Genomic DNA, 228,158 nt, shown 5'->3' with positions numbered 1-228,158 from the left:
GCGTACGGACACGTCGGCAATTCGGCCGCCGTGTTCCCTTTGCAGCGCATCGGCGTCGAGGTGCTGCCGGTGTACACGGTGAACTTCTCCAACCACACCGGCTACGGAGCCTGGCGCGGACCGCTCATCTCGCCCGACGACGTCCGCGACGTCATCACCGGGATCGAGGAGCGGGGCGTCCTCGGGGAGATCGACGTCGTTCTCAGCGGCTACCAGGGTGGGGAGGGCATCGCCGACGTCATCCTCGACGCGGTCGCGCGCGTGAAGTCCGCGAACCCGGCGGCGATCTACGCGTGCGATCCGGTGATGGGCAATGCGAAGAGCGGCTGCTTCGTCGCCCCCGCCATCCCGATCCTGCTGCGCGAGCGCGTCGTGCCGGCGGCCGACATCATCACGCCCAACCAGTTCGAGCTCGGCTTCCTCACGCAGACCGAGCCGGGCGACCTCGCCTCGACCCTCGCGTCGGCCGACGCCGCGCGCGCGATGGGGCCGCGCACCGTGCTCGTGACCTCGGTCGAGCGCCCCGACGCGCCGGAGGGCACGATCGAGATGCTCGCCGTGACCGACGACGGCGCGTGGATCGTGCAGACGCCGCGCATCCCGATGAAGGCGAACGGGTCGGGCGATGTCACGGCGGCGCTGTTCACGGCCCACTACCGGGCGAGCGGGGATGCCGCGGATGCCCTCGCGAAGACCGTGTCGAGCGTGTATGACCTGCTTCAGACGACGTTCGACGCCGGTGCGCGCGAGCTCCAGCTCGTGGAGGCGCAAGAGTTCTACGCCCACCCGCGGCTGCAGTTCCCCGTGACGCAGGTGCGCTGAGGTTCGGCGTTTCGACTCGGCGCTGCGCGCCTCGCTCAACGACCGGGACTCCCCTCGCCCCCGGTCGTTGAGCGGGCGCAGCGAGTCGAGACGTTTCCGGTCGTTGAGCGAGCGCAGCGAGTCGAAACGCGCCTCGCCGGCGTTCCCGGTGGTTGAGCGAGCGCAGCGAGTCGAAACGCGCTGCACCCGCGCTTCCGGTCGTTGAGCGAGCGAAACGCCCCTCGCCGCGTTTCCGGTCGTTGAGTGAGCGCAGCGAGTCGAAACGCGCCTCGCCCGCGCTCCCGGTCGTTGAGCGAGCGCAGCGAGTCGAAACGCCCCCACCCCGTCAGAACAGGTCGTACGGCCAGCGTGCGCTGAGCTCGGGCGAGATCGCCTCCAGTGCGGCGCGGGTGCGCTCCACGGCGGTGTCGCTCGTCTCGTCAGCCGCCTCGAACGACGCGAGCACGTGCCCCACCATCAGCCACTCCGTGATCGAGAGGTGCATCGGCGCGAAGCGCGACACGGCCCTCTCGCCGTCGACGTGATCGAAGAACCAGACGTCGCCGCGCGGCCCGAGCCACCATTCGTCGCCCTGGCCGTTGTCGCCGACGATCACCCATCCCGCGGCGACCTCGAGGTCCACCCAGTACAGCGGATCCTGCCGCTCCCGCGTCTCGGTGACGGCGCGGGCGACATCGAACGCGGTGATGTCGCCGCTGAGCTCGACAGTGGATGCCGGCAGCGCCCGGAGCCGGCTCTCGTCGACGGCCAGGGGCTCGGCGCCGTCGTCAGGCCCTCCGACGCTCACCACGACGGCACTGTCCTCACGCGTGCGGCCAGGCTGAGGCGACGGCTTCGCGCACCTCGCCGAGCAACTGGGGCAGGGCCTTGGTGCGCGCGATGATCGGGAAGAAGTTCGCATCGGACGCCCACCGCGGCACGATGTGCTGGTGCAGGTGCTCGTCGACACCGGCACCCGCGACGGCACCCTGGTTCATCCCGATGTTGAAGCCGTCGCAGCGCGAGACCTCGCGCAGCACCCGCATGCCCACCTGGGTGAGCGCGCCGATCTCGGCGACCTCCTCCGCGGTCGCCTGGTCGTACGTCGCGATGTGGCGGTACGGGCACACGAGCATGTGGCCGGAGTTGTAGGGGAACAGGTTCAGCAGCACGTACGACGTGACGCCCCGGTGCACGATGAGGCCGTCGGCATCCGACTTCTGCGGCGCCGCGCAGAACGGGCACCCCGATCCGCGGAGGGCGTCGGCGCCCGTGTTGATGTAGGCCATGCGGTGCGGCGTCCAGAGCCGCTGGAAGCCGTCGGGGACGCCGGCGAAGGCGCTCGCCTCCTCGAGAGAGGCGTCTGCGTTTCGACTCGCCCCCGGCTCGCTCGACGACCGGGGGGTCGCCTCCGGCTCGCTCAACGACCGGACCCTCTCATGCGAGGTCCGCCGCGGTGTTCACGAGCAGCTTGCCCGAGATCGCGGCGACGATCTTGTCGATCGCCTCGTCGACGGGGATGCCGTTGGTCTGCGACCCGTCGCGGAAGCGGAACGAGACCGTGCCGGCGGAGCGGTCCTGCTCCCCCGCGATCAGCTGCAGCGGCACCTTCTGGGTGGTGTGCGTGCGGATCTTCTTCGGCATCCGGTCGTCGGAGTGATCCACCTCGGCGCGTACGCCGGCGGCCCGCAGGCGCGCGACGATGTCGTCGAGGTACGGCGCGAAGTCGTCCGCGACGGGGATGCCGACGACCTGCACGGGTGCGAGCCACACGGGGAACGCGCCGGCGTAGTGCTCCAGGAGGATCGCGAAGAACCGCTCGACCGAGCCGAAGAGCGCGCGGTGGATCATCACCGGGCGGTGCTTCTCGCCGTCGGGTCCGGTGTACTCGAGCTCGAAGCGCTCGGGCTGGTTGAAGTCGAGCTGGATGGTCGACATCTGCCAGGTGCGCCCGATGGCATCGCGCGCCTGCACGGAGATCTTCGGTCCGTAGAACGCGGCGCCGCCCGGGTCGGGCACGAGCTCGAGCCCGGATGCCTCGGCCACCTCGCGCAGGGTCTCGGTCGCCTCGGTCCAGAGCTCGTCGGCGCCGATAAACTTCGGGTTGCCGTCTTCCTTCGTCGACAGCTCCAGGTAGAAGTCGTTGAGACCGTAGTCGCGGAGCGTCTGGAGCACGAAGTCGAGGCTGTGGGTGAGCTCGCCCTTGACTTGGTCGGCCGTCACGTAGATGTGGGTGTCGTCCTGGGTCATGCCGCGCACGCGCGTGAGGCCGGAGAGGGTGCCGCTCTTCTCGTAGCGGTACACCGACCCGAACTCGCTCAACCGCAGCGGCAGCTCGCGGTACGAGCGGCCGCGCGAGCGGAAGATCAGGTTGTGGAACGGGCAGTTCATGGGCTTCAGGTAGTACTCCTGGCCCTCGCGGCTGACGTGGCCGTCGGCATCCACGACCTCGTCGAGCACCATGGGCGGGTACATGCCGTCGGCGTACCACTGCAGGTGTCCGCTGGTCATGAACAGGTCGCCCTTGGTGATGTGCGGGGTGTTGACGACCTCGTAGCCGCTCGCGAGCAGACGCTCGCGCATGTAGCGCTCGATCTCGTAGCGGATGATGCCGCCCTTGGGATGGAACACGCTGAGGCCGGGGCCGATCTCGTCGGGGAACGAGAAGAGGTCGAGCTCCTTGCCGAGCTTGCGGTGGTCGCGCTTGGCCGCCTCTTCCAGACGCTGCTGGTAGGCGCGCAGCTCGTCCTTCGTGGGCCACGCGGTGCCGTAGATGCGCTGCAGCTGCGGGTTCTTCTCGCTGCCGCGCCAGTATGCACCGGCCACGCGGGTGAGATCCCAGCCGTTGGACACGTAGCGGGTACCGGGAACGTGCGGACCGCGGCACAGGTCGCGCCAGGCCACCTCGCCGTCGCGGTTCACGTTCTCGTAGACCGTGAGCTCGCCGGCGCCGATCTCGGCCGACGCGCCCTCGGCGGCGTCGGCACCCGAGCCCGGACCGCCGGCGAGCGAGATGAGCTCGAGCTTGAACGGCTCGTCGGCCATCAGCTCGCGCGCCTCGGCCTCGTCGACCACGCGGCGCACGAACCGCTGGTTCTCGCGGACGATGCGCTCCATCTCCTTCTTGATGGCCTTGAGGTCGTCGGGAGTGAAGGGGTCGACGTTGCCGAAGTCGAAGTAGAAGCCGTCGGTGATGGGCGGGCCGATGCCGAGGTTGGACTGCGGCTTGATGCGCTGCACGGCCTGAGCCATGACGTGCGCGGTCGAGTGGCGCAGGATCGACAGGCCGTCGGGGCTGTCGACGAGGACCGGCTCGACCTCGTCGGCGGCCGTGACGACCGTCGCGAGGTCTTTGAGGTCGCCGTTGACGCGCAGAGCGACGACGGAGCGGTCGGGGAACAGGGTGAAGCCGTCGGCGGGGTAGGTCACGGCCGCCGCGGGTGAGACGTCAGTCAAGGAAGGTCTCCAGAAGATGGATCGGATGGGATGCTCAGCTTCGGGCGCCGCGCGCCCTGCCCGCTCAGGCCCAGATCGTTCGTGCACCGGGCGTTCGGGTGCCGGTCGCGAAGGCGCTGATCCGGCTCTGTTCCATGTGTGCAGTCTATCGCCGCACCGGACCGCTCGATGAGGGTCCATGATGGATGCCGTGATGCTTGCCGTGGTCGGAGCGGTGCTGCTGCTCCTGGGCGGCGCCGCCGTCGTGTTCGGGGTGCTGCCACCGGAGGCCGCCCTCGAGATCGGCGATCGGGTCTGGCCGATCCTGCTCTTCGTCGTGGCAGTCACGGTCGTGGCCGAGCTCGCGGCGCAGGCCGGTGTCTTCGACGCCGCCGCGGCCCGGCTGGCGCGCCTGTCACGGGGGCGCGTGATCGTCCTGTGGCTGATGGTCGTCGCGTTCGCGGCGGTCGTGACCGCCTTCCTGTCGCTCGACACCACCGCGGTGCTGTTGACGCCGGTGGTCGTCGCGGTGGCGCGCGCGAACGGACTGTCGCCGATGCCGTTCGCGTTCGCGACGGTGTGGCTGGCGAACACGGCGTCGCTGTTCCTGCCCGTGTCGAACCTCACCAACCTCCTTGCCGCGCACCGACTGGGCGATCTCGACGCCCTCGGTTTCCTCGTGCTGCTCGGCCCGTCGGCGGTCATCGCCACCGTCGTCACGGTCGTGCTCCTGTGGCTGACGAATCGCCGCGACCTGCGCGGTCGGTTCACCCCCGCGCGGCCGCCGCGCGTCGCCGACCCGGCCCTGCTGCGCATCTCCGGCGTGGTGCTCGTCGTCATGTTGCCGCTGCTGGTCATCGGCATCCCGCCGTGGATGCCGGCGCTCGGCGCCGCCGTCGTGCTGTCGGTCGTCTTCGCCTGGCGCTCGCCGCGTGTGCTGCGGTGGGCTCTGGTCCCGTGGCAGCTGGTCGTGTTCGCCTCGGGGCTCTTCCTGGCGGTCGGTGCCGCCGAGGCGCTCGGGTCGGGGGCGCTGCTGGCCGCGGCGACCGGAACGGGTGAGGATCTCGTCTCGCTGTGGCAGGTCGCGGGCGTCGGGCTCCTGGGTGCGAACGTCGTCAACAATCTGCCGGCGTACCTCGCGCTCGAGTCGGCGGCGGGCTCCCCCGTGCGTCTGGCGGCTCTGCTGATCGGCGTGAACGCGGGACCGCTCATCACGCCTTGGGCATCGCTGGCGACGCTGCTGTGGCACGAACGGTTGCACGCCGTGGGCGTCGATGTGCCGTGGAAGCGCTACATCCTGCTGGGGCTCGTCGTCGCCCCGGTCACGGTGGCGCTGGCCGTCCTCCCGCTCGCGCTGCGCTGAGTCCGGCGCGGGAGACCCGGTCGGATCGTGGGCAGGCGGGCTCAGAGGTTCTTGAGGGCCTCTCGGGCGCTGAGGGGGCTCAGACGGTGTGCGGCGACGAACGCGCGCGCCTCGTCGGGTCTCGTGCGCGCGGCATCGCGCAGCGCCCACCCGATCGCCTTGCGGATGAAGAACTCCGGATCGTCGGCGTTCTGCTCGATGACATCGGTGAGCAGATCGAGGTCGAGACGGTCGCGTCGGCCGAGCTGCGCGATGATCGCGAGCCGCCGCATCCACAGGTCGTCGTCGACGCTCCAGCCGCGCACGAGCAGGGTCGCCTCCGCGGGGTGGGCGTCGAGCAGGTCCGCGACGCGGTGCGCGAGCTCGTCCGTGATGTCCCACCACTGACCCGTCCGCACCATGTGCGCGATCAGCGGGACGATCGCGAGGTCGCCCTTCACCGGTCGCAGCGCGAGCAGGGCCAGCGCGGCATACCGCTCCTCGCGGAACTGCGCGCCGTCCCAGAGGGTGAGCGCGGTCTCCTGCAGCACGACGCCGTCGCGGATGCCGCGCGCGCGGGCGTGTACGAGCCGCCTCGCGGCGGGCACCCGCACGCCGAGGAACGGCATCGCCGACTTCATGTAGGCCTGCTGGCCGGCGGCGCGCGCGGGGTCGGCGGCGAGCCGCAGATCGGCGCGGATCGCGTCGGTGAGCTCGTCCATCTCCGGCGTCAGCCGACGGTGAGATCGACCTGGATCTCACCGGCGAGTGCTTCGAGGGCGCTCGTGAGGGCACCGGCATCCGCATCGGCCGGCAGGCTGACGGTGACGGTCGCCTCGAACAGGCTGCCGCCCGCCATGGGGGCGTCGAGCGTACGGCTGCGGAAGGTGTCGATACTCAGGGCGTGGGCCGCGATGGCGGCGGTGACGTCGCGGACGATCCCGGGGCGGTCGTTGCCGAGGACCGTGAACGAGACGGCGTGCGGTGTCGCGATCGACGTCGGTGACGGTGCGTCGTGGGTCGTGATCCGCAGCAGGCCGTCGAGGCCGTTCAGCGCCGTGATGAGGGACTGCTGCTGGTCGTCGGGCACCGACACGAGCACGATGCCGGCGAACGCGCCCGCTAGTTCGGCGAGCTCGCTCTGCTCCCAGTTGCCACCGTGGTCCGCGACGGTGTGGGCGAGGGCGCTGACGAGACCGGCGCGGTCGTCGCCGACGACGGTGAGCACGAGGTGGGCCATGCCGCGAGCCTAATGCTCAGGCCACGGCGGGTGTGAGCGTCGCTCCGCGGCGGCGCATCGATTCCACCAGGACGATCAGGAGCAGCGTCAAGGCGAGCGCCACCCACCCCGACCCCAGGCCCGCCCCGCCCTCGGCGATCGGCTTCGCGAGGGCATCCGCGACGGACGCGCCCCAGGGACGCGTCAGGACGTAGGCGGCCCAGAACGCCGGCACCGCGGGCCAACGGCCCCACCGGTGGCCCGCGGCGATCACCGCGATCGCGACCGTGAACAGGGCGATCGAGCCGACGTAGCCGATGCCGAGTCCCACGGCCGTGAAGTCTCCCACCGCGGTCCCGAGCGCGAAGGTGCCGACCACCGCGGCCCAGTAGAACAACTCGCGGCGGGTGGTCGTGATCTGATGCACCGACACGGTTCCTTCGACACGTCGCCACAGCACGAACACGATCGCGAGGGCGACGGCGTAGGCCGTCGCGGCGACGGGGTAGGGCACCCCCAGGGCCACGTGCATGACGTCGGCGGCCATCGTGCCGAAAACGCCGACCGCGGCGACGGCGAGCCAGTAGGCACGCGGACGGTACCGGTGGCGCGTGAGCTGGAAACCGACGGCGCCCACGAAGAACGCGAAGCCGAGGAGCACGGCGACCTCGGGCGGCATGATGCGGATGGAGTAGTCGGAGACCGCCTCCCCCAGCGCCGTCGATGCCGCTTTGGCGGCCCAGAAGGCGGCGGTCGGTACGGGAACCCGCGACCGCGGCGGAACGGGGTCAGACGTCTGATCGGTCTGGGCTTGCGTGGGGGGCACGACCCGAGTTTGACGACATCGCACCAAGACGGCACCAAGAAATCATCGGCGGAGCGCGACGGCGCCACGCCGGATCCCAAAGCGTCGTCTGTGATCGCGTGTGGTTACGGTGAGGAGGTGAACGGTCTGGGGACCATCACAATCGCAGCACCATCTCCCGAGATGGACTGCGCAAGGCGGGACGTCAGATGCAAACGTCCCGCCTTTTTCGTCTGCGGTGGGAGAGGCAACTCCCCGTCACTGCTTCTTGCGCTTGAGGGCCTTTGGGATCGCTCCTTGTGGGGCCGCCCTTATGGCCCCAGGTGTGCTCACTATCGGCGGGATCTCGCGCATACCGAGGTTGTCGCCCTTGTCGCACAGCAGCTTCGCGGCACGACGTTCCTACGGACTTGCGGGTACATTGCGACCCTCGACGAATCCACCTCAGCCGGACGCGACAACACGGCCCTCCTCGTCGCCCTCGCCGAGTAAGCGCAGGATGCCGCCGACGCGCAGTTTGCCCTCGACGGCAACACCGACGGTTACCGTGCGACGCTCGAGAACAGTTAGAACGCCCTCGTCTCGGCTACAACGCCGACGCCGCCCAAGCCCTCGCCGACCAGATCTCGGCATCCCCTCCGACATCCAGTAGAAGATGATCGCCGGAACCGCCGCCGCCCGCACCACCATCGACACGTTCATCCGCGCCTACGACGGCCGCACCATCACTCTCAAACTCACCACCGACCAGGTCGTCGTCGGCGACCGCGTCTACGGAGGGCTGCGAGACGGACGCGTAGCCGGCGGAATCATCCCCGGCGCACCCTCCAACGTCGACGACCGCATCTACCCCGTCGCAACCGGAGAGTTCATCACCCGCGCATCCGGAGGGGCCGGTGCGTGATCTTCTGCTTGAGATCGCCGGGCTGCAGGATGGAGGAGTGCTCGACGGGTTCGAGCTGTCCGTCATCTCGCGGGTTCATCAGCAGATGACAGATTCGATCCGGGAAGTGTATCGGCCGCGGTCGTCGCTAGAGGCTCAACTCGAGCACGAGAAGGCGCGTAAGGATCTCGAATCACAAGGCATCACGATCCCCGCGTGGACGGAGGATGACACCGCTTTCGTCGTAGAGCGATGGGAGCGATGGCGAGATCGCTGAATGGCCTTGCTTCATTAATCAGATCGAGTCGCGGACTGAGCGGGTGCGGTGCCTTAGGTCAGAGCGACGACACCGGCTGACGCTGTTCTAAGCCGTGATGCGGTCCCTGACGACCTTGAACGCCTCGTAGATCGCACTGTCCTCGACCAAAGGCGACTGCCGGGGATAGGCGGAGCCGCCGATCTGAATCCGCTGTCCGCCAAGCACGACACTGAACACGAAGCCCTTGTGGCGTGGATGCTCTTCGGTTCCGTCGTAGTACGAGTGCTTGGTTTCGATGACGATGGCAGATGCGCTCGCCACCGGGCACAACTTTGTGACGTGACTCGCGCTATCGGATTCAAGACGAAGCGCATCTACCATGACAAGAAAATTCGGGTAGACGACCAGGAGCGTTCCGGAGAAGCTGTCATCCAGGGAACCGGTCACGGCAACGGGAGATACCTCTTCACCGCTTGCAAGAAGGACGGAGGACACGACGGTCCCCACGTTCCGTCTGAAGCCGGGCATCATGCTGTTCTCAGCGCCCTGGAGGACTTCGTACCACCCGCGCAAGCTCTTGATGGCGAAGTAGAGGGTGCTGCTGGCATCCGTGTTCGGCATGTGGACAGTCTGCATGCCACTCCCGACACCGCCCTACGGTGCAGGCATGGAGGATTGTCTGACCTGAAGGACCGGCCCCCGGATGGGACGACCACAGGTGTTGTGCGACGCGGGACGGAGCGGACCAGACGACCGAGCCCCGATGGATTCACTGGGTGGACAGTCTCGATCAGTGGGCCACCGTGGCCGGCCTCGTAGCAACCGCGACGAGCCTCGCAGCTCTCGCGAACGTGCTCGCCGCGGCCGCGGCCGCGGTCGTGACTCTGGTGCGCCGGGAGCGTCGCGACGGGCCGGTGTTCCCGACGCCGTTCCTCAAGCGCAGGGATCGTCGCAACACGGCGAACGAGTGGCGGGCGGCGCGGGAGCGGCTCGAGCTGGGTGAGTATACCTTCCACTCGTTCCGCAAGACCGTCGCGACCGCGCTCGATCAGGCCGGTCTTTCGGCTCGCGCGATCGCTGAGTATCTCGGCCACGCGGACCCGTCGTTGACGATGAACGTCTACATGAGCAAGCCGGTGGGCGGCACGGCGGCGGCGAGAGCACTCGATGAGGTATTGCGCAAGATGGCGAATAAGTGACACCTACTCACGCTCGCGCGTGCTGAGGGAAGACTCGTTTCACTTGGTAATCAGAAGCGATAGCGGCGGGGACCCCGATCGCAGCAAGAACAGCGAGGCCGATCCACATGGCCGTTGTGTGATCAGGGGGCATCCCGTACGCGAGTAAGCCGAATGCTCCTAGAACGACGCCACCGAGTCCGAGAAGGCCTAAGCCGTACATCAGGACCACGCACGCCACGCCGGTGATCTTGATCGCCGTCGTATTGCGGCTCGCCATCGCGCCATCGAACGCGAGAGCCAAGCCGACTGACAACCAAAGAATCGTGAACGCCGCCTTCTGCGCTGCGGGGTCGCCGAGCACCTGGTCGACGAGTTCCTCGAAGGTCGGTCTCCCCGAAGTGGAGCGGGGGCCCATGGCCGTGAGCCAGGCGACAGCGCCGTAGATGCACGCTACGGCGGCGCTTTGCAGAGCGACCAAAATGCTGACACGGAAGGCGGCGCGCGCGTTGAGGGCGTCGAAGCCACGCCGCGTCGAAGACGCGACCATTGCCGCGCCGGATGTGACGCGGCGTGCTGTGTGAATCCAGTCGAGTATCCACAGCACGAGCATCGCGGGCACCAGTACCAAGAACGGTACTCCGGCCAACTGCAGGAACGACCACACGACGTCCTCGAAGGATGGGAACGGATTCTCCACGGGCTCGTTCATGCTCGCAGTGCCTTCATGGCGCGATCATAGCGATCCTGGCAGTCGAGCGAGATCCGCGGGATCGAAGGATAGACTCCGGGCTGGCTCCTCGAACGGTGGGAGAGTAGAGATAAATGTGCGGGGTGACATACCCTCGTATTCCGTAGACACCCCGATTTGGCCCGGATTTCCGGGCCTTTCCGGCTTGGCGCAATTGGTAGCGCACCGTACTTGTAATTGCGCACCGTGCATGATCAGGGGTATCTGCGGGGTTTCGGCTTGCGCGCAAGCGCCAGAGGAACGTGGCCGAGGGGTATCCGCCCTTTCCCGCCGATACCAGCATATGTGCGGGGTAAATGCGGGGTCGATGAGTGCACTTTCCGCCAGCCTGAGCCTCTGATGAGCCTGTGCACCACGCCCGGTAGCGGCGCGGATCACCCCTCCTTCTGCTCCGCGATCCACGCCTCCACGACCTCGGGCTTCCAGCGCAGGTATTTGCCGACCCTGAACGGCTGCGGTCCGTAGACGGGTCACATCGTCCGCCACGGGTAGGTCGTCTGGACCGCGACGCCGAGCTTGTCCGCGACGTCAGGAGCGCACCTGGCGCCCGCTGCGTGGGCGGTGGCGGCGTCGGTGCCGCCACGGGCTCGGATGGCGCCTTGGGGGGCTTCTAGCGCGATCAGGAGGGCTTCAGCGATGTGGTGAGCGATCATCGCGACGGCGTGTTCGCGTGGTGTGGCAGGGCTTGGCATGGTCTTCACGATCGCATCGCGGCGCGCGTCTAGCTGACTGTCAGCGGTGGATGCTACATTGCGAGTACGACGAGCCGGATCCCGGAGCGTTGTTCGCCGAGAGCCCCACGCATGTGGGGCTTTCGTGCGTCAGGGGTCCCATCGGCGGTGCTTCGCGACGATAGGGCGGAGAGCCCACCACAACATGTCGACGAGCTTCACCGCGCGCGCGTCCTGGGTCTGGTGGGCGTCCCGCCGCCGGTAGAGGTAGACGGCCAGGTCGATGAACTGCAATCCGGGTGACGCAGATGAGTCGGCGAACATCATCTGCTCGATCCGGGCGAGCTTGCTGGGTCGGTAGCCCGGTGTGCCGATCTTCTGGTAGATGCCGAAGCGGCGCGAGTGTGCTTCCTGGTCGGTGACCTGGTCGCAGATCACGATGACCTCCTCGCCCTTGCTCGCGGCGTACGTGTTGACGTCTTCGAGCACATGTCTGAGGCAGACAAGGTGCGGCGGGTCGGGGTATGCGTATCGGGCATTGAGTCGTGCGACATCCACCCCTTGGATGTAGACGACCGCGGGGAGTGTGGCGAGCCTGGTGAGAGCGTGCCGGTAGATCTGGCCGGCGGCGCGGTGCTTGTTCCTGATGGGCTCCCAGCCATCGCGACCAGCCATGATGCGGTGCCCGTGGAACTCGGTGCCCTTCTCGATTCCGAAGCCTGCGGCGTACGCGGCGGCCTCCTTGAGGGCGTCGCCCATCTGCCCGATGTCGTCGACGCTGATGACGAGGGCGGCGACGTAGTAGCGGTCCTGAGTGTAGGACTCGTCTATGAAGGCGAAGAGCACGCGCCCACCCTAAACGATGCCTCCCCCCACCGACCTTTCACAGCGTGATGGCGCCCGCGCCAACTGCCACCGTGCCCGAGGATCGGAACAGCGCTCTCACGTGGCGGGTGCGATTAGTCGAGACCCATGTCTCGCTCCGCGATCCGGTCTTGCAGGATCTCGGTGAGCGTCGTACCGATCGTCATCACGGCCTTGTTGAGAGTGACGATCTGCATACGCGCGGACAGGATGGCCACAGCGTCTGGCGAGATGGGCGTCGGCCCACCGCCCGGGTTGACTTGCCGGTGCAGCTCCAGCTCCTCGGCAGCGATCTTCTCGAGCTGTGCGGTCATGTCCTTGAGAGATGTGATGAGCGCCTTGGCCTGCTCAGCTTCGAACACTGTGTTCCCTTCGGTTGGATGGCGGCGTGCTCAGGCTATGGGCTTTCGCCGACATTGGTCAGCGGAGGAACAGGATCGAGCCGGACACGCTCACAGACGGCACCGTGTAGGCCTCCGGGAACGACGCGAACGCGCTGACGTCGATCGAAGCGCCCGGGGTGGGCCCGAGAGCACCGCCGACGCTGCGGTCGCCACGGAGCCGTAGAGCCCCGCGGGGATACTGTTCCGCATCGTGTTCCGCGCGGTGCCGCTGACATGGGTGCTCGTAAGCGTCGACGAGGTCTCTCCGCTAGCGCGGCACGGGAACGGGTGCGATTCCGGACTGCGGAGAACCGATCTGGAGCTTGAGGAGGTTCTCTCCCCCGCGGTACGCGTTCCATGTGCGGAACAGGTAGAACAGCGCCTGCCCCGGCAGGATGCGTCGGGAAGCGCCGGCCTAAGTCGGACGCCACGCGGCGGGAAAGTGTCAGGAAGGGGTCTCCAGGGCCCGTCTGGATGCCGTCGCGGATGCGGTTGAAGAACTCTGCGGTGTCGTCCATGTCGATCGCGGAGAACTCGAGGAACGCGACCCCGAGTGCGCTGACGGGCAGGCGTATGTACCGGTAGACGTTGCGCGCGAACCGTGCGGCGAAGTCGATGTCCGGGATGCCCATGACCGCTTCGGCCATCTCCGTCTTCGTCAGCTGCGCGCTCCCACCGATGTGGGATGCCGCGTGCTTCACGTCGCCCTTCTTCCACGCGACATGCAAGCGAGCGATCGCACCGACGTCCTTCGCATCCGCACGCTCCGACAGGCCGGTGATGACGAGCATGTCCCCCGTGTTCCGAGCAGACCCAGAGTCCAACACGACAAGAGCCTCCTGGCTGATCCCCCGTACGACGAGTACCCATGCGCCGCAGCCGGCGGACACGATCGCGTGACATCGGTTCTGCCCGTCGATGAGCCGACCGTCGGTGTCGAACTTGATCGCCTCGCCCGTGAGCACCCAGTTTCCGGACTGGATGTCACGTACGTATCCGTTGATGCGGCTCTTCTTCACGTTGCGGTTGCGGTCGATGTTGCGTGCTAGCCACTGCGCCGCTAGCTCGGGCGTGACGAACACGTACTCAGCCGTCTCTCCCCCGGGCCCGAGGGCGATCGAGGAAGTTTCTGCGGAGCGTGCGAGATCCTGTGTTGTTTCGGCCGGGGCCGTGGACTTTTCCCTGGTCATACTGTGGTTCTAGTCACACAGCGGAGCAGTTGCACTATTGCCCGGGCTCGCCGATCGATGTTGCCCAGATGTTGCCCGGCCCGCATCCGGGCACAAAAAAACCCCGGCTGACCGGGGTTGTTCTTGTGCGCGATACTGGGATCGAACCAGTGACCTCTTCCGTGTCAGGGAAGCGCGCTACCGCTGCGCCAATCGCGCCTGTACAGGCATGTTCAGTTATGAGGCGAGGTGGCGACGGGATTCGAACCCGTGTAAACGGCTTTGCAGGCCGGTGCCTAGCCGCTCGGCCACGCCACCGTGTGGATTAACCGTGTGGTTTGACCCCACGTGCCGTGATCACTTCGAAAAGAGATCCCTGCACTCGAGCGGATGACGAGACTCGAACTCGCGACCCTCACCTTGGCAAGGTGATGCGCTACCAACTGCGCTACATCCGCGTGCTCCCTGGTTGCCCCGGGAACTTGATCGACTTTAGCCCACTAATCCGCCATCGCAAAACCGGGCGCAGCCCGCGCGTGTCTCGGCATCCGGGCGCTGACGGATTCGTGCCTGGGGCCCGCATCCGGTAACATCGGATCTCGGCCCGCACGGGCCATGGGCGATTGGCGCAGTTGGTAGCGCGCTTCCTTCACACGGAAGAGGTCATCAGTTCGAGTCTGGTATCGCCCACCATCCACCTCCCTCTCCCTCGGGTCATTTCACGGCCATGCGCGGATGCTCGGTCGCCGGTGTGCCGGTAGGGTCGCGCCCATGAGGGTTCCCCGCGCGATCCGGCTGTCCCTGCTCATCGTGGCCTGGTTCAACCTGGTGTCCGCCGTCATCGGGCTTCTTCTGCTCACGGTCGTGGGCGGCGACAGCGTCGGGATGCCGCCGGAGTGGCTCGAGCGCACCCCGTTCACCTCGTGGGTCTGGCCCGCCCTCATCCTCGGATTCGTCGTCGGCGGGGCGCAGGCGCTCGCCCTGGCCGCGCAGCGACGGCATCTCGCCGTCGCGTGGGGACTGCACGCCGCATCCGGGCTCGTGATGATGATCTGGATCTTCGTGGAGATCGCGATGCTGCTCGTCTGGTCGCCCCTCCACGGCATCTATTTCTCGACCGGCCTCGTCCAGACGGTGCTCGCAGTGCTCGCGCTCGGTGCCTGGCCACGGCCGTTCCTGGCACCGGAACCGCGACGAGTGGGCTCCGGCGGCGGGAAACACCCCCGACATCGGGCGCTGGCAGACTGACGCCATGACCACGGCGCGCATCATCGTCCTCTTCCTGCTCGCCGCGGTCGCGGAGATCGGCGGCGCCTGGCTCATCTGGCAGTCGGTGCGGGAGAACAAGGGCTGGCTTTTCGCGCTGCTCGGTGTGCTCGCGCTCGGGGCCTACGGTTTCGTCGCGGCCTTCCAACCCGACGCGCACTTCGGACGCGTGCTGGCGGCGTACGGCGGTGTGTTCGTGGCGGGCTCGCTCGCCTGGGGCATCGTCATCGACGGCTTCAAGCCGACCATCTGGGACTACGTCGGCTCGGGGGTGGCGCTGCTGGGGGCGGCCATCATCATCTTCGCGCCGGTCGTGCAGCGCACCGTCTCGGAGTGATCGCGGGCGATCGCCTCCGCTACAGGTCGCTGCTCCAGCCGTACCGCTGCTGCAGCGCCGCGGCCACCCCGGCGAAGCGGCGACGGTCGAGTGTCGCCGCTTCACGTCGCATGCCGCGCACGTGCACGCTGTACAGCTGCTCGATGTCGACCCACGAGGGTCGGCCCTGCGCGTCCCACGCGCCCGGCCCGATCGACAGGTAGTCGCGGTCGCCGTCGTGCGACTTGCTGGTGAGCCGCACGGCGTAGACGCGGTCGGCGCCGTGGCGACCGATCACGAGCACAGGGCGGTCCTTGCCCCGACCGTCGTTCTCCTCATAGGGCACCCAGGTCCAGACGACCTCCCCCGCATCCGGCGCACCGTCGCGCCGCGGGCTGTAGGTGATGCGCAGCCCGCCACGGGCGGGAGGGCGCACCTCGCGCGTCGCGGTCTCCCCCTCGCGTCCCGGCGAGGACGGCGGGGTGGGTGCTCCCGCCGACCGGGACGAGGGCGCCGCCCGCCGCGACCCATTGCGGCTGAAGAGGCCGACGACGCCGCGCAGCAGTGCCGTCAGGGATCCGTTCCGCTGGCGCTCCGTCATGGACACACGCTACCAACCACGCTCCCCTCCCCCACCCCGCTGATCTCCGAACCGCTATCCCGCGTGCGAGCCGCTACCCCGCGGGCGGTCCGTCCCGTGGCGGCTGGTACAACGCGTAGCGGCTGGCGCACCGCGAGTGTGCGTGCACGCCGAAGGGGCGCCGGACCGGGAGATCCGACGCCCCTTCGGGCTGGTGACGCGGGAGCGTCAGTCGACGAGCGCGTAGCCCTCTTCACCGTGGACGGCGGTGTCGATGCCGGCGACCTCGTCCTCGTTCTTGACGCGGAAGCCGATCGTCTTCTCGATGATGAAGCCGAGCACGTAGGCGACGACGAAGGAGAAGATCAGCACGGTGACCGCGGCGATCGCCTGCAGGATGAGCTGCTCGGCGTTGCCGCCGAGGAACAGGCCCGTGCCGGTCGCGAAGAAGCCGAGGAACAGGGTTCCGATCAGACCGCCGACCAGGTGGACGCCGACCACGTCGAGCGAGTCGTCGAACCCGAGGCGCCACTTGAGCTCGACGGCCAGGGCGCAGACGGCACCGGCGATGATACCGAGCAGCAGGGCCCAACCGGGAGCGAGGTTGGCGCAGGAGGGGGTGATCGCGACGAGACCCGCGACGGCACCGGAGGCGGCGCCGACAGCCGTGGGCTTGCCGTCCTTGAGCTTCTCGACGATCGCCCAGCCGAGGATGGCGGCAGCGGTCGCGCCGAGCGTGTTGAGGACGATGAGGCCCGCGGGCGAGCCGACACCGGCGATACCGCTCAGGATGTCACCCGTGGTGCCCTCGGGAGCGGCGTAGAAGGCGGCCGCGCCGGCGTTGAAGCCGAACCAGCCGAACCACAGGATCGCGGCTCCCAGCATCACGAGCGGCACGTTGTGGGGCTTGTGGATGCCCTTCTGGAAGCCGACGCGCTTGCCGAGGACCAGGGCGAGGGCGAGGGCGGCCGCGCCGGCGTTGATGTGGACAGCGGTGCCACCGGCGTAGTCGATCACCTCGGTCGAGAAGCCCAGCGTCGTGCCCAGGTTGAAGATCCAGCCGTTGGTGTTCCACACCCAGCCGGCGACGGCGAAGTAGTCGATGGTCGCGAAGAAGAACGCGAAGATCATCCACGAGCCGAAACGGGCGCGGTCGGCGATGGCGCCGGAGATGAGGGCCACGGTGATGATCGCGAAGGTGGCGCCATAGGCGACGGCCGTGAGGTTCACGGTCGCGTCCTCACCGGTCGCCATCGTGCCGAGGCCGAAGTCGGAGAAGGGGTTGCCCAGGATGCCGCCCCACCAGTCGGCGGTCTGCATGTTGAATCCGTAGAGGATCCAGAGCACGGCGACCAGTCCCATCGCGCCGAAGCTCATCATCATCATGCTGATGACGCTCTTGGCCTTGACGAGCCCGCCGTAGAACAAGGCCACTCCGGGCGTCATAAAGAGCACGAGCGCCGTTGCGGCGATATACCAAGCGAGATTTCCGCTGTCCATGAAGGTCCTCACTGATGTGTTGTGTAACTCGGACCGGGTCGTCGCGGTTTCGGGGTCGGGACGTCCCAGCGCAATCAGTGTCGCGGCGTGCCGTTTCCGACGGCATGCGTCTCGTGTTTCGCGTCGGTTACACGGGCGCCGCTCACGTAAACATCACGTTTCGTCCGGGCGGTCGGCGCCGGTGAATCCCCTCAGGAATGCGTGAGCGCGTTGAGGCGCGAGATCGCGCGGAGGTACTTCTTCCGGTATCCGCCGGCGAGCATGTCGTCGCCGAAGACCTCGTCGAGGGGGCGGCCGGTCGCGCGGACGGGGATCTGCGCGTCGTAAGCGCGGTCGACGAAGGCGACCAGGCGCAGGGCCGCGGACTGATCCTGCAGTGTGACCACATCGCGCAGACCGATGGCCGACAGCCCGTCGAGCAGGCGCACGTAGCGGGACGGGTGCACGGTGGCGAGGTGGGCGATCAGGTCGCCGAAACGGTCGTCGGAGACCACGCCGGATGCGGCGGCCTCGTCGATCGCGGCGCGATAGCCGTCGTCGTCCCACACCTCGGCGTGGCCGTCGATGGCACGCTGGCGGTAGTCGGTGCCGTCGATGCGAATCGTCTCGAAGCTCGCGGCCATCGCGTGGATCTCGCGGAGGAAGTCCTGGGCGGCGAAGCGGCCCTCCCCCAGTGCGTTCGGCGGGGTGTTGGAGGTGGCGGCCAGCCGCGTGCCGGTGGGCACCAGCTCTCCCAGCAGCCGCGTCATCACCATCGTGTCGCCGGGGTCGTCGAGCTCGAACTCGTCGATGCAGAGCAGATCGGCGCCGCGGAACAGCTCGACGGTCTTCTGGTAGCCGATCGCTCCGACGAGGGCGGTGTACTCGATGAACGAGCCGAAGTACTTCCGGCGTGCGGGCACCGCGTGGTAGATCGCCGCGAGCAGGTGGGTCTTGCCGACGCCGAAACCGCCGTCGAGATAGACGCCGGGCTTCATCTCGGGTGCCTTCTTCGCCCGACGGAACAGTCCGCCGCGCTCGGCCGGGCCGCTCCCCCGGCTGAACGCGATGAGGCGGTCCTTCGCCTCCTGCTGCGACGGGTAGGCGGGATCGGCGCGATAGGTCTCGAACGTCGCGTCGTCGAACTGCGGCGGCGGCACGAGTGCGGCCACCATCTCGGCGCCCGACACGGCGGGCTGGCGCTCCGCGAGCCGGACGATCCCGGTGGTCGTCGACGTCATCGTTCTCCCTCGTCGGTGGGGTGCGTCGCCGGCACCGGCAGCAGATCGCGGTCGCGGAGCCAGTCGCCGATCGCATCGGTCCACCGCTGCTGGTCGTAGTTCCACAGCTTGGTGTGGCGGGCCGTGCGGAACACCTGGAGGTCGACCAGATCGGGCCGCGCGGCGGCGAGTCGGTGGGAGGCGCTCGAGGGCACGAAGCCGTCGTCGTCGCTGTGCAGGATGAGCACGGGATGCCGCAGCTCGCCCGCCCGGGCCACGATGTCGAGCCGGTCGAACGGGATCGCCCCGTCCGCACCGGTGGCCGGCGCGGTCCAGTCGGAGCGCAGCGCGCCGATGGCCAGACCAGTGACCGGAGACGGAACGTGCAGGGCCTTCGCCTGGTAGGCGAGCACGGTGCGCCAGTCCACGACGGGTGAGTCGAGGATCACGCCCGAGATCTGTTCGCGATGCGCCGAGCCGAGCGAGGTCTGCAGGGCGATGGCCCCGCCCATCGACCACCCCATCAGGAGCACGCGGCGCGCTCCGTGTCGGAGGGCCCAGCCGACGGCGGCATCCACGTCGCGCCATTCGGTGGCGCCGAGCGCGTAGGCGCCCGCACGGCTGCGCGGGGCGTCGCCGTCGTTGCGGTACGACACGACGAGGGAGGTGATGCCGAGCGCGTGGAAGACGGGGACCGCGCGGAGGCATTCGGCCCGTGTGGTGCCGCGCCCGTGGATCTGGATGACCCAGGTCTCGTCGTCGAGGTCGCGGGTGGGCTCGGCGGGGAACAGCCAGGCCGGGCAGGGTCCGATCGCCGCGTGGACGTGCTCCGTCGTGAACGGAAGGTGCAGTTCCTCGGGCCGCTGGTAGTACCAGCCGCTGAACGCGGCCGCCGGGGCGAGCGTCGACTGCCCGCTCACCTGGGTGAGCAACTTGCGCTTGACGGTGGTCTCGTCGCTCGAGAGGACCGACCCGACCTTCAGGTAGTCGGCCGATCCTGTGGTGAACAGGCCGTAGCGGCCGGGCAGCACGGTATCGGCGGTGCGCGCCAGCGTGATCGTCTGCGCGGGGACGTCGATGTCGACGATGCGCGTGTCGGGCACACGTCCCGAGGGGGTAACGACGCGGCGGGCCATCCGGAGGGCGACTCCCGCGGCCATCGCCACCACCGCGAACAGGGCAGCGGCGAGAGCGAGAGCCAGCATCCGCAGAGTCGCCGCAGGGCCGATTCGTGAGGCGCCGAAGGCGGCGCGCCTGGGTGCCTTCATCGTGGGGCCATCCTAGTCTGTGAGCGTGGATGACACCCGTCCCGCCGCTGAGACGCCCGCCTTCGCGCGTGCCGCGCAGCAGCTGCGCGCCCTCACGTTCCGATCCGACTTCTCCGTGCGCGAGATCGCCGCGCCGACGAGTCTCGCCCCGGAGGCGATCGCGTTCGCCGGCGACGTGCGACCGGATGCCGAGGGCATCGACTCCGAGTACGGCACCGGGCGCTTCGTGCTCATGCACGACCCCTCCGAGCCGGACGCCTGGGGCGGCGCGTGGCGTATCGTGTGTTTTGCGCAAGCTCCGCTCGAACCTGAAATCGGCGTCGACCCGCTGCTCGCGGACGTCGCCTGGTCCTGGCTCGTCGACGCGCTCGACACGCGCGGCGCGGCCTTTCATGCGGAGTCCGGAACGGCGACGAAGACCCTGTCGAAGGGATTCGGATCGCTGGCCGACGAAGGTGACGGGGCGCAGATCGAGTTGAGGTCGTCCTGGACGCCCGACGGCGATCTGTCCGCTCATGTCGAGGCCTGGGCGGAGCTGGTGTGCATGCTGGCGGGACTTCCGCCGGGATCAGAGGGCATCGCCGTGTTCGGCTCGCAGCGGGGTGCAACGGGAAGGGGAACGCGTGGCTGAGTACGACGTCATCACGGATGCCGCCGGTCTCGCCACCGCCGTCGACGCGCTCGTCGCCGGCACGGGCCCGGTCGCGGTCGACGTCGAGCGGGCCTCCGGCTTCCGGTACTCGCAGCGGGCGTACCTCATCCAGGTCTTCCGGCGGGAGGCGGGTGTCTTCCTCATCGACCCCCCGGCCGTCGGCGACCTCAGCGCGCTTCAGGACGCGATCGGCGACATCCCCTGGATCCTGCACGCCGCGAGTCAGGACCTGCCGTCGCTGCGCGACGAGCGTCTCGAGCCGCCGTCCCTCTTCGACACCGAGCTGGCCGCCCGCCTGCTCGGGCACGAGCGCGTGGGGCTGGGCGCCGTCGTCGAGGACACGCTGGGCATCAGTCTCGCCAAGGCCCACTCCGCGGCCGACTGGTCGACCCGTCCGCTGCCGCAGCCGTGGCTGGAGTATGCGGCGCTCGACGTTCTCCATCTCGTGGACGTCCACGACGTGCTGGTGGCCGAGCTCGAGGAGCAGGGCAAGACGGAGATCGCGGCGCAGGAGTTCGAGACGGTGCGCACGCGACCGGTGAAACCCGCCCGCGAAGAGCCGTGGCGTCGCCTCAGCGGCCTGCACACCGTCCGCGGACGTCGCGCGCTGGCGGTCGCCCGTGCGCTGTGGCTCGCGCGCGAGGAGTTCGCGCGCGAGCAGGACACCTCCCCCGGCCGCCTGGTTCCCGATCGTGCGCTGGTCGCAGCGGTGCTGGCCGACCCGGCCAGCAAGCAGGACTTGGCACGCGTGAAGGACTTCACGGGGCGAGCCAGTCGTAGCCAGCTCGACCGCTGGTGGGCCGCGATCGAGGCGGGCCGCGCCGATCCCGTGCTGCCGGCGGAGCGCGCGACGGGCGACGGGATGCCGCCGCCTCGCGCCTGGGCGGATCGCAATCCCGCCGCCGACCTGCGCCTGAAGGCCGCGCGACCGCTGCTCGAGCAGCTCGCGGTCGAGCTGCGGATGCCCACCGAGAACCTCCTGACCCCCGACACTCTGCGTCGCATCGCCTGGACTCCCCCGGCCGAGATCGACGCGGCATCCATCGGCGACGCGCTCGCGTCGCACGGCGCGCGCCCGTGGCAGATCGCGCTCACCGCCCCCGTCATCGCCGGCGCTTTTGTCGAATCCGTCCAGACACCCGAGGCTGCGTCCGACCTGGCATCGTAGAATCGTCCCAAGCGTTTCGGTGAGACTGAGTTTCACCGTACGCTGGACTGAATCTCAACCCTTGGAGGCAGTGTGGCCGAGCTCTCGGACGTCTACTTCGTCGATGGAATGCGCACCCCGTTCGGGCGTGCCGGCGAGAAGGGCATGTACTGGAACACCCGCGCGGACGACCTCGCGGTCAAGGCGACGATCGGTCTCATGGCGCGCAACGCCGCGGTGCCCGCCGAGCGCGTCGACGACGTCGCGATCGCCGCCACGAGCCAGACGGGCGAGCAGGGGCTGACGCTCGGGCGCTCGGTGGCCATCCTCGCCGGTCTGCCCCAGACGGTGCCGGGCTTCGCGATCGACCGGATGTGCGCCGGAGCGATGACGAGCGTCGCCATGATGGGTGCATCGATCAGCGCCGGCATGTACGACGTCGCCCTCGCCGGCGGCGTCGAGCACATGGGGCACTACCCCATCGGCGGCAACGCCGACCCCAACCCGCGCTTCGTGGCCGAGAAGATGGTCGACCCGGGCGCGCTGAACATGGGTGTGACGGCCGAGCGCATCTTCGACCGCTTCCCGCAGCTGACCAAGGAGCGCTCCGACCGGTTCGGCATGCTCAGCCAGCACAAGGCGCAGGCCGCGTACGAGGCCGGCAGATTCCAGCCCGACCTCGTGCCCGTCGCGATCAAGGATGCCGAGGGCACCTGGGGCCTGGCGACCGAGGACGAGGGCCGCCGCCCGCAGACCACGATGGAAGACCTCGCGGCGCTGAAGACGCCGTTCCGCCCGCACGGTCGGGTGACGGCCGGCACCTCGTCGCCCCTGACCGACGGCGCGACGATGTCGCTGCTGGCCGGCGGCGGCGCGGTCAAGGAGCTCGGGCTGACGCCGAAGATGCGCATGGTCTCGTTCGCCTTCGCCGGTGTGCAGCCGGAGATCATGGGCATCGGCCCCATCCCGTCGACGGAGAAGGCGCTGAAGAAGGCCGGGCTCACGATCGACGACATCGGCCTCTTCGAGCTGAACGAGGCCTTCGCGGTGCAGGTGCTGTCGCTGCTCGACCACTTCGGCATCGCCGACGACGACCCGCGCGTCAATCAGTGGGGCGGCGCGATCGCCCTGGGTCATCCGCTGGCCGCCTCCGGTGTGCGCCTGATGATCCAGCTCGCCGCGCAGTTCGCCGAGCGACCCGATGTCCGCTACGGCCTGACTGCGATGTGTGTCGGGCTCGGGCAGGGCGGATCGGTGATCTGGGAGAACCCGCACTACAACGGCAAGAAGCGCTGAGAGGTAGGGACATGACCAACTACGAAGAGATCGACTTCTCGCCCTTGACCGCTCTCGCCGACGGCGAGGTCGTCACGCACTCGCGCGTGCGCGACATCACCCTCCCGTCCGGGAAGGTGCTCGCCCTCATCACGCTCGACAACGGCCGCGACCACACCCGCCCCAACACCCTGGGTCCGGCGACGCTCACGGAGCTGGGCGAGACGCTCGCGACGCTGAAGGCGCGCGCCGCCGCCGGCGAGATCCAGGCCGTCGGCATCACCGGCAAGCAGTACATCCTCGCCGCGGGTGCGGACCTCTCCGACATCACCCGCGTGGGGTCGAAGGACAACGCCCGCCTGGTGGCGCAGCTCGGTCACAAGGTGATCGGCGCGCTCGGTGACCTGGGTGTGCCGTCCTTCGCCTTCGTCAACGGCCTCGCCCTCGGCGGCGGCCTGGAGATCGCCCTGAACTCCACGTACCGCACGGTGGATGCCTCGGCGGCCGCGATCGCGCTGCCCGAGGTGTTCCTGGGGATCATCCCCGGGTGGGGCGGCGCCTACCTGCTGCCCAACCTCATCGGCATCGAGAACGCGCTCGAGGTCGTCATCAGCAACCCGCTGAAGCAGAACCGCATGCTGAAGCCCCAGCAGGCGTTCGAGTACGGCATCTTCGACGCGATCTTCCCCGCGGCGACCTACCTGGAGAGCTCCCTCGCCTGGGCCGACGGCGTCCTCACGGGTGCCGTGAAGGTCGACCGCAAGAACGAGCCGGGCAAGATCGAGCGTCTCACCAAGTGGCCGATCGCCATCAAGATGGCACGCGGCATGCTCGAATCGAAGATCGGCACCGTCCCCCGCTCCCCTTACGCAGCGCTCGAACTGCTCGACAAGGCGAAGAGCGGCACGAAGGCCGAGGGCTTCGCGCGGGAGGACGAGGCGCTGGCTGACCTCGTCACGGGCGATCAGTTCGCGGCATCCATGTACGCCTTCGACCTTGTGCAGAAGCGCGCCAAGCGTCCCGTCGGCGCGCCGGACAAGGCCCTCGCCAAGAAGGTCACCAAGGTCGGCATCATCGGCGCCGGTCTCATGGCGAGCCAGTTCGCGCTGCTGTTCGTGCGCAAGCTCCAGGTGCCGGTGCTCATCACCGACCTCGACCAGGCGCGCGTCGACAAGGGTGTCGCGTACATCCACGACGAGATCGGCACGCTCGAGGCCAAGGGACGCCTCGACGCCGACTCGGCGAACAAGCTGCGTGCGCTGGTCACCGGGACGACCGACAAGAGCCTGTACGCCGACTGCGACTTCGTCATCGAGGCGGTCTTCGAGGAGGTCGGCGTCAAGCAGGCGGTCTTCGGCGAGATCGAGAAGATCGTCGCCGAAGACGCGATCCTCGCGACCAACACCTCGTCGCTGTCGGTCGAGGAGATCGGTTCGAAGCTCGCCCACCCCGAACGCCTCGTCGGCTTCCACTTCTTCAACCCCGTGGCGGTCATGCCGCTCATCGAGATCGTGAAGACGCCGCAGACGACGGATGCCGCGCTGTCGACCGCCTTCGTGGTCGCGCGGGGGCTGGGCAAGAACGCGGTGCTGACCGCCGACGCCCCCGGCTTCGTCGTCAACCGGCTGCTCGCGAAGGTCATGGGTGAGGCCGCTCGCGCCGTGTACGAGGGCACCCCGGTCGCCGACGTCGAGAAGGCGTTCGCCCCCCTCGGCCTGCCGATGGGGCCGTTCCAGCTCATCGACCTGGTCGGTTGGAAGGTGGCGGCGCACGTGCAGGACACGATGGTCCATGCGTTCCCCGACCGCTTCTACGCGAACGAGAACTTCCACCAGCTCGCCGAGCTGCCCGAGGTCGTGGAGAAGGACAAGGGCGGACGGGTGACCGGCTTCTCGAAGGCAGCGGAGAAGGCGCTGAAGGGCCATGTCGGGTCCGCACCGGCATCCGCCGACACGATCCTGCGTCGCGTGCAGGACGGCCTCGCCACCGAGATCAAGCTGATGCTCGACGAGGGCGTCGTTCCCGAGGTCGAGGACATCGACCTGTGCCTCATCCTCGGTGCGGGCTGGCCGTTCATCGACGGCGGCGCCTCGCCCTACCTCGACCGCGAGGGGGCGTCCGAGCGGGCGTTCGGCGACACCTTCCACCACCCGCCCATCCGCGGCATCGGCGGCTGACGACCGCCGGATCCGCCGTCACGGATTCGGATGATCACAACGGAATCGGATGCCGCACCTCGCGGCATCCGATTCCGTTCTTCATGTCCGAATCCGGTGGCTGCGCCGTCGCCTGCTCAGCGCGTGGGCTGTGCCGCCCGCACCCGCAGATCGCGCGCGAGGCCGTCGCGCTGCTCGATCACGAGACGGCGGAGGGCCCCCGGCGCGTCCGGGTGATCCCGCAGCCACGCGTCGGCGGCGTCGAGCGAGGGGGATGCCGGGAAGAGGCCGATCACGAGGCGGCGGGCGATCTCGATCGAGCGCGACCGCCATGCCGGCAGGATGCGCGCGTAGTAGTCGTCGTCGAAGCCGGCGATGAGGTCGCGGCGTCCGCCGGCGCGCACGCCGGCGATCGTCGCGTCCAGATGGTCGTTGGTCAAGGTCGCGTCGGTCCAGGCGTCGTTCCAGGCGGCGGCGCGGACCGCGGCATCCGGACGCGCCGTCCGGGCGGTGCGTGCCGCGACGCGTCCCGACGCCGTGTCGTCGGCAGCCAGCTCGCCCGCGATGTCCGCGTCATCCGTGTGGCCGGTGGCCGACAGGGCGACGGTCCAGGCCCAGCGGAGGTCGGGGTCGAGCCTCAGCCCTTCCGGTGCCGGTGCGGCGCCGGCGAGGATCGCACGCAGGTCCGGCGCGCGCTCGGCGCTGACGGATGCCGCGGCGCCGACCGTGCGGGCCCAGATGAGCTGCGCGTCAGACCCGGGCGTCGCGTGCTGCAGCGCGTTCCACGCCGTCTCCAGCCACTGCGCCGCCAGGGCGGACCGGTCGCCGTCCGCCGCGAAGTGCGCGATCGTGAAGGCCGCGCGGGCGGCGGCCTCGGTCAGCAGCGCGGCATCGGTCTCCGACGGCGCGTGCCGCGCGACGATTGTGACGTAGTGCTGAGCGGGCAGGATGCCGTCGCGCACCGCGTTCCAGAGGGCCGCCCAGACGACGGCCCGCGCGAGAGCGTCGTCGATCGTCGAGAGGCCGCGCGCGACGGCGTCCGTCGACGCGTCGTCCAGCCGGACCTTCGCGTACGTCCGGTCATCGTCGTTGGGGACGATGAGAACCACGTCCTCCAGAGCCGCGCCGGTGAGCGGGGTGCGTTCGGCGGTGATGTCGGTCGCCAGGCCGCCGCGGCGGACGAGGCGGCCGTCGCGCTCGACGTAGAGCCCGACGGTCACGCGATCGGGGCGCACCGTGGACACCGTCAGATCGAGCGCGTCGGCGGTGCGCTCGGCGCGCAGCTCGGTGACGCCGGTCGTCTGCAGCCACGCCGCGCTCCAGGCGCGCAGGTCGCGTCCGGACGCCTGTTCGAGGGCGCTGAGCAGGTCGGGCAGGGTGGTGCTGCCGTACGCGTGGTCGGCGAAGTAGCGCTGCGCGCCGCGGAAGAAGGCGTCTTCGCCGACGAAGCCGACGAGCTGCTTGAGCACGGAGGCGCCCTTGGCGTAGGTGATGCCGTCGAAGTTGAGCTTCGCGGCCTCGAGGTCGGGGATGTCCGCGACGATCGGGTGCGTCGTCGGCAGCTGGTCCTGCGTGTAGGCCCAGCCCTTGCGTCGCGTGGCGAAGCTGACCCAGGCATCCGGGAACCCGCCGACCGCGGCCGCGGCATGCGTGCCCATGTAGTCGGCGAACGACTCCTTCAGCCAGAGGTCGTCCCACCACCGCATCGTCGCGAGGTCGCCGAACCACATGTGGGCCATCTCGTGCAGGATCGTGTTCGCCCGGGCCTCGTGCTGCGCGGCGGTGGACGCGCCGCGGAACACGTAGGCCTCGGTGAAGGTCACCAGGCCCGGATTCTCCATGGCGCCCAGGTTGTACTCCGGCACGAAGATCTGGTCGTACGTGCCCCAGGGGTACGGGAAGTCGAACGCCTCCTCGAAGAACGTCAGCCCCCGTCGCGTGATGTCCAGGATCTCGTCGGCATCCAGATGAGGAGCGAGGGAGGCGCGGCACAGCACTCCGAGAGGGATCTCGCCGGCTGCGCCGTGGTGCGTGCCGTCGACGCGGTGATACGGACCCGCCGCGACCGCGGTGATGTAGCTCGACAGCGGCAGGGTCTCGGCGAACCGGGTGCGCACTCCCCCGTCGACGGGCTCGCGGCCGGTCTCGGCGCCGTTGGAGAGCACCTGCCAGCCGGCGGGAACGGTGACCGTGAAGCGCCAGCGCGCCTTCATGTCGGGCTGCTCGAAGCAGGGGTACACGCGCCGGCAGTCCGCCGGCTCGTACTGGGTGTACAGGTAGGTCTCGCCGTCGACGGGGTCGCGGAAGCGGTGCAGGCCCTCGCCCGACGTGCTGTAGCGCCCGGTGGCGACGATCGTGACGGTGTTCGTGGTGCCCGCGGCGGTGCGCAGCCCGGTGACGCTCACGCGTGCGCCGTCCCAGTCGACTCCCTGCTCGACGCCGTTGACGACGACCGCGTCCACCGCGGCGCCGATGAAGTCGATCCACGTGCTCTCCGCCTGGGCGGTGAAGGTGAGGGTCGCGCGTGTGCGGAAGGTGCTCTCGGCGGCATCCGGGGCCGAGCGGAGGTCGAGATCGATGTCGACCGTGTCGAGGTGGATGACCGCGGCGCGTGCCGCCGTCTCTTCGCGCGTGAGGTTGGCGGAGCTCATCCCTCCATGCTGTCACGGGGCGGGTTGTGCTATTTTTCGAACATGTTCACTTCTGAGGCACCCGCGATGTCGAAGAGCGACCGGACGCGGGCGCGGCTGCGCGAGATCGCGCTGAAGTCGTTCCGCGACCGGGGCTACGACGCCACCACGATGCGTCTGATCGCGCAGGAGGCCGGCGTCTCGGTCGGCAACGCCTACTACCACTTCGCCACCAAGACCGACCTGGTGCAGGAGTTGTACCTCGACGTGCAGCGCGGACACCGCGAGGCCGCCGCGCCCCGTCTCGCCGACGCGGACGACCTCGTCGACCGCATCGCGATCGTCTATCGCACGGGGCTCGATCAGCTCACCGCCTACCACGGGCACGCGGCCGAGTTCCTCTCCGCCGCCGTCTCGCCGCGCTCGGAGATCAACCCGCTCGCGGAGGCCTCCCGTGAGGCCCGCGCCATCACCGAAGGCCTGTTCGCGGAGGCGGTGCAGGGCGCCCGCTCGGGCGCGGTGCCGACAGAGCTCGCCCGCTCGCTGCCGCCCGCGCTCTTCCTGGGGCATCTCCTCCTCGCGCTGTTCTGGGTCTACGACCGCTCCGAGGGGCAGGAGCGCACCCGGCGACTGCTCGATCGCGGACTCGCGCTGCTGCGGACCACCCTGCCCCTGGCGCGGCTGCCGCTGGCGCGCGGCGTCGTCCGCGATCTGCTCGAGCTCATCGCGGAGGCAGGGCGGTGAGCGCACCGGTGCGACCGGCAGCCTTCACGCGCGACCAGCTCTGGCGCGGTGCGCTGCACGCGTGGCTCGGTTTCGTCGCGCTGCTCGTGGTCGCTGCTGGGGTGTGGACGCTGGTGGTCAGCGCCGCGCGGTTCGACCTGTCGACCGTCTCCGTGGCGGTCTACGCCGCCGGATGGTTCGCCGTTCTCGGCGCGCTCATCTCGTTGGTGGTGACGATCGTCGGACTTCCTGTCGCCGCGCTGATCGGCCACGCGCTTCGCGGCGTGCGTCGCCGCTGGGTCCACCTCGTTGCTTTCGCGGCTTTCGGCGTCGGCATCGGTGCGGCGGTGGTCGGTGTGTTCGTCGCGCTGTCGAAAGCGGTGGCGCTAGATCCGACGATCGTCACGGTACTGCTCGCGCTCTGCGCGGCCGCCACGGCCTACGGACGGTGGCAGGGAGCGCGGACACCGAAGCGTCGCGCCCCCGCGATCGAAGAGGAGGACCGCCTGCTCGGCGGGTGAGCGGCCTTAGCCGCGGCCGTCGCCGTGCTCGGCGTGCTCGGAGCTGCCCGCCCCGCCCTGCACGGTCCAGATGGCGCCCGTGTCGCTGGATGGGCGCGCCACCGGGATCCGCGTCCCCAGCACCTGGGCGACGACGTCCTGCGCGATCTTCGCCGCCGACAGCCCGGCATCCTCGAGGATCTGCTCCCGCGTCGCGTGATCGATGAAGGCGTCGGGCAGACCCAACTCGTCCACCGCGGTGTCCACGCCCGCTTCGCGCAGAACCTGCCGCACGCGCGTGCCGACCCCGCCGACGCGGATGCCGTCCTCGATCGTGATCACGAGACGGTGCGCGGCGGCGAGCTTCACGATCGACGGCTGAACGGGCACGACCCACCGCGGATCCACCACGGTCGCCCCGATCCCCTGCGCGCGAAGACGCGTCGCGACCTCGACGGCCAGCTGCGTCATCGGTCCGATGCCGACCAGCAGCACGTCCTCCGCGCCGTCGCGCCACAGCACGTCGACGCCGTCGGGCAGACGCTCGATCGCCGGCTGCTCCGTCGCCACGGCGCCCTTGGGGAAGCGGATGACGGTCGGTGCGTCCTCGACGGCGATCGCCTCGTCGAACTCCTCCCGCAGGCGGGCCTCGTCGCGGGGTGCGGCGATGCGGATGCCGGGGACGAGCTGCAGCATCGCGAGGTCCCACACGCCGTGATGGCTCGGACCGTCGGGGCCGGTCACTCCGGAGCGGTCGAGCACGAACGTGACGCCGGCGCGGTGCAGCGCGACGTCCATCAGCACCTGGTCGAAGGCGCGATTCATGAAGGTCGCGTAGATCGCGACGACCGGGTGCAGGCCGCCGAACGCGAGCCCCGCGGCGGATGCCACGGCGTGCTGTTCCGCGATGCCCACGTCGTAGACACGGTCGGGGAAGCGCTGCGCGAACGGCTGCAAGCCCGTCGGCCGCAGCATGGCCGCCGTGATCGCGATGACGTCGTCGCGTCGCTCCCCCGCGTCGAGGAGGGCGTCGGCGAAGACGTCGGTCCAGGCGACGGCATCCGAGGAGCCCAGCGGCTCCCCCGTGGCGGGGTCGATCTTCCCGACCGCGTGGAACTGGTCCGCCTCGTCGTTGCGAGCGGGTTCGTACCCGCGCCCCTTCTCGGTGATGACGTGGACGATGACGGGTGCGCTGTAGTCCTTCGCGAGCTGCAGCGTCTCCTGCAGAGCGACGAGGTCGTGGCCGTCGATCGGACCCAGGTACTTGATGTCGAGGTTCGAGTACAGGGCTTCGTTGTTCGAGAATCGGGAGAGGAAGCCGTGCGTGCCTCCGCGCACCCCGCGATAGAGCGCGCGCCCCATGGGCCCGAGGCGACGGAAGAAGGATGCCGAGCTCTTGCGCAGGCTCTCGTAGCTCTCCAGCGTGCGCACGCGGTTGAGGTAGCGCGCCATGCCGCCGATGGTCGGCGCGTAGGAGCGGCCGTTGTCGTTGACGACGATGACGAGGTTGCGGTCGTTGTCGTCGGAGATGTTGTTGAGCGCCTCCCACGTCATGCCGCCGGTCAGGGCGCCGTCGCCGACGACCGCCACGACGTGGTGGTCCTTGCGGCCCGTGCGGGTCAGCGCGCGCGAGATGCCGTCGGCCCAGCTGAGGGAGCTGGAGGCGTGCGAGGACTCGACGACGTCGTGGACGCTCTCCGCCCGCTGGGGGTAGCCGGCCAGTCCGCCGCGGGAGCGCAGCTCGCGGAAGTCCTGACGCCCCGTCAGCAGCTTGTGCACGTACGACTGGTGTCCGGTGTCGAAGACGAACGGGTCGTTCGGCGAGTCGAAGACGCGGTGCAGGGCGATCGTCAGCTCGACGACACCGAGGTTCGGGCCGAGGTGTCCGCCCGTGCGGGCGACGTTCTCGATCAGGAACTCGCGGACCTCCTGCGCGAGCTGCGCGAGCTGCTCCGCGGACAGGGAGTCCAGGTCCCGCGGACCGGTGATCGAGGCGAGCAGACTCATCCTCCGAGTCTACTTCGCGCGCACGCGAACGCCCCGGCATCCGCGTCCCCTTGCGGGGACCGATGCCGGGGCGTTATACGCGGCGATCAGACGAGCGAGCGCAGCACGTACTGGAGGATGCCGCCGTTGCGGTAATAGTCCGCCTCACCGGGGGTGTCGATGCGCACCTTGGCGTCGAAGACGATGGTCTCCTTGCCTTCCGGCGAGAACTCGCTGGGGGCCGCGGTGACCTTCACGGTCTTCGGCGTGACGCCCTCGTTGAGCTGCTCGAGGCCCTCGATCGAGACGATCTCGGTGCCGTCGAGGCCGAGCGACTTCCAGCTCTGGCCGTCGGGGAACTGCAGCGGGACGACGCCCATGCCGATGAGGTTCGAGCGGTGGATGCGCTCGAAGCTCTCGGTGATGACGGCCTTCACGCCGAGGAGGGACGTGCCCTTGGCCGCCCAGTCGCGCGACGAGCCGGAGCCGTACTCCTTGCCGCCGAACACGACGAGCGGGGTGCCCTGGGCGCGGTAGTTCTCGCACGCGTCGAAGATGTACGATTGCGGGCCGCCCTCCTGCGTGAAGTCGCGGGTGAAGCCCCCCTCGATGATCTGACCGTCGTTGACGGCGGCGACCAGCTCGTTCTTGAGGCGGATGTTCGCGAAGGTGCCGCGGATCATGACCTCGTGGTTGCCGCGGCGCGAGCCGTAGGAGTTGAAGTCCTTCTGCGCGACGCCGTGCTCCGTGAGGTACTGCGCGGCGGGGGTGCCCGCCTTGATGTTGCCGGCCGGCGAGATGTGGTCCGTCGTGACCGAGTCGCCCAGCGCCGCCATGACGCGTGCGCCGTGGATGTCGCTCACCGGGGTGAGGTCCATCGACATGCCCTCGAAGTACGGCGCCTTGCGGACGTAGGTCGAGTCGGCATCCCACTCGAAGACCGGGCCCTCGGGGGTGGGCAGGCTCGTCCAGCGCTCGTCGCCGTCGAACACGGTGGCGTACTGCTTGATGAACTGGTCGCGCGAGATCGACGAGTCGATGACCTCCTGGACCTCCTCGGGCGACGGCCAGATGTCCTTGAGGAACACGTCGTTGCCCTCGGCATCCTTCCCGAGCGGGTCGGTCTCGAAGTCGAAGTGCATCGACCCGGCCAGGGCGTACGCGACCACGAGGGGCGGCGAGGCGAGGTAGTTCATCTTCACGTCGGGGCTGATGCGCCCCTCGAAGTTGCGGTTGCCCGAGAGGACGGCCGTGACGGCGAGGTCGTTCTCGTTGATGGCCGCCGACACCTCTTCGATGAGCGGTCCGGAGTTGCCGATGCAGATCGTGCAGCCGTAGCCGACGGTGTAGAAGCCGAGGCCCTCGAGGTCCTTGTCGAGTCCGGACTTCTCGTAGTAGTCGGTGACGACCTTCGATCCCGGGCCCAGCGTCGTCTTGACCCACGGCTTCTGCTTGAGGCCCCGGTTGCGCGCCTTGCGGGCGAGCAGGCCCGCGGCGATCATGACCGACGGGTTCGAGGTGTTGGTGCACGACGTGATGGCGGCGAGGGTGACGGCGCCGTTGTCGAGCAGGTACGAGTCGCCCGCGGGCGAGGTCACCGGCACCGGGTTGGATGCCGCGGCCGGAGCGCCGCTGGAGATGTGCACGTCGCGCGTCTCGGGCTCTTCGTCGCCCGGGGCGGAGCCGGGGTCGGAGGCCGGGAACGAGTGCTTCGACTCGAGGTCGACGATCGAGTTCGACACCGACGGCGTCGTGTAGTCGACGATGTCCTTCTCGAACTGGGTCTTGGCCTCGCTGAGCAGGATGCGGTCCTGCGGGCGCTTCGGGCCGGCGATCGACGGTACGACCGTCGAGAGGTCGAGCTCCATGTACTCGCTGAAGACGGGCTCGCTGGCGGCGTCGTGCCAGAGCTTCTGCTCCTTCGCGTACGCCTCGACGAGGGCGACGGTCTGCTCGTCGCGACCGGTGAGGCGCAGGTAGTCGAGCGTCACGTCGTCGATCGGGAAGATCGCCGCGGTGGAGCCGAACTCGGGGCTCATGTTGCCGATGGTGGCGCGGTTGGCGAGCGGCACCGACGCCACGCCGGCACCGTAGAACTCGACGAACTTGCCGACGACGCCGTGCTTTCGCAGCATGTCGGTGATGGTGAGCACGACGTCGGTGGCCGTCACGCCCGCCGGGATCTCCCCGGTCAGCTTGAAGCCGACGACGCGCGGGATGAGCATCGACACGGGCTGGCCGAGCATCGCGGCCTCGGCCTCGATGCCGCCGACGCCCCAGCCGAGCACGCCCAGGCCGTTGACCATGGTGGTGTGCGAGTCGGTGCCGACGCAGGTGTCGGGGTACGCGCGCAGCACGCCGTCACGACCGGTGCGGTCGTAGATGACCTTCGCCAGGTGCTCGATGTTGACCTGGTGGACGATGCCGGTGCCCGGCGGGACGACCTTGAAGTCGTCGAACGCCGTCTGGCCCCAGCGCAGGAACTGGTAACGCTCGCCGTTGCGCTCGTACTCGATCTCGACGTTGCGCTCGAGCGCGTTCTCGGTGCCGAACAGGTCGGCGATGACGGAGTGGTCGATGACCATCTCGGCGGGCGAGAGCGGGTTGATCTTCGCCGGGTCGCCGCCGAGGGCCGTGACGGCCTCGCGCATCGTGGCGAGGTCGACGATGCAGGGCACGCCGGTGAAGTCCTGCATCACGACGCGCGCGGGCGTGAACTGGATCTCCGTGTCGGGCTCCGCGTCGGCATCCCAGTTGCCGAGGGCCTCGATCTGGGACTTGGTGACGTTCGCGCCGTCCTCGGTGCGCAGAAGGTTCTCCAGCAGCACCTTGAGGCTGAACGGGAGCTTCTCGTAACCGGCGACGGTGTCGATCCGATAGATCTCGTAGTCGGTGCCACCGACCGTGAGGGTGCTCTTGGCTCCGAAGCTGTCAACAGTGGACACGTCTGCTCTCCTTCGTTGGGAGTTCCTGAGGCCGCGGGCTCAGTCGTCGGCGGATGCAGGGTTCGGCATGGAGGGCCGTTGCCTGATCCTCCATCTTCCCCGCCGCCGCGTCGCCGGGCTAGTGAGGCTGGCCTTACCCGCGGTGGGCGCCGGTTGCGTACCGCGAGGGGACGAATTTATCTTGATATCAAGATAAATCTATCACGCCGCGACGTCGCCGTCGTCCTCGACGCGGCGCGGGTAGACCGCCCGGACGGCGAGCCAGGTCACGGCGACGAGCGGAGCGAACAGCGGCAGACCCATCACGAGCTTGAGGGTCCCGAGGGTCGTGACGTCGCCGGAGAAGTAGAACGGGAGCTGCACGGCGAGACGGAGGTAGAAGAGGCCGGCCCAAGCGATCGCGAGCCAGAAGAAGACGCGACGTTTGCGGTTGTCGGCCCGCCAGGCGGTGCCCTCGTTCATGAGGAAGCCGACCGCCAGGCCGATGATCGACCATCCGATGAGGGCCGACACGAGGAACGCGGTGCCGTACACGGCGTTGGTGATGAGGCCGGGGACGAAGTTGTCCTGGCCGCGTCCGGTCCACAGCGCGAGCGCTGCGGCGGCTGCGGCGGCGATGAGACCGCCCAGCGCAGCGCTGACGGGCGAGCGCTGCACGAGTCTCACGACGGTGAACAGCGCCGCGGCTCCCACCGAGATCGCGAGCGAGAGCGCGAGGTCCTGCGTCACCGTGAAGAGGATGACGAACGCCAGCCCCGGCAGCACGCTCTCCAGCACGCCCCGCCAGCCGCCCATGGCGGCCCACACGACGTGACCGGTGTGCGACTGTCGCGACGGGTCCAGTCCGGCCCGCCGTGCGGCGCCGCCGAGCGCCTGTCCCAGGATGTCGGAGGCCGACGGCGGCGTGAGGGGGTCGGATGCCGACGCTCGCGCGTCGTCGTCGGGGATGCTCATGCCGTACCGGGAGCTGCCGGCATCTTCAGCGGGATCAGGTCGCGCGGGGGCATGGGGCTGCCGCCGCGGACGACCACGATCGAACGGAAGAGGTCTTCCACCCGTGCCGCGGCATCGACGTCGGTGGTGGCCGCGCCGCCGATGACGCCGCGCAGGAACCACCGCGGACCGTCGACGCCGACGAACCGCGCGAGGCGCTTGCCCGCGACGGCGTCGGGTCCGCTGACGACCGGCACCTCGGCCAGCAGCTCCGGTCCGAGCGGGCCCTCGCGCTCCTCCACCCGTCCGCCCTGCTGGCGGATCTGCTGGCGGATCTGCTCGCGGGTCTCGTCCCACAGGCCACTCGAGCGGGGGGCGGCGAAGGGCTGCACCTGGAGGGTCGACTCGGCGTAGTCGAGGCCGACGGCCACGATCCGCTTCGTCTGCTCCTCCACTTCGAGACGGAGGTTGAGGCCCTCCCGCGGGAGCACCTTGATGCCGCCGAGGTCGATGTACGGCCGGACCGGGTTGGCCTCCGACTCGTCGAACGGGCCGGTCGAGGCGCGGTCGCCGGCGCCGGGGGTCTGCGGTTCGTCGCTCATGCGATGACTCCTGTCTGGTAGCCCGTCGAGCCGAAGCCGCCCTCGCCCCGGGTGGACTCGGGCAACGTCTCGACGGGAAGGAAGCGGACGCGCGGCACGGGCATGACGATGATCTGCGCGATGCGGTCGCCGGGGGCGATCTCGTACGCGACGCGGGGGTCGGTGTTCAACAGCGCCACCTTGATCTCGCCCCGGTAGCCGGCGTCGATCGTTCCGGGCGCGTTGACGATGGTGATGCCGTGCTTGGCGGCCAGCCCGCTGCGCGGGACGACGAACGCGACGTAGCCGTCGGGCAGTGCGATGCGCACGCCCGTTCCCACGAGCGCCCGCTCGCCGGGCTCGAGGCGGACGGCCTCGGTCGCGACCAGATCGGCGCCGGCATCGCCCGGGTGCGCGTAGACGGGAACCTGCGACGCGATAATGGGAACGTCCACGGATTCGATCACTCCACGAGGGTAATGCACATCGCCGCCACAGCCCCCTTCTCTCCCACCGACCTCGTCTACCGCGAGCGGCTCAGCCCGTCGCTGTGGACATTGCTGAGCGCCGCCGTGCTCGCGCCCATGGTGGCGCTGGTCTTCGTGCCGCTCGATCCGACGATCGCTCTCGGGGCCGGCATCGCCGTGGCGGCGGCCCTGATCGCACTGATGGTGTTCGCCTCCCCCGTCGTCGAGGTGCGAGGTGGCGAGCTGCGGGTCGGTCGCGCGCACATCGGCGTCGACGACCTCGGCGAGGCGGAGGCCCTCTGGGGCGAGGAGGCCCGGGCGGCTCGGGGGCCGGAGCTCTCGCGCGACGCGTGGCATCTGCTCAGGGGCGGCATCGACCCGGTGGTGCGGATCGCCGTCACCGATCCGGGCGACCCGGTGACGCAGTGGGTGTTCGCGACACGCACGCCTGACCGGGTCATCGCCGCGATCAGGCGTGCGCAGACGCGCTGACGTCAGATCAGGCGCACTCGACGCAGACGGCGCCGCCGGCGGTCTCGTGGTCGATCTGCGTGCGGTGCTTCACGAGGAAGCACTCGATGCAGGTGAACTCGTCCTCCTGCGGCGGGAGCACGACCACGTCGAGCTCGAGGTCGGAGAGATCGGCTCCGGGCAGTTCGAAGCCCGAGGGGTTGTCGGCATCCTCGACGTCGACGGCCCCGGACATCTTGTCGGGAACGCGCTCCTTCAGAGCCTCGATCGACTCGCTGTCGTCGTCGGTCTTGCGGGGGGCGTCGTAATCGGTCGCCATGCTCTCAACTTCCAGGTTGTTGCCAAATGCCGACCAGCGGCGGGCGGACCGACGTGGGGCGGCGATAGTTTGCACGACGGGTCGGGATTTCGCAAATGATCGTCGTGCGCGTGCCCGCTTCCGGCGGGTGCGTCGCATGGAACTCGCGGCACGCCCGCGATATTCCCAGGGGCGGCGATCTGCTGTGACAGCATGGGCGCGGCAACGGAATCGTGCCCGAGCAGGGAACGGGAGGGGTGTTTCGCATGGAACAGCTCAAAGTCATCGGAACCGAAGAGGGCATCCTCGTCCTCGCCACGGAGGCGGGCGAGCGCTATGCCCTGCCGGTCGATGAGACGCTGCGCAGTCAGCTGCGCCGCTCCCAGCGTGAGAGCGAACCGCGTTCCGCGCGACCGAGCCCGCGCGACATCCAGGCCCACATCCGCTCCGGCCTGTCGGCGCAGGAGGTCGCCGAGCTCCTCGGTGCGCGGATCGAGGACGTGCAGCGCTTCGAGCGCCCGGTGCTGGCCGAGCGCGAGCACATCGTCGGTCAGGCCCTCGCCGTTCCCGTGCTGATCGCCGGCGAGCTCGACGCGAACGCGCAGCCGACGTTCGGCGTGGCGGTGCGCGCCAAGCTCGCGGAAGCGGGCGCCACCGGCGAACGCTGGACCAGCTGGAAGGACGAGGACGGCTGGGTCGTGAAGCTCGAGTTCACGGCCAACGAGGTCGACCACGACGCGCGGTGGAGCTTCGACCCGCGCCGGAGCAGCCTCGCGCCCCTCAACGCCGACGCGACGCAGCTCTCGCGTCAGGGCTCGCTGCCGGAGGGGCTGATCCCCCGACTGCGCGCGCTCGACGCCTCGCCCCTGAAGGATGCGTCCCGATTCGACTCGGGGGCGTTCGGTCCCCGCCGCCTCGACCTCGACCCCTCCGCAACGGCACCCGAGGCGGACATCGTCCGACCCGACGTGCGCACGCCGGTCGCGCCCGCCGTTCAGGATGCCGCGATCAAGCGGGCCCCCGATCACGCCGTGACCTCGGCGGAGACGGCGGACCTCCTGGAGGCGTTGCGCCGGCGCAGGGGTCAGCGCGAGCCGATGCCGGCCGAGGAGTCGGCACCCGAACGCGCACACTCCCCCGTCGCACTCTTCGACGCGCTCGAACCGGGCTACGACGACGCCGACGCCGAGACCGACGACAGCGCCGCCGGCATCGAGGACACCGTCATCAGCGAGGCGTCGCGGCGCAAGGGCCGCACCTCCATGCCGTCGTGGGACGAGATCGTCTTCGGCGCGCGGACCGAGGACGGCTGAGCCGCCTCGAGTCGCGCCTCGCTACCGGGTCGTGAAGGCGCCGAGCCGGATCAGCGGGACGATGCGCTCCTGATCGGTGAGCGAGCCGTGCTGCCCGACCATCCGCTGCGGCTTCTTGTCCGAGAGCCGGTCGTCGTAGTACGCCACGGCCCCGCGGGCCGCGACGAGCACATCGCCGATGCGCGGCAGCACCTCGGCATCCACCACGGGACCGTAGAGGCCCGCGGCGATCGCCTCCGCGCGGGTCAGCACCCACGAGCGTGAGCCCTCGGCCTCCCGCCAGCGCGCGGCGACGCCGTCGGCGGCGCCCTCCTCGCTGTACAGCTGCAGCAGACGCGGCTCGCCCGCGACCAGCTCGACGCCGTCGAGGAGCGCGTCGCCCTCGCGCAGCAGCACGTGGCGGTGAGCGGGGACGTCGACCATGCCGTGATCCGCCGTGACGAGCGCGCCGGTGCCCGGATGCAGCGCGTTCTCGAAGCGGCGCAGCTCGGCGTCGAGGTCTTCGAGGCCGCGCAACCAGTTCTCGGACTCCCACCCGTGCGCATGCCCGAGGGTGTCGAGCTCGGGGAGGTAGACGTAGACGAGAGCGCCGGCGTGGGTCGCGGCGAGGTCGGCGGCCGTGGCGAGTCGCTCGGCGGGAGTCGCTGCACCGACGAACGTCGCCCCGCGCTGGATCGCGCGGGTGAAGCCGCTGTCGCGGTACACGCTCTTGCTCACGACGAAGCACGCCCGCCCGGCGTCCGACTCGCGCTGCAGCAGCGGCTCCGCCCGCTGCCACGTCAGGGGGTCGAGCCGGTCGGTCTCCCATCCCTTGAGCTGGTTGGGAGCGGAGGAGGTGCCCGGCACGCGGCCGCGGTAGCCGACGATGCCGTGGATGCCGGCATCCACTCCGGTCAGCAGGCTCGTGAGCGCCGTCGCCGTGGTCGACGGGAAGGTGCTGCGCGCGGTGTCCTTCTTCGTCAGGCGTTCCATGAGGAAGCGGGCGTGGCCGGCGCGGGCCGCGAGGTTGCCCCGACCGAGCCCGTCGACGAGCACGAGGACGGCCGAACGGGCGGGCGGGAACCAGTCCGCGGGGCCGTTCAGAGAGCGCAGCAATTGCGGCACGATACCGGTGAGGCTCCGGGCCGATGGCGGGTCCGCGGGTAGGCTGAGAGACATCGGGGCCAGTCTCGCACACGGCGCACGGGCCCCTCTTCCCGGCCCACCCGAGCACCGAGGGAACCGCACATCCATGGCAGCTTCGCGCACCGCGTCCATCCCCGAGGATCACGGCCGCATCGAGGACGTCGACGTCTCTGCGGAGATGCAGGACTCCTTCCTCGAGTATGCGTACTCGGTGATCTACTCCCGCGCCCTTCCCGACGCCCGGGACGGGCTCAAGCCCGTGCAGCGGCGCATCCTGTTCCAGATGGCCGACATGGGCCTGCGGCCCGACCGCGGACACGTCAAGAGTGCGCGCGTGGTCGGCGAGGTCATGGGCAAGCTCCACCCGCACGGCGACTCGGCGATCTACGACGCGCTCGTGCGCCTCGCTCAGCCGTTCGCGCTGCGCGTGCCCCTCGTCGACGGGCACGGCAACTTCGGGTCGCTCGACGACGGTCCCGCCGCGGCCCGCTACACCGAGGCGCGACTGGCCCCGGCCGCTCTCGCGCTGACGGAGAACCTCGACGAGGACGTCGTCGACTTCGTCCCCAACTACGACGGTCAGTTCCAGCAGCCGGCGGTGCTGCCCGCGGCGTTCCCGAACCTCTTGGTCAACGGCGCCTCGGGCATCGCGGTGGGCATGGCCACCAACATGGCGCCGCACAACCTCATCGAGGTCGTCGCGGCGGCGATCCACCTGCTGGACAACCCCGACGCGACGACCGCGGAGCTCATGGAGTTCGTTCCCGGGCCGGATCTGCCCGGCGGCGGCATCATCGTCGGCCTCGACGGCATCACCGAGGCGTACGAGACCGGGCGCGGCACGTTCCGCACCCGGGCCAAGACCTCCATCGAGTCGCTCGGACCGCGTCGCACCGGCATCGTCGTCACCGAGCTGCCCTACATGGTGGGCGCCGAGCGCGTGATCGAGAAGATCAAGGATGCCGTCAACGCGAAGAAGCTGACCGGCATCGCCGACGTCAACGATCTGACCGACCGCAACCACGGGCTGCGGCTCGTGATCGGCATCAAGACCGGCTTCGACGCCGCGGCCGTCCTGGAGCAGCTGTATCGCCTCACCCCGCTCGAGGACTCGTTCGGCATCAACAACGTGGCGCTCGTCGACGGCCAGCCGCAGACGCTCGGGCTCAAGCCGCTCCTGCGCGTCTACCTCGACCACCGCATCCAGGTGGTCACCCGGCGCAGCCGCTACCGCCTTGCCCGCAAGCAGGAGCGACTCCACCTCGTGGAGGGTCTGCTCATCGCGATCCTCGACATCGACGAGGTGATCCAGGTCATCCGCGCCTCCGATGACAGCGAGCAGGCGCGCTCCAAGCTGATGAGCGTCTTCGACCTGTCGCAGGTGCAGGCGGAGTACATCCTCGAACTGCGCCTGCGCCGTCTCACCCGGTTCTCCCGCATCGAGCTGGAGACCGAGCAGGATGCGCTGAAGAAGGAGATCGCCGAGCTGGAAGCCCTGCTGGCCAGCGACGTGCTGCTGCGTCGGCAGGTCGCGCACGAGCTGGATGCCGCGGCGGAGACGTTCGGCACACCGCGGCGCACGATGCTGCTCAACGGCGGGCCCGTCGCCGCGCGCTCGCGCAGCGCGGCGCCGGCCGACCTGCAGATCGCCGACGCGCCCTGTCGGGTCTTCCTGTCGGCCACCGGTCGCATGGTGCGCGCGGAGCTCGGCGAGTCGGGCGAGGTGGTCGCCCCCACGCGGCGTGCGAAGCACGACGGCATCCGCGCCGCCGTCGATGCCACGACGCGCGGCGATGTGGGCGCCGTGACCAGCCTCGGACGCCTCGTGCGCTTCTCCCCCGTCGACCTGCCCTCCGTGCCGGCCAATGCCGTCCAGCTGGCTGCGGGGACGCGCGCGGATCAGTACCTGGGCCTGGCGGCGGGCGAGCACGTCGTCGGCATCGTCCCGCTCGGAGAGGTCGTCGTCGCTCTCGGCACGGCGCAGGGCGTCGTCAAACGCGTCTCCACCGCGGAGCTGGCGCCGGGCAAGCACGACGTCGAGATCATCTCGTTGAAGGACGGCGACCGCGTCGTCGGCGCGGCGATCGCGCCCGACGGCGCAGAGCTCGTGTTCGTGGCATCCGATGCGCAGCTGCTGCGTTTCGATGCGTCGAGCGTGCGTCCCCAGGGGCGCTCGGCGGGCGGCATGGCGGGCATCCGGCTCTCGGACGGCGCGAGCGTGATCGCGTTCACGGCCGTCACGGATGCCGACGCCGCGGTGGTCGTCACGATCGCGGGCTCGCTGCTCGCGATCGCCGGCACCGATGCGGGAAGCGCGAAGGTCTCGTCCTTCTCGGAGTTCCCGCCGAAGGGCCGCGCCACGGGCGGCGTGCGCGCGCAGCGCCTGCTCAAGGGCGAGGACGCGCTCACCTTGGCGTGGGTTGGCGTCGAGCCGCGTGCGCTCGCGGCCGACGGTGCGGTGCGAACGCTCCCCGACGTCGGCGCCAAGCGCGACGCGTCCGGACAGGCCCTGGATGCCGTCGTCGCCGCGGTCGGCACCGCGATCGTCTGAGGGGCGTCAGCCGAGCGAGACGAGTCCGTACTGCGTGGCGCGGATCAGCACCTGGATGCGGTCGCGGACACCCCACTTGGCGGTGATGCGGCCCAGGTGCGACTTCACGGTCGCCTCCGAGACGAACATCGCGGCGGCGATCTCCGCGTTGGACATGCCCTGGGCGAGGAGGGTGACCACCTCGAGCTCGCGCTCGGTCAGCTCCTCGTCCCGTCCGACCTGGCGCGGCGCCGGGGGCTCGTTCTGCTGGACCGAGCTCACGAGTTCCTTCGCCACCCGGGGTGAGAGCACGTATCCGCCCTCGTGAGCGAGACGAGCGGCGTCGAGGATGCGGTCGGGCGACGTGTCCTTCACGAGGAAGCCGGAGGCGCCCGCGCTGAGCATCGGCACGATCACGCGCTCGGACGAGAACGTGGTCAGGGCGACGATCTTGATGCCGGGGAACTCCCGCGTCAGCCGCTGCGTCGCCTCGATGCCGTCCATCTTCGGCATCTGCACGTCCATCAGCACGACATCGGGGTGGGTGCTGCGTACCAGCGCGATCGCGTCGATGCCGTTGTCGGCCTCACCGACCAGGTCGAAGCCGTCAGCCGAATCGAGGAAGACGCGCAGTGCTGCGCGCACCAGCGACTCGTCGTCGACGATGATCACCCGAATCGGTTCCGTCACATCCCCATCTTACGAACAGCGCTGTGGCGCCGATTCCACGCGATATCGACGAAAGTCGCAACTGATGTAGCTATACGTCGGTCGTGCGAGAGGACCTCTGTTTGAAGAATCGATTCGAGAGATTGCAGGAGGTGAAACACATGTGGTACTGGCTTGGACAGCTCATCGGTATCTTCAAGTGAGGGTGCACATTCGCGAGATAATCGCGAGGTGACCTCCGTTCGAGAGAACCTTCTTCGCTTCGTGCGAGCGCCCTTCTGGGCGTACCAGCCGCTGCGGCCCGCCGCTCGGCGCATCGTCATTATTCTCGCGGCAGTGGCCCTGATCCTCGACTCGCTCTTCCGGGCGACGTCCGGAGGTCCGGGCAACATCATCTCTGCCGCCATCACGACAAGCATCACCCTTTCGGTTGCCCTCTTCGCATGGCGTCCGCCGGTCGCGGCCATCGTCCTGGTGGTTGCGGCGCTGCTGGCCGGTGTCACGGGAATTGCCGACAGCCTCCTCGCGGGGGCGGCGATCCTCGGCCTGGTGGCGTTCAGCTGCAGTGGTCTGCTCACGGCCGTGTACTTCGTGGCATGGCTCGTCTGGCTTGTCGCGGTCGTCTGGAGGCCTGATTCCGTCTTCCAGCCACTGGGCGGGCTCATCGTCGCCATCCTCAGTGTCGTGAGTCTGATGATCGGTCTGGCGATCCGGCAACAGTACGAGAGGGCGCAGTCTTTGGCATTACAACTCGAAGTCAGCGAGCGCGAAGTCGCCGAGCAGCTCAAGCACGAGCGCGATCTCATCGCGGACGAGCTGCACGACATCGTCGCGCACGAGATCACCATCGTCGCCCTGCACGCGGCGGTCCTGGACCGCACCGAAGACGTGCAGACGCGGTCGCAGTCGCAGACGGCGATCCGCGAGGCGGCCGTTCAGGCCCTCACCGACATCCGCCGCGTTCTCGGCATGGTGCGCGGTGAAGAGAACCTCTCGCCCGACCGCGTCTCCTCTCCGGACGGCATCAACGGCACCATCGCCGCCGTGACGAAGGAACTCGGTCAGGCCGGCATCCAGGTGCACGCGGACATCCCCGCCGACCTCCGCCTGCCGAGCGCATCGCTGGTCGCTCTCACCCGCGTCATCCGCGAGAGTGCGACGAACGTGTTGAAGCACGCGACGGGTGCCCACAACGTCAAGATCGTCCTGCGGGTCGAACGCGGCTGGGTGCATCTCACCTTCGCCGACGACTCCCCGCCGGCGCGCACCGCGGGTCTTCCCGCGTCGGGCTACGGCATCATGCGGCTCCGCGAGCGCTTCCGCCTGTTCGGCGGAACCTTCGAGTCCGAACGCAAGTCCAACGGCTGGGTCGTGAGCGCTTCGCTCCCCCTGACCGGCTGATCCCGGCGGGATGTCCTCTCGCCACAGGTCTATACGAAAGTCGCAGGCGAATCCGCCTATCGTCGAGGTCGTGGCCATCTTCGCGCGCCTACTGTTTATCTAGCCGAAGAGCTGATCCCCAGTCGGTTCTTCACAGGGCACGGCGCGTGACGTCCGTGATTTCGGGGACGAGGAGACCGATCTGGTTTCGTCGTCATCCGGATGTCCCCCGTAGCCGCGGCGATGGCCCGAGACCGAATCCCCCCAGATCGGTTTCGGGCCCCGCGCGTTTTCAGGGGCCCTCAGGCGTCGATCGCCTCGCGGTCCAGCTTGTCGCTCGAGGTGACGATGAAGTCGCGCCGGGGTGCCACGTCGCTGCCCATGAGGAGCTCGAAGACGCCCGAGACGGCCTCGGCATCCTGGACCCGGACGCGCCGCAGCAGCCGCCCGGCACGATCCATGGTGGTCTCCGCCAGCTGGTCCGCATCCATCTCGCCGAGACCCTTGTAGCGCTGGACGGGCTCCTGCCACCGGCGCCCCGACTTCTGCACCTTCGCGAGCAAGGTGTGCAGCTCCTGCTCCGAGTAGGTGTAGATCGTCTCGTTCGGCTTCGATCCCGGATTGACGACGATGACCCGGTGCAGCGGCGGCACGGCCGCGTACACCCGTCCCGCCTCGATGAGCGGGCGCATGTAGCGGAAGAACAGCGTCAGCAGGAGCGTGCGGATGTGCGCACCGTCGACGTCGGCGTCGCTCATGAGGATGATCTTGCCGTAGCGCGCCGCCTCGAGGTCGAAGCTGCGGCCGGAGCCGGCACCGATGGTCTGGATGATCGCGGCGCATTCGGCGTTCGAGAGCATGTCGCTGATCGACGCCTTCTGCACGTTGAGGATCTTGCCGCGGATCGGTAGGAGGGCCTGGTACTCGCTGTTGCGCGCGAGCTTGGCCGTGCCGAGGGCGGAGTCGCCCTCGACGATGAACAGCTCGGAGTGCTCGACGTCGGAGGTGCGGCAATCCGCGAGCTTGGCGGGCAGCGACGACGACTCCAGCGCGTTCTTGCGGCGCTGGGTCTCCTTGTGGGTGCGCGCGGAGATGCGCGCCTTCATCTCCGAGACGACCTTGTCCAGCAGCAGGGCGGTCTGCGACTTGTCGTCGCGCTTGGTCGAGGCGAACCGCTCCCCGAGCTCCTTGGCGACGACGTTCGCCACGATCGTGCGCACCGCCGGGGTTCCCAGGATCTCCTTGGTCTGTCCTTCGAACTGCGGCTCGGGCAGGCGCACGGTCAGGACGGTCGTCAGCCCGGCGAGGATGTCGTCCTTCTCGAGCTTCTCGCCCGCGCCCACCTTCAGACGCCGCGCGTTCTGCTCCACCTGCGTGCGGACGACCTTCATCAGGCCCTGCTCGAAGCCGGCCTGGTGGGTTCCGCCCTTCGGCGTCGCGATGATGTTGACGAAGGACCGCGTGACCGTGTCGTAGCCGGTGCCCCACCGCAACGCGATGTCGACCTCGCACTCGCGCTCGACCTCGGTCGGCACCATGGCGCCGCCGGCCTGGAGCACGGGGACGGTCTCCGTGAACGTGCCCGTGCCCGTCAGCCGCCATGTGTCGGTGATGGCCGCGTCGGGCGCGAGGAACTCGGCGAACTCGGAGATGCCGCCGTCGTAGCGGTGGGTCGTCTCGACGACCTCGGCTCCGCGCTGGTCGACGATCGCGATCTCGAGGCCGGGGATGAGGAAGGCCGTCTGCCGCGCGCGCTGCTCGAGCTCGTCGGCATGGAACGTCGCATCCTTCGTGAAGATCTGCCGATCGGCCCAGTAGCGGATGCGGGTGCCCGTGACGCCCTTGGCCGCCTTGCCGATGACCCGCAGCTCGGACGCGCGCTCGAACGGCGTGAACGCGGAATCGGGGCTCGGGCCGTCGAAGCGACCGGGCTCTCCCCGGCGGAACGACATGGCGTACGTCTTGCCGCCGCGATCGACCTCGACGTCGAGACGCTCGGAGAGGGCGTTGACGACGGAGGCGCCCACGCCGTGCAGACCACCGGATGCCGCATACGAGCCTCCGCCGAACTTGCCGCCGGCGTGCAGCTTGGTGAAGACGACCTCGACGCCCGTGAGGCCGGTGCGGGGCTCGACGTCGACGGGGATGCCGCGGGCCCGGTCGCGCACCTCCACGCTGCCGTCGTCGTGGAGGACGACGTCGATACGCGACCCGTAGCCGGCGAGGGCCTCGTCGACGGAGTTGTCGATGATCTCCCAGACGCAGTGCATGAGTCCCCGGGAGTCGGTGGACCCGATGTACATGCCGGGGCGCTTGCGGACGGCCTCCAGGCCCTCGAGCACCTGCAGGTGGTGGGCGGAATACTCGGCTGTCACAATCCTCAAGCGTATCCAGCCCCGCCGACACTGCGGCCGCGACACACACTCCGTTCCCGAACCGCCGTATTCCCGGACCGCGGCGGGGTACGCGCACAGCGAAATGTGACCGGATCGCGGCATTCCTGCGGCCAGGGCGTGGTTGTATGTCATGACACCGCACCGCAACTCATGTACCGAGGAGGACCCGAAATGAGCATGTCGACCACCGCAGAGCCCGACGTCCTCGAGTACCGACTGAGCGCAACGGACCGTTGCGACTCGTGTGGTGCCCAGGCCTACATCGCCGCCGAGGTGAACGGCAGCGAGCTGCTGTTCTGCGCGCACCACGGACGCAAGTACGAGGAGAAGCTGCGGGCCGTCGCCACGTCGTGGCACGACGAGACCGCACGCCTCGCCGAGGCGCGCTGAGCCTCACGCAGGCCCCCACGTAGACTGAGGGGAACCCCGTTCCCGCTCGTCCCTGGGAGGACTCTGCCATGGCATCTCGAGGCCTTCCGCTGTTCCACCGCTTCGCGGTCCTCGTCGAACGCGCCCGCGGGCTCGACGTCGCCTCGCTGACGGAGCGGGCGCGGTTCACCGCGAACGTCCACGGCAAGAGCTATCCGCTCGTACTGGTGGACATGCTCTGGTCGGCGGCGCGCCACCGCGTCGGGTTCAACGACTACATGGAGTTCGACTTCGCGATCCTCACGCGGGCCGAGCGCGCCACCTGGGTCACGAGTCCCCTCGCCCTCGAGCTGTCCAACCGCTACGACGATCCCGCCCAGGTCCACCGGTTCCACCACAAGGTCGACTTCAACCGCGACTTCGATCGTTTCCTCGGGCGTGAGTGGCTCGAGCTCGTGCCGGGCAACGCCGAGGAACTGCGTGCCTTCGCGCAGCGGCATCCGGTCTTCATCGCCAAGGTCCCCGTCAGCAAGTCCGGGCTCGGCGTGCGCCGCTACGACGCCGCCGAGGTGACCGACTGGGAGGCGTTCCACGCGGAGCTGAGGAACAAGGGCGAGGTGCTCATCGAGGAGCGCATCGTCCAGCATCCGGATCTCGAGGCGATCGCCCCCGGAACCGCCAACACGACGCGGGTGACCACGTTCGTCAAGGACGACGGCACGGTCGAGATCATCAACATGGCCCAGAAGTTCGGGCGGGGCCAGGTGAGCGACCAGGCGTCGTTCGGCGGCTTCTACACGGCGCTGCACGAGGACGGGCGCGCGATGGGCATGGGCTACTCCACGTCGGGCGAGCTGTTCGAGACCCACCCCGACACGGGCTTTCGCATCGTGGAGTATCGACTGCCGATGATCGACGAGGTGCGCGCCCTCATCTCGGACGTCGCCCTGGTCATCCCCGAGGTGCGCTACGTCGGCTGGGACATCGTCGTGACGCCGACCGGTCCCGTGCTGGTCGAGGGCAACTGGGGTGCGGGCGTCTTCGAGAACAAGCCGTCGGCCACCGGCATCCGGCACGGACACCTGCCGCGCTATCGCGCCGCGATGGGGTTCTGAGCGCACGCGGCAAGACACTCCCTCGACGCGAGAGAACGCCGGCGCTCCCGAATCGGAGGCGCCGGCGTTCTCGCGTCGTGGGGCTCAGACGGTGCGGATGATTCCCAGCGGAGTCGACTCGTGGCCTTGCCCGAGCGGGTTGTCGGCCAGGATGCGCACGAGCCGGCGCTCCCCCGCCTTGTCGAGCGTCGAGCCGAGGATGTTGCCGCCGATGTCGTTGATGTCGACGACGGCGACCTCCACCTGCCCGCCGAGGAGCGTCCGCAGTCGCGTCGCGACCTCGGCCGGCTTGGTCGGTCCGAGCACGACCGCACGGTTGTAGGGCGGGATGGTGCCGCTCGTGGGCCCGTCGATCGCGCGCGCCTTGTCACCGGCGATGCGGTAGAAGTCGCCCCGTCGCCCGAACAGCTTCGTGACGGCGCTCACCGCGGCCGCGAACAGGATGCGCACGGTGCCGCATTCGCGCAGCGCCATCTCCATGGTCTCGGGCATGCCGAGGCCGATGCCGTACGAGGTCTTGGTGACGTACTTCGAGAGGAAGCGCGCGAGGGCACGCGGCTGGATCTCGTCGAGGGTGTAGGAGCGGCCCTGCGTGATCGCGACGATCTTCTCGGTCACGAAGAGGAGGTCCCCCTCCGTCACCTCGGCCGCGGCGTACTCCGTCACGAACGCGTCCAGGTCGTCGCCGGGCATGACGACGCGCGTGCGGATCGGGATCCGCGCGAACGTCGTCCCCTCGACGGTGACGGTGAGCACCTTGCCGTCGTTGGGAACGTCGGCGCTCATTCGAGATAGTCCCGCAGCGACTGCGACCGCGACGGGTGGCGGAGCTTGGCCATCGTCTTCGACTCGATCTGGCGGATGCGCTCGCGGGTGACCCCGAACGTGTCGCCGATCTGGTCGAGCGTCTTCGGCTGCCCGTCGCCGAGACCGAAACGCATGCGGATCACGCCCGCCTCGCGCTCGCTCAGCGAGTCGAGCAGCGACTCGAGCTGACGCTGCAGCATCGTGAACCCGACGGCATCCGCGGGCACGACGGCCTCGGTGTCCTCGATCAGGTCACCGAACTCGCTGTCGCCGTCCTCGCCGAGCGGGGTGTGCAGCGAGATCGGCTCGCGGCCGTACTTCTGCACCTCGATGACCTTCTCGGGGGTCATGTCGAGCTCGCGCGACAGCTCCTCGGGCGTGGGCTCGCGTCCCAGATCCTGGAGCATCTGGCGCTGCACGCGGGCGAGCTTGTTGATGACCTCGACCATGTGCACGGGGATGCGGATGGTGCGCGCCTGGTCCGCCATGGCGCGGGTGATGGCCTGGCGGATCCACCACGTCGCGTACGTCGAGAACTTGAAGCCCTTGGTGTAGTCGAACTTCTCGACCGCGCGGATGAGACCGAGGTTGCCCTCCTGGATCAGATCCAGGAACTGCATGCCGCGGCCCGTGTAGCGCTTGGCCAGCGAGACGACGAGGCGCAGGTTGGCGCCGAGCAGGTGGCTCTTGGCGCGCTGTCCGTCGCGGGCGACCCACTGGAGGTCGAGGCCGAGCTGGCTCGACTTCTCGGCGGCCGACATGTGCGACAGCTTCTCCTCGGCGAACAGACCCGCCTCGATGCGCATCGCGAGCTCGACCTCTTCGGCCGCGTTCAGCAGCGGCACCTTGCCGATCTGCTTCAGGTAGTCCTTGACCGGGTCGGCGGTCGCGCCGGTGATCTGCGTCGAGTAGACCGGGACATCGTCCTCGTCGCTCGACGAGATGACGATCGCGCCGGTCGGCAGCGGCTCGGAGAAGGCCGGCTTGGTCGCGCCGTCCTCTTCCTCGTCGTCGTCCTCCCCGTCGCCCTTCTTGGCGGCCGCGGCCGCGGGAGCGTCTTCCGCGTCGTCGTCCGTCGCCTCGTCGGCGGTGTCGTCGATGTCGGCCTCATCGAGCTCGACGTCGTCGTCCAGCTCCTCGTCGTCGTCCGACGTGGCCTTCTTCGCAGCCGTCTTGGGGGCGGCCTTCGCCTTCGCCGGCGCCTTGGCAGGAGCCTTCTTGGCCGCCGGCTTCTTCGTGGCCTGTTCCGTGGTGGACTCCGTGGCTTCCTCCTCCTCGACCTTGCGGGAGCGGGTGGTCTTCGTGCCTGAGGTCACGTCTTGCCTTTCACCGACGGGAGCGCCGGGTTTTCGGACAGGAGTAAGACCCTTGTCAAGTCCGCAGCCGCTTCCAGGGGAAACGGCCTTCGGTCGACAACGGGTCAGGGATCCATTGTCGCATACATCATCGGATCCACCGTGCGCAACAGTCGATCAGGATCCCCACAGCATCCACAACGTCGTGGGACGGGCGGGCATTCCCCTCAGCGCCGGCCGCGCCGGTCGTCGCCGCGCCATTCGTCGCCCTTGCGGTCCTCGCCGCGGCGGTCGTCGTCGCGGCGGTGGTCATCGGTGCGACGATCGGCGAGGAAGCGCTCGAGCTCGGCGGCGAGCTCATCGGCGCTGGGCAGATCTCCGGTGTGGATGATCGGCTGGCCCAGGTTGGAGCCGGCCATGTAGGAGTCGTACCGCTCCTCGAGAGTACGCAGCATCGCGGTCAGCTCGGGATTGCCCTCGACCTGGTCGTCGACCTTCGAGACGTACTCCCGGTTCTCCTCGCGCACGCCGTCCGCGTCGAAGACGAGGCCCGTCGCGACCGACAGGCTGTCGAGACCGGCCAACGCCGCGGCGGGATAGTCGGTGTCGGCGAGGTAGTGCGGCACGAGGAGAACGAACCCCGAGACGGAGGCGCCGGTCTGCGCGAAGCGGTGCTCGAGCAGATGTCCCACGGTCGCCGGCACCTGCGTGTGCGGCTGCCACACGGAGTGCGCCTGCGTCAGATCGCTGCGGGTGCCGCTGACGGTCGTTCCGATGGGGCGCGTGTGGGGCACCGGCATCGGGATGGCGTGGACCCAGGTCACCGAGGACACCTGAAGGCCCTCGGCGAGCCCGATGACCGTCTCCGCGAACGACTCCCAGGCGAAATCGGGCTCGTACCCGGCGAGGAGCACGAACGGCTGGCCGATCGCGTCGTGCGCGAGCGACAGCTCCAGCCGCGGAGGGCGGTAGTCCGAGAGATGGTCGGCGTCGAAGGTGATCGTGGGGCGCCGCGCACGGTAGTCGAGGAGCACGTCGGCCGAGAAGGTCACCAGCGGCGCCGGATCCAGGTCCTCGCGGAAGATGTCGACCATCTGCGAGACCGCACCGCCGGCATCCGTGAATCCGGTCAGCACGATCACCATCGGGATGCCCGCGGGCACGGGTGGGGCCGACGCGACGCGCTCGTAGAGGGGACCGCTCAAGGGCATGGTTCCACTGTACGAGCCCCCGCCGCGTGCGGCGCCGCGTGCCGCTGACAGCGAACACGACGCGCGGGCGGCGCGCCGGTGGGGGGCGGGCGCACGCCACCGCGGCGAACGGCAAACCTAGGATGGAGGTCATGGCGTTTCCCGAGCTGTCGTACACCACCGACCCTCTGCGCGGGATCGAGGCGGATGCCCTCGTCCTGGCCCTGCCGCCTCTCGAGGAGGTCGCCGACGAGCTGGGGCACTGGCCCGGCCTGTCCGACGCTCTCGAGGCGGTCGGCTTCACGGGCGCTGCGGGCGGGGCGATCCGCGTCGCGGTGGCCGACTCCACCCGTCTCCCCCTGATCGTCGTCGGAACAGGTTCGCGCCCCGGGGCGTCGGCGCTGCGCGACTCGGTCGGCGCCGCGATCCGCACCACGGCGGGCTTCGACACCATCGCGATCGAGGCCGTGGGCGCGGATGCCGACGGCTGGCGCGGTGCGGCGGAGGGCGCCGTCCTCGGCGGCTACCGGTTCGACGGATACAAGACCACCGCGGCGCCGGCTCGTGCCCGTCGCGTCATCCTGCGGGCGGACCACGCGCCGTCGGAGTCGGAGCTCGAACGCGTCCGCGCCGTCGGTGCGGCGGCCGCGCTGGTCAAGGACCTCGTGCACACCCCCGCCGAATGGCTCGGCCCCCAGGATGTCGCGTATGCCGCCGTGGACGTCCTGCGCGACCTCCCCGTCGAGGTCGAGGTGCTCGACGAGACGCAGCTGGCCGAGGGCGGATACGGCGGAATCCTCGGCGTGGGCCAGGGGTCGGATCGCCCCCCGCGACTCGTGCGGGTGGACTACCACCCGGCCGACGCCCTTCGGCATGTCGCGCTCGTCGGCAAGGGCATCACCTTCGACACGGGCGGCCTGTCCTTGAAGCCCGCGGCCGGCATGGTCGGTATGAAGTACGACATGTGCGGTGCGGCGACGGTGCTCGCCGTCGTACGCGCGGCGGCGCAGCTGCGGCTGCCGGTGCGCGTGTCGGCATGGCTGTGTCTCGCCGACAACATGCCCTCCGGCCGCGCGATCCGCCCCGGCGACGTGCTGCGCATCCTCGGCGGGACGACCGTCGAGGTGCTGAACACCGACGCGGAGGGGCGACTGGTGCTGGCCGACGGTCTGGTGGCGGCGAGCCGCACCCGCCCCGACGTCCTCATCGACGTCGCGACGCTGACCGGTGCGATCTCGGTCGCGCTCGGATCGCGGCACACCGGGGTCATGGGAAGCGAGGACGCGGTCGCGGAGTATCTCGAGGCCGCCGCATCCGTCGACGAGCCCGCGTGGCCGCTGCCGCTTCCCGCCCACATGGAGGAGGAGCTCGACTCCCCCATCGCCGACCTCGTCAACGCGAAGATCGGCGACCCCACCGGGGGCTCGCTGTTCGCGGGACTGTTCCTCCAGCGATTCGTCGGACGCACGTCCGATGCCGAGGACGCGCCCCGCATCCCCTGGGTGCACCTGGACATCGCCGGCAGCGGATCCACGAAATCCGCCACCGGTGCCACGGACAAAGGTCCGACCGCGGCGACCATCCGTTCGCTGCTCGCATTCGTCGAAGGAGACGCACGATGACCGAACACCGCGCCGACCTGGTGGTCCTCGGCGGAGGCTCCGCCGGCTACGCCGCCGCCCTGCGAGCGGCCGAGCTCGGCCGTTCGGTGGTGCTCGTGGAGAAGGACAAGCTCGGCGGGACCTGCCTGCACCGCGGCTGCATCCCGACGAAGGCGATCCTCCACGCGGCGGAAGTCGCCGACAGCGTGCGCGACGCCGCCCAGGTGGGCGTGCGCGCCTCGTTCGAGGGCATCGACGCGGCCGCCGTCACGGCGTTCCGCGAGGGCATCGTCGCCAAGAAGTACAAGGGTCTCGAGGGTCTCGTGAAGGCGCGCGGGATCACGGTCGTCGCCGGAGCCGGACGGCTCACGGTGGATGCCGACGGGCCGGCGGTCGCCGTCGGCGAGGACCTCTATCGCGGCACCGACGTGCTGCTCGCGACCGGTTCCTACACGCGCACGCTCCCGGGGATCCAGATCGGCGGGCGCATCCTCTCGAGCGAGGAGGCCCTCGCCCTGACAGAGGTGCCGGCATCCGTCATCGTCCTCGGAGGTGGCGTGATCGGCGTCGAGTTCGCGAGCGCCTGGCGGTCGATGGGGGCCGAGGTCACGATCGTCGAGGCCCTCGATCACCTGGTCCCCGCGGAGGACGTCTCCTCGAGCAAGGCGCTGGAACGTGCCTTCCGCAAGCGGGGCATCACGGCACGGCTCGGGTCGCGCTTCGCGTCGGTGACGCCCACGGATGCCGCGGTCACGCTCGTTCTCGAGGACGGCAGCGAGCTGTCGGCCGACTACCTGCTGGTCGCCGTCGGGCGCGGCCCGGCGACGGCCGACCTGGGATTCGAGGAGGCCGGCGTCGGCATCGAGCGCGGCTTCGTCGTCGTCGATGACCGCCTGCGCACGAGCGTGGCCCACGTGTGGGCGGCCGGCGACATCGTCCCCGGCCTGCAGCTGGCCCACCGCGGGTTCCAGCAGGGGATCTTCGTCGCGGAGGAGATCGCCGGGCTCTCCCCCATCGCGGTGCCCGAGCACACGATCCCGCGCGTGACCTACTCCCACCCGGAGGTCGCGTCGGTGGGCATCACGGAAGCCGCAGCGCGCGCGGCCCACGGCGACGCCGTCGTCGCGTACGAGTACAACCTCGCCGGCAACGGACGCAGCGAGATCATCGGCACGGGCGGCATCGTCAAGGTCGTGCGGGTCGCCGACGGCCCCGTCGTCGGGGTCCACCTGGTCGGGGATCGGGTCGGCGAGCTCATCACCGAGGGTCAGCTGGCCGTCGGCTGGGAGGCCCATCCCGAGGACATCGCCCCCTACGTCCACGCCCATCCCACGCAGAGCGAGGCCCTCGGAGAGGCCTTCCTCGCCCTGGCGGGCAAGCCGCTGCACGCCATCTGAGCCCCATCCGCCACCCCAACCCGCGTCCGACGCCCGGGCCGCTGTGCGGTCGCAAGGGTCACTAAGCTAGTTGTCGGACATCGAACTTCTGAAGGAGACACAGTCATGAGCACATCCGTGGTCCTCCCCGCGCTCGGAGAGAGCGTCACCGAGGGAACGGTCACCCGTTGGCTCAAGAAGGTCGGTGACACGATCCAGGCCGACGAAGGGCTGCTCGAGATCTCGACCGACAAGGTCGACACGGAGATCCCCTCCCCCGTCAGCGGTGTGATCGAGGAGATCCTCGTGGCCGAGGACGAGACCGTCGAGGTCGGCGCCGTCCTGGCGAAGATCGGCGACGGCTCCGCCGCCCCGGCCTCCGGCGACGCGCCCGCCGCCGCGCAGAGCGCGCCCGAGGCCGAGCCCGCGCCCGCCGCGCCCGCACAGAGCGAAGCGCCTGCCGCGCCCGCGCCGGCCGAGGCGCCCGCCGCCTCCGGCGACGCGAAGGACGTGGTCCTGCCCGAGCTGGGCGAGAGCGTCACCGAGGGCACCGTCACGCGCTGGCTGAAGCAGGTCGGCGACGACGTGGCGGTCGACGAGCCGCTGCTGGAGATCTCGACCGACAAGGTCGACACCGAGATCCCCTCGCCCGTGGCCGGCACGCTGCAGGAGATCCTCGTCTCCGAGGACGAGACGGTCGCCGTCGGCGCCACGCTCGCCCGCATCGGCTCCGGGGCGCCCGCCCCGGCCGCCGCGGCGCCCGCTCCCGAGCCCGCTGCACCGGCTGCCGCTCCCGCTCCGGCTGCTGCTCCCGCTCCGGCTGCCGCTCCCGCTCCGGCTGCTGCTCCCGCTCCGGCTGCCGCTCCCGCTCCGGCTGCTGCTCCCGCCGCGCCGGCCGCTCCTGCACCGGCTCCCGCCGCCGCGGCGACGGACGACGACGTCGCGACCTATGTGACGCCGCTGGTCCGACGCCTCGCGCAGCAGCAGGGCGTCGACCTCGCCTCCGTCGTCGGCACCGGGGTCGGTGGACGCATCCGCAAGGAGGACGTCCTCAAGGCCGCCGAGGCCGCCCAGAGCGCCCCGGCCGCGCCCGCTGCGGCTCCCGCCGCCGCGGCGCCCGCGCCTCTGGAGGTGTCGCCGCTGCGCGGCACGACGCAGCCGATGTCGCGCCTGCGCAAGGTCCTCGCCGAGCGCGCCGTCGCATCCATGCAGCAGACGGCTCAGCTGACGACCGTCGTCAAGGTCGACGTGACCAAGGTCGCGGCGTACCGGGCCGCGGTCCAGAAGGACTTCGTCGCCAAGACGGGCGGCAAGCTGTCGTTCCTGCCGTTCTTCGTGCTCGCCGCCGCCGAGGCGCTGCAGGCGTTCCCGGTCATCAACGCGACCGTCGACGGCACCGACATCGTGTACCCGGCGACCGAGAACATCTCGATCGCGGTGGACACCGAGCGCGGTCTGCTCACCCCGGTGGTGCGCGATGCGGGCGGCAAGACGCTCGCCGGCATCTCCTCGGAGATCGCCGACCTGGCGGCGCGGACGCGCGACAACAAGCTGAAGCCCGACGAGCTCGCCGGTGGCACGTTCACCGTGACGAACACGGGTTCGCGCGGCGCGCTGTTCGACACTCCGGTGGTGTTCCTTCCGCAGTCCGCGATCCTCGGTACGGGTGCGGTCGTCAAGGAGCCCGGCATCGTGAAGGTCGACGGCGTCGAGGCGATCGCGGTCCGCTCCTACGTGTACCTCGCGCTGTCCTACGACCACCGCATCATCGACGGCGCCGACGCGGCGCGCTTCCTGGGCGCGGTCAAGACGCGCCTCGAGGACGCGCAGTTCGAGAGCACGCTCGGCATCTGATTCGGGCGCCCCGCTCACCCGGGTCGTCCTCATGGCTGGTCCGCGACGTCGTACACGTCGCGGACCAGCCATTTTCCGTCGGTGCTGACGAGGACGACCACCTGCGGCGCCCGCCCGTCGGCGCTGATGCGGTAGACCGCGACGCCGCCGTACTCGTCCAGCACGTCGATGCGACGCGCGGCAGCGGCGTCGGTCGCGACCCCGACCGGCATCGAGGCGGTCGGATCTTCCAGGACGCCGTCGCACACGCCGCCGGCGACGCACGCGGCGAGCTCCGACAGCAGGCCGTCGACCTGTGCGCGCTCGTCTGCGGCGTCCACGCCCGCTCCCGCGGTCGGCGCCGCGGTCGGTGCGGCCCGCGGTGCCGTCGCCGTCGGGGAGGGCGTGCTCGCCCCCTCGGAGGCGGAGCCGCGCGCGCCCGTGGAGGTGGTGCCGATCGCCGCCGATGGCGCGTCGTCGACGGGCCATGCCACGCCGACGCCGACCACGACCAGGGCGATGGCCGCGGCGACGAGCGCGGGAGCGCGGTGACGGTGCGAGCGCCGCGCCGGCGACGCCGCGGCGCTCGGAACCGCCGGCTCACCGCCGCGGGCGTGCCGATGCGGTGTCACCTGCGCGCGTCCGCGGATCTCGCGCAACCGCGAGATCGACGAGGCGGTCGCACGGATCGCCTCATGCGCACGCTCGACGAGGTGATGATCGAACAGCCGGCCGGCCCCTCCGGCGAGGCGTGCCGTGCCGGTCACGGGGCTGTCGTCCGCGATCCGCACCGTCGCCGCGCGCCGCGGGCGCGACGTCGCGTCCTCCTGCCGCTCGTCGCCGATCAGCGATGAGGGCTCCGCCGCCGAGAACAGGGCTTGCTCCACGCGCTCGTGCCGACGCGGAGTGATCTCGTCGGCGGACACGAGCTCGATCGCCTCCGCGAGCGCGGCACCGAGTGCGCCGCGAGAGCCGCGAGAGCCGCGAGAGCCGCGAGAGTCGTCGGACAGCAGTTCCAGCATCCGCACCGTCTCCTGCCGCCACGGCGCGGAGCCGTCCGCGGCCAGGACAGGGCGACCATCGGCATCCACCCACCACGTTCCCATCGAGATGCCGCAGCGCAGGGCCTCCACCGCGCCGCGCAGCATGCTGATCGCCGCGGTGACCGCGGCTCCCGGCGACAGCGGCGCACCGGCAGCGATGACCGTCGCCAGGCGCTGCGCGCAGTGCGGCAGCAGCGCCACATGGCCGTCGGCGGAGCGGGCGACGTCCACGGGCGCCAGCACGTGTTCGTCGCCGCGCGCCCGCCACACGGCGTCGGGAAGCTCATCGGCGGGCACCCACACCGTCGGCGGGTCTCCGGCCCGCAGGACGCCGGGGAACGGCGATTCGTCCGCGCGCAGCGTCCGCAGCATCGGCGGCGGGGCGAGCGGAGAGGCGTCGAACGTCATGCTCCGAGCGTCGTGGAGCGGCCTGGCGCGCTGACTCCGCCGCCCCTCATCTGTGGACGATGCGGGAGATCCGACGGCTGGGGAGGAGGTGCGTGGGCAGGCGTACGCCCGCGCGTGCGGGCTGCCCCGCGACGGTAGGCTGTGTGCCATGGCATCCCGCAGTACCGCTCCCGAGAAGGGCCCCGGCTTCTTCTCCCAGCTCCGCTCCCTGTACACCTTCACGAAGGCCGAGTTCTCGTGGCTTCCGTGGGTTCTGGCGGCGGTCGTCGTCGTGGGCATCGGCATCGGCGTGCTCGTGGGCTTCCTGATCCCGCCCGCCGCCATCTGGAGCATCATCCTCTGGGGCGTCACCGGTCTGCTGTTCGGTCTGCTCGGCGCCATGATCGTGCTCACGCGCCTGTCGACGCGTGCGATGTACATCAAGCTCGACGGGATGCCGGGCGCCGCCGGGCACGTGCTCTCCACCTCGCTCGGGCGCAGCTGGGTCGCCTCCGACATGCCCGTCGGCGTCAACCCCAAGACGCAGGACGCCGTCTACCGCGTCATCGGACGCGGCGGCGTGGTCATCGTCGGAGAAGGTGCCCGTGGACGCCTGACGCGGCTCGTCAACGACGAGAAGATGAAGGTGCAGCGCGTGGCATCGGGAGTGCCGATCAACGTGCTCTACATCGGTCACGGCGAGGGCGACATCCCGATCTCCAAGCTCTCGGCCACGATCAAGTCGTTCCCGAAGAAGGTCGACCGCGCGACGATGGCGGCCGTCGTCAAGCGCGTGGACTCCGTCTCGCAGTCGGTGACGTCGTTGCCGATCCCCAAGGGCATCGACCCGATGCGCGCCCGCGCCCCCCGCCCGCGGTGACCGTCACCCTCTGACGAGAACGGTCCCTGCGGCCTTGTCGTGCAGTCCCCGCTGATCCGCATCCCAGATCACGGCGGGGATGACCAGCGCCAGCAGCAACGTCCGCACGAGAGGCCGCCACAGTCCCGTCCACCCGCCGCCGACACGGATCACCCTCATGCCGAGCAGCCGGTGCCCCGGACTGCCGCCCAGGGTGGGGATGAACAGGATCTGCACCGCGAGGAAGATGATGTTCGATGCCAACGGGTTGGCGTTGCGGAAGCCGGTGACCTCGTCGATCGTCGGGAAGAACGCGTACGCGATGAGGGTCGCCGTGGCCAGATCGATCGCCAGGGCGCCGATGCGGCGCCCGATCCGGGCGATGCTTCCCGCGCCGGTCTGCGGCAACCCGAGCCGCTCGCCGGGATAGCTGTCGTCGGAATGTCCCGTATTCTCAGTCGTACCGGCTGTCACCGGCTCAGCTTATCCGCGCCGCCGTAACATCCCCGAAACACAGGGGATACTGCCGGGCAACCGGTCCTCGATAGCGTCGAGGAGAGCCTGATCCCGTTCAGGCGTGTTTCACACCCGATCTTGGAGACTCCATGTTCAAAGATTCATCCGAGGTTCTGAAGTTCATCAAGGACGAGGACGTCAAGTTCCTCGACATCCGTTTCACGGATCTGCCTGGTGTGCAGCAGCACTTCAACATCCCTGCCTCGACCGTCGACGAGGAGTTCTTCACGGTCGGTCAGCTCTTCGACGGCTCGTCGATCCGCGGTTTCGCGAACATCCACGAGTCCGACATGCAGCTCATCCCCGATGTCTCGACCGCCTACATCGACCCGTTCCGCGAGGCGAAGACGCTCATCATGCTCTTCGACATCTACAACCCGCGCAACGGCGAGATCTACAGCAAGGACCCGCGTCAGGTCGCCAAGAAGGCGGAGAAGTACCTCGCCTCCACCGGCATCGCCGACACGGCCTTCTTCGCCCCCGAGGCGGAGTTCTACATCTTCGACGACGTGCGCTACGAGGTGAAGCAGAACGCTTCCTTCTACAGCGTCGACTCCGAAGAGGGCGCGTGGAACACCGGTCGCGCCGAAGAGGGCGGCAACCTCGCCAACAAGACGGCGTACAAGGGCGGCTACTTCCCCGTCTCCCCCGTCGACAAGACGGCCGACCTCCGCGACGACATCAGCCTGCACCTCATCGACTCGGGCCTCATCCTCGAGCGCGCTCACCACGAGGTGGGCACCGGCGGCCAGCAGGAGATCAACTACCGCTTCGACACCATGGTGCACGCGGCCGATGACATCCTGAAGTTCAAGTACATCGTCAAGAACGTCGCCGAGCAGTGGGGCAAGGTCGCGACCTTCATGCCGAAGCCGCTCTTCGGCGACAACGGCTCGGGCATGCACACGCACCAGTCGCTGTGGCTCGAGGGCAAGCCGCTCTTCTACGACGAGAAGGGCTACGGCGGCCTGTCCGACCTCGCCCGCTGGTACATCGGCGGTCTGCTGGCGCACGCGCCGGCCGTGCTCGCCTTCACCAACCCGACGCTCAACTCCTACAAGCGTCTCGTCAAGGGCTACGAGGCCCCGGTCAACCTGGTCTACTCGGCCGGCAACCGCTCGGCCGCGATCCGCATCCCGATCACGGGCAGCAACCCCAAGGCCAAGCGCATCGAGTTCCGTGCGCCCGACGCCTCGGGTAACCCGTACCTCGCGTTCGCCGCGCAGATGATGGCGGGCCTCGACGGCATCAAGAACCGCATCGAGCCGCACGAGCCGGTCGACAAGGACCTCTACGAGCTGCCGCCCGAGGAGGCCAAGAACATCCCGCAGGTGCCGAACTCGCTGCTCGACTCGCTCGAGGCGCTCCGCGCAGACCACGAGTTCCTCCTCGCCGGCGGTGTGTTCACGCCCGAGCTCATCGAGACCTGGATCGAGTACAAGATCGAGAACGAGATCAAGCCGCTCGCCGCGCGCCCGCACCCGTTCGAGTACGAGCTGTACTTCGGCGTCTAGTCGGCCCGCGGCAGGGCCGGAGTGACCGGTGACGATCCGTCGTCGCCGTCTCGCCGGATCGAGTCGCCCAGAGCCCCAGTGGCACCGCTTCCTCCCCTGGAGGAACCCGGTCGCCGCTGGGGCTCTGTCGTTTCGGGTCTCGGCGCGTCGGAGGCCCGCGGTCACCCGCCACGGTCCCGAGCCGATGCCGCTGTGGTGCTCGATCTCGGGCCGCGGCATCCATAGGATCGACCCGGCACCATCCGTACGCCGCCTCGGCGACGGAGCATCGGGCCGATCACAGAGACGAGGTCACCATGTTCGCTGTCACCACGAACGACGTTCCGGGTTATCGCATCACCAAGGTCCTCGGCGAGGTCATGGGGCTCACGGTGCGGTCGGCCAACTTCGGTCAGAACTTCACCGCCGGCTTCCGCTCGCTCGCCGGCGGCGAGATGCCCGAGTACACGAAGGTCATCTACGAGTCGCGCTTCGAGGTCATGCAGCGGATGTGGGCCGAAGCGCAGCAGCGCGGCGGCAACGCCGTGGTGGCGATGCGGTTCGACTCGGGTGCGATCGGCAGCTTCACGGAGTTCTGCGCGTACGGCACGGCCGTGGTGGTGGAGCCGCTCGATCCGGCGCAGGCGTAGCGGCATCCGGGCACGGATGCGGGTCGTCGGCGCGTCGCGGCATCCGCATCTGGTGAGTCGCGCTCGCGGCCCGCTAGATTTGACGCACCCGATTGCGTCAGCGCGCCGAACCCGGAGGTGCCCGTGGGCGTGCTCTCCCGCCGCCAGTTCCTCGCCGTCGTCGGCGGTCTCGCCGCTGCTGGCGCACTCCCCCGCGACGAGCTCGCGCACGCTCTCGCCGCACCGCCGCGCGCGGTCGCCGACGCACCGAGCACGCTCCTGCAGACGATCCTGCAGGGGCCGGTTCAGAAGGGCTCCTACCGCACGCTCGTCGCCGGCGCGGGTGAGCCCCACATCGCACGCTTCGACGTGCTCGGGCGCTCCGCGGACGCCGGGCGCGCCGCATCACGTCGGTCGCTCCTCTACCTCGCGCACCTCTCGGACATGCACGTCATCGACGCGCAGTCGCCCGGCCGCATCGAGCCGATGATCGTGCAGGACCACGCCGCGTGGGGATCGGCATTCCATCCGCAGGACCCGCTCAGCCCGCACGTGATCGCCGCGATGACCAGGTCGATCTCCGATCTTCGGTACAGCCCGGTCACCGGCGCTCCGATGGATGCCGCCGTCGTCACCGGAGACAGCGCGGACATGCACTCGCACCGCGAGCTGCGCTGGTACATCGACCTGCTCGACGGACTGACCGTCGACCCGCGCACGAGCGACACGTTCCAGGGCGTACAGGCGTGGGCCGAGGCCGTCTGGGCCTATCGGCCGGCCGATCCGACGGGCGGCGCGTTCGGCGCCTACGGCTTCCCCACCCTGCCGAGCCTGCTCGACGAGGCGATCGCCCGCCCCGTGTCGTCGGTGGGCCTGCCCGCCCCCTGGTACACCGTCTACGGAAACCACGAGACGCTCCTGCTCGGAACGTTCGACCTCGACACGCAACTGCGCGCCCTCGCGGTGGGCGGACGCAAGTCGTACACCCTGGAGGCGACGGCGGCGATGGCGCTCGGCGGCTACGCGGCGCGCACGAGCGCCGTGCAGCAGACCCTGGATGCGTGGGGGCTCGAGCTGGGGCTGCGTCCCGGATTCAAGGCGGTCCCCGCCGATCCGGGGCGTGCGCTGTTCACGCAGCAGGAGTTCATGACGGAGCATTTCCGCACGGCGGATCGTCCCGGCCCGGTGGGGCACGGCTTCACCGAGGAGAATCTGCGCTCCGGCCAGACGTGGTGGAAGGCCGATCTGTCGCCGCGGGTGCGGGTGTTCGGCCTGGACACCTGCAACCAGGTCGCGGGCCCCGACGGCGCCGTGCCGAAGAACCAGTTCGACTGGCTCGAGGCGGAGCTCGTCACGGCCACCAAGGAGAACCGGCTCGCGATCGTGCTCAGCCATCACAACAGCGACACCCTGGAGAACCGGGCACAGCGGCCCGGGCAGGAGGAGGTGCTGCTCGGAGCCGACGAGTTCGTGGCGATGCTCGTGAGATACCCCGTGGTGGTGGCGTGGCTGAACGGACACACCCACCTGAACCAGATCCTCGCGCACCGGGGGCCTGGCGGTGGCGGCTTCTGGGAGATCACGACCGCATCCTGCATCGACTTCCCACAGCAGCAGCAGACCGTGGAACTCGTCGACAACCGGGACGGCACGCTCTCGATCTTCACGACCGTCGTCGACCACGCCGCCGATCCGCGGCCGGGAAGCGGCGGCGACTATCTCGCGCTCGCTTCGCGCAGTCGCGAGCTCGCGTCCAACGACTGGGCCGAGACTCCGCTGATGCGCCGCGGGTCGGCGCTCGACCGCAACACCGAGCTCCTCCTGCCCGTGCCGTTCGATCTCGCGACGATCAGCGACGCGGCGCTCGAAGCGCAGCATCTCGCCGCGCGCACGCGCATCCTCGCCCACGAGGGGAACCTCTGATGCGCGCAGCTCGGCTCGTCTGCGCTCTCGCGGCGTGCGCCGTGGCCGCGAGCCTGGCGGGCTGCTCGCAGGTCGCCGCCCTCGCACCGGTCGGAGGAAACGGCCTGGCCGAAGTGCGCTTCGGAGCGATCGACGTCCTGCAGCAGAAGGGCATCGACCTTCTCGAGGCGCCCGTCTGCGCGACCGTGGGGGCAGGGCCCGCGGTGACCTGCACCGGCCGCACGCTCGACGGCCGCGACGTCTCGGTCGCCTCCAGCGTCTCGTCGGACGCGCGACTGGACGTGCTCGTCGGCGGACAGACGCTCTTCTCCGGCCTCCTGTCGGATGTGCTCGACGCGGCGGCGCGCGGATGAGCGCCGCTCCGACGTCGCTGACGCGGGTGGCCCTCGCGGGGGTCGTCGTGGTGGCCAACGCCGCCGCACAGGCTGCGCTCGTCGCGGTCGCGCCGCGTCAACCGCTGGATGCCGCTGCCATCGCCCTCGCCGTCGTCTCCGGTGTGGTCCTCGGTGCGGCGGCGGCCGCGCTGTGGGTGATCGCCCAGGGGCGGTTCCGGGCGCGCACGGTGGGCCGCACGGCGGTCGCCGCGGTCGCCGTCGCCCTGTTCGCGGTGGCGGCACCCGTCGCGATCCCGGTCGTGGTCGCGATCGCGTGCCCCGTGATCGCGGCGGACCGCCCGGTCGTCGCCGGGACGGGGCTGCGGCGGCATCCCTGGCGCACCGCCCTCCATCTGGTGCTGACGGCTCTGGCGGTCGTCCTGGCGAGCGTGGTGGCGATGCTTCTCGGGCTGCTCGCGCCCGGCGCGATCGGGTCCGCCGCCGCGTGGCTGATCATCGGAGCCGGCGCCGCCGTCATCACCGGGAGCTGGCAGCGCTGGGCACGCCGTGCTGAGTCCGAGCACGGCACGCGCACGGCCCCGGCATCCGCTCAGCCGTAGAAGAGCTTCTCGAAGTCGCGGCGCGCCCGTCGCGCCGTCCGCAGCCACTCCTCCTCGACGAGGGTGGCCGACCGCGGCGGGTACTCCAGCAGACGGCCGATGCCGTCGAGCTTGCCGCGATCGGTCGGAAGGACGTCGCTCGTCTGGCCGGACAGCAGCGTGTTGGCCGACCGCAGTCGACTCGCGAGCCGCCACGCGTCGTGGAGACGCTGCGCGGCGGCATCCGGCACCAGTCCGGCCGCCCGGGCGGCCTCGAGCGCGTCGAGGGTGGATGTCGTGCGCAGCGCCGGGACGTCGTGCGCGTGCTCGTGCTGCCAGAGCTGCACGAGCCATTCGACATCGCTCAGCCCGCCGGGGCCGAGTTTGAGGTGTCGCGACCGGTCGGCGCCCTGGGGCAGTCGCTCGTTCTCGACGCGCGCCTTGATCCGCTTGATCTCCCGCAGGTCCTGCTGCACGGGATGCCGGGGGTAGCGCACCTCGTCGGCGAGGGCCATGAACCGGCCGACGAGCTTCACGCTCCCGGCGACGCCGCGAGCGCGCAGCAGGGCCTGGGCCTCCCACGAGAGCGACCACCGTCGGTAGTACTCCGTGTAGGAGTCCAGCGACCTCACGAGCGGTCCGTTGCGCCCTTCCGGACGCAGGTCGGCGTCGAGCTCGAACGGGACCCGGTGATCTTCGGAGTAGGTGCGGATGCCGGCGACCAGGCGCAGTGCGAGATCGTGCGCGCGCTGCGGGTCGAGGCCGTTCGCGTCGTAGACGTAGAGCACGTCGGCGTCGGATCCGAAGCCCAGCTCTCCCCCGCCGAAGCGGCCCATCGCGATGACCGAGAAGTCCAGCGCGGCGTCCTCGGCGCCGACGATGTCGCGGCGGACCGCGCGCAGCGTGGCCTGGATGGTCACCTCGCTGACCGTCGTGAGGCCCTGTGCGAGCTCGTCGATCGTCAGCGTGCCCAGCACGGCCCCGAAGGCGAGCCGCAGCAGCTCCCGACGACGCAGAGCGCGCACGGCGCGCATGGCCTCGACCACCGTCTCGTGCCGCGTCTGGATCGCGCGCGCCTCTTCCTGGAGGGCGACGCCGGGGCGCGGGCGGAGCTGGTCTTCGGAATCGAGCCAGGCGACCGACTCGGGGATCCACTCCATCAGCTCGCCGATGTAGCGCGATCCCGACAGCACGCGGGTGAGCCGCTCGGCGGCACCGGCCGAGTCGCGCAGCATCCTCAGGAACCAGGGCGTGTCGCCCAGACGCTCGCTGATGCGCCGGAAGGCGAGCAGGCCGTAGTCCGGATCGACGCCGTCGGCGAACCACCGGATCATGACCGGCATCAGATGACGCTGGATGGTGGCCTTGCGGCTCAGACCGCCCGTGAGCGCGCCGATGTGACGCAGCGCCCCCGCCGGATCGCGGAACCCGATGGCGGCGAGGCGATCGTGCGCCTGCGCGGTCGACAGCTGCTGCTCGTCCGAGCTCAGTGCCGCCACCGCCGACAGCAGGGGGCGGTAGAACAGGCGCACGTGGATCTCGCGCACCTCGCGCTTGATGCCCTCCCACAGCGCCCAGACGCCGGGGCCGCCGTCCGCCAGGCGCGACGCGCGAGCGAGCACGCGCAGACCGTCGGGCTGCTGAGGCATGAGGTGGGTGCGGCGCAGGTCGCGCAGCTGCACGCGATGCTCGAGGACCCGCAGCACCCGGTAGTCGTGCGAGAACGTCGCGGCATCCTCGCGCCCGATGTAGCCCGCGCCGACGAGCGCCTCGAGCGCATCGAGGGTGCCCCGTTGCCGGATCGTGTCGTCGGTGAGCCCGTGCACGAGCTGGAGCAGCTGAACGGTGAACTCGATGTCGCGGATGCCGCCGGGACCGAGCTTCAGCTGGTACGGGACCTCCGCGGCGGGGATGTGGTCCGTCACCCGCTCGCGCATGCGCTGCACGCTGTCGACGAAGTTCTCCCGGGCCGCACTCGTCCAGATCTTCGGCTGGACGGCTGCGACGTATGCCTCGCCGAGAATACGGTCGCCGGCCAAGGGGCGTGCCTTGAGGAGGGCCTGGAACTCCCAGCTCTTCGCCCAACGGTCGTAGTACGAGAGGTGGGAGTCGAGGGTCCGCACGAGGGCGCCCTGCTTGCCTTCCGGGCGTAGATTGGCGTCGACCTCCCACAGGGGAGGCTCGATCTCCATCCCGGAGATGCCGCGCATCGTCTGCACTGCGAGCCGCGTCGCGATGTCGATCACGCGGCTCTCGCCCACCTGCTCGACGAGTTGCGGGTCTCCCCCGCCCACGAAGATGACGTCGACGTCGCTGACGTAGTTGAGCTCGCGCGCGCCGGTCTTGCCCATACCGATGATCGCGAGCTGCGTCGCCGCGACCTGGTCGCGCGGGAACAGACCCGATCCGGGCGCACCCCCGGCGACCCGCGTCCGCGCGACGCAGAGGGATGCCTCGAGTGCGGCACCGGCGGCATCCGCCAGGCTCGCCGCGACCGGTGCGAGCACGGCGACGGCGTCGTCGGCACCGAGGTCGTGGGCGGCGATGCGCGCGAGCATGCGCCGGTAGCGGACGCGGAGGGCCACCCACGCGCTCTCGTCGCCCGTCGCGGCGAAACCGTCGGCATCCGCGCCGACCGCATCGGTCAGCTCGCGGCGCAACTCCTCCGCCGTCGGCAGCGGCACCTCGGGGCCGACGAGGTGGGCGAGCTCGGCGGGGTGTCGGAGGAAGAAGTCGGCGAATCCCGTCGACGCGCCCAGCAAGCGCCACAGCGCAGAGCCTCCCCGCGTGAGCGCCTCCGCGACGGCTGTGGCATCGCGGCGCGCGATGCGCGCGAGCGCCGCCAGAGCGCCGTCCGGATCGGCCGCGTGCTGGGCGCCGCGCAGGATGTCCTCGCGGGAGAGGCCCAGGGCCTCCGCCAGCTCGGTCAGCAGCGCGTCGGCGTCGCCGAGGTCACCGAATCCGTCGCGCGCCAGCAGCGTCAGAACCGACGTGCGCTCGCTCGAGGTCATGACGGATCAGAGCATCTCCAGGTTGCTCTTCAGCTCGAAGGGCGTCACCTGTGCACGGTACTCGTGCCACTCGCGGCGCTTGTTGAGCAGCACGTAGTTGAACACCTGCTCGCCCAGCGTCTCGGCGACCAGCTCCGACTCCTCCATGTACTCCAGCGCGTGGTCGAGGCTCGCGGGCAGCTGCGCGTAGCCGAGCGCGCGTCGCTCGGCATCCGTGAGCGACCAGACGTTGTCCTCGGCCTCCGGCGGAAGCTCGTATCCCTCCTCGATGCCCTTCAGGCCCGCGGCGAGCATCAGCGCGAAGGCGAGGTACGGGTTCGCCGCCGAGTCGAGCGCGCGGTACTCCACCCGCGTCGACTGCCCCTTGTTCGGCTTGTACATGGGCACCCGCACGAGGGCGGAGCGGTTGTTGTGACCCCAGCAGATGAAGCTGGGCGCCTCGTCGCCGCCCCAGAGCCGCTTGTACGAGTTGACGAACTGGTTGGTCACCGCGGCGATCTCGTTCGCGTGGGTGAGCAGTCCGGCGATGAACTGGCGACCGGTCTTCGACAGCTGGTACTGCGCGCCCTCCTCGTAGAAGGCGTTCTGGTCGCCCTCGAAGAGCGACATGTGCGTGTGCATGCCGCTTCCCGGCTTGCCGGACAGGGGCTTCGGCATGAAGGTCGCGTAGACGCCCTGCTCGATCGCCACCTCCTTGACCACGGTGCGGAAGGTCATGATGTTGTCGGCGGTCGCGAGGGCGTCCGCGTAGCGCAGGTCGATCTCGTTCTGCCCGGGGCCGCCCTCGTGGTGGCTGTACTCCACCGAGATGCCGAGGTCCTCGAGCATCCGCACGCTGCGGCGGCGGAAGTCGTGGGCCGTGCCGCCGGGGACGTTGTCGAAGTAGCCGGCGGAATCCACCGGCTCCGGGCCTTCGGGTCCGAACGACGACGACTTCAGCAGGTAGAACTCGACCTCGGGGTGGGTGTAGAACGTGAACCCGGCATCCGCCGCCTTCGCGAGCGTGCGCTTGAGCACGTGCCGCGGGTCTGCCACCGCCGGCTGCCCGTCGGGCGTGGTGATGTCGCAGAACATGCGGGCCGTCGGGTCGATCTCACCGCGCCACGGGAGCGTCTGGAACGTCGTCGGGTCGGGGTGGGCGAGCAGGTCCGACTCGTACGAGCGGGTCAGGCCCTCGATGGCCGATCCGTCGAAGCCGAGTCCTTCGGTGAAGGCGCCCTCCACCTCGGCGGGGGCGATCGCGACCGACTTCAGCGTTCCGATCACATCGGTGAACCAGAGGCGGACGAACTTCACGCCCCGCTCTTCGATCGTGCGCAGTACGAAGTCCCGTTGCTTGTCCATCGCGTCCTCTCAGATGCCGCTTCGAAGGGAAGCCGGGCCGAAGGCCAGACTATCGGTCCCCGTCGGTGTGCGACGCGTCGCCCGACGTACCCCAGTCGCCCTCGCGGGCGTCGTCCTCGGCCCACTCGCGCGAGCGCTTCGCGAGCAGCTCCGGAGCCTTCGCCGCCTCTTCGGCCGTGTCGAACGGTCCGGCGCGGTCGATGGCGGGCGACTCGAACCCGCGCTCGACGGCGCCGGTCGTGAGGTTGTACCAGTACTTCTCGTCGCCTGACGTCATGGCAGGTCCTTCCTGTGGGGGCTCTGGCTCGATCCTAACGATGGGCGCGGAGGACCTGGATAGGCTGGACCGCATGACGACGAAGGCGACCCGCGCGGTCGGTGTGGACATCGGCGGAACCGGCATCAAGGGTGCCCTCGTTGACCTCGAGGAGGGAAAGCTCCTCAGCGACCGCGTGAAGGTGGCGACGCCGACCGGCGCCGAGCCCGACGACGTGCTGGCGGCGGTGCAGACCGTTCTCGACACGCTCGGCGTCACCGACGCCGACATCCCGCTGGGCGTCGCGTTCCCCGCGATCGTCAAGAACGGCAAGACCCTCTCCGCGGCCAACGTCGCCGACACCTGGGTCGGCTTCGAAGCCGAGAAGTTCTTCGAGGACGGCCTCGGCCGTGAGATCCACTTCGCGAACGACGCGGATGTCGCCGGTGTCGCGGAGGCGCGATACGGTGCCGCTCGCGACGTGCTCGGCCTCGTGCTGCTGACGACGCTCGGCACCGGCATCGGGACCGCCATGCTGTACGACGGCGTCCTGATCCCGAACGCCGAACTCGGACATCTCCAGCGTGCGCATCACGGCAAGGATGCCGAGGCGTGGGCGGCCTACTCGGCGATGGAGCGCGACGAGCTCACGTGGAAGAAGTGGGCCAAGCGCCTGCAGTGGTATTACAGCTACCTCGACTTCCTCCTGAGCCCCGATCTGTTCATCGTCGGCGGAGGGGTCTCGAAGCACGCCGACGAGTTCCTGCCGCTGCTGCAGCTCTCCACACCCATCGTCCCCGCCACGCACCGCAACAACGCGGGGATCATCGGCGCGGCGGCGCTGGCGGTGTAGCGCGATCGACTGTTGCCACGCGCGTCCTGTTCGCTCTATGGTGAGCCTGACGGTCTGGGGACTGTCGAGCTCCACTTTGACACGCTGATGCAAGCGGCGGAGAGGCGGGACGCAGAGCTGCGTTCCGCCTCTCTCCGTCTTACCGTCGTCGCGCTGCGCGGCGTAGGCTCGTCGCCATGTCGACCCAGCCCGCGGATCCCGAAGCGGTCATCCAAGAGATCGTCGAACGTCTCGAAGTGCGTTTCCCGAACGCCCCGGCCTCCGCGGTGAGGGCCGCCGTCGAGGAGGCTCGCGATCACTTCTCGCGTGCTCGCGTCAAGGATTTCCTGCCGGTGTTGATCGAGCGCGAGGCGAAGGCCCGGCTCGAACGACCCCTCTGACTCGTCCGGCGGTCGGGTCGCGAACCCTGCCGGACGGGGTGAGGCGAATGGGCCGGCCTGTACGCCGGGTTCTGTCCGGGAGCTCGCGCTCCGTGGACGGTCATCTCTCTCGGCGACACGTTGCCGTGCCGCTCCAGCGGCCTACCCGGGGACTCGGCGAGCCGCGTCGGCATCCCCTGTCTGGCCTTGCTCCGGGCGAGGTTTACCGTGCGGACCGTGTCACCACGATCCCGGTGGTCTCTTACACCACCCTTTCACCCTTACCCCGGTGCTCCGACGAGCGGAGTCCGGGGCGGTCTGCTCTCTGTGGCACTGTCTCGCGGATTGCTCCGGGTGGGTGTTACCCACCGCCCTGCCCTGTGGAGCCCGGACGTTCCTCGGTGCGGGTGACCCCGCCACGCGACCGTCCAGCCGACCCATTCGCTCCCCCGATCCTACTGGTTCGCGTCGTTCCGACGTGGTACGGTGTCGCCACGAGGCCCGGCTGGGGGGTTTGGGCTCGCATCGCCTGGGGGAGGCATCATCATGCGTAAGTACGCGCTGCCCGTTTTTCTTGCCGTCGTTCTGCTGTCGGGGGGTGCGTCGGCCGCGTCGGCTGCCGATACCGGCGACGACTACGGCCCCGACACGCCGTCATCGCCGTCGCTGAGCGGGACGACGGTCTCGCCGTCCTGCGACGCGAACGTGCCGTGGATCGACTACTCGGTGGTCCTGAACGATCCGGACGGCCAGGCCACGAGCCACACGGCGCGCCTGGTGCTGACCGACGGCGAGCAGAGCACCACCATCGCACTCGGAGAGATCGTCGACGGGACGCTGTCCGGACGGGTGCTCTGGCCCGGCGCATCGGTGGACGAGAACGGGCAGGGGAACGGATGGCCCGGGTGGGCCTTCGAGAACGGCCAGTGGGTCGCGTCGCCGGGCAACTTCGCCTGGACGAGGGGCGACATCTCGGCCACCGTCGAGGTGAACCCGTCACTGCGGGTCGCGCTCTCCTACCCGCCGTCGACGCCGGCGTGTCTGACGGACCCCGCCGGTGTGGCGACGTCGGGAGCCGTCGCGGCGGCGGGGATGTCGCTGCCGGCGACGGGCGGCGACGGCGCAGCCGTGCTCCCGCTCACGGGCCTCGCGCTCGCGCTCGTGGTCGGCGGCGGTGCCCTGCTGTACGCCCGGCGCGCGCGCCGCGCCCGTGACTGAGGTCGCGCCGCCCACCACCGCGACCGGATCGCGCCGCCGCAAGCGGCGGCGGGGCGCTCTGGTCGCCGTCGTGGTGGTCGGGCTGCTCCTCGCGGTGGCGGGATGGCTCGGCATCCGCGGGTGGATGGCGAAGAACGAGCTCGAGGAGGTCGTCGCGCTGCAACCGCGCCTGTCGGCGGCCGTCGCCGCGGGCGACCTGGCCGCACTGACCCCCGTCGTCGATGCCGCACGGGAGCATGCGTCGCGCGCGGCCGCCCTGACGTCGGATCCGCTGTGGCGAGCCACTGAGGCGATCCCGGGCGTGGGGGCGAACACCGCTGCCGTGCGGATGCTGGCGGACACCGTCCGCGACGTCGCCGCCGCGACCGGAGACGTCCTCGTCGCGGCGCAGCCCACCGGCGGTGCGGACGGAACGATCGACCTGTCGGGGGTCGCCGCGGTCTCGGCTCGGCTCGACGCTCTCGCGCAGCGCGTGGCCGCCGCCGACAGCGCCCTCACCGCGCTCCCCCGCGACCAGCTCGTCGGTCCGCTGCGGGATGCCGCCGACCGCGCCGGCGTCGCGGTCGCCGCCGGGGCGCCGCTGCTGCGGGAAGCGGCCGCCGCGGCGAACGCGCTCCCGGGGATGCTGGGTGCCGACGGTGCGCGGACGATTCTGGTCATGATCCAGAACACCGCGGAGGTGCGCACCGGCGGCGGCATCACCGGCTCCTTCCTCGCGATACGGGCGGTCGACGGTCGCCTGGAGGTGACCGACCACGTCGACTCCCGCGCCTTCCACTCGCTCGATCATCCGATCGCGGAGCTTCCTCCCGATCTCGTGGCGCTCTACGGTGAGGCTCCCGGGCGGTTCGTCATGAATGCGACGATGACCCCCGACTTCGCCCTCAGCGCACGGCTCGCGTCGGCGTGGTGGCAGTCGCTCGGCCATGCCGCGCCGGACACGGTGGTGGCGGTCGATCCCGCCGTGCTCGCGTCTCTCCTCACGATCACCGGGCCACTGACCCTCTCCGACGGCACCGTCGTCGACCGCGGCGACGTGGTCGAGGACATCCTGGTCCGGCCCTACCTGGAGAAGACGGCCGACGAGCAGACGGCGATGCAGAGCGATCTCACGGATCGGCTGTTCGCGGCGCTCTCGTCGCGTCCCCTCGATCCGCTCCGCTGGATGGACGCCCTCGCGAAGCCGGTCGCGCAGGGGCGCGTGTCGGTGTGGAGCGCCCGGGCGGATGAGGGGTCGGCGCTGGCGCAGGGCCCGCTCGGCGGAGCGCTCGCCCGCCTGCGCGCGGCGGGACCCGACGCCGTGGGCGTCTTCTTCAACGATGCCACGACGGGGAAGATGGACACCTATCTGCACACGCGCATCGCTCCGTCGGTGCAGACGTGCCGGGCCGACGGCGCCGCCGACGTGACGCTCGCCGTGACGCTGCGCAGCAGCGCGACCGGGGCGGCTCGCGACTTCTCCGTGTGGATGACGGGAGCGGCGAACCCGTCCGCCCCCGGCGACATCACGACGGATGTCACGGCGATGCTCCCGGACGGATGGTTCCTGGGCGGCGTGGAGATCGACGGCGAACGTGCTTCCTCCACCGACGTCGACGGCGACGCGTCGGCGGCGACCCTCGCCCGTGTGACACTCGCTCCCGGACAGGAGCGCACATTGACGTTCCACTTCGTCGCCCCACGCGGCGTCGGGCTGCAGCCCGTCGTCGTGCACACCCCGATGATGAACGATGTCGCCGTGGAAGCAACGAGCACGCCCGGGTGCGGGTGACCCCTCAGTCCTTCGCGGCGTCGACGGCGATCCGCAGATCCAGCGGGAAGTCGATCGGGAACGAGCCGAAGAGCAGCCGAGCGGCGTTCGCGGCCGCCTCCCGCACCGCCTCGGCGACGGCCTCCGCGTGCGGGGCGGGGGTGTGCACGATGATCTCGTCGTGAAGGAAGAAGGCGAGGTGCGCGCGTCGGCCGAACACGGGTCCCGATGCCGCCGCGCCGTCTGCGGCGTCCACCTCGGGCAGGGCCGCGAGGCGGCCGCGCAGGTCGGCGAGCCACGCCGCCGCCCATTCGGCGGCGGTGCCCTGCACGACGAAGTTGCGGGTGAAGCGCCCGCGATCGCGGGCGGAGCGGCGGGCGCGTACGCGGTCTGCCTCCGTCGCGTCGGGAAGCGCGGCGGAGGCCTGGATCTCGCGCCAGGAGGAGGACGGAGGCGGGCTGGAGCGACCGAGCCAGGTCGAGACGACTCCTCCCCGCTCCCCCGTCGCTGCGGCGTCGTCGACCAGTCCCATCGCCCGCGGGTAGGCGCGTCGCAGCGCCGGGACCAGGCGGCCGCTGTCTCCCGTCGTCGCTCCGTACATCGCGCCGAGGACCGCGATCTTGGCCTCCTGGCGGGTCTGGACCACCCCGCTCGCGACGATGCCCTCGTAGAGATCGCGCCCGCGCGCCGCCGACGCGAGCGACTCGTCGGACGCCATCGCCGCGAGCACCCGCGGCTCCAGCTGCGCGACATCGGCCACGACGAGGGTCCACCCCGGATCGGCCCGGACGGCGCGGCGCAGCTGGCGCGGGATCTGGAGTGCGCCGCCCCCGGATGACGCCCATCTGCCCGTCACGACCCCTCCGGGCACGTAGACGGGACGGAACCGGCCGTCGGCGGCCCACTCGTCGAGCCAGGCCCAGCCGTTCGCGCTCATCAGGCGCGTGAGCTTCTTGTAGGCGAGGAGGGGCCCGATGGCGGGATGGTCGTACTCGGCCAACTCCCACCGACTCGTGGATTCGGCGCGCACCCCGACACGGTGAAGGCTGCGCAGGAGCTTCGGGTGCGAGTCCAGACTCGCCGCCGGGTCACCGAGCGCCACGCGCACGGCCGTCGCGAGGTCGCGCACGCGGGCGGGGAGCTCGCCGGGCGCGGGGCGGGCGCCGAGAACGTCCTCGAGGATCGCCTCGTGCGTCCGCCGGTCCCAGGGCAGACCTGCCGTGTTCATCTCCGTCGCCAGGAGCGCGCCGGCGGACTCGGCGGCGATCAACAGCTGCAGACGAGCGGGGTCTGCGCCGTCGCGGAGCGCGCGCTGCTGGCGCCGGAACTCGGCGAGCGCCTCGTCGGGATCGTCGGGCACGCCCGCACGCGCGGTGCCGTCGAGATCGAACAGCGCGGGTGCGGCGGGTGTCGCGGGCTCGTCCACCGCGACATCCCACGCCGTCGCGGCACGCAGCGCGGCCGCATCCGTGACGAGAGCGCTGTCGCGCAGGATCGCGTGTGCGAGCCGCAGGTCATGGCACCGTGCGAGGACGGCGCCGGCGCGGAGCGCCCGCGGATACCAGCGTGTCGTGTCGGACCAGACCCACCGGGTGAGCGGGTCGTCGTCCCACCACGCGTCGAGCGCGCGGCGCTCGACGTGCTGGACGTCGAGGTCCGCACCGATCGTGGTGACGACCGCCTGCTCGCCCGACGTCGTGACCAGGCGCCAGCGCGGCGTGCTCCGTGCCGCGCTGGTGGCGTTCACAGCCCCGATTCGTCCGTGCGCACGAGGATGCCGCCGCACTCGGGGCACTGGACGACGTCGTCGTCGGCGGCCTGGCGGATCGTCTGCAGATCGGTGCCCGCGAGCACCATGTTGCACCCCTCGCACGTGCGACGGCGGAGCAGTCCGGCGCCGACACCGCGAGCGGACAGGCGCTCGTACAGCGCGAGCAGATCCGCGGGCACACGGGCGGCGATGGCGGCGCGGTCGCGGGTGGCGGCCTCGCTGCGCGCGGTCGCGGCGGCGACGCTCTCCTTCGCGGCGGCGCTCAGTCGCCCGCCCTCCTCGTTCACGGCGGCGATGGCCGCCTCCTGCGCCGCGACGGCGGCTTCGGTGCCCTCGAGCCGCTCCATCAGCTCGAGCTCGGCATCCTCGAGGTCGCTCTTGCGCTTCGCGAGCGACGCCAGCTCGTGCTCGAGTCCCTGCGCCTCCTTGGCGTTGGCCGAGGCCGCGAGGCGTTCCCGGTCGCGGGCGACACGGGCCTCGACGAGCGCGACATCCGACTCCAGACGCGCCAGTTCGGCGTTCACGTCGTCGCGGGCCCCGAGCAGCGTCGTCAGTTCGGCGGACTGGGCCTGGCGCTGCGCGAGCAGCTCCTGCACACGGCCGGCCTGCTCCGGGTTGCGGCGGGCATGCTCAGCGTGCTGGATCGCGGCGTCGAGCGTCGCGAGTTCGAGCAGGAGCTGCTGGTCGGCGGGTCGTGACTTCACCGTCCCAACCTACCGCTCCCGACGCAGGGGCGTTCCGGTCGGCACGGACGTCGCACTAGCATGTTCACCCTGACCGCAGTGCTGCGCACCGTGCTCTGCGGATCCTCAGAGGAGGCGCCATGAGCGTGATGCGCACGAAGTCCATCGAGCGATCGATCGCCGACACGGAGGAACCGGAGTTCCGGCTGCGAAAGTCGCTCTCCGCGCTCGACCTGACCGTCTTCGGGGTCGGCGTGGTGATCGGCGCCGGCATCTTCACCCTGACCGGCCGCGCCGCCCACGAGGTCGCCGGACCCGCGGTGGTCGTCAGCTTCATCGTGGCGGCGGTCGCCTGCGCTCTCGCGGCGATGTGCTACGCCGAGTTCGCATCGACGGTTCCGGTGTCAGGCTCCGCGTACACGTTCTCGTACGCCTCGCTCGGCGAGCTGTTCGCCTGGATCATCGGATGGGACCTCATCCTCGAGATGTTCCTCGGCGCGAGCGTGGTCGCCCAGGGGTGGAGCGCGTACCTCGGCGTGCTCCTCGGCCAGCTCGGCATCCCCTTGCCGGAGGCCATCGGCTACGGCGGCGTGGTCGATGTCATGGCGATCCTCCTGGTCATCGTCCTCGGCATCCTCATGACGATCGGCATCCGCGAGTCCATGCGTGTCAACCTCGTGCTCGTCGGGGTGAAGCTCTTCATCGTCCTGTTCGTGATCGTCGCCGGGATCATGTTCATCAACCCCGCCAACTACACGCCGTTCGTCCCGGATGCCGCGCCGCGCGAGGCGGCGACGGGTCTCATGCAGCCGCTGCTGCAGTTCCTCTCCGGCTCGGCGCCGATGGCGTTCGGCGTGGGCGGCATCTTCGCGGGCGCGGCCCTCGTCTTCTTCGCCTACATCGGCTTCGACGTCGTCGCCACGACGGCTGAGGAGACGAAGAACCCGCAGCGCGACCTCCCGATCGGCATCATCGCGTCGCTCGTGATCTGCACTGTTCTCTACTGCGCCGTCGCGCTCGTCGTGACCGGCATGGTGCGCTACGACGAGCTCGACCCCGCCGCCGCCCTCGCGAACGCGTTCACGCATCACGGCCAGGCCTGGATGGCCACGGTCATCTCCGCCGGAGCGGTGGCCGGCCTCACCACCGTCGTGCTGACGCTGATGATCGGTGCGACGCGCATCATCTTCGCGATGTCGCGCGACGGTCTGCTCCCCCAGCGGCTCGCCAAGGTGCACCCCACCCGACGGACCCCCTGGGTGATCTCCATCGTGGTCACCGTGATCGTCGCCGTCGTCGCCGGACTGACCCCCATCGGTGTGCTCGAGGAGATGGTGAACATCGGCACGCTGTCGGCCTTCGTGCTGGTGTCGGTCGGTGTGGTCGTGCTGCGGCGCACCCGCCCCGACCTCAAGCGCGGCTTCCGGGTGCCCGGCAACCCGGTGCTACCGCTCCTTTCGGCCCTCATCTGCGTCTACCTGATGCTGAACCTGACGGTGGAGACCTGGCTGCGGTTCCTCATCTGGCTCGTGATCGGGTTCGTGGTCTACTTCGCCTACTCCCGCGGTCATTCCCGACTGGGCAAGGACGACGGCATGTACCTCAATCCCGCCGAGCCGCGTGTCGTCGGGCGCGACGGCTGACCGGGGCGTCCTCATAGACTGAGGGGGTCAGGGCCTTTAGCTCAGCTGGTAGAGCGCCACGTTTACACCGTGGATGTCGTCGGTTCGATCCCGGCAGGGCCCACCACAGATTGGATGTTCAAACCCGCGACGTCCGCGGGCTATACGTCCTCCCCCGCACGCAGCCTGGCCTCTGACTCCCCCGGGCCTGTCTGGAGACATGATTCCTTGGATGGATCTGTCTCATGGGACGTCCCAGCAAGTATCCGCGCGAGCTTGGCGAGTGCGCTGTCCGCATGGTCGCCGAGCTGCGGCCCGACTATCCGAGCGAGTAAGCCTCGATGACCGCGACCGCGCAGTTGCTCGGCATCGGGTCGCCGGAGACCATCCGGACCTGGAGCCTTCGTGGCCAGGTCGGCGCCGGCGAACGCCCCGGTGTCACGACCGAGGCGGCGGAGGAGATCAAGCGGCTCAAACGGGAGAACACCGAGCTGCGGCGCGCGAACGAGTTCTTGAAGGCGGCTTCGGCTTTGTTCGCGACCGAGCTCGACCGGCCACAGAAGCGATAGTCACGTTCATAGAGGACCACAAGGATCGTCGCGATGGGTGGTCTGCGGTGGGGTGTCGAGTCGATCTGCGACGTGCTGACCCAGCACGGCGTGACGATCATGACCAGGTGGCAGACGCAGCGGAAGATTCTCGGCGCCCGCAAGCTCTGGCCGAGGTTGCGTCGCGACGGCCACGACATCGCTCGCTGCACGGTCGAACGCCTCATGCGGGAGCTCGGGAATGCCGGTGTCGTCCGCGGGAAACGCAAACGCCCCGTCGACTCTGCGCTGCGAGAGACCAGACCGGCCGACCTCGTCGACCGGCACTTCTGGCGGTTCCGCACCGACCAGCTCTGGATCGCGGACTTCACCTATGTCTGGACCTGGTCCGGATGGGTGTGCGTCGCGTTCGTGTTCGGCGCGCACACTCACCGCATTCTCGGCTGGCGCGCCGCCGCCTCGATGACCACACCGCTCGGGCTGGACCGCCTCGACATGGCGCTCTGGACCCGCCGACGCGAAGGCGTCATCGGATTCGCGGGGCTCACTCACCACACCGACGCCGGGTCGGTCTACACGTCAATCGCCTTCACCGACCGGCTGATCAACGAGCGTATCGACGCGTCGGTCGGGTCCGTCGGCGACGCGTATGCCAAATCGCTCGGAGAGTCGCAGATCGGGCTCTACAAGTCCGAGCTCATTCACCACGAGGGACCGTGGCGAGACGTCGACCAGGTCGAAGCGGCGACGGCGTCCTGGGCGCTGTGGTTCACCACCGAACGCGCACCCACGGCTCGATCGACGACCTCACCCCGCTCGAGGTCGAGCAGCTCGACTTCGCTCGCATCGAACCGGTCGAAAGAGCCGGCTGACACGAGCAATTCGCTCTCCGGACACGCCGGGGCGAGTCGGTGTCCGAGATCGTCATCCTTGACTCCTTGTGTGTGCCGCGCTCGAGCGACGGCGGGATGCGAGACGGGTCGGCCGCCGTGCTGTGCGTGGCGGCCGACCCGAGGGGCTACTTGCCGGTGGCGAGCTGCGGGTAGACGGCCTCGAGGGAGGCGGACAAACCAGCCTTGGCCTGGACGGAGATATCGTCGGCGAGGACTTCGTAGCCGCCGGCTTCAAGCGTGTCGAACACCTGGGTGACGAGGTCGGCGGGGTCGAGCTTCGGGTCGGTGGCGTGGGCGGCCATCGCGGTGTCGACGTAGCCGACGTGCACGCCGACGACCTGCACGCCCGCGGGCTGCAGCTCCAGCCGCAGCGAGTTCGTCGCAGACCACAGGGCGGCCTTGGTGGCGGAGTAGATGCCGGCGACGGCGTACCAGGACAGGGCGGAGTGGATGTCGATGATCGCGGTGTTGCCGCTCTTGGCGGACAGGACCGGTGCGAAGGCGCGGGCGAGGAAGAGCGGGCCGAGGAAGTTGGTCTCCACGTTCTGGCGGATCTCCTCATCGGTGTGGGTGAGGATGCCCGGGCTGGAAACCGAGGTGCCGGCGTTGTTGATCAGCACCGTCACATCCGGGGCCTGCTCCACGACGGCCTGGATGGAGGCCAGGTCGGTGACGTCGAGCGTGAGTGGCACGATCCGCTCGTCGTCCCACTCACGAGGGGTGCGGGCGGTGGCGTACACCTTCGCAGCTCCCCGAGCGAGGGCATCGTGGACGAAGTGGCTGCCGATGCCACCGTTTGCGCCGGTGACGAGGACGACGGCGCCGTTGAGGGAAGTCATGGAATGAAGCTCCTTGATGTGGGTGTCCGGATGGTCGAAAAGGGTGACCGGGGCGGGCATCGGGTCCGCCTGCCCCCGGCCACGTCGGGGGTCAGGCGCGCGTGAGTGTCGGGTAGTCGGTGTACCCGTTTGCGCCGCCGGTGTAGAGGGTGGCCGGGTCGAGGTCGTTGAGGGGTGCGTCGATGCGCAGGCGCTCGACGATGTCGGGGTTCGCGAGCGCGAAACGGCCGAGCGGGGCGATGTCGGCCAGGCCTTTGTCGATGTCCGCGGCGATGCCGTCGCGATCGCGGCCGTAACGGACCACAAGCACCGCAGTCGGCCACACCTCACGGAATGAGGCGAGCAGCTCGTCGTCGCCGAGGTGGTGCACGTGCAGGTAGACCAGGTTCAGCTTCGCGAGCTCGCCGACGAGGTAGTTGTACTGGGCGCGCACGGTCTCGGCGTCGCCCTCGTCGAGCCCGCCGAGGGGGAACGCCGGGGAGATGCGGATGCCGGTGCGGTCCGCGCCGATCTCCTCGGCCACGGCCTTCGCGACCTCGATGACGAACCGGGCACGGCTCTCGACCGACCCGCCGTACTCGTCGGTGCGCTGGTTGGCGTTGGGGGCGAGGAACTGGTGCAGCAGATACCCATTGGCGGCGTGGATCTCCACCCCGTCCGCACCGGCAGCGATCGCGGAGGCTGCGGCGTGGCGGAACTCGCCGATCACGTCCTGGATCTCCGCCACAGACAGCTCGCGCGGCACGGGCGTCTTCTTCGGGCCCTCGGCGGTGAACATGTCCTGCTCGGCCGAGATCGCCGATGGCGCGACCGGCTGACGGTGGTGCGGGGTGTTGTCGGGGTGGGAGACGCGTCCCACGTGCATGAGCTGGATGAACAGGTGCCCGCCCTTCTCGTGCACGGCCTCGGCGACCTTCGCCCACCCCGCCACCTGCTCGGGGGTGTGGGTGCCGGGGGTGTTCAGATACCCCTGTCCATCCATAGACGGCTGGGTTCCCTCGGTGATCAGGAGCCCCAGCGAGGCGCGCTGCGCGTAGCTCTCTGCCGCGAGCTCACCGGGGGTGCCGTCGGGGTTGGCGCGGTTGCGGGTCATCGGGGCGAGCGCGAGCCGGTGCGGGAGCTCGATGCGGCCGAGAGTGAACGGCTGCCAGAGAGACGAAGACGTCATGACGGGTGAGGGTCCTTTCGATGGGCGTCACCTGATCTCCGGTGTGCGACGGTCGCCGCGCACCGGCGTGGGAGGATGGGCCAGAGCGCATCCGAGTCAACACGATAGTGACTAAACTCAGAACTGAGGTAAGTCAGAATCTATTCCCCGGGGAGGAACACGATGTCAGTGGCGACACCGCCGCTCGGGCGACGCGAGCGGCAGAAGCAGGACAAGCTCGCGCGGATCACCGCGGCCGCCAGCGACCTGTTCGCAAAGCACGGGGTGGACGAGGTCACCACGCAGCAGATCGCGGACGCTGCAGACATCGGCACGGGCACGCTGTTCCTGTACGCGAAGACCAAGGGGGAGCTGCTTCTCCTGGTCCAGAACGCGCACTACGCCGACGCGCTGAAGCGTGGTCGTGCCGCGGCTGCGGAGGAGTTGGCGGCGGTGGACGCGGTCCTCGCCCTTCTGGGGCCGGTGGTGGAGTGCAACCGGGGCCAGGTCGACAATGGCCGCACCTACCTGAGGGAGATGGTCTTCGGCGACCCGAGCGAACCTCACCACGCGGCGGCGCTGGACATCGTCGCGCAGACCGAGCACGCCGTCGCCAGCATCCTCACCGAGAAGGCGGGCGTTCCCACCCCTCAGGCGGAGGCGCTGGCGCGAGTTGTTTCCGCCATCCAGTTCCTCGTGCTGGGAGCCAGCGTGAACACGGCCTCGCCCATCCCGCAGCTCCTCGCGGACATCCGTACCCAAGTGGCGGCGATCCTCCCGCGTTGACGCGGTTCCGAGTCTCACGGCACGTCGTCGATGGCGCCTGAGCGCACGAACGCCACCTCTGCGTTCGAGACGCTCCTTTCGTCTGCGGTGAGCAGACCGGCGTGCACGCGCTCGCCTTCGCTCACGGTGACGGCCCGCACGCGTGAGCCGTGCGTCAGGGGGATGTGCGCTTCGCCCCACTGCTGCATGGCGACCATGACGACCTTCAGATCCTCACCCGCAGCGGTGAGTTGGTAGGCCTCACGAACGCGCTGGCCCGGCTTCCGGTACGGCGTTTTCTCGAATACTCCGTGCTCGACAAGCGTTGCGAGCCGCGCACTGAGCACATCGCTGGCGATGCCGAGCCGGTCGCGGAACTGTGCGAACGTCCCCGCACCGAGGAGCGCCTCTCGCACGATGAGGAAGCTCCAGGAGTCACCGAGAACGCCCACGCTGCGGACGATGCCGCACGGGCTGTTCAGTGCATGGACGAGTGTTGGTGATCGGCGGGGCATCGGAGCCTCCTCATTGGCCTGGCAGTGCTGCTGCCGCTCGGAGCAGCTGGGATGCGTGGATCTCCTCGTATGAGCGGACTTTGTTGGCTGCCTGTCGCAGACTTGCGGGTCCACTCGGCATCGCGGGGAACAGTGCGGCGAGGCTGACGAGGTCGAACTCGCCGCGTTCGAACGGATCGTCCGGCCTAGCCCTCGCCGGTGCACCTAGCCGCGGGATGTGCACCTGAAACACCAGTGTCCGTCCCGCCTTGCGCCACACAAGACGCCGTGTGACCACCTGAGTTGTTTCAACAAACTTAGCATCGGTAGGGTCGGTGCGACGAGGACTTCACGTCGCATCCCGTCATGGCAGATCGGGGCACAGGCATGCGCTACACCACGTTCGAACGCCGGACACGGGTGCGGGTCTCGGAGTTCGCGTTGGAGGCGCGGACCCGGAGCGGAGACGGGGTGAGGGCAATGTTGAAGACGTTCGGTGAGGTGAGGTAGCTATGACCAGGGACGACGAGGATTCCGAGCGGTCGCGCACGATCCGCTACCAGATCCCGGGCAGGGACAAGCGGACGCTGTTCGCCCGATCCGGTATCGAGCAGCTTCGGGCCGTGGCCGCGGGCGAGGTGCCCGCCCCGCCGATCAGCAGTCACATCGGGCTCGAGATCGTCACCGTGGAGGAGGGTGACGTGGTGATGACGGCGGTGCCGGACGAGTCCCACTACAACCCGATCGGGTCGGTGCACGGCGGGTTCTTCGCCACCGTCCTCGACTCCGCGTGCGGGTGCGCTGTGCACTCCACCCTCCCGGCCGGCGTCGGATACACCAGCCTCGAGATCAAGGTGTCGTTCCTGCGCCCGATCACCGCGGACACCGGCCCCGTCACCGCGCACGGGTGGGTCACCCGCAAGGGCCGAAGTGCGGTGTTCGCGGAGGCCGACATCCGTGACAGCCAGGGACGCGTCCTCGCGACCGCGTCCAGCACGTGTCTCGTTGTCCGCCCGGACCCTGCCTCGTGATGCGTCTAGGACGGCGTGGCGCGTTCTGGGCTGCCGCGTCGGTCCTGGCCCTCGCGCTGTGGTCCTCGGGGGCGCCGAGCGTGCTCTACCCGATCTACGCCGCGAAGTGGGATCTCACCCCGGTTGTCGTGACGACGGTGTTCGCGACGTATCAGCTGGCGCTGATCGTGGTGCTCCCGCTGTTCGGGAACCTGTCCGATCTGTTCGGCCGCAGGTGGGTCATGATCGCGGGCGTCGCGCTCATCGGCATCTCCGGGGTGGTGTTCGCTTTCGCGCCGCATGTCGTCTTCCTCTATATCGGCCGCGTCCTGCAAGGGGCCGGGGCGGGTCTCGCAATGGGAGCTGCCACCGCATCCTTGATCGAGAACAACACCACGCGCAGCCCCCGCTTCGCGAGCACCACCGCCACGGTCGCCACCGCGACCGGCCTCACCGTGGCGCTGCTTCTCAGCGGAGTGTTCGCCGAGTACCGGCCTCTCCCGCTGTTGTGGAGCTACCTCGTCCTCTTCGCCCTCGCCGCGGCCTCTACTGCGGCGCTGCTGGCCACACCCGACGACCGACCGCAGGCAAAGGCCCGGTGGCGACCACAGGCTCCCTTCGTCCCCCCGGGGATCCGGATCGGGTTCGTCATCGCCACGCTCTCGGTCAGTCTCGCCTACTGTGTCGGGGCGATCTTCCTCTCTCTCGGCGCGCACATGATCGACCAGTTCACGCACACCGACAACACCGCTCTCGTCGGCACCCTGCTCGCCGCCTCAGCGGCGTTCATCGGGATCACCGGACTCTTCCTCGCCCGATTCCACACCCATTCCCTCATCTGGGCAGGCACGGCACTGACGCTGGTCAGCCTCGCCCTGATGGCGGCCGCCAGCGCGCTCCAATCGCTCGCACTGTTCCTGGCATGGTGCGTCGTCGGCGGCATCGCCTACGCCCTGGCATTCACCGGGGGGCTCGGCCTCATCAACCGACTCGCACCCCCACACCACCGCGGCTCGACCCTGTCCTTCCTTTACCTCATCGCCTACGCCCTGCAAGCCGCGACCGCGATCGGCGTCGGCGCGGTCGCCACCGCCATCTCCCTGCGCGCCGCCGTCGGAGCCGCCGCGATCGCGGTCACGGTGCTCGCCATCGCCGTCGGCGTCCTGCTGATCGCCGAGGTCCGGAAAGGCAATCGACCGCACACGCCTCAGTGACAGTGAGTCACCTTCGAGCGCCCATCCGCCGATGAGTTGGTGGCGATTAGGCGGCGTCAGCTCTCGTAGTGCGGGAGGGTCTGGCTGTCCTTGACATAGGTGGGCGCGTCGGTGACGTCGTAGGCGTGGACGGCAGCGACGTGCGGGGCGAGCAGGGTCGACAGGTCTGGGGCATGGTCGGCGTAGAAACGGTCGCGAGCACGGTCGTCGGTGAAGCCGAGGATGACCGAGGCGTGCAGGTGCTGGTCGGCCGGGTTGTCGTGGGCGACGTTCGGTGTTTCCCGGGTCTTCTCATTCCACGGCAGGAACACCTGTGTGCGCAGCGCAGTGTCGGGCCAGCGGCCTTATCGGTGCGCATCCAGAGCAGGATCGAGGAGGTGAAGTGCTTCGAGACGTCTGGTTTCGTCGGTGTGGTGTCGGTCATGATGGCTCCTTCGGGGGTGACAGCTCGCTGGTCAGTCGGTGAGGAACTTCGCGGCGATCGGGGCGAACTTCTGCCAGTACTGGAAGACGCCGCCGTGGCCGGAGTTCGGGTAGATGATCAACTCGCTGCCGACGATCCGCCGATGCAGGTCCTCGGAGAGCACGGAGGGGACCATGCGGTCGTTGTCGCCGTTGGCGATCAGGGTCGGGCCCGTGATCACGGACAGGTCTGATGGGGTCGAGCGCCCGTACCGTTGGATGGCCTTCAGCTGGCGGCTGAACGATTTGTTGCTGATCGGCTTGTCGCGGTCGACGGTGCGCTCCTTGAGACGCTCAACGAACGCCTTGCCGGCTCGCTTGCCTTCGGCGTCACGGTTGAAGAAGAGGAACTCCTTCGGATCGGACCGGGTGATCACGGAGCGGAAGATGTCCCAGTAGGTGGTGCCGACGACCTTGTCGATGTTCTTCCCACCGCGCGGGCCGGTGCCGGTGAGCACGAGCTTGCGCACCAACCCGGGGTGAGCGACGACCAGGTCTTGAGCGATCATGCCGCCCATCGAGAAGGAGAAGATGTCGATCCTGTCGTAGCCCAGTCCCTTCGTGATGAACCGGTAGGCGTCGGCCGCGGCGTCTTCGAGGGTGTCGGGAACCTGCCCGGAGGAGGCACCGACGCCGAGCTGGTCGAAAGCGATGACGTGGCGGGTCTTCGCGATCTGGTCGATGATGCGCGGGTCCCAGTTGTCCAGGGTCGCGGCCAGGTGCACGAAGAAGACGACGGGGATCTGTTCTTTCGGGCCAAGCTCACGGTAGGCGAAGGTGTCCCCGTCGACGGCGACGGTCTTTGCTGGGGCTTTGGCGTAGGAGGTGATGACGGGTTCGGTGGTGCTCATGAGGGTGCTCCTTGAGGATCTGAGTGTGCTCGGAAAGCGGACTGCGAATAGGGCTATGCGGGCTGGTCGGCGCCCGTGATGACGGCTTTGCCGCGGATGCTGCTGGTGCCGAGGGAGGCGAGAGCCTGCACGGTCTGGTCGAATGGGAAGGTCGCGCCCACGACCGGGCGGATGTCGCCGGCGTCGACGAGCTCGGCGATCTGACGCAGCTGGTCGCCGGAGGCGTGCATGAGGAGGAACTCGTATGTCACGCCGAGCTTCCTGGCGAGTGCGCGGGTCTTGCGGCTGAGGGCCGTGATGGCCAGGCGCAGCACCGGGTTCAGGCCTGCGGCTTTCGCGAACGCGGGGGTGGGTGGACCGGAGATCCCGACCGCCTTTCCGCCGCGCTTCAAGACCGTGAGCGACTTGGTGAGGTTGTCCCCGCCAAGCGGGTCCAGGACGAAGTCGTAGCCGGAGAGCTCGGACTCGAAATCGTGGGTACGGTAGTCGATGACGACGTCGGCGCCGAGCTCCCGGACGAAGTCCGCGTTCTTGCCCGACACGGTGGTCGCAACCTGCGCACCGAGGTGCTTGGCGAGCTGGATCGCGATCGACCCGACCCCGCCGGCACCAGCGTGGATGAGCACCTTCTGCCCCGGCTGCACGTTCCCCTTCTCCACCAGGGCCTGCCATGCGGTGAGTGCGACCAGCGGAAGCGATGCCGCCTCCACGATGCTGATCGAGGTCGGAGCCAGGGCGACGTCTGTCTCGTCGACGGCGATGCGCTCGGCGAAGGTACCGATGCGGTGATCCCGCGGCCGGGCGTACACTCGGTCCCCGGCGGTGAACCGGGTGACACCCGCGCCGGTGCGGATCACGGTGCCCGCGACATCGTGGCCGAGCGTGACGGGGGTCTTGTAGGGCAGGATCGCCTTGAACTCACCTGCCCGGAGCCGCTCGTCGAGATGGTTCAGCCCTGCAGCCTCTACCCGGATCAGGACGTCGCGGTCGCCGACCGTGGGCTCGGGTATGTCGGCCTCGTGGACGGGCTGCTTGTACTTGTCGAACACGAACGCGCGCATGATGGTCTTCTTTCTGTAATGACGCGTGAGATACAGCGATGGCGGTCAGCGCTGCAGGAAACGGTGGGTGGCGTCGGCGATCGCGCTGCGATTCTGGAAGACGACGCCGTGCCCGGAGTCCGGGAACAGCAGCACCTCGGCACCCGGGAAGCGATCCCGAAGTGCTTCAGCGTTGGCGGGCGGGACCATGCGGTCACTGTCGCCGTGCAGGACGAGCATCCGACCGGCGAAGGTGCCGACCGCCCCCTGCTGGTGACCCCACCGGTTCACGGCACGGAGCTGCGCACGGAACACCCCGGGGGTGACAGGCGTGTCCCTTCCGATGCGACGGCGCTTCATTCGCGCCTGGTAGGCCTTCGCGGCTTGCTTGCCTGCCCGGGTGCGGGTGAAGAACAGCAGCGTGGTCGGGTTGGTAAAGCTCACAACCCCGCGCAGGACGGTGCGGACGGTGACGCCGGTCATCGCGGTAAGCCCGGGACCATGCTGCGGACCCGTTCCGGCGAGGATGACACGCTCCACGAGGTCCGGCACCTGGCGGATGATCTCCTGGGCGACCATGCCGCCCATCGACAACCCGAACAGGTCCACCCGGGAGAGACCGAGGGCGCGGACCACGGCGATCGCGTCAGCGGCCATGTCTTCGAACCGGTCACGCACGCTCCCAGTAGATGCGCCCACTCCTCGGTAGCCGAGCAGAATCACCCGCCGCTTTTCGGCCAGGGCGTCAACGAACTCCGGATCCCAGCTATCAAGGTTTGCACCGAGGTGGGTGAGACCAACCAGCGGCATACCGTCGTTGTCGGCGCCGAGCTCGCGGTGGACGAACCGTGCACCCGCCGCCGTGACCGTACGGGTCGTGGCATCAACGAAGCGCACGGGCAGTCCGCCTGATCTCTGCTGCGTGTCTGTCATGACAGCTCCTTGCTTGGATTGCCGACCCTTACGACGGGGTTCTCCGTCCGCTCGATCCGAGGACACTCAATCCTGAGTGCCCTCAGTAACTTTGTCAAGGGAGATCGACATGGCATCCCATCCGGACCCGGCGGGGCGCCGTGAGCGAGCGAAGGAGGACAAGCGGCGCCGGATCATGGACGCCGCCCGCACCTTGTTCGCGGAGCACGGCGTGGGAGGTGTGACCACCCAGCAGATCGCCGACCGCGCGGACGTCGCCATCGGCACCCTGTACCCGTACGCGTCGACGAAAGCAGAGCTGTTGATCCTGGTGCAGAACCAGAAGTTCGCCACCGCCATCGACGATGGCCTCCGTTCGGCTGCCGTCGCCGCGCGCGCAGGGGTTGGCACCGTGGCGTCGGTCCTCGCGCTGGACCCCACCGCCGCGAGGGCCTCGCCCTCTCACGACGCCTGGAGAGCGGCCTGTCCGGCATCCTGGCCCACGATCCCCGCATCGTCTCCGCCGATACGAGCACACTCGCGCGCGTGATCACCTCGATCATCCACGTCACCACCACCGCGACCGTGCACCTTGGCGACAGCTTCCCCGAGATCCTCGACCACATCCGTCGGCAGGTCAGTGCCGCCCTGCCCTCCTCCGCACGAGCGGTATAACCGCACACCTGAATCCTCGTCACAAGAACAAGGAGAACCTCATCAGCACCTCCACGGCCAATTCGATGTCGTCGTCCTCGGCGCGGGCCCTGGCGGGACCTAGGAACCTCTGAGAACACGGCGGATCAACGTCTGCAACGCCGAACGTGTGTGTGAGAACCGTTCGGGAAGGCCCACTCGCGTCCCGCGCGGTCCACCCCATCGCGATGTGACTAGGCTGATCCAGGACGCGTTGTCGACGCTGCACAAAGCCGCGCGCATCCCAAGCCCCATCCCTGGCACGATCTGCCAGACGACGAAAGGTGTCTCGTGACGGTCAACGATCAGGATCCGTACTCTCAGGGACCGCAGGACAGCGACCCCGAAGAGACGCACGAGTGGCAGGAATCGCTGCAGCAGCTCGTCGACAGCAAGGGGGCGGGGCGCGGTCGCGAGATCATGCTCAGCCTGCTGAACAAGTCGCACGAGCTGCAGCTGAACGTGCCCCAGGTCCCCACGACCGACTACATCAACACGATCGCGCCGGAGAACGAGCCCGCCTTCCCCGGTGACGAGGAGATGGAGCGTCGCTACCGCCGGTGGATCCGCTGGAACGCCGCGCTCACCGTGCACCGTGCTCAGCGCCCCGGTATCGGCGTCGGCGGACACATCTCGACCTACGCGTCGTCCGCGTCGCTGTACGAAGTCGGCTTCAACCACTTCTTCCGCGGCCTCGATGACCCCACGGGCGGCGACCAGATCTTCATCCAGGGCCACGCCTCCCCCGGCATCTACGCCCGCTCCTTCCTCGAGGGGCGTCTGTCGGCCGACCAGCTCGACGGTTTCCGTCAGGAGAAGTCGAAGGCACCGCTCGGCATCCCGTCGTACCCGCACCCGCGGCTCATGCCCGAGTACTGGCAGTTCCCGACCGTGTCGATGGGTCTCGGACCCATCAACGCGATCTACCAGGCGATGACCAACAAGTACCTCACCAACCGCGGGATCAAGGACCTCTCGGGCTCGCGCGTCTGGGCCTTCCTCGGCGACGGTGAGATGGACGAGGTCGAGAGCCGCGGACAGCTCCAGGTCGCAGCCAACGAGGGTCTGGACAACCTCACCTTCGTGGTGAACTGCAACCTCCAGCGCCTCGACGGACCGGTGCGCGGCAACGGCAAGATCATCCAGGAGCTCGAGGCGTTCTTCCGCGGCGCGGGCTGGAACGTCATCAAGGTCGTCTGGGGCCGCGGCTGGGACGACCTGCTCCAGGTCGACACCGACGGTGCTCTCGTGCGCCTCATGAACACGACGCCGGACGGCGACTTCCAGACCTATCGCGCGGAGGACGGCAAGTTCATCCGCGACCACTTCTTCGGCCGCGACGAGCGCACCGCCGCCATGGTGAAGGACTGGTCGGACGAGGACATCTGGGGCAAGCTGCGCCGCGGTGGCCTGGACTACCAGAAGCTCTACGCCGCCTACAAGGCCGCCACCGAGCACAAGGGCCAGCCCACGGTCATCCTCGCGAAGACCATCAAGGGATACGGTCTCGGTCACCACTTCGAGGGGCGCAACGCGACCCACCAGATGAAGAAGATGACGCTCGACGACCTCAAGCATTTCCGCGACTCGATGCGCATCCCGGTCTCCGACGCGCAGCTCGAGGAGAACCCCTATGCCCCGCCGTACTTCCACCCGGGCATGGAGGACGAGACCATCCAGTACATGGTGGAGAAGCGTCGCGCCCTCGGCGGGTTCCTGCCGGAGCGCCGTACCCACCACGTGCCGATCAGCCTGCCCGACGACAGCGCCTACGCGCTGCCGAAGAAGGGTTCCGGCACGCAGGAGGTCGCCACGACGATGGCCTTCGTCCGCCTGCTGAAGGACCTGCTGCGCTCGAAGGACTTCGGCAACCGCATCGTCCCGATCATCCCGGACGAGGCGCGCACCTTCGGTCTCGACGCGTTCTTCCCGACCGCGAAGATCTACAACCCGAACGGTCAGAACTACACCTCGGTCGACCGTGAGCTCCTCCTCGCCTACAAGGAGAGCCCGCAGGGGCAGATCATGCACGTCGGCATCAACGAGGCGGGTGCGGTCGCCGCCTTCACCGGCACGGGCACCTCGTACGCCACGCACGGCGAGCCGCTGATCCCGGTCTACATCTTCTACTCGATGTTCGGCTTCCAGCGCACCGGCGACGCGCAGTGGGCGGCGGCGGACCAGATGGCCCGCGGCTTCATCATGGGCGCGACGGCCGGTCGCACCACTCTGACCGGCGAGGGCCTCCAGCACGCCGACGGCCACTCGCACCTGCTGGCCTCGACGAACCCCGCCACCGTGTCGTACGACCCGGCGTACGGGTACGAGATCGCCCACATCGTGCGCTCCGGCCTGGACCGCATGTACGGCGGCAACCACCCCGACCCCAACGTGATGTACTACATCACCCTCTACAACGAGCCGCTGGTGCAGCCGGCCGAGCCCGAGGGCGTCGACGTCGACGGCATCGTCCGCGGCATCCACCGCATCTCCGAGGGTTCCGGCGACGGTCACCGCGTGCAGCTGCTCGCGTCGGGGGTCGGCGTGCCGTGGGTGCTCGAGGCGCAGCAGCTGCTGCGCGACGACTGGGGTGTGGCCGCCGACGTCTGGTCGGTCACGAGCTGGACGGAGCTGCGCCGCGACGGTCTCGCCGCCGACGAGCACAACTTCCTCAACCCGCTCGCCGAGCCGCGTACCGCGTACCTGACCGAGAAGCTCCGCGACACCGCGGGTCCGGTGCTGGGCGTGAGCGACTACATGCACGCGGTCCAGGACCAGATCCGCGAGTGGGTGCCCCGTCGCTACGTGACGCTGGGTGCCGACGGCTTCGGCTTCTCCGACACCCGTGCCGCGGCGCGTCGCTTCTTCAAGATCGACGGCCCGTCGATCGTGGTCCGCGCGCTGCAGGCGCTGGCCGAGGAAGGACTCGTCGACCGCTCGCTGTCCGCCCAGGCGATCGAGAAGTACCGTCTGCACGACGTGACGGCCGGAACGACCGGGAACGCTGGCGGCGAGAGCTGACCGGTTCGATGCCCGCCCGCCCCACACCTCAGGAGAAGGCGGAGACACTCGCGTGGCTCCGCCGCATCTCCGGGGACCTGGCCACGGCGACCATCAAGCGACTCGAAGACTCGCTGCCGTGGTACGCCGACATGCCGCCGGCACGCCGGTCGGCCGTGGGCCTCGTGGCGCAGGCGGGCATCGCCTCGTTCATCCAGTGGTACGAGGATCCGGGCTCCACGCCCTGGATCGCCGCCGACATCTTCGCCGCAGCCCCCCGTGAACTGCTGCGCAGCGTCAGCCTGACGCAGACGCTGCAGCTCATCCGGGTGACCGTCGCCGTCACCGAGGAGCGCGTCGCGGGCCGCGCGGAGGACCTGCGCGAGAGCATCCTGCTGTTCTCCCGCGAGGTCGCGTTCGCGTCGGCCGACGTCTACGCGCGGGCCGCAGAGGCCCGCGGGCTCTGGGACGCGCGACTCGAAGCGCTCGTCGTCGACTCGATCCTCACGGGCGAGGCCGACGAGGAGCTGCCGAGCCGTATCGCCGCGCTCGGCTGGCACGGCCACGGAGAGGTCGCCGTGCTCGTGGGTACGACGCCCCCGCAGCTGGATGTCGATCATCTGCGGCGGCTCGCCCGCAAGCTCGGCGTCGACGTGCTCATCGGCGTGCAGGGGTCGCGCCTCGTGCTGGTGATCGGGCGTGCCGTGCTGCCCGGACGCGAGCCCGTGAGCGACGAGCTGCCGTTCCCCGAGATCGCACGACGGCTGGAGCCCGGCTTCGGTCCCGGCCACCTCGTCCTCGGTCCCACGGTGCCCGCGCTGGTGGATGCCGGGCTGAGTGCACGCGCGGCGCTGGCGGGGTTCGCCGTCGCCGGGGCGTGGCGTCACGCCCCGCGTCCGGTCGAGGCCGACGATCTGCTGCCCGAGCGTGCGCTGGCCGGCGACGCCATGGCGAAGGCGACCCTGGTCGAGCGCATCTACCGTCCGCTGCAGGCGCACTCCGCCGATCTCGTCACGACACTCTGGAGCTACCTCGACAACGGGCGCTCCCTCGAGGCGACGGCCCGCGAGCTGTTCGTCCACCCGAACACCGTCCGGTACCGCCTCAAGCGCGTCTCGGACGTCATCGGCTGGGATGCGACCGGGCCGCGAGAGGCGCTCATCCTGCAGACGGCCCTCATCATCGGGTCGATCGGCACCGAGGCGACGCGCCGTCGGGGAAGCGCGGCGCGACGCCCCTCTCGCACCGACTGACATCCCACCGTCCCGGTGCTGTTATCGATCGGATACAAAGCAATCCGCGTTTGTTGTGACGTGTTCGCCAGCGCGGCGGCGCAGAAGTTGGAAGGATAGGCACGTGATCATCACCGTCTTCCCCGGGCAGGGCTCACAGACCCCCGGGTTCCTCGCTCCGTGGCTCGAGCTCGACGGGGTCCGCGAGCGCGTCGAGCGGTACGCGGAGGAGGCGGACGTCGACCTCCTCGCGGCCGGCACCGAATGGGACGCCGACCGCATCCGCGACACGAGCGTCGCGCAGCCGCTGATCGTCGCGGCGAGCCTGGTCTCGTACGCCGCCCTGCAGGATGCCGCGGCCACCGCGCCCGGCGGTGTAGCCGGCCACTCCGTGGGTGAGATCGCGGCTCTCGTCGCGGCGGGAGTGCTCACGGACGACGACGGGATGCGTCTCGTCGGTCTTCGGGGACGAGCGATGGCCGATGCGGCTGCGCGCGAGCACACCGGGATGAGCGCCGTCCTCGGCGGTGACCGCGACGCGGTCCTCGCCCTCCTCGATGAGCTGGGCCTCACCCCGGCCAACCACAACGGTGCCGGACAGATCGTGGCGGCCGGCGCGCTGGACGCGCTGGCGGAACTCGCGGCCCACCCGGTCGCGGGAAGCCGCGTCATCGCGCTGCAGGTGGCGGGCGCCTTCCACACCTCGTACATGGCCCCCGCGGTCGAGTCGTTGCGCGCCGCCGCCGCAGAGGTGACGGCATCCGACCCGACCGTCGCCCTCTGGACCAACCGAGACGGTGCGCGGGTCGTGGGAGGTCGTGAGGCTCTCGACCTCCTCGTCGCACAGGTCTCCTCCCCCGTCCGCTGGGACCTCTGCATGGACGCGTTCTCGGCTGCGGGCGTGACCGGCATCATCGAGCTCGCCCCGGCCGGCACCCTCACGGGTCTCGCGAAGCGTGCCCTGCGCGGCGTGCCGACCGTGGCCGTGAAGACACCCGACGACCTCGCGGCTGCGGCCGCCCTGCTGACAGGAGGCGACGCGTGACCGACGCGCCCACCCGACCCGCCCTCGTCCAGTCGACGGGGCCGGCCCACACGCGCATCTACGCCTACGGCGCGGCGCGCGGCGAGAACGCCGTTCCCAATGACGATCTCGTCGGTCCCATCGACTCCAGCGACGAGTGGATCCGTCAGCGCACCGGCATCGTCACGCGTGTGCGGGCGGATGCCGCCACCACCGCGATCGACCTGGCATCCGACGCAGCGGCCGAAGCGGTCGCCACCGCGGGGATCGACCCCGCGCTCATCGACGCCGTGATCGTCGCGACGATCTCCAACCCGAAGCAGACCCCCTCGGTGTCGGCGATCGTGGCCGACCGGATCGGCGCGAACCCCGCGGCGGCGTACGACCTCAACGCCGCCTGCGCCGGCTTCGCCTACGGCGTCGCGCAGGCCGACGCGCTCATCCGCGCGGGCTCGGCGCACTACGCGGTCGTGGTGGGCGCCGAGAAGCTGAGCGACATCGTCGACCCGACCGACCGGTCCATCTCGTTCCTCCTGGGCGATGGCGCCGGTGCGGCCGTCGTCGGACCGAGCGACTTCCCCGGCATCGGACCGACCGTCTGGGGCTCGGACGGCTCGAAGGCCGAGGCCGTGGGCATGAACCACACCCTCGTCGAGTTCCGCGACGGCCAGTCGCCGTGGCCGACGCTGCGCCAGGAGGGTCCGACGGTCTTCCGCTGGGCCGTCTGGGAGATGGTGAAGGTCGCCCGGCAGGCGCTCGAGGTCGCCGGAGTGCAGGCCTCCGATCTGGCGGCCTTCGTGCCGCACCAGGCCAACATGCGCATCATCGACGAGTTCGCCAAGCAGCTGAAGCTGCCCGAGACGGTCGTCATCGGCCGCGACATCGAGACCACCGGCAACACGTCGGCGGCATCCATCCCGCTCGCCACGCACCGCCTGCTCGTCGAGCACCCGGAGCTGTCGGGCGGACTCGCCCTGCAGATCGGCTTCGGCGCCGGGCTCGTGTTCGGCGCCCAGGTCGTCGTCCTGCCCTGACGGCCCGAGATCCGCGGGCGCGGCGGCCGCCGCACCTAGACTGAACGTCGGCCCCGCAGGGCCGGTGAAACCCCGATAAACAAGGAGAATCCCATGGCATTCAGCAACGACGAGGTCCTCGCAGGGCTCGCCGAACTCATCACGGACGAGACCGGCATCTCGGCGGACGAGGTCGCGCTGGAGAAGTCGTTCACCGACGACCTCGACATCGACTCGATCTCGATGATGACGATCGTCGTCAACGCCGAGGAGAAGTTCGGTGTCACCATCCCCGACGAAGAGGTCAAGAACCTCAAGACCGTCGGCGACGCCGTCACCTTCATCACCACCAACCAGGCCTGACCTCAGGCCTCGCCACCTGCACCCCGGTGGGGGCCTGAGCGCCCCCACCGGAGCAACGAGGAGACCATGAGCATTCCCCGAATCGTCGTCACCGGCATCGGCGCCTCCAGCCCCATCGGTGGGACCGCGCCGGAGAGCTGGTCCGCGCTGCTGGGTGGCGCCTCCGGCGCGCGCACGCTCGAGTACGACTGGGTCGAGCAGTACAACCTTCCCGTCACCTTCGCCGCGCAGGCCGCCGTCCGCCCCGACACGGTGCTGGAACGGCCGATCGCCAAGCGTCTCGACCCGTCCTCGCAGTTCGCGCTCGTCGCGGCCATGGAGGCGTGGGCGGATGCCGGAAGCCCGGAGGTCGACCCGGAACGCCTGGGAGTCGACTTCGCGACCGGGATCGGCGGCCTCTGGACCCTGCTCGACGCGTGGGACACGCTGCGCGAGAAGGGCCCGCGTCGCGTGCTGCCGATGACGGTGCCGATGCTCATGCCGAACGCGGCGGCCGGCAACCTGTCGCTGCACTTCGGTGCGCGTGCCTACGCACGCACGGTCGCGAGCGCCTGCGCATCGAGCACCGAGTCGATCGTGAACGCGATCGAGCACCTGCGTGACGGTCTCGCGGATGTCGTGATCGCCGGTGGCACCGAGTCGGTGATCCACCCGGTCACCATCGCGTCGTTCTCGTCGATGCAGGCGCTGTCCAAGCGCAACGACTCCCCCGAGACCGCGTCGCGCCCCGGCAGCATCGATCGCGACGGATTCGTCATGGGCGAGGGCGCGGGCGTCCTGATCCTCGAGACGGAGGAGCACGCCAAGGCGCGCGGAGCGAAGATCTACGCCGCGGTCGTCGGAGGCGGCGTCACGGCCGATTCGTACCACATCACCGCCAACGACCCCGAGGGCACCGGCGCCGCGCGCGCCGTGAACCTCGCGCTCGCGATGGCGGACGCGTCGCCCGACGACGTGACCCACATCAACGCCCACGCCACCTCCACCCCGGTCGGCGATCCGAACGAGTACGTGGCGCTCAAGAGCGTCTTCGGCGACCGGATCGATGAGATCCCCGTGTCGGCGACCAAGGCGTCCACGGGACACCTGCTGGGCGGGACGGGAGCGCTCGAGGCGATCTTCACGATCCTCGCGCTGCGCGACCGTGTCGCACCGCCGACGATCAACCTGACGGAGCAGGACCCCGCGGTCCCCTTCCGCCTGTCGGGCGCGCCGACCCCGCTCGGCGACGGACAGCAGCTCGCGATCAGCAACTCGTTCGGCTTCGGCGGACACAACGCGGTCGCCGCGTTCGCCTCGGTCTGATCCGGCCTCGAGCCGGACGCGAAGACGCCCCCGCATCCTTTCGGATGACGGGGGCGTCTTCGTGTCAGACGAGGATGCGCTGTCTCGGTCTCCGGGAAGCCGTCCGAAGCCGGTACCGGCGCCTCGACTCGTCTGGGCTCAGGGGGTCGGCGCTCAGCCGACTTTGTGGAGCCAGACGACGGGGGCGTCGTCGCTGGCGTGACGGAACGGCTCGAGCTCTTCGTCCCAGGACGAGCCGAGGGCGACCTGGAGCTCGCGCTGCAGGTCGTACGGGTCGCCGGCCGCGATCTCGAGTGCGTAGCGGATGCGGTCCTCGCCGATGACGACGTTGCCCGCGGTGTCGGTCTGGGCGAAGTGGATGCCGAGATCCGGCGTGTGCATCCAGCGACCGCCGTCCGAGCGCGGCGTCGGGTCCTCGCTGACCTCGAAGCGCAGGTGCTCCCAGCCGCGGATCGCGGTGGCGAGAGCGGCGCCGGTGCCGGCGGGGCCTTCCCAGTAGAACTCGGCACGACGGCTGCCGGAGAGCACGGGCTGTTCCGCCCATTCGAAATTGACCGCCCGTCCGAGGGCGCGACCGACAGCCCACTCGAGGTGGGGGCACAGCGCTCGTGGCGCGGAGTGGATGTAGATCACTCCGCGCGCCTGTGGGGTCGACGTGGTCGCCATCGCGATTCTCCGTTTCTTCAGGTACGTCTTCCCCTACGACCTGAGTCCGGATGCATGGCGGCTATGTGGTTGTGCGCCCATTATTGCCGATATCGACGTGGAATCACAACCGTGTCATTGGTAGGGCGGGTGGGACTTGAACCCACGATCGTCGGGTTATGAGCCCGCTGCCTTGACCAGCTTGGCCACCGCCCCCTGTCCCGGGAATTCTAGCGGGGTCGCGGGTCGTCCTTGTCGCGCACCGGCGGCTCCGGCCACACCTTGGCGACGGCGTCGGTGAGGCGCTGGGAGCCCGGCGAGACGCCCTCTCCGCTGCCACGGGTGATCGGGATCTCCTGGCTGTCGCTGACGATCTGCGGATGGTGTCGTGCGAGTTGGAACACGCCCGTGACGGCGAGGGCGCCGGCCGCGACGAAGCCCACGTACGCGCCCCAGGGGGCGCCCTCGGCCTCGCGGAGCACTGCGAGACCGATCACGATCGCGACGATCGGGTCGATGACGGTGAGGCCCGCGATGACCAGGTCCGGGGGCCCGGACGCGTAGGCGGTCTGCACGAAGTAGGCGCCGATCGCCGTGCCGGCCAGCAGTGCCACGATGCAGACGATCGTCAGCCACTCGAAGTCACCCGAGCGGATGCGGCTGAGCACCACCTTGGCGAGCGTCGCCACGAAGCCGTACATGATGCCGGCGGCGACGATGTAGAACAGCGCTCCCATGCGTGCGCGCAGCCAGACCCACAGGGCGGTGAGCACGATCGCGACGCCCGCCAGGATGAGGAGCACCGTGATGAGCTGCCCGTCGCTGATCGGGGTCTCGGTCGCGTAGAGAGCGGCCACGGTGACGAAGACGAAGATGCCGGCGACGCACAGCCCGATCGCGGAGAGCGAGCGACGCGTGGGGCGCAGGCCGCTGATGCGGGCGTTCAGGAGGGTGGTGATCACCAGTGAGACCGCGCCCACGGGCTGGACGAGGATCAGCGGCGCGAACGTCAGCGCCGACAGCTGGCAGACGATCGCGAGGCCCAGCATCACGGTGCCGGCGACCCACGAGGGGCGCCGCAGGAGGTTCCACATCTGTCCGCCCGTGAGGCCGGACGAGCCGTGCGTGGCCGTGAGGCGTTCGACCTTCTGCACGCCGCGGTGCTGATACTGCGCACCGAACGACATGAAGACGGCACCGAGGAGGGCCAGCGGGATGCCGATGAGGATGCCGGGGTCGGCGAAGACGCCGACGAGCTTGTCAGTCACGTCTCCGAGGTCGGTCATCGCGGCATACACCCCTCGACACTAACCGCCGGGTGCGCTCGATAGGCTCAGGACGTGGCTGTTCTTCCGATTCGCATCATGGGCGATCCCGTCCTCCACTCCCCCGCCGATCCCGTCACGGAGGTGACGGAGGAGATCCGAACCCTCGTCGCCGACATGTTCGAGACGATGGATGCCGCCCCCGGCGTCGGGTTGGCGGCCCCGCAGGTCGGGGTGGGCCTGCGCATCTATACCTACAGCTACCAGGACGACGACGGCAATCCCTGGCGCGGAGTGATCATCAACCCGCAGCTGTGGATGCGTCCTCCGGTGCCCGGCGCGCCGGATCCGGACGACGAGTCCGAGGGATGCCTGTCGTTCCCGGGCGAGCGGTTCCCGCTGCGGCGCTCCGACGAGGTGCTCGTGACCGGCGTCGACCTCGACGGCGCTCCCGTGCGCATCGAGGTGGACGGGTGGCGTGCGCGCATCATGCAGCACGAGTTCGATCACCTCGACGGCATCCTCTACATCGACCGTCTCGACGACGGCGACTGGAAGACGGTGCAGAAGATCGCGCGCAAGCGCGGGTGGGGACGTCCCGGCGCGTCGTGGACCCCCGGCGTCGACGACCTCGACGCCTGATCGCCGTTCACCCCTCCCGCGGGAAACGAAAACGGCCCCAGAGTGGAGTCTGGGGCCGTTCGCTCCCCGGCTTGGACTCGAACCAAGAACCTGCCGGTTAACAGCCGGCTGCTCTGCCAATTGAGCTACCGAGGATCAGTCACCCGCGAGCGGGCAACCCGTCCATATTAGCAAAGGTCGGGGCGTGGTCGTGACAACCGACACGCGATCACGACACGAGTCGCACGCCGCCGTCCGGCGTCCACAGCAGGTCGGCCGTGCCGTGGCCGTAGGCCACCGGACGTCCCCCGCGGAGCACGAGCACATCGGCGTCGATCTCGCGCACGGCTTCCGCGTCGTTGGTCACCATCAGGATCGCCATCCCGCTCTCGTCGCGGCGGCGCAGGAGCGCGTCGCGAACCGCCTGCCGCACCTCGAGGTCGAGGTTGGCGTAGGGGTCATCGCCGATGAACACCCGCGGCTGCAGCACGAGGGCACGCGCGATCGCGACACGCTGGCGCATGCCCGAACTGAGCTCATACGGATACCGGGCCGCGGCGCCCAGCGGAAGCTCGAACTCGTCGAGCAGACTGGCCACCCGCACCGCGAGCGCCCGCTGGTTGACGCGTCGGTCGCGACTCGTGATGGGCTCGCCGATGACCTCCCCGACCGTGAGCCGCGCCGGCAGGTCGGCGCCGGCGCGCTGCGGCACGTAGCCCGTGTAGTAGGCGCGCACACGGGCCGCGCGCCCCTTCTTGCGGATCGGGGTGCCGTCGACCCAGGCGTCGCCGCCGACGACCGTGAGCGAGCCGTCATCGGTTCCGGCCAGGAGTGCGGCCAGGCTCGACTTCCCGGCGCCCGTGGCGCCCATGACGGCCAGGGCTCGGCCGGCGTCGAGGCGCACGCTGACGCCGTCGACGACGCGCACGCCGCCGCGGGCCACGGACAGGTCGTCACACCGGACCGCGGCGGTGACGGCGTCGAGGGAGGATCGACGAGGCATGGGGTTCATCCTGCCCTCTCCGGCGCCGTCGCGCCAGCGGGGCTCGCGCCGCCGCTGCGCGGCGTCAGGACGCGTTGTCCGTCAGAGCCCGTCGGCGTGCGTCGAGCTCGCGCAGCGCGAGCCGCACGGTGCGACCCTGCTCCGACTCGGCGGGCAGACGTTGGATGGCGCCGAGCATCTCGCTCTTCTCACGATCGAGCGCTCGGATCCGCAGCCGGCGGGCGAGCGCGTGCGTGGATGCCGCGGCCTCCGCCTCCGTGAGAGCCGGGAAGTCGGCGGTGAGCAGCTCGACGGCCAGCGACCGGTACGGCTCTCGGACGGCCTCCACGGCCGTGGAGGCCCAACCGATCCGGGTGCGATCGGTGTGCGAGAGGAGCGCCTGGCGCACGGCATCCAGGGCCGGCACGGTCATCGGCAGCGCGAGGGCGGCATCGAGCTCGCCCCCGTCGACGAGGTGACCGTACTGCAGCACCCCCATCAGGGCGTCCCGCTCCAGCGCCGCGTCGGCCGATCGCGGCAGCGTGCGCAGGCTCATCCGCAGCGCCGGCTCGCCCGGTACCGAGGCGTCTGCCGACCGTTCACCGCGCGGCGTCGCGTCGGACGACGTCGCACCGCCGGTCCGTGCGTCGTCGCCGCGTCGCGCCGCCTCGCGGCCCGCCCGCTCGACCTCGCGTCGCACCGCCTCGGTGTCCATCCCGAGGCGGCGCGCGAGCACCCGGGTGTACTCGGGCTGCAGCAAGGGATCGCGCAGCTCCCCCACGACCGGCGCAGCGGCGCGGAGGGCGCCCACGCGTCCCTCCACACTCGACAGATCGAACCCCGCGAGTCGCTGGTCGATGACGAACTCGAACATCGGGACCTTGGTCTCCATGAGCGAGCGGACGGCGGCATCCCCGCGCTCGAGGCGCAGGTCGCACGGGTCGAGCCCCTGCGGGCCCGTCGCGACGTACGTCTGCGCGTTGAACCGCTTCGCGTCGGCGAAGGCCCGCAGTGCGGCCTTCTGGCCCGCCGCATCCGGGTCGAAGGTGAAGACGACCTCCCCGGCGGCCGAGTCGTCTCCCATGACCCGTCGGAGCACGGTGATGTGGTCGGAGCCGAACGCGGTGCCACACGTGGCGACGGCGGTCGTGACCCCGGCCAGATGGCAGGCCATGACGTCGGTGTAGCCCTCGACGACGACCACGCGGTGCGAGCGCGACACGTCCTTCTTCGCCAGGTCGAGCCCGTACAGCACCTGCGCCTTCTTGTAGATGGTCGTCTCAGGGGTGTTGAGGTACTTCGGCCCCTTGTCGTCCTCGTACAGCCGTCGCGCGCCGAATCCGATCGTCTGTCCCGTCACGTCGCGGATGGGCCACACGACGCGTCCGCGGAAGCGGTCGTACACGCCGCGCTGGCCCTGCGAGACGAGGCCCGCCGCCGACAGCTCCTCGTCGCTGAATCCCTGCCCGCGCATCGCGTCGCGGAGTTTGTCCCAGCCCTGGGGCGCGTACCCGACGCCGAAATGCGCGGCCGCGCCCGCATCGAACCCCCGCTCCCCGAGGAAGCGGCGCCCGGCATCGGCCTCGGGCGACGAGAGCTGGCCGCGGAACCACTCGGCGGCCGCCGCGTTGGCCTGGTACAGCCGCGTGCGCCCACTGTTCTCGGGCGCGGCGCCGCCGTCCTCGTAATGCAGGGTGTAGCCGACGCGGGCGGCGAGGCGTTCGACCGCCTCCGTGAAGGACACGTGGTCCATCGCCCGCAGGAACGAGTAGACGTCCCCCGATTCCCCGCACCCGAAGCAGTGGTAGTAGCCGACCTGCGGTCGCACGTGGAAGCTCGGGCTGCGCTCGTCGTGGAACGGGCACAATCCCTTCAGCGACCCCACCCCGGCCGACTTCAGGGCGACCCGCTCGCCGATCACGTCGCCGATGTTGATGCGGGCCTTCACCTCGTCGACGTCCGACTGTCGGATGCGTGCCATCAGTGCCCCTCGGCGGGCCAGAGTCCGGCGATCGGCTCCGGAAGGGCGAAGCCGCTGGGGGCGATCGTCCGGTCGTCGCCGGAGCGCAGTCCGAGCTCGCGCAGGTCGACGGGGCCGATGAGGCGCGCGTGCCACTCGATCGCGAACCTGTCCGTGAGGCTGGAGACCTGGTCGACGACGACGCGCTTGCGCGCGGCATCGGTGGATGCCGCGGCGAAATCCTCCGCGTGCAGGCGGTCCAGGTGCTCGGGGCGCTCCCACAGGGCGCTCGCGAGCCGCTTGAGCACGCGCCGCTGCTCCTTGTAGAGGCCGCGGCGGCCGTCGATCGTGACGACGAAGGCGCCGATGATGCCCTTGAGCACCGCCATCTCCGCCTCGATCACGCGCGGGACGATGACGCGCCCCCGGTAGCGCGTGAGCACCGGAACCGAGTAGTGCTCGCGGGTCGCGGTCGTCGCGGCGCGCGCGAAGCGGCCGATCAGGTCGGAGGTGAGGTTCTTCAGCCCGGCCAGCGCGGCGCGCGACCCGTCGAAGCCGGGAAGCCATTCGGGCATGCGGGTGAGCCGGTAGAGCGCGTCGGCGAGCTCGTCACGGGTGAAGCCGAAGCCCACCCATGCCTGGATCGCCGTCAGCAGCGCCTCGTGCTCGCGGGCGTCGGCGAGGCGGGCCGGGTCGAGGTAGCCGTTGAGCACGGCGTCCTCGAAGTCGTGCACCGAGTAGGCGATGTCGTCGGAGAGGTCCATGACCTCCGCCTCGATGCAGCGCACCCTCCCCGGCGCGCCGAGGCGCATCCAGCGGAAGACGGCTTCGTCCTCGGGGTAGACGCCGAACTTCTCCCGGCCGCCGGGATCGGGCACACCGTGCTCCACCGTCCACGGGTACTTGCAGGTGGCGTCGAGGCTGGCGCGGGTCAGATTGAGACCGGCGCTCTGGCCCGCGGCATCCATCACCTTCGGCTCCAGGCGGGAGAGGATGCGCAGCGTCTGCGCGTTGCCCTCGAACCCGCCGATGTCCTCCGCCCAGTCGTTCAGCGCCCGTTCGCCGTTGTGCCCGAACGGAGGGTGCCCGATGTCGTGGCTCAGAGACGCCGTGTCGACGACGTCGGGCGACAGCTCGAGGGCGATCGCGAGCTCGCGGCCCACCTGCGCCACCTCGAGCGAGTGCGTGAGACGGTTGCGGGCGAAGTCGGCGGGGCTGGCCGGGCTCAGCACCTGCGTCTTGGAGGCGAGGCGCCGCAGCGCCGCAGAATGCAGCACGCGGGCCCGATCGCGGGCGAAGCCGTCGCGCTGCGAACGGTGCTGTTCCGGGACGAAGCGTTCCGCGTCGTGATCGTCGTAGCCGGACGGGCGGCCGGAGGCGATGCCGACGCCGCTGCCGTCACCCGCCACTGGTGTCGACCTCCGCCTCGGCCAGCTCGCGTGCGGCGTCACCGCTCATCTCGCGGCTGTGCAGCCACCCGTCGGGCAGGGCGGGCCGCTTGGGCGTGCCGGCGCGCCCGCGCTGGCCCTCCGCCGCCGCCCCCGGGTACGGGGCATCGAGATCGAGGGTGGCGATCAGGTCGTCGATCTCGGCGAGACTCGACACCGTCGCCAGCTGGGCGCGGGTCTCGCCGCCGACGGGATAGCCCTTGAAGTACCAGGCGACGTGCTTGCGGATGTCGCGGCATCCGCGGCCCTCGTCCTCGAAGAACTCGACCAGCAGCTCCGCGTGACGGCGGAACGCGGCTGCGACGAACCCGAGCGTCGCGTCGACGGGCGCACCGGCGGCGGCCCCCGGGCCTCCGAGGCCGCGGGCGAGGTCGCCGAACAGCCACGGGCGGCCGAGGCAGCCGCGGCCGACCACGACGCCGTCGCATCCCGTCTCGGCCATCATGCGCGCGGCGTCGTCCGCCGACCAGATGTCGCCGTTGCCGAGCACCGGGATGGACGTGACGGCCTGCTTGAGGGCGGTGATGGCCGACCAGTCGGCGTGGCCGGAGTAGAACTCCGCGGCGGTGCGGGCGTGCAGCGCGACGGCGGCGACACCGGCATCCTCGGCGATGCGTCCCGCATCGAGGAAGGTGAGGTGGTCTGCATCGATGCCCTTGCGCATCTTCACCGTCAGAGGCACATCGCCGGCGGCGCGCGCGGCGCGGGTGACGATCTCGCGGAAGAGCCCGAGCTTCCAGGGCAGCGCCGCTCCCCCGCCCTTGCGGGTCACCTTGGGAACCGGGCAGCCGAAGTTGAGGTCGATGTGGTCGGCGCGGTCCTCCTCGACGAGCAGGCGCACCGCTGCTTCCGTGGTGGCGGGATCGACGCCGTACAGCTGGATCGAGCGCGGCTTCTCCGACTCGTGGTGGGTGATCAGGCGCATGGTCGTCGCGTTGCGCTCGACGAGCGCGCGCGTCGTGATCATCTCGGAGACGTAGAGGCCGGCGCCATACTCACGGCACAGTCGACGGAATGCCGTGTTGGTGATCCCCGCCATCGGCGCGAGGACGACCGGCGCGTCGAGCGCGATGGGCCCGATGCGCAACGCGGGGCCGGTGGAGACGGAGAGGGACATCCTGTCCATTCTCCCAGACTCCCGCGGTCACGAAGGCGGCGTACGGCCCTATCGTGGAGAACATGGCCGAGACACAGACGGTGGACATCCGCGACATCCCCTACACCGACGCGTCGGGCGTCGAGCACACGCTCTCCGAGTGGGGCGACAAGGCCGTGCTCGTCGTGAACGTCGCCTCCAAGTGCGGGCTCACGCCGCAGTACGAGCAGCTCGAGGAGCTCCAGCGCACCTACGGCGCGCGCGGCCTGCAGGTCGTCGGGTTCCCGTGCAACCAGTTCATGGGGCAGGAGCCCGGCTCGATGGAGGAGATCCTCGAGTACTGCGCGGTCACGTGGGGCGTGAGCTTCCCGATCATGGACAAGGTCCGTGTCAACGGCTCGCACGCGGCACCGCTGTACAAGGCGCTGAAGAAGGCGAAGAACGCCGAGGGCGCGAAGGGTCCGGTCATGTGGAACTTCGAGAAGTTCCTGCTGACCCCCTCGGGTCAGGTGCACCGGTTCCGTCCGCAGACGAAGCCGGACGCGCCCGAGGTCATCGCCGCCATCGAGGCGAGCCTGCCCGCCTGATCGTCGCGGGCGGGCGTTTCGACGCGCTGCGCTCGCTCAACGACCGCGTCGCGCCACGGCCTCCGGTCGTTGAGCGAGGCGCGCAGCGCCGAGTCGAAACGCAGCGCCTAGTCGAGACGCAGCCGAGCGAAACGCAGCCGCCTCAGGCGTCCTGCTTCTCCGTCCAGACCTGCCGTGCGATCTGCGCGAACGCGTCGGCCGGCTGTGCGCCGCTGACGCCGTACTTGCCGTCGATCACGAAGAACGGCACGCCCTGGATGCCGTAGGCCTGCGCCTGCGCCTGATCGGCGCGGACATCGGCGAGATGACGGCTCGACTCCAGCGCATCGCGCACCTCGTCGGCATCCAGCCCGATCTCGGACGCGAGCGCCACCAGGTCGTCGACCCGGCCGACGTGCTTACCCTCGGTGAAGTAGGCCGACATCAGACGCTCCGCCATCTCGTTCTGGCGGCCCTGCGCCTTCGCGAAGTGCAGCAGTTCGTGCGCCTTCACGGTGTTCGTGTGCTGCAGCAGGTCGAAACGGTACTCGAGGCCCGACCCCGCGGCGACTCCCGTCACCTGGTCGAGCATCTCGCGGACCCGCTCGCGCGGCATCCCCTTGTGCCCGGCGAGGAAGTCCAGCTCGTCGCCTTCGAAGTCCACCGGTGTGTCGGGTGAGAGCTCGAAGGAGTGGAAGGTCACCTCGACCTGGGGAGCGTCGGGATCGTCGGCGATCTGAGCCAGCCCGGTCTCGAGGTTGCGCTTGCCGATGTAGCACCACGGGCAGGCGATATCGCTCCACACGTCGATCGTGATCTTCTCCGTCATGCCTGGTGCAACTCCGTTCGCATCGCGGTCTATTCCGCGGAGTCGCCGGTCGGGGCGTCGACGGCGCCGCCGAAGCGGCGGCTGCGGCCGAGGTAGAGCTCGATCGCGCCCCAGAGATCGGTGCGCGAGAAGTCCGGCCACAGGGTGTCGAGGAACACCATCTCGGCGTAGGCGGACTCCCAGAGCAGGAAGTTCGAGGTGCGCTGTTCACCGCTGGAACGCAGGAACAGGTCGACGTCGGGCATGTCAGGCACGTACAGGTGCCTGCGGAGGGTCTTCTCCGTGATGGCCGACGGCTTCAGGCGTCCCGCGGCGATCTGCTCCCCCATCGCCCGCATCGCGTCGACGATCTCGTGGCGGCCGCCGTAGTTGATGCACATCGTGAGCGTGAGGGTGTCGTTGCCCGCGGTCAGCTGCTCGGCGTACTGCAGCTCCTTGATGACCGAACCCCACAGGCGCGGCTTGCGTCCGGCCCAGCGGATGCGCACGCCCCACTCGTTGAGCTGGTCGCGGCGGCGGTGCAGCACATCGCGGTTGTAGCCCATGAGGAAGCGCACCTCCTCGGGCGAGCGGGCCCAGTTCTCGGTCGAGAAGGCGTAGACGCTGAGGTGCTTCACCCCGGCCTGGATCGCGCCGGCGACCACGTCGAGCAGCACCTCCTCGCCCGCGCGGTGCCCCTCGATGCGCGTGAGCCCGCGCCGGTTCGCCCAGCGGCCGTTGCCGTCCATGACGATGGCGACATGGTTCGGCACACCGCCCTTCGGAAAGCGCGGCGGGTGGATGCCGGTCCAGTCGAGGGGACGGTACGGGACCGCATCGCGGTGCGTGTAGGGCTTGGGGCTCACCGGGGGGACTCCACGTGGGACAGGGATCGGATGCCGCGCTCGAGGTGCCACTGCGCGTAGGCCGCGACGAGACCGGAGGCCGACGCCGTGGCGGCGTGCGTCGCGGCATCCACGATGTCCCATTCTCCCGCGATCAGCGCGCGCAGCAGCACGCCCGTCTCGGGGCGCAGCCGTGCGGAGCCGGCCGGGGCACAGTCGCCGCACACCACGCCGCCGAGCTGGGCGACGAACCAGTCGTGCGGACCCACGGCGCCGCAGCGGGCGCAGTCGGTGAGCGCCGGCGCCCACCCCGACAGGGACATCGCGCGCAGGAGATACGAATCGAGCACCGAGCGCGCGGCGCGCCCGCCCTGCGAGAGCGTGCGGAGCCCGCCGACGAGCAGGAGGTACTGCTGCGGCGTCGCCTCCGCCTCGTTGAGACGGTCGGCCGTCTCGACCATGGCGTGGGCGGCGGTGTAACTGTCGTAGTCGGCGACGATCGCGGCGCCGTAGGAGCCGAGCGACTCGGCCTGCTGCACGATGTCGAGCGAGCGCCCCTGGTACAGCTGCACGTCGGCGACCATGAACGGCTCGAGGCGGGCGCCGAACTTCGACGACGTGCGCCGCACACCCTTCGCGACCGCGCGCACCTTGCCGTGGCGACGGCTGAGCATCGTCACGATCCGGTCCGCTTCCCCGAGCTTGTGGGTCCGCAGGACCACGACCTCGTCGCGGTAGGTGGGCACCCCTCGATTATCCCCGTCGGCGCGGACATCGGGCGGTATTGGAGACAATGGACGGGTGACGGAGCAGCTGTTCGTGATCCCCCTCTGGGCCGACCTCCTCGCCGTGGGTCTCGGCGGCGTGCAGGGGGCGCTGTTCTCGTCGGGATTCGTCGGGCAGCGCCGGCTCGACCTGCTGGGCGTCGTCATCGTGGGCACCGTCATGGGCATGGGCGGCGGCATCATCCGCGACCTGCTGCTGAACGTCGAGCCCGCGACGCTGCAGAGCAACTGGTACCTCATCACGGCGGTCGGTGCGGCTCTGGTCGGCATGCTGCTGGCCAACATCTTCGAGCGCCTCAACGGCGTGATCGTCGCGTTGGATGCCGTGGTCATCGGGCTGTTCGGCGCGTTCGGCACCTCGAAGGCGCTGGCGCTGGGACTGCCCGTGGTGCCCGCCGTGTTCGTGGGTGTCTGCGCCGCGGTGGGCGGCGGCATCCTGCGCGACGTCATCATGGGGCTGCCGGTGGCGATCATGCACGTCGGCTCGCTCTACGCGGTCGCCGCGGCGGTCGGCTGCGCCATCCTCGCGTTCGCGCACGCCCTGGGCGCGCCCCTGGTCGCGGCGGCCGTCGCGTGCGTGATCGTGACGACCGTCATCCGGCTGCTCGCCGTGATCTTCGACATCTCGCTGCCCGAGCAGCGCGCCCTGTACCGCCGCAAGGTCGCGGTGGAGACCAGCGCGATCCCGATCATCCGGCCCTGAGGCGTTTCGACTCGCTGCGCTCGCTCAACGACCGGGGGTGCTGCGCTCGCTCAACGACCGGGGTGGTGCGCGTCGCTCAACGACCGGGGGCGGGAAGCCTCCCGGTCGTTGAGCGAGGAGCGCAGCGACGAGTCGAAACGCGGCGACCTCAGACCGCGGCCAGCGACGCCGAGCGCTCGCGGGTGCGGATCGCGCGGTTGACGCACGACACGATCGCCTTGAGGGATGCCGTGGAGATGTCGCCGTCGATGCCGACGCCCCACAGCCGCTCGCCGTCGACCTGCAGCTCGACGTACGAGGCGGCCTGCGCGTCGCCGCCGGCGCTGAGCGTGTGCTCGACGTAGTCGTACAGCGTCACCTCGAAGCCCTGCGCACGCACGACCTCGAGGAACGCGGACACCGGGCCGTTGCCGACGCCGCGGGTCGAGAAGGTCTCCTCGCCGTCGCGGAGGGTGACCTCCAGTGACACCTCGCCCGACATGTCGCTCTGCGTCCGGGTGGACAGCAGCTCGAAGCGGCCCCACTTCTCGTCCGCGTCACGGGCCGGCAGGTACTCATCGGTGAAGATGTCCCAGATCTGCGCGCTGGAGACCTCGCCGCCCTCGGCATCCGTCTTGGCCTGCACGACCCCGGAGAACTCGATCTGCAGCTTGCGGGGCAGATCCAGCGCGTGGTCGGTCTTCAGCAGGTACGCGACGCCGCCCTTGCCGGACTGCGAGTTGACGCGGATGACGGCCTCGTACGAGCGGCCCAGGTCCTTCGGGTCGATCGGCAGGTACGGCACCGCCCACTCGATTTCGTCGACGGTGACTCCGGATGCCGCGGCCCGCGCCTCCATGGCCTCGAAGCCCTTCTTGATGGCGTCCTGGTGCGAGCCGCTGAAGGCCGTGAACACGAGGTCGCCCGCCCAGGGGCTGCGCTCGTGGACGGGCAGCTGGTTGCAGTACTCCGCGGTGCGCTTGACCTGGTCGATGTCGCTGAAATCGATCTGCGGGTCGATCCCCTGCGTCAGCATGTTGATGCCCAGGGCCACCAGGTCGACGTTGCCGGTGCGCTCCCCGTTGCCGAACAGGCACCCCTCGATACGGTCGGCGCCCGCCATGTAGCCGAGCTCGGCGGCGGCGATCGCCGTGCCGCGGTCGTTGTGCGGGTGCAGCGACAGGATGACGTTCTCGCGGTGCGCGAGGCGGCGGCTCATCCACTCGATCGAGTCGGCGTAGACGTTCGGCGTCGCCATCTCCACGGTCGCGGGCAGGTTGATGATGACCTTGCGCTCGGGCGTCGGTTCGAACACCTCGATGACCTGGTTGCAGATGTCGACGGCGAACTCGAGCTCCGTGCCGGTGTACGACTCGGGCGAGTACTCGTAGTAGACGGCCGTCTCGGGGATGCGCTTCTCGAACTCACGGCACAGGCGCGCCCCGTTCAGCGCGATGTCGATGATGCCCTGCTTGTCGCTGCGGAACACGACCTCGCGCTGCAGCACGCTCGTCGAGTTGTAGAGGTGCACGATCGCCTGCTTGGCGCCCGCGATGGCCTCGTAGGTGCGCTCGATGAGGTGTTCGCGCGCCTGGGTCAGCACCTGGATGGTGACGTCGTCGGGGATCCGGTCCTCTTCGATGAGCTGGCGCACGAAGTCGAAGTCCGTCTGGCTGGCGGAGGGGAAGCCGACCTCGATCTCCTTGTAGCCCATGCCGACGAGCAGCTCGAACATGATGAGCTTGCGCTCGGGGCTCATCGGGTCGATGAGTGCCTGGTTGCCGTCGCGCAGGTCGACGGCGCACCAGCGCGGCGCGGTCGTGATGCGGGCGTCGGGCCAGGTGCGATCGGGCAGGTCGACACGGATCTGCTCGTGGAACGGACGGTACTTGTGGATCGGCATGCCGGACGGCTGCTGCGTGTTCTTCATGGGGTTCGCTTCTCTCGTCTGATGAGGGCGGGCCGCCGGCGGCAGGAAATGCCAAGCTCCGCGACGAGGAAGGCCCTAGAACGAGGTCTCGTCGCGGCGGCTAAGAAGGAGGCCGAACGCGCGCATGACGACAGCGTACACCGCCATGCGAGGCGGTGCGACTCACGGGATCAGCGCCAGCGCTCCGCCGGGGTGTCCTTCCGCGAGCAGCGCGAGCGCAGCCGGCGCCTCGCTGAGCGGGAACGTCCGAGCCACCGGGACGACGAGCGTGTCAGCCTGCGCGGCCGCGACGAGCCCGGCGCGCGCCTCGTCGCGGAAGCGGGCGCTGTCCGGCAGGGCGCCGGCGATCCAGCGGAAGCCGTCCTGCCGGGCGCGCGCGGGATTCACGATCGTCACGATCCGATGCCGGTCGGAGACGACGGCGAGCGAGACGTCGATCGCCTCGTCGGTGCCGACGGCATCCAGCGCCGCGACGATCGGAACGTCGCCCGTGACGGCGGCCAGACGCTCGGAGAGGCCGGGTCCGTAGACCACCGGCTCGCCGCCGAAGCGACGCACGCGGTCGAACGAGGTCTCGGCTGCGGTGCCGATGACGTGGACGCCGCGCAGTGCGGCCAGTTGCAGCACGGCCACGCCCACGGCGCCCGAGGCGCCGTGCAGCAGGATCGTCTCCCCCGGCTTCGCCTCCACGACGTGCAGCATCTCGGCGGCGGTCGTGCCGGTGAGCAGGAGGTTCGCGGCCTCCGGGTGGGTCAGCGGCGACGGCTTGTGGAACGCCGTGGCGGCATCCACGGTCAGAGCCGTCGCGTAGCCGCCGGCGATCCGGAACGCGACGACCTCGTCGCCGATCGCGGCGGGCCCCGACCCGATCACCGTGTCGGGGCCGAGAGCGACGATCTCACCCGAGACCTCGTACCCGATCGCGACGGGCCAGGACTGACCGTTCTCGGCGGCGACGTGCTTCGCGTCGGCGGGGTTCACACCGGCGGCGTGAACGCGGATCATGACCTCGCCGGGGCCGGGAGCGGGCACCTCGACATCGGCGAACTCCCACGTCGCGGGCGTTCCGGCCCGGCGGGCGATCCACTGGCGCGCCACGTCAGAACCCCAGCCGTCCGAGCTGCTTGGGATCGCGCTGCCATTCCTTCGCGACGCGTACGTGCAGCTTCAGGAACACCTTCGTTCCGACGAGGGGTTCGATCTGCGCCCGCGCCCGCGCACCGACGGCCGCCAGTCGCGACCCCTTGTGGCCGATGATGATCGCCTTCTGGCTGTCGCGCTCGACGACGAGGTTCGCGTAGATGTCGGTGAGCTCGCCTTCGTCGCGGCGGGAGATGTCGTCGATGGTCACGGCGATCGAGTGCGGCAGCTCGTCGCGTACGCCCTCCAGCGCCGCCTCGCGGATGATCTCCGCGATCCGGTCCTCGAGGGACTCGTCGGTGACCACCCCCTCCTCATAGAGCGCGGGGCCGGTCGGCATGAGCGTGAGCAGCTCGTCGGCGAGCACGTCGAGCTGTTCGTTCGCGACGGCCGACAGCGGGATCACGGCGTCCCAGTCCTCGCGCAGGCTGTCGACCTCCATGAGACGCTCGGTGATCTCGTCGCGGGAGGCGATGTCGGTCTTGGTGACGATGGCCACCTTCTTCGCCCGCGGGTAGCCGTCGAGGGATGCCGCGATACGGCGGTCGCCGGGGCCGACCTTCTCGGTCGCTGGAACGAGGAAGCCGATGGCGTCGACGTCGCCGAGTACCTGCTCCACGAGGTCGTTCAGGCGCTGTCCGAGCAGCGTGCGCGGCTTGTGGATGCCGGGGGTGTCGACGATCACCAGCTGGCCGGCCGGGCGGTTGACGATGCCGCGGATGGCCCGCCGGGTGGTCTGCGGCTTGTCGGAGGTGATGGCGACCTTCTCGCCCACGAGGGCGTTGGTGAGGGTGGACTTGCCCACGTTGGGCCGACCCACGAAGGTCACGAATCCCGATCGGGTGCGGTCGTCGGCGGGAGGGGTCATCGGCCGGCCTCTTCTCGTTCGGTGCGGCGTTCATCGCCCCAGGCGGCGTCGACGGCCCGGAGTCGGTCCGTGGCCTCGACGAAGACGGTGGCCAGACCCCGACCGCGGCCGCGCGAGGTGCCGCCGGTCAGTCGCAGGCCGGAGTACTCGGCGGTCGCGCCCGGAAGCGGCACCCGTCCGAGGAGCTTGCCGAGCAGACCGCCGATCGAGTCGACGTCGTCATCCTCGAGCTCGAGGCCGAACAGCTCCCCCACCTCGTCGAGGCCGAGGCGTGCGCTCACGCGGTAGCGTCCCGCGCCGAGCTCGACGACCTCGCTCGAGCGCGGGTCGTACTCGTCGGAGATTTCGCCGACCAGCTCCTCGATGAGGTCTTCCAGGGTGACGAGGCCGGAGACGCCGCCGTACTCGTCCACGACGAGGCAGACGTGCACGGCATCCCGCTTCATCTGCTGTAGCAGGGTCTCGGCCTTCATCGATTCCGGCACGAACACGGCGGGGCGTGCGATCTGCGCGACGGGCGCGTCGCGCCACGCCGTCTCGTCGCGGTAGGCGAACTGCACCAGGTCCTTCAGATAGACCACGCCGGTGATGTCGTCGGCCTCGCCGTCCGCGACCGGGACGCGCGAGACGCCCTTGTCGAGGAACAGCTGCATGGCCTCCTGGGTCGTCGCGGCGGCATCCATCGTCACCATGTCGGTGCGCGGGACCATGACCTCCCGCACGAACGTGTCGGTGAACTCGAACACGGAGTGGATGAGTTCGCGGTCGTCCTCCTCGATGAGGTCCTGCGACGCGGCTTCGTCGACCATGCTCAGCAGCTGCTCCTCGCTGGCGAACGAGGTGCCGCGGTGGATGCCGGGCGTCACCCGGTTGCCGACGATGACGAGGAGGTGCGCGAGCGGGCCCAGAACGATGCGTGCGCCGCGCACGAGGGGCGCGCAGGCGTGCAGGAGTCCCCGGGCATGCTGGCGACCCACGGCGCGGGGACTGGCGCCCACGAGGACGAACGAGACCACGGTCATCAGGATGGCCGCGGCCAGCATCGCCCACCAGATGCTGTCGAAGGCGAGGGTGAAGGCCACCGTGACCACCACCGCCGCCGTCGTCTCGGCCAGGATCCTGATGAACACGACCGCGTTGCCGTGCGCCTCGGGATCGGCGCCGATGCGCGCCAGCGCCACGCCGTTGCGACCGGTGACGGACATCTCCGCCAGGTCGGCGCGGGAGGTCACTCCGAGCGCGGCATCGAGGGCGGCCATCAAGCCCCCCAGCGCGACGAGGAGGGCGGCGGCGACCAGGAGGAGGATCTCGGTCATGCGCGTCGTCGGCGCTCGGACACGTGGAAGGCCGCGATGAGGTCGCGCTGGAGCCCGAACATCTCGCGCTCCTCCTCCTTCTCGGCGTGGTCGAATCCGAGCAGATGCAGCAGGCCGTGGGTGGTCAGCAGGATGAGCTCGTCCATGGTCGTGTGACCGGCGGCCTGGGCCTGCGTCTCGGCGACCTGCGGGCAGAGCACGATGTCGCCGAGCAGCCCGGGCGGCGTGGGCTGCTCCTGGGTGCCGGGGCGCAGCTCGTCCATCGGGAAGCTGAGCACGTCGGTCGGCCCCGGCTCGTCCATCCACTGCACGTGCAGGGCCTCCATGGCGCCCTCGTCGACGAGCAGCATCGCCACGTCGGCGTCGGGGCTGACGTGCAGCTCCGCGAGGTTGTTCTCGGTGAGGCGCAGCAGCACCGTCTCGTCGATGTCGACGCCGGACTCGTTGGTGATCTCGATGGTCATGCGCGTCCTCGCTGGGTTCCTCGCGGCGGCAGGTGGTCTCGGGGGCCGCCGCCTCGGGTCTGGCCCCGCCGCTCGGCGCGGCTGGCGAACTCGGAGGCCTCGTCGCGTTCGCGTCGCGACGCGAGCCGCTGCTCGTCGTACACGCTGTACGCGTCGACGATGCGTCCGACGAGGCTGTGGCGGACGACGTCCTCGCTGGTCAGCAGCGAGAAATGGATGTCGTCGATGTCCTTCAGCACGCGGGTCACCAGCCGGAGTCCGGAGGCGCCCTGCGGCAGGTCGATCTGGGTGATGTCGCCGGTCACGACCATGCGCGTGCCGAAGCCCAGCCGGGTGAGGAACATCTTCATCTGCTCGGGCGTCGTGTTCTGCGCCTCGTCGAGCACGACGAACGAGTTGTTCAGGGTGCGCCCGCGCATGTACGCCAGCGGGGCGACCTCGATCGTCCCCGACGCCATGAGCTTGGGGACGATCTCCGGGTCCATCATCTCGTTGAGCGCGTCGTAGAGCGGTCGCAGGTACGGATCGATCTTGTCGGTCAGCGTGCCCGGGAGGAACCCGAGGCGTTCACCGGCCTCGACGGCCGGTCGCGTCAGGATGATGCGGTCGACCTCCTTGCGCTGCAGCGCCTGGACGGCCTTCGCCATGGCGAGGTAGGTCTTGCCGGTCCCGGCCGGGCCGATGCCGAACACGATGGTGTTCTCGTCGATCGCGTCCACGTACCGCTTCTGACCGAGCGTCTTCGGTCGTATCGTGCGGCCGCGCGAGCTGAGGATCGCCTCGCCCAGCACCTCTGACGGCCGTTCGCCCGTGTCGGCGCGGAGGATCCGCTCCGATGTGCGCACGTCGGCGGGCTCCAGGCCCTGGCCCGCCCGCGCCATGGCGATCAGCTCGTCGACGAGTGCGCGTGCCCGGGCCACGACATCCCGATCCCCGCTGAGGGTGATCTCGTTGCCCCGTACGTGCACCTCGACATCCGGGTGCTCACGCTCGACGACCCGCAGCAGGCGATCCTGCGGTCCGAGCAGCTGCACCATCGCGATGCCGTCGGCGAGGATCCGCTCGACGGCCGCGCCCTGTTCGCTGTCGGCGGGTTCAGCCACCGAGGCTCCCTTCGTCGAGTCCACCGGCGAGGACGTGGGCATGCACGTGGAACACCGTCTGCCCCGCGCCGGAGCCGGTGTTGAAGATCAGACGGAAGTCGCCGTCGGCGTGCTCGGCGGCGAGCGTGTGGGCGAGGCCCACCATCTCGCTGAGCAGAGCGGGGTCGGATGCCGCGAGCTCGACCACGTCGCGGTGCGCCGCGGACTTGGGGATGACCAGCAGATGCACGGGCGCCTGCGGTGCGATGTCGCGGATCGCGAACACGTTCTCGGTCTCGGCGAGGATCTCGGCCGGGATCTCCCCCTGCAGGATGCGCGTGAAGATGGACGGTTCGCTCATACTCCGAGTGTAGTCAGCGCCCGTCACCAGCGGCCGAGCCGGGCGTTGACGATAGCCAGGGCGGCGGGCCCGGCCGTCGAGGTGCGCAGCACCGTATCGCCGAGGCGCACGGCGATCGCGCCGGCCTCCGTGAGCTCGGCGATCTCCTCCGCGCTGACCCCGCCTTCCGGGCCGACCACGAGCACGACCTCCGCGACGTCGTCCAGCGCAACGGCGGTGAGCGCGGTGCGGGCGGTCGGCTCCAGCACGAGCACGCGCGCCCGGTCTGCGCGCGCGGCCAGTTCGCGCGTCGTGAGCACGGCGCCGACGGTGGGGGTCCAGGCGCGGTGCGCCTGCTTCGCCGCCTCGCGCACGATGCTCTGCCAGCGGCCGACTCCCTTGACGGCCTTCTCGCCCGTCCAGCGCGAGATGCTGCGTGCCGCCTGCCACGGCACGACCTCGTCGATGCCGAGCTCGGTGGCCGCCTGCACCGCGAGCTCGTCGCGGTCTCCCTTCGCGAGGGCCTGGGCGAGGACGATGCGGGGGCTCGCGGCCGCCTGCTGCGACCGCGACGTCACCGACACCACGACCCGTTTGGGGGCGGATGCGGTGACGACGCCGGTCAGCCAGACGCCCCGGCCGTCGCCGACGGTCACCTCCTCGCCGATGCGCACGCGCCGCACGACGGCGGCGTGATGCGCCTCCGCGCCCGTGATGACGACCTCGTCGCCGGCGTCGGCGGTCGACACGTCGGCACCGTCGACCGATGGCACATCGACGAGGAAGTGGAGCGCCATGTCAGCCGCGGAACCGGTCGCGGAGCTTGGAGAACATGCCCTGGTGGAACTGCGCCAGCCGGGGGGCGGGAGCCTTGGTCCGCTTGGCGAAGTCCTCGATGAGGGCGCGTTCCTTGGCGTCGAGCTTCGTGGGCGTGACGACCTGCACGCCGACGCGCAGATCGCCGCGCGTGCCGCCGCGCAGCGGCGTGATGCCGCGACCCTTGACGGTGAGCACATCGCCGGACTGCACCCCCGATCGGACCTCCAGGTCGACGTCGCCGTCGAGCGAGGAGATCGTGGTGCGGGTACCCAGGATCGCGTCCGGCATCGACACCTCCAGCGTGGCGAGCAGATCGTCGCCTTCGCGGCTGAAGACCTCGTGGTTCGCGACGGTGACCTCGAGATAGAGGTCGCCGTTGGGTCCGCCCGCGGGACCGACCTCGCCGGACCCGGGCAGCTGCAGGCGCAGGCCGGTCTCGACGCCGCCGGGGATGTCGACCGACACCGTGCGGCGCGCGCGCACCCGGCCCTGCCCCTGGCAGGTGGCGCACGGGTAGGGGATCGTCGTGCCGTAGCCCTGGCACGTGGTGCACGGCTGCGACGTGACCACGTTGCCGAGCAGGCTGCGCACCGTCCGCTGCACCTGGCCGGAGCCGTGGCAGATGTCGCAGGTGGTCGGCTGCGTGCCGGGCTGGCAGCACGAGCCCTGGCAGGTGTCGCAGAGCACCGCGGTGTCGACCTCGATGTCGCGGTGCGTGCCGAAGACCACGTCGGCGAGATCGAGCGTGACGCGCACGAGCGCGTCCTGGCCCCGCTCCCGGCGCGATCGGGGTCGTCCGGTCCGGGCTCCGCCGCCGCCGAAGAAGGTCTCGAAGATGTCGCCGAAGCCGCCGAAGCCGGCGCCCGCTCCCCCGCCGAAGGGCGAGCCGTCGCCGCCCATGTCGTAGCGCTGACGCTGCTCGGGGTCGCTCAGCACGTCGTAGGCGTGCGTGACGAGCTTGAACCGCTCGGACGCATCGGCGCCCGGGTTCACGTCGGGGTGCAGCTCGCGCGCCAGACGCCGGTACGCCTTCTTGATCTCCTCGGGGCTCGCGTCACGGGAGACGCCCAGGACTTCGTAGTGGTCGGCCACAATCGCCTTTCCTGCCCTCTCGGGCGCGGGTGGGTGTTCGGGAGCGGATCGCTCAGCGGGACGCGTCGTCCTCGTCGAGGAGCCGGCTCAGATAGTGCGCGACGGCGCGGACCGCCGCGAGGTTGGTGGGATAGTCCATGCGCGTCGGACCGAGCAGGCCGACGCGGGCACGGGTTCCGGTCGTGTCGTAGTCGCTCGTCAGGACCGAGGCCTCCGTTAGACCGAACGCCGCGTTCTCGCGCCCGATGCTCGCGGCGAGACCGTGTTCGTCGGCGACCATCTCCCCCATCAGCCGCAGGAGCGTGACCTGCTCCTCGATGGCCTCGAGGAGCGGATAGATGCTGCCGCGGAAGTCGCTCTCACGTCGGGCGAGGGTCGCGCTGCCGGCCATGACCAACCGATCCTGGCGGAAGTCGTCGAGCTCCTCGCCGACGATCCGGGCGACGACCCGCAGCGCGTCGTCGATGCGGGTTCCGGCGGGCACGGATGCCGCGAGCTCCGCGATCGCGGCGGCGGCGTCTCCGACGGGCTTCCCGGTCACGAGTTGGGCGATCGCGGTCTTCACCTGTGCGGCCGACTGCTCGCTCAGCTCTTCCGCGAGGAAGGCGACCCGCTGCGAGACGCGCCCCGTGTCGGTGACCACGATGACGACCACCCGCGCGCCTCCGAGGTGGACGAACTCGACGTGCGAGACGTTCGCCCGCGCGAACGAGGGGTACTGGACGATCGCGACCTGTCCGGTGAGCTGGGTGAGGGCGCGCACCGTCCGCATCAGCAGATCGTCGAGATCGCCCGGGTCGCTGAGGAAGGACGAGATCGCCGAGCGCTGCGCGCCCGAGAGGGGACGCAGCTCCGCGAGGTGGTCGACGAAGACGCGGTAGCCCTTGTCGGTCGGCACACGCCCCGACGAGGTGTGCGGAGCGGCGATGAGCTCTTCGTCTTCGAGCAGCGCCATGTCGTTTCGGATCGTGGCCGCGGAGACCCCGAACTGGTGTCGTTCGACGATCGCCTTGCTCCCGACCGGCTCGTGCGTGTCGACGTAGTCCTGCACGATCGCGCGGAGGACCTGCAGGCCGCGTTCCGAGACCATCACTCCTCCTCGTTGGCACTCCGGGTTGTCGAGTGCCAATCCTACCGCGTGCGCCGCCTCAGACGGTGAGGGCGCGGACCACGGCGTCGGCGAGAAGGCGTCCCCGCCGCGTGAGCACCACACGTCCGCGCACCGCGGCGGCGCCGTCGATGAGGCCGTCGGCGATCAGGGCGGCGATGGCGTGACGGCCCTCGCCGGTGAGATCCGAGACGGCGATCCCCTCCGCGATGCGCGAGCGCAGGAGCACGTCTTCGAGCCGGCGCGCCGCGGCATCCGGGCGCTCGCGCGCCGCCGCGGGCGACTCGTCGGCGGCCAGGCGCTGCGCGTACGCGGCCGGATGCTTGACGTTCCACCAGCGCAGCCCGTCCACGTGGCTGTGCGCCCCCGGGCCGTAGCCCCACCAGTCGGTGCCCCGCCAGTAGGCCAGGTTGTGCCGGGAGCGCTGCTGCGGGCTGCGCGCCCAGTTCGACACCTCGTACCAGTCGTAGCCGGCGGCGGCGAAGGCCTCGTCCGCCAGCTCGTACATGTCGGCCTGCAGGTCGTCGTCGGGGGCCGCGACATCGCCGCGGCGGATCTGCCGCGCCAGTTTGGTGCCGTCTTCGATGATGAGCGCGTATGCGGAGATGTGGTCGGGCTCGAGCCCGACGGCCGTCTCGACCGAGCGTCGCCAGTCGTCGAGCGACTCCCCCGGCGCGCCGTAGATGAGGTCGACGCTGACGTCGAGACCGGCGGTGCGCGCCGCCGCGACGGCGGTGCGCACGCCTGCCGGGTCGTGCGTGCGGTCGAGCGCCGCGAGCACGTGCGGCACGGCGGACTGCATGCCGATCGACATCCGCGTCACTCCGGCGGCGGCGAGCTCGCGCGCGAGGGCATCCGTGACGGTGTCGGGGTTGGCCTCGACGGTGACCTCCGCGCCGTCGGCGAGGCCGAAGCCGGTGCGGACGCCGTCGAGCATGCGGGCGAGGTCGCCTCCGGGCAGCAGGGTGGGGGTGCCCCCGCCGAAGAAGACGGTGGATGCCGCCCGCAGCGGCCCCCGCGCGCTCAGCACCTCCCGCGACAGCGCGATCTCGCGCAGGACCTCGTCGGCGTAGGCGTCTTGCCGTGCCCCGCGCAGCTCGCCGGCCGTATAGGTGTTGAAGTCGCAGTAGCCGCAGCGGACACGGCAGAAGGGCACGTGCAGGTACACCCCGAAGTCACGATCGGGGTCGATCACGATGTCGGGGGGCAGGGCGCCGTCGGAGGGCGCGGGATCGCCGAGAGGGAGGGCGGATCCCATCAGGCGGGGGTCGTGTACATCGGGGAGATGGCGCGCAGATAGCCCCGGAAGAGCTCACGGCGGCGGCGCTTGAGCAGGGGCGGGATCAGCCGGTACAGCGCCGAGACGGGGCGGTCGAAGGCGCGCACCGTGAAGCGCACCTCGTCGTTGTCGGCCCACGTCACGACGAAGGACTCCTCACCGCTGACGACCGAGCCGCCCACGGTGCCGAGCGCGAAACCGACCCGACGGGGCTCCTCGATCGCGTAGATGACCCGCAGCTCGCCGTCGGCGCTCATGCGCTTGACGTGACCGTGGACGCGGATCGTGGTGCCCGCGGCCACGTACGGTGTGCCGTCCGCATCGAAGCGCTGGTCGGCCTCGAGGCGGCTCGCGACCGTGGGCGTGCCGTCGATGTCGTAGCCGACGCCCGTGTACATCGGGCCTGCCGCCGGGCGCACATCGCTGATCTGCAGTCCGGCGCCGCGCAGGGCCGACCACGACAGGAGGGCCTCCGCGGACGACTCGAAGCGAGCCTGTCCGCTGCCCAGCAGCAGCGAGTCCTCGGCCGGGACACTGTTTTCCGGCGGGTAGCTCATGAGGTCGTGCGCCTGCGTCGCACCGACCGCGGCGTAGTCGACGGTGTCGTCCTGAAAGCTTCCGCGACGCATGGTCTCCAGCCTAACGGGGGCGTCCTACTTCTTGTCCTTGCCCTCGACGTCGCCCGAGAGGGCGGCGATGAAGGCCTCCTGGGGCACCTCGACGCGACCGACCATCTTCATGCGCTTCTTGCCCTCCTTCTGCTTCTCGAGCAGCTTGCGCTTACGCGTGATGTCGCCGCCGTAGCACTTCGCGAGCACGTCCTTGCGGATGGCGCGGATGTTCTCGCGGGCGATGATGCGGGCGCCGATCGCGGCCTGGATCGGCACCTCGAACTGCTGACGCGGGATGAGCTTGCGCAGACGCTCGGTCATGAGGGTGCCGTAGGCGTAGGCCTTCTCGCGGTGCACGATCGAGCTGAAGGCATCCACCTTCTCGCCCTGCAGCAGGATGTCGACCTTCACGAGGTCGGCCTCCTGTGAGCCCGCCGGCTCGTAGTCGAGGCTCGCGTAGCCCTGCGTCTTCGACTTCAGCTGGTCGAAGAAGTCGAACACGATCTCGCCGAGCGGCATGTTGTAGCGCAGCTCGACACGGTCCTCCGAGAGGTAGTCCATGCCCAGCAGCGTTCCGCGGCGCTGCTGACACAGCTCCATCACCGTGCCGACGTAATCCTTGGGCAGCAGGATGCCGACCTTCACGACGGGCTCGGACACCGAGGCCACGCGGCCGTCGGGGTACTCGCTGGGGTTGGTGACCACGACGTGCTCACCGGTGTCGGTCGTGACCTCATACGTCACCGACGGCGCGGTGGTGATGAGGTCGAGGTCGAACTCGCGCGAGAGGCGCTCGGTGATGATCTCGAGGTGCAGCAGACCGAGGAATCCGCACCGGAAGCCGAAGCCCAGCGCCACCGAGGTCTCCGGCTCGTACTGCAGCGAGGCGTCGGACAGCTTCAGCTTGTCGAGTGCTTCGCGCAGATCCGCGTAGTCGCTGCCGTCGATGGGGTAGACGCCGCTGAACACCATCGGCTTCGGGTCGGTGTATCCGGCCAGGGCCGTCGTCGCCGGCTTGCGATGGTTGGTGATCGTGTCGCCGACCTTCGACTGGCGCACGTCCTTCACGCCGGTGATCAGATAGCCGACCTCGCCGACTCCGAGCCCGCGCGTCGGGACGGGTTCGGGACTGGACACACCGATCTCCAGCAGGTCGTGCGTCGCGCGCGTCGACATCATCTGGATGCGCTCTCGCGGCTCCAGCTTGCCGTCGACCATGCGCACATAGGTGACGACGCCGCGGTAGGCGTCGTACACGGAGTCGAAGATCATCGCCCGTGCGGGGGCCGACGCATCGCCGACGGGCGCCGGGATGCGCTCGACGATGCGGTCGAGGAGCTCTTCGACGCCCATGCCGGTCTTGCCCGAGACGCGCAGCACGTCGTCGGGTGAGCCGCCGATGAGGTTGGCGAGCTCCGCGGCGTACTTCTCCGGGTCGGCGGCGGGGAGGTCGATCTTGTTGAGCACGGGGATGATCTGCAGATCGTTCTCGAGCGCGAGATAGAGGTTCGCGAGGGTCTGCGCCTCGATGCCCTGAGCGGCGTCCACCAGGAGGATGGCGCCCTCGCACGCCGCCAGCGACCGGGAGACCTCGTAGGTGAAGTCGACGTGACCCGGGGTGTCGATCATGTTGAGGGCGAAGGTGCCGTCCGAGGTCGCCCACGGCATCCGCACCGCCTGCGACTTGATCGTGATGCCGCGCTCGCGCTCGATGTCCATGCGGTCGAGGTACTGCGCGCGCATGTCGCGGTCGGACACGACGCCCGTGATCTGCAGCATGCGGTCGGCCAGCGTCGACTTGCCGTGGTCGATGTGGGCGATGATGCAGAAATTGCGGATCAGCTCTGGAGGGGTCGCAGACGGCTCGAGAGGCTTCAGGGCGCGCGGTGACATGTCCCGAGCAGTCTACCGGCGTCGCCGCGTCGCGCCCGCCCGCGGCGGCGGCACCCTATCCGACGGCGACGGCGGCGCGCCAGAGAACCGGCCGATGAGAAAGAGTTAACGCTTCCCGCCCTTGTCCGGGCGGCCCGGCGCCGCCGATGCTCGATCTCAGACCCGATGACACGGGGTGCCGTCGCGTGTTCACCTGCACGCAACCGCCCCGCCCCCCGGCATCCCCATCATGGGTCCGAATCCACACTGACGGACGACCGCTCGGCGGCCGTCGCTTGTTGCATGCGAAACCAGGGAGAACACGTGTCAGATCAGACACCGGACGCACCGCGTCCCACCGCCGACAGGCGGAAGCGACGCTCGGTCGTCGCCGCCATCACAGCCGGAGCCCTCGCCTTCAGCGGTCTGGGGCTCGCCGCCCTTCCGGCGCGAGCCGCCGTCGACACCGGCGCGGCTGTGCTCATCAACGAGGTCTACGGCGGGGGTGGCAACAACGGCGCGACCTACACGCACGACTTCGTCGAGCTCGTCAACGTCTCCTCCTCGGCGGTGAGCCTGGAGGGGTGGTCGCTGCAGTACGCCTCGGCCACCGGCACCACGTGGACCAAGAACACCCTCTCCGGATCGATCCCGGCGGGATCGACCTTCCTCGTGCAGGAGAAGATCGGTGCCGGCGGCACGACCGCCCTGCCCACGCCGGACGCGATCGGCGACCTGGCCATGAGCGGCACCACCGGCAAGGTCGCACTCGTGTCGAGCGCGGCGGCGATCACGGGCCCGACGGATGCCGACGTCGTCGACTACGTCGCCTGGGGCTCGGCCGCCGCGCCCGCCGCCGGCGGATCGCCCGCCCCCGCGACGACGAACGCGACGAGCATCACGCGCGACGCCGCCCACACGAACACCGCCGTCAACGGCGCCGACTTCGTGGCGGCCGATCCCACGCCGCAGAACGCGGCCGGTAACGTCCCGTCGCCCTCGCCGACCGCCTCGCCGACGGCATCGCCGAGCCCGAGCCCGACGTCCACGGCTCCCGGCACCGACACCGTGACTCCCATCGCGGCGATCCAGGGCACGGGCGACGCCACGCCCCTCAACGGCCAGACCGTCACCACGGAGGGCGTCGTCACCGCGCACTACCCGGTGGGCGGCTACAACGGCTACGTCATCCAGACGCCCGGCACCGGCGGTGCGATCGATCTGGGCAGCCACACCGCATCCGACGCCGTCTTCGTGTACACCAGGACCGCGTCCGTCGCGAACGAGGTCGCGCTCGGCGACACCGTGCGGGTGACGGGGACGGCGGGCGAGTTCAATGGACTCACCCAGCTGAGCGTCGAGGCCGGCAAGACGACGAAGATCGCCGATGCCGCGAAGCCGGCGCCGGTCACGCTCACGAGCTGGCCGACGTCGATCGCGCAGCGTGAGAGCCTCGAGTCGATGCTCGTCACCGTCTCGAGCACCTTCACGGTCACCAACACGAACAACACGAACCGCTACGGCGAGGTCGGTCTCGCCGCCGGGACGGGAGTGCTGCGCCAGCCCACCGACGTCGCGCGCCCCGGCTCCGCCGAGGCGGAGGCCGTCGCGGCCGACAACCTCGCGCGCGGCGTCGTCCTCGACGACGGCGGATCGCTCGACTACGCCGCGCGTGCGAACAGCGGCACCGGAGCGCTTCTCAACGGCGACCTGACCCCGGCCTACGTCTCCGTCGACCACCCGGTCGTCGTGGGCGGCACCGCCACCCTCACCGGCTCGTTCGTCCTCGACTACCGCAACAACGCGTGGAAGCTGAACCCGGCATCGTTCCTGCCCGGCGACGGTGTCACGCAGGGTCAGGCCACGTTCAGCAATCCGCGCACGGCGGCACCGGCCTCCGTCGGCGGCGACCTCAGCGTCGGCTCGTTCAACGTGCTCAACTACTTCACCACGCTGGGCTCGTCGAACGCGGCGTGCCAGCCGTACACCGATCGCGCCGGCGTCGGCACCAACGTCCGCACCGGGTGCGACCTGCGTGGCGCCTGGGGTGCTGCCGACCTCGCGCGCCAGCAGTCCAAGATCGTCTCGGCGATCAACACCCTGGACGCGTCGGTCGTGGGTCTGATGGAGATCGAGAACTCGGCGAAGACCACGCCGAGCACGCCCGACACGGCGGTCTCCACGCTCGTCGACGCACTCAACACCGCGGCGGGCTCCTCGAAGTGGGCATACGTGCCGGCATCCGCGCAGCTGCCCGACGCGTCCGAGCAGGACGTCATCCGCAACGCGATCATCTACCAGCCCGCTCGTGTGGAGCGGGTGGGCGACGCGCTCGCGCTGGGAACGCTGTCGGGCTCCGGCCAGGCGTTCGACAACGCCCGTGAGCCGATCGCGCAGAAGTTCGCACCGGTCGCGGGCGGCGAGCCGTTCCTGTTCGTCGTGAACCACTTCAAGTCGAAGGGCTCGTCCGGCGCGTCGGGCGCGCAGGCCGACCAGAAGGACGGCCAGGGCGCCTGGAACCCGGCGCGCGTCGCGCAGGCGACCGCGCTACGCGACTGGGTGACGTCGCTCACGAGCACCGGAGACGCCGCCGTCCTCGTCGGCGACTTCAACTCCTACACTCAGGAGGACCCGCTGAAGGTCCTCTACGACGCCGGGTACACGGATGCCGAGTCGGGGCTGGAGCTGGGTCGCTCGACCTACTCCTTCGACGGTCTCTCCGGTTCGCTCGACCACGTGCTCCTCAACGAGGCCGCGTGGAAGCGCGTGACCGGCGGCGACGTCTGGAACATCAACTCCGGTGAGTCGGTGGCGCTCGAGTACAGCCGCTACAACAACCACGGCACGCTGTTCTGGCAGGAGGGGCCCTATCGCTCGAGCGACCACGATCCGTTGAAGGTCGGGCTGTCCGCGGGCGCCGGAGCGCCGACGACGATCGACATCCTCACGATCAACGACTTCCACGGACGCATCGAGGCCGGCAACCAGGGCGAGGCCGGCGCGGCCGTGCTCGCCGGTGCGGTCGCGACGAAGAAGGCGCAGAACCCGAACACGGTTCTCGTGTCTGCGGGAGACAACATCGGCGCGTCGACGTTCACCTCGCTGATCCAGCAGGACTCCCCGACGATCGATGCGCTGAAGGCCTCCGGGCTCGAGGTCTCGGCGGTCGGCAACCACGAGTTCGACCGTGGCTTCGCCGACCTCAGGGACCGTGTCATCCCGCGATTCGGCGGCAACGTCGATCCGTCGGGCGCGACGCCGGAGCAGATCGCGGCGGGTGCGCCTTACGCACTCGGGGCGAACGTCTACCTGAAGGGCACGAAGACGCCCGCGCTGGCCGAGTACGCGATCAAGACGATCGACGGCGTGCGTGTCGCCTTCATCGGCACCGTCACCACCGACACCGCCACGATGGTCGACCCCGCCGGTATCGCGGACCTCGACTTCGGCGACCAGCTGGAGGCCGCGAACCGGGTGGCGGACGAGATCGCAGACGGCGACCTCGCCGACGTGACGGTGCTGCTGACGCACTCCGGATCGTCGGTGTCGAACCAGTGCGAGGCGGTCGCCACCGACCCCTCGGCCTTCGGCGCCCTGATCCGCGGCGCGTCCGCCCACATCGACGCCATCGTCTCGGCGCACACGCACCAGACGTACGCGTGCGAGGTGCAGGTCGCGTCGACGGGCGGGCTGCGTCCGGTCATCCAGGCCTCGGAGTACGGCAAGGCGCTGGGACAGCTGACCGTGACGTACGACAAGCGCGCCGACGAGCTCGTGTCGATCTCCCCGACGATCACGACCTTCGCCAGCACGCCGTTCACCCCGGATGCCGAGGTCGCGGCACTCGTCAAGGGATTCAGCGACCAGGCCAACACCATCGGAGCGCAGCCCGTGGGCACGATCACGGGCGACATCCTGCGCGGCGGGACGAAGGGCTCCGACCGTGGAGTGGAGTCGACGATGGGCAACACCGTCGCCGACGTCTACCTGTGGGCGACCAGCACGAACCCGGCGTACGCGGGGAAGAAGGCGCAGATCGCGCTCATGAACCCGGGCGGGCTGCGCGCGGACCTCACCTACGTCGGCGACGGCACGGTGACCTACAAGCAGCTCGCCGACGTGCAGCCCTTCGCGAACACGCTCGTGACGGTGACGCTCACGGGTGCCCAGCTCAAGGACATCCTCACGAGGCAGTGGCAGGCGACGGGTGACCGCCCGAAGCTGCACCTCGGCGTCTCGCAGGGCTTCTCCTACGAGTACACGGAGGACGCGCCGCCGGCCGGTCAGAGCGCATCGCGGTCGGGGCACATCGTCTCGATGTCGCTGAACGGCACGAAGATCGCCGACACCGACACCTTCACGGTGGTGACGAACTCGTTCCTCGCCAACGGCGGTGACGGTTTCGCGCCCTTCGCGCAGGGGACGGATCGCACCGACACCGGCCAGGTCGACCTGGCGGCTACGCTCGCGTACGCCGCGGCGGTCGACCCGATCGCCCCGTCGGCGCTCGGCCGGGCGAAGCTCGTGACCGGCACGCCGACACCGGAGCCGTCGCCGACGGGCACTCCGACCGGCTCCCCCACCGCGTCGCCGACCGGCTCGCCGTCGCCGTCTCCGACGACGACCGCGCCGTCGACGGGCGGATCGGGCGTGGGCGTGTCGACGACCGGCCTCGCCGCCGGCGGTCGCATCGAGCGCGGCTCGTCCTTCACCGTCACCCTCACCGGTCTCGGCGCCGGAGAGCAGGTCGCGGCGACGCTGAACAGCCAGCCCATCGTGATCACCGGCATCCCCGCCGCGGACGCGAGCGGACGGGTCACCTTCACGGTGGCCGTGCCGCGGACGCTCGAGACCGGCACGCATCACCTCATCGTGCTGGGCGCCGACGGTCGCGTCGTGCTGAACCTGCCGCTGGAGGTGGTGGGTGAGGGCGTGCTCGCCACGACGGGCGCCGAGCTCCCCTGGGGCCTCGCGCTCGGCGGTGCGTTCCTGCTCGCAGCGGGCATGATGCTCGCGATGACGACACGCCGCCGCCGCGTCGTCGGCTGATCCGCGCGTCCCGGCGGCCCCGGCCCCGCTTCGGCGGGTGTCCGGGGCCGTCGGCGTGCGTGGCCACCGTTTAGGCTGGCCGGGTGAGGACGACCGTGGTGATGGTGCACGGCATCCGCACGTCCGCCACGATGTGGCGCGCGCAGGTGGTGCATCTCGAGGACCGCGGGGTATCCGCGATCGCCCTCGATCTCCCCGGTCACGGCACGCGAATGGCCGAGGAGTTCACCCTCGACGGCGCCTTCGCGACGATCGACATCGCCGTCCGCGCGGCGGCCGGGCAGGGCCGCGTGCTGCTCGTCGGGCATTCGATGGGCGGACTGCTCTCGATCGCGTACGCCGGCGATGAGACGCGCCCCCCGCTCGACGCCTTCGTGGCGGCCTCGTGCACGGCCATCCCGCGCGGACTCGCGCTGCAGACCTACCGGACGCTCGCGCGCGGCTTCGACCGTCTCCCGGGGCGGGGCGCTCCCATCGCCGAATGGGTTCTCGATCGCACACTGCCCTCGGAGACCCGTGCCGACTTCGGCGCCGGCGGCTACGCCTACGACGCGCAGGACATCGCGCTGCGGAGCCTGTCGGTGCTGGATCTGCTGGCCGCCCTGCGCCGGATCGACGTGCCCACGTGGTTCGTCAACGGGCAGTTCGATCAGCTGCGCGTCAACGAGCGGCTCTTCGCCTCTCTCGTGCCCGGCGCGGAACTGATCGTCGTGCCGCGCACGTCGCACCTGGTCACCGCGATGCGCCCGCGGGTCTTCAACGCCGTGCTCGATCTGGCGCTGGCGACGATGGATGCCGCCGGGGAGCCCGCACCATCAAGGTCATGAGGCCGCCCACCACCGACATCACGGCGGAGCCCAGGAACAGCAGCCAGAATCCGCCCACCGCCGCGACGAGTCCCGCGCCGATGAGCGGCCCGAGGAGCTGACCGAGGCTCGCGGCCACGTTGACGAAGCCGAGGTCGCGCGCACTGTCCTCCGCGAACGGGAGCAGGTCGGTGCCGAGGGCGAGACCCACCGACATGTACGCGCCGTAGCCGACGCCGAGCAGACCGGCCGCCACGAGCGACATCTCGAACGACGGGAACACCGCGAGCAGGAGTGCCGCGCCGCCCTGCACGAGCGCGGCGCCGACCGTCAGCCCTCGTCTGTTGCCGGTGCGATCCGACACCGCCCCGGCGAGCACCGAGGCGAGCACGACGAACACCGTGTACACGACGATCAGCAGCAGGAGCTCGTCTTGAGCGGCGGCCGGGTCGCGGTGGAGGCCGTACAGCAGGAAGAAGAGCAGCAGCCCCGTGCCGAGTGCGTTGCCGATGTTGGCCACGAGGCGGCCCCACAGCATCCACGCGAAGTCTCGATCACGGAAGGCGGCGAACCGGGCCGACAGCGCGCGGCGCGTGCGCGCGGTCGCCGACGCCGCCGGTGCGGGCGGGTCGGGCAGCAGCAGCGCGCCCGCTCCTCCGGCGACGAGCAGGATGGCGCCGAGCATGAGGTAGCCCGCGACCACGCCGAGTCCGAGCAGCACGACGACGCCGACGCCGACCACGATGCCGAGCGCCTGCGAAGAGGAGATCGCCGCCGACGCCGTGCCTCGCTGGGCCGACAGCTGGTCGGCGATCATGGCGGTGAAGGCGGCGGAGGCGACGGCGACGCCGACCGACACGCCCACCCATGCGACCCCGACGCCGAGGGGCCCGGTCGCGAAGGCGATCGCGACCAGCGACCCCGCCCCGAGGAGCACACCGCCCAGTGCCCACGGGCGCCGGCGCCCGAACCTGCCGCGCGTCCGATCGCTCATGCCCCCGGCCAGCGGTCCGGCGATGACCCCGGCGAGGCCTCCCGCCGCGAGCACCAGGCCCGAGGAGACGACCCCGGAGATCCAACGGTCGGCATCACCCGGGGTGTCCAGCTGCAGCGGGATGAGGAGTTGGAGCGGGGTGAGCTGCGCGGTCCAGATCGCGAGCCACGCGAGGGTGAACAGTGCGAACCAGCCCGCGCCCGCGCGGCGGCCGGAGGTCGGGGCGGTCGGGGCGTTCTGGGGGGACCCTGCGCTCACGGGAGGCTCCTTCGTCGGTGCTCCGTCGGATCGGCCGGATCGGGCCCGGTCGATCCGATCATGCCCCACGCGCGCGGGTGCGCGGCGCATTGCGGGGTCGCCGCGCGGCAACCTGATAGACTCGGTGATTGGCTTGCGTGTGGGTCCCACCCCGCACGCCGCCGGAGGCGTCCCTCTACCGCTACCCCGGCACATCCATCGAAAACCGAACGAAAGAGCCGTCGAACGTGGCGAACATCAAGTCGCAGATCAAGCGCAACAAGACCAACGAGAAGGCGCGCGAGCGCAACAAGGCCGTCAAGAGCGAGCTGAAGACCGAGGTGCGTCGCACCCGCGAGGCCATCGCCGCCGGCGACAAGGCCGCCGCCGAGAAGGCTCTCGCCAAGGCCTCGAAGAAGCTCGACAAGGCCGTGAGCAAGGGCGTCATCCACGAGAACCAGGCCGCGAACCGCAAGTCGTCGATCGCGAAGCAGGTCGCCGCTCTCTGAGCCGCATCCCGTCGCACGAAGGCCCGTCCCGCATCCGGGGCGGGCCTTCGTCGTGTCCGGGTCAGGCGCCGTAGGGGGCGCGCGTCGCGATGATCGTGATCAGGCGCTCGACCGCGAACACGGGGTCGCGCGAGGCGCCCTTGACCTCGGCATCCGCGCGCGCCGCCGCCTGGATGGCGCGCCCCAGGCTGGTCTCGTTCCAGCCGGTCAGGTCGCGCCGGGCGCGGTCGACCTGCCAGTCCTTCATCCCGAGGCGTGCGGCGATGGATGCCGACGACTCGCGCAGGCCGGCGACCCGCGCCATCGTCCGCAGCTTCGAGGCGATCGCGGCTACCAGCGGCACCGGGTCGGCTCCGCTCGCGAGCGCGTGGCGCAGGGCCACGAGCGCCTCGCCGTAGCGGCCGGCGATCGCGGTGTCGGCGACGGTGAACGCCGACGTCTCGACGCGGCCGCCGTAGTAGCGCTCGACGACCTGTTCGGTGATGTCACCGGGCACGTCGGAGATGAGCTGCTGGCAGGCGGCGGCCAGTTCGGTGAGATCGTCGGAGAAGGCGCCGACGAGGGCGCGCAGGGCGATCGGCGCGATCTTCTTGCGCGCGGTCTGGAACTCACCGGCGGCGAAGTCGAACCGGTCGGAATCGCGCTTGACCGCGGGGCAGGCGATCTCCACTCCCCCGCCCGTGCCGGAGCGGATCGCATCGAGCAGCTTCTTGCCGCGGACGCTCGATCCCGTATGGCGCAGGACGACGGTGGCGCCTTCTTGCGGGGCCTCGATGTAGGCGAGTGCCTCCGTGAGGAAGGCGTCGGAGCACTTCTCCACGCCACCGACCCGCACGAGGCGCGGCTCGCCGAACAGCGACGGCGAGGTCAGTGTCAGCAGGCTGCCGGAGGTGTAGTCGTCGGCGCGGAGGTCGGAGACCTCGAGGCTCGCGTCCTCGGCGCGCAGGAACTCGCGGATGCCGGCGGTCGCCCGCTCCGCGCAGACGTCCTCCGGCCCCGAGACGAGCACGATCGGCGCCGGCTGGGGGCTGCGCCAGGAGATCTGCGGGATCGCCGACGCGGTGCGGGAACCCCCGCGCGCGGTGGGACGACGGGCGGCGGGTGGCATGCCTCCAGCCTATCGACGCCGTCCGACGTCGCGTCGCCCCGCCACGTGGTCGCGGGCCGCCGCCGTCACGGCGGAGACCTCTCGCGCCAGACGCGGAGGGCCGACTCCTCGCTCCACAGGACGATGAGGCCCTCGGCGTCGGTGCGGTCGATGCGTGCGCCCAGCCCCGAGAGCATCGTGAGGGTCTCCGCGCGCGGATGCCCGTACGTGTTCGCGCCTACCGAGACAATCGCGAGAGCCGGGCGCAGGCGGGCGTAGAACCGGGCATCCTGATCCGCGCTGCCGTGGTGGGAGACCTTGACCACGGCGTAGGACGTCAGCAGCGGTGCGCTCGCGGCCAGGCGACGCTGCCCGTCCGCCGAGAGGTCGCCGAGCATCAGCGTCGTGGGGACCGCGGGACCGGTGACCTCGATGACCACGCTGGCGTCGTTGCCCGCTGCCGCTTTGCTCTCCGGCCCCCGCACGCGCCACCGCGCGTCTCCCAGCAGGCCGGTCATCCCCGCGGTGGCACGGACCGGTCGGGCTCCGCCCTCGGCGAGACGTCGGAGCGTGCGCTCATCGTCGGGGGTTCCGGCCGGTCCGTGGACGACGACGTCGACGCGGCCCACGACGGCCGCGACGCCGCCGTCGTGGTCGTGGTCGAAATGGGTCAGCACGAGCAGCTCGATGCGGTCGACGCCGAGCGTGCGCAGACAGCGCTCCAGCGCTGCCGGGTCGGGACCGGTGTCGACCAGCGCCACGTGCGCCGTCGACCGCACGACGAGCGCGTCGCCCTGGCCGACATCGCACGCCGCGATCGTCCAGTCCGACGGGATCCGGGCGCGCTCCCCGATCTCCGCGACCGGTCCCACGCCCAGCGCCACCGCGGCGGTGACCGCCAGCACGAGCAGCGAGGAGATGCGCCAGACCCGGCGCGTCCGCACGAGAAGGAGCCCGACCGCGAGGACCACCACGGCGAGGGCGAGGAGCCCGACCGGACCCTGCGGCCACCACACGACGCTGCCCGGAAGCTGCGCGACGACGGTGGCCGTCGCGGTGATCCAGGCCGCGGGAAGCCAGGCGAGCACGGCCATCCCCGCTCCGAGGACGGGGATGCCGGCGCATACGCACGCGGCGAGCCCGAGGACCGTGCCGAGCGGAGCGGCCGGTGCGGCGAGGACGTTCGCGAGCACCCCGTAGAGCGAGACCTGCGGCGAGATGAGCACGATGAGCGGGGCGCAGGCGAGCTGGGCGGCCAGCGGCACCGACAGGGCCAGGGCGAGGGGATGCGGCATCCACCGCGCCAACCCGTCTGCCAGCGGGCCGGCCACGACGAGCAGAGCGGCCGTCGCCGTGACGGACAGGGCGAAGCCGAGCGAGCGCGCCAGCCACGGATCCATGATGACGAGCACCGCGACCGAGACGGCGAGCAGAGACAGTCCCGCGCCGGTGCGTCCGAGGAGTACGCCGAGCATCGCCACCGCAGCCATGGTCGCGGCGCGGACGACGCTCGGCTCGGGCGAGACGAGCACGACGAACGCCACCAGGGCGGCGAGGCCCGCCCCGACCCGGATGCCGCGACGCGCGCCGCAGACGGCGGCGCCCCCGAACGCCATCCCCACGACCAGCGCGCAGTTCGCCCCGCTGACGGCGGTCAGGTGCGAGAGCGACGACGCCTTCATCGCGGTGTCCAGCCCCGGGTCGACGGTGGAGGTGTCACCGACGGCGAGTCCCGCGATGAGTCCGCGCCCGGGATCGGGCAGTCCGGCCGTGACCTCGACGAGGCCGCGGCGGAGCTCCGACGCGACGGACAGCGCTCCTGTCGGCCCCGACAGCAGCGTGGGCACGGACGCGGCGTCGATGACCAGCACCGCCCGGTCGCCCGCCTCCGGTCGCCAGCCCGTGCCCCGCAGTCGCACCCGCGCGCCGAGGTCGAGGCCGGTGGGCACCTCGGCCGTCCGCACGAGGACGGGGGCCGCCGCGGAGATCACGGTGTCGCCGTACTCGAGCCGCTCCAGGATCGCGTCGAAGCGCCACCCGGTCGCGCTGCGCTCGATCTTGCCGACCGCGGTCGCCATCACCGACAGGGCGCGGCCGCCGGTCGTGTCGGCGGCGGCGACGACCGCGCGCGTCGGCTGGGCTGCGGCGACCTGCATCGCCACCGCGCCGCTCGCGGCGAGGGCGACCGCGATCAGTGCGCACGCGGGCGCCGCACGGCCGCGGCGCACCGCGAAGAGCAGCACGGCCGCGGATGCCGCCCACAGCGCCGTCGCGACGACGCCGGAGACCTCGGCCTGGGCGGTCAGCAGGCCCGCGACGAGCCACGCGGCGGCCGCGACCGGCACCAGCCGGGCGTCGCGTCGCCGGAGGCGGCGTCCGCCGATCGCCCGCTCCGTCCGCGCGCCGACCCTCACACCGTCACCCGATCGCGCAACCCCGCCAGCATCTTCTCGCCGATCCCGGGCACCGAGAGCAGGTCGTCGACGCTCGTGAACCGTCCGTTCTCGGTGCGCCACGCGATGATGCGCTCCGCGATCGCCGGGCCGACGCGGGGCAGCGCGTCGAGAGCGGTGGCATCGGCGGTGTTCAGGTTCACCCGTCCCTCCCCGGTCGCGGCGGCGGCCGGTGGCGCGCTCTCCCCCACGCGCGGGACGTGCAGCTGCTCGCCGTCGCTCAGCGGGCGCGCGAGGTTGATGGCCGCGGCATCCGCGTCGTCGGCCAATCCGCCGGCGGCGGCCACGACGTCGACCACGCGCGCGCCGTCGTCGAGCCGGTACAGCCCGGGGTGAGTCACCGCGCCGGACACGTGCACGTACACGGGCGGCGGCGTCGGGTCCGCAACCGCCACGGGAACCGAGGCGGCGGGCGCCGCGGCCGAGCGCACCAACCCGATGACGACCGCGATCGCCGCGACCGCGAGCACCAGCACGATCGCCGCGCCGGTGCCGAGGCGGCGTCGCCGCACACGGGCCAGGGCGGCGTCGGCGGATGCCGCGGCCATCTCCTCGGGAGAACTCACCCGCCCACGCTCACACCCTCAGCGCGGCTGACGATCCCTTCCGGCGGCTGTTCGTGGAGAGCCGGCGGGGCGAGCGTCCTGGGGAGGAGGGGCTCCTCCCCTCGCGGGGTCAGGCCGTCGTGAAGCTGACGACCTTCGGCGCGCGCACGACGACCCGGGCGATCTCGCGGCCGGCGAGGGAGCGCACGACCTTCTCGTCCGCGCGCGCGAGCGCCTCGAGCTCGTCGGACGAGATGCGAGCGGGCACCGTCAGGGTGCCGCGCACCTTGCCGTCGATCTGGACGACCGCGGTCACCGACTCCTCGACCAGGAGGGTGGGGTCGGCCTGGCGCCACGTCGCGAGACCCACGAACGGCTCGTACCCGAGCTGCTCCCACATCTCCTCCGCCGTGTGCGGGGCGAACAGGTCGAGGATCATCGCCACGGCCTCGGCGGCTTCGCGAACGGCCGGATCGGAGGGGCCCGCGGGGCCGTCGATCGTCTTGCGCGTCGCGTTGACGAGCTCCATGAGGCGGGCGACGACGACGTTGAACTTGGTCTGCTCGATCAGCGCCGGGGCATCCGCCCACAGGCGGTGGGTCACGCGGCGCAGGGCCGTGTCGCCCTCGGCCCACACGACGTCCGGGGCGCTCGACACGTCGTGCGCGATGCGCCAGGCGCGGGCGAGGAACTTGGCGGCGCCGGTGGTCGAGACGTCGCTCCAGTCCTTGTCGTCCTCTACGGGGCCCGCGAAGGCGAGCGCGACGCGCAGTGCGTCGGCGCCGTGGGCGTTGAGCTCGTCCTGGAAGAGCACGAGGTTGCCCTTGCTCTTGCTCATCTTGGCGCCGTCGAGGATGACCATGCCCTGGTTGATGAGGTTCGAGAAGGGCTCGGTGAACTCCACCAAGCCCATGTCGAACAGCGCCTTCGTGATGAAGCGGGCATACAGGAGGTGGAGGATCGCGTGCTCCACGCCGCCGATGTAGAAGTCCACCGGACCCCAGCGGTCGGCTTCCTTCGACGAGAACGCCCGTGCGGCGTCCCCCGGCGACAGGAAGCGCAGGAAGTACCACGAGCTGTCGACGAACGTGTCCATCGTGTCGGGGTCGCGGAGGGCCGGCTCGCCCGTCTCGGGGTCGACGGTCTCGACCCAGCCCGTCGCCGCGCCGAGGGGCGAGGAGCCCTTGGGCGTGAGATCCAGGCCCTCCATCGCCGGGAGCTCGACGGGGAGCTGATCGTCCGGCACCGGGACGATGCGACCGTCGGCGGTGTGCACCATCGGGATCGGCGTGCCCCAGTAGCGCTGACGCGAGATGAGCCAGTCGCGGAGGCGATAGGTCTTCGCGGCGCGACCGGTGCCGGCGGCCTCGAGCTGCTCGATGGCCCGGGCGATGGCGTTGCGCTTGCTCAGTCCGTCGAGCGGGCCGGAGTTCATCATCCGGCCGTCGCCCGTGAGCGCCACCCCCGTCACGGCGGGATCGATCTCGTCCAGGCCCGGGGCACCCGGATCGATCGGCACGCCCTCGGCATCCAGCTCGATGACGGGGATCGCGCCGGTGACCGGCGCCGTCGTGTCGACGACCACCTTCACGGGCAGGTCGAACGCGCGCGCGAAGTCGAGGTCGCGCTGGTCGTGGGCGGGCACCGCCATGACGGCGCCGTGGCCGTAGCCGGCGAGCACGTAGTCGGCGGCCCAGATGGGCAGCCGCTCCCCCGTGACCGGGTTGATCGCATACCGCTCCAGGAAGACGCCGGTCTTCGGGCGGTCGGCCGTCTGCCGGTCGATCTCGCTCGTCTTCTGCACGGTGTCGAGGTAGTCCTGGAAGCGCATGCGCGCCTCCGGGGATGCCGAGGCCACCAGCTCCGCGGCCAGGTCGGAGTCGGGGGCGACGACCATGAACGTGGCGCCGTAGAGGGTGTCGGGTCGCGTCGAGAACACCGTGATCTTCTCGGTGCGACCCTCGATCTCGAAGTCGATGTCGGCGCCGACGGAGCGGCCGATCCAGTTGCGCTGCATCTGCAGCACCTTGTGCGGCCAGAAGCCCTCGAGCTGGTTGAGGTCGTCGAGCAGACGGTCGGCGTATTCGGTGATGCGGAAGAACCACTGCGTGAGCTTCTTCTTCACCACGACGGCGCCGCTGCGCTCGGACGTGCCGTCGGGCAGCACCTGCTCGTTCGCCAGCACCGTCTGGTCCACCGGGTCCCAGTTGACCAGCGCGTCCTTGCGGTACGCGAGCCCCTTCTCGTACAGGCGCTGGAACAGCCACTGGTTCCAGCGGTAGTACTCGGGGTCGGAGGTGTGCAGCACGCGTGACCAGTCGAACGAGACGCCGTACTGCTGCATGCTCGATCGCTGCTGCGCGATGTTGCCGTAGGTCCAGCCGCGCGGCTCGACACCGCGCTTGATGGCGGCGTTCTCGGCGGGCAGGCCGAAGCTGTCCCAGCCGATGGGGTTGAGCACGTTGTAGCCGCGGTGCCGCCAGAAGCGCGCGACGATGTCGGAGTACAGGTAGTTCTCCGCGTGACCCATGTGCAGATCACCCGAGGGGTAGGGGAACATCGCGAGCACGTACTTGCGGGGGCGCGTGTCGTCGTCGCCGCCGGCGCGGAACGGGTCCTTCTCGGCCCAGATGCGCTGCCACTTCTCCTGCACGGCGTGCACGTCGTACGGTCCGTTCTCGGCGGCGGTGGCGATGTCTGTGGGGCTGCTCATGGGAAGGGGAAGACCAATCTGAAAGCTGGGGAACGCGCGAGAGGCGTGCTTCCAGGTTAGCGGACCCGCCCTACCATCCCGGCGGGAGGGCGGCGCCGAGCGCACCGAGCGGACCCCGGGCCTTGACGCCCACCTCGGCCACCTCGGCATCGGGGTCGGAGAGCCAGGTGATGCCGCCCCCGGCCCCCACGTAGGCGCCTCCCGGATGCAGCACGATCGAGCGGATGGTCATCGCGAGATCGGCGCGTCCGTCGTCGCCGACCCAGCCGAAGCAGCCGGAGTAGAGTCCGCGCGGTCCGGCCTCGAGCCCGTGCAGGATCCGCATCGCCGACAGCTTCGGCGCCCCGGTCATGCTGCCGGCGGGAAAGGTCGCCGCGAGCAGCCGCGCCCACGTCGTCCCCGGCCTGAGCCGTCCCGCGACGGTGCTGACCAACTGGTGCACCGCCGAGTACGACTCCACCTCGAGCAGGCGTTCCGCGCTCACGGTGCCGGGTGCGCACACGCGCTGGAGGTCGTTGCGCATGAGGTCGACGATCATCACGTTCTCCGCGCGCTCCTTGACGCTCTCCGCCAGCTCGCGGGCAAGGGCCGCGTCCTCGGCGCTGTCGCCGCCGCGCGGACGCGTCCCCTTGATCGGGCGGGTACGGACCATACCGTCGGCCACCTCGAGGAACCGTTCGGGACTCGCGCTGAGCAGGGCGAACGCGCCGCTGCGGATGATGCCGCCGTGGTGCGCGGGCAGGGCCGCGCGCAGGCGCAGATAGGTGTCGACGGGGTCGATCGGGTCGGATGCGGCGACGTCGAAGCGCGTCGTCAGGCACAGCTGGTAGGCCTCCCCCGCGCGGATCGCCGCCCGGCAGCGTTCGATCAGCGCGCGGTACTCCGAGGGTCGCTGGCGAGCGGATGCCGTGGCGACGACGCCCCCGGCATCCGTCCGCGGCGGCGCATCCCGGCGCGCGTCGAGGAGCGCGAGCGCCGCGGCCAGCTCCGCCGGCTCGGCGACCAGCCACATCGCGCGCGCGGCGTGGTCGACGGTGACGAACCAGGGCACGCGCAGCCACGCCTCCTGCGGTCCGTCCCGGTCGTCGACGGTGGCCGGTGCCCCCGCCGCCCGTGCGGCGGCATCGAAGCCCGACCATCCGACCCACCCGCCGCGGAACGGTCCCGGCGGGACGGGATCGCCTGCGCCGCCGTCCGCTGCCAGCACGACGTCGGAAGGACCGATCTCGTCGGGGACGCCGACGCCCATCCAGCTGTACCCGGTCGTCGCGTGCGGCCCGGCATCCAGCCAAAACGCGTGCTCGTGGTCGCCGAGACCGCCGCGGAACAGTGCCGCGGGATCGGTCCAGGCGAGCGGATGTGCGACGAGGCGCGCGGGCATCCTCCCAGGCTAGACGGCGGCGCCGCGCCGACCGGGACCCGCCGCGCGGCATACGCACACCCAGGTGCCGCATAGGCTGGTCGCGTGAACGAGTTCCTCTCGTGGCTGCTCGATGCCGTGCAGACTGTCGACCCCGTGCTGCGCACGGTTCTCGCCGGGATCGCCATCCTGCTGGAGACGAGCGTCCTCGTCGGACTGATCGTCCCCGGCGACACCGTCGTCATCGTCGCCGCGACGGCGGTCGGGTCGGTCGCGGAGGCCGCGGTGCTGATGGTCGTCGTGGTCGTCGGGGCGCTGGTGGGCGAGAGCATCGGCTTCTGGCTGGGTCGGTGGCTCGGCCCGCGCATCCGCTTCTCGCGGCTGGGGCGTCGCATCGGCGAGGACAACTGGACCCGCGCGGAGCTCTACCTGCGTCGCCGCGGCGGCCCCGCCATCTTCCTGTCCCGCTTCCTGCCGGTGCTGCACTCGCTCGTGCCGCTCACAGTCGGGATGAGCGGCTTCTCCTACCGCCGCTTCCTGGCGTGGACCGCGCCGGCCTGTACCGTCTGGGCGGTCGCGTACGTCAGCGTCGCGGCGGCGGCGGCGGGCACCTACCGCGAACTCGCCGACCGGCTGCACGTCGCCGGATACCTCTTCGTGGCCGTCATCGCCGTCTTCCTCGTGCTCGCGTACATCGCCAAGCGCGTGATCGTCGCGCGGGAGGCGCGGCACATGCGCCTCGACGACGCGGACACCCGTCCGACCGAGGACATGAAAGACTGAAGCGATGCACGCCGAACCCGCACCGCGTGTCAAGGTGCTCTGGATCGCTCGTCTGGAGTACAGATTCCACGCCTGGCGCGAGCGTCGCTCCCGCGCCCGCGGGCTGCGGCCGAGCGTGTCCGCCTATCCGGGTTACGGCGGCGAGGACTGGGTGCGGGTGCTGGGCCGGGTGCTCATCGTGCCGCCCGTGCGCACACGCCGCCGCACGCGTCATCGCGGCGAAGACATCGGCGTGCGCGGCTGGCGGAGCTTCGCGGCAGTGCCCGTCGGGTACGCCCACGTGACGGTCACGATCGACGGTGTGAGCCATGACGTCGTGGCCGACCGCGGCGGCGTGGTCGACACCGTGCTGCCCGCGCGCCTCCAACCGGGATGGCAACCCCTGACGATGACCGTCGAAGGCTCCGAGCCCTTCGAGACGCGCGTGTTCGTCGTCGGCGCCGACGTGCGCTTCGGCGTCATCTCCGACGTCGACGACACCGTGATGGTCACCGCCCTGCCCCGTCCTCTCGTCGCGGCGTGGAACTCCTTCGTCCTGGACGAGCACGCCCGTCAGCCGGTGCCCGGCATGGCGGTGCTCCTCGAACGCCTGGTGCGCGAGAGCCCCGGGGCTCCGGTCGTCTACCTGTCCACCGGCGCATGGAACGTCGCGCCCACCCTGCAGCGCTTCCTGCGACGACACCTCTTCCCGCCGGGTGCGCTGCTGCTGACGGACTGGGGGCCCACGCACGACCGGTGGTTCCGCAGCGGTCGCGCCCACAAAGAGGAGAACCTGCGGCGCCTCGCCCGAGAATTCCCGCAGGTGTCCTGGGTGCTCATCGGTGACGACGGCCAGCACGACGACGCGCTGTACACGGCTTTCACGAGCGAGAACCCCGAGCGTGTGCGGGCGGTGGCGATCCGCCGGCTGTCCTCCGCCGAGGCGGTCCTCGCCGGGGGCCGGACCGCCGTCGACGATCACTCGGCCGCGGCGGTGCCGTGGGTGACGGGTGACGACGGCGCCGCGCTTCTGGATCGTCTCGCGGAGATCGGCGTGCTCGACGCCGACGGCGTCGGAGGCCCCGCGTAGGCTGGCCGCATGTGCGGTCGTTTCGTCGTGGGCAGTTCCGGGTCCGAGCTGGTCGGCGTCCTCCGGGTGGACGTGATCGGTGACGATCTGCCGGCGCCCTCGTACAACGTCGCACCTACCGATCGTGTCGCGATCGTCCTCGACTCGGCGAAGACCGAGCCGCCCACGCGACGGCTCGAGGCCGCCCGGTGGGGGCTCGTGCCCTCCTGGTCGAAGGATCCCGGCATCGGTGCGAAGGCGATCAACGCGCGCGCCGAGGAGGTCGAGGACAAACCGATGTTCCGTCAGGCGCTGATCGCGCGGCGCGCGATCGTCCCGGCATCCGGGTACTACGAATGGAAGACCGAGGACGGCGTCAAGACGCCGTACTACATCCACCCGGCCGGTGATGAGCCGCTGTTCTTCGCGGGGCTCTACGAGTGGTGGAAGGATCCGGCGAAGGCTCCGGACGATCCCACGCGGTGGATGCTGAGCTTCACGGTGATGACGCGTGGCGCGGTCGGTCAGCTGGGGTCGATCCATGATCGGATGCCGCTGTTCATCGACGCCGACTACGCGGATGTGTGGCTCGACCCGACGACCGAGAACGTCGGCGACCTGCTCGACGCGACGATCGACGCCTCTCCGGTGCTCGTCGACGGGCTGATGATGCGTCAGGTGGGTCGCGAGGTCGGCAACGTGCGCAACAACGGTCCGGAACTGATCGAACCCGTCTCCTGACACGACGAGGAGCGGGCTTTTCCGCCCGCTCCTCGCGCGGATCGCCGTCGGTCAGACGAACTCGACGGTGGCGTTCTCGTTGTTCAGCACGATGACCGGTGTGATCGCGGAATGTCCCGCGGCGCGGATCTTGTCGGCGTCGAAGCGGAGGAGCGGCGTGCCGGCGCTCACGGCGTCTCCGGTCTTCACGAGGGTCTCGAATCCGTCGCCCTTCATGTCCACGGTGTCGATGCCGATGTGGATCAGCAGTTCGGTGCCGTCGGCCAGAGCCAGTCCGATCGCGTGGCCGGTCGGGAACACCGAGGCGACGGTTCCTGCCGCGGGCGCCACGATCGTGTCGCCCGCGGGGTCGATCGCGAGTCCGGGACCCATCGTGCCCTCGGCGAACATGGCGTCGGGCACCTCGGACAGCGGGAGCACCGTGCCGGCGACGGGCTGACGCAGCTGCAGCGTCGCCGCGGGCACGGTCCGCGCCCGCAGTCGCTGTTCGGCGGCGGCGCCCGCCGCCACCGCCGCGCCCCCGACGCCGCCCACGAAGCCCGCCGCCGCGCCGGTCTGGCCCGCATCCGCACCGCGGAAGGCCTCGATGTTGCGGTCGTTGAGGATGTCCTCCATCGCGTCTTTGACGAACTGCACGTTGAGGCCGTACACGACCTGCACGGAATGCCCGCCCGGCTTGATGGTGCCCGCAGCGCCGGCACGCTTCAGCGCGTGCTCGTCGACCTGAGAGGTGTCGGCGATCTCCATGCGCAGCCGCGTCGCGCAGTTGTCGACGTCGATGATGTTCTGCTTCCCGCCCAGCGCCGCGATGAACTTCTCCGCCGTGCCGTGATAGCCCGTGAGGCTCGTGCCGACGTTGTCGGCATCCTGTTCGTCGAGCTCGTCGCCGCGGCCCGGAGTCTTCAGCTTGAACCGCTTGATCAGGAAGTAGAACGTGAAGAAGTAGATGAAGAACCAGGCGACGCCCAGCAGCAGGAGGATCCACGGGTTCTCTGCCATCGGATTCGTCCACTGCAGGAACATGTCGATGAATCCGGCGGAGAAGCCGAAGCCCAGTCGCGTCGGGAGCATCGCCGCGATCATGACGGAGATGCCGGTGAAGACGGCATGGATGAGGTAGAGCCAGGGAGCGACGAACATGAAGGCGAACTCGAGCGGCTCCGTGACGCCGACGAAGAAGGAGGCGATCGCGCCCGAGAGCATGATGCCGTAGGTGACCTTCTTGCGTCGTGAGTCGGCGGTCATATACATCGCCAGGGCGGCGCCCGGAAGACCGAACATCATGATCGGGAAGAACCCCGCCATGTACTGCCCGGTGACGCCGTAGGTACCGGTGCCGTTGAGGAAGTTGACGAGGTCGTTGATGCCGGCGACGTCGAACCAGAACACCGAGTTGAGCGCGTGGTGCAGGCCGGTGGGAATCAGCAGCCGGTTCATGAAGCCGTAGAGGCCGGCGCCGAACGGGCCGAGCGTCGAGATCCACTCGCCGAAGGTGACGAGGGCGCCGTAGACAACGGGCCAGACGAACATCAGAACCACGGCCACCACCAGGGAGAGCCCGGCCGTGACGATCGCGACCGAGCGCTTCCCCGAGAAGAACGAGAGCGCATCGGGCAGCTTCGTGTCTTTGAACCTGTTGTAGCACCAGGCGCCGATCAGACCGGCGACGATGCCCACGAACACGTTCTGCACCTTGCCGAACGCCGGATTGACGTTCGCGAGGTCTTCGATGCCGAGCAGCTTCTGCATCGTGGCAGGGGCCAGGAGGGTGGTGATCGTCAACCAGGAGACCAGGCCGGCGAGAGCCGAGGTGCCGTCGGTCTTGTTCGCCATGCCGATCGAGACGCCGACGGCGAACAGGAGCGGCATGTTGTCGAGCAGGGCGCCGCCGGCGGCGCCGAGGAAGGCGGACACGATGTTCGAGCCGCCGGCGGCAGAACTGATCCAGTAGGAGATACCGGAGAGGATCGCGGCGACCGGCAGCACCGCGACCGGGAGCATGATCGATCGGCCGAGTCTTTGGAAGAACTTCATCGGTGAACTCCGTCCCTGAGGGAATCGGGTCGCGCGTCGCTGCGGACCACTGAGGGGACGCTACCGCCGATCAATGGTCGCGCACAGCATTCATTCAGCCAATTCCGCTGAGACCTGACCCCTCGGGACGCCCTCCTGCGATCGCGTCGATGACCTCCCCGCGATGCGGAAGCGCACTGTTGACGCGGAGGCGCACGGCGCGAGCGCGATCGGCGTCGGGAGAATCCATGGCCTGCAGGTGAAGGTGCGGCTCGGTGCTGTTGCCGGAGTTGCCGCAGCGGCCGACGACGTCGCCGGTCCGCACGCGCTGACCTGGGCGCACGACGAGGCTCCCCCGCTGAAGGTGGCACAGCGCCACGATGACGCCGTCCCGGTCGATGAGGACGTGGTTGCCGGCCAGTGCCACCCATCCGCCGCGGACGCGTCGTCGCTGAGTGAGCGCGTAGGCGATCGAGGGCAGACCGCGATGGGCGAGGTGATCGGGCTCGGTGTCATGGGCGGCGACGACCACGCCGTCGACGGGCGCCAGCAGAGGGCGTCCGAACCCGGGAAACAGCGACGGCGGCTCCGCGCGCACGAGCGAACGGGCCGTGATCGGCGCCGTGCGCCCCGCGTCGTCGACGGGAACGAAATCGATGGCGTAGGACGTGGCGAAGAGAGTCGTGCCGTGACTCGGCACCCGATCTGCCGGGCTGTTGCCAACGAGCCAGCGACCCGCGAACGGATATGCCAGGTCGACCGCCGCAACCATGCCGTTCCTCTCCGTCATCCGAACGGCTGACCATGCGGGACCGCCGACGAGAGCGAGTGTGCCTTGTCGGCGGCCGATGTAGACGAAAGCACCCACTTTGAGGCACTCGCGTCATGGCATCAGCCCCTTCGTGTCAGAGCATATGTGACTCGTTCGCGGACCTCAGTTCGCCGCGGACGCGCATTCGCACTCGCCTGCGCCGCAGCTCTCCTCCTCGTCCTAGCTCGTCGAAACACCCAGCTCGTTCGCCGCGCGTCCTATTCCGACGGCCCCAGACAGCCCGAAATAGTCTGGATTGTCATGCGCGCGTGGCTTTTCAGGCGAAGAGCAATTGCGCGTCGTATCTCGATGTTGAGGCCGCCGAATCCGACAGCGCGGGCGCGCAACATGTGCACAATCGGAGGGCAACCCAATGCGCCCACGATTAATGCACCAGCAGTAGGCGAAAGTCGCATACGTGTTCCCCAAGGCGGCGGTCGGCATGTGCAGCGTGTTCATACATCCAGCTACAGGCGAATCTCGCCCAGAGTGACAAGCCCAAGTCGTGTCTCTTCTTCAACGTCGTCCCCGCACCGGGTAGCATCTGGCGCGTGGGTTGCTGACGAACGAGGAGACAAGATGAACGAGATGCTCGTCTACACGATCACGGCCCTTATCGCCGTGAGCACGGGTGTGACCTTTGGCGCAGTTCCCGCTAGCCCGCTGCGCGTGATCACCACGACGGCCGGAGTAATGTCTACCGTCGCCATTGTCATTGGCGCCGTCGTCATCGGTCCCGAAGCTCCGTGGATGGGGCCGCTTTTCGCAGTTACGGCAGGACTGTCTGCGCTGCTCGTTGCTGCAGTCGCGCGTTCTGCAGTGCCCGGACTCATCGGCGAGCCGTACTGGCGGCGAGTGAAGCTCATCGCCTTCCACAACGGCAGATTGCGCACGGTCGAGGGCCACTGAATCTCGACGAAGAGGCGGCACGACGAAACGCAGTGCCGCCTCTTTCATGCCGCCTTCTGGTGTGCGTGCGAGAAGTGCTCCACGCACTCCGGGGTCGGCTCCATCTGTGATGCTGGCTCGACGGAGCCGTAATACTCGAAACACGACGACGAATCAGCTACAACAGAAGCTCTCGGGGACCTTCGAGGGATGCCGAGAACAGCCTTTGATCAGCAATATTGGTGGACCTGAGGGGACTCGAACCCCTGACCCCCTGCATGCCATGCAGGTGCGCTACCAGCTGCGCCACAGGCCCATTTTCAGTTGTCTGCCGCTCGCGGCAACCCCTCTACCTTACTACATCTCGCGGGGTGCAACGAACACGTGTCACTCCGCGGCGGCCGGCGCGGCGACCTCGATGGGAACGATCGGGCAGTCCTTCCACAGCCGTTCCAGACCGTAGAACACCCGCTCCTGCTCGTGGAAGACGTGCACGACGAGATCGCCGAAGTCCAGGAGGATCCAGCGCGACTCCTGGCGGCCCTCGCGGCGCAGCCGCTTGACGCCCTGTTCGAGCATGGCCTCCTCCACCGCGTCGGCGATCGCCGCGACGTTACGCTCACTCGATCCGGTCGCGAGAAGGAACACATCCACGAGGGGCAGCGGCTCGGACACATCGAACGCGAGGAGATCCTCGGCGCCCTTGCTCTCTGCCGCGGCCGCGGCGATCGCGACCAGGTCGCGGGTGCTGTCGGCGGCGGTCATCGGAAGGCTCCTGTCACGAGTGCGACGATCAGCACGCCGGTCAGGGCGAGGGCGAGCGCGCCGGCGGTGATGACGAGGGCCAGCATGAGCCGGCTCCCCTTCTCCGGCGCCGGCGGCTTGATGATGTCTTCTGCGCTCTTGATCGTGCTGATCGCGGAACTCGCCGCGATCGGGGTGGGTGAGGACGAGGCCGGAAGCTCACCGTCGACGAGGACGGCATCCGTCTCCTTGTTGTCGGCGAGGCCGGGCAGCGTGCCGGTCGAGCCGAAGGACTCGGGCAGCGAGAAGGTGCCGGTGATGAGCACTTCGCCGGTGGCCGTGATGGGCGAGACGAGCGCGCCCGTCTCGGGCGTCTGCGACAGGATGAGCGCGTTGGGGGCCGAGAGTGCCCCCGTCGCGGTGCTGCCGCGGGTGAGGAGCTGATCGAACGACGCGGGCAGCTCCAGATCGACGTTCTCGCCGGCGAGGAGGCCCGACCCGAAGGTCGGCGCGACGATCGGCCGCTCCTGCTCATCGGTCTCGCGAGACTCGGGCGCCTCCGCGAAGGGCTCGCGGGTCACGGCGGGGGTCTCCTCCGGCGATGCGGGAGCCTCGACACCGGAACCCGCCGCGGCATCGCGCGCCTCGGCGGGCGCGGCGGATCCGTCGCCCTCGTCGGTCGCCGTGTCGTCGGCGACGGTCACGGATGCCGTGCGCAGGCGCTCCTGCCGCCTCGAGGCCCGGCGGGTGACGGGCTGGGCGTCGAGGTCGATGTCGGCTGCCGCCGGGGGCGCCTCGGGCACGTCTGCGGGCTCAGCGGCGCGCGGCAACGGCGCGACGACCGCGGGGGCCGGCTCGGCGGCGTGCGCGGCCTTGTCGGCCTCTTCGGGGGTGATCACCGGCGTCGAGGCGGTGTTGCGCATCTCGCGCAGCTGCCGCCGGGTCAGCTGGGGAGTTTCGGGCTGGTCGGGTGTGCTCATGCCTCGCTCCGGTAAAGGTGGTGCTTCGCAATGTATTGGACGACGCCGTCGGGGACGAGGTACCACACGGGGTGTCCCTTCCGGACGCGTGCGCGGCAGTCCGTCGACGAGATCGACAGGGCGGGGATCTCGAGCCGGCTGACGACCTCCTCGGGCAGTCCTTCCGTGGACAGCACGTGTCCCGGCCGCGAGACCGCGACGAAGTGGGCGAGGTCCCACAGGCCGTCGTGGTCGCGCCATCCGAGGATCTGCGCGATCGCGTCCGCTCCCGTGATGAAGAAGAGCTCGGCGTCGGGGCGTGCGGCCTTGAGGTCGCGAAGCGTGTCGATGGTGAAGGTGGGTCCGCCGCGGTCGATGTCGACGCGGCTGACGGTGAACTGCGGATTGGATGCCGTCGCGATGACGGTCATCAGATAGCGGTGCTCCCCCGCCGTCACGTCTGCCTTCTGCCACGGCATCCCCGTGGGCACGAAGACGACCTCGTCGAGGTCGAAGGACTGCGCGACTTCGCTCGCTGCCACGAGGTGTCCATGGTGGATCGGGTCGAAGGTTCCACCCATGACCCCGATGCGTGGGGCGCGCGTCGAAGTCATCCTGCCGTCCTAGTGGTGGCCGTGTCCCACCTGCGCCTGGTCGACGGGGTGCGCCTTGGCGTAGGCCTCGGCCTTGTGCGAGTGACGGTTGGCGACGTTGCGGTACGACAGCGTCACCAGTCCGAGCGCCAAGAACACGATGAACGCGATCAGGCCGAAGATGAACGTCTCGGCCTGGACGTTGCCGTGGTGCTCCGCCTCCGCCGAGGCGAGGGCGAGGATCGTGGCGAGGGTCATTCGGACTCCTTCGAAAGTCGGGTCTTCCCAGTTTAGGCGGTCAGGCGCGGATCTGCCCGGACCCACGCGCCAGCCACTTGGTGCTGGTGAGCTCGGGAAGGCCCATGGGTCCGCGCGCGTGGAGCTTCTGCGTGGAGATGCCGACTTCCGCTCCGAAGCCGAACTCGCCGCCGTCGGTGAACCGCGTCGAGGCGTTGGCCATGACGACCGCGGAGTCGACCTCGGCCAGGAAGCGCTCGGCGTGCGCGTCGTCCGCCGTCACGATCGACTCGGTGTGGTGCGTCGAGTAGCGGCGGATGTGCTCCAGGGCCTCGTCGAGGTCGTCGACGACGCGCATCGACAGGTCGAGGCTCATGTGCTCCGTCGACCAATCCGCGTCGGTGGCCGCCACGGCATCCGCGACGAGGGCGCGGACCGCGTCGTCGCCGTGGATGGTGACACCGGCATCCTGCAGTGCGGCAGCGACCGGCGGTACGAGCCGGTCGGCGGCGTCGCGGACGACGAGGACCGTCTCGACGGCGTTGCACACGCTGGGCCGCTGCGCCTTCGCGTTGACGACGATCTGCTGGGCCCACTCCAGCGGCGCGGACGAGTCGAGCACGATGTGGACGACGCCCGCTCCCGTCTCGATGACGGGCACCGCCGACTGCGTGACGACGGTCTCGATGAGCTGGGCGCTCCCCCGAGGAACCAGCACGTCCACGAGTCCGCGGGCCTGCATGAGGGCGTGGGCGCCGTCGCGGCCGAACTCGTCGACCGTCTGGATGGCCTCGGGATCGATGCCTCGGTCGGCGAGGGCCGATCTCATGGCCGCGACGAGGGCGGCGTTGGTGGCCAGCGCCGCCGTGCCGCCGCGCAGGACGACGGCGTTGCCCGACCTGAGCGCGAGCGCCGCGATGTCGACGGTGACGTTGGGACGCGCCTCATAGATGGATCCCACCACGCCGAAGGGGACGGAGACCTTCTGCAGGTGCACCCCGTTCGGCAGCGTGCGCTCGTCGAGCACGCGTCCGACGGGATCGGGCAGCTCGGCGACGTCGCGCACCGCGTCGGCCAGGGCCTGCACACGCGAGGCGTCGAGCCGGAGACGGTCGCGCAGGCCGTCCGTCAGACCGTCGCGGATGCCCCGTTCGAGGTCGTCGGCGTTCGCGGCGACGATGTCCGCCGAGGCGGCCTCGATCGCCGCGGCGATGGCCCGGAGAGCATCGGCCTTCTCGACGTCGGTCAGCAGTCCGATGCTCCGCGCGGCGTCGTGCGCGCGCTCGATGCGCTCGCGGGCGCCGGCGGCGACAGAGACGGTGGGAGTGGTCATCCGCTCAGTGTATCGAGGCCGACCAGCCGTCTCGGTCGTCCGGCATCGCGCGGATGCCGGGTCACGCCGAGGGGACGGTCGGCATCGGCGTCGTGCCGCTGCGCACCGGGGCGACCGGATTGGGGGCGAACCAGGTGCCGACGTCGGCGCCCGATAGCGCGGACGAGACGAGGTCGGCGCTCGTGACGAGCACGCCCACCCCGGCAGCGGCGGCCAGACGCGCGGCCGAGACCTTCGTCGCCGCACCGCCGGTGCCGACGCTGTTGACGACCACCGAGCCGAACTCGTACCGGCTGAGATCGTCGCCGAAGTCGACAGTGGAGATGGCCTCGGCCCCGGGCTCGGACGGCGGTCGCGTGTACAGCGACTCGATGTCGCTGAGCAGCACCAGCGCGTCGGCGCCGATCAGCTCGGCGACGAGTGCAGCGAGCCGGTCGTTGTCGCCGAAGCGGATCTCGTGGGTGGCGACCGTGTCGTTCTCGTTGACGATCGGGAGCACGCCCAGCCCGAGGAGCCGGTCGACGGCACGGCGCGCGTTGGCGCGGTGAGCCGGGTTCTCGAGGTCGCCGGCGGTCAGCAGCACCTGCCCCGCCAGCATCCCGTGCCGGTCGAGCGAGGTCTGATAACGCCACATCAGCACGTTCTGGCCGACCGCCGCGGCGGCCTGCTGGGTCGCGAGGTCGGACGGCCGCCCTTCGAGGTGCAGGAAGGGCAGCGCGGTCGCGATCGCGCCGGAGGAGACCAGCACGACCTGCGTGCCCCGCGCGCGCGCCGCGGCGAGGGCGTCTACGATGGACTCGATGCGGTAGTGGTTCTCGCCGCTGATCGACGACGAGCCGACCTTCACGACGACCCGCTGCGCTCCTGCGATCTGTGACCGGTCCTGCACGCTCACGCTTCCTCGTCGTCCTCCCACTGGTACGCGTCCGCCGCGCCACCGAGGCGCTCGGCCTCGAGGTCGGCGCGCGCTTCCGCCTTGGCGTCCATGCGCTCGTGATACCGCTCGCGTCGCTGCGACGTGGTGCGTCGCGGGTTCAGGTCCAGACGCGGGTCGGTGCCGCGGGGCGCCGTCATGAGCTCGGCCGCCGACGAGAGCGACGGATGCCAGTCGAACACGATCCCGTCGCCGGGGCCGATGACGACGGTCGAGCCGGCGACCGCGCCGACGCGGTAGAGCTCGTCCTCGACACCGAGCTTCTCGAGGCGGTCCGCGAGGAAGCCGACGGCCTCCTCGTTCTGGAAGTCGGTCTGCTGCACCCAGCGCAGCGGCTTGTCGCCGAGGATGCGGTAGACGTTGCCGTAGGTGCCGCCTTCGACCCGGATCTCGAAGTCCTTGTCGGCGCCCTTCGGTCGGATGACGATCCGCTCCGCCACCGGGGTCTCGGCCAGGTGCGCGCGGTGCGCGGCGACGATGTCGCCGAGGGCGAAGGTGAGCTGACGCAGACCCTCGTGGCTCACGGTCGAGATCTCGAACACGCGGTAGCCGCGCTCCTCGAGCTCGGGGCGGACGAGGTCGGCGAGATCCTTCGCCTCGGGCACGTCGACCTTGTTCAGCGCGATGAGCTGCGGGCGCTCGAGCAGGGGCGTCTGCCCCTCGGGCACCGGATAGTTGCCGAGCTCCTCGAGGATGACGTCAAGGTCGCTCAGCGGGTCACGACCCGGCTCGAGGGTCGCGCAGTCGAGCACGTGCACCAGGGCGGTGCAGCGCTCCACGTGGCGCAGGAACTCCAGTCCGAGCCCCTTGCCTTCGCTGGCCCCTTCGATGAGGCCGGGCACGTCGGCGACGGTGTAGCGGGTCTCCCCCGCCTGGACGACGCCGAGGTTCGGATGCAGGGTCGTGAACGGGTAGTCCGCGATCTTCGGCCGTGCTGCGGACACCGCGGCGATGAGGCTCGACTTTCCCGCAGACGGGAAGCCGACCAGGGCCACGTCGGCCACCGTCTTCAGTTCGAGGAGGACGTCGCCCTCCCAGCCCGGCGTTCCGAGCAGCGCGAACCCCGGCGCCTTGCGCTTGGGGTTGGCGAGGGCGGCGTTGCCGAGACCGCCCTGGCCGCCCGGGGCGACGACGAAGCGGGTGCCGGGGACGATGAGATCCGTCAGGGTCTCGCCGTCGGCATCCTTCACCACGGTGCCGACGGGGACGGCGAGCTCGAGGCTCTCGCCCGCGGCGCCGGAGCGGTTGTCGCCCATGCCGAAGCCGCCGTTGCCCGCGGAGCGGTGCGGCGAGTGGTGGTACGAGAGCAGCGTGGTCACCTGCGGATCGGCGACGAGCACGATGTCGCCGCCGTGGCCGCCGTTGCCGCCGTCGGGACCGGCGAGCGGCTTGAACTTCTCGCGGCGGACGGACACGCAGCCGTTGCCGCCCTTGCCGGCTCGCAGATGGAGCGTCACTCGATCGACGAAGGTCACCATGTCGGTCTCCTGACGGGATGGGTCGAGGTGGGGATGGATCTCGGTGGTAAAGAAGGAGGGGCGAGCCGAAGCCCGCCCCTCACCTCATGTCTGTGGTCGACCGCGCGGTCACTCCGCTGCGGCGACGATGTTGACGACCTTGCGGCCGCCCTTGCTGCCGAACTCGACCGCACCCGCGGCCAGGGCGAACAGCGTGTCGTCTCCACCGCGGCCGACGTTGGCGCCCGGGTGGAAGTGCGTGCCGCGCTGGCGGACGAGGATCTCGCCGGCGAGGACCTGCTGGCCGCCGAAGCGCTTGACGCCCAGTCGCTGGGCGTTGGAGTCACGACCGTTACGGGTAGAGCTTGCGCCCTTCTTGTGTGCCATCTCGTCTGCCTCTTCCGCTTACTTGATGCCGGTGATCTTGACGCGCGTGAGGTCCTGACGGTGGCCCTGGCGCTTCTTGTAGCCGGTCTTGTTCTTGAACTTCTGGATGACGATCTTCGGACCGCGCTCCTCGCCGAGGACCTCGGCGGTGACGGTCACCTTCGCGAGCTTGTCGGCGTCGGTCGTCACGGCGTCGCCATCGACGAGCAGCACCGCGGGCAGCTCGAGCTTCTCGCCGACCTTGGCCTGCTGACGATCGAGGACGACGATCGTGCCGACCTCGACCTTCTCCTGACGGCCACCGGCGCGCACAACTGCGTAAACCACTTCACACCTGTTTTTCTTCTGCGGAACCTGCGGCTCCGGCTGTCTTCATGGGACGAGCACGTCCCGGGAAGGTCGTGCCCAAACATCCAGTGCGGAGGCGGAACTCGACGCACCAAGGGTCTACTTTACCGGATGCCGGGGACATCGGCAAAAGCAGAGCGAGGCGTGTCGCGCGTCGACCTAGACTGCGGGCATGGCGATCCTCATCGATGACCCCCGCTGGCCGGCCCATGGGCGGCTCTGGGCGCATCTGGTCAGCGACAGCGACCTCGAGGAGCTCCACGCCTTCGCCGCGGCCAACGGCATCCCCCGTCGCGGATTCGACCGCGATCACTACGACGTCCCGGAGGACGCGCTCGACCGTCTCGTGGCCGCCGGTGCGGAGCACGTCAGCGGCCACGAGCTGGTCAAGCGCCTCATCGCGTCGGGCTTGCGGATCACCGCCCGCGAGCGCCGCGAGAGCTGAGGCTCACTCGCCCGACGCGGCCTCCGCGGACTCCCCCGCCGGCGTCGCCGCCACCGGCGTGCCGGTCAGTGCAGCCGTGGTCACGCGGCGTCGGCCACGTCCCTGTCCCGGTGCCTTCGGCTCGGGAAGGGCGCTGAGGACGGAGTCGAGGAGGATGTCCTTCTCGGTCTTCTTCTCGGCCGTCGCGCGCGTGGACGGCTCGCGCTTCTTGCGCGGGCGCTTGGGGCGCTCGGCGGCGGCGTCGTTCTCCGGGTCGGGCAGCGTGATCACGGGCGTCGCGTCAGCCTGCGCCGCGGCATCCTCGGCCGTCGTGTGGATCGTGGAGGCGGCGATCTGCGCGAGCGCGGACTTCGCGCTCTCCGTGATCACGTGCGTGCCTCCGTTGGCGCTGGCGCCGTTGCCGCCGGCGGGCGCGCTCTGACGCGAGCGGCGACCGCCGTTGGAGGACGGAGCCTGCGAGCCGCGGTGCTTGACCACCGGGTCGTGGTGCACGATCACGCCACGGCCGGCGCAGACCTCGCAGGGCTCGCTGAAGGTCTCGAGCAGACCCAGCCCCAGCTTCTTGCGGGTCATCTGCACGAGGCCGAGCGAGGTGACCTCGGCGACCTGGTGCTTGGTCCGGTCGCGGCTGAGGCACTCCACGAGGCGGCGGAGCACGAGATCGCGGTTGGACTCGAGCACCATGTCGATGAAGTCCACGACGATGATGCCGCCGATGTCGCGCAGCCGGAGCTGTCGGACGATCTCCTCGGCCGCTTCGAGGTTGTTCTTGGTGACGGTCTCTTCGAGGTTGCCGCCGGAGCCGACGAACTTGCCGGTGTTGACGTCGACGACCGTCATCGCCTCGGTGCGGTCGATGACGAGCGAACCGCCCGACGGCAGCCACACCTTGCGGTCGAGAGCCTTCTCGATCTGCTCGGTCACGCGGAACCGGTCGAAGGGATCCTGGTCGTCCTCGTACTTCTCGACGCGCTCCAGCAGGTCGGGCGCGACACCCGCGAGGTAGGCCGTGATGGTCTGGTAGGCGTCCTCGCCCTGGATGAGCATCTTCGAGAAGTCCTCGTTGAAGACGTCGCGGACGATCTTCACCAGCAGGTCCGGCTCGGAGTGCAGCAGGGCGGGGGCGCCGATCGTCTCGACCTGCGTGGAGATGTGCTCCCACTGCGCGGTGAGGCGCTGGACGTCGCGGGTCAGCTGCTCCTCGGTGGCGCCCTCGGCCGCCGTCCGCACGATGACGCCGCTCGACTCCGGAAGGACCTCCTTCAGGATGCGCTTGAGGCGGGCCCGCTCCGTGTCGGGGAGCTTGCGGGAGATGCCGTTCATCGCGCCGCCCGGGACGTACACGAGGTAGCGGCCGGGAAGGGAGATCTGGCTCGTCAGACGGGCGCCCTTGTGGCCCACCGGGTCCTTCGTGACCTGCACGAGCACACGGTCGCCGCTCTTGAGGGCGAGCTCGATGCGTCGCGGCTGGTTGCCGGTCTCGACGGCGTCCCAGTCCACCTCACCCGAGTACAGCACCGCGTTGCGGCCGCGGCCGATGTCGACGAAGGCCGCCTCCATGCTCGGGAGCACGTTCTGCACGCGCCCGAGGTAGACGTTGCCGATGAGCGACGACTCCTGGCTTCGGGCGACGTAGTGCTCGACGAGCACGTTGTCCTCCAGGACGGCGATCTGGATGCGACCGTTCTTGGAGCGGACGATCATGTCGCGGTCGACGGCTTCGCGCCGGGCGAGGAACTCGGCCTCCGTGACGACGGTGCGACGGCGGCCGGCCTCGCGGCCGTCGCGACGGCGCTGCTTCTTCGCCTCCAGGCGCGTCGAGCCCTTGATGCGCTGGGGCTCGGTGATGAGCTCGACGGCGCGGCGGCGCGGCTGGTTCTGCTCGCGGGGCGCGTCGTCGGCGTCGGATGCCGAGCCGCCTCCCCCGCGGCGACGGTTGCGCCGGCGTGCGCTGGAGCCGCTGTCCGGCCCCTGCTCCTCGCGCTCGTCGCGGCTCTCGGGCCGCGCACCCGGGCGCGGCGGGAGCGGCGCGATGGCCGGCGCGTAGAAGACGAGCTGGGTGGAGACCGCCGAGACGAAGTCGGCGGGCAGCAGCCCCAGGCTGACCGCGGTGAGGGGCTCGTCCTTGGCGGGCTCCTCGGCCGCGGCGGCATCGGTCTCCGCCGAGGGCGTGTCGGACGCGGGGGTCTTGGGCGCCTCGGCCTCTGCCGGCGCCGCGTCGGCCGGAGCGGCCTCTGCGGGAGCCGCGTCCGCAGGAGCAGGCTCGGGTGCGATGTCTGCAGCGGACGTCTCGGGCTCCGCGGCCGTCTCGGGCTCCGCGGACGTCTCGGCGGCGGTTTCGGTCGCCGCGGGGGCCACCTCGGCGTCGGCCGGCTCGTGGGCGGTCGCGGCGGTGGATTGGGGGGCGTTCAGCGCCCCGTCCGCGGCGATGGTGGACTGATCGTTGTTGTCATCGGCCATCTCTGGCTTACTCCTCGCCGCCGGCTCCGCGTGCCGTCGGGTGAACTCTGGCGGCCTCACCCGGATGCCGGGGAACCGCGTACTCACTCGGTCTGCAGCCTCACCCGCTCGTCGGCGGGGCTCGTGCTGCCAAGGGCGTTCATCGCCCGAAGTCTTCGGTGATGCCGGTTGCGGCGCGGCCGCGATGCATCGGCCCCCATTATCGCATCTTCTCGTGAGGATTGAGCAGAGGCGCCGCCGAGCATCGCGCGTTCCGTCGGAGTGGACCCAGCGGACCTCATGCACATGGATGCGATAATCGCCGTCATGGCCTCACGCACGATCGACAGTCGCCCGAGAATCCTCGCGATCTGGCTGGTGATCGCCGGAGCGATCGGTTGGATCGCCGCCTTCGCCCTGACGCTCGAGAAGTTCGACAAGGTCGCGGACTCGACCGTCGCGGCATCCTGCGACTTCAGCATCGTGGTGCAGTGCAGCGCGAACCTGAACTCGCCGCAGGGCAGCGCGTTCGGGTTCCCGAACCCGATCATCGGGCTGACGGGATGGATGGCGCCCATCGTCGTGGGGATGGCGATCCTCGCGGGCGCCCGCTTCGCCCGATGGTTCTGGTGGACCTTTTTCGCGGGGATCACCTTCGCGTTCGGATTCGTCATCTGGCTCATCAGCCAGAGCATCTACATCCTGGGCACGCTCTGCCCGTGGTGCATGGTCACATGGCTCGTGACGATCCCGACGTTCTACGCGGTCGCCGTCCATCTCCTGCGATCGGGCGTGGTCTCCGACAACGCCCGTGTCCGCGCCGTCGGCACGGCGCTGAGCGCGTGGGTGCCGCTGATGGCGTTCGTCACCTATGCCGTCGTGCTGCTGTTGGCGCAGCTGCGCCTCGACGCGATCCCTCAGCTGATCGACGTCATCTTCTGATCGACGCCGAAAGCGGTGGCCGGCAGCGCCGGCCACCGGCTCAGAACCAGATCGCGAGCTCGCGTGCGGCGGACTCGGGGCTGTCGCTGCCGTGCACGAGGTTCTGCTGAACCTTCAGGCCCCAGTCGCGTCCGAAGTCGCCGCGGATGGTGCCGGGGGCGGCCGTGGTGGGATCGGTCGTGCCCGCCAGCGAACGGAAGCCCTCGATCACGCGGTTGCCGGCGAGGCGGATGGCGACCGACGGCCCGGACAGCATGAACTCGAGCAGGGGCTCGTAGAAGGGCTTGCCGGCGTGCTCCGCGTAGTGCTGCTCGAGCACGTCGCGGTCGGGCTCGACGAGCTTGATGTCGACGAGAGCGTAGCCCTTCGCCTCGATGCGGGCGAGGATCGCGCCGGTGAGGCCGCGTGCGACGCCGTCCGGCTTGACGAGGACGAGGGTTTCTTCGGTGGGCATGTCATTCTCCGTTCGGGGCGTGCGGGGAGTAAGCGTGCGCGCGCGAGGCATTGCGGCGATCGAGCGCTCTGCCCTTGATCGTCGCATACGCGTACATCCCACCGAAAATGACGCCGACGATCACGAGGGCCGGCACGATGAACCCGCCCAGCACGATGAGCGCCTGCCAGAGCCAGCCGAGCGCGATACCCCACCGGAAGCGGACGACGCCGGTCGTCGCGATCATGAGCACCGCCAGCACGGAACCCGCGACGATCCCCCACCACGAGGCGATGCCGGCAGGAAGGGCGTTCAGACCGTAGACGGCGAGGCCGCCGAGGAAGACGATGATCGACTCGAACCCGAGCACCACCTGCGCGAGCGACTCCTCGGCGCCCCGAGCGCGGCGCACGCGCCCGCTCACGCGCGCCATCCGCTCTTCCAGTCCTCATCCGCAGCGAGCTGCAGGGCCTCACCGGCGAGCACGACGCTGCCGGCGATGACCACGGCACGCCGCTCCGAACCCGATGCCCACTCGCGTGCCGCCTCGGCCGCGTCCGCCAGGGCGGGGTGGACCGTGACGGGGATGCCGACGGCCTCGACCAGATCGGCCAGCGCCTCCGGGTCGGCGGCGCGCTCGGAATCCGGCGCGGTGACGAAGACGTGCGCGGCCGCGGGGGCGAGCGTCGACACGATTCCGGCCGTGTCCTTGTCGCCGAAGGCGCCGAACACGATCCCCCACTCGTCGAAGTCGAACGAGTCGCCCAGCGCCGCGACCAGCGCGCGGGCGCCGTGCGGGTTGTGCGCGCTGTCGACGAGCACCGTGGGAGCGACCCCGATCAGCTGCAGGCGACCGGGCGAGGTCACCTGCGCGAGTCCGTCGGTGAGCACGTCGGGGGCGATCGGCTGTACGCCGGCGCCGATGAGCGACTCGACCGCGGCGATCGCCAGCGCGGCGTTGTGTCCCTGGTGGGCGCCGTACAGCGGCAGGTAGAGGTCGTCGTAGGCGGCGGCGAGGCCGCGGACGGCGAGCTGCTGGCCGCCGACCGCCAGGCGCTGACTCGTCAACCCGAACGCCGAGCCCTCCACCGCGAGCGAGGCGTCGCGCGCGGCGGCGGCGTCGGTGAGGACCGCCAGTGCCGAGGCCTCCTGCTGCGCCGACACCACGGCGGCGCCGGGCTTGATGATGCCCGCCTTGACCGTCGCGATTTCGGCGATGGTGTGTCCGAGCTTGTCGGCGTGGTCGAGGTCGATCGGGGCGATCACCGCGACGTCGCCGTCCGCCGTGTTGGTGGAGTCCCACGTGCCGCCCATGCCGACCTCGACGACCGCGACGTCGACCGGGGCATCGGCGAACGCGACGAAGGCCAGCACCGTGAGCAGCTCGAAGAAGGTGAGGGCGGCGTCGCCGGATGCCGCGAGCTCCGCATCCACGAGATCGACGATGGGAGCGATCTCGTCCCACGCGTCGGCGATGAGTCCGTCGTCGATGGGCTCGCCGTCGATCATGATGCGCTCCGTGAAGCGCTCCAGGTGCGGGCTCGTGAACAGGCCGGTCCGCAGGCCGTGCGCGCGGACGATGGACTCGATGATCCGGCTCGTGGAGGTCTTGCCGTTGGTGCCCGTCACGTGGACGACGCGGTAGGTGCGCTGCGGGTCGTCGAGCAGCTCGAGGACCCGACGCGTGCGTTCGACGCGCGGCTGCACCCACTGCTCGCCCTGTCGGGTGAGCAGGGCGCGGTAGACGGCGTCGGCGCGGTTGCGATCGCTCACGAGTCTGCTCCGATCCGGGTGACGGCCACCGTGAAGGCGCCGGTGTTGGCATAGGTGCCCGCGGCGATCAGCGCGGTGTGGTCGGCGTCGATCGTTTCGGCCGCGGCCAGCACCGAGCCCTCGCCGAGCAGCGCCGTGCCGTCGGGATCGACCACGGCGTAGTCGAGGGCGAGCGTCTCCCCCGCGACATCCGCCGCCCCGAACGCCGACGCCACCGCGTCGGCATCCTCGCGCGCCTCGAACAGCAGCTGCAGGCGGATGCGGTCGCTCACGTCGAACCCGGCCGCCTTGCGGGTGTCCTGCACGGCGCGGATCGTGTCGCGGGCGAGCCCTTCGGCCTCCAGCTCGGGCGTGGTCGTCGTATCCAGCAGCACGAACCCGCCCTGGCGGTCGGCCGCGCCGGGCAGCACGGCGAGCGCCTCCCCCTCGGGACGCCCCGCCGTCTCGAGCACCAGGTCGTACTCGCCCGACTCGAGGGCGATGCCGCCGACCGTCACGACGCCGTCGTGCTCGCTCCACTCGCCGGCGCGCGCGGCACCGATGACCTGCTGCACCTGCTTGCCGAGGCGGGGGCCGGCGGCACGCGCGTTCACCGAGAGGCGGTGCGTGATGCCGAACTGCGCGGCGGTGCCGGCCTCCAGCTCCACCAGTTCCACGGCCTTGACGTTCAGCTCCTCGCGGACGATGTCCTCGAACTGCGCCAGGGCGCGCGCGTCGGGCACGACGACCGTGAGACGCGGAAGCGGCAGGCGCACGCGCTTGCCCTCCTTCTTGCGGAGCGCGTTCGCGACGCTGGACACCTCGCGCACGGCGTCCATCGCCGTGCGGATGTCGGCGGCGGCGGGGAACGCGTCGGCGTCGGGCCAGTCCTCCAGGTGCACGCTGCGGCCCCCGGTGAGCCCCTGCCAGACGCGCTCGGAGACGAGCGGGATCAGCGGTGCGGCGACGCGCGTGAGCGTCTCGAGCACCGTGTACAGGGTGTCGAAGGCCTCGGTCGACGTCTCGTCGTCGGTCACCCCGACCCAGAACCGGTCGCGCGAGCGACGCACGTACCAGTTGGTGAGCGCCTCCGCGAAGTCGCGGAGCTTCGCCGCGGCCGTCGTCGAGTCGAGCTGTTCGAGGTCGGCGGCGACACCGCGCACGAGGTCGCCGGTGAGGGCGAGGATGTAGCGGTCCAGCACGTTCGTCGAGTCGGTGCGCCAGCGCGCCTCGTATCCGTCGGCGGTCGCGGCGTTCGCATAGGTCGCGAAGAAGTACCACGTGTTCCACAGCGGCAGCAGGAACTCGCGGACGCCCGCGCGGATGCCCTCCTCCGTGACGATCAGGTTGCCGCCGCGCAGCACCGACGAGGCCATGAGGAACCAGCGCATCGCGTCGGAGCCGTCGCGATCGAACACCTCGCTGACGTCGGGGTAGTTGCGCAGCGACTTGCTCATCTTCTGGCCGTCGCTGCCGAGCACGATGCCGTGGCAGGCGACGCCCGTGAAGGCGGGCCGGTCGAACAGCGCGCCGGAGAGCACGTGCATGACGTAGAACCAGCCGCGCGTCTGACCGATGTACTCCACGATGAAGTCGGCCGGCGCGTGCTCGTCGAACCACTCGCGGTTCTCGAACGGATAGTGCACCTGCGCGTAGGGCATCGAGCCCGAGTCGAACCACACGTCGAACACGTCCTCGATGCGGCGCATCGTGCTCTGTCCGGTCGGGTCGTCGGGGTTGGGCCGGGTCAGCTCGTCGATGTACGGACGGTGCAGATCGACCTCGCCCTGCGCATTGCGCGGAAGGCGTCCGAAGTCCTGCTCCAGCTCGGCCAGAGATCCGTAGACGTCGACCCGCGGGTACTCCGGGTCGTCGCTGCGCCAGACCGGGATCGGCGAGCCCCAGAAGCGGTTGCGGCTGATGGACCAGTCGCGCGCCCCCTCGAGCCACTTGCCGAATTGGCCGTGCTTGACGTTCTCCGGTGCCCAGGTGATCTGCTCGTTGAGCTCGATGAGCCGGTCCTTGATCGCGGTCACGCGCACGAACCAGCTGGAGACGGCCTTGTAGATCAGAGGGTTCCGGCACCGCCAGCAGTGCGGGTAGGAGTGCTCGTAGGACGCCTCGCGCAGCAGTCGTCCCTCCGCGCGCAGCAGCCGGATCAGCGGACGGTTCGCGTCCATCCAGAGCTCGCCGGCCACGTCCGCGACCTGGGGCAGGAAGCGTCCGCCGTCGTCCAGGCTCATGATGAGCGGGATGCCGGCGGCCTCGGTGATCCGCTGGTCGTCCTCGCCGTAGGCGGGCGCCTGGTGCACGATGCCCGTGCCGTCGGTGGTGCTCACGTAGTCGTCGACGAGGATGCGCCAGGCCGTGCCGGTCCCCCACATCTCGGCATCCGCGTAGTAGTCGAACAGGCGGTCGTAGTGCACGTCCGCGAGCTCCGCACCCCGGATCGTCCGCTCCACCGCTTCGGCCGCATCGGCGGCGTTCTCGTAGCCGAGGTCCTTCGCGTAGCCGCCGAGGAGGTCGGAGGCGAGCAGGTAGCGGTGCGCCGTGGCGCCTTCGTCGTCGCCGGATGCCGGGACGTCGGCGGCGCCCTGCGGCCCGCCGGGGACCACGACGTACTCGATCTCGGGCCCGACGGCCAGAGCGAGGTTTGTCGGGAGGGTCCAGGGGGTGGTCGTCCACGCGAGGGCGCGGACGCCGGTGAGCCCGAGGCTCTCCGCCTTCACCCCGACGAGCGGGAACGTGACGGTGACCGACGGGTCCTGACGCATCTTGTAGACGTCGTCGTCCATCCGCAGCTCGTGGTTGGACAGCGGCGTCTCGTCGCGCCAGCAGTAGGGCAGCACGCGGTGGCCCTCGTAGGCGAGCCCCTTGTCCCACAGACCCTTGAAGGCCCACAGCACCGACTCCATGTAGCCCGTGTCGAGCGTCTTGTAGCCGCGCTCGAAGTCGACCCAGCGCGCCTGGCGGGTGACGTAGTCCTCCCACTGCTGCGTGTACTCGAGCACCGACTCGCGCGCCTTCGCGTTGAAGGCGGCGATCCCCATCTGCTCGATCTCGCTCTTCTCGGTGATCCCGAGCTGCTTCATGGCCTCGAGCTCGGCGGGAAGGCCGTGCGTGTCCCACCCGAAGACGCGGTCGACCTTCTTGCCGCGCATCGTCTGGAAGCGCGGGAAGAGGTCCTTGGCGTACCCGGTGAGCAGGTGCCCGTAGTGCGGAAGGCCGTTGGCGAAGGGCGGGCCGTCGTAGAAGACCCACTCCTCGGCGCCTTCACGGCGGGCGATCGACGCGCGGAACGTGTCGTCGCGCGACCAGAAGTCGAGGATGTCGCGCTCGATCTCGGGGAATCGCGGGCTCGGCGACACCTCGGCGGCGGGCCCGAAGGCGCTGGCGCCGTCGGCGGTGGGGGCGCTCGTCGAAGGGCGGGGGTAGGTCATGTCACTCCAGCAGGGGCTCGTGCATCGTGTGAATCGTGCAGTCTTCCTGCGAGGACGATCGTGCGACCGCGGTACCACCCCGCTTGCCGACGCGCGAGGCGGCGGCCACTCGTACTGCGGCTGTGACGGGCCTGCCCCGCGCGGTTCTAGCGGCCCCGTGAGGGACTTTCTTCCGCGAGCTCCCCGGTGATGGCCGGATCGTTGCTGATCAGCCCATCATACCGTCCGCGTAGGCTCGAGGCATGGCCGCGCGCTCCCGCACCCCTCTCGCTCCTCGCACGGGAGCCCCCGACCTGCCGGCGGTGCTCGAGGAGGTCTCCGCCGTCCACGCCCGCGACGACCTGCTCGGCGTCGCGCTGGTCGGCCTCGGCGGCGACGTGGATGCCGCGCACGCCCGCATCGGCGAGTCGCGTCTGGCCGGGGCGACGGTGGGTCATCTCGATCTCACCGGCGCGACGCTCGTCGATGTGGCCGTCGACGACCTGCGTGCCGTCGAGGTCATCGCCCGCGACGGCACGTGGCGCAACGTCGAGGTCTCCGGCGGACGCATCGCGACGCTCGACGGACTCCGTGCGCGCTGGGACAGCGTGGTGCTGCGCGGCGTGCACGTCGATTACCTGTCGCTTCCCTCGGCGGAGGTGGCGGACGTGCTCTTCGTCGACTGCCGGTTCGGGACGATCGACCTCCCCGAGGGCCGGCTGACGCGCGTCGCGTTCCAGGGATGCCGGGCCGACGAGGTCGACACCCGCGGTCTCCGCGCGGCGGATCTCGACCTGCGCGGCCTCGAGGCGTTGTCCTTCACCGATGCGCGCTCCCTGACGGGCGCCTGGCTCGAACCCCGACAGGCGGAACTGCACGCGGCGACGTTCGCCCAGGCCCTCGGCATCCGGATCGCGACGTGATCCTCGCGACCTCACGACTGGATCTCCGCGAGATGACGGACGACGATCTGCCGGCCCTTCGCCGGATTCTCCAGGATCCGCGGGCCATGCGCGCGTACGAGGGCGCGTTCTCCGAGGAGGAGACGAGGCAGTGGCTCGATCGCCAGGTGCAGCGCTACCACGACGACGGTCACGGCCTGTGGGCCGTCGTCCACCGCGACTCCGGCGAGATGATCGGCCAGTGCGGCATCACGCGTCAGCGCATCGACCTGGACGAGGTCGTGGAGGTCGGTTACCTCTTCGAACGGGCGCACTGGCACCGCGGGTACGCCGTCGAGGCGGCGTCGGCATGCCGCGACTGGGCCTTCGCCACCCTGCCGATCGACGAGCTGTACGCGAAGGTGCGGGCGACGAACGTGGCCTCCATGAACGTCGCGATCCGGCTGGGCATGACGGTCCGACGCACCTTCACGACGCACTACCGCGGCGTCGACATGCCGCACCTCGCCTTCGCCGTCGATCGCGCGAGCTGGAGGCGCGGCGCGGTCGCGCCGTCACGCGCCGACCGATCGCGAGGAGATGTCGAGAGCTGAGGACGGGATGCCGGTGGGTGCTCCTCAGCATCCGCCATCTCCTCGGCATCCGGCGGCTCCTCGGCATCCGGCGGCTCCTCGGCATCCGGCGAGGGACCGGCGTCCGGGTGGTGCGCTCAGCGGGCGATGTGCAGCCCTTGCGCGACCGCCCTCATGACCAGCGCCTGCACCTCGTGCCAGCGGTGGACGATCTGGGCGTAGCCGACACGGATGACGTGATAGCCGAGCAGCATGAGCTCGGCGTCGTGGGCGATGTCGCTCGTGCGCTGCGCGCCGACGTGCGTTCCGCCGTCGATCTGGAACACGAGCCGTGCGCCGATGAGGAAATCCACGCGGTGGCCGGCGATCCACACCTGCGGAACGATCGGCACGCCCAGCCAGCTCAGGCGAGCGATGAAGAGGGTCTCGAGTCCCGATCCCGAGTACGGGCTCGCCCGATCGAGCAGTTCCCGGGCGGCGCCGCGAAAGGGCAGGCGGCGGAGCTCGTCGAGCGTCACGAGCTTGCGGTCGAGTGCCGATTCCCACACGATCAGCGCCTCCTCGAACGGGAGGCACTGCGCGACGAGACCCAGGACGTTCTCGATCTCGTCGACGAGGGCGTCGGGATGGCGGGGCACGATCGGCTGCGCCCAGTGCACGTGTGCGCGGGGCGCGCGGACCGCGCCCGATCGCGGCGACGCCGCCACGTGCGGCTGGGCGGTGGGTTCGAGCAGCCACAGGCCGAGTCGTTCCGCCTGGGTCACGCACGAGATCACCACCCCGGCGCGGGCCGCCGCCGTGAGATGTGGGTCCGCGTCGGGGAGCGCGACCCAGCCCTTGCGCGGACGCGACAGTCGTCGGGTCTCGACGGCCGCGCGCAGCTGCCGTTCGCTCCAGCCGCGTTCGCGCAGCCGCCGCACGCGCACGATGCCGCCCGCACCGCGCACGTCGTCTTCGATCCCCATGCGACCACCGTGCCGCGGTGCGGCGCCGGAGGCGGCGCCATCGACGCCTCCGTGGACGATCGGTGCGGTCCGCGGGGCTGTGGAGGGGCCGGCGGCGCGGCCGGACACCGTCCGATCCCGAGGAGATGTCGAGAGCCGAGGACGGGATGCCGGTGCCAGCTCCTCGGCATCCGCCAGCTCCTCGGCATCCGCACTCGGCCGGTAGACTGGGCGGACATCCACACTCAGGCACGCTCACACAGTGCCGCACATATCGCTCGAGGAGACCTCCATGTCGAACGCGCAGATTCCCGACAAGCCCGCCCTGGAAGGCCTCGAGCAGAAGTGGGATGCCGCGTGGAGCGCGGCCGGCACCTACCTGTTCGACCGCGACGCTGCCAAGGCCAAGGGTCGTGCCGGAGTCTTCTCGATCGACACGCCGCCGCCGACCGCATCCGGGTCGCTGCACATCGGCCACGTGTTCAGCTACACGCACACCGACGTCAAGGTGCGCTTCGAGCGCATGCGCGGCAAGACCGTCTTCTACCCGATGGGCTGGGACGACAACGGTCTGCCGACCGAGCGCCGCGTGCAGAACTTCTACGGCGTCCGCTGCGACACGTCGCTGCCCTATGACCCCGACTTCACTCCCCCGTTCCGCGGCGACGCGAAGAGCCTCAAGCCCGCCGACCAGGTGCCCATCAGCCGTCGCAACTTCATCGAGCTCTGCGAAGAGCTGACCCTGGAGGACGAGAAGGCGTTCGAGGACGTCTTCCGCCAGCTCGGACTGTCGGTGGACTGGACGCAGACGTATCGCACGATCTCCGACGACACGATCCGCACGAGCCAGCTCGCGTTCCTGCGCAACCTCGAGCGCGGAGAGGCCTACCAGGCGCTCGCGCCGACGCTGTGGGACATCGACTTCCGCTCGGCGATCGCGCAGGCCGAGCTCGAGGACCGCGAGCAGCAGGCCTCGTACCACCGCCTCGCCTTCCACAAGGGCGACGGCTCGGGCGACATCCACATCGAGACCACCCGCCCCGAGCTCCTCGCCGCGTGCGTCGCGCTCGTCGCGAACCCCGCGGACGAGCGCTACCAGCCGTACTTCGGCACGACGGTGCGCACGCCCGTCTTCGACGTCGAGGTCCCGGTGCTCGCCCACCCCCTCGCGCAGCAGGACAAGGGCTCGGGCATCGCGATGGTCTGTACCTTCGGCGACGTCACCGACATCATCTGGTGGCGCGAACTCGACCTGCCCAACCGCACGATCCTCGGCCAGGACGGCCGCATCCTCGCCGAGGCGCCCGACGCGCTCGTGACGGATGCCGCCAAGAGCGCGTACGCCGAGATCGCCGGCCTCACGGTCTTCAGCGCGAAGAAGAAGATGGTCGAGCTCCTCGAGGCGTCGGGCGAGCTGCTCGGGGTCTCGACCCCGTTCAGCCACCCGGTGAAGTTCTACGAGAAGGGCGACCGCGCCCTCGAGATCGTCTCGACGCGCCAGTGGTACCTGCGAAACGGCGCCCGCGACGAGGCGTTCCGCGACAAGCTCATCGCGCTCGGCCAGGGCATGAACTGGCATCCCGATTTCATGCGCGTGCGCTACGAGAACTGGACCAACGGCCTCACCGGAGACTGGCTCATCAGCCGTCAGCGTTTCTTCGGCGTGCCGATCCCGGTCTGGTACCCGCTGGACGAGAACGGCGACCGCGTCGAGGGCGGCGTGATCACGGCCGCGGCCGCGAGCCTGCCGGTGGATCCGACGACCGACGTGCCGCCCGGGTTCACGGAGGCTCAGCGCGGCGTCCCCGGCGGGTTCGAGGGCGAGAAGGACATCTTCGACACGTGGGCCACGTCGTCGCTCACGCCGCAGCTCGCGGGCGGGTGGCAGCGCGACGACGAGCTGTGGAACCTCGTCGCGCCGTTCGACCTGCGCCCGCAGGGCCAGGACATCATCCGCACGTGGCTGTTCTCCACGATGGTGCGCTCCGCCCTCGAGGACGACAGGGCTCCGTGGACGGATGCCGCCATCAGCGGCTTCATCGTCGATCCCGACCGCAAGAAGATGTCGAAGTCGAAGGGCAACGTCGTCACGCCCGCCGACATCCTCGATCAGCACGGCACCGATGCGGTGCGCTACTGGGCGGCTTCGAGCCGGCTGGGCGCCGACGCCGCCTTCGACCCCCAGAACCCGACGCAGGTCAAGATCGGCCGTCGGCTCGCGATCAAGGTCCTGAACGCGGCGAAGTTCGTGCTGTCGTTCCCCGTGCCCGCGGGCGCCGAGGTGACGCACGCCCTGGATGCCGCGATGCTCGCGACCCTCGACCAGGTCGTGCGCGACGCGACGAAGGCGTTCGAGGCCTACGACCACGCCCGCGCGCTGGAGATCACCGAGGCCTTCTTCTGGACCTTCTGCGACGACTACCTCGAGCTCGTGAAGGAGCGCGCCTACAACCAGACCGATGTGGGCCAGGCCTCGGCCGCGCTCGCACTGCGGCTGGCCCTCTCGACGCTGCTGCGCCTGCTCGCGCCGGTGCTCGCGTTCGCCGCGGAGGAGGCGTGGTCGTGGTTCGAGGACGGTTCGGTGCACACCGCGCCCTGGCCGGAGCCGGCGGGCATCGACGGCGACCCCGCGATCCTCGTCGCCGCGAGCGCCGCGCTCATCGGCATCCGCCGTGCGAAGACGGAGGCCAAGGCATCGCAGAAGACGCCGGTCGCGCGCCTCGTCCTGCGTGGGGATGACGCGACGATCGCCGCACTGTTGCTCGCCGAGGGCGATCTCAAGGCCGTCGGTCGGATCTCCGACCTGCAGCTGGTCGGCGGCGGCGAGGCCCTCGTCGTGGATGCCGTCGAACTCGCGCCGGAGGCCTGAGATGCAGCTCGGAACCCGATGGACGAGCGGTGACGAGCCGCCCGCGGCCGTTCCCGCGATGCTGCGAGGGCAGATCCACGCCGTCGATCGTGCGCTCCCCCGCGACGAGCTGGGACAGCCGCGTCCGCGGTGGACCCTCACGTTCCTCGAAGGCCGCCCGATCGCGGAACTCGACACCGGTGTGATCGTGGAGGCCACGGCATCCGGCGAGGTGGTCGTGCGGCACGACGACGAGGACGACTTCGCCTGAGTGCGGGAACGGCCGTCAGTCGGTGTCTCCGGCTGCGGCCTCGACGCGGTAGACGAGGCGGGCGAACGGACCGACCGCGTCGGCACGGCGCAGGGTCAGGCGGTCGGACTCGATGCGTCGCGGCAGCACCGGCGCGCCGCCGCCGAGCGTCACGGGTGCGATCGACACGGCGATCTCGTCGAGGGCGCCGACGTCGAAGAACTGGCCGGCCAGGTCGCCGCCGCCGACGACCCAGATGTCGCGATCGCCTGCGGCCGCACGGATCTGCGGCAGCACCTCGGCGACCGAGCCGGACACCAGGGTGACGTCCGCACCGACGGGGACCGGGAGTGCACGCGTGGTGAAGACGAAGGTCGGCTTGTCCGCGTAGAGCTGCTGCCAGCGTTCGGGGTGCGAGAGCAGGTCTTCGGCGGCGAGCACCCACTCGTAGGTGGTCGATCCCTCCACGAGAACCCCCGCATCCGACGGCAGCAGCTCCGGGTCGGGATCCGCGTCACCCGCCGCGGCGAACAGCCACGCGAGCGCGTTGTCGGCGTCGGCGATGAACCCGTCGAGCGAGGCGGCGGTGTCGTAGATGATTCGTGCCATGCCGACGACGCTAGCGGCGGTCACCGACACCGACACCGACACCCCTCCGACGCGGGGGCCGCGCCCGTCTCACGGCAGTTCGGCTCCCGCCTCGCGGGTTCCCACGATGAGCAGCCGCACGCCGAGGAGGGCGACGATGGCCGTCGCGGCGCCGCCCACGAGGAACGGCAGACGCAGGTCGACGCGGGCGACCAAGCCGCCGAGGATCGTCGCGATCGGGAACATCCCCCACGTCACGGTGCGGGCCACTCCGAGCACGCGGCCGAAGATCTCGGGGGGCACGATCTGCTGGCGGAGACTGCCCCACGGCACGTTCCAGATCGACACGGCGCACGCCGCGAGGGCGAACGCGATGATGGCGGTCCAGATCGACGGAGCGAGCCCCGTGAGGAGCATGGCGATGCCGCCGCTGAAGATCGCCCAGAACATGACCGGCCCGCGACCCCAGCGCGCGACCAGGCGCGGTGAGACGAGGGAGCCGCAGAGGGCGCCGACGCCGATGCCCGCCGTGACGAATCCGATCGCGGCCGCGGGCACGGCCATGGCGTCGATGAAGAACAGCACGAGGACGGCCTGCGCGAAGGCGAGGGCGCTTCCGGTGAAGGCCGTGAACATCACCATGGTGCGCAGATACCGGTGGTGCCAGAGATAGGCGAGGGCGTCGCGCGTGCCGGTCCGCGGCGTGGGTGTCGTGTCCGCGGTGGCGGTGGCGGTGGCGGTCGCGGCCGTGTCGCCGCGGAGCGAGCGCGCCGCCGAAAGCGGCAGCAGCAGGGCGAGCACGACCGGCACGAGGTAGCCCGCCGAGCCGATCCACAGCGGAAGGGCGAGCGAGACGGCGAACAGCACACCCGAGATCGGCGTCGCGATGAAGCTGTCCACGGTGACCTGGGCGGCTTGGACCCACCCGTTGGCGCGATCCAGCTGATCCCGCTCCACGACACCGGGAATGACCGCGTTCGTGGCGTTGTCGAACAGGGTCTCGCCGAGGCCGAAGATCAGGGTCGCGGCGAACAACGCCCAGAGGGTGAGTCCTCCGGAGGCGCCGAGGATCGCGAGCCACAGTGCGACGCCGCCGCGGATCACGTTGGCCAGCGCCATGACGTAGCGACGGTCGAGCCGGTCGACGATCATGCCGGCCGGCAACCCGAAGACCAGCCAGGGCAGGAAGGCGAGCGCGGTCAGCACCGAGATCACCAGGGGGTCGGAGCTGAGCGTGATGGCGATCAGCGGCACGGCCGTGCGGCCGATGCCGTCGGCGAGGTTGCTGAAGACGGCGGCCGACCAGAGGGTGCGGAAGCCCCGGCCCAGCGGACGCTTGTGCACGGGCACGTCCGGTGCGGATGCCGGCGCGGCGGCATCCGCAGAAGCGGTGGGAACGGTCATGAGCTGAGTCCTTCGTCGGGGAGGGGGAACAGGTCGGTGCGGATGCTGACCGGGCGCAGGCCCTCGCCGGTCTGGTCGCGGTAGAGATCGACGTAGCGCAGCACGACCTCGTGGATCTCGGTCGCCAAGGCCTCCATCTGCGCGGACGTGAGCCGCAGCGTGGAGGTGGCGATCATGGCCTCGGCCTCGTCGAGACTCTCGGCGGAGATGAGCGTCTCGTTGACGTAGCGCATCAGCTGCTGATGGCGGCGGGTGAGGAACTCGCTCATGACGAGCTGGGTCGCGGCCTTGCCCGCGGGCGTCTTCATCGCCTCCGGGTTCGTGAAGGAGATGCCGCCCTTGGGGCGCTCCCACCAGCGCTCCCGCCCCGTGCCGCGGTCGCTGACCTCGCGGATGAGATCGTGCTTCGCGAGGGCGCGCAGGTGATAGCTGGTCGCGCCGGAGGACTCCCCCGTCATCGCCGCCAGGGAGCTCGCCGTCTGGGGGCCGTACTGGTTGAGGATGTCGTAGATCTCGATGCGGAGCGGGTGCGCGAGCGCGCGCAGGGCGCCGGCATCGAGCCGGCGCTCCTCCTCGCGCGCGTTCGGGACGGCAGGGGCCGCGTCGTCTGTGGTCATGGTGCAAAGATAGCGTTGCAAAGAATGCTTTGCAAGTGAATCTTTGCACGGAACGGGCCTACGCTGGTGTCATGACCGACGTCGATCCCCACCCCCTGCTGACGCCCTCCTCCCTGCCCTACGGACTCCCCGACTACCCCTCGATCTCGCCCGCGCACTACCTCCCCGCGTTCGCCGAGGCGTTCGCCCGCCACCGTGCGGAGATCGACGCGATCATCGGCGATGAGTCCGCCCCGACGTTCGAGAACACGATCGTCGCGCTCGAGCGTGCCGGCGACCTGCTCGGTCAGGTCTCGCGGACCTTCTACACCGTCTCGTCCGCCGACTCGACGCCCGAGATCCAGCAGATCGAAGAGACCCTGGCGCCGCTGATGGCCGCGCACCACGATGCCGTGCAGCTGGACAGCGCCCTCTACGCGCGCGTGCGCGCCGTGTACGAGAGCCGCGAGGGCCTCGACCTGTCGCCGGAGGAGCGCTATCTCGTGGAACGCCGGTTCCGCGAGATGACGCACGCCGGCGCCGGCCTGGACGATGCCCAGAAGGCGCAGCTCACCGAGCTGAACCAGCACCTCTCGGTGCTGACGACGACGTTCGAGAAGAACCTCCTGGCCGACACGAACGAGCTCGCGGTGGTCTTCGACGACGCGGACGAGCTCGACGGTCTCACCGACGGCGAGCTGTCCGCCGCCGCGCAGAACGCGGTGGATCGCGGCCTCCCCGGGCGGTATGTCGTGACGCTCACGCTGTTCACCGGGCATCCCTATCTGTCCAGCCTCACCCGGCGCGACAGCCGCCGCCGGCTGCTGGAGGCATCGCGCGCCCGGGGATCTCGGGGCAACGCCCACGACAACCGCGACGTGCTGCGCCGGATCGTGCGCCTGCGTGCCCAGCGGGCGGCGCTGCTGGGCTACGAGAACCACGCGGCCTACGTCACGAGCGACGAGACCGCGGGCTCGCCCCAAGCCGTGCACGCGCTGCTGCGGGAGCTGGCGGCGCCGGCGGCGGCGAACGCCCGCTCCGAGCAGGCGGCGCTGCAGGCGATGGTGGATGCCGAGTCCGCACCCTTCCCGCTCGAGGCGCACGACTGGGCCTTCTACACCGAGCGGGTGCGGGCGGCCGAGTACGACCTCGACCGCACCGCGCTGCGTCCGTGGTTCGAGGCCGAACGGGTCCTCATCGACGGCGTGTTCCACGCGGCCACGGCCCTGTACGGCATCACGTTCACCGAGCGCCCCGACCTTCCCGCGTACCACCCCGACGTGCGGGTCTTCGAGGTCCACAACGCCGACGGGTCGGAGCTGGGGCTGTTCCTGTTCGATCTGTACACGCGCGACACCAAGCGGGGCGGTGCGTGGATGAACTCCATCGTCACGCAGTCGCGTCTGCGCGGCACGCGTCCCATCGTCGTCAACAACCTCAATGTGCCCAAGCCCGCTCCGGGGATGCCGACGCTGCTGACCCTCGACGAGGTCACCACCCTCTTCCACGAGTTCGGCCACGCGCTGCACGGCCTGTTCGCGACCGTCACCTTCCCCCACTTCGCGGGGACGGCGGTCTTCCGCGACTTCGTGGAGTTCCCGAGCCAGGTGAACGAGATGTGGATCCTCTGGCCCGAGATCCTCTCGGCCTACGCTCGGCACGTGGACACGGGCGAGCCGCTCCCCCAGGACGTCGTCGACAAGCTCCACGCCTCCGAAGCCTTCAACCAGGGCTTTGCGACCAGTGAGTACCTCGCCGCCGCCTGGCTCGATCAGGCCTGGCACTCCCTCGACCTCGCGGCCGCGGACGCCGTCGAGGACGTGGCGGGCTTCGAGGCCTCCGCCCTCGCGGACATCGGTCTGGACAACCCCGTCGTCCCCACCCGCTACTCCTCCACCTACTTCGCCCACGTCTTCTCGGGCGGGTACAGCGCCGGCTACTACTCGTACATCTGGAGCGAGGTGCTCGACGCCGACACCGTCGAGTGGTTCAAGGAGAACGGCGGGCTCACACGTGCGGGAGGCGACCGCTTCCGCGAGCGTCTGCTGGGCGTCGGAGGCTCGAAGGATCCGCTCGAGGCCTACCGGGACTTCCGCGGTCGTGATGCGGTCATCGCGCCGCTGCTCGCCCGCCGGGGTCTCGCCGGCTGACGCGCGTGCGTGCGGGCGGCCGGGCACCGTGCCCCGGCCGCCCGCACATCACGGGGTGGACGTCGGTGTCGCCGGCGCCGGAGACGCCGACGCGGTCGGCGATGCGGACGGGGACGCCGGGGGGATGCTGGCGGGGCAGTCGATCGGGCGGTACCACGCGCGGCTCTCCCGCACGTGGAAGCGGAAGCACTCCTGAGCGCTGCCCGCCGCGACCCCGGGCTGGAACAGCTCCCTCGACGGCTGGGAGCCGACGTCGACACGGATCGCGACGTCGACGCGGGCGCCGTCCGCGTCGGAGGTCGTGCCGCGCCAGGCGTAGGCGTCGATGTGGGCGCCCCCGATGTCGCCGAACTGCGTGGCGGCGAGAGTCTCGGCATCCGTGGCCGTGTGGGGCGCCGACAGGCGGTGTTCGAGCGCACGCGCCGCGGCATCCACACGATCGTGCGCGATCGACTCCCCGTCGCGCGGTCCGAAGGCGTGCATGAAGGTCACGGCACCGACGCCGGCGACGATGAGGGCGGCCATGATCGTCGCGAGTGCGATGCGGAGGACGCGAAGTCCCGCGCTCTGCGGCGGGCGGGCCGGATCCGGTGCCGTCACCGGGGTCAGGCGCTCTTGCGCTTGTGCTCCAGCACGAGGGTCGGCGGAGCACCTTCGGTCACGGCGGCGCGGGTGACGATCACCTTGGCGACGTCCTCGGTCGAGGGGATCTCGAACATGATCGGACCGAGGACGTCTTCGAGGATCGCGCGCAGACCGCGGGCGCCGGTCTTGCGGGCCACGGCGAGATCGGCGATCGCGCGGAGCGCGTCCTCCTCGAACTCGAGCTCGGCGCCGTCGAGCTCGAACATGCGCTGGTACTGCTTGACGAACGCGTTCTTCGGTCCGGTGAGGATCTCGATCAGCGCGGTCTGGTCCAGCGGAGCGACGGAGGTGACCACGGGCAGGCGTCCGATGAACTCGGGGATCAGACCGAACTTGTGCAGGTCCTCCGGCTCGACCTCGCTGAACAGGTCGAGCTCCTTGCCCTTCTCCTGCAGGGGGGCGCCGAAGCCGACGCCGTGCTTGCCCACCCGCGACGAGATGATGTCCTCGAGACCGGCGAACGCACCGGCCACGATGAACAGCACGTTCGTCGTGTCGATCTGGATGAACTCCTGGTGGGGATGCTTGCGGCCGCCCTGCGGGGGCACCGAGGCCACGGTCCCCTCGAGGATCTTCAGCAGCGCCTGCTGGACGCCCTCGCCCGACACGTCGCGGGTGATGGAGGGGTTCTCGGCCTTCCGGGCGATCTTGTCGACCTCGTCGATGTAGATGATGCCCGTCTCGGCCCGCTTGACGTCGAAGTCGGCGGCCTGCAGAAGCTTCAGGAGGATGTTCTCGACGTCTTCGCCGACGTAGCCCGCCTCGGTCAGTGCCGTCGCGTCGGCCACCGCGAAGGGGACGTTCAACCGCTTCGCGAGCGTCTGCGCCAGATAGGTCTTGCCGCATCCGGTGGGACCGAGGAGCAGGATGTTGCTCTTCGCGATCTCGACCTCATCGGCCCGCTGCTCGGCGCTCTGCAGGGTGCCGTGGGCGCGGACGCGCTTGTAGTGGTTGTAGACGGCGACCGAGAGCGCCTTCTTGGCGGCATCCTGGCCGACGACGTACTCCTCGAGGAACGAGAAGATCTCGCGCGGCTTGGGGAGGTCGAAGTCGCTGACGACGCCGTCGGAAGACTCCGCCATGCGCTCTTCGATGATCTCGTTGCACAGCTCGACGCACTCGTCGCAGATGTACACGCCGGGACCGGCGATCAGCTGCTGCACCTGCTTCTGGCTCTTGCCGCAGAAGGAGCATTTGAACAGGTCGGCGCTCTCACCGATGCGAGCCATGATGCCCCTCCTCCAGAAAACTCTCAGGGATGCGTTTCGAGCCTAACCGCTGAGACCGACATCTCGGCGGATTGCGACACGGAAGTGAACGTCTCGACGTATGACGAGGCCCCGTCGTCGGCGGGACGACGGGGCCTCGGTCGGCGGATGCCGCGGGATCAGGCGGTCAGCGCCGCGGGAACCCGCTTGCGCGAGGTCAGCACCTGGTCGACGATGCCGTACTCGAGCGCCTCGGACGCCGAGAGGATCTTGTCGCGGTCGATGTCCTTGTTGACCTGCTCTTGCGTGCGGTTGGTGTGCCGGGCCATCGTCTCCTCAAGCCACGTGCGCATGCGCATGATCTCCGCGGCCTGGATCTCGATGTCCGACGCCTGGCCGTGTCCGGCCTCGCCGACGGCGGGCTGGTGCATCAGGATGCGGGCGTTCGGCAGTGCGAGGCGCTTGCCGGGGGCGCCGGCGGCCAGCAGCACCGAGGCGGCCGAGGCGGCCTGGCCCAGCACGACGGTCTGGATCTGCGGCGACACGTACTGCATGGTGTCGTAGATCGCGGTCATGGCCGTGAACGAGCCGCCCGGTGAGTTGATGTACATGACGATGTCGCGGTCGGGGTCCTGGGACTCGAGCACGAGCAACTGAGCCATGACGTCGTCGGCCGAGGCGTCGTCGACCTGCACGCCGAGGAAGATCACGCGGTCTTCGAACAGCTTGTTGTACGGGTCCTGGCGCTTGTAGCCGTAGGCGGTGCGCTCCTCGAACTGGGGCAGGATGTAGCGGCTGGAGGGCATCTGGAAGCCCTGCGGGATGCCGGCGGTGGGCATGTTCATGATCGGGTCCTTCAGTTCTTGGTGCCGCCGCCGCCGATGACATCGGTGGCCGATTCGCGGATGTGGTCGACGAAGCCGTAGGCGAGGGCCTCCTCGGCGGAGAACCAGCGGTCGCGGTCGCCGTCGGCGTTGACCTGCTCGACGGACTTGCCCGTCTGCGCCGCCGTGATCTCCGCGAGACGCTTCTTCATGTCGAGGATGAGCTGCGCCTGGGTCTGGATGTCGCTCGCGGTTCCGCCGAAGCCGCCGTGGGGCTGGTGCAGCAGCACACGAGCGTTGGGCGTGATGTAGCGCTTGCCCTTCGTGCCGGCGGTGAGCAGCAGCTGGCCCATCGATGCGGCCATGCCGATGCCGACGGTGACGATGTCGTTCGGCACGAACTGCATCGTGTCGTAGATCGCCATGCCGGCCGTGATCGATCCGCCGGGCGAGTTGATGTAGAGGTAGATGTCCTTCTCGCTGTCCTCGGCCGCGAGGAGCAGGATCTTGGCGCAGATCTCGTTCGCGTTCTCGTCACGCACCTCCGACCCGAGCCAGATGATGCGGTCTCTCAGCAGCCTGTCGAAGACGCTCGTAGCGACAAGTGGTTCAGCCATGGATACTCCTGATTCCGGGTTTCCGTACGCCATTGAATCTATCTGCGCGCGCCGTCCGCCTCGCCCGTGTTCGCCGTCGGCGGAGCACCGTGTCGGGCGCGCCGTCTCGGGGACGACGAAGGGCCGGATGCCGTGGCATCCGACCCTTCGCACCGGGGTACCCGGTCGTTGAGCGAGCGGAGCGCGTCGAAACGCTCCCCCGCCGCGCCCGGTCGTTGAGCGAGCGCAGCGAGTCGAAACGCTCCGCGCCGCGAGCTCTACTCGGCGTCCGCCTTCTTGGCCGGAGCCTTCTTGGCGGCGGGCTTCTTCGCGGCCGGCTTCTCGGCGGCGTCCGCGTCGGCCTTCTTGGCGGCCGGCTTGCGGGCCGGGGCCTTCTTGGCGGGCTTCGCCTCGGCGTCGGCGGCCTCGTCGGCGATCTCCTGCGCCTCGGCGACGACCTCTTCCTCGGCCTCCGCCTCGTCCTCGACGATGAAGCCGGTCAGGTTGACCGTCTTGCCGTTGGTGTCGACGACCGACACCTTGCCGAGCGCGATCGCGAGGGCCTTGTTACGGGCGACCTCGCCGACCATCGCCGGGAGCTGGTTGCCCTGCTGGAGCGCGTCGACGAACTCCTGGGGCGCCATGCCGTACTGCGCGGCGGACTGGATGAGGTACTGGGTCAGCTCCTCCTGCGAGACCTGCACGTCGTGCGCCTCGGCGAGCTTGTCGAGGATCATCTGGGTGCGGAACTGCTTCTCGCTGGCCTCGGTGACCTCGGCGCGGTGCTCGTCGTCCTCGAGGCGTCCCTCGCCCTCGAGGTGCGCGTGCACCTCATCCTCGACGAGCTGCGCGGGAACGGGGATCTCGACCTTGGCGAGGAGGGCCTCGATGAGCTTGTCGCGCGCCGCGGCGCCCTGGACGTACACCGACTGCTCGGAGACGCGCTCGGCGAGGCTGTCGCGCAGCTCGGCGATGGTGTCGAACTCGCTGGCCATCTGGGCGAAGTCGTCGTCGGCCTCGGGAAGCTCGCGCTCCTTCACGGCGGTGACGGTGACGGACACCTCGGCCTCGTCGCCGGCGTGGTCGCCGCCGACGAGCTTGCTGCGGAACGTCGTGTCCTCACCGGCGGTGAGCGACTCGACGGCCTCGTCGATGCCCTCGAGCAGCTCGCCCGAACCGACCTCGTACGAGACGCCCTCGGCGCGGTCGATCTCGGCACCGTCGATGGTGGCGACGAGGTTGAGCTCGACGAAGTCGCCCTTCGCCGCGGGACGGTCGACGGTCACGAGGGTGCCGAAGCGGCCGCGGAGGCGGTCGAGCTCGGCGTCGACGGCGGCGTCGTCGGTCTCGACGGCATCCACCTCGACCGTGACGTCGTCGAGGGCGGGCAGGTCGAACTCGGGGCGGACGTCCACCTCGACCTCGACCTTGAGGTCACCCGAGAAGTCCTTGTCGCTGGGCCACTCGATGACCTCGGCGGACGGACGGCCGACGATGCGGATCTCGTTGGCGGTGACGGCTTCGCGGTAGAAGTTGTCGAGGCCTTCGCTCACGGCGTGCTCGATCACGGCGCCGCGCCCGACGCGCTGATCGATGATCGGCGCGGGGACCTTGCCCTTGCGGAAACCGGGGATCTGGATGTCCTGGGCGATGTGCTCGTACGCGTGCGAGATGCTCGGCTTGAGCTCGTCCGGGGTGACCGTGATGTGCAGCTTGACCCGCGTCGGGCTGAGCTTCTCGACGGTGCTGGTGACCATGCCTGTTGTTCTCCTCGTGTCCGGACGCGCACGTGCGCGTCCGTGGTTTCTTAGGTCTTGGGGTCGTTCTGTCGGGGCGACAGGATTTGAACCTGCGGCCTCCCGCTCCCAAAGCGGGCGCTCTACCAAGCTGAGCTACGCCCCGGGCGCGCACTCACCGTTGCAGGTCGCGTGCGCCGTCTAACGGCCGTTGGTCAGTCTAGCCGACAAGACCTTGTAGACTCTTCGGGATGCCGCTTCCGCGCGGCCTCGGGGATGTAGCTCAATGGTAGAGCCTCAGTCTTCCAAACTGATGGTGCGGGTTCGATTCCCGTCATCCCCTCCACAGCTTCACTTCGCGACCTGCGCTCACCGCGCGTCCGACGCCGCCGCGTGGGACGCCGAATGCGCCCGGTAGATCTGGGCGTTGCGGAGGATCCCCGCCTTCTCCTCGTCGGTCAGCTCTCGGCGCACCTTGGCCGGGACGCCGGCGACGAGCGATCCGTCGGGGATGACGGCGCCTTCGAGGACGACCGCTCCCCCCGCGATCAGGCACCCCGAGCCGATGACCGCGCCCGACAGGATCACGCTGCCCATCCCGATGAGCGAGCCGTCGCCGATCCGGCAGCCGTGCACGACCGCGTTGTGACCCACCGAGACGTCGCGTCCGATGACCACGGGGTGGCCGGCATCCACGTGGACCGAGACGTTGTCCTGCAGGTTGCTTCCGGCTCCCACCGTGATGGCGGCGCTGTCACCGCGGACGACGGTGTTGTACCAGACGCTCGCACCCTCTTCGAGGGTCACGTCGCCGACCAGGCGCGCGCCGGCCGCGACGAACGCGCTCTCGTGTAACCGCGGCGTACCGGCGGGAATCGACAGGATCGAGGCGTCTACGGCGATCGTCATGACGCCGACGATAGTCGCCCTACCAAATTCACGGCTCGTGCGTAAGCCCAGCCTTCTCTTCCTTGCGGAATGAACGGGGCTGAGTAGCGTTGACAGCAACGGGGGACAACCCCGACGAACGGAGACGAGAACATGACCAAGACGCAGAACATTTCCATGACCGCTGCCGGCCCCGAGGCGGCCGCCGGCACCGCCCAGTTCCTGACGCCCGTCGTGCTCGGCCTGCAGGCTCTCGCCGTCAACGGCAAGCAGGCGCACTGGAACGTGCGCGGAGCGAACTTCATCGCGATCCACGAACTGCTCGACCAGGTCGTCAGCAACGCTCAGGGCTTCGCCGACCTCGCCGCCGAGCGGATCGTCGCCCTCGGCCTGCCGCTCGACGCCCGCGTGGCGACGGTGGCCGAGAAGACCGGCACCACCGCCGTTCCCGCCGGCTTCGCGCAGTGGCAGGACGAGATCGTCGCCGTCGTCGCCGACATGGATGCCGTTATCGCCGACGTCCAGGCCGCGATCGACGGGCTCGACGAGACCGACCTCACCAGCCAGGATGTCGCCATCGCGATCAAGGCCGGCCTCGAGAAGGACCGTTGGTTCCTCTCGGCTCACCTCGCCGCGTAACCGCGTCTTCGACGCAGAACGGAAGCCCCGGGCCTGTCGCCCGGGGCTTCCGTCGTTGCACGGCGCCTCACGCGACGTGGGTGAGCCGGCCTTCGATCATCGTGGCGCGCGCCGCCGTCGCCCTCAGCTCGGTCTCCGACGCGTCGAGGGGGTCGCGGTCGACGACCACGAGATCCGCCCGGTCGCCCGGGAAGAGCGCCGAGCCCGAGAGCGATCCGCCCCACGTCGATGCGGCCAGCGCGGTCGCGGCATCCACACCTTCCTCGGGGTGCCAGGCGGGCCGGCCATCGCGGGTCCGGAAGACCGCGGCGGCCATCGCGGCCCACGGATCGAGCGGCGCGACGGGCGCGTCCGAGCCGAACAGCAGGTTCGCGCCGGCGGCGGCGAGCGAGCGCAGCCCGTACGGCAGACCCGTCTGCGTCGCCCAGACCGTGTCGGTGATGTCGCGGTCGTCGACGGCGTGCTCCGGCTGAACGCTCGCGCCCACACCCAGGCGCGCGAAGCGCGGAACATCGGCGTGGGCCACGAGCTGCGCATGCTCGATCGTCCCGGTGGCGCCGCTGGCGGCGAACGCGTCGAGCGCGTGGGAGTTCGCGACGTCGCCGATCGCATGGACGGCGCATTCCAGACCGCCGCCGGTCGCGCGCACCATCAGCTCGACCAGGGCATCGGGGGGCACGGTGAGCACGCCGTGGTTGTGCGGGTCGCCCGGGTACGCGTGCGAGCATGCGGCGGTGCGGGTGCCGAGTGAGCCGTCGGTGATGACCTTCAGCGGGCCGACGCACACGAGTCCGGCGGGGTCGAGCGCGTCGCCGGAGGCCAGGCCCTCGGCGAGCGCGCGCTCCAGCTGCCCGGGATAGATCCCGAAGCGGATGCGGGTCGTGTCGAAACCGGCATCCAGCCGGCGGGCCCACGCCTCGGCGTTCCAGGCCATGTCGAGGTCGACGACGCCCACGACGCCGCGCGCCGCCGCCGCCTGCAGCGCCGACCGGACCAGGCGGTCGCCGATCGCGGGGTCGGCGGCGTTGAGGCGCCGCGAGATCTCGAAGGCGGGCTCCTCGCGGAGCACACCCGTGTCGTCGACGGGGAAACCCTCACGCTGGAGGGCGGCGGTGTTGAGCCAGACGCTGTGCACGTCGGCGTTGATGAGGTAGGTGGGCACCGTCCCGGTCGCCGCGTCGAGGGCCGCGAGGGTCATCTCGTCGGCCCAGAGTGCGTCGCGGAAGCCGCTTCCGACCCGGCGACCATCGGCGAGCACGGCCGCCCGGCCCATCCGTGAGGCTGCGTCGGCGGCCGACGTCGCGTCGCCGAGAGGCTCGCGCTGCGCCACGAGCGCCCACTGGACGGTGTGGACATGGTGGTCCCAGAGGCCGGGGATCACCCAGCCGCCGTCGGCGTCGAGGACTGTCCCCTGCCGCGGCAGGGCACGGGCGGGTGCAATGTCGACGATGCGGCCGTGGGACAGGTGGATGTCCACCGCATCCGCTCCGAACGGGTCGAGGCGGTCAGCGCCGGTGAGGCGCACGTCGGCGATGACGTCGACCGACTCGCCGTGCCCGGGCATCCCGCTCACAACTCCTCCTCGGCGGCGCTGCGGGGTGTGGCCGCGGCGTCTGCCGCCGTGTTCTGGCGGAGTTGCGCGGCTCGGCCGGCGCGGATCGCCGCGTGGGCACGGCGCATCTCGCCCGCCAGTCGCTGATCGGCGTACGGGCTGTTGCCGGCCTCCAGCTGCACCACGATCTCGTCCACGGTCTCGTCCGGCCGGTTCTGACTGAGCTTGCGTTTGGCCACCACGCGCGTCGGCGTGAGACGGAAGCCGACCGTGCCCCGCTCCAGCCGCCGCACGTACTCCTCGTCGTTGGGCGGCTGCCACATCAGTCGCGGCTGCGGGAGTCCGCTCTCGAACCGCGCGACGAGGCGGTCGAGCACGCGCAGGTTCTCCTCCGGCGTGAGGATCTCGGGGATGCCGGACAGGTGCACCGCCACATAGTTCCAGGTCGGCACGTTGGGCCCCGGCGGGTACCAGCCGGGCGAGATGTAGCCGTGCGGGCCCTGGGCGACGATGAGCAGTTCGCGCTCCCCCAGCCCGTGCACCGCATCGTCGGGCTTGCCGACGTGTCCGACGACCGTGAGGTCATCGCGCTCCTCGTCCAGCAGGACGGCGTAGTGAGAGGCGACGAGCCCTCCGTCGGAGGCGCTGACCAGCGTCATCCAGGGATTCAGCTCGAGGATGCGGCGAAGCTCCCCGACATCCGTCATCGCGAAGCTGGGGTTCTGTCTCATCCGCTCTCCTCCACCCCGGCGGCCTGGGCCGCCGTCGTCACTTCTGACAGCTCGGGCACCAGTACAACTTGCGTGCGCCCATCTCCTCCAGCACGATCTCCGTGCCGCACATCCGGCAGGGCAGGCCGGCCCGGTGATACACCCAGTGCCGGTCGTCTCGGCTCGCCATGGCCCGGCGGTACGCCTCCGGGTCGAGGTCGTCCATCGTCATCATCTGGCCGGTCTCGACGCCGATCACGAGCAGGCGGGCCCAATCCCGCCACAGTTCCCGGACGACCTCCTCGGGCACGAGCTTGCCCGGCGTGTGCGGGTCGAGCAGCGCCCGGTAGAGGAGTTCGGCGCGGTAGACGTTGCCGATGCCGCTCACGACCGACTGATCCATCAGCAGCAGCCCGATGGGGGTGGGCTTGCGGCGGACGGTCGTCACGAAACGCTCTTCGCCCTCGCCGAGGTCGTCGACCAGCGGATCGGGTCCGAGCTTGGCGATCGTCGCCTGCACCTCGTCCGGCGTCTGCAGCTCGCACGCCGTCGGTCCGCGCAGATCTGCCGAGGTGACGGCGGTCAGCAGACGCAGCCGCACCTGCCCGACCACCGGCGGCGGCCACTGGTCGTCGTCGGCGCTCTCGAGCCCGCGCGTCTGCTCGCTCATCCGCACGTGCACACGGGTGCGACGCGGCGCTCCGATCGAGCTCAGCGAGTTCTCGCCGGCGTCGTCGAAGACGGCGTCGAGATCGGTGCCGCGCTGGTTGGTCTGACCCATCCGGCCGTTGGCGGACGCGATCGTCGGATCGACCTCGATCTCGCCGGCGAAGTCCCACGCGCCGTACATGCCGAGGTGCACCCGCAGCCAGACGTCGCCGTCGAAGGCGAGGAACATCTGCTTGCCGACGGCGCGCACCTCGACGGCTTCGCGTCCGTCGATGACGGCGGCCCCCTCCGCGAAGCGGCCCTGCGGGCTGGATGCCGCGACCTCGCGGCCGACGATGTTGCGCTCGAACTGCCGCGCGATGCGGTGGACGGAGTGACCCTCGGGCATCAGCCGGCTTCGGGGTCCAACGCGTCGGCCGACTCCCCACCGACCGGGACGCCGGCCGTCGCGCGGGGGTCGGGGAGCAGGGAGCCGTCGGTCTCGAACGCCGCGAGCTGGGCGATGCGGCGCGCGTGCCGTTCCTCCCCCGAGAACGGCGTGGCGATGAAGCGGTCGATGAACGCGATGGCCTCGGTGACCGTGTGCTGGCGCGCACCGATCGAGATCACGTTGGCGTCGTTGTGCTCGCGGGCGAGTTCGGCGGTCGCGAGGTTCCAGACGAGGGCGGCGCGGATGCCGCGCACCTTGTTCGCTGCGATCTGCTCGCCGTTGCCGGAGCCGCCGAAGACGACGCCGAGCGTCTCGATGCCCGCGGCCTGGTCGCGCACGACGGCTTCGGCCGCGCGGATGCAGAACGCCGGGTAGTCGTCCAGGGGGTCGTACTCGATGGGGCCGTGGTCCACGACGTCGTGGCCCTGTTCGGCGAGGTGGTGCTGCAGCTGCGTCGAGAACTCGAGCCCCGCGTGATCGGTGGCGATGTGGATGCGCATGGTCACCATCCTAGGGACGGCCGCGACCGCGCGGCGGCGGCGATATGATGAATCCATCATGCCATTCACCCAGACGCAACGACCGTTGTACGAGGTCAAGGCCAACCTGTTCAAAGGACTCGCCCACCCGTTCCGGATCCGGCTGCTCGAACTGCTCGCGGGGGCGCCGGAGGTGAGCGTCGCCGACCTGCAGCGCGAGACGGGTCTGGAGGCCTCGCATCTGTCTCAGCATCTCTCGGTGCTCCGCCGGCACCGGCTGGTCGAGTCGGAGCGCCGTGCGAGTCATGTGTATTACCGGCTGTCCGACCCCAAGGTCGCCGATCTGCTCTCGGCGGCGCGCGAACTGCTTCTCGGCATCCTGAGCGCCGACGGCGACCTCCTGCTCGACGCGCAGGCGCTGCCGGTGCTGCCCGTGCCGGGCGCCCGCTCATGAGCGCGGGCGTGCGCTCGCTGCTGCCCTCCCGCGCCGACTACGCGCAGGTCGGGCGGACGTGGCGCGGCGACCTGCTCGCCGGGCTCACGGTCGGGATCGTCGCCCTCCCCCTCGCGCTCGGCTTCGGAGTCAGCTCCGGCCTCAGCGCCGAGGCGGGCCTGATCACCGCCGTGATCGCCGGAGTGATCGCGGCCGTCTTCGGCGGCTCGAACGTGCAGGTCTCCGGGCCCACGGGGGCCATGGTCGTCGTGCTCGTCCCCATCGTCGCCACCCACGGCGTCGGTGCGGTGGCCGTCGTCAGCCTCATGGCCGGCGTCCTCGTCATCGCGGCGGGAGCCCTGCGTCTCGGTCGCGCCGTCTCCTTCATCCCCTGGCCCGTCATCGAGGGCTTCACGCTCGGCATCGGCGTCATCATCTTCGCCCAGCAGATCCCCTCCCTCGTCTCCGCCCACACGGCGGGCGCCGGTGAGCACAGCTCCAACGCCCTCGTGGCGGCCGTGCAGTCGTTCGCCCGGCTCGACCCCGGCTACGCGCTGTGGGCGCTGGGCGCGGTCGTCGCGGTCTGCATGCTCGGCGCACCGCGGCTGCACCGGGCGATTCCCGGCTCCCTCGTCGGCATCGTGGTCGTCTCCGTGGTGTGCCTGCTCGTGGACAGCCCTCTGGCGCGCATCGGCGCCCTGCCCGCCTCGCTCCCGGTCCCGGCTCTGCCCGCGGTGGATGCCGCGACCCTCGGGTCGCTCGTCGTGCCCGCCGTGACGGTCGCCGCCCTCGCGGCGATCGAGTCGCTCCTGTCGGCCCGGGTCGCGGCGAGCCTCGCCGACACGGGGCCCTACGATCCCGACCGTGAGCTCGTGGGTCAGGGGCTCGCCTCCATCGGCTCGTCGCTGTTCGGCGGCATGCCGGCCACCGGCGCCATCGCGCGCACCGCGGTGAACGTCCGCTCCGGAGGGCGCAGTCGCCTGGCCGCCGTCACGCATGCCGCCGTGCTGCTCGTCGTCGTCCTCGTGGCCGCCGGCCCGGTCGGCCAGATCCCGATGGCGGCCCTGGCGGGCGTACTCATGGTCACCGCCGTGCGGATGGTGCACGCCGACACGGTGCGGGCGATCCTCCGGTCGACGCGCGCGGACGCGGTCGCGTTCCTCGCCACCGCGGTGATCACCGTCTCGTTCGACCTGATCGTGGCCGTGCTCATCGGGGTCGCCTTCGCGGGCTTCTTCGCGCTGCGCGGGATGTCGCGCGCGTCGCGGGTGCGCCGGGAGGACCTCCGCGGCGACGCGCAACCGGGCGACGAGCGCATCGCGATCCTGCGCTTCGACGGCCCGCTGTCGTTCACCTCGTCCGACCGCATCTTCGCCGAGGTCGACGCCGTGCGGGGCGTCTCCGTCGTCATCATGCGGATGAGCCAGCTCGAACTGGTGGATGCGACCGGCGCGCACATGCTGGGCGAGGTCGTGCAGTCGCTCGAACGCCGCGGCATCACCGTCCTCATCAAGGGGGTGCAGCCGCGTCATGAAGACCTGTTCCGCACGGTCGGCGTCCTGGCTGCGCTGCGTCATCACAACCACCTGTTCACCGAGCTGCCGGCCGCCATCGCGCACGCCCGCAGCCACGTGCGCCGCGAAACCGCGAGCGCGTAGGCTGGGTGGGTTGCCGTCGGCGCCAGCAGTGCCGGACGGTTCAGACCACGCCCCTCACCCACGGGAGTACCGCAGTGCCTGGAGAGAACCTCACCCGCATCGAAGCGCAGGAGCGCCGCGCGATCGTCGAGACCCACTCGTACGACATCGCCCTCGATCTCACCCGGGGACCGGAGGTGTTCGGCTCGCGCACGGTGGTGCGTTTCGCCGCGACCGAGGGCGCCTCGACGTTCATCGATCTGATCGCGCGCGATGTCCGCGAGATCACGTTGAACGGCGTCGCGGTCGACGCGGCGGCGTTCGCCGACTCGCGGATCGCCCTGGACGGGCTCCGCGCGCAGAACGAGCTGATCGTCGACGCCGACTGCCTCTACACGAACACGGGCGAAGGCCTGCACCGGTTCGTCGACCCGGTCGACGGCGAGGTGTACCTGTACTCGCAGTTCGAGGTGCCCGACTCGCGTCGTGTGTTCGCGGTCTTCGAGCAGCCCGACCTCAAGGCCACCTTCCGCTTCACCGTGACGGCGCCGTCCGCGTGGAAGGTCGTCTCCAACTCCCCCACTCCCGAGCCCGTGCCCGCCGACGAGGGGTCCGCGATCTGGGCCTTCGAGCCGACGCCGCGGATCTCGTCGTACATCACGGCGATCGTCGCCGGTCCCTACGAGGCCACCTTCAGCGAGCTCACCAGCGCCTCCGGCACCGTCATCCCGCTCGGCGTGTACGGACGCAAGAGCCTCTGGCAGCACCTCGACGCGGACTACATCTTCGACAAGACGCGCGAGGGCTTCGCCTACTACGAGCAGAAGTTCGGGGTCCCGTACCCGTTCGCCAAGTACGACCAGCTCTTCGTCCCGGAGTTCAACGCGGGCGCGATGGAGAACGCGGGCGCGGTGACCTTCACCGAGACCTACGTCTTCCGCAGCAAGGTGACGGATGCCGTGAAGGAGCGCCGGGTCGTCACGATCCTCCACGAGCTCGCACACATGTGGTTCGGCGATCTGGTCACCATGAAGTGGTGGAACGACCTGTGGCTCAACGAGTCGTTCGCCGAGTGGGCGTCGACGATCGCGACGGCCGAGGCCACCGAGTGGACCGAGGCGTGGACGACGTTCAACGCCATGGAGAAGACCTGGGCCTACCGTCAGGACCAGTTGCCCTCGACCCACCCCGTCGTCGCGACCATCAACGACCTGGAGGACGTGCAGGTCAACTTCGACGGCATCACCTACGCGAAGGGCGGCTCCGTCCTCAAGCAGCTCGCGGCGTGGGTCGGTATCGACGCCTTCTTCGCGGGCGTCGGCCAGTACTTCCAGAAGCACGCCTTCGGCAACACCGAGCTGTCCGACCTGCTCGTCGAGCTGGAGGCCACCAGCGGTCGCGATCTGTCCGGGTGGTCGAAGAAGTGGCTGGAGACGGCGGGCGTCAACACGCTCGCACCCGAGCTGCGCGTCGGCGACGACGGCGTGATCGCGCGGTTCGCGATCGTGCAGACCGCTCCGGCGGACTACCCGACGATCCGTCCGCACCGCCTCGGCGTCGGCTTCTACGCGCTGGAGGGCGACGCGCTGGTGCGCACGCGCCACGTCGAGCTCGACGTCGACGGCGATCTCACCGAGGTGCCCGAGCTGGTGGGCGAGCGTCAGCCCGATCTGATCCTGCTCAACGACGAGGACCTCGCGTACGCGAAGATCCGTCTCGACCCGCGATCGCTCACCACGGCCATCGACCACCTGGCCCGCATCAGCGATCCGCTGGCGCGGTCGCTCGTCTGGGGTGCGGCCTGGGATCAGACGCGGGATGCCGAGGCCTCGGCATCCGACTACATCGATCTGGTGCTGCGCAACATCGGCTCCGAGACCGAGTCCACGACGGTGCGCACGACCCTCGCTCAGCTGCAGCTCGCCGCGAACGCCTACGTCGCGCCCGAGAAGCGCGAGGCCGCGCGCGTGCGGGTGGCCGAGGGTCTCTGGGAGCTCGCGCAGGGCGCCGAGGGCGGCAGTGACAGCCAGCTCCAGTTCGTGACCGCCTTCGCATCGGCGGCGGCGACCGACGCCCAGTGGGAGACCGTGCGCGCCCTGCGGGACGGTGACGTGACGCTTCCGGGTCTCGACATCGACGCCGACCTGTCCTGGGCGCTGCTGGTGTCGCTCGCGGCCGGCGGTGTGGTCACCGCGGAGCAGATCGACGCCGCGCTGGCCGCGGACAACACGGCGAAGGGCGGCGAGTTCGCCGCGCAGGCCAAGGCCGCGCTGCCGACGGTCGACGCCAAGCGTGCGGCCTGGGCCTCGCTCGTCGACAGCGCCGACCTGCCGAACACCGTCGTGCGCTCCGCCGCACTCGGGTTCGTGCACCCGGCCGGCGTCGAGGCGCTGGCATCGTTCGTGGACGCCTACTTCGACATGCTGTTGCCGGTCTGGGAATCGCGCACCTACCAGATCGCGAACTACCTGATCACGGGGCTCTACCCGGCTCCCCTGGCGTCCGTGGCGCTGCGGGACGCGACGCGGCGGTGGCTCGCGGACCACGCGGATGCGCCGGCGGCGCTGCGTCGCCTCGTGAACGAGAACCTCGCGGGAGTCGAGCGCGCCCTCGCGGTTCAGGAGCGCGACGCGGACAGCTGACGTCGGCCACGCGGTCGGGTCGTGCGCGCGAGGCGGCGCGCGACCCGATGCGCGGGGACGACGCCGCCGGCGATCGCGCCCGGGCGCGCGCGGGGTCGTTCCGGGGAACGACTTCCGGTCAGCGCGATCTCATCCTCTCGCAGGATGCGGCCCCGACCGCAGGCCCCGTAGCGTCGAAGCATGATCGTTGCTGAGAACCTCACGAAGAGATACGGAAGCACCACCGCCGTCGACGACGTCTCGTTCGCCGTGCAGCCCGGGCAGGTCACCGGCTTCCTCGGCCCCAACGGAGCCGGCAAGTCGACCACCATGCGCATGATCGTGGGCCTCGACGCGCCCTCCTCGGGGCGCGTGACGGTCGGCGGGCACCTCTACACCCACAGCCGCTCTCCGCTCACCGAGGTCGGGGTGCTGCTCGACGCGAAGGCCGTGCACACGGGTCGATCGGCGCGCGGGCACCTGCGGGCGATGGCGGCGACGCACGGCATCCCCACCTCCCGCGTCGACGAGGTCATCGCGCTGACAGGGCTCGAGGCCGTCGCGAACAAGCGCGCCGGCAAGTTCTCGCTCGGCATGGGGCAGCGCCTCGGCATCGCCGCCGCGCTGCTCGGAGACCCGCAGACGCTCATCCTCGACGAGCCCGTCAACGGCCTCGATCCCGAGGGCGTGCGCTGGGTGCGCCAGTTCGTGCGCCACCTCGCCGGTGAGGGACGGACGGTCCTGCTGTCCAGCCACCTCATGAGCGAGATGTCGCAGACCGCCGACCACGTGATCGTGCTCGGACGCGGACGCGTTCTCGCCGACGCGCCGCTGGCCGAGCTCGTCAGCGCGTGGACGCGCAACGAGGTGCTCGTGCGCACTCCGCGTGCCGCCGACCTCGCCGCCGCGCTCGGCTCGCCCGACGTCACCGTGACCGACACCGGCGAGGGCAGGCTCGTCGTCGCCGGCATCGCCGCGAGCGCCATCGGCGACATCGCCGCGCAGCGCGGCATCCCGCTGCACGAGCTGACCCCGCGCAGCGGCTCGCTGGAAGAGGCCTACATGGCCCTCACCGAAGGCGCCGTCCAGTACAAGACCAAGGAGATCGCATGACCACCGCGACCGTCCCCGCCGCTGCCGCGGGCTCCGTCTCGGCCCGCCCCGGGTCGCCCTACCACCTGTCGTTCGTCCGCGTCGTGCGCAGCGAGTGGATCAAGCTCCTGTCGCTGCGCTCGACGTGGTGGTCCCTCGCCATCACGGTCGTGCTGTCGGTGGGCATCTCCCTCATGATGGCCGCCGCCCTGCGCGACTTCGACTCGGGCTTCGCGCCCGTCATGGTGGTCGTCATGCCGATGCAGTTCACGATGCTCGTCGCGGGCATCCTCGGCGCGATCGCGATCACGGGCGAGTATTCGACGGGCATGATCCGCTCGACGCTGACGGCCGAGCCGCGTCGCGGCGCGGTCCTGCTGGCCAAGGCGCTCGTCGTGACGGTGCTCCTGGCCCTCGCCACCGCCGCCACCTATGCGATCTCCGTGCTGGCGACGGCGCCGATCCTCACGACGGCGATCGACTGGGCCGACCCGGCGCAGTCGTGGTCGCCGCTGCTGGCGGGCGTCTTCGCGATGGCGACGTTCGCGCTGATCGGACTCGGCTTCGGCTTCATCGTCCGCAACGGCGCCGGTGCGATCGCTGCGACCGTCGGTGTGCTGTTCGTGCTGCCCATCGTCCTGTCGATGTTCTCCTTCGCCGGGGAGGGCTGGAAGTGGATCGTCGATGCGAGTCAGTACCTGCCGATGTCCGGAGCCCAGTCCGCGACGACGGCCGGCGGGGACGAGGTCGTCCGTGGCCTGCTGACGCTGGCCGCCTGGCCTGCGGCACTGCTGCTCGGCGCGTGGGCGGCACTGCGCGGCCGCGACGCCTGACACCGCCATGGTGTCTGCCGGAAGCCGCGGCTCTCCCGACCCCGCGTCGAGCGAGCTGCGGCTTCCGCGTCCGCCGGGAGTCATCCGGCGCTTCTGGGCGCGGCACCGGCGCACCGCCGACGTTCTGATCGCGCTCGCGACGGCGACTCTCACCTTCTCCGCACCGGGACGCACCGAGGCGCGAGACGTGGGCGTGCTCTGGGAGAGCGCGCGACCGTTCGCGGTCGTCCTGCTGGCCGTCGCCTGCGTCGCCCTCCTCTGGCGGCGGCGGAGGCCGATGGTCGCGTTCGCCTTCGCGACGGCGGGGGCCGTGCTCGCCGTCTCGTCCGGCGCCGGCGTGGGAGGCGCGGCGATGGCCGTCGCGGTCTTCGCGGTCGCCGTGTACATGGGGTCGGCCGCGGCGTGGCGTGCCGGGGCCGTCGCCGTCGGAGCAGCGCTGGCGTGCGCGGGGGTGATGGTGCTGAGCGGCGCCACCGACCTCGTCGCCGCACTCAACGGCTGCGCGGCACTCATCGTGAGCCTTCTGCTCGGCACGCTCATCGGCGTCAACGTCGGCAACCGCGCCCGCTACCTCGCCGCGCTGATGGACACGTCGCGCCAGCTCTGGGCCGAGCGGGAACGGCACGCGCGGCTTGCGGCGAGCGCGGAGCGCACCCGCATCGCGCGAGAGATGCACGACGTGGTCTCCCACTCGCTGACGGTCGTCGTCGCGCTGGCCGAGGGGGCCAGCGCGACCTCCGACGCGGAGCGCGGTCGGGCCGCGACGGCGCAGATCGCCGTCACGGCGCGCAGTGCGCTCGACGAGATGCGCGCGATGCTGGGGCTGCTCCGCGACGGGGATGCCGAGGACGACGCACCGTTCGTCCCCCTCGACGGCGACACCGTGCGTGCCGCGGTCGCGGCGGCCCGCAGCGCCGGGCTTCCCGTCACCGTGGAGACCTCGGGTCCCCCCATCGATGACCGCCACCTCAGACTGGCCGTTGCGCGTGTCGTACAGGAGGGACTGACGAACGTGATGCGACACGCCCCGTCGGCGACCCGCGTGGCGGTGACCATCTCGACCGACCGCGGCGGAGTGGAGGTCGAGGTCGTCAACGACGGCGTGGTCGCAGGGGCTTCCCCCGCCACCGGTGGCTACGGCATCCGTGGACTGCACGAGCGCGCCGCACGCGTGGGCGGCACAGCCGAGGCCGGACCCATCGGAGGCGGCCGGTGGCGCGCGCGCCTGACGGTGCCGCAGGACGCGGCGGTGGCGAGGTGACGACCGCGGCGGAGCCGATCCGTGTCGTCGTCGCCGACGACCAGCAACTGATCCGACTGGGATTCGGACTCGTGCTGGGGGCCGAGGACGACATCGTCGTCGTGGGCGAGGCCTCCGACGGCGAGGAAGCGGTCGAGCTCTGCGTCGCGCTCGATCCCGACGTCGTGTTGATGGACGTGCGGATGCCGAGGCTCGACGGTGTCGCCGCCACCGCGCGGATCGTCGGCACCGTCCCGCGCACGCGCGTGCTGGTGCTGACCACCTTCGATCTCGACGAGTACGCCTTCGGTGCGCTGGATGCCGGAGCCAGCGGCTTCCTGCTCAAGGACGTCGATCGCGCGGCGTTGGTCGGCGCCGTCCGTGCCGTCGCCGCCGGTGACGCCGTGCTCTCTCCCCGCGTCACCCGTGAGGTTCTCCGGCGCCGCAACGCGGCGAACGCCCACGCGACGGATGCGGACGGCGCCGCATCGGAGCTCGCGGCCCGGCTCACCGAGCTCACGCCCCGCGAACGCGAGGTCTTCCACGCGATCGCGCGCGGCCTCACCAATGCCGAGATCGCCGCCGAGCTCTACCTCGGCGAGACGACCGTGAAGACGCACGTCGGCCGCATCCTGGCGAAGCTCGGCGCGCGCGACCGCATCCAGGCGGTGATCCTCGCCCACCGGGGAGAGGCGCTCCTCGATCGTCTCCCGGCACCGCGCGACCCGGACGCGCACGCTCCTCACGATCACTCCCCAGGGCGTGCTCGTTAGGATCGGAACGATGCTGTACTTCCAAGACACCGGTGGGGATCCCGCCGCCCCCGTCATCGATCCGAAGCTGTGGGAGAACGTGCTGGTCTTCCTCGGCCAGGCGGGCATGAACGTGCTCGCGAGCATCGGCATCGCCGTCGGCGCCTTCTTCGCCTCCTGGATCCTTCGCCTCGTCATCCGCCGCATCGTCAACCGCATCGTGTCCGGGGCGAAGAGCAAGGCGAACGTCGACGACACGCAGGCCCTCGAGCGCTCGCCCCTCGCCGCGATGCGTCTGGTCCAACGCACCCGCACACTGGGTTCGATCCTCCAGAACATCGTCAACGTCGCCATCGTGATCATCGCGATCCTGTTGATCTTCGGAACGGTCGCCCCCGACGCGCTCGGCTCGTTCGCGCTGCTGTCCGCCGCGATCGGCGCCGGCCTCGGCTTCGGTGCCCAGAACATCGTCAAGGACGTGCTCAACGGCATCTTCATCGTCGCGGAGGACCAGGTGGGGATCGGCGACGTCGTCGACCTCGGCTTGGCGACGGGCATCGTCGAGTACGTCAGCGTGCGGATCACGCACGTCCGCGACGTCAACGGCACGCTCTGGTACGTGCGCAACGGGGAGATCACGCGCATCGGAAACATGTCGCAGGGCTGGTCGCGCGTCATCATCGACCTCGCGCTGCCGGTCGACGTCGACATCGATCAGGTCGAGAAGTCGATGCTCGCCACAGCGAAGTCTCTCGCGAAGGATCCGAAGTGGCGCACGCGCGTGATCGAGCAGCCCGAGGTGTGGGGACTCGAGTCGATCACCGGCGATGCCCTCGTAATCCGTCTCGTGATGAAGACGCGGGCCAATGCGAAGGACGACGTCGCGCGCGAGCTGCGCATGCGGCTCAAGCGCGCGATGGACGACCTCGGTGTGACGCTGCCGTCGATGAACACCGTCATGCTCGCCGGGCTCGAGGGAGCCCAGCGCGTGCGGGGCGCGAACCCGCCGCGCACCCGGCCGACCCCGGTGGCGACCGCCGACGGCAAGGGCATCTGGAAGCCCAAGCGCGGAGGCGCCGCATCGAAGCGGACCGGCGCGGAGGAGAACCCGTCGGCTGCGACGGACGGCGCTCCGGCTCCGCAGACGAAGGGCGAGGACTCATGAGCGCGCAGAGCGGGAGCTTCTACGACGAGATCGGCGGGCATGAGACGTTCGTCCGACTGGTCGACGCCTTCTACCGGGGCGTGGCCGACGACGAGGTGTTGCGGCCGATGTACCCCGAGGCCGACCTCGGCCCGGCGGCGGAGCGGCTGACGCTGTTCCTGGAGCAGTACTGGGGCGGGCCGACCACCTACAGCGAGCGCCGCGGGCACCCCCGGCTGCGCATGCGGCACATCCCCTTCCACGTCAATCCCCACGCCCGCGACCGCTGGCTCGCGCACATGCGCACCGCCGTCGACGAGCTCGACCTCTCGCCGCTGCACGAAGCGACGCTTTGGGACTACCTGCAGCGGGCCGCGCATGCCATGGTGAACACGTTCGAGCCCAGCGGCATCGGTCCCGATCGTCCGTCCAGCGCCGCGCACCTGCCGGTGCACCCCCGCCCGACGGAGGATGCCGCGGCATCCCCCGAGCGCTGACGGTCCGAATCTCAGCGACGAGACGACGAAGGAGTCGACGATGAGCACCACCACGACACGCGAGGTCGACGTCCTCGTCATCGGATGGGGCCTCGCCGGTCTCGTCGCGGCGACGGAAGTGGCCGCCGCCGGAAAGACCGTCGCCCTCCTCGACCAGGAGCCGCGCCCCAACCTGGGTGGGCAGGCGTTCTGGTCGTTCGGCGGCCTGTTCTTCGTCGATTCCCCCGAACAGCGACGGATGGGGATCGCGGACTCCCTCGAGCTCGCTCGGCAGGACTGGTTCGCCACCGCCGGGTTCGACCGCGACGAGGATCTCTGGCCGCGCCGGTGGGCGGAGGCCTACCTGCAGTTCGCCAGCGGCGAGAAGCGCGCCTGGCTCCGCGAGAAGGGCGTGGGCTTCTTCCCCGTGGTCGGCTGGGCCGAGCGCGGAGGCTACAACGCCACCGGACCGGGAAACTCCGTCCCGCGCTTCCACATCACCTGGGGTACCGGCCCCGGGCTCGTCGCCCCTTTCCAGGCGGCCGTCGAGCAGGCGGAGGCGACGGGGCGGCTCACGGTGCTCCCCCGGCACCGCGTGACGGCCCTGACCACCGGCGGGGCCGGCGTCACCGGCGCACGCGGCGACATCCTCGCCCCCTCCGGCGCACCACGGGGCGCCGTCAGCTCGCGCGAGATCGTGGGAGCCTTCGAGGTCACTGCGGGCGCCACGATCGTCGCGTCGGGCGGGATCGGCGGCAACCACGACCTCGTGCGCGCCCAGTGGCCCGCCCGCCTCGGGACCGCCCCCGACACGATGATCACAGGGGTTCCCGCCTACGTCGACGGATCGATGCAGCCGGTATCCGCCGCCGCCGGCGCCCACCTCATCAACGGCGACCGCATGTGGCACTACGTCGAGGGGATCCAGAACTGGAATCCGATCTGGCCGAACCACGGCATCCGGATCCTGCCCGGGCCGTCGTCGGTGTGGCTGGACGCCACCGGCGCGCGGCTTCCCGTTCCGCTCTACCCCGGCTTCGACACCCTGGGAACCCTCGCGCACCTGCGCGCCACCGGCCACGACCATTCGTGGTTCGTCCTCTCGCAGAAGATCATCGAGAAGGAGTTCACCCTCTCGGGAAGCGAGCAGAACCCGGACCTCACCGGCAAGGACGTGCCCCTGCTGGTGCGCTCGCGGCTCGGTGCGGGGGCCGCCGGGCCCGTGCAGGACTTCCTCGACCACGGTGCGGACTTCGTGGTGCGCCGGACGCTGGACGAGCTGATCGACGGCATGCGCGCGCTGCCGGGCGGTGAAGCACTGGACGCGTCCACCGTGCGACGCGAGCTCGAAGCGCGCGACCGCGAGATCGAGAACGACTTCACGAAGGATGCGCAGATCGCGATGCTGCGCGCAGCCCGTGCCTACCGGGGCGACCGGCTCATCCGCACCGCGAAGCCGCATCGCATCCTCGATCCGCAGAACGGGCCCCTCATCGCCGTGAAGCTCCACGTGCTCACCCGCAAGTCGCTCGGCGGGATCGAGACCGACCTGTCGGGTCGTGCCCTCGGCACCGACGGGGCTCCGGTCGGCGGACTGTACGCGGCCGGCGAGGCTGCGGGCTTCGGCGGCGGCGGCGTGCACGGCTACCGCGCGCTGGAAGGCACCTTCGTCGGTGGATGCCTGTTCTCGGGCAGGATCGCCGGACGGGCGGCCGCCGCCGCGCTCTGAGCGCGACCACCGCGTCGACGGGGCCGACCTGGGGTCAGGCGGCGCCCGTCGTCCGGACCTCGGTGAGCCCCGAGTGCACCCGCGTGCGCGTGAGGACGTGTCCCCGGCGCAGGCTCACGCGGGTCCACGGTCCGCTGCGATGGACGGTCGCCGTCTCCTCGCCCCCGATGAAGCCGAGGGCGAAGGCGGCGAACGCCACGCCGCGCGGCAGGTCCACGACCTCGCCGTCCGGCTCGCCCCACACCTGCGCCCGCACCAGTCGTACGACGTCTTCGCCCGCCGCGTCCGGGACGGCCTCCGCGACGGCGGCGATGCCCCACTGCGCGCGAGCGGCGAGGGTCGCCGCATCGAGGGAGGCGGCGCGCTCCCACCCGGAGCGCGGCGGGGAGACTCCGGCCCAGGGCGCCGTCACCGCGGAGTCCGGCAGGGCGATCGCGTTCGGGGCGTCGCCGGGTGCCAGCGCGGCGGCATCCACGACGAGATCGCACTCCAGCTCGGGATCCACGCGCACGAAACGCATGCCGAGGACGGTCGGCGTCGCCTCCAAGAGCGTCTGCGGAGCCAGCGGCGCCGAGGTCACGGCGAGGGTGCCTCCCGCTGCGCGCAGACGCACCGTCCCATCGCCGAGGCGGGCGGCGCGCTGGGCGAAGACGAGCACGTCGGCGGCGCTCGGGGCGTCGGAGAACAGGAGGTGGGCGGACATCCCACCTAAACTATCAAGCGGCAGCGGAGACGGACGGAGAGCACGTGGAGACGGCAGGGTGAGCGGCGAGGATCCCGTCGCGGAGATGCTGGATGTGCTCGACCTCTCCTCGGGAGACGCGCGCACGACCGAGGACATCTTCACCGGAGCCTCGCATCCGATGCCGACCGGACGGATCTTCGGCGGACAGGTGCTCGCGCAGGCGATCATCGCGGCCGACCGGACGACCGACGACGACCGCGTCCCGCACTCGATGCACGGGTATTTCCTCCGTCCCGGCGACGCGGGGCGCGGCGTGACGCTGTCGGTGGATCGGATCCACGACGGACGCTCGTTCTCGACGCGCCGCACGCAGGTCTTCCAGGACGGCGTGCCCATCTTCTCCATGATCGCCTCGTTCGAACGCGAGGACCCGGGCCTGGATCATCAGAGCGGGATGCCGACGGGGATCCTCACGCCCGAAGAGGCGATCCGGCAGTGGCCGGCCGCCGGACGGCATCCGCTGTCGCAACGCCTCCTCGCCAGCAGCCCCATCGAGGTCGTCCACGCCGAGGGAGCGATCTACGACGCCGTGGCCCCGCAGCGCAGCGCGCAGCAGAACGTGTGGATGCGCGCGAAGCGGCCCATCGGCGACGATCCCGCGCTGCACCGCGCCGTCCTGGCCTACATGAGCGATCTGACCATCCAGGAGTCCGTGCTGCGCGCGCACGGCATCGCGTGGTCGCAACCGGGGCTCAAAGTCGCCAGCCTGGACCACGCGATGTGGTGGCACCGCCCGGCACGGGTCGACGAATGGCTCCTGTACGCGCAGAACTCCCCCAGTGCGCGCGCCGGGAGAGGACTGTCCTCCGGACGCATCTTCACCCGCGACGGCGATCTGGTCGCGTCGGTCGGTCAGGAGATCATGGTGCGGGTGCCGGATCGCACCTGACCCGCGCCGCAGTCGTCGCGGTCAGTGCCGCCGGAACGCGACCGGCTCCCCCACGTAGGGGCTCCAGGCGTCGCGCATCGTGTCGGTCAGCCGCACGGGGCGGAAGGTCTGCGCGTCGACGAGGACGACCGACGAGGAGGCCCGCGCGTACAGCGTCTGGTCGCCGTCGCTGCGCGGGCTGTACACCTCGTAGCAGACCTCGATGCTCGAGCCGCCGAGCTTGCCGAACCACATCTGGATGTCGAGGGGCTCGCGGCGGTACGGGACTGGCGCGAGGTACTCGATCTCCTGACGCGCGATGAGCGTCAGCACCCCGGCATCCACACCCGCGTCGATGACGGCGGTGTCGGGCGCCGAGTCACCGAACACGGGTGTCCAGAACACCCGCACGCGCGCCTCTTCGAGCAGCTTCAACATCGTCGCGTTGTTCACGTGGTTGAACGCGTCGAGGTCACCCCATCTCAGATGGATGGGAACGTGGAGGCGCTCAGTCACGGGTGAGCTTGCGGTGCGTGGAGCGGTGCGGGTTCGCGGCGTCCGGGCCGAGGCGCTCGATCTTGTTCGCCTCGTACGCCTCGAAGTTGCCCTCGAACCAGTACCACTTGTCCGGCTGCTCGTCGGTGCCCTCGTAGGCGAGGATGTGCGTCGCGATGCGGTCGAGGAACCACCGGTCGTGCGTGATGACCACCGCGCAGCCGGGGAACTCGAGCAGGGCGTTCTCCAGCGAGCTCAGCGTCTCGACGTCGAGGTCGTTCGTGGGCTCGTCGAGGAGGAGCAGGTTGCCGCCCTCCTTCAGCGTGAGAGCGAGGTTCAGCCGGTTGCGCTCACCGCCCGAGAGCACGCCCGCCTTCTTCTGCTGGTCGGGTCCCTTGAAGCCGAACTTGGAGACGTAGGCCCGCGAAGGGATCTCCGTCTTGCCGACGGTGATGATGTCGAGCCCGTCGGACACGACCTCCCACAGCGTCTTGTTCGGGTCGATGTTGGCGCGGCTCTGGTCGACGTAGCTGATCTTGACCGTCTCACCGATCTTCAGATCGCCGCCGTCGAGCGGCTCGAGGCCGACGATCGTCTTGAACAGCGTCGTCTTTCCGACGCCGTTGGGTCCGATGACACCCACGATGCCGTTGGGCGGCAGGCTGAAGCTGAGACCGTCGATGAGCGAGCGGTCGCCGAACCCCTTCTGCAGCTTCTTCGCCTCGATCACGACGGTGCCGAGGCGCGGGCCGGCGGGGATCTGGATCTCCTCGAAGTCGAGCTTGCGGGTGCGCTCCGCCTCGGCCGCCATCTCTTCGTAGCGGGCCAGACGAGCCTTCGACTTCGTCTGACGGCCCTTGGCCGACGAACGGACCCAGTCGAGCTCGTCCTTCAGACGCTTGGCGAGCTTGGCGTCCTTCTTGCCCTGGATGTCGAGGCGCTCGGCCTTCTTCTCCAGGTAGGTGGAGTAGTTGCCCTCGTAGCCGATGAGCCGGCCGCGGTCGACCTCGGCGATCCACTCCGCGACGTTGTCGAGGAAGTACCGGTCGTGGGTGATGGCGATGACGGCACCCTTGTACGACTGGAGGTGCTGCTCGAGCCACAGCACGCTCTCCGCGTCGAGGTGGTTGGTGGGCTCGTCCAGCAGGAGCAGGTCGGGCTTCTGCAGCAGGAGCTTGGCGAGGGCGACGCGGCGCCGCTCACCACCGGAGAGCTTGGTGACCGGCTCGTCGGCGGGCGGGGTGCGGAGGGCATCCATCGCCTGCTCGAGCTGCGAGTCGAGGTCCCAGCCGTCCGCGGCGTCGATCTCCTCCTGGAGCACGCCCATCTCGGCCAGCAGCGAATCGAAGTCCGCGTCGGGATCGGCCATGAGAGCGGAGATCTCGTTGAAGCGGTCGAGCTTCGCCTTGATCGCCACGCCGTCCTGGATGTTCTCGAGCACGGTCTTGGTGTCGTCGAGCTCGGGCTCCTGCATGAGGATGCCGACGCTGAACCCGGGGGTGAGCTTGGCCTCGCCGTTGGACGGCGCGTCGAGGCCCGCCATGATCTTCAGGATCGTCGACTTACCGGCGCCGTTGGGGCCGACCATGCCGATCTTGGCGCCGGGGAGGAACGCCATCGTGACGTCATCGAGGATCAGCTTCTCGCCCACCGCTTTGCGGGCACGGACCATGGAGTAGATGTATTCGGCCATAACGGCCCAAGTCTACGCGGACGGGGTCGTGCGCTCGGCCCGCTCGCGCGGGTACGGGGACAGCCGAGGGACTGACGGCGGCGTGGGGCGTGGCCGCGGCCGGGTCACCAGTCGATCGGACGCGTCTGTCCCACGAGGCAGGTGCCGCCGGGCACCTCCGGAAGCACCCGGGTCTGCGGGCCGGAGACGGAGGGGCCGACCTGTCCCACGAGGCACTCCCCCTGCCATCGCACCGAGAACTGGATGGAGTCGGCCTGGTTGCCGACCGTCGTCAGATCCTGCGTGACCTCCATCGCCGACTTGTCGAAGCCGGCCGCGACGAGGGCATCGATGTAGGCCCGGCCCTGCAGGGCGGCGGGGCCGGCGGCGACGGCGTCGACGATCGAGCTGAAGAAGGGCAGGTTCTGCGTCGCCGTGCCACCCGGCTCGAGCACCGGTCCCGTGGGCGTGGGCGTGGCCGTGGCCGACGGTGTCGCGGTGACGGACGGGGACGGCGCGGGAGTCGGCGACGGCGCGCATCCGGCGAGAGCCAGCGTCACCGCGAGGCCGACGGCGAGCAGGCCGGGGGCCGCGCGATGGACGTCTCTTCTCACGCCTCGAGTCTAGGCGGCGTCGCTGGACGCCCACTCCACACCGGCCCCGGCACGACCGCGCCCTCGTCACACCCGGCGGATGGGGGTCGTGATCAGAACGGTCTCTCGTCGTCGCGCGCCGGCGACCACGCGCCCGCACCGACGAGTTGCGCAGACTCCCCCGACGCGTCGGCGGCCGCGACCGGCTGCTCCGCGCCGATCGCATCCGGGTCGTGCGCGACACCGCCGGGAACCGACCACCCGGTCGCGTCGGCGGCGGGTGCGGGCGGCTGCACGGACGTCGCGGACGGCTTGTGGAAGGTCGTCGTGCCGAACAGCAGGTCGTGGCCGAGCCCGTCGGCGTCGATCTCGGCCGACGAGCCGCTCTTTCCTCCCGACTCCCACTGCTTGATGCGGAACCGCCCCGTCACGATGACGCGTTGCCCCTTCTCGAGCGAGGCGAGGGCGTGCTCGGCGAGCCGCCGGTAGGCCGAGACCCAGTACCAGTTCGTGTGCGCATCGACCCACTGCCCGTTCTCGTGTCGTCGCTCGCTGCTCGCGAGACGGAAGCTGATGGCGGGGATCCCCCCGGGCAGCTCCCGCCGTTCCGGGGTCGAGGCCACGTTTCCGACGACGGTGATGCGATCGCTCATGGTTCCCACTCCTCTCATCGCCCCGGACTCTCCGGGGCCGCTGCGGCACCCGGGTGCCCGCCGGGCGCCGCAGCACGAACAGCGTCCCTCCGCACACCGACGCGATCGGCGTCTCGCGCGCCATCCGTGGAGAGTTCCGCAGGGCCGCGACCTGTGCAGGAGGCTCGGACGACGGGCTCCGTTCGATGTCGTACGTCGAAGCTATGTTCGATCACGACAGAGTCAGGAGTTCCGATGACACGTACGCTCGCTCCCGTCCCCGCGGCCGTTCGCGGCTGCTCGTTCCACCCGGTCTCCCCGCAGCGCTGGCGCGTGCTCGATCGCTCCGGACGCGTCATCGGCCATGTGCGCTGGGAGGAGTGCGCCGACGGCGTGCGCTATCACGCCGAGCGGTTCGACCTGGCGCGTGCGCGACTGCGTCCGCTCGGCGCCTTCTGGACGGCGCGGGAGGCCGTCGACTGCCTGATCTACCTCCGCTGAGGCCCTGATCCCCCTCCGATGAGACTCAGACGACGGCGTCGACCAACTCGCCGCCGTGTACCGGAGCAGCAGCCCGCACCGTCGGCCACGCCCGCGCGAGCACGTCGACGGCGCGCCGGAGCTCTTCGGGAGGGGCGGTGAAGGGAATGCGCAGATGCCGATCGTGCGGGCCGTCCACGCCGAAGCGCGATCCGGCGGACAGATACACCCCGTGGGCACGAGCAGCCAGCACCAGACCGGTGCTGAGGGGCGCGTCGAGCTCCACCCAGAGCGCGACGCCACCGTCGACGACAGGCACGTGCCACGTCGGCAGTGCGACGCCGAGCGCCTCGACGACGGTGTCACGACCCACGCGTAGGAGCTCGGCCCGCTGCGCGAGGATCTCGGGCATCCGTGCGATCAGTCGCGTCGTGACCACCTGCTCGAACTCGGGCGTTCCGAGCTCGCGCGGCGGACGCGCCGCCACGATGCGCTGCACGAGCTCCTCCTCGGCTCGGATCCACCCCACGCGCAGTCCGCCCCAGACCGACTTGCCCACCGATCCGACGCGGATGACGCGCTCGGATGCGAAAGCGGGCGGCGTCGCCGGGCCGTCGATCACGAGCTCCGCCGTGGTCTCGTCGACGATCAGGGTGGTGCCGGCATCGCGTGCCGACCGGGAGAAGAGGGCTTCTTCCGACGCGCTCATCGAGCGACCGGTCGGGTTCTGGAAGCGCGGCATCAGGTACGCCAGCCGGGGCCGCGTGCGCGCGAACACCTGGGCGGCTCTGTCCAGGTCCCATCCGCCGGCCGTCGCCACCGGAACGGCGCTGAGCCGCGCTCCGGCCGAACGAAGGGCCTCCGCGGCATGCGGATAGGTGGGGGTCTCGATCAGCGCGCGATCTCCGCGACCGATCAGCACGGTCGCCAGGAGGTGGATGGCCGACTGCGCTCCCGTCGTGACGACGATCTGCTCCGCCGACGTCGGGATGCCGAGGCGGCGGTATCGGCCCGCGATCGCCTCCCGCAGCGCGAGGGAGCCGCGCACGTCGTAGCCGGCGCGCGACACGATGCTGGCCGCATCGGCCGCCGCCTCGCTGATGACGCCGGCCAGCCCGGGCCATGCCGCCGGACTGGCCTGTTGCAGGTCGATCGCCCCCTCGTCCGCGGCGACGCGACCCACGTCGCGTCGGGGGCGCGGGCGGGTCACGCTTCCGGAGCCGCGGAGGCTCTCGATGTGGCCGCTGTCGCGCAGGCTGCGGTACGCCGCGGCCACCGTCGTTCGACTCACCCGCAGGGTCGCCGCCAGATCGCGCTCCGCCGGCAACGCCGTGTGCGCGGCGATGCGGTTGTCGAGGCACAGCAGCCGGATGCCGTCGGCGAGTGCTTCGTACGCGGGCTCACGCGTCCGCCATCCGCCGAGTGCGGAGGAGAGGGCGCGCGCCGTGATCCGGGAGTCCATGACGTCCACCGTATCGCGATTGGACTGGTCGGAGAGGTCCAATACTGCGATTGGATGTCGTCATGTCGATTCGCGTCATCCGTCTCCTCGTCGGCCTCGCCCTGTACGGCGCGGGGTGCGGCGTCATGGTCCGCGCCGGCATCGGGCTGGACCCGTGGACCGTGTTCGCCCAGGGGCTGTCGGTGCAGACCGGCGTCGGCATCGGATGGATCACGAACATCGTCGGACTGCTGGTCCTGCTGCTGTGGATCCCTCTGCGACAGAAGCCGGGCATCGGGACCGTCGCGAACATCCTGATCGTCGGGACGAGCATGCAGGTGACCGTCAGCACCGTCCCCGCGGTCTCGGGCTTCGGAGCGCAGCTGGCCGTGTTCGTCCTCGGCATGGTCCTGGTCGCGGTGGCATCCGGCATCTACATCGGCGCCCACTTCGGCGCCGGTCCACGCGACGGGCTGATGACGGGGATGCACACGCGCCTCGGCTGGCCGATCTGGGCCTGTCGCCTCCTCGTCGAGGCCTCCGTGCTGCTGGCCGGCTGGCTCCTCGGAGGCACGGTGGGACTGGGCACGCTGCTGTTCGCGGCGGGCATCGGACCGCTCGTCCACGTGGCGCTCCCGCTGCTGGACCCCGACGCGCGCAGCGCGCACGGCAGGGCGGCCGCGGGACGCCGGACGGGCGCGATCGTGGCCGAGCCGTCGCGGTGAGCGACGCGTCGCGCGGGTGTCAGTGCTCGCGGAACCGCGGCCAGTCGGAACCGTGGGGAAGATGCCCGTGCAGCGCGTTCTTGGCGATGTCCATGGTGGGGTACGTGCCGATACTGGCGGAGGCCCCCGCGATCGTGGAGGTGTAGCCCTCCGGAGACTTACGGACCGTGCCGACGACGTTGCCCTCGGCGCCGTACGCGACCCAGAGACTGGACGATGTGGTGCTCACGCTGACTCCTCTCGTCGGATCCGACGCTACGCCCCCGGGCGCGTCCGCGCGAGAGGGCGACGGCCGTCTCGCACACGGCTCGCGCGCGAAGCGGGGCGCACCCGGTACGGTGGAGATGTCGTCCCACCCCTCCATAGCTCAGTGGATAGAGCGAGCGGTTTCTACCCGCCAGGTCGGGGGTTCGAATCCTCCTGGAGGGACGTCTTCGCAGCGTCGCGTCGCGCCTCTGCGCCGTGCGCGACGCGGCGCGACGTCGGCGGCGCTCAGTAGGATGAACGCATGGTGAATGCCGCGGAGAACGACCGCCTCGTCTGGATCGACTGCGAGATGACCGGGCTCGATCTGGAGGTCGACGAGCTGGTCGAGATCGCGATCATCGTCACCGACTTCGAGCTGAACGCGCTCGATCCCGGCTTCCAGATCGTCATCCGGCCCGACGCCTCCGCGCTCGAGAACATGAACGACTTCGTCACGCGGATGCACGAGACGTCCGGTCTGCTGGCGGAGATCCCCCACGGCGTGAGCCTGGCGGAGGCCGAGTTCGAGGCCCTGGAGTACATCCAGCGGTTCGCCCCCGAGGGCAAGGCCCCGCTGGCGGGGAACACCATCGGCACCGATCGGATGTTCCTGGCCAAGTACATGCCGCGCGTGGACCGGTGGCTGCACTATCGCAGCGTCGACGTGTCCAGCATCAAGGAGCTCTCTCGGCGCTGGTACCCGCGCGCGTACTTCAACGCGCCGGCGAAGGACGGCGGGCATCGGGCGCTGGCCGACATCCAGGAGTCGATCCGCGAGCTCGCCTACTACCGTCAGGCGGTCTTCGTGCCCGAGCCGGGACCGACGAGCGATCAGGCCAGAGAGGCTGCTGCGGCCGCCGTGTCGTCATTCGCGCCAGGTGTGTAATAGAATCGTCTGGTTGCCTGGAAGCAGGCACATGGTGGCTATAGCTCAGTTGGTAGAGCACCGCGTTGTGGTCGCGGGGGTCGCGGGTTCAAGCCCCGTTAGCCACCCCACTCACTTCCCTGTCGGGAGTCCCTCATGATCGATCTGGATGCCGACGGCTTCGACGAGCTCGTGTCCGACGAGATCGACCTGTTGCCGGATGACATGCTGGTCGGTCTCGACAACGTGGTCTTCGTCGTCGAGGATCGCCCGGAGGACGGCTCGCTGGACCTTCTCGGGCTCTACGACGGCCTCGCCCTGACCGAGCGCGACCGCTACGGCTCCGGCGAGCTCCCGGACCGCATCATCGTCTACCGGGAGCCCCATCTGCACGCCTGCGAGAGCATCGAAGAGTTGCGCGACGAGGTGCACACGACCCTCGTCCACGAGATCGCGCACTTCTACGGCATCGACGACGCCCGCCTGCACGAATTGGGGTGGGCGTGACGATCCCCCTGGAGGACCTCCGCCTCGACATCCGCTCGGAGACCGCGGGGCCGTGGCAGGCGGTCGTGTGGAACGACCCGGTGAACTTGATGAGCTACGTCGTCCACGTCTTTCGAACCTACTTCGGCTACTCCCGGGAGCGCGCGGAGCAGCTGATGCTCCTCGTCCACCACGAGGGGCACGCGGTCGTGGCGGAAGGCGCCCGCGAGCAGATGGAGCTCCACGTGCAGGCCATGCACGACTTCGGCCTGTGGGCCACCGTCCGACAGGCCGACTCGTGACGACGGCGGTGCGGATGGAGCTCTCGGCGCTCGAGGCCGCCCACCTCACCGACCTGATCGCGCAGTTCGCCCAGCTCCTGGCTCATGCGCTCGACGACGCGGACGATCCGGCGATCGCGCGGCTCGTGCCGGATGCGTACCGCGACGACCCGCAGGCGGCCGCGGAGTTCCGTCGCTTCACGCAGGACGACCTGCTCGACCGCCGCCGCGACGACGCGCAGACGGTGCTGACCTCGCTGCAGCGCGAGGGAACCGTCCTGCGCGCCGCCGACCTCGATCGCGTCGAGGCGGAGACCTCGTTCGTCGTCGAGCTGGATGCCGCCGCCGTCACCGCCTGGCTGCGCACGCTCACCGCGGTGCGCCTGGTCATGGCGACGCGCCTGGGGATCGTCTCGGATGACGATCAGGACGACGACGACCCCCGTTTCGGGGTCTACAACTGGCTGGGTATCCGTCTCGAAGGTCTGCTGCAGGCGCTGGAGGACTGACGGCGCTGCTGGCCGCTACGGCACGTCGACGCGGATGGTGGCCAGGTCGCGCGGATGGTGCGCGCACAGATGGGCCTCCTCCTGGCGAGCCCACCGCTGCCAGTGCGGCCGATAGGTGTCGCCGTCGCGAGCGAGCGCGCGATCGCGGCGGCCCGGTTCCGCCGACTCCAGCCAGAGCCGGACCGGCGCGAGAGGTGCGGAGGCGGGGGTCAGCACGCCCGACCCCTCCAGGATCAGCGGCACGAAGGCCGGGGTCACGACGCCGTCGCCGGGGGCGTCTCGCACCCAGTCCCAGCGGTTCCAGTGCGCGGCGCGCCCCGAGGCGAGAGGTTCCAGGATGCGGGTGCGCGCGATCTCGGCGCCCTCCGCCAGCCCGTCCCACCCCGGGTAGAGCTCGTCGAGCCCGATCATCGTCACCGGGCCCGCCCAGCGGGCGCGCACGCGCGCGGCGACCGTCGACTTCCCCGCGCCGGAGCGCCCGTCGATCAGCACGATGGGAAGGGCACCAGGAGGCAGCGCGACCACGGCCCGTTCGACGAGAGTCACCGCGTCGTCGAGGGCGGCGTCGACCTCGTCGCTGTGCGCGTGCTCAGCGCTTGAGTGCACGGATGATGCGGCTGAGCGTCCGCCCCGCGACCCACACGAAGGGGATCGCCACGGCCACCAACGACACCAGGTTCGGCTCGAAACGGAGGTCGTCGCCCTTGCGGATGTAGGCGCCGAGAGGAACGGCGAAACCTCCGCCTCCCCCGCCGTTGTTCCCGCTCTCGTCCTCGCCGGCGCCGAAGCCCGACCACGACAGAGCGACCGGGATGAGCCGGATGCCGTCGACGTCCTGCTGTTCGCCGTAGACGCTGTTCACGCCGAGCGCTGCGGACTGCTTGCCGAGTTCGAGTGCGAGATTGGGCATGGCTCCACCGTAGCCCGGAACGTCAGTCGGTGCGAGGCAGTCGCGGATTCGTCGGCAGCGCATTCACGTCGCGGCGCGGGCCGAGCACGCTGGCACGGGTGACGGCTCCCCCGCCGAAGCGCTGGCGCGCATCGTCGAGCGCTGCGTCGACGCGGCGCCACTCCGCGTCGTCGTCCCACAGGGGCAGCGCGCCGCCGTCGCCGCCGCGGAGCTTCTCGGCGCGCACGCCGATCAGCCGCACGGGCTGCGCCAGCTCGACCGCGTCGAAGAGGCCGATCGCGACGTCGCCGATGCGCTGGCCGACGTCCGACGGCTCCGCGAGCGTCTGTGAGCGCGAGAGCGTCGTGAAATCGGCGTAGCGCAGCTTCAGCGCGACGGTGCCCGCTCGCCATCCGCCGGCGCGAAGCCGGGAGGCGACGCGGTCGGACAGGCGCCGCAGTTCGCTGCGCAGGACGGCGGAGTCGGCCACGTCGTGCAGGAACGTCTCCTCGTGGCCGATGCTCTTCTCGACACGCTGGGTCTGGACGGCGCGGGGATCGATGCCGTGAGCCAACTGCCAGATCCGCTCGCCGCCGGCAGCGCCGAGGGCGCGATCGAGCACGCTGCGCGGCGCCGCGAGGATGTCGGACACCGTGCGCAGGCCCCGGCTCTCCAGAGCTTCCGCGGCCTTCGGGCCGACGCCCCACAGCGCGGACACGGGGAGTCCGGCGAGGAAGGCGGCCGTGTCCGGCTCGCTGACGATCAGCAGGCCGTCGGGTTTGGAACGCGTGGAGGCGATCTTCGCGACATGCTTGGTGGCCGCGACCCCCACGCTGCACACGAGACCGGTCTCGCTGCGCACCCGCGCCCTCAGCATCCGTGCGATCTCGCCGGGCGAGCCCCAGAGCCGCCGGGCGCCCGACACGTCGAGGAACGCCTCGTCGATGGACAGCGGCTCGACCAGCGGCGTGATGTCGTGGAAGATCGACATCACCTGGCGCGACAGGGCGGCGTACCTCTCGAAGTGCGGCGGGACGACGACCGCCTGCGGACACAGACGCAATGCCTGGGCGACCCCCATCGCCGAGCGCACGCCGAACCGTCGTGCCTCGTAGGAGGCGCTGGACACCACGCCTCGCCCCTCCATTCCGCCGACGATCAGCGGCTTTCCCGCGAGCGACGGATCGTCGAGCACCTCGACGGAGGCGTAGAAGGCATCCATGTCGACGTGGAGGATGCGGGTGCCGGTGTCATCCGCGCCGTCGGCGGAGACGATCCGTCCCGATCCGTCGCCACGTCCCATGAGTCCATTGTCGGTGACACCGCCGACACGGCGGCGTCACCGACACGAGGATGGCCGGGCTACTTCGCGGCGCGCTCGAGTACGAGCTCGCGGACGCGGGCAGCGTCCGCCTGACCCTTCATCGCCTTCATGACGGCGCCGATGACGGCGCCGGCGGCCTGGACCTTGCCGTCGCGGATCTTCTCGAGCACATCGGGCTGCGCCGTGAGCGCCTCATCGATCGCGGCGATCAGCGCGCCGTCGTCGGAGACGACGGCGAGGCCGCGGGCGTCGACGACCTCCTGCGGGGTCCCCTCCCCGGCGATGACGCCCTCGAGCACCTGGCGGGCGAGCTTGTCGGTGAGGGTCCCGGCGTCCACGAGCTGCTGCAGCGCGGCGACCGAGGCCGGCTCGACGAGCGAGGACGGCTCGACGCCCGACGCGTTCGCGAGGCGCGAGATCTCGCTCATCCACCACTTCCGCGCCGCGGCGGGAGACGCACCGGCGGCGACGGTCGCGTCGACCTCGGTGAGGAGCCCCGCATTCACGATCCCCTGGAAGTCGATGTCGGCGAAGCCCCAGTCCGCCTTCAGCCGGCGGCGGCGTGCGGCGGGCGGCTCCGGGAGGTCGGCGCGCAGCGACTCGATGAGCTCCGTGGACGGCGCCACCGGCAGCAGGTCGGGCTCCGGGAAGTAGCGGTAGTCGTCGGCATCCGACTTCGGCCGCCCCGGGGAGGTGGTACCGGTGTCCTCGTGCCAGTGACGCGTCTCCTGCGTGATGCTGCCACCCGCGGCCAGGATCGCGGCCTGGCGCTGGATCTCGTAGCGGACCGCGCGCTCGACGGAGCGCATGGAGTTGACGTTCTTCGTCTCCGTGCGGGTGCCGAGCTTCTCCTGGCCGCGCGGGCGCAGGGAGACGTTCGCGTCGCAGCGCAGGTTGCCGCGTTCCATGCGCGCTTCGGAGATGCCGAGCGACAGCACGATGTCGCGGATCGCCCGCACATAGGCGGCGGCGAGCTCCGGTGCGCGGTGCTCGGCGCCGAAGATCGGCTTGGTGACGATCTCCACGAGCGGCACGCCGGCACGGTTGTAGTCCACGAGCGAGTACTCGGCTCCCTGGATGCGCCCCGTGGAGCCTCCGACGTGCGTGAGCTTGCCGGCATCCTCCTCCATGTGGGCGCGTTCGATGGGCACCTCGAAGACGGTGCCGTCGGTGAGCTCGACCTCGACCTGCCCCTCGAAGGCGATCGGCTCGTCGTACTGCGAGATCTGATAGTTCTTGCCCAGGTCGGGGTAGAAGTAGTTCTTGCGCGCGAAGCGGCTCGACGGCGCGATCTGGCAGCCGAGCGCGAGACCCAGGCTGATCGAGAACCGCACGGCCGTCTCGTTGACGACCGGGAGCGATCCGGGCAGGCCCATGTCGACGGGTGCGACGAGCGTGTTCGGGGCGGCGTCGTGGTTCGACGCGTGAGCGGGGTTTCCCGCCGGAGAGAACATCTTGGTCTCGGTGTTCAGCTCGACGTGCACCTCGAAGCCGAGCACCGGCTCGTACAGCGTCAGGGCCTCGTCGAAGTCCATGAGTGCGGCCTTGGCCATCAGCGGTTTCCTCCCAGCAGCGGCGCGCGGTCCAGCAGCGGGCCGCCCCACGAATCGACGAGCAGCGCCTCGGCGGCAGCGCCCACACGGTACAGCCGGGCGTCCTCGCGTGCCGGCGCGATGAACTGGATGCCGACGGGCAGCCCGTCCTCCTCCGCCAGACCCGACGGGATGGAGATGCCCGGGACACCGGCCAGGTTGACCGGGATCGTGGTGACGTCGTTGAGGTACATCTGCAACGGGTCGTCGATCTTCTCGCCGAGCTTGAACGCGGTCGTCGGAGCCGACGGCGTCGCGATCACGTCGACCTGCGCGAACGCCGCGTCGAAGTCGCGTTGGATCAGCGTGCGGACCTTCTGCGCACTGCCGTAGTAGGCGTCGTAGTAACCCGCCGAGAGGGCGTAGGTGCCGAGGATGATGCGGCGCTTGACCTCGTCGCCGAACCCGGCGTCACGGGTCGCCGCCATGACGTCCTCGACGGTACCGCCGGGCACGTCCACGCGGAGGCCGAAGCGCACGGAGTCGAACTTCGCGAGGTTGCTCGACGCCTCCGCCGGCAGGATGAGGTAATACGCCGCCACGCCGTACTCGAAGTGGGGCGCGCTGATCTCCACGATCTCCGCACCCTGCCCTTCGAGGAGGGCGAGCGCGCTGCGGAACGACGCCGACACACCGGCCTGGAAGCCGCTGTCGGGCAGTTCGCGGATGACACCGATCTTGAGGCCCCGGAGCCCGGCGCCGGACGCGCCCTCGCGCGCCGCGGCGGCGAAGGACGGCCAGCTGTCGGTGAGCGACGTCGCGTCATGCGGGTCGTGGCCGCCGATGACGTCGTGCAGCAGTGCGGAGTCGAGCACCGTACGCGACACGGGGCCCACCTGGTCGAGGGACGAGGCGAGCGCGATCGCACCGAACCGGCTGACGCCGCCGTACGTCGGCTTCATCCCGACCGTTCCGGTGACGTGCGCGGGCTGGCGGATCGAGCCGCCGGTGTCGGACCCGAGCGCGATCGGCGCTTCGAACGCCGCCACGGCGGCGGCGGAGCCACCGCCCGATCCGCCCGGGATGCGCTCGAGGTCCCACGGGTTGTGGGTCGGGCCGTACGCCGAGTGCTCGGTGGAGGAGCCCATGGCGAACTCGTCCATGTTCGTCTTGCCGAGCGGAACCAGCCCGGCGGCACGCGAACGGGCGACCACGGTCGCGTCGTACGGCGACAGGAAGCCCTCGAGGATCTTGGACCCGCTGGTGGAGGGCATGTCCGTCGTGACGAGCACGTCCTTGATGGCCAACGGCACCCCGGCCAGCTCGCCGAGCGTCTCCCCCGCCGCCCGGCGACGGTCGATGTCGGCGGCGACGTCGAGCGCGTGGTCGCTCACGTGCAGGAACGCGTGCACGTCGCCGTCGACGGCGGCGATGCGGTCGAGGTGGGCGCGCGTGGCCTCCACGCTCGACACCTCGCCGGCGGCGAGCCGCGACGCGAGATCCGCGGCGGTCAGACGCGTCAGGTCGCTCACTGCTCCTCCCCCAGGATCGCCGTCACCCGGAAGCGCCCGTCGGCGGCATCCGGCGCATTCTGCAAGACCTGGTCGACCGTGAGCATCTCTCCGACCACGTCGGCGCGGAACACGTTCTCGAGCGGGATCGGGTGGCTGGTCGCGGGCACATCGGGGGTGGCCACTTCGGAGACCTTGGCGATGTTGTCGACGATGACGGAGAGCTGGCCCGTCAGGCGCTCCACCTCATGCTCGTCGAGCTGAATCCGGGCCAGAACGCCGAGATGGCGAACGAGTTCAGGGGTGATTTCAGACACCCGTCGATTCTAGTCGGCCCCTCTTCACCCCCTTCGACCGGGTTCTCACGGCCGCTAGGCTGACCGGCGTGAGCAGTGCGACCTCCTTCGACCCGCCCCGCCCCTGGATCGCGAGCTACGCCGCGGGGGTGCCCGACGATCTCGAGCCGGTCTCGGGCACGCTGCTCGACATCGTCGAGGCCTCGGCGCGCGACTACCCCGACGCACCCGCGCTGCAGTTCTTCGGACGCACCACCTCCTACCGCGAGCTCGTCGACGCCGTCGACCGCGTCGCCGCGGGGCTGCGCGAACGCGGCGTCGGCAAGGGTGACACCGTCGCCATCGTGCTGCCGAACTGCCCGCAGCACATCATCGCGTTCTACGCGATCCTGCGACTGGGCGCCATCGCCGTCGAGCACAACCCGCTGTACACCCCGCGTGAGCTGCGCAAGCAGTTCGAAGACCACGGGGCCACGACGGCGATCGTCTGGAGCAAGGTCGTCAAGCCCGTGCAGGAGTTCCCCGCCGACCTCGCGGTGTCCACCCTCATCAGCGTCGACATCACGACCGCCATGCCCGTCTCGCTCCGCCTCGCCCTGCATCTTCCGGTGGCCAAGGCTCGCCAGTCGCGGGCCGCGCTCACGGTGCGCACCACGGGAGCCACGCCGTGGGAGCATCTGACGCGCTCGGCGCCCCTGCCGGCATCCTTCCCAAAGCCCGCCACCGACGACGTCGCGATCATCCAGTACACGAGCGGTACGACCGGCACCCCCAAGGGCGCGGTCCTCACGCACCGCAACCTGCTCTCCAACGCGCGCCAGGCCCAGGCCTGGGTGCCGCAGATCACGCGCGGCAACGGATGCGTCGTCTACGCCGTGCTGCCGATGTTCCACGCCTACGGCCTCACGCTCTGCCTCACCTTCGCGATGTCGATGGGGGCCCGCCTCGTGCTGTTCCCCCGCTTCGAGCCGGCGATGGTCCTGGCGGTCACCAAGAAGCACCCGGCGACCTTCCTCCCGCTGGTTCCCCCCATCGCGGATCGCCTGCTCACGGCGGCGCGGGCGGAGGGCATCTCCCTGGCGGGCACCGAGGTCGCGATCTCGGGCGCGATGGCGCTTCCCCATGACCTCGTCGTGCCCTTCGAGGAGGCGACCGGCGGCTACCTCGTCGAAGGCTACGGACTGTCGGAGTGCTCGCCGGTGCTGATGGCGAACCCCGTCGCGGCCAACCGCAAGGCGGGCACCGTCGGACTCCCGCTTCCGGGCACCGAGTGCCGCGTGGTCGATCCCGACGAGCCGACGCGGGACGTCCCCGCGGGTGAGCGCGGAGAGCTGCTCGTCCGCGGCCCCCAGGTCTTCCAGGGCTACTACGGCAAGCCGGAGGCGACGGAGGCCGTGTTCGTGGACGGCTGGTTCCGCACCGGCGACATCGTCCAGATCGACGAGGACGGCTTCGTGCGCATCGTCGACCGGATCAAGGAGCTGATCATCACGGGCGGCTTCAACGTCGCGCCGACCGAGGTCGAGAACGCCCTGCGCCAGCATCCGCAGGTGGTCGATGCCGCCGTGGTGGGGCTGCCCAGTGCGCACTCCGGCGAGGAGGTCGTCGCCGCGGTCGTCCTGGATCCCGCCGCGACGGATGCCGACACGGAGGCGATCCGCACGTTCGTGCGCGGCATCCTCACGCCCTATAAGGTCCCGCGTCGCCTCTTCGTCGTCGACGAGCTTCCCACCTCGCTGATCGGCAAGGTCCTGCGGCGCCAGGTACGGGAGTCGCTGCTGGCCCTCACCCAGCCCGCGGAGGACTGAGCGTCGTCACCCGGCATCCGGGTCGAGGGCGTCCAGCGCGGCCGGGCCCTGTTCGACGAGGATGCGGAACTGCGCGGCGTCGATGATCCGCACGCCGAGCTCCTCGGCCTTGCCGAGCTTGGAGCCGGCGCCGGGGCCCGCCGCGACGAAGTCCGTTTTCTTCGACACGGATGACGCGGCCTTGCCGCCCGCCGCGATGATCGCCTCCTGAGCGCCCTCGCGCGTGTAGCCCTCGAGGGAGCCGGTGGCGACGACGGTGAGACCGTCGAGCACGCCGCCTGCGGCGGCCGCCGCACCCGGGCCGGGGTGCCCGGGGATCTCGAGCCGCGCTCCGGCGGCCTGCCAGCGGTCGACGATCTCGCGGTGCCAGTTGACCGCGAACCATTCGATGAGCGAGTCCGCGATGATGCCGCCGACGCCGTCGACCGCCGCGAGGTCATCGCGCGACGCCGCGCGGATGGCCGAGAGCGACCCGAACCACTGCGCCAGCGCGCGCGCCGCGACGGGGCCGACATGGCGGATGCTGAGGGCCACCAGGAAGCGCCACAGGTCCTTCGTCTTGGCCTTCTCCAGCTCTTCCAGCAACGTCAGCGCCTGGGCGGAGGGCTGCGGTCCGGTGAGGCCCTGCTTCTTCTCCGCCGCGGACGGCTGGCGTCGGAACGGGGACCGCGTCACGGGCGCGCCCGTCTCGTCGTCGAGCTTCGGCTCGCCGGTCTCGCTGTCGCGCACCACGACCTCGATCGGCACGAGCTGCGCGAGGGTCAGCTCGAACAGGCCGGCCTCGGTGGCGAGGGGCGGATCGGCCGGCACCGACGGCTGCGTGAGCGCGGCCGCGGTCACCTCGCCGAGCGCCTCGATGTCCAGCGCGCCGCGCGAGCCGATGTGCTCCACGCGCCCGCGCACCTGCGCGGGACAGGTGCGGGTGTTCGGGCAGCGCAGGTCGATGTCGCCCTCTTTCGCCGGGGCCAGCGTCGCTCCGCACTCGGGGCACTGCGTCGGCATAACGAAGGCGCGCTCACTGCCATCGCGGAGCTCGACGACGGGGCCGAGCACCTCCGGGATGACGTCGCCGGCTTTGCGCAGGACGACGGTGTCGCCGATCAGGACGCCTTTCGCGACGACGACCTCCTGGTTGTGCAGGGTGGCCTGACGGACGACGGAGCCGGCGACGCGCGCGGGCGCCATGACGGCGAACGGTGTCGCGCGACCGGTGCGGCCCACCGACACCACGATGTCGAGGAGCTTCGTGTTGACCTGCTCGGGAGGGTACTTGTAGGCGATGGCCCAGCGCGGGGCCCGGCTGGTCGCTCCGAGCTCGTCGTGCAGCGCCAGTTCGTCGACCTTGACGACGACGCCGTCGATCTCGTGCTCGACGTCGTGGCGATGCTCGCCGTAGTGCGCGACGAAGTCCACGACGCCGTCGATGTCGTCGGCGGTCCGGAAGTACGGGCTGGTCGGCAGCCCCCAGGCCGACAGCAGCGCATAGACCTCGCTCTGGGATGCGACCGGCGGGGCGGGCCAGGCGCCGATGCCGTGGACGAAGAGCCGGAGCGAGCTCAGTCGCGCATGCCCAGCCTCCCGCTCCATGCCGTTCTTCTTGTCGAGCTGCTGACGCAGTCCGCCGCTGGCCGCGTTGCGGGGGTTCGCGAAGGCCGGGAAGCGACGGGCTGCGCTGCGGGTGAGCTTCTCCTCGTCGCCGCCGCGCTCGCGGCCCTCCTCGATGACCCGCTCACGCAGACGCGCCTGCAGGGCGTTGAGCTCGTCGAACGCCGCGACGGGGATGTACACCTCGCCGCGGACCTCGACGAGGGGCGGGTGGCCCGTCCCCTCCAAACGAGCCGGGATGCCCGCGACCTGGAGCGCATTGACGGTGACGTCTTCGCCGACCCGACCGTCGCCGCGGGTCGCCGCCGACACGAGCACGCCGTGCTCGTACCGCAGATTGATGGCGAGACCGTCGATCTTCAGCTCCAGCAGCCAGCGCACGGGGCGCCCGGCCGCGGCCTGCGTCTTGGCGCACCACTCGCGCAGCTCCTCGGTGCTGAAGACGTTGTCGAGGCTCAGCATCCGCTCGGCATGCTCCACGGGCGCGAACATGGTGCTCTCCGCCGCCCCGACCGACAGCGTCGGCGAGTCCTGACCCTGCACCTCGGGGAACGCGCGCTCGACGGCCTCCAGTCGCTGCATCCACCCGTCGTACGTCGCGTCGTCGACGATCTCCGCGTCGCGGCCGTAGTAGGCATCCCGCGCTCCGACGATCAGGTCGGTGAGGCGCTGCGCCTCGCGATGCGCATCATCGAGACTCGTCGGAAGGGGTGCTGCGTGGTCCGTCACCCCGCCAGTGTAGGCGGCACCTCCGACATCCCCCGGACCGCGAGGGCGCCGGCGCTCGAGGCGACTTTCGGACGCCTCGAGCGCCCGAAACCCGCCCCGGCGCATGATCTGGCGCGCGAAGCGACCGAATCGCGACGGGATGCCGCGAGAGAGCGCTAGACGGGGACGGCGGAGACGGTGCGGTCGATCGTGAACTGCCCGATCACGCGGGTGCCGTCGTAGAGCACCGCGGTCTGGCCGGGCGCGACGCCGTCGAACGGCACCTCGGGCGTCACCGCCAGCATCCCGCCCTCGATCACGGCGCGGGCGGCCACCGGCTCGGCGTGGGCGCGGATCTGCACGTGGCACGCGAACGTCGTGGATGCCGGCGCGCGTCCCGTCCAGGTGACGCGCCCGCCCGAGATCTCCGCAGTCGCCAGCGCCTCCTTCGGGCCGACGACGACGGTGTTGCTGACCGGACGGACCTCCAGCACGAACCGCGGCTTGCCGTCCGCGGCGGGCGTGCCCAGCTGCAGACCGCGCCGCTGGCCGACGGTGTAGGCGTGGGCGCCCTCGTGGCTGCCGACGACGGCGCCGGTGCGATCGACGATGTCGCCCTGAGCGGTCCCCACCCGCTCGGCGAGCCACCCGCGGGTGTCGCCGTCGGGGATGAAGCAGATGTCGTGGCTGTCGGGCTTCTGCGCGACCGTCAGTCCGCGTGCCGCCGCCTCCGCCCGCACGACCGCCTTCGACGGCGTCGACCCAAGCGGGAAGTAGGTGTGCGCCAGCTGCTCGGCCGTCAGCACGCCGAGGACGTAGGACTGGTCCTTCGCCTCGTCGCTCGCGCGGTGCAACTCGCGTCCGCCGGGCCCGTCGACGAGCGTGGCGTAGTGTCCGGTGCAGACGGCGTCGAACCCGAGTTCCAGCGCCCGCTCGAGCAGCGCCGCGAACTTGATCTTCTCGTTGCAGCGCATGCAGGGGTTCGGGGTGCGGCCCGCGCGGTACTCGGCGACGAAGTCGTCGATCACGTCGTCGCGGAAGCGTTCGGAGAAGTCCCAGACGTAGAACGGGATGCCGAGGAGGTCGGCCGCGCGGCGGGCATCCATCGCGTCCTCGATCGTGCAGCACCCGCGGCTGCCCGTGCGCAGGGTGCCGCCGGCGCGCGACAGGGCCAGGTGCACGCCGACGACGTCGTGTCCCGCATCGACCGCGCGCGCCGCCGCGACGGCGGAGTCGACGCCGCCGCTCATCGCCGCAAGGATCCGCATCGTTCCAGTCTACGAGCGCCCCGGGACGGCGGCACCGGCGCTGCGCAGGCGTCCCGCTCCCGTCGCCCGGGCATAGGCCCCGGGGAGGGCGGAGAGGAGGGCATCGACGTCCGCCTCCGTGGACGTGCGCCCCAGGGTGAGCCGCAGCACGGAACGCGCGACCCGCTCGTCGCGACCGAGGGCGAGCACGACGTGCGACGGCTCTGCGACGCCGGCCTGGCAGGCCGAGCCGGTCGAGACCGAGATGCCGGCCTGATCGAGCAGGAACAGCATCGACTCCCCCGCCGCGCCCGGCAGGTGCACGTGCACGTTCCCCGCGATGCGGTGGTTGGCGTCGCCCAGGAGCTCCGCCTCCGGCACGGCCGCGCGGATGCCGGCGACCAGACGGTCGCCGAGCCGGCGCAGCCGGGCGGTCTCCTCGACGCGTTCCGACTCCGCCTCCTCCAGCGCGACCGCCAGCGCGGATGCTCCGGCGACGTCCGGCGTGCCGGAGCGCAGACCGCGCTGCTGGCCGCCGCCGTGCACGAGCGGCGAGAGCCGGGCGTGGCGGGAGACGACCAAGGCTCCCGTGCCGACGGGCGCGCCCACCTTGTGTCCAGAGATGCTGAGGGCGACCAGGCCGCCGGCACCGGACGCGTCGGCCCGCCACGCCGAGAACGACACCGGTACGTGGCCCAGGGCGCCGACCGCGTCGAGGTGCAGGGCGACGCCCGCGGCGGCGGCGGCACCGGCGAGGGCGGCGGCATCCTGGACGGTGCCGACCTCGTTGTTCGCGACGAGCGCGGTGGCGACGGCGGCGGGCTCGGGCGCCGTCAGGGCGTCGCGGAAGTCCTCCTGCCGGATGCGGCCGACGTCGTCGAGGCCGACGGGGCGCACCGCGGCCCCCTGCGATCGCAGCCAGCCGACCGCGTCCAGCGTCGCGTGGTGCTCGCCGTCGGGCAGGACGATCGCCCCCGTATCGGCCGGCCGCGCCCACCAGAGTCCCTTGAGCGCGAGGTTCACCGATTCGGTGCCGCCCGAGGTCAGCACGACCTCGATCGGGTCGCAGTCGAGCACCGCCGCGATCCTCTCGCGTGACCCCTCCAGCAGCCGACGGGCCGCCTGACCGGCACCGTGAACCGACGAGGCATTGCCGACGAGAGCGGATGCCGAGATCCACGCGTCGCGCGCCGAATCGCGCAGCGGCGCCGACGCCGCATGGTCGAAGTAGATCGACATGACGCTCCCGCACTCGTGACGACGCGGTCTCACCGCGTCACTACTCTAGAGCGCATGGCCAGCCCGAAGCCGTCCGAGACCGCACCCCCCGCCGCCTTCCTCGGTGCGCCGTACGACCGCCTGGGGGTGACGCTCGGCCCGGACGGCGGAACCCTCCGCGTCTGGGCGGAGGACGCGACCGCGATCGAGCTCGTCCTGTTCGACGGCGAGGACCTCGACTGGATCACCGCGAGCCTTCCGCTCGCGCCGACGGCCGGCGACGTGTGGGAGGTCACGACACCGGAACTGCGCGTCGGGGCCTGTTACGCGTTGCGCGTGAGCGGGCCCGCCGGCCCCGGCCAGACGTTCAACCCGGAGAGCCTGCTGATCGATCCGTACGCGCGGGGGCTCGTCCCGGTCCGCATCGGCCAGTGGCGTTCGGCCGTCGTCGACCGGGACTTCGACTGGCAGGGCGTCGGGCGACCCGCGGTCCCGCTGGATCGGACCGTGATCTACGAGGCCCACGTGAAGGGCCTCACCAAGCGGCATCCGGACATCCCGCCGGCGCTGCACGGCACGTACGCCGGTCTCGGTCACCCCGCAATGATCGCCCACCTGACCGCGCTCGGCGTGACCGCCGTCGAGCTGCTGCCGATCCACGCCTTCGAGACCGAGCCGCGCCTGCTCAACCAGGGGCTGACGAACTACTGGGGCTACAACACGCTCAACTTCTTCACCCCCCACGCCGCGTACGCGACGGCGGAGGCGATCGCCGCCGGCCCGGACGCCGTGCTCCGCGAGGTGAAGACGATGGTGCGCGATCTGCACGCCGCGGGCATCGAGGTGATCCTCGACGTCGTCTACAACCACACCTCCGAACTGGGGCTCGGCGGACCGCGCTCGAGTCTGCGCGGCATCGACAACCGCGGCTACTACCGCCAGCAGGAGGACGGCGCCTACATCGACGTCACCGGCTGCGGCAACGCGGTGAACACCGCGACGGATGCCGCCGCCCGCCTCGTCCTGGACTCGTTGCGGTACTGGGCGCAAGAAGTGCAGATCGACGGGTTCCGCTTCGACCTCGCGGTCACGCTGGGGCGCGACGCACAGAACACGTTCGATCCTCGGCATCCGCTGCTGCGCGCGATCGTGGAAGACCCCGCCCTGGCGGGCCTGAAGATGATCGCCGAGCCCTGGGACGTGGGCATGGGCGGCTGGCAGACCGGCAACTTCGGCGCCGGCTGGTCGGAGTGGAACGACCGCTACCGCGACCGGGTGCGCAACTTCTGGCTCAGCGACGTCGACTACGCGCGCCGGGCCGCGATCTCGCCGGTCGGCGTGGGAGGGTTCGCGACGCGGCTGGCGGGATCGTCCAACACCTTCAGCGCGGAGCGCGGGCCGCTGGCGAGCGTGAACTTCGTGACCGCCCACGACGGATTCACCCTCCGCGATCTCGTCTCGTACGACGTCAAGCACAATCTCGGCAACGGCGAGCAGAACCGCGACGGCGCCGACACCAACCGGTCCTTCAACCACGGTGCGGAGGGACCGACCGACGACGAGGCCATCCTCGCGACGCGCCGGAAGGCGATGCGCAACCTGATCGGGACGCTCCTGCTGTCGGCCGGCGTGCCCATGATCACCGCCGGCGACGAGTTCGGGCGCTCCCAGCGCGGCAACAACAACGCCTACTGCCACGACTCGCCCCTGACCTGGCTGAACTGGGAGCACGCCGCGTGGCAGGAGGATCTCCTCGCCCATGTACGACGACTGGTGCACCTGCGACGGGAGAACCCGGCCCTGCGTCCGCGCCGCTTCGCGCGCGACGCGCACGTGGTGCCCAGCGCGTCGGTCATCGACTGGTACGACGAGAACGGCGAGACCATGTCGATCGAGCGGTGGACCGACCCGGCGCACCGCACCCTGCAGTACGACGCCGCCTCCACGCCGGAGGAGGAGGCACCCAACCGCATCCTGCTCGTCGTGCACGGCACCGAACGCGCCATCGACGTCACCCTGCCCCGCATCGACGGGATCACGGGGTACGTGTCGCTGTGGTCGAGCGTGCCCGACCGTCCCGACACCACGGAGCCGGTGTTCGCGCCGGGCGACGTCGTGACGCTGCCCGGCACGGCACTGCACCTGTTCCGCGCACGATGAGCCGGACCCGCGGGCAGATGGTGTCCGCCGCTGCGCTTCGGCGGTAGGTTCGAGACGTGGCATCGACGACGCGCTCCGTTCCTTCCGACCTCCCCCGCGCGACGACGCCGCCCCCGCGCACGGCGCCCCTGCGCAGCGCGGCGCCCCTGCCGGTCCGCCCGGCCGTGCCGTGGCGCGCCGTCGCCGACACGCGCACCGGACGCATCCCGATGGCCGGCGCCCACCCCTCCGTCCCCGACGGTCTCTTCCGGCCGTCCGCCTTCGCGGGCGAGGCGGTGCCGTTCGTGGTCACCGCCTTCCGCGAGGGGCACGATCTCATCGGCGTCCACGTGCGGCTCTTCTCCCCCGCGGGCGACGAGTCGCTGCACCGGCTGGAGCCCGTGGGCGACGGCTTCGACCGCTGGAGCGTGCAGCTGGCGCCCGTCGAGGAGGGGGTGTGGCGGTTCCGGTTCGAAGCGTTCGCGGACGACTTCGCGACGTGGGAGCACGCCGCCGCCCTGAAGATCGCGGCGGGTGTCGATGCCCCGCTCATGCGCGAGGCGGGCGCGCGTCTGCTCACCTCCGCCGCCGCGGAGAAGGACCGTCCGGCGGCGGAGCGGCGCGCGCTGACGGCGGCGGCCGCGGCGCTGCGCGACGGGGACGTCACGGACGAGTCGGCTCTCGTCGTGGTGCGCGATCCGGCGCTCGCGTCCTTCTTCCGCGCACGACCCGTGCAGTCCCTCCTCACGGTGGGGGCCGAGCAGGAGCTCCTCGTGGAGCGGGAGCGCGCCGGTGTGGGCGCCTGGTACGAGTTCTTCCCGCGCTCGGAGGGCGCCAAGCGGCTCAAGGACGGCACGATCCGCAGCGGCACCTTCCGCACGGCCGCCAAGCGGCTCCCCGCGGTCTCCGCGATGGGCTTCGACGTGCTCTACCTCCCCCCGATCCACCCGATCGGCGAGAGGAACCGCAAGGGCCCCAACAACACGCTCACGGCCGGCCCGGGAGACCCCGGCTCGCCCTGGGCGATCGGATCCGCGGCGGGCGGGCACGACACCGTGCACCCCGATCTCGGCACCCTCGCCGATTTCCGCGCCTTCGTCCGTGCCGCGCGCGCGGAGGGCCTGGAGATCGCCCTCGACCTCGCGCTGCAGGCCGCTCCCGACCACCCGTGGGTGGCCGCTCACCCCGAGTGGTTCACGACCCTGCCCGACGGCTCGATCGCGTACGCCGAGAACCCGCCGAAGAAGTATCAGGACATCTACCCGATCAACTTCGACAACGACCCCGAGGGCATCCGCGCCGAGGTGCTGCGCATCGTCCGGCACTGGATCGCGCAGGGCGTGAAGATCTTCCGCGTCGACAACCCCCACACCAAGCCGTTGCAGTTCTGGGAATGGCTCATCGCGACGGTCAACGCGGAGCACCCCGACGTCGTCTTCCTCGCCGAGGCGTTCACCCGGCCGGCCCCGCTGCAGGCCCTCGCGCAGGCGGGTTTCCAGCAGAGCTACTCCTACTTCACGTGGCGCAACACCAAGGCCGAGCTCGAGGAGTTCTTCCGCTGGATCTCGCAGGACACGGCGGACTTCATGCGTCCCAACCTGTTCGTCAACACGCCCGACATCCTCACCGAGTACCTCCAGTACGGCGGCCGGCCGGCGTACAAGATCCGTGCGGCCCTGGCCGCCACCGCCGGCGCCTCGTACGGGGTGTACGCCGGCTACGAGCTCATCGAGAACGTCGCGCGGCCGGGGTCCGAGGAGAACATCGACAACGAGAAGTACGAGTACAAGCTGCGCGACTGGGATGCCGCGGCATCCGCCGGGGTCTCGCTCGCTCCCTACCTCACGCGGCTCAACGAGATCCGCAGGGCGCACCCGTCGCTTCGTCAGCTGCGCGACCTCAGCATCCACTGGAGCGACGACGACGCCATCCTGGTGTACGTCAAGCACCTGCCCGCCGCCCTGAGCGAGACCGGACGGGCCGACACGATCATCGTCGTGGCCAACGTCGATCCGCACTCCACGCGGCAGACGACCGTCCACATCGACAGTTCCGTCTTCGGGGTGACGCCCGGCAGCGACTACGTCGTGGAGGACCTCGTCACGGGCGCCACCTGGACGTGGAACCGGGACAACTTCGTCCGACTGGACGCGTTCGACGAACCCGTCCACATCCTGCACGTAAAGGAGTCCCGATGAGCGACGTATCCGACGAGGTGCTCGACACCGTCGCCACCGGCTCCTACCACGCACCGCACGACGTCCTGGGCCCGCACCGCCGCGCCAACGGCACCTGGGTGATCCGCGCCCGGCGCCCGATGGCGTCGTCGGTCACGGCGGTCACCGACGAGGGCGTCCGCATCCCCCTGGACCATGTGCGCTCCGGCATCTGGGAAGGCTCCGCCGCGGAGCAGCCGCGCGCCTACGAGATCGTCGCCGCGTACGACGGTGCGCCGGACTTCCGCGCCGACGACCCCTATCGCCACCTCCCCACCCTCGGCGACGTCGATCGCCACCTCATCGCGGAAGGCCGACACGAACAGCTCTGGCAGGCGCTCGGCGCCCACGTCCGCCACTACGACGGCGTCGCCGGCGTGTCCTTCGCCGTCTGGGCGCCCAACGCGCGCGCGGTCCGCGTCGTCGGAGACTTCAACGCGTGGGACGGTCAGGGCCACGCGCTGCGCAGCCTGGGATCGAGCGGTGTCTGGGAGCTGTTCGTGCCGGGGCTCGGCGCCGGCACGGTGTACAAGTACGAGATCCTGACGCGGCACGGCGGCTGGATCCTGAAGGCCGACCCGATGGCCCAACGCGCGGAGGTCCCGCCGGCGACGGGGTCGATCGTCACCGAGAGCGCGCACACGTGGGGCGACGGCGCATGGATGAGCGCCCGCGCCGAGCGCGACGTCCTCGCGCAGCCGATGTCCACCTACGAGCTCCACCTCGGATCGTGGCGGCCCGGTCTCGGCTACCGCGACGCGGCGGAGCCCCTGATCGACTACCTCACGGAGGTCGGCTACACGCACGTCGAGTTCCTGCCGCTGGCGGAGCACCCGTTCGGCGGGTCCTGGGGCTACCAGGTGAGCGGCTACTACGCGCCGACCAGCCGCTTCGGAAGCCCCGACGACCTCCGCTACCTGATCGACCGTCTGCACCAGGCCGGCTTCGGCGTGATCATGGACTGGGTGCCGGGACACTTCCCCAAGGACGCCTTCGCCCTCGCCCGCTTCGACGGCGACCCCCTCTACGAGCACCCGGACCCGCGGCGTGGCGAGCACAAGGACTGGGGCACGCTGATCTTCGACTACGGCCGCAACGAGGTGCGCAACTTCCTCGTCGCGAACGCGCTGTACTGGTTGGAGGAGTTCCACGTCGACGGTCTCCGCGTGGATGCCGTGGCCTCCATGCTCTACCTCGACTACTCGCGCGAAGAAGGCCAGTGGGAGCCGAACATCTACGGCGGCCGGGAGAACCTGGAGGCCATCCGGTTCCTGCAAGAGGTGAACGCGACGGCCTACAAGCGCTACCCGGGCATCGCGATGATCGCGGAGGAGTCGACGAGCTACCCCGGCGTGACGGCCCCGACCAGCACCGGAGGGCTCGGTTTCGGCTTCAAGTGGAACATGGGCTGGATGAACGACTCCCTGGAGTACATCAAGCGCGACCCCATGTACCGCGCGCATCACGAGGGCGAGCTGTCGTTCTCGTTCGTCTACGCGTTCAGCGAGCACTTCATCCTCCCCATCAGCCACGACGAGGTCGTGCACGGCAAGGGCACGCTGTTCACCCGGATGCCGGGCGATCACTGGCAGAAGCTGGCGAACACCCGCGCCTTCCTCGCCTACATGTGGGGGCACCCGGGTAAGCAGCTGCTGTTCATGGGCCAGGATTTCGGCCAGCTCTCCGAGTGGTCGGAGGGACGCGGCCTCGACTGGTGGATGCTCGATCAGCCGCCGCACCGCCGGCTGCTCGACTTCGTCGGCGCGCTGAACCGCGTCTACCGGGAGAATCCCCCCCTGTGGGCCCGCGACAGCGACGGCTCGGCGTTCTCGCGCATCGGCGCTCCGACCTGGAACCCGAACGTGATCGCCTTCACGCGCTACGACCACGAGGGCAACGCCGTCGCCGTGGTATGCAACTTCTCCGGCGTGCCGCTGCACGACTACGCGCTGGATCTTCCTGCGGGCGGCGAGTGGACCGAGCTGCTCAACTCGGATGCCGAGGCGTACGGCGGCTCCGGCGTCGGCAACCTCGGAACGGTGCACGCCGACGGCAACGGGCGCGCGACCCTCGTGCTGCCGCCGCTGGGCGTGCTCTGGCTCGGCCGATCCGCCTAGAGCGGCGGTATGGCGGGGCCGGCGCCGGGTCAGAACAGCAGCGAGGTCAGCCGTCCGCGGGCGCGGATGACGCGCGCGTCGCCGTCGCCGACGAGCGCGAAGAGCTCGACGAGCCGCTCCCGAACCGGGGCTCGTTCGTCCGACGGCAGCGCGGCGAAGAGGTCGAGCAGGCGGCCGAAGGCGTCGTCGACGTGCCCGCCGGCGATGTCGAGGTCGGCGACGGCGAACTGCGCCTCGATGTCGCGGGGCGCCTCCGCCGCGGCGGCGCGGGCCTGGGCGAGATCGAGGCTCTGGACGCGCTGGAGCAGTCGCACCTGACCGAGACCGGCGCGCGCCTGCTCGTCGCGGGGGTTCTCGGACAGGGCGGCCTCGTAAGCGGAGACCGCACGCCCGTAGTCGCCGGCCTCGATCGCGTCGAAGGCCTCCTGATGGAGGGGCGGAAGAGCGGGCTCGGCATCATCGGCGGCATCCGCGCCGGCGCCGTCCACGGGCACGGTGCCGGTCACGCCGTTCTGGGCCGCGAGCTGCAGGAGCTGGGCGAACACCTCGCGCACCTGCTGTTCGGGGACGGCGCCGGTGAACAGCGGCACCGGCTGCCCCGCGACGAGCGCCACGACCATCGGGATGGACTGCGCGCGGAACCCCTGGGCGAGCTGGGGGTTCGCGTCGACGTCGACCTTGGCGAGCACGAGGCGTCCGCCGAGCTCGACGACGACCTTCTCCAGGATCGGGCTGAGCTGCGTGCAGGGGCCGCACCATTCGGCCCAGAGGTCCACCACGACCGGCACGGATCGCGAGAGCTCGAGGACCTCGCCGAAGGTCGCGTCGGTCGCGTCGAAGACGAGCGGGGTGGCGGTCGGCGCACCCGCGGCGGGAGCCGTACCGGCCGGCGCGGCGGCACGCGATCGGAGAGAGGACAGGTCGACGGCACCGCGCAGCACGGCGCCCGAGGTGGGATCGCTCACTTATGAGACCACTTTCGCGTCGAGGATGGAGGTGGAATAGCCCAGCAGCTGGATGCGCTTGTTCGAGCTCTGCGACGGCACGAAGAAGAACAGCTGATCGACGAAGGTCGTCGTGAAGCCGCTGGAGGACTGGTTCACGCCGGTGAGCGTCTGCACGATCGGGTTGTTGTCGAGCTTGATGACGGCGTCGGTGTTCGTGGGCTTCACCGTGTCGCTCTCGTGCACCGTGACCGCGACGATCGCCCCCGAGTCGAGTGTCGCGAGGGAGATCGGCTCGTCGGGCCCCGCCGAGGCGGCGAAGCTGAGCGTGCCCGTCTGGGCGCCGGTCTGGTTGAACGACTCCAGCCGTGCGGCGCGGTTGTCGGCGACGAGCTTGCGGAACGGGTCGTTCGTGGCGTCGAACTGTCCCGCGAACGGGCTGCTGTCGCCGTTGGTCAGGATGTCCGCGTAGGCGGCGGCGACCTTGTTCGGAGCGAGCGCGAGGAACGGCGAGTCGGGGTCGATCGCGATGGCGCCCACGTACGCGGGAGCGAGGTTGAGGCTCGCCTGCGACACCAGCTCGGCCTGGTTGGTCACCTTGTAGGGCGACCACGGGTCTTCCTGGGTCACGCTGAGGATGACGTCGCCGGTCTCGATGACGGCGAAGAACGTCCGCGGCCACCCGTCGTAGGCCTCCGGCAGGATGACCTTGACCGGCTTGTCGGGCAGGGCACCCAGTGCCGTGTGCCCGGCGACGTCGCGCAGGCGGTAGTCGGTCTCGCGTGCGGCCAGTGCCGAGTCGGTGAGACGCTCGGCGGCGGCGGCGGGATCCTTCGCGGCATCCGCCTTCGCCACCTGCTCGGAGATCCGGGTGAGGATGCGCTCGGCCTGGGCCTGCGTGACGGCGGGGCTGCCCTGGTCCTGCGGCACGACGACGCTCTCCGATGCCGTGGGGGTCGGGGTGCCGGCCAGCTGAGGCCACGCATCGGCGGTGCAGCCGGTGAACAGGAGGGCGGACAGGCCCACGGCGGGTGCGGCCAGCAGGACGCGCTTTCCCCGGCTGAGCTGACGACGTGTCGGCGTGGCGCTGATCACTCCCTTGTCGGCGCCCTCCACCGCGACATCGATCGGCTCGGTGACGGGCATGGGCAGCCCCTTGCGACGGGGCCCCCGCGACCGGCGGGCATGGCGGACGCCCAGGACGTACAGCACGAGACCGATGAGGAGCAGGATGCTGCCGCCGACGATGAGCGGACCGGCCCAGGGGGTCGTCGCGCCGGTCGGCCACGTGACGGTCATGCTCGACGGTGCCGGCTTGATGCCGTCGGTCGCCACGAGCAGGCTCATGTCCGCCGGCAGCTGAAGGGGGGTGACCAGCAGATCGTCCTGCTGGAACTCGTCGAGCCAGAGGTCCGAGCCGACGGGAGTGATCGCGGCGCTCCCCTCCGCGGGCGGGGTCTTCGCGGCGACGGCGGTGGTGGCGAGCTCGTCGCCGTCCAGGGTGACGTGGGTGTACGACGACGGCGTCAGCCAGGCCTCGAGATCGGCGGTGCGGCCGTAGGAGGCGAAGATCGTGCCGGATTCCTTCACGCGCAGGGTCTGCGAGCCGGTGTGGCTGTTGAGGACGCCGCCGTCGATCAACACGTAGGGGGCATCACCGGACACCGAGATGGTCTGGCTCTCCGTGCGCGGCCCTTGCAGGACCGTCCGCTGAGCGATCCCCGCCCCGATCATGAGGGCAGCCAGCACGAAGGCCGTTACAGCCCAGACGAAACGCACGAAAGACACCTCCCTGCGCACCGAAGACGGGATGACGGCGCGCAATCGACATTCCAGACTAGCGACATCCGGCTGTGCGTCGCCCGGGAGGGTCGAACGCGCTTCGGCCGTGTCGACACGGGAACGCCGACGCGGTGCGTATTCTGACAACACCATGAAGCTCCAGCATCCGTTCCGCACGGCCCTCGTCGCCACCCTCGGCGTCGGCGTCGGCATCCTGCTCATCACCAGCGTGCAGACCCTGTCGACGATCCTGCTCTACGTGGGCACCGCGCTGTTCCTCGCGCTCGGCCTCGACCCGCTGGTCAGCTGGCTGGAGCGGCGGAAGCTGCCCCGCTGGGCCGCGCTGCTGATCACCTTCGCCGCCGTGCTCGCGGTGTTCACGGGCATCGTCCTGATCGTGATCCCCGTCCTGGTCGGGCAGATCGCGCAGCTGGTGACGCAGATCCAGGAGCTCGTCCAGAGCGCCGTGGACGGTGCCTGGAACCCCGTCGACGACCTGTCGGCGTGGCTGCACAGCAACTTCCCGGCGCTCGACGTCGACAAGGCGTTCGCGTACGTGTCGGACTGGTTCAACACGCTCGACTTCGGTCAGATCGGCACCTCCGCCGGCAACGTGATCCTCGGCATCGGCGCGGGGATCATCTCCGGAGTCACCGGGGCCATCATCATCCTGATCCTCACGATCTACTTCACGGCCTCCACGCCGTCGCTGAAGGCGTCGGTCGCCCAGCTCGTGCCGGCTTCTAAGCGCGCGCGGTTCGTCGACCTGTCGGAGCAGATCACGGCATCCGTGGGCCACTACGTCATGGGGCAGGTCACGCTCGGCGCGATCAACGGTGTGCTCAGCGCCGTGTTCCTGTCGATCATCGGCGCACCGTTTCCCGCCGTGCTGGCCGTGGTCGCCTTCTTCTTCTCGCTCATCCCGCTCGTCGGTACGCTCACCGGCTCGGCGATCATCGTGCTGACCTGCTTGATCCCCGGGCTCAGCTCGCCCCTGACGGCGATCGTCGCGCTCATCTGGTACGCGATCTACATGCAGGTGGAGGCCTACGTCCTGTCGCCGCGCATCATGAACCGCGCCGTCTCCGTGCCCGGCGCCGTCGTGGTGATCGCCGCCCTGGCCGGCGGATCGCTCCTCGGCCTGCTCGGCGCGCTCATCGCCATCCCGGTCGCGGCGAGCGTGCTGATCATCTACCGCCAGGTGATCATTCCGCGGCAGAACGAGCGCTGAGCGGCGGGGACGCGCTGCGCGGCGGATGCCGTCAGTCGCCGTCCCACTGCGTGGGCAGCGGCAGCGCGTCGGGATTGACCGCGGCCACGATCTCGGTGAGCACACGGCGGGTCTGGTTCTCCCCCACCCACAGGTGCTTGCCGCCCTCGACGGCGATCAGCTCGGCGTGCGCGATCGGCGCGAACCGCTCGCGCGCCTCGTCCGGTCGCAGGTAGTCGTCGAACTCCGGCACGAGCACGATCACCGCACGGGGATCGCCCCGCCAGGCCGCGATCTCGTCGGCTCCGGCACGGTGCAGCGGTGGCGAGAGCAGGATCACGCCGTCGACGGCGTGGTCGCGGCCGTACTTGAGGGCGAGCTCCGTGCCGAACGACCAGCCGACCAACCAGGGGTGCGGGAGGCCTCGAGCGGTGACGAAGTCCATCGCCGCCGCGACGTCGAACGCCTCCGCGCGTCCGCCGTCGAAGGCGCCCTCACTGGTCCCGCGGGGCGAGCTCGTGCCCCGCGTGTTGAAGCGGAGCACGGCGAGATCGGCCAGCGCGGGCAGCCGCCCCGCGGCCTTCCGGAGGATGTGCGAGTCCATGAATCCGCCCGCCGTCGGAAGCGGATGCAGCGTCACCAGCGTCGCGACCGGCTCCCGATGCTCGGGCAGCGCCAACTCCCCCACCAGCGTGAGTCCGTCGAGCGTCGTGAGCTCGATCTCCTCGCGCCGCGCGGGAAGCTGGACGGGTCCGCGAATCTCCATGTCAGGCAATCCTCCAACAGGCCGTGTGCCAATGTCTGCGAGCCGCGAGGTCCGCCGCGTCGCCCAGGACGCCGTCCGCGCGCCAGACCACGAGGTGCGCGGTGCCGGGCGTGATCGCACGCGAGCACCCCGGACAGGTGTAGCTCTTCTGCGCCTGCGCGGCGCTGACCGGCTGCACCGTCCACTCCGAGCCGCGTCGGTGCTCGGAGCGCTTCCATCCGCTCAGGAGCCGATCGAACGAATCGTCGGCGGGTTGCGGCTGCCGTCGGTTCGCGCGCGGCATCGGATCAGTACCACCCCGTGGACTGCGAGTGCGACCAGGCACCGCACGGCGTGCTGTAGCGGCCGCCGATGTAGCCGAGCCCCCAGGCGATCTGCGTCGCCGGGTTGGTCTCCCAGTCAGCACCGGCGGAGGCCATCTTGCTTCCGGGGAGCGCCTGCGGGATGCCGTACGCGCCGCTGCCGGCGTTGTAGGCGCCGACGCGCCAGCCCGACTCCTTGTTCCACAGCGCGACGAGACAGGCGAACTCGTCGTCGCCCCATCCGCGCTGCTGCACCATCGAGTAGGCGATCGCCTGCGCGGTACCGGGATCCGGGGCCACGAAGGGCGGCGACCACGCGGCAGACGACGACGAGGTGCCGGTCGCCGTCGGCGTGGGCGTGGGCTTCGGCGTGACGTAGACGCTGTAGACGACGCCGTCGCGGCCGAGCCCGGTGGTCTGATCGGATGCGGCGAGGTACGCCTGCGCGTCGGCGATGGTCGAGGCGTAGAGAGAGATGGGGGCGACTTCCGCGGCGTGCGCCTCGGGGGTCGAGGCCGTCAACGGCGCGATGTACACCACGCCGAAGCCGAGCACCGCGACGACCGCGAACACGCTCATCGCCCCGCGACGCCGCGTCCACTTGGCGGGGGCGGCCTTCGCCGGGCGTCGCCCCGCTCCGGATCTCGCGGCCGCACGCCCATCGACCCGGGTCGCCGGTGCGGCGGCGGGAGCGGCGGTGAGCTCGGCGTCAGAAGTCACAGTGCTCCGATTCTAGCCTCGCGACGGCGACGCCCACACGAGCGGCGGTCACACGACCGCCAGCATCACCTCGACGGTCGCATCGAGCACCGCGTCCACCTGCGCCTCGCTGTAGCCGCGACGCTGCATGCGGAAGGCGACCGACCGCACCTGATCCACCGTGACGGGCTCGCCGCTCTCGAGGAACCGCGCGATCTTGTCGGCGACGAGGTCGACCTCGTCGACGCGGTAGCCGAAGCGAAGGGCGCCGACCCGGCGGAACCGGTGGCCCCGCGGACGGGTGAGGCGGTCCAGCACCTCCTGGGCGAGCTGGCGCGACTGCCCGACCCAGGCGCGGGCACCCCGTCGCGACAGCGCCTGCTCGCGCTCGCGGGCGGCGAAGGCATCCTCGATCCGGCTCAAAGCCGCATCCACGGCCGACACCTGATAGCCGTGTCGCACGAGCGGGAAGGCGGCCGTGCGGACGACGGTCGAGTCGATGTCGGTCGCCTCTCCGTCCTCGAAGGCTGTGCGCGCCCGCGCGAGGAATGCGTCGACCGCGTCGGGCCGGTAGCCGCGCGTACGGCCCGTCGTGTGGGGGAACGCCGGGGCGTGGGTCTCGGAAACGTCGCTCATAGGGTCACCAGGGGGAAGAAGAGGAAGTAGAGGGCGAGGGCGGCAGCCGCGGACGGCAGGATCGAATCCAGCCGGTCCAGCACACCGCCGTGACCCGGCAGCCAGGAGCTCATGTCCTTGATGCCGAGGTCGCGCTTGATCATCGACTCGCCGAGGTCGCCCACCGTGGCGCAGCCCAGGATCAGGAGGCCGAACACCGCTCCGGCCCACCACGGCACGTGGAGGGCGAAGATGCCCCACAGCACGGCCGCGATCACCGTGGCCACGGCGCCGCCCGCGAAGCCCTCCCAGGTCTTCTTCGGGCTGATCCGCGGCGCCATCGGGTGCGCGCCGAACGCGAGACCGGAGGCGTACGCGCCGGTGTCGGCGGCGACGACGGCGATGAGCATGCCGAGCACCCAGTACTCGCCCTGCTCCTGACGCAGCAGCACGAGCGCCAGGCTGGCGAGGAAGGGCACGTAGAGGGGCAGGAAGCCGGCGATCAAGACGTCGCCGAGCACGTCTCCGTAGCGGCGGCCGTCACTGGCGATCATCTGGGCGAGCAGCCGCCACACGATGACGGCGGCGACGGCGCCGAAGGTGAGCGCCCAATGCGTGAGGTGTCCCGCGAAGAAGGCGGACAGCATGATCACGGCACCGGCCACGACCTGCGGCCAGACGTCGACGCGCCGACCGGCGGTCTGGAGGGCACGGCTGAACTCGAAGACCCCCAGCAGGCACACCGGGATCGCGAAGACCAGGAACAGCCACTTGATGAACAGCAGCGACCCCAGCACGACGGCGCCCACGGCGAGCCCGATGAGGGTCGCCATCAGCAGGTTGCGCCCCGTCCGCGCGTTGATGCGGTCGTTGACCTCTTCGAAATCGGCGCGCGCGCGATCGATCTGATGCTCGAACTCGCTGCGTGCCGCACGCACGTGGGCCTGGAAACCGGCCGAGGTCCCGGGGCGGGCGCGCTCGCCCTCCGGCCCCGGAACGCCTCCGGGCCCGGCATCCCCCGGGGAGTCGGTGGTCGGCACGTCCTCAGACCTCGAGAAGCTCGGCCTCTTTGCGCTTGAGGGCCTCGTCGATGTCGTCGACATGGCTGCGCGTGACGGCGTCGAGTTCCTTCTCAGCGCGCACGAGATCGTCTTCGCCGACCTCGCTCTTGAGCGCATCCAGCTCGTCCTTCGCCTTCCGACGGATGCCGCGCAGGTGCACCTTCGCGTCCTCGCCCTTGGTGCGCACGAGCTTGACGTACTCCTTGCGGCGCTCGGCGGTGAGCTCGGGCATCGAGACGCGCACGATGTTGCCGTCGTTCGACGGGTTGGCGCCGAGGTTCGGCATGTCGCGGATCGCCTGCTCGATGGCCTTCAGCGCCGACTTGTCGTACGGCGTCACGACGAGCGTGCGGGCCTCGGGCGTGTTCAGCGAC

208 protein-coding genes, 12 tRNA genes, 1 other RNA gene and 1 pseudogene (2 of these 222 only partly in view) are annotated in these 228,158 nt (G+C 70.3%); 90 read left to right on the top strand and 132 right to left on the bottom strand.

The window, feature by feature from the left end; all coding sequences use genetic code 11:
• Positions 1-822, top strand: partial view of a pyridoxal kinase PdxY gene (gene pdxY / locus L0965_RS13190; RefSeq protein WP_101306378.1) — the 3' portion only. Its footprint begins 30 nt before the window's first position; 822 of the gene's 852 nt are visible here — the last part of the coding sequence; its start codon lies beyond the left edge, outside the window; its stop codon occupies positions 820-822.
• Positions 823-1,147: 325 nt separating this feature from the next.
• Here the strand turns inward: pdxY and L0965_RS13185 are convergent, their stop codons facing one another.
• Genes L0965_RS13185 through thrS form a run of 3 tightly spaced genes read right to left on the bottom strand, consistent with a single transcriptional unit; the run spans position 1,148 to position 4,257 of the window.
• Positions 1,148-1,612: an SMI1/KNR4 family protein gene (locus tag L0965_RS13185; RefSeq protein ID WP_232783902.1), complete on the bottom strand. Its 465-nt coding sequence runs from the start codon at positions 1,610-1,612 to the stop codon at positions 1,148-1,150.
• A 13-nt stretch (positions 1,613-1,625) separates the two neighbouring features.
• On the bottom strand, positions 1,626-2,225 hold the full coding sequence (locus L0965_RS13180) for an HIT domain-containing protein (RefSeq protein ID WP_101306377.1): 600 nt from the start codon (positions 2,223-2,225) through the stop codon (positions 1,626-1,628).
• A gap of 13 nt (positions 2,226-2,238) precedes the next feature.
• Positions 2,239-4,257 carry a threonine--tRNA ligase gene (thrS, locus tag L0965_RS13175; RefSeq protein WP_101306376.1) on the bottom strand — a complete coding sequence of 673 codons (2,019 nt, stop codon included), beginning with the start codon at positions 4,255-4,257 and terminating at the stop codon, positions 2,239-2,241.
• A gap of 181 nt (positions 4,258-4,438) precedes the next feature.
• Here thrS and L0965_RS13170 point away from each other — a divergent pair, with 181 nt between their 5' ends.
• Positions 4,439-5,599 carry an SLC13 family permease gene (locus tag L0965_RS13170; protein ID WP_101306375.1) on the top strand — a complete coding sequence of 387 codons (1,161 nt, stop codon included), beginning with the start codon at positions 4,439-4,441 and terminating at the stop codon, positions 5,597-5,599.
• 41 nt (positions 5,600-5,640) lie between these two features.
• Here L0965_RS13170 and L0965_RS13165 read toward each other — a convergent pair whose 3' ends face one another.
• The 3 genes from L0965_RS13165 to L0965_RS13155 are packed head-to-tail and all read right to left on the bottom strand — an operon-like array spanning position 5,641 to position 7,623.
• A complete protein-coding gene (locus L0965_RS13165; RefSeq protein ID WP_101306374.1) occupies positions 5,641-6,300 on the bottom strand; it encodes a DNA alkylation repair protein in 660 nt (219 codons plus the stop codon).
• A gap of 8 nt (positions 6,301-6,308) precedes the next feature.
• The gene (locus tag L0965_RS13160; RefSeq protein WP_101306373.1) at positions 6,309-6,818 is read right to left on the bottom strand and encodes a glycine cleavage system protein R; all 510 of its coding nucleotides are present in this window, start codon (positions 6,816-6,818) and stop codon (positions 6,309-6,311) included.
• Between the two features lie 16 nt (positions 6,819-6,834).
• A complete protein-coding gene (locus L0965_RS13155; protein WP_101306372.1) occupies positions 6,835-7,623 on the bottom strand; it encodes a hypothetical protein in 789 nt (262 codons plus the stop codon).
• A gap of 634 nt (positions 7,624-8,257) precedes the next feature.
• On the opposite strand from L0965_RS13155, the gene L0965_RS13150 reads away from it, so the two are divergent.
• Entirely contained in the window at positions 8,258-8,506 is a 249-nt protein-coding gene (locus tag L0965_RS13150; protein ID WP_101306371.1) for a hypothetical protein, read from the top strand.
• Positions 8,499-8,762: a hypothetical protein gene (locus L0965_RS13145; protein WP_101306370.1), complete on the top strand. Its 264-nt coding sequence runs from the start codon at positions 8,499-8,501 to the stop codon at positions 8,760-8,762. The genes L0965_RS13150 and L0965_RS13145 overlap by 8 nt, the downstream gene beginning before the upstream one ends.
• Positions 8,763-8,849: 87 nt before the next feature.
• On the opposite strand, the gene L0965_RS13140 is transcribed toward L0965_RS13145, so the two are convergent.
• Complete coding sequence (locus tag L0965_RS13140) at positions 8,850-9,365, bottom strand: hypothetical protein (protein WP_157831616.1); 516 nt, start codon at positions 9,363-9,365, stop codon at positions 8,850-8,852.
• A gap of 155 nt (positions 9,366-9,520) precedes the next feature.
• Here L0965_RS13140 and L0965_RS13135 point away from each other — a divergent pair, with 155 nt between their 5' ends.
• Positions 9,521-9,943, top strand: coding sequence for a tyrosine-type recombinase/integrase (locus L0965_RS13135; RefSeq protein ID WP_198553617.1), 423 nt, complete (start codon positions 9,521-9,523; stop codon positions 9,941-9,943).
• A gap of 7 nt (positions 9,944-9,950) precedes the next feature.
• Here the strand turns inward: L0965_RS13135 and L0965_RS13130 are convergent, their stop codons facing one another.
• The 7 genes from L0965_RS13130 to L0965_RS13100 form a co-directional block, all read right to left on the bottom strand.
• Positions 9,951-10,634, bottom strand: coding sequence for a hypothetical protein (locus L0965_RS13130; RefSeq protein ID WP_101306367.1), 684 nt, complete (start codon positions 10,632-10,634; stop codon positions 9,951-9,953).
• 860 nt (positions 10,635-11,494) lie between these two features.
• Positions 11,495-12,190: a DUF3800 domain-containing protein gene (locus tag L0965_RS13125; protein WP_198553616.1), complete on the bottom strand. Its 696-nt coding sequence runs from the start codon at positions 12,188-12,190 to the stop codon at positions 11,495-11,497.
• Positions 12,191-12,303: 113 nt separating this feature from the next.
• Entirely contained in the window at positions 12,304-12,570 is a 267-nt protein-coding gene (locus tag L0965_RS13120; RefSeq protein ID WP_101306366.1) for a hypothetical protein, read from the bottom strand.
• 35 nt (positions 12,571-12,605) lie between these two features.
• The gene (locus tag L0965_RS13115; protein WP_157831615.1) at positions 12,606-13,781 is read right to left on the bottom strand and encodes a hypothetical protein; all 1,176 of its coding nucleotides are present in this window, start codon (positions 13,779-13,781) and stop codon (positions 12,606-12,608) included.
• Between the two features lie 126 nt (positions 13,782-13,907).
• Positions 13,908-13,979, bottom strand: a tRNA-Val gene (locus L0965_RS13110).
• Between the two features lie 28 nt (positions 13,980-14,007).
• Positions 14,008-14,078: transfer RNA gene (locus L0965_RS13105), tRNA-Cys, on the bottom strand.
• A gap of 67 nt (positions 14,079-14,145) precedes the next feature.
• A tRNA-Gly gene (locus L0965_RS13100) sits at positions 14,146-14,218 on the bottom strand.
• Between the two features lie 159 nt (positions 14,219-14,377).
• Between L0965_RS13100 and L0965_RS13095 the strand changes: the two genes are divergently transcribed.
• The 3 genes from L0965_RS13095 (at position 14,378) to L0965_RS13085 (ending at position 15,363) form a co-directional block, all read left to right on the top strand.
• Positions 14,378-14,453: transfer RNA gene (locus L0965_RS13095), tRNA-Val, on the top strand.
• Between the two features lie 78 nt (positions 14,454-14,531).
• Positions 14,532-15,008, top strand: coding sequence for a hypothetical protein (locus tag L0965_RS13090; RefSeq protein ID WP_101306363.1), 477 nt, complete (start codon positions 14,532-14,534; stop codon positions 15,006-15,008).
• Between the two features lie 4 nt (positions 15,009-15,012).
• A complete protein-coding gene (locus L0965_RS13085) occupies positions 15,013-15,363 on the top strand; it encodes a YnfA family protein (protein WP_101306362.1) in 351 nt (116 codons plus the stop codon).
• Positions 15,364-15,382: 19 nt separating this feature from the next.
• Here L0965_RS13085 and L0965_RS13080 read toward each other — a convergent pair whose 3' ends face one another.
• The 4 genes from L0965_RS13080 to L0965_RS13065 all read right to left on the bottom strand — a co-directional run bounded on the left by L0965_RS13080 (position 15,383) and on the right by L0965_RS13065 (position 19,889).
• Entirely contained in the window at positions 15,383-15,943 is a 561-nt protein-coding gene (locus L0965_RS13080; RefSeq protein ID WP_101306361.1) for a type II toxin-antitoxin system PemK/MazF family toxin, read from the bottom strand.
• A 207-nt stretch (positions 15,944-16,150) separates the two neighbouring features.
• Complete coding sequence (locus L0965_RS13075) at positions 16,151-17,422, bottom strand: ammonium transporter (protein ID WP_060959568.1); 1,272 nt, start codon at positions 17,420-17,422, stop codon at positions 16,151-16,153.
• A gap of 191 nt (positions 17,423-17,613) precedes the next feature.
• Positions 17,614-18,642, bottom strand: a complete 1,029-nt coding sequence (gene zapE, locus L0965_RS13070) for a cell division protein ZapE (RefSeq protein ID WP_101306360.1) — start codon at positions 18,640-18,642, stop codon at positions 17,614-17,616.
• A complete protein-coding gene (locus tag L0965_RS13065) occupies positions 18,639-19,889 on the bottom strand; it encodes a S9 family peptidase (RefSeq protein ID WP_061781757.1) in 1,251 nt (416 codons plus the stop codon). The genes zapE and L0965_RS13065 overlap by 4 nt, the downstream gene beginning before the upstream one ends.
• Positions 19,890-19,914: 25 nt before the next feature.
• On the opposite strand from L0965_RS13065, the gene L0965_RS13060 reads away from it, so the two are divergent.
• The 4 genes from L0965_RS13060 to L0965_RS13045 all read left to right on the top strand — a co-directional run bounded on the left by L0965_RS13060 (position 19,915) and on the right by L0965_RS13045 (position 25,140).
• Complete coding sequence (locus L0965_RS13060; protein ID WP_060959565.1) at positions 19,915-20,520, top strand: DUF3000 domain-containing protein; 606 nt, start codon at positions 19,915-19,917, stop codon at positions 20,518-20,520.
• Positions 20,513-21,709 carry an HRDC domain-containing protein gene (locus L0965_RS13055; RefSeq protein WP_060959564.1) on the top strand — a complete coding sequence of 399 codons (1,197 nt, stop codon included), beginning with the start codon at positions 20,513-20,515 and terminating at the stop codon, positions 21,707-21,709. Before L0965_RS13060 ends, L0965_RS13055 begins: the two co-directional genes overlap by 8 nt.
• A gap of 72 nt (positions 21,710-21,781) precedes the next feature.
• A complete protein-coding gene (locus L0965_RS13050; RefSeq protein ID WP_061781758.1) occupies positions 21,782-22,984 on the top strand; it encodes a thiolase family protein in 1,203 nt (400 codons plus the stop codon).
• An 11-nt stretch (positions 22,985-22,995) separates the two neighbouring features.
• Positions 22,996-25,140, top strand: a complete 2,145-nt coding sequence (locus L0965_RS13045; protein WP_101306359.1) for a 3-hydroxyacyl-CoA dehydrogenase NAD-binding domain-containing protein — start codon at positions 22,996-22,998, stop codon at positions 25,138-25,140.
• A 116-nt stretch (positions 25,141-25,256) separates the two neighbouring features.
• Here the strand turns inward: L0965_RS13045 and pepN (L0965_RS13040) are convergent, their stop codons facing one another.
• Positions 25,257-27,770, bottom strand: coding sequence for an aminopeptidase N (pepN, locus tag L0965_RS13040; protein ID WP_101306358.1), 2,514 nt, complete (start codon positions 27,768-27,770; stop codon positions 25,257-25,259).
• Positions 27,771-27,812: 42 nt separating this feature from the next.
• Between pepN (L0965_RS13040) and L0965_RS13035 the strand changes: the two genes are divergently transcribed.
• Together L0965_RS13035 and L0965_RS13030 are read left to right on the top strand one after the other, a co-directional pair.
• Positions 27,813-28,493, top strand: a complete 681-nt coding sequence (locus tag L0965_RS13035) for a TetR/AcrR family transcriptional regulator (RefSeq protein ID WP_101306357.1) — start codon at positions 27,813-27,815, stop codon at positions 28,491-28,493.
• Positions 28,490-28,993: a hypothetical protein gene (locus L0965_RS13030; RefSeq protein ID WP_101306356.1), complete on the top strand. Its 504-nt coding sequence runs from the start codon at positions 28,490-28,492 to the stop codon at positions 28,991-28,993. Before L0965_RS13035 ends, L0965_RS13030 begins: the two co-directional genes overlap by 4 nt.
• Before the next feature lie 6 nt (positions 28,994-28,999).
• On the opposite strand, the gene dxs is transcribed toward L0965_RS13030, so the two are convergent.
• The 5 genes from dxs to dut all read right to left on the bottom strand — a co-directional run bounded on the left by dxs (position 29,000) and on the right by dut (position 35,884).
• The gene (dxs, locus tag L0965_RS13025) at positions 29,000-30,979 is read right to left on the bottom strand and encodes a 1-deoxy-D-xylulose-5-phosphate synthase (protein WP_101306355.1); all 1,980 of its coding nucleotides are present in this window, start codon (positions 30,977-30,979) and stop codon (positions 29,000-29,002) included.
• Positions 30,980-31,065: 86 nt separating this feature from the next.
• Positions 31,066-33,903 (bottom strand): aconitate hydratase, encoded by a 2,838-nt coding sequence (locus L0965_RS13020; protein WP_060959557.1) that lies wholly within the window; start codon positions 33,901-33,903, stop codon positions 31,066-31,068.
• Positions 33,904-34,104: 201 nt separating this feature from the next.
• Positions 34,105-34,857, bottom strand: coding sequence for a DUF3159 domain-containing protein (locus L0965_RS13015; RefSeq protein ID WP_101306354.1), 753 nt, complete (start codon positions 34,855-34,857; stop codon positions 34,105-34,107).
• Positions 34,854-35,438 (bottom strand): DUF3710 domain-containing protein, encoded by a 585-nt coding sequence (locus L0965_RS13010; RefSeq protein ID WP_060959555.1) that lies wholly within the window; start codon positions 35,436-35,438, stop codon positions 34,854-34,856. Before L0965_RS13010 ends, L0965_RS13015 begins: the two co-directional genes overlap by 4 nt.
• On the bottom strand, positions 35,435-35,884 hold the full coding sequence (dut, locus tag L0965_RS13005; protein ID WP_191008594.1) for a dUTP diphosphatase: 450 nt from the start codon (positions 35,882-35,884) through the stop codon (positions 35,435-35,437). Before dut ends, L0965_RS13010 begins: the two co-directional genes overlap by 4 nt.
• A 12-nt stretch (positions 35,885-35,896) precedes the next feature.
• Between dut and L0965_RS13000 the strand changes: the two genes are divergently transcribed.
• Positions 35,897-36,376 (top strand): DUF3093 domain-containing protein, encoded by a 480-nt coding sequence (locus L0965_RS13000; protein ID WP_060959553.1) that lies wholly within the window; start codon positions 35,897-35,899, stop codon positions 36,374-36,376.
• Positions 36,377-36,383: 7 nt separating this feature from the next.
• Here L0965_RS13000 and L0965_RS12995 read toward each other — a convergent pair whose 3' ends face one another.
• Entirely contained in the window at positions 36,384-36,674 is a 291-nt protein-coding gene (locus tag L0965_RS12995) for a DUF4193 domain-containing protein (protein WP_060959552.1), read from the bottom strand.
• 245 nt (positions 36,675-36,919) lie between these two features.
• Here L0965_RS12995 and sepH point away from each other — a divergent pair, with 245 nt between their 5' ends.
• Complete coding sequence (gene sepH, locus L0965_RS12990) at positions 36,920-37,966, top strand: septation protein SepH (RefSeq protein ID WP_060959551.1); 1,047 nt, start codon at positions 36,920-36,922, stop codon at positions 37,964-37,966.
• 21 nt (positions 37,967-37,987) lie between these two features.
• On the opposite strand, the gene L0965_RS12985 is transcribed toward sepH, so the two are convergent.
• The gene (locus L0965_RS12985) at positions 37,988-39,124 is read right to left on the bottom strand and encodes an alkaline phosphatase family protein (protein WP_101306353.1); all 1,137 of its coding nucleotides are present in this window, start codon (positions 39,122-39,124) and stop codon (positions 37,988-37,990) included.
• A gap of 73 nt (positions 39,125-39,197) precedes the next feature.
• Here L0965_RS12985 and L0965_RS12980 point away from each other — a divergent pair, with 73 nt between their 5' ends.
• Entirely contained in the window at positions 39,198-41,642 is a 2,445-nt protein-coding gene (locus L0965_RS12980; protein ID WP_101306352.1) for a DNA topoisomerase (ATP-hydrolyzing) subunit A, read from the top strand.
• Positions 41,643-41,648: 6 nt separating this feature from the next.
• Here the strand turns inward: L0965_RS12980 and L0965_RS12975 are convergent, their stop codons facing one another.
• Positions 41,649-42,311, bottom strand: a complete 663-nt coding sequence (locus L0965_RS12975; protein ID WP_082734145.1) for a response regulator transcription factor — start codon at positions 42,309-42,311, stop codon at positions 41,649-41,651.
• 210 nt (positions 42,312-42,521) lie between these two features.
• On the opposite strand from L0965_RS12975, the gene L0965_RS12970 reads away from it, so the two are divergent.
• The gene (locus L0965_RS12970) at positions 42,522-43,691 is read left to right on the top strand and encodes a sensor histidine kinase (protein ID WP_223848929.1); all 1,170 of its coding nucleotides are present in this window, start codon (positions 42,522-42,524) and stop codon (positions 43,689-43,691) included.
• 281 nt (positions 43,692-43,972) lie between these two features.
• On the opposite strand, the gene L0965_RS12965 is transcribed toward L0965_RS12970, so the two are convergent.
• Entirely contained in the window at positions 43,973-46,045 is a 2,073-nt protein-coding gene (locus L0965_RS12965; RefSeq protein WP_374198338.1) for a type IIA DNA topoisomerase subunit B, read from the bottom strand.
• 192 nt (positions 46,046-46,237) lie between these two features.
• Between L0965_RS12965 and L0965_RS12960 the strand changes: the two genes are divergently transcribed.
• Both L0965_RS12960 and L0965_RS12955 read left to right on the top strand, forming a co-directional pair.
• Positions 46,238-46,456, top strand: a complete 219-nt coding sequence (locus tag L0965_RS12960) for a hypothetical protein (protein ID WP_060959546.1) — start codon at positions 46,238-46,240, stop codon at positions 46,454-46,456.
• 68 nt (positions 46,457-46,524) lie between these two features.
• A complete protein-coding gene (locus L0965_RS12955; protein WP_101306351.1) occupies positions 46,525-47,550 on the top strand; it encodes a sugar-transfer associated ATP-grasp domain-containing protein in 1,026 nt (341 codons plus the stop codon).
• 84 nt (positions 47,551-47,634) lie between these two features.
• Here the strand turns inward: L0965_RS12955 and L0965_RS12950 are convergent, their stop codons facing one another.
• The 3 genes from L0965_RS12950 to L0965_RS12940 all read right to left on the bottom strand — a co-directional run bounded on the left by L0965_RS12950 (position 47,635) and on the right by L0965_RS12940 (position 50,863).
• Positions 47,635-48,336, bottom strand: coding sequence for a coenzyme F420-0:L-glutamate ligase (locus tag L0965_RS12950; protein WP_101306350.1), 702 nt, complete (start codon positions 48,334-48,336; stop codon positions 47,635-47,637).
• The gene (locus tag L0965_RS12945; RefSeq protein WP_101306349.1) at positions 48,333-49,673 is read right to left on the bottom strand and encodes an RNA polymerase sigma factor; all 1,341 of its coding nucleotides are present in this window, start codon (positions 49,671-49,673) and stop codon (positions 48,333-48,335) included. Before L0965_RS12945 ends, L0965_RS12950 begins: the two co-directional genes overlap by 4 nt.
• 206 nt (positions 49,674-49,879) lie before the next feature.
• Positions 49,880-50,863, bottom strand: coding sequence for a proteasome assembly chaperone family protein (locus L0965_RS12940; protein WP_101306348.1), 984 nt, complete (start codon positions 50,861-50,863; stop codon positions 49,880-49,882).
• Between the two features lie 131 nt (positions 50,864-50,994).
• On the opposite strand from L0965_RS12940, the gene L0965_RS12935 reads away from it, so the two are divergent.
• The 3 genes from L0965_RS12935 (at position 50,995) to sucB (ending at position 55,673) form a co-directional block, all read left to right on the top strand.
• Positions 50,995-52,464 (top strand): leucyl aminopeptidase, encoded by a 1,470-nt coding sequence (locus L0965_RS12935; RefSeq protein WP_101306347.1) that lies wholly within the window; start codon positions 50,995-50,997, stop codon positions 52,462-52,464.
• Entirely contained in the window at positions 52,461-53,840 is a 1,380-nt protein-coding gene (gene lpdA / locus L0965_RS12930; protein WP_101306346.1) for a dihydrolipoyl dehydrogenase, read from the top strand. Before L0965_RS12935 ends, lpdA begins: the two co-directional genes overlap by 4 nt.
• Positions 53,841-53,945: 105 nt before the next feature.
• Positions 53,946-55,673, top strand: a complete 1,728-nt coding sequence (gene sucB, locus L0965_RS12925) for a 2-oxoglutarate dehydrogenase, E2 component, dihydrolipoamide succinyltransferase (protein WP_101306345.1) — start codon at positions 53,946-53,948, stop codon at positions 55,671-55,673.
• Positions 55,674-55,702: 29 nt separating this feature from the next.
• Here the strand turns inward: sucB and L0965_RS12920 are convergent, their stop codons facing one another.
• Positions 55,703-57,103: a hypothetical protein gene (locus L0965_RS12920; RefSeq protein ID WP_101306344.1), complete on the bottom strand. Its 1,401-nt coding sequence runs from the start codon at positions 57,101-57,103 to the stop codon at positions 55,703-55,705.
• A gap of 148 nt (positions 57,104-57,251) precedes the next feature.
• On the opposite strand from L0965_RS12920, the gene L0965_RS12915 reads away from it, so the two are divergent.
• Positions 57,252-57,962: a DUF4191 domain-containing protein gene (locus tag L0965_RS12915; RefSeq protein ID WP_101306343.1), complete on the top strand. Its 711-nt coding sequence runs from the start codon at positions 57,252-57,254 to the stop codon at positions 57,960-57,962.
• Positions 57,963-57,965: 3 nt separating this feature from the next.
• Here the strand turns inward: L0965_RS12915 and L0965_RS12910 are convergent, their stop codons facing one another.
• A complete protein-coding gene (locus L0965_RS12910) occupies positions 57,966-58,415 on the bottom strand; it encodes an RDD family protein (protein WP_101306342.1) in 450 nt (149 codons plus the stop codon).
• A gap of 131 nt (positions 58,416-58,546) precedes the next feature.
• On the opposite strand from L0965_RS12910, the gene glnA (L0965_RS12905) reads away from it, so the two are divergent.
• From glnA (L0965_RS12905) to L0965_RS12885, 5 genes are all read left to right on the top strand, one after another.
• On the top strand, positions 58,547-59,971 hold the full coding sequence (gene glnA / locus L0965_RS12905) for a type I glutamate--ammonia ligase (RefSeq protein WP_060958909.1): 1,425 nt from the start codon (positions 58,547-58,549) through the stop codon (positions 59,969-59,971).
• Between the two features lie 296 nt (positions 59,972-60,267).
• The gene (locus L0965_RS12900; protein ID WP_060958910.1) at positions 60,268-60,600 is read left to right on the top strand and encodes a YbjQ family protein; all 333 of its coding nucleotides are present in this window, start codon (positions 60,268-60,270) and stop codon (positions 60,598-60,600) included.
• Positions 60,601-60,723: 123 nt separating this feature from the next.
• Positions 60,724-62,502 (top strand): TIGR03767 family metallophosphoesterase, encoded by a 1,779-nt coding sequence (locus L0965_RS12895; protein WP_101306341.1) that lies wholly within the window; start codon positions 60,724-60,726, stop codon positions 62,500-62,502.
• Positions 62,502-62,855: a hypothetical protein gene (locus L0965_RS12890; RefSeq protein ID WP_101306340.1), complete on the top strand. Its 354-nt coding sequence runs from the start codon at positions 62,502-62,504 to the stop codon at positions 62,853-62,855. The genes L0965_RS12895 and L0965_RS12890 overlap by 1 nt, the downstream gene beginning before the upstream one ends.
• A complete protein-coding gene (locus L0965_RS12885) occupies positions 62,852-63,436 on the top strand; it encodes a hypothetical protein (RefSeq protein ID WP_101306339.1) in 585 nt (194 codons plus the stop codon). Before L0965_RS12890 ends, L0965_RS12885 begins: the two co-directional genes overlap by 4 nt.
• Here the strand turns inward: L0965_RS12885 and L0965_RS12880 are convergent.
• From L0965_RS12880 to L0965_RS12870, 3 genes are read right to left on the bottom strand one after another with little or no spacing between them, the layout of a single operon-like run.
• A complete protein-coding gene (locus tag L0965_RS12880) occupies positions 63,427-66,426 on the bottom strand; it encodes a bifunctional [glutamine synthetase] adenylyltransferase/[glutamine synthetase]-adenylyl-L-tyrosine phosphorylase (protein ID WP_061781767.1) in 3,000 nt (999 codons plus the stop codon). The genes L0965_RS12885 and L0965_RS12880 overlap by 10 nt on opposite strands.
• Before the next feature lie 6 nt (positions 66,427-66,432).
• Entirely contained in the window at positions 66,433-67,770 is a 1,338-nt protein-coding gene (glnA, locus tag L0965_RS12875) for a type I glutamate--ammonia ligase (RefSeq protein ID WP_101306338.1), read from the bottom strand.
• A 49-nt stretch (positions 67,771-67,819) separates the two neighbouring features.
• The gene (locus L0965_RS12870; RefSeq protein WP_060958916.1) at positions 67,820-68,047 is read right to left on the bottom strand and encodes a hypothetical protein; all 228 of its coding nucleotides are present in this window, start codon (positions 68,045-68,047) and stop codon (positions 67,820-67,822) included.
• A 73-nt stretch (positions 68,048-68,120) separates the two neighbouring features.
• On the opposite strand from L0965_RS12870, the gene ppgK reads away from it, so the two are divergent.
• Both ppgK and L0965_RS12860 read left to right on the top strand, forming a co-directional pair.
• A complete protein-coding gene (gene ppgK, locus L0965_RS12865; protein ID WP_101306337.1) occupies positions 68,121-68,879 on the top strand; it encodes a polyphosphate--glucose phosphotransferase in 759 nt (252 codons plus the stop codon).
• Between the two features lie 176 nt (positions 68,880-69,055).
• On the top strand, positions 69,056-69,259 hold the full coding sequence (locus tag L0965_RS12860) for a three-helix bundle dimerization domain-containing protein (RefSeq protein WP_060958918.1): 204 nt from the start codon (positions 69,056-69,058) through the stop codon (positions 69,257-69,259).
• 44 nt (positions 69,260-69,303) lie between these two features.
• Here the strand turns inward: L0965_RS12860 and rnpB are convergent.
• Positions 69,304-69,678, bottom strand: an RNA gene (gene rnpB / locus L0965_RS12855) — RNase P RNA component class A.
• Between the two features lie 106 nt (positions 69,679-69,784).
• Between rnpB and L0965_RS12850 the strand changes: the two genes are divergently transcribed.
• Both L0965_RS12850 and L0965_RS16775 read left to right on the top strand, forming a co-directional pair.
• Positions 69,785-70,456, top strand: coding sequence for an LPXTG cell wall anchor domain-containing protein (locus L0965_RS12850; RefSeq protein WP_101306336.1), 672 nt, complete (start codon positions 69,785-69,787; stop codon positions 70,454-70,456).
• A complete protein-coding gene (locus L0965_RS16775) occupies positions 70,449-72,227 on the top strand; it encodes a DUF4012 domain-containing protein (protein ID WP_101307233.1) in 1,779 nt (592 codons plus the stop codon). Before L0965_RS12850 ends, L0965_RS16775 begins: the two co-directional genes overlap by 8 nt.
• A gap of 4 nt (positions 72,228-72,231) precedes the next feature.
• Here the strand turns inward: L0965_RS16775 and L0965_RS12840 are convergent, their stop codons facing one another.
• Both L0965_RS12840 and L0965_RS12835 read right to left on the bottom strand, forming a co-directional pair.
• Positions 72,232-73,953: a bifunctional 3'-5' exonuclease/DNA polymerase gene (locus L0965_RS12840; RefSeq protein WP_101306335.1), complete on the bottom strand. Its 1,722-nt coding sequence runs from the start codon at positions 73,951-73,953 to the stop codon at positions 72,232-72,234.
• Positions 73,950-74,681, bottom strand: coding sequence for a zinc ribbon domain-containing protein (locus tag L0965_RS12835; protein WP_101306334.1), 732 nt, complete (start codon positions 74,679-74,681; stop codon positions 73,950-73,952). Before L0965_RS12835 ends, L0965_RS12840 begins: the two co-directional genes overlap by 4 nt.
• A 119-nt stretch (positions 74,682-74,800) precedes the next feature.
• Here L0965_RS12835 and L0965_RS12830 point away from each other — a divergent pair, with 119 nt between their 5' ends.
• From L0965_RS12830 to L0965_RS12820, 3 genes and pseudogenes are all read left to right on the top strand, one after another.
• Complete coding sequence (locus L0965_RS12830) at positions 74,801-76,303, top strand: amino acid permease (RefSeq protein WP_101306333.1); 1,503 nt, start codon at positions 74,801-74,803, stop codon at positions 76,301-76,303.
• 30 nt (positions 76,304-76,333) lie between these two features.
• A tRNA-Val gene (locus L0965_RS12825) sits at positions 76,334-76,409 on the top strand.
• A 118-nt stretch (positions 76,410-76,527) separates the two neighbouring features.
• Positions 76,528-77,702: pseudogene (locus L0965_RS12820) on the top strand (IS3 family transposase).
• A 146-nt stretch (positions 77,703-77,848) separates the two neighbouring features.
• On the opposite strand, the gene L0965_RS12815 reads toward L0965_RS12820, so the two are convergent.
• Positions 77,849-78,562, bottom strand: a complete 714-nt coding sequence (locus L0965_RS12815) for an SDR family oxidoreductase (RefSeq protein ID WP_101307232.1) — start codon at positions 78,560-78,562, stop codon at positions 77,849-77,851.
• Between the two features lie 91 nt (positions 78,563-78,653).
• Positions 78,654-79,730 (bottom strand): alkene reductase, encoded by a 1,077-nt coding sequence (locus L0965_RS12810; RefSeq protein WP_101306332.1) that lies wholly within the window; start codon positions 79,728-79,730, stop codon positions 78,654-78,656.
• 162 nt (positions 79,731-79,892) lie between these two features.
• Here L0965_RS12810 and L0965_RS12805 point away from each other — a divergent pair, with 162 nt between their 5' ends.
• The gene (locus tag L0965_RS12805) at positions 79,893-80,495 is read left to right on the top strand and encodes a TetR/AcrR family transcriptional regulator (protein ID WP_101306331.1); all 603 of its coding nucleotides are present in this window, start codon (positions 79,893-79,895) and stop codon (positions 80,493-80,495) included.
• Positions 80,496-80,509: 14 nt separating this feature from the next.
• On the opposite strand, the gene L0965_RS12800 is transcribed toward L0965_RS12805, so the two are convergent.
• On the bottom strand, positions 80,510-80,989 hold the full coding sequence (locus tag L0965_RS12800) for a helix-turn-helix domain-containing protein (RefSeq protein WP_101306330.1): 480 nt from the start codon (positions 80,987-80,989) through the stop codon (positions 80,510-80,512).
• A 491-nt stretch (positions 80,990-81,480) separates the two neighbouring features.
• Here L0965_RS12800 and L0965_RS12795 point away from each other — a divergent pair, with 491 nt between their 5' ends.
• Entirely contained in the window at positions 81,481-81,999 is a 519-nt protein-coding gene (locus tag L0965_RS12795; RefSeq protein WP_101306329.1) for a PaaI family thioesterase, read from the top strand.
• Positions 81,999-83,192 (top strand): MFS transporter, encoded by a 1,194-nt coding sequence (locus L0965_RS12790; protein WP_101306328.1) that lies wholly within the window; start codon positions 81,999-82,001, stop codon positions 83,190-83,192. The genes L0965_RS12795 and L0965_RS12790 overlap by 1 nt, the downstream gene beginning before the upstream one ends.
• Before the next feature lie 56 nt (positions 83,193-83,248).
• Here the strand turns inward: L0965_RS12790 and L0965_RS12785 are convergent, their stop codons facing one another.
• The 4 genes from L0965_RS12785 to L0965_RS12770 form a co-directional block, all read right to left on the bottom strand.
• Entirely contained in the window at positions 83,249-83,503 is a 255-nt protein-coding gene (locus L0965_RS12785) for a hypothetical protein (protein WP_101306327.1), read from the bottom strand.
• A 144-nt stretch (positions 83,504-83,647) separates the two neighbouring features.
• Positions 83,648-84,505 carry an alpha/beta fold hydrolase gene (locus tag L0965_RS12780; RefSeq protein WP_101306326.1) on the bottom strand — a complete coding sequence of 286 codons (858 nt, stop codon included), beginning with the start codon at positions 84,503-84,505 and terminating at the stop codon, positions 83,648-83,650.
• Positions 84,506-84,558: 53 nt separating this feature from the next.
• Positions 84,559-85,566: an NADP-dependent oxidoreductase gene (locus L0965_RS12775; protein ID WP_101306325.1), complete on the bottom strand. Its 1,008-nt coding sequence runs from the start codon at positions 85,564-85,566 to the stop codon at positions 84,559-84,561.
• Positions 85,567-85,611: 45 nt separating this feature from the next.
• Positions 85,612-86,478 (bottom strand): alpha/beta fold hydrolase, encoded by an 867-nt coding sequence (locus L0965_RS12770; RefSeq protein ID WP_101306324.1) that lies wholly within the window; start codon positions 86,476-86,478, stop codon positions 85,612-85,614.
• A 109-nt stretch (positions 86,479-86,587) separates the two neighbouring features.
• On the opposite strand from L0965_RS12770, the gene L0965_RS12765 reads away from it, so the two are divergent.
• From L0965_RS12765 to L0965_RS12735, 8 genes are all read left to right on the top strand, one after another.
• On the top strand, positions 86,588-87,007 hold the full coding sequence (locus L0965_RS12765; RefSeq protein ID WP_101306323.1) for a TetR/AcrR family transcriptional regulator: 420 nt from the start codon (positions 86,588-86,590) through the stop codon (positions 87,005-87,007).
• Entirely contained in the window at positions 87,004-87,132 is a 129-nt protein-coding gene (locus L0965_RS16650) for a hypothetical protein (RefSeq protein ID WP_267956976.1), read from the top strand. Before L0965_RS12765 ends, L0965_RS16650 begins: the two co-directional genes overlap by 4 nt.
• Positions 87,133-87,441: 309 nt before the next feature.
• Complete coding sequence (gene aceE, locus L0965_RS12760; protein WP_101306321.1) at positions 87,442-90,171, top strand: pyruvate dehydrogenase (acetyl-transferring), homodimeric type; 2,730 nt, start codon at positions 87,442-87,444, stop codon at positions 90,169-90,171.
• Between the two features lie 8 nt (positions 90,172-90,179).
• On the top strand, positions 90,180-91,403 hold the full coding sequence (locus L0965_RS12755) for a CdaR family transcriptional regulator (protein ID WP_101306320.1): 1,224 nt from the start codon (positions 90,180-90,182) through the stop codon (positions 91,401-91,403).
• 103 nt (positions 91,404-91,506) lie between these two features.
• Entirely contained in the window at positions 91,507-92,427 is a 921-nt protein-coding gene (locus L0965_RS12750; RefSeq protein ID WP_101306319.1) for an ACP S-malonyltransferase, read from the top strand.
• A complete protein-coding gene (locus tag L0965_RS12745; RefSeq protein WP_060958926.1) occupies positions 92,424-93,440 on the top strand; it encodes a beta-ketoacyl-ACP synthase III in 1,017 nt (338 codons plus the stop codon). Before L0965_RS12750 ends, L0965_RS12745 begins: the two co-directional genes overlap by 4 nt.
• A 93-nt stretch (positions 93,441-93,533) precedes the next feature.
• Positions 93,534-93,782 carry an acyl carrier protein gene (locus tag L0965_RS12740; RefSeq protein WP_005049448.1) on the top strand — a complete coding sequence of 83 codons (249 nt, stop codon included), beginning with the start codon at positions 93,534-93,536 and terminating at the stop codon, positions 93,780-93,782.
• 66 nt (positions 93,783-93,848) lie between these two features.
• A complete protein-coding gene (locus L0965_RS12735; protein WP_060958927.1) occupies positions 93,849-95,087 on the top strand; it encodes a beta-ketoacyl synthase in 1,239 nt (412 codons plus the stop codon).
• A gap of 153 nt (positions 95,088-95,240) precedes the next feature.
• Here L0965_RS12735 and L0965_RS12730 read toward each other — a convergent pair whose 3' ends face one another.
• From L0965_RS12730 to L0965_RS12720, 3 genes are all read right to left on the bottom strand, one after another.
• Complete coding sequence (locus L0965_RS12730) at positions 95,241-95,753, bottom strand: DUF3145 domain-containing protein (RefSeq protein ID WP_101306318.1); 513 nt, start codon at positions 95,751-95,753, stop codon at positions 95,241-95,243.
• Between the two features lie 118 nt (positions 95,754-95,871).
• Positions 95,872-95,948: transfer RNA gene (locus tag L0965_RS12725), tRNA-Ile, on the bottom strand.
• A gap of 14 nt (positions 95,949-95,962) precedes the next feature.
• Positions 95,963-97,018 carry a DMT family transporter gene (locus tag L0965_RS12720; RefSeq protein WP_232783901.1) on the bottom strand — a complete coding sequence of 352 codons (1,056 nt, stop codon included), beginning with the start codon at positions 97,016-97,018 and terminating at the stop codon, positions 95,963-95,965.
• Positions 97,019-97,072: 54 nt separating this feature from the next.
• Here L0965_RS12720 and def point away from each other — a divergent pair, with 54 nt between their 5' ends.
• The gene (gene def / locus L0965_RS12715) at positions 97,073-97,639 is read left to right on the top strand and encodes a peptide deformylase (RefSeq protein WP_082734092.1); all 567 of its coding nucleotides are present in this window, start codon (positions 97,073-97,075) and stop codon (positions 97,637-97,639) included.
• 62 nt (positions 97,640-97,701) lie between these two features.
• Here the strand turns inward: def and L0965_RS12710 are convergent.
• From L0965_RS12710 to dusB, 5 genes are all read right to left on the bottom strand, one after another.
• Positions 97,702-97,774: transfer RNA gene (locus L0965_RS12710), tRNA-Asn, on the bottom strand.
• 73 nt (positions 97,775-97,847) lie between these two features.
• A complete protein-coding gene (locus L0965_RS12705; RefSeq protein WP_101306316.1) occupies positions 97,848-98,621 on the bottom strand; it encodes an ATP-binding cassette domain-containing protein in 774 nt (257 codons plus the stop codon).
• 64 nt (positions 98,622-98,685) lie between these two features.
• Positions 98,686-100,581 carry a DNA primase gene (gene dnaG, locus L0965_RS12700; RefSeq protein WP_101306315.1) on the bottom strand — a complete coding sequence of 632 codons (1,896 nt, stop codon included), beginning with the start codon at positions 100,579-100,581 and terminating at the stop codon, positions 98,686-98,688.
• A complete protein-coding gene (locus tag L0965_RS12695) occupies positions 100,581-101,969 on the bottom strand; it encodes a deoxyguanosinetriphosphate triphosphohydrolase (protein ID WP_101306314.1) in 1,389 nt (462 codons plus the stop codon). The genes dnaG and L0965_RS12695 overlap by 1 nt, the downstream gene beginning before the upstream one ends.
• Positions 101,959-103,125: a tRNA dihydrouridine synthase DusB gene (gene dusB, locus L0965_RS12690; RefSeq protein ID WP_101306313.1), complete on the bottom strand. Its 1,167-nt coding sequence runs from the start codon at positions 103,123-103,125 to the stop codon at positions 101,959-101,961. The genes L0965_RS12695 and dusB overlap by 11 nt, the downstream gene beginning before the upstream one ends.
• A gap of 62 nt (positions 103,126-103,187) precedes the next feature.
• Between dusB and L0965_RS12685 the strand changes: the two genes are divergently transcribed.
• Positions 103,188-103,691 carry a glutathione peroxidase gene (locus L0965_RS12685; RefSeq protein ID WP_101306312.1) on the top strand — a complete coding sequence of 168 codons (504 nt, stop codon included), beginning with the start codon at positions 103,188-103,190 and terminating at the stop codon, positions 103,689-103,691.
• Positions 103,692-103,833: 142 nt separating this feature from the next.
• On the opposite strand, the gene L0965_RS12680 is transcribed toward L0965_RS12685, so the two are convergent.
• Genes L0965_RS12680 through recO form a run of 3 tightly spaced genes read right to left on the bottom strand, consistent with a single transcriptional unit; the run spans position 103,834 to position 106,069 of the window.
• Complete coding sequence (locus L0965_RS12680) at positions 103,834-104,499, bottom strand: DsbA family protein (protein ID WP_101306311.1); 666 nt, start codon at positions 104,497-104,499, stop codon at positions 103,834-103,836.
• A 29-nt stretch (positions 104,500-104,528) separates the two neighbouring features.
• Positions 104,529-105,344 (bottom strand): isoprenyl transferase, encoded by an 816-nt coding sequence (locus L0965_RS12675; protein ID WP_101306310.1) that lies wholly within the window; start codon positions 105,342-105,344, stop codon positions 104,529-104,531.
• Entirely contained in the window at positions 105,341-106,069 is a 729-nt protein-coding gene (recO, locus tag L0965_RS12670) for a DNA repair protein RecO (RefSeq protein WP_060958936.1), read from the bottom strand. Before recO ends, L0965_RS12675 begins: the two co-directional genes overlap by 4 nt.
• Before the next feature lie 55 nt (positions 106,070-106,124).
• On the opposite strand from recO, the gene L0965_RS12665 reads away from it, so the two are divergent.
• Positions 106,125-106,811: a trimeric intracellular cation channel family protein gene (locus L0965_RS12665; RefSeq protein ID WP_060958937.1), complete on the top strand. Its 687-nt coding sequence runs from the start codon at positions 106,125-106,127 to the stop codon at positions 106,809-106,811.
• 148 nt (positions 106,812-106,959) lie between these two features.
• Here the strand turns inward: L0965_RS12665 and leuA are convergent, their stop codons facing one another.
• The 13 genes from leuA to lepA all read right to left on the bottom strand — a co-directional run bounded on the left by leuA (position 106,960) and on the right by lepA (position 120,732).
• Positions 106,960-108,720: a 2-isopropylmalate synthase gene (leuA, locus tag L0965_RS12660; RefSeq protein ID WP_060958938.1), complete on the bottom strand. Its 1,761-nt coding sequence runs from the start codon at positions 108,718-108,720 to the stop codon at positions 106,960-106,962.
• 162 nt (positions 108,721-108,882) lie between these two features.
• Positions 108,883-109,818 carry an NADP-dependent oxidoreductase gene (locus L0965_RS12655; RefSeq protein ID WP_101306309.1) on the bottom strand — a complete coding sequence of 312 codons (936 nt, stop codon included), beginning with the start codon at positions 109,816-109,818 and terminating at the stop codon, positions 108,883-108,885.
• Between the two features lies 1 nt (position 109,819).
• Positions 109,820-110,728, bottom strand: coding sequence for a GTPase Era (era, locus tag L0965_RS12650; RefSeq protein WP_060958940.1), 909 nt, complete (start codon positions 110,726-110,728; stop codon positions 109,820-109,822).
• Positions 110,725-112,044 carry a hemolysin family protein gene (locus L0965_RS12645; protein WP_060958941.1) on the bottom strand — a complete coding sequence of 440 codons (1,320 nt, stop codon included), beginning with the start codon at positions 112,042-112,044 and terminating at the stop codon, positions 110,725-110,727. Before L0965_RS12645 ends, era begins: the two co-directional genes overlap by 4 nt.
• Entirely contained in the window at positions 112,041-112,508 is a 468-nt protein-coding gene (gene ybeY / locus L0965_RS12640) for an rRNA maturation RNase YbeY (protein ID WP_101306308.1), read from the bottom strand. The genes L0965_RS12645 and ybeY overlap by 4 nt, the downstream gene beginning before the upstream one ends.
• Entirely contained in the window at positions 112,505-113,653 is a 1,149-nt protein-coding gene (locus tag L0965_RS12635; protein ID WP_060958943.1) for a PhoH family protein, read from the bottom strand. Before L0965_RS12635 ends, ybeY begins: the two co-directional genes overlap by 4 nt.
• On the bottom strand, positions 113,604-113,951 hold the full coding sequence (locus tag L0965_RS12630) for an HIT domain-containing protein (protein WP_101306307.1): 348 nt from the start codon (positions 113,949-113,951) through the stop codon (positions 113,604-113,606). Before L0965_RS12630 ends, L0965_RS12635 begins: the two co-directional genes overlap by 50 nt.
• A gap of 23 nt (positions 113,952-113,974) precedes the next feature.
• Positions 113,975-114,727 (bottom strand): 16S rRNA (uracil(1498)-N(3))-methyltransferase, encoded by a 753-nt coding sequence (locus L0965_RS12625; protein WP_101306306.1) that lies wholly within the window; start codon positions 114,725-114,727, stop codon positions 113,975-113,977.
• Position 114,728: 1 nt separating this feature from the next.
• Positions 114,729-115,841, bottom strand: coding sequence for a molecular chaperone DnaJ (gene dnaJ, locus L0965_RS12620; protein ID WP_060958946.1), 1,113 nt, complete (start codon positions 115,839-115,841; stop codon positions 114,729-114,731).
• A gap of 52 nt (positions 115,842-115,893) precedes the next feature.
• A complete protein-coding gene (gene hrcA / locus L0965_RS12615) occupies positions 115,894-116,931 on the bottom strand; it encodes a heat-inducible transcriptional repressor HrcA (RefSeq protein WP_060958947.1) in 1,038 nt (345 codons plus the stop codon).
• Positions 116,932-116,989: 58 nt separating this feature from the next.
• Positions 116,990-118,207: a radical SAM family heme chaperone HemW gene (gene hemW, locus L0965_RS12610; RefSeq protein WP_101306304.1), complete on the bottom strand. Its 1,218-nt coding sequence runs from the start codon at positions 118,205-118,207 to the stop codon at positions 116,990-116,992.
• The gene (locus L0965_RS12605) at positions 118,207-118,857 is read right to left on the bottom strand and encodes a DUF1990 family protein (RefSeq protein ID WP_060958949.1); all 651 of its coding nucleotides are present in this window, start codon (positions 118,855-118,857) and stop codon (positions 118,207-118,209) included. The genes hemW and L0965_RS12605 overlap by 1 nt, the downstream gene beginning before the upstream one ends.
• Before the next feature lie 24 nt (positions 118,858-118,881).
• Positions 118,882-120,732: a translation elongation factor 4 gene (gene lepA, locus L0965_RS12600; RefSeq protein ID WP_060958950.1), complete on the bottom strand. Its 1,851-nt coding sequence runs from the start codon at positions 120,730-120,732 to the stop codon at positions 118,882-118,884.
• Positions 120,733-121,035: 303 nt separating this feature from the next.
• Here lepA and L0965_RS12595 point away from each other — a divergent pair, with 303 nt between their 5' ends.
• Complete coding sequence (locus tag L0965_RS12595) at positions 121,036-125,760, top strand: ExeM/NucH family extracellular endonuclease (RefSeq protein WP_101306303.1); 4,725 nt, start codon at positions 121,036-121,038, stop codon at positions 125,758-125,760.
• A gap of 83 nt (positions 125,761-125,843) precedes the next feature.
• Positions 125,844-126,587: an alpha/beta fold hydrolase gene (locus L0965_RS12590; protein WP_101306302.1), complete on the top strand. Its 744-nt coding sequence runs from the start codon at positions 125,844-125,846 to the stop codon at positions 126,585-126,587.
• Here L0965_RS12590 and L0965_RS12585 read toward each other — a convergent pair.
• On the bottom strand, positions 126,517-127,818 hold the full coding sequence (locus tag L0965_RS12585; RefSeq protein WP_223848925.1) for an MFS transporter: 1,302 nt from the start codon (positions 127,816-127,818) through the stop codon (positions 126,517-126,519). The genes L0965_RS12590 and L0965_RS12585 overlap by 71 nt on opposite strands.
• A gap of 227 nt (positions 127,819-128,045) precedes the next feature.
• On the opposite strand from L0965_RS12585, the gene rpsT reads away from it, so the two are divergent.
• A complete protein-coding gene (gene rpsT, locus L0965_RS12580) occupies positions 128,046-128,306 on the top strand; it encodes a 30S ribosomal protein S20 (protein WP_036285140.1) in 261 nt (86 codons plus the stop codon).
• A gap of 61 nt (positions 128,307-128,367) precedes the next feature.
• Here rpsT and holA read toward each other — a convergent pair whose 3' ends face one another.
• The 5 genes from holA to L0965_RS12555 form a co-directional block, all read right to left on the bottom strand.
• Complete coding sequence (gene holA, locus L0965_RS12575) at positions 128,368-129,414, bottom strand: DNA polymerase III subunit delta (protein ID WP_101306300.1); 1,047 nt, start codon at positions 129,412-129,414, stop codon at positions 128,368-128,370.
• Between the two features lie 65 nt (positions 129,415-129,479).
• Positions 129,480-131,807 (bottom strand): ComEC/Rec2 family competence protein, encoded by a 2,328-nt coding sequence (locus tag L0965_RS12570; protein ID WP_101306299.1) that lies wholly within the window; start codon positions 131,805-131,807, stop codon positions 129,480-129,482.
• Positions 131,804-132,394 (bottom strand): ComEA family DNA-binding protein, encoded by a 591-nt coding sequence (locus L0965_RS12565; protein WP_101306298.1) that lies wholly within the window; start codon positions 132,392-132,394, stop codon positions 131,804-131,806. The genes L0965_RS12570 and L0965_RS12565 overlap by 4 nt, the downstream gene beginning before the upstream one ends.
• 127 nt (positions 132,395-132,521) lie before the next feature.
• Positions 132,522-135,104: a leucine--tRNA ligase gene (gene leuS, locus L0965_RS12560; RefSeq protein WP_101306297.1), complete on the bottom strand. Its 2,583-nt coding sequence runs from the start codon at positions 135,102-135,104 to the stop codon at positions 132,522-132,524.
• A gap of 70 nt (positions 135,105-135,174) precedes the next feature.
• Entirely contained in the window at positions 135,175-136,485 is a 1,311-nt protein-coding gene (locus tag L0965_RS12555; protein ID WP_101306296.1) for an anthranilate synthase component I family protein, read from the bottom strand.
• A gap of 84 nt (positions 136,486-136,569) precedes the next feature.
• On the opposite strand from L0965_RS12555, the gene L0965_RS12550 reads away from it, so the two are divergent.
• The 3 genes from L0965_RS12550 to L0965_RS12540 are packed head-to-tail and all read left to right on the top strand — an operon-like array spanning position 136,570 to position 139,036.
• Complete coding sequence (locus L0965_RS12550) at positions 136,570-137,247, top strand: DedA family protein (protein ID WP_101306295.1); 678 nt, start codon at positions 136,570-136,572, stop codon at positions 137,245-137,247.
• Positions 137,248-137,251: 4 nt separating this feature from the next.
• Positions 137,252-138,316 (top strand): App1 family protein, encoded by a 1,065-nt coding sequence (locus L0965_RS12545; protein WP_101306294.1) that lies wholly within the window; start codon positions 137,252-137,254, stop codon positions 138,314-138,316.
• Positions 138,317-138,325: 9 nt separating this feature from the next.
• Positions 138,326-139,036: an SOS response-associated peptidase gene (locus L0965_RS12540; protein ID WP_101306293.1), complete on the top strand. Its 711-nt coding sequence runs from the start codon at positions 138,326-138,328 to the stop codon at positions 139,034-139,036.
• A gap of 51 nt (positions 139,037-139,087) precedes the next feature.
• Here the strand turns inward: L0965_RS12540 and nagE are convergent, their stop codons facing one another.
• The gene (gene nagE, locus L0965_RS12535; RefSeq protein ID WP_101306292.1) at positions 139,088-141,070 is read right to left on the bottom strand and encodes an N-acetylglucosamine-specific PTS transporter subunit IIBC; all 1,983 of its coding nucleotides are present in this window, start codon (positions 141,068-141,070) and stop codon (positions 139,088-139,090) included.
• A 94-nt stretch (positions 141,071-141,164) separates the two neighbouring features.
• Positions 141,165-141,839, bottom strand: coding sequence for a M23 family metallopeptidase (locus L0965_RS12530; RefSeq protein WP_308192930.1), 675 nt, complete (start codon positions 141,837-141,839; stop codon positions 141,165-141,167).
• Positions 141,840-142,439: 600 nt separating this feature from the next.
• Here L0965_RS12530 and L0965_RS12525 point away from each other — a divergent pair.
• On the top strand, positions 142,440-142,769 hold the full coding sequence (locus L0965_RS12525; protein ID WP_234057991.1) for a hypothetical protein: 330 nt from the start codon (positions 142,440-142,442) through the stop codon (positions 142,767-142,769).
• Between the two features lie 219 nt (positions 142,770-142,988).
• On the opposite strand, the gene L0965_RS12520 is transcribed toward L0965_RS12525, so the two are convergent.
• The 10 genes from L0965_RS12520 to rplU all read right to left on the bottom strand — a co-directional run bounded on the left by L0965_RS12520 (position 142,989) and on the right by rplU (position 149,719).
• Positions 142,989-143,064, bottom strand: a tRNA-Ala gene (locus L0965_RS12520).
• Positions 143,065-143,135: 71 nt separating this feature from the next.
• On the bottom strand, positions 143,136-143,513 hold the full coding sequence (rsfS, locus tag L0965_RS12515) for a ribosome silencing factor (RefSeq protein WP_060958563.1): 378 nt from the start codon (positions 143,511-143,513) through the stop codon (positions 143,136-143,138).
• Entirely contained in the window at positions 143,510-144,472 is a 963-nt protein-coding gene (locus L0965_RS12510) for a hypothetical protein (protein ID WP_101306289.1), read from the bottom strand. The genes rsfS and L0965_RS12510 overlap by 4 nt, the downstream gene beginning before the upstream one ends.
• Positions 144,469-145,065, bottom strand: coding sequence for a nicotinate-nucleotide adenylyltransferase (gene nadD, locus L0965_RS12505; RefSeq protein WP_060958561.1), 597 nt, complete (start codon positions 145,063-145,065; stop codon positions 144,469-144,471). The genes L0965_RS12510 and nadD overlap by 4 nt, the downstream gene beginning before the upstream one ends.
• Positions 145,066-145,074: 9 nt before the next feature.
• Positions 145,075-145,302, bottom strand: coding sequence for a hypothetical protein (locus L0965_RS12500; RefSeq protein WP_060958560.1), 228 nt, complete (start codon positions 145,300-145,302; stop codon positions 145,075-145,077).
• 40 nt (positions 145,303-145,342) lie between these two features.
• Entirely contained in the window at positions 145,343-146,614 is a 1,272-nt protein-coding gene (locus L0965_RS12495; protein ID WP_101306288.1) for a glutamate-5-semialdehyde dehydrogenase, read from the bottom strand.
• A 61-nt stretch (positions 146,615-146,675) separates the two neighbouring features.
• A complete protein-coding gene (proB, locus tag L0965_RS12490; protein ID WP_060958558.1) occupies positions 146,676-147,509 on the bottom strand; it encodes a glutamate 5-kinase in 834 nt (277 codons plus the stop codon).
• Positions 147,506-149,026 carry a GTPase ObgE gene (gene obgE / locus L0965_RS12485; RefSeq protein WP_101306287.1) on the bottom strand — a complete coding sequence of 507 codons (1,521 nt, stop codon included), beginning with the start codon at positions 149,024-149,026 and terminating at the stop codon, positions 147,506-147,508. Before obgE ends, proB begins: the two co-directional genes overlap by 4 nt.
• A gap of 108 nt (positions 149,027-149,134) precedes the next feature.
• A complete protein-coding gene (gene rpmA, locus L0965_RS12480) occupies positions 149,135-149,392 on the bottom strand; it encodes a 50S ribosomal protein L27 (protein WP_060958556.1) in 258 nt (85 codons plus the stop codon).
• 18 nt (positions 149,393-149,410) lie between these two features.
• Positions 149,411-149,719, bottom strand: coding sequence for a 50S ribosomal protein L21 (gene rplU / locus L0965_RS12475; protein WP_060958555.1), 309 nt, complete (start codon positions 149,717-149,719; stop codon positions 149,411-149,413).
• A 193-nt stretch (positions 149,720-149,912) separates the two neighbouring features.
• On the opposite strand from rplU, the gene L0965_RS12470 reads away from it, so the two are divergent.
• The gene (locus tag L0965_RS12470) at positions 149,913-150,185 is read left to right on the top strand and encodes a DUF4031 domain-containing protein (RefSeq protein WP_060958554.1); all 273 of its coding nucleotides are present in this window, start codon (positions 149,913-149,915) and stop codon (positions 150,183-150,185) included.
• 3 nt (positions 150,186-150,188) lie between these two features.
• Here the strand turns inward: L0965_RS12470 and L0965_RS12465 are convergent, their stop codons facing one another.
• On the bottom strand, positions 150,189-152,645 hold the full coding sequence (locus tag L0965_RS12465) for an Rne/Rng family ribonuclease (protein WP_101306286.1): 2,457 nt from the start codon (positions 152,643-152,645) through the stop codon (positions 150,189-150,191).
• Between the two features lie 306 nt (positions 152,646-152,951).
• Here L0965_RS12465 and L0965_RS12460 point away from each other — a divergent pair, with 306 nt between their 5' ends.
• Positions 152,952-153,566 (top strand): vitamin K epoxide reductase family protein, encoded by a 615-nt coding sequence (locus tag L0965_RS12460; RefSeq protein WP_060958552.1) that lies wholly within the window; start codon positions 152,952-152,954, stop codon positions 153,564-153,566.
• A 40-nt stretch (positions 153,567-153,606) separates the two neighbouring features.
• Here L0965_RS12460 and ndk read toward each other — a convergent pair whose 3' ends face one another.
• From ndk to ileS, 4 genes are read right to left on the bottom strand one after another with little or no spacing between them, the layout of a single operon-like run.
• Entirely contained in the window at positions 153,607-154,020 is a 414-nt protein-coding gene (ndk, locus tag L0965_RS12455; protein WP_005053482.1) for a nucleoside-diphosphate kinase, read from the bottom strand.
• A 1-nt stretch (position 154,021) separates the two neighbouring features.
• Positions 154,022-154,432: a DUF4233 domain-containing protein gene (locus L0965_RS12450; RefSeq protein ID WP_101306285.1), complete on the bottom strand. Its 411-nt coding sequence runs from the start codon at positions 154,430-154,432 to the stop codon at positions 154,022-154,024.
• Positions 154,420-155,772: a folylpolyglutamate synthase/dihydrofolate synthase family protein gene (locus L0965_RS12445; protein ID WP_101306284.1), complete on the bottom strand. Its 1,353-nt coding sequence runs from the start codon at positions 155,770-155,772 to the stop codon at positions 154,420-154,422. The genes L0965_RS12450 and L0965_RS12445 overlap by 13 nt, the downstream gene beginning before the upstream one ends.
• Entirely contained in the window at positions 155,769-159,191 is a 3,423-nt protein-coding gene (ileS, locus tag L0965_RS12440) for an isoleucine--tRNA ligase (RefSeq protein WP_101306283.1), read from the bottom strand. Before ileS ends, L0965_RS12445 begins: the two co-directional genes overlap by 4 nt.
• Positions 159,192-159,433: 242 nt before the next feature.
• Between ileS and L0965_RS12435 the strand changes: the two genes are divergently transcribed.
• Both L0965_RS12435 and L0965_RS12430 read left to right on the top strand, forming a co-directional pair.
• Complete coding sequence (locus tag L0965_RS12435; RefSeq protein ID WP_101306282.1) at positions 159,434-160,093, top strand: hypothetical protein; 660 nt, start codon at positions 159,434-159,436, stop codon at positions 160,091-160,093.
• On the top strand, positions 160,090-160,665 hold the full coding sequence (locus L0965_RS12430; RefSeq protein ID WP_101306281.1) for a GNAT family N-acetyltransferase: 576 nt from the start codon (positions 160,090-160,092) through the stop codon (positions 160,663-160,665). Before L0965_RS12435 ends, L0965_RS12430 begins: the two co-directional genes overlap by 4 nt.
• A gap of 116 nt (positions 160,666-160,781) precedes the next feature.
• Here L0965_RS12430 and L0965_RS12425 read toward each other — a convergent pair whose 3' ends face one another.
• A complete protein-coding gene (locus tag L0965_RS12425; RefSeq protein WP_232783900.1) occupies positions 160,782-161,609 on the bottom strand; it encodes an endonuclease domain-containing protein in 828 nt (275 codons plus the stop codon).
• 271 nt (positions 161,610-161,880) lie between these two features.
• On the opposite strand from L0965_RS12425, the gene valS reads away from it, so the two are divergent.
• Positions 161,881-164,457: a valine--tRNA ligase gene (valS, locus tag L0965_RS12420; protein WP_101306280.1), complete on the top strand. Its 2,577-nt coding sequence runs from the start codon at positions 161,881-161,883 to the stop codon at positions 164,455-164,457.
• Position 164,458: 1 nt separating this feature from the next.
• Entirely contained in the window at positions 164,459-164,707 is a 249-nt protein-coding gene (locus L0965_RS12415) for a hypothetical protein (RefSeq protein WP_101306279.1), read from the top strand.
• A 15-nt stretch (positions 164,708-164,722) separates the two neighbouring features.
• Here L0965_RS12415 and L0965_RS12410 read toward each other — a convergent pair whose 3' ends face one another.
• The 3 genes from L0965_RS12410 to L0965_RS12400 all read right to left on the bottom strand — a co-directional run bounded on the left by L0965_RS12410 (position 164,723) and on the right by L0965_RS12400 (position 167,295).
• Positions 164,723-165,295, bottom strand: a complete 573-nt coding sequence (locus tag L0965_RS12410; RefSeq protein WP_101307230.1) for a dihydrofolate reductase family protein — start codon at positions 165,293-165,295, stop codon at positions 164,723-164,725.
• Positions 165,296-165,364: 69 nt separating this feature from the next.
• The gene (locus L0965_RS12405; protein WP_101306278.1) at positions 165,365-166,678 is read right to left on the bottom strand and encodes an MFS transporter; all 1,314 of its coding nucleotides are present in this window, start codon (positions 166,676-166,678) and stop codon (positions 165,365-165,367) included.
• Positions 166,675-167,295: a helix-turn-helix domain-containing protein gene (locus L0965_RS12400; protein ID WP_061781786.1), complete on the bottom strand. Its 621-nt coding sequence runs from the start codon at positions 167,293-167,295 to the stop codon at positions 166,675-166,677. The genes L0965_RS12405 and L0965_RS12400 overlap by 4 nt, the downstream gene beginning before the upstream one ends.
• A gap of 71 nt (positions 167,296-167,366) precedes the next feature.
• Between L0965_RS12400 and L0965_RS12395 the strand changes: the two genes are divergently transcribed.
• Positions 167,367-169,424 carry a M3 family metallopeptidase gene (locus L0965_RS12395; protein WP_101306277.1) on the top strand — a complete coding sequence of 686 codons (2,058 nt, stop codon included), beginning with the start codon at positions 167,367-167,369 and terminating at the stop codon, positions 169,422-169,424.
• 48 nt (positions 169,425-169,472) lie between these two features.
• On the opposite strand, the gene L0965_RS12390 is transcribed toward L0965_RS12395, so the two are convergent.
• The 6 genes from L0965_RS12390 to L0965_RS12365 all read right to left on the bottom strand — a co-directional run bounded on the left by L0965_RS12390 (position 169,473) and on the right by L0965_RS12365 (position 174,599).
• A complete protein-coding gene (locus L0965_RS12390; RefSeq protein WP_234057990.1) occupies positions 169,473-170,024 on the bottom strand; it encodes a hypothetical protein in 552 nt (183 codons plus the stop codon).
• Between the two features lie 5 nt (positions 170,025-170,029).
• Complete coding sequence (clpX, locus tag L0965_RS12385) at positions 170,030-171,298, bottom strand: ATP-dependent Clp protease ATP-binding subunit ClpX (RefSeq protein ID WP_060958541.1); 1,269 nt, start codon at positions 171,296-171,298, stop codon at positions 170,030-170,032.
• A 158-nt stretch (positions 171,299-171,456) separates the two neighbouring features.
• Positions 171,457-172,122: an ATP-dependent Clp protease proteolytic subunit gene (locus L0965_RS12380; RefSeq protein WP_060958540.1), complete on the bottom strand. Its 666-nt coding sequence runs from the start codon at positions 172,120-172,122 to the stop codon at positions 171,457-171,459.
• Between the two features lie 11 nt (positions 172,123-172,133).
• Complete coding sequence (locus L0965_RS12375) at positions 172,134-172,718, bottom strand: ATP-dependent Clp protease proteolytic subunit (RefSeq protein ID WP_060958539.1); 585 nt, start codon at positions 172,716-172,718, stop codon at positions 172,134-172,136.
• Between the two features lie 257 nt (positions 172,719-172,975).
• The gene (gene tig / locus L0965_RS12370) at positions 172,976-174,454 is read right to left on the bottom strand and encodes a trigger factor (RefSeq protein ID WP_101306276.1); all 1,479 of its coding nucleotides are present in this window, start codon (positions 174,452-174,454) and stop codon (positions 172,976-172,978) included.
• Positions 174,455-174,525: 71 nt separating this feature from the next.
• Positions 174,526-174,599 (bottom strand) — tRNA-Pro (locus tag L0965_RS12365).
• A 106-nt stretch (positions 174,600-174,705) separates the two neighbouring features.
• On the opposite strand from L0965_RS12365, the gene L0965_RS12360 reads away from it, so the two are divergent.
• A tRNA-Gly gene (locus L0965_RS12360) sits at positions 174,706-174,779 on the top strand.
• A gap of 23 nt (positions 174,780-174,802) precedes the next feature.
• Here the strand turns inward: L0965_RS12360 and L0965_RS12355 are convergent.
• Positions 174,803-175,342 (bottom strand): gamma carbonic anhydrase family protein, encoded by a 540-nt coding sequence (locus tag L0965_RS12355; RefSeq protein ID WP_101306275.1) that lies wholly within the window; start codon positions 175,340-175,342, stop codon positions 174,803-174,805.
• Positions 175,343-175,474: 132 nt separating this feature from the next.
• Here L0965_RS12355 and L0965_RS12350 point away from each other — a divergent pair, with 132 nt between their 5' ends.
• A complete protein-coding gene (locus L0965_RS12350) occupies positions 175,475-175,960 on the top strand; it encodes a Dps family protein (protein ID WP_101306274.1) in 486 nt (161 codons plus the stop codon).
• Between the two features lie 67 nt (positions 175,961-176,027).
• Here the strand turns inward: L0965_RS12350 and L0965_RS12345 are convergent, their stop codons facing one another.
• The 4 genes from L0965_RS12345 to L0965_RS12330 are packed head-to-tail and all read right to left on the bottom strand — an operon-like array spanning position 176,028 to position 179,821.
• Entirely contained in the window at positions 176,028-177,524 is a 1,497-nt protein-coding gene (locus tag L0965_RS12345; protein ID WP_198553706.1) for an amidohydrolase, read from the bottom strand.
• A 5-nt stretch (positions 177,525-177,529) separates the two neighbouring features.
• Positions 177,530-178,243, bottom strand: coding sequence for an FMN-binding negative transcriptional regulator (locus L0965_RS12340; protein WP_101306272.1), 714 nt, complete (start codon positions 178,241-178,243; stop codon positions 177,530-177,532).
• Positions 178,244-178,280: 37 nt separating this feature from the next.
• Complete coding sequence (locus L0965_RS12335; protein ID WP_101306271.1) at positions 178,281-179,279, bottom strand: Fpg/Nei family DNA glycosylase; 999 nt, start codon at positions 179,277-179,279, stop codon at positions 178,281-178,283.
• Positions 179,279-179,821 (bottom strand): ribose-5-phosphate isomerase, encoded by a 543-nt coding sequence (locus tag L0965_RS12330; RefSeq protein ID WP_101306270.1) that lies wholly within the window; start codon positions 179,819-179,821, stop codon positions 179,279-179,281. The genes L0965_RS12335 and L0965_RS12330 overlap by 1 nt, the downstream gene beginning before the upstream one ends.
• A gap of 58 nt (positions 179,822-179,879) precedes the next feature.
• Between L0965_RS12330 and L0965_RS12325 the strand changes: the two genes are divergently transcribed.
• The 10 genes from L0965_RS12325 to L0965_RS12280 all read left to right on the top strand — a co-directional run bounded on the left by L0965_RS12325 (position 179,880) and on the right by L0965_RS12280 (position 191,757).
• Positions 179,880-180,254 (top strand): helix-turn-helix transcriptional regulator, encoded by a 375-nt coding sequence (locus L0965_RS12325; RefSeq protein ID WP_101306269.1) that lies wholly within the window; start codon positions 179,880-179,882, stop codon positions 180,252-180,254.
• A complete protein-coding gene (locus tag L0965_RS12320; protein ID WP_101306268.1) occupies positions 180,251-181,891 on the top strand; it encodes a SulP family inorganic anion transporter in 1,641 nt (546 codons plus the stop codon). Before L0965_RS12325 ends, L0965_RS12320 begins: the two co-directional genes overlap by 4 nt.
• A gap of 74 nt (positions 181,892-181,965) precedes the next feature.
• Positions 181,966-184,512, top strand: a complete 2,547-nt coding sequence (gene pepN / locus L0965_RS12315) for an aminopeptidase N (RefSeq protein WP_101306267.1) — start codon at positions 181,966-181,968, stop codon at positions 184,510-184,512.
• Between the two features lie 180 nt (positions 184,513-184,692).
• Positions 184,693-185,604, top strand: a complete 912-nt coding sequence (locus tag L0965_RS12310; RefSeq protein WP_061781789.1) for an ABC transporter ATP-binding protein — start codon at positions 184,693-184,695, stop codon at positions 185,602-185,604.
• Positions 185,601-186,416, top strand: coding sequence for an ABC transporter permease (locus tag L0965_RS12305; RefSeq protein ID WP_060958527.1), 816 nt, complete (start codon positions 185,601-185,603; stop codon positions 186,414-186,416). The genes L0965_RS12310 and L0965_RS12305 overlap by 4 nt, the downstream gene beginning before the upstream one ends.
• Before the next feature lie 7 nt (positions 186,417-186,423).
• Positions 186,424-187,677 (top strand): sensor histidine kinase, encoded by a 1,254-nt coding sequence (locus L0965_RS12300; protein WP_101306266.1) that lies wholly within the window; start codon positions 186,424-186,426, stop codon positions 187,675-187,677.
• Positions 187,674-188,429 (top strand): response regulator transcription factor, encoded by a 756-nt coding sequence (locus L0965_RS12295; RefSeq protein ID WP_191008530.1) that lies wholly within the window; start codon positions 187,674-187,676, stop codon positions 188,427-188,429. Before L0965_RS12300 ends, L0965_RS12295 begins: the two co-directional genes overlap by 4 nt.
• 10 nt (positions 188,430-188,439) lie before the next feature.
• Positions 188,440-189,573 carry a mechanosensitive ion channel family protein gene (locus L0965_RS12290; protein ID WP_101306265.1) on the top strand — a complete coding sequence of 378 codons (1,134 nt, stop codon included), beginning with the start codon at positions 188,440-188,442 and terminating at the stop codon, positions 189,571-189,573.
• Complete coding sequence (locus L0965_RS12285) at positions 189,570-190,049, top strand: globin (RefSeq protein ID WP_101306264.1); 480 nt, start codon at positions 189,570-189,572, stop codon at positions 190,047-190,049. The genes L0965_RS12290 and L0965_RS12285 overlap by 4 nt, the downstream gene beginning before the upstream one ends.
• 40 nt (positions 190,050-190,089) lie before the next feature.
• Positions 190,090-191,757 carry an FAD-binding dehydrogenase gene (locus tag L0965_RS12280; protein WP_101307227.1) on the top strand — a complete coding sequence of 556 codons (1,668 nt, stop codon included), beginning with the start codon at positions 190,090-190,092 and terminating at the stop codon, positions 191,755-191,757.
• Positions 191,758-191,791: 34 nt separating this feature from the next.
• Here L0965_RS12280 and L0965_RS12275 read toward each other — a convergent pair whose 3' ends face one another.
• Positions 191,792-192,460, bottom strand: a complete 669-nt coding sequence (locus L0965_RS12275; RefSeq protein WP_101306263.1) for a hypothetical protein — start codon at positions 192,458-192,460, stop codon at positions 191,792-191,794.
• 58 nt (positions 192,461-192,518) lie between these two features.
• On the opposite strand from L0965_RS12275, the gene L0965_RS12270 reads away from it, so the two are divergent.
• On the top strand, positions 192,519-193,391 hold the full coding sequence (locus tag L0965_RS12270; protein WP_374198337.1) for an acyl-CoA thioesterase: 873 nt from the start codon (positions 192,519-192,521) through the stop codon (positions 193,389-193,391).
• A 21-nt stretch (positions 193,392-193,412) separates the two neighbouring features.
• Here the strand turns inward: L0965_RS12270 and L0965_RS12265 are convergent, their stop codons facing one another.
• The 4 genes from L0965_RS12265 to L0965_RS12250 all read right to left on the bottom strand — a co-directional run bounded on the left by L0965_RS12265 (position 193,413) and on the right by L0965_RS12250 (position 196,783).
• On the bottom strand, positions 193,413-193,886 hold the full coding sequence (locus L0965_RS12265; protein WP_101306262.1) for a thioesterase family protein: 474 nt from the start codon (positions 193,884-193,886) through the stop codon (positions 193,413-193,415).
• The gene (gene ettA, locus L0965_RS12260) at positions 193,879-195,558 is read right to left on the bottom strand and encodes an energy-dependent translational throttle protein EttA (RefSeq protein ID WP_060958520.1); all 1,680 of its coding nucleotides are present in this window, start codon (positions 195,556-195,558) and stop codon (positions 193,879-193,881) included. Before ettA ends, L0965_RS12265 begins: the two co-directional genes overlap by 8 nt.
• A 104-nt stretch (positions 195,559-195,662) precedes the next feature.
• A complete protein-coding gene (locus L0965_RS12255) occupies positions 195,663-196,151 on the bottom strand; it encodes a hypothetical protein (RefSeq protein ID WP_060958519.1) in 489 nt (162 codons plus the stop codon).
• Between the two features lie 92 nt (positions 196,152-196,243).
• Entirely contained in the window at positions 196,244-196,783 is a 540-nt protein-coding gene (locus L0965_RS12250) for a single-stranded DNA-binding protein (RefSeq protein WP_101306261.1), read from the bottom strand.
• Between the two features lie 234 nt (positions 196,784-197,017).
• Between L0965_RS12250 and L0965_RS12245 the strand changes: the two genes are divergently transcribed.
• Complete coding sequence (locus L0965_RS12245; RefSeq protein WP_101306260.1) at positions 197,018-197,263, top strand: DNA mismatch repair protein; 246 nt, start codon at positions 197,018-197,020, stop codon at positions 197,261-197,263.
• A gap of 25 nt (positions 197,264-197,288) precedes the next feature.
• Here the strand turns inward: L0965_RS12245 and L0965_RS12240 are convergent, their stop codons facing one another.
• Positions 197,289-198,704, bottom strand: a complete 1,416-nt coding sequence (locus L0965_RS12240) for a PLP-dependent aminotransferase family protein (RefSeq protein ID WP_101306259.1) — start codon at positions 198,702-198,704, stop codon at positions 197,289-197,291.
• Positions 198,705-198,766: 62 nt separating this feature from the next.
• Between L0965_RS12240 and L0965_RS12235 the strand changes: the two genes are divergently transcribed.
• Complete coding sequence (locus L0965_RS12235; protein ID WP_223848921.1) at positions 198,767-199,408, top strand: YitT family protein; 642 nt, start codon at positions 198,767-198,769, stop codon at positions 199,406-199,408.
• Positions 199,409-199,427: 19 nt separating this feature from the next.
• On the opposite strand, the gene L0965_RS12230 is transcribed toward L0965_RS12235, so the two are convergent.
• The gene (locus L0965_RS12230) at positions 199,428-199,637 is read right to left on the bottom strand and encodes a methyltransferase (protein ID WP_101306258.1); all 210 of its coding nucleotides are present in this window, start codon (positions 199,635-199,637) and stop codon (positions 199,428-199,430) included.
• A 127-nt stretch (positions 199,638-199,764) separates the two neighbouring features.
• On the opposite strand from L0965_RS12230, the gene L0965_RS12225 reads away from it, so the two are divergent.
• The 6 genes from L0965_RS12225 (at position 199,765) to L0965_RS12200 (ending at position 201,795) form a co-directional block, all read left to right on the top strand.
• A tRNA-Arg gene (locus L0965_RS12225) sits at positions 199,765-199,837 on the top strand.
• A 79-nt stretch (positions 199,838-199,916) separates the two neighbouring features.
• Positions 199,917-200,540 carry an oligoribonuclease gene (gene orn / locus L0965_RS12220; protein WP_060958514.1) on the top strand — a complete coding sequence of 208 codons (624 nt, stop codon included), beginning with the start codon at positions 199,917-199,919 and terminating at the stop codon, positions 200,538-200,540.
• Positions 200,541-200,574: 34 nt separating this feature from the next.
• Positions 200,575-200,650 (top strand) — tRNA-His (locus L0965_RS12215).
• A 25-nt stretch (positions 200,651-200,675) separates the two neighbouring features.
• Entirely contained in the window at positions 200,676-201,026 is a 351-nt protein-coding gene (locus L0965_RS12210) for a metallopeptidase family protein (protein ID WP_101306257.1), read from the top strand.
• Positions 201,023-201,307 carry an ATP-dependent Clp protease adapter ClpS gene (gene clpS, locus L0965_RS12205; RefSeq protein WP_060958584.1) on the top strand — a complete coding sequence of 95 codons (285 nt, stop codon included), beginning with the start codon at positions 201,023-201,025 and terminating at the stop codon, positions 201,305-201,307. The genes L0965_RS12210 and clpS overlap by 4 nt, the downstream gene beginning before the upstream one ends.
• On the top strand, positions 201,304-201,795 hold the full coding sequence (locus L0965_RS12200; protein WP_232783898.1) for a DUF2017 family protein: 492 nt from the start codon (positions 201,304-201,306) through the stop codon (positions 201,793-201,795). The genes clpS and L0965_RS12200 overlap by 4 nt, the downstream gene beginning before the upstream one ends.
• A 15-nt stretch (positions 201,796-201,810) precedes the next feature.
• Here L0965_RS12200 and L0965_RS12195 read toward each other — a convergent pair whose 3' ends face one another.
• Genes L0965_RS12195 through gatC form a run of 6 tightly spaced genes read right to left on the bottom strand, consistent with a single transcriptional unit; the run spans position 201,811 to position 207,368 of the window.
• A complete protein-coding gene (locus L0965_RS12195; RefSeq protein ID WP_101306256.1) occupies positions 201,811-202,401 on the bottom strand; it encodes a hypothetical protein in 591 nt (196 codons plus the stop codon).
• The gene (locus L0965_RS12190; protein ID WP_060958511.1) at positions 202,385-202,705 is read right to left on the bottom strand and encodes a hypothetical protein; all 321 of its coding nucleotides are present in this window, start codon (positions 202,703-202,705) and stop codon (positions 202,385-202,387) included. Before L0965_RS12190 ends, L0965_RS12195 begins: the two co-directional genes overlap by 17 nt.
• A 22-nt stretch (positions 202,706-202,727) precedes the next feature.
• Complete coding sequence (locus tag L0965_RS12185; protein WP_101306255.1) at positions 202,728-203,987, bottom strand: DNA polymerase IV; 1,260 nt, start codon at positions 203,985-203,987, stop codon at positions 202,728-202,730.
• A gap of 59 nt (positions 203,988-204,046) precedes the next feature.
• The gene (gene gatB, locus L0965_RS12180) at positions 204,047-205,561 is read right to left on the bottom strand and encodes an Asp-tRNA(Asn)/Glu-tRNA(Gln) amidotransferase subunit GatB (protein WP_061781792.1); all 1,515 of its coding nucleotides are present in this window, start codon (positions 205,559-205,561) and stop codon (positions 204,047-204,049) included.
• A complete protein-coding gene (gene gatA / locus L0965_RS12175) occupies positions 205,561-207,072 on the bottom strand; it encodes an Asp-tRNA(Asn)/Glu-tRNA(Gln) amidotransferase subunit GatA (RefSeq protein WP_060958508.1) in 1,512 nt (503 codons plus the stop codon). The genes gatB and gatA overlap by 1 nt, the downstream gene beginning before the upstream one ends.
• Positions 207,069-207,368, bottom strand: a complete 300-nt coding sequence (gene gatC / locus L0965_RS12170; protein ID WP_060958507.1) for an Asp-tRNA(Asn)/Glu-tRNA(Gln) amidotransferase subunit GatC — start codon at positions 207,366-207,368, stop codon at positions 207,069-207,071. Before gatC ends, gatA begins: the two co-directional genes overlap by 4 nt.
• A 68-nt stretch (positions 207,369-207,436) precedes the next feature.
• On the opposite strand from gatC, the gene L0965_RS12165 reads away from it, so the two are divergent.
• A complete protein-coding gene (locus tag L0965_RS12165) occupies positions 207,437-209,155 on the top strand; it encodes a long-chain-fatty-acid--CoA ligase (RefSeq protein ID WP_101306254.1) in 1,719 nt (572 codons plus the stop codon).
• 6 nt (positions 209,156-209,161) lie between these two features.
• Here L0965_RS12165 and ligA read toward each other — a convergent pair whose 3' ends face one another.
• The 3 genes from ligA to L0965_RS12150 form a co-directional block, all read right to left on the bottom strand.
• Positions 209,162-211,489: an NAD-dependent DNA ligase LigA gene (gene ligA, locus L0965_RS12160; protein ID WP_101306253.1), complete on the bottom strand. Its 2,328-nt coding sequence runs from the start codon at positions 211,487-211,489 to the stop codon at positions 209,162-209,164.
• Between the two features lie 155 nt (positions 211,490-211,644).
• Complete coding sequence (gene mnmA, locus L0965_RS12155; protein ID WP_101306252.1) at positions 211,645-212,736, bottom strand: tRNA 2-thiouridine(34) synthase MnmA; 1,092 nt, start codon at positions 212,734-212,736, stop codon at positions 211,645-211,647.
• 9 nt (positions 212,737-212,745) lie between these two features.
• Positions 212,746-213,954: a cysteine desulfurase family protein gene (locus L0965_RS12150; protein ID WP_101306251.1), complete on the bottom strand. Its 1,209-nt coding sequence runs from the start codon at positions 213,952-213,954 to the stop codon at positions 212,746-212,748.
• A gap of 54 nt (positions 213,955-214,008) precedes the next feature.
• On the opposite strand from L0965_RS12150, the gene glgX reads away from it, so the two are divergent.
• From glgX to glgB, 3 genes are all read left to right on the top strand, one after another.
• Entirely contained in the window at positions 214,009-216,093 is a 2,085-nt protein-coding gene (gene glgX, locus L0965_RS12145) for a glycogen debranching protein GlgX (protein ID WP_101306250.1), read from the top strand.
• Between the two features lie 209 nt (positions 216,094-216,302).
• A complete protein-coding gene (locus L0965_RS12140) occupies positions 216,303-218,270 on the top strand; it encodes an alpha-1,4-glucan--maltose-1-phosphate maltosyltransferase (RefSeq protein ID WP_101307224.1) in 1,968 nt (655 codons plus the stop codon).
• The gene (gene glgB / locus L0965_RS12135) at positions 218,267-220,405 is read left to right on the top strand and encodes a 1,4-alpha-glucan branching protein GlgB (RefSeq protein ID WP_101306249.1); all 2,139 of its coding nucleotides are present in this window, start codon (positions 218,267-218,269) and stop codon (positions 220,403-220,405) included. Before L0965_RS12140 ends, glgB begins: the two co-directional genes overlap by 4 nt.
• A 29-nt stretch (positions 220,406-220,434) precedes the next feature.
• Here the strand turns inward: glgB and L0965_RS12130 are convergent, their stop codons facing one another.
• Together L0965_RS12130 and L0965_RS12125 are read right to left on the bottom strand one after the other, a co-directional pair.
• Positions 220,435-221,370 (bottom strand): tetratricopeptide repeat protein, encoded by a 936-nt coding sequence (locus L0965_RS12130; protein WP_061781796.1) that lies wholly within the window; start codon positions 221,368-221,370, stop codon positions 220,435-220,437.
• A complete protein-coding gene (locus tag L0965_RS12125; protein WP_101307223.1) occupies positions 221,371-223,128 on the bottom strand; it encodes a glycosyl transferase in 1,758 nt (585 codons plus the stop codon).
• A gap of 154 nt (positions 223,129-223,282) precedes the next feature.
• On the opposite strand from L0965_RS12125, the gene L0965_RS12120 reads away from it, so the two are divergent.
• Positions 223,283-224,362 (top strand): AI-2E family transporter, encoded by a 1,080-nt coding sequence (locus tag L0965_RS12120; RefSeq protein WP_198553614.1) that lies wholly within the window; start codon positions 223,283-223,285, stop codon positions 224,360-224,362.
• Positions 224,363-224,393: 31 nt separating this feature from the next.
• Here the strand turns inward: L0965_RS12120 and L0965_RS12115 are convergent, their stop codons facing one another.
• The 6 genes in view from L0965_RS12115 to frr are tightly spaced (at most 48 nt apart) and all read right to left on the bottom strand, a layout consistent with a single transcriptional unit that may run on beyond the window.
• The gene (locus L0965_RS12115; protein WP_101306247.1) at positions 224,394-225,107 is read right to left on the bottom strand and encodes an alpha/beta hydrolase; all 714 of its coding nucleotides are present in this window, start codon (positions 225,105-225,107) and stop codon (positions 224,394-224,396) included.
• 1 nt (position 225,108) lies between these two features.
• Complete coding sequence (locus L0965_RS12110) at positions 225,109-225,390, bottom strand: hypothetical protein (RefSeq protein WP_060958498.1); 282 nt, start codon at positions 225,388-225,390, stop codon at positions 225,109-225,111.
• 4 nt (positions 225,391-225,394) lie between these two features.
• A complete protein-coding gene (locus tag L0965_RS12105) occupies positions 225,395-226,129 on the bottom strand; it encodes a lytic transglycosylase domain-containing protein (RefSeq protein ID WP_232783897.1) in 735 nt (244 codons plus the stop codon).
• 48 nt (positions 226,130-226,177) lie between these two features.
• The gene (locus L0965_RS12100) at positions 226,178-226,744 is read right to left on the bottom strand and encodes a DivIVA domain-containing protein (protein ID WP_060958496.1); all 567 of its coding nucleotides are present in this window, start codon (positions 226,742-226,744) and stop codon (positions 226,178-226,180) included.
• The gene (locus L0965_RS12095) at positions 226,741-227,763 is read right to left on the bottom strand and encodes a phosphatidate cytidylyltransferase (protein ID WP_101306246.1); all 1,023 of its coding nucleotides are present in this window, start codon (positions 227,761-227,763) and stop codon (positions 226,741-226,743) included. Before L0965_RS12095 ends, L0965_RS12100 begins: the two co-directional genes overlap by 4 nt.
• A gap of 4 nt (positions 227,764-227,767) precedes the next feature.
• Positions 227,768-228,158: the 3' portion of a ribosome recycling factor gene (gene frr, locus L0965_RS12090; RefSeq protein ID WP_060958581.1), read on the bottom strand. The gene runs 164 nt beyond the window's last position; the window shows 391 of its 555 coding nt (coding positions 165-555); its start codon lies off the right edge, out of view; its stop codon occupies positions 227,768-227,770.

Source organism: Microbacterium sp. NFH-22A-Y, assembly GCF_021401375.1.
Lineage (GTDB): Bacteria > Actinomycetota > Actinomycetes > Actinomycetales > Microbacteriaceae > Microbacterium > Microbacterium hominis.
The sequence above is the reverse complement of the archived record's forward strand: the minus strand, read 5'-3'. Positions and strand labels throughout refer to the sequence as shown.

Coding starts and splice junctions, on each gene's coding strand:
- L0965_RS13170 (WP_101306375.1), top strand. CDS start 4,439: ATGGATGCCGTGATGCTTGCCGTGGTCGGAGCGGTGCTGCTGCTCCTG.
- L0965_RS13165 (WP_101306374.1), bottom strand. CDS start 6,300: ATGGACGAGCTCACCGACGCGATCCGCGCCGATCTGCGGCTCGCCGCC.
- L0965_RS13160 (WP_101306373.1), bottom strand. CDS start 6,818: ATGGCCCACCTCGTGCTCACCGTCGTCGGCGACGACCGCGCCGGTCTC.
- L0965_RS13150 (WP_101306371.1), top strand. CDS start 8,258: ATGATCGCCGGAACCGCCGCCGCCCGCACCACCATCGACACGTTCATC.
- L0965_RS13140 (WP_157831616.1), bottom strand. CDS start 9,365: ATGCCGAACACGGATGCCAGCAGCACCCTCTACTTCGCCATCAAGAGC.
- L0965_RS13130 (WP_101306367.1), bottom strand. CDS start 10,634: ATGAACGAGCCCGTGGAGAATCCGTTCCCATCCTTCGAGGACGTCGTG.
- L0965_RS13115 (WP_157831615.1), bottom strand. CDS start 13,781: ATGACCAGGGAAAAGTCCACGGCCCCGGCCGAAACAACACAGGATCTC.
- L0965_RS13090 (WP_101306363.1), top strand. CDS start 14,532: ATGAGGGTTCCCCGCGCGATCCGGCTGTCCCTGCTCATCGTGGCCTGG.
- L0965_RS13085 (WP_101306362.1), top strand. CDS start 15,013: ATGACCACGGCGCGCATCATCGTCCTCTTCCTGCTCGCCGCGGTCGCG.
- L0965_RS13080 (WP_101306361.1), bottom strand. CDS start 15,943: ATGACGGAGCGCCAGCGGAACGGATCCCTGACGGCACTGCTGCGCGGC.
- L0965_RS13075 (WP_060959568.1), bottom strand. CDS start 17,422: ATGGACAGCGGAAATCTCGCTTGGTATATCGCCGCAACGGCGCTCGTG.
- zapE (WP_101306360.1), bottom strand. CDS start 18,642: ATGACGTCGACGACCACCGGGATCGTCCGGCTCGCGGAGCGCCAGCCC.
- L0965_RS13065 (WP_061781757.1), bottom strand. CDS start 19,889: ATGAAGGCACCCAGGCGCGCCGCCTTCGGCGCCTCACGAATCGGCCCT.
- L0965_RS13045 (WP_101306359.1), top strand. CDS start 22,996: ATGACCAACTACGAAGAGATCGACTTCTCGCCCTTGACCGCTCTCGCC.
- pepN (WP_101306358.1), bottom strand. CDS start 27,770: ATGAGCTCCGCCAACCTCACGCGCGAAGAGACGGCGGCACGCGCCGCG.
- L0965_RS13035 (WP_101306357.1), top strand. CDS start 27,813: ATGTTCACTTCTGAGGCACCCGCGATGTCGAAGAGCGACCGGACGCGG.
- dxs (WP_101306355.1), bottom strand. CDS start 30,979: ATGAGTCTGCTCGCCTCGATCACCGGTCCGCGGGACCTGGACTCCCTG.
- L0965_RS13015 (WP_101306354.1), bottom strand. CDS start 34,857: ATGAGCATCCCCGACGACGACGCGCGAGCGTCGGCATCCGACCCCCTC.
- L0965_RS13010 (WP_060959555.1), bottom strand. CDS start 35,438: ATGAGCGACGAACCGCAGACCCCCGGCGCCGGCGACCGCGCCTCGACC.
- L0965_RS13000 (WP_060959553.1), top strand. CDS start 35,897: ATGCACATCGCCGCCACAGCCCCCTTCTCTCCCACCGACCTCGTCTAC.
- L0965_RS12995 (WP_060959552.1), bottom strand. CDS start 36,674: ATGGCGACCGATTACGACGCCCCCCGCAAGACCGACGACGACAGCGAG.
- sepH (WP_060959551.1), top strand. CDS start 36,920: ATGGAACAGCTCAAAGTCATCGGAACCGAAGAGGGCATCCTCGTCCTC.
- L0965_RS12985 (WP_101306353.1), bottom strand. CDS start 39,124: ATGTCTCTCAGCCTACCCGCGGACCCGCCATCGGCCCGGAGCCTCACC.
- L0965_RS12980 (WP_101306352.1), top strand. CDS start 39,198: ATGGCAGCTTCGCGCACCGCGTCCATCCCCGAGGATCACGGCCGCATC.
- L0965_RS12960 (WP_060959546.1), top strand. CDS start 46,238: ATGAGCATGTCGACCACCGCAGAGCCCGACGTCCTCGAGTACCGACTG.
- L0965_RS12955 (WP_101306351.1), top strand. CDS start 46,525: ATGGCATCTCGAGGCCTTCCGCTGTTCCACCGCTTCGCGGTCCTCGTC.
- L0965_RS12950 (WP_101306350.1), bottom strand. CDS start 48,336: ATGAGCGCCGACGTTCCCAACGACGGCAAGGTGCTCACCGTCACCGTC.
- L0965_RS12940 (WP_101306348.1), bottom strand. CDS start 50,863: ATGCCCTTGAGCGGTCCCCTCTACGAGCGCGTCGCGTCGGCCCCACCC.
- L0965_RS12935 (WP_101306347.1), top strand. CDS start 50,995: ATGGCGTTTCCCGAGCTGTCGTACACCACCGACCCTCTGCGCGGGATC.
- lpdA (WP_101306346.1), top strand. CDS start 52,461: ATGACCGAACACCGCGCCGACCTGGTGGTCCTCGGCGGAGGCTCCGCC.
- sucB (WP_101306345.1), top strand. CDS start 53,946: ATGAGCACATCCGTGGTCCTCCCCGCGCTCGGAGAGAGCGTCACCGAG.
- L0965_RS12920 (WP_101306344.1), bottom strand. CDS start 57,103: ATGACGTTCGACGCCTCTCCGCTCGCCCCGCCGCCGATGCTGCGGACG.
- L0965_RS12915 (WP_101306343.1), top strand. CDS start 57,252: ATGGCATCCCGCAGTACCGCTCCCGAGAAGGGCCCCGGCTTCTTCTCC.
- glnA (WP_060958909.1), top strand. CDS start 58,547: ATGTTCAAAGATTCATCCGAGGTTCTGAAGTTCATCAAGGACGAGGAC.
- L0965_RS12900 (WP_060958910.1), top strand. CDS start 60,268: ATGTTCGCTGTCACCACGAACGACGTTCCGGGTTATCGCATCACCAAG.
- L0965_RS12890 (WP_101306340.1), top strand. CDS start 62,502: ATGCGCGCAGCTCGGCTCGTCTGCGCTCTCGCGGCGTGCGCCGTGGCC.
- L0965_RS12885 (WP_101306339.1), top strand. CDS start 62,852: ATGAGCGCCGCTCCGACGTCGCTGACGCGGGTGGCCCTCGCGGGGGTC.
- L0965_RS12880 (WP_061781767.1), bottom strand. CDS start 66,426: ATGACCTCGAGCGAGCGCACGTCGGTTCTGACGCTGCTGGCGCGCGAC.
- glnA (WP_101306338.1), bottom strand. CDS start 67,770: ATGGACAAGCAACGGGACTTCGTACTGCGCACGATCGAAGAGCGGGGC.
- L0965_RS12870 (WP_060958916.1), bottom strand. CDS start 68,047: ATGACGTCAGGCGACGAGAAGTACTGGTACAACCTCACGACCGGCGCC.
- ppgK (WP_101306337.1), top strand. CDS start 68,121: ATGACGACGAAGGCGACCCGCGCGGTCGGTGTGGACATCGGCGGAACC.
- L0965_RS12860 (WP_060958918.1), top strand. CDS start 69,056: ATGTCGACCCAGCCCGCGGATCCCGAAGCGGTCATCCAAGAGATCGTC.
- L0965_RS12850 (WP_101306336.1), top strand. CDS start 69,785: ATGCGTAAGTACGCGCTGCCCGTTTTTCTTGCCGTCGTTCTGCTGTCG.
- L0965_RS12830 (WP_101306333.1), top strand. CDS start 74,801: ATGAGCGTGATGCGCACGAAGTCCATCGAGCGATCGATCGCCGACACG.
- L0965_RS12815 (WP_101307232.1), bottom strand. CDS start 78,562: ATGACTTCCCTCAACGGCGCCGTCGTCCTCGTCACCGGCGCAAACGGT.
- L0965_RS12810 (WP_101306332.1), bottom strand. CDS start 79,730: ATGACGTCTTCGTCTCTCTGGCAGCCGTTCACTCTCGGCCGCATCGAG.
- L0965_RS12805 (WP_101306331.1), top strand. CDS start 79,893: ATGTCAGTGGCGACACCGCCGCTCGGGCGACGCGAGCGGCAGAAGCAG.
- L0965_RS12800 (WP_101306330.1), bottom strand. CDS start 80,989: ATGCCCCGCCGATCACCAACACTCGTCCATGCACTGAACAGCCCGTGC.
- L0965_RS12795 (WP_101306329.1), top strand. CDS start 81,481: ATGACCAGGGACGACGAGGATTCCGAGCGGTCGCGCACGATCCGCTAC.
- L0965_RS12790 (WP_101306328.1), top strand. CDS start 81,999: ATGCGTCTAGGACGGCGTGGCGCGTTCTGGGCTGCCGCGTCGGTCCTG.
- L0965_RS12780 (WP_101306326.1), bottom strand. CDS start 84,505: ATGAGCACCACCGAACCCGTCATCACCTCCTACGCCAAAGCCCCAGCA.
- L0965_RS12775 (WP_101306325.1), bottom strand. CDS start 85,566: ATGCGCGCGTTCGTGTTCGACAAGTACAAGCAGCCCGTCCACGAGGCC.
- L0965_RS12770 (WP_101306324.1), bottom strand. CDS start 86,478: ATGACAGACACGCAGCAGAGATCAGGCGGACTGCCCGTGCGCTTCGTT.
- L0965_RS12765 (WP_101306323.1), top strand. CDS start 86,588: ATGGCATCCCATCCGGACCCGGCGGGGCGCCGTGAGCGAGCGAAGGAG.
- L0965_RS12755 (WP_101306320.1), top strand. CDS start 90,180: ATGCCCGCCCGCCCCACACCTCAGGAGAAGGCGGAGACACTCGCGTGG.
- L0965_RS12740 (WP_005049448.1), top strand. CDS start 93,534: ATGGCATTCAGCAACGACGAGGTCCTCGCAGGGCTCGCCGAACTCATC.
- L0965_RS12735 (WP_060958927.1), top strand. CDS start 93,849: ATGAGCATTCCCCGAATCGTCGTCACCGGCATCGGCGCCTCCAGCCCC.
- L0965_RS12730 (WP_101306318.1), bottom strand. CDS start 95,753: ATGGCGACCACGTCGACCCCACAGGCGCGCGGAGTGATCTACATCCAC.
- L0965_RS12720 (WP_232783901.1), bottom strand. CDS start 97,018: ATGACCGACCTCGGAGACGTGACTGACAAGCTCGTCGGCGTCTTCGCC.
- L0965_RS12705 (WP_101306316.1), bottom strand. CDS start 98,621: ATGCCTCGTCGATCCTCCCTCGACGCCGTCACCGCCGCGGTCCGGTGT.
- dnaG (WP_101306315.1), bottom strand. CDS start 100,581: ATGGCACGCATCCGACAGTCGGACGTCGACGAGGTGAAGGCCCGCATC.
- dusB (WP_101306313.1), bottom strand. CDS start 103,125: ATGTCCCTCTCCGTCTCCACCGGCCCCGCGTTGCGCATCGGGCCCATC.
- L0965_RS12685 (WP_101306312.1), top strand. CDS start 103,188: ATGGCCGAGACACAGACGGTGGACATCCGCGACATCCCCTACACCGAC.
- L0965_RS12680 (WP_101306311.1), bottom strand. CDS start 104,499: ATGACGGAGAAGATCACGATCGACGTGTGGAGCGATATCGCCTGCCCG.
- leuA (WP_060958938.1), bottom strand. CDS start 108,720: ATGAAGAACACGCAGCAGCCGTCCGGCATGCCGATCCACAAGTACCGT.
- era (WP_060958940.1), bottom strand. CDS start 110,728: ATGACCCCTCCCGCCGACGACCGCACCCGATCGGGATTCGTGACCTTC.
- L0965_RS12645 (WP_060958941.1), bottom strand. CDS start 112,044: ATGACCGAGATCCTCCTCCTGGTCGCCGCCGCCCTCCTCGTCGCGCTG.
- ybeY (WP_101306308.1), bottom strand. CDS start 112,508: ATGACCATCGAGATCACCAACGAGTCCGGCGTCGACATCGACGAGACG.
- L0965_RS12635 (WP_060958943.1), bottom strand. CDS start 113,653: ATGCCCACGTCCTCGCCGGTGGACTCGACGAAGGGAGCCTCGGTGGCT.
- L0965_RS12630 (WP_101306307.1), bottom strand. CDS start 113,951: ATGAGCGAACCGTCCATCTTCACGCGCATCCTGCAGGGGGAGATCCCG.
- L0965_RS12625 (WP_101306306.1), bottom strand. CDS start 114,727: ATGGCGCTCCACTTCCTCGTCGATGTGCCATCGGTCGACGGTGCCGAC.
- hrcA (WP_060958947.1), bottom strand. CDS start 116,931: ATGGTCTCGGAACGCGGCCTGCAGGTCCTCCGCGCGATCGTGCAGGAC.
- hemW (WP_101306304.1), bottom strand. CDS start 118,207: ATGGGATCCGCCCTCCCTCTCGGCGATCCCGCGCCCTCCGACGGCGCC.
- L0965_RS12605 (WP_060958949.1), bottom strand. CDS start 118,857: ATGCGTCGCGGAAGCTTTCAGGACGACACCGTCGACTACGCCGCGGTC.
- lepA (WP_060958950.1), bottom strand. CDS start 120,732: ATGTCACCGCGCGCCCTGAAGCCTCTCGAGCCGTCTGCGACCCCTCCA.
- holA (WP_101306300.1), bottom strand. CDS start 129,414: ATGCCACCCGCCGCCCGTCGTCCCACCGCGCGCGGGGGTTCCCGCACC.
- L0965_RS12565 (WP_101306298.1), bottom strand. CDS start 132,394: ATGGCCGCGGCATCCGCCGACGCCGCCCTGGCCCGTGTGCGGCGACGC.
- leuS (WP_101306297.1), bottom strand. CDS start 135,104: ATGAGCAGCCCCACAGACATCGCCACCGCCGCCGAGAACGGACCGTAC.
- L0965_RS12555 (WP_101306296.1), bottom strand. CDS start 136,485: ATGCCCGCGCGCCTCGTCGCACATCCGCTCGCCTGGACCGATCCCGCG.
- L0965_RS12545 (WP_101306294.1), top strand. CDS start 137,252: ATGCACGCCGAACCCGCACCGCGTGTCAAGGTGCTCTGGATCGCTCGT.
- L0965_RS12540 (WP_101306293.1), top strand. CDS start 138,326: ATGTGCGGTCGTTTCGTCGTGGGCAGTTCCGGGTCCGAGCTGGTCGGC.
- nagE (WP_101306292.1), bottom strand. CDS start 141,070: ATGAAGTTCTTCCAAAGACTCGGCCGATCGATCATGCTCCCGGTCGCG.
- L0965_RS12530 (WP_308192930.1), bottom strand. CDS start 141,839: ATGACGGAGAGGAACGGCATGGTTGCGGCGGTCGACCTGGCATATCCG.
- L0965_RS12525 (WP_234057991.1), top strand. CDS start 142,440: ATGAACGAGATGCTCGTCTACACGATCACGGCCCTTATCGCCGTGAGC.
- rsfS (WP_060958563.1), bottom strand. CDS start 143,513: ATGACCGCCGCCGACAGCACCCGCGACCTGGTCGCGATCGCCGCGGCC.
- L0965_RS12510 (WP_101306289.1), bottom strand. CDS start 144,472: ATGAGCACACCCGACCAGCCCGAAACTCCCCAGCTGACCCGGCGGCAG.
- nadD (WP_060958561.1), bottom strand. CDS start 145,065: ATGACTTCGACGCGCGCCCCACGCATCGGGGTCATGGGTGGAACCTTC.
- L0965_RS12500 (WP_060958560.1), bottom strand. CDS start 145,302: ATGACCCTCGCCACGATCCTCGCCCTCGCCTCGGCGGAGGCGGAGCAC.
- L0965_RS12495 (WP_101306288.1), bottom strand. CDS start 146,614: ATGACCACTCCCACCGTCTCTGTCGCCGCCGGCGCCCGCGAGCGCATC.
- obgE (WP_101306287.1), bottom strand. CDS start 149,026: ATGGTGACCTTCGTCGATCGAGTGACGCTCCATCTGCGAGCCGGCAAG.
- rpmA (WP_060958556.1), bottom strand. CDS start 149,392: ATGGCACACAAGAAGGGCGCAAGCTCTACCCGTAACGGTCGTGACTCC.
- L0965_RS12470 (WP_060958554.1), top strand. CDS start 149,913: ATGGCGATCCTCATCGATGACCCCCGCTGGCCGGCCCATGGGCGGCTC.
- L0965_RS12465 (WP_101306286.1), bottom strand. CDS start 152,645: ATGGCCGATGACAACAACGATCAGTCCACCATCGCCGCGGACGGGGCG.
- L0965_RS12460 (WP_060958552.1), top strand. CDS start 152,952: ATGGCCTCACGCACGATCGACAGTCGCCCGAGAATCCTCGCGATCTGG.
- ndk (WP_005053482.1), bottom strand. CDS start 154,020: ATGCCCACCGAAGAAACCCTCGTCCTCGTCAAGCCGGACGGCGTCGCA.
- L0965_RS12450 (WP_101306285.1), bottom strand. CDS start 154,432: ATGGCGCGCGTGAGCGGGCGCGTGCGCCGCGCTCGGGGCGCCGAGGAG.
- ileS (WP_101306283.1), bottom strand. CDS start 159,191: ATGACCTACCCCCGCCCTTCGACGAGCGCCCCCACCGCCGACGGCGCC.
- L0965_RS12435 (WP_101306282.1), top strand. CDS start 159,434: ATGGCCGCGCGCTCCCGCACCCCTCTCGCTCCTCGCACGGGAGCCCCC.
- L0965_RS12425 (WP_232783900.1), bottom strand. CDS start 161,609: ATGGGGATCGAAGACGACGTGCGCGGTGCGGGCGGCATCGTGCGCGTG.
- valS (WP_101306280.1), top strand. CDS start 161,881: ATGTCGAACGCGCAGATTCCCGACAAGCCCGCCCTGGAAGGCCTCGAG.
- L0965_RS12415 (WP_101306279.1), top strand. CDS start 164,459: ATGCAGCTCGGAACCCGATGGACGAGCGGTGACGAGCCGCCCGCGGCC.
- L0965_RS12410 (WP_101307230.1), bottom strand. CDS start 165,295: ATGGCACGAATCATCTACGACACCGCCGCCTCGCTCGACGGGTTCATC.
- L0965_RS12405 (WP_101306278.1), bottom strand. CDS start 166,678: ATGACCGTTCCCACCGCTTCTGCGGATGCCGCCGCGCCGGCATCCGCA.
- L0965_RS12400 (WP_061781786.1), bottom strand. CDS start 167,295: ATGACCACAGACGACGCGGCCCCTGCCGTCCCGAACGCGCGCGAGGAG.
- L0965_RS12395 (WP_101306277.1), top strand. CDS start 167,367: ATGACCGACGTCGATCCCCACCCCCTGCTGACGCCCTCCTCCCTGCCC.
- clpX (WP_060958541.1), bottom strand. CDS start 171,298: ATGGCTCGCATCGGTGAGAGCGCCGACCTGTTCAAATGCTCCTTCTGC.
- L0965_RS12380 (WP_060958540.1), bottom strand. CDS start 172,122: ATGAACATGCCCACCGCCGGCATCCCGCAGGGCTTCCAGATGCCCTCC.
- L0965_RS12375 (WP_060958539.1), bottom strand. CDS start 172,718: ATGGCTGAACCACTTGTCGCTACGAGCGTCTTCGACAGGCTGCTGAGA.
- tig (WP_101306276.1), bottom strand. CDS start 174,454: ATGGTCACCAGCACCGTCGAGAAGCTCAGCCCGACGCGGGTCAAGCTG.
- L0965_RS12355 (WP_101306275.1), bottom strand. CDS start 175,342: ATGACGATCGCCGTAGACGCCTCGATCCTGTCGATTCCCGCCGGTACG.
- L0965_RS12350 (WP_101306274.1), top strand. CDS start 175,475: ATGACCAAGACGCAGAACATTTCCATGACCGCTGCCGGCCCCGAGGCG.
- L0965_RS12345 (WP_198553706.1), bottom strand. CDS start 177,524: ATGCCCGGGCACGGCGAGTCGGTCGACGTCATCGCCGACGTGCGCCTC.
- L0965_RS12340 (WP_101306272.1), bottom strand. CDS start 178,243: ATGAGACAGAACCCCAGCTTCGCGATGACGGATGTCGGGGAGCTTCGC.
- L0965_RS12335 (WP_101306271.1), bottom strand. CDS start 179,279: ATGCCCGAGGGTCACTCCGTCCACCGCATCGCGCGGCAGTTCGAGCGC.
- L0965_RS12330 (WP_101306270.1), bottom strand. CDS start 179,821: ATGCGCATCCACATCGCCACCGATCACGCGGGGCTCGAGTTCTCGACG.
- L0965_RS12325 (WP_101306269.1), top strand. CDS start 179,880: ATGCCATTCACCCAGACGCAACGACCGTTGTACGAGGTCAAGGCCAAC.
- L0965_RS12320 (WP_101306268.1), top strand. CDS start 180,251: ATGAGCGCGGGCGTGCGCTCGCTGCTGCCCTCCCGCGCCGACTACGCG.
- L0965_RS12310 (WP_061781789.1), top strand. CDS start 184,693: ATGATCGTTGCTGAGAACCTCACGAAGAGATACGGAAGCACCACCGCC.
- L0965_RS12305 (WP_060958527.1), top strand. CDS start 185,601: ATGACCACCGCGACCGTCCCCGCCGCTGCCGCGGGCTCCGTCTCGGCC.
- L0965_RS12300 (WP_101306266.1), top strand. CDS start 186,424: ATGGTGTCTGCCGGAAGCCGCGGCTCTCCCGACCCCGCGTCGAGCGAG.
- L0965_RS12290 (WP_101306265.1), top strand. CDS start 188,440: ATGCTGTACTTCCAAGACACCGGTGGGGATCCCGCCGCCCCCGTCATC.
- L0965_RS12285 (WP_101306264.1), top strand. CDS start 189,570: ATGAGCGCGCAGAGCGGGAGCTTCTACGACGAGATCGGCGGGCATGAG.
- L0965_RS12280 (WP_101307227.1), top strand. CDS start 190,090: ATGAGCACCACCACGACACGCGAGGTCGACGTCCTCGTCATCGGATGG.
- L0965_RS12275 (WP_101306263.1), bottom strand. CDS start 192,460: ATGTCCGCCCACCTCCTGTTCTCCGACGCCCCGAGCGCCGCCGACGTG.
- ettA (WP_060958520.1), bottom strand. CDS start 195,558: ATGGCCGAATACATCTACTCCATGGTCCGTGCCCGCAAAGCGGTGGGC.
- L0965_RS12250 (WP_101306261.1), bottom strand. CDS start 196,783: ATGAGCGATCGCATCACCGTCGTCGGAAACGTGGCCTCGACCCCGGAA.
- L0965_RS12245 (WP_101306260.1), top strand. CDS start 197,018: ATGACACGTACGCTCGCTCCCGTCCCCGCGGCCGTTCGCGGCTGCTCG.
- L0965_RS12240 (WP_101306259.1), bottom strand. CDS start 198,704: ATGGACTCCCGGATCACGGCGCGCGCCCTCTCCTCCGCACTCGGCGGA.
- L0965_RS12235 (WP_223848921.1), top strand. CDS start 198,767: ATGTCGATTCGCGTCATCCGTCTCCTCGTCGGCCTCGCCCTGTACGGC.
- orn (WP_060958514.1), top strand. CDS start 199,917: ATGGTGAATGCCGCGGAGAACGACCGCCTCGTCTGGATCGACTGCGAG.
- L0965_RS12210 (WP_101306257.1), top strand. CDS start 200,676: ATGATCGATCTGGATGCCGACGGCTTCGACGAGCTCGTGTCCGACGAG.
- L0965_RS12190 (WP_060958511.1), bottom strand. CDS start 202,705: ATGCCCAATCTCGCACTCGAACTCGGCAAGCAGTCCGCAGCGCTCGGC.
- L0965_RS12185 (WP_101306255.1), bottom strand. CDS start 203,987: ATGGGACGTGGCGACGGATCGGGACGGATCGTCTCCGCCGACGGCGCG.
- gatB (WP_061781792.1), bottom strand. CDS start 205,561: ATGGCCAAGGCCGCACTCATGGACTTCGACGAGGCCCTGACGCTGTAC.
- mnmA (WP_101306252.1), bottom strand. CDS start 212,736: ATGCGGATCCTTGCGGCGATGAGCGGCGGCGTCGACTCCGCCGTCGCG.
- L0965_RS12150 (WP_101306251.1), bottom strand. CDS start 213,954: ATGTCGATCTACTTCGACCATGCGGCGTCGGCGCCGCTGCGCGATTCG.
- glgX (WP_101306250.1), top strand. CDS start 214,009: ATGGCCAGCCCGAAGCCGTCCGAGACCGCACCCCCCGCCGCCTTCCTC.
- L0965_RS12140 (WP_101307224.1), top strand. CDS start 216,303: ATGGCCGGCGCCCACCCCTCCGTCCCCGACGGTCTCTTCCGGCCGTCC.
- glgB (WP_101306249.1), top strand. CDS start 218,267: ATGAGCGACGTATCCGACGAGGTGCTCGACACCGTCGCCACCGGCTCC.
- L0965_RS12120 (WP_198553614.1), top strand. CDS start 223,283: ATGAAGCTCCAGCATCCGTTCCGCACGGCCCTCGTCGCCACCCTCGGC.
- L0965_RS12115 (WP_101306247.1), bottom strand. CDS start 225,107: ATGGAGATTCGCGGACCCGTCCAGCTTCCCGCGCGGCGCGAGGAGATC.
- L0965_RS12110 (WP_060958498.1), bottom strand. CDS start 225,390: ATGCCGCGCGCGAACCGACGGCAGCCGCAACCCGCCGACGATTCGTTC.
- L0965_RS12100 (WP_060958496.1), bottom strand. CDS start 226,744: ATGAGCGACGTTTCCGAGACCCACGCCCCGGCGTTCCCCCACACGACG.